Origin of the sequence: Verrucosispora sp. WMMD1129, assembly GCF_029581255.1 — a bacterium.
GTDB lineage: Bacteria > Actinomycetota > Actinomycetes > Mycobacteriales > Micromonosporaceae > Micromonospora > Micromonospora sediminimaris.
Window position 1 is genome coordinate 1,775,322 of sequence record NZ_CP120741.1, and the last position, 230,686, is coordinate 2,006,007.

Sequence of the window (230,686 nt, forward strand, 5' to 3'; positions counted from 1 at the left end):
CGCGATCGCCATCGGTCACCCGCTGGCGTCCTCCGGCGTACGGCTGATGACTCAGCTCGCCCGGCAGTTCGCCGAGCACCCGGAGGTCCGCTACGGCATCACCGCCATGTGCATCGGCATCGGCATGGGCGGCACGGTCATCTGGGAGAACCCGCACTGGGAGGGAGACAAGTGAGCGCGCTCGCCGCACCGAACGAGGTCGTCACCAGGGCGCTGCTGCGGCAGGTCAACGTGCCGGGGCTGGACCGGCCGGCCGCCCTGATCACCCTCGACAACGGATTCGACCACACCAAGCCGAACACCTTCGGCCCCGGCGGCCTGACCAGCCTGGACGAGGCGATCAGCGCCGCGCTGGCGGCCGACCCGGCGTTCATCGCGGTCACCGGAAAGCCGTACATCTTCTGCGTCGGTGCGGACATCACCGGTCTGCCGCAGCTCGCGGACCGCGAGCAGGCGCTGGAGATCGGCCGACTGGGTCACCGGGTCTTCGCCCGGCTGAAGGACAGCTCCGTACCGACCTTCGCCTTCGTCAACGGCGCGGCGATGGGCGGCGGCCTTGAGCTGGCCCTGCACTGCCACTACCGGACCCTGTCCGGCGGCGCGACGGCCCTGGCGCTGCCGGAGGTCTCGCTCGGACTGATCCCGGGCTGGGGCGGTACCCAACTGCTGCCGAACCTGATCGGCATTCCCGCCGCCACTCAGGTGATCATCCAGAATCCGCTGATGCAGAACAAGATGCTCAAGCCGAAGCAGGCCGCCGAGCTGGGCATCGCGGACGTGCTGCTGGAGCCGGCAGACTTCCTGGAGCGGTCCCTGGAGTGGGCCGCGGGGGTCGTCCGGGGCGAGGTCAGCGTCACCCGGCCCGAGGTCGACAAGGACATGTGGGCCGGCGTGCTGTACTTCGCCCGGCAGACGCTGGACCAGCGGTTGCACGGCGCGGTCCCGGCCGCGTACAAGGCACTCGACCTGCTGGAGACGGCGAAGGACGCCGACTTCGCCGCCGGCACCGCCGCGGAGGACGAGGCCCTCGCCGACCTGGTCTTCTCCGAGGAACTGCGCAGCGGCCTGTACGCCTTCGACCTGGTGCAGCGGCGGGCCAAGCGGCCGGCCGGCGCGCCGGACAAGGGCCTGGCCCGTCCGGTGACCAAGGTCGGCATCGTCGGCGCCGGCCTGATGGCCAGCCAGTTGGCGCTGCTGTTCGCCCGCCGCCTCCAGGTGCCGGTCGTCCTGACGGACCTGGACCAGGCCCGGGTCGACAAGGGTGTGGGCTACGTGCACACCCAGATCGAGAAGGCGGTAAGCAAGGGCCGGATGGACAAGGGCACGGCCGCGAAGCTGTACGGCCTGGTGTCCGGCTCGGTCGACAAGTCCGTCTTCGCCGACGCCGACTTCGTCATCGAGGCGGTCTTCGAGGACCTGAACGTCAAGAAGCAGGTCTGGGCCGAGCTGGAGAAGATCGTCAAGCCGGAGGCGGTGCTCGCCACAAACACCTCGTCGTTGTCGATCACCGAGATGGCGGCGGAGCTGGCGCACCCGGAGCGGGTGGTCGGCTTCCACTTCTTCAACCCGGTCGCGGTGCTGCCGCTGCTGGAGATCGTGCGGGGCGAGCGGACCGACGACGCCACCCTGGCCACCGCGTTCGCGGTCGGCAAGCAGCTCAAGAAGTCGAGTGTGCTGGTGAAGGACGCCCCGGCGTTCGTGGTGAACCGGCTGCTCACCCGTTTCCTGGGCACCGTGTTCGCCGCCGTCGACGCCGGCACCCCGCTGGAGGTGGCGAACCGGGCACTGGATCCGCTGGGTCTGCCGATGCGGCCCCTCGCGCTGCTCCAGCTGGTCGGGCCGGCCGTCGCGTACCACGTGGGCGGCACCCTGCACGCCGCGTTCCCGGACCGGTTCGGGGTGAGTGAGAACCTCAAGCGGATCGCCGACTCCGGTCAGCCGATCGTCGTCGACGACGAGATCAACACCGAGGTGGCGAAGCTGCTGGTGGTCGGCGACCAGCCACTCACCGAGGAGCAGGTACGCCAGAACGCGCTGGACGCGCTGGCGCAGGAGATCCGGCTGATGCTCGACGAGGGCGTCGTCGCCGAGGCGCAGGACATCGACCTGTGCATGATCCTTGGTGCCGGTTGGCCGTTCCACCTGGGTGGCGTCACGCCGTACCTGGACCGGACCGGCACCAGCGAGCGGGTCACCGGTAAGCGGTTCCTGCCACGCGGCGCGGCCAGCCTGGCCGGCTGAGCGGCGACGAACGACACCGGTCGCGGTGGTCACCCGACGAGGGTGGCCACCGCGAATCGCTTTTTCGTGGTGCTGCGGGTGCGGATGAACCACCTGGCTACGATGACCGGTCCACCCGAACCCAGGAGCTGACCGCATGTCCCACCCCTCGGATGAGCACCAGAACCCGCCGCCCGCCGGTCCGTACCCGCCCCCGGGTACGTACCCGAACCCGGTCCCGGGGGCGTACCCCCAGCCGGGCCAGACGTCGTACCCTCAGCCGGGCCAGGCGCCGTACCCATCGGCCGGCACTCAGCCGGCCCCGCCGCAGCAGCCCGGCGGCCAGCCGGCGACCGGCGCCTACCCCCCGCCCGCCTACCCACCACCCGGCCAGCCGTACCCAACCGGTTCAGGTTTCCCCGGCCCGGGGCCGGCCGGTCCGGGATTCGCTGCTCCGGGGCTCGCCGATGCAGGGCCGGTTGGTGCAGGGCCGGTCGGTCCGCCGAAGAAGAAGTTCCGGATCTGGATGATCGTGCTGATCGTCCTCGCGGTCCTGCTGGTGCTCTGCGGCGGTGGCGGCACTGCCGTCTGGTTCGCGGTCAAGGACGACGTCAGCGAGGCCGTGGACGCGACCCGGACCCGGATGGTGGCCCCGGCCACCCTGGCCGGGCGACCCAAGAACACGGACCCGGAGTTGCAGCAGGCGGCCGACGACATGGTTCGCGACATCCGCTCGACGGTGAGCAACGAGACCAGCGCGGTGGGCGCCTTCTACGGTGACCCGGCCGGCGAGGACCTCGTCATGATCGCAGGCGCGTCCGGCCTGATGTCCGACCCGAAGCAGGAACTCGACGCGGCGGTCCAGGGCCTCTCCGCCGACCTGGGCCTCAGCAACATGACCTCGGTCGATCCAGGTCCGCTCGGCGGTGAGGCCAGCTGCGGCGACGGCCTGACCGAGGACGTGCCGCTGGGCGTGTGCACCTGGGCCGACCGGGGCAGCGTGGGTCTGATCGTGATGTTCTTCTCGTCCCGTGCCGACGCCCAGGCCGAGTTCGTGACCATTCGCGGTCAGATCCAGCAGCGCGATTGATCATGACTGGGCGGCGGACACGAGCGCGTCATGAGGTGGCTGCGTCGTAGTCGTCGCGGTGCGCGAGAACCTCGCCCATGTGGGCCTGAGCCCAGTACCTGATCTCCCGTGTGGTGCGGTGGAGCGAGAGACCGAGGTCGGTCAGCTCGTAGGTGACGGTGACCGGGACGGTGGGCGTCACGGTACGGGTGAGCAGTCCGTCACGCTCCAGCGAACGCAGGGTCTGGGTCAGCATCTTCTGACTGACTCCGGCCAGCTGGCGGGCAAGCTCGGAGTAGCGCATCGCTCTCGGCGCACCCGGACCCTGCGGAGCCGCGTCACCGCCCAACGCGCACAGGATCAGCACGACCCACTTGTCCGAGATCCGGTCGAGCAACTGGCGGCTGGGGCAGGCTGCGAGGAACGCGTTGTATTCCGCTTTGGCCTGCGCCTGCCGCTGGGCTGCCCTCATCGTGGTCACTTACCGTCCCTCTCGCCGCTGGGGCGTTACGCACTTTGAAGTGCCTACTTCCCGATGGAAAGTGGCTCTCCAAGAATTATGCAGGCAAGCGAAACGCGCCCCCTCTCACCAGCGACGGAAGCGACACGATGAGCACTCCTCCTTCTCTTCCCGGCGGCACCTGGCCACTCGGCGATCGGACCGTCACCCGTTTCGGGTACGGAGCCATGCAACTCGCCGGCCCCTGGGTGATGGGGCCACCCGCCGACCGCGACGGCGCCCTGGCCGTGCTGCGCGAAGCCGTCGACCGGGGAATCACCCACATCGACACGAGCGACGCCTACGGGCCACACGTCACCAACGAGCTGATCCGCGAAGCACTGCACCCCTATCCCGAGTCGCTGCTCATCGCCACAAAGGTGGGGGCGACCCGCGACGCACAGGGCGGCTGGCCGACGGCCCGCCGACCCGAGGAGCTGCGCAGGCAGGTCCACGAGAACCTGCGCTCCCTCGGAGTCGACACCCTCGACCTGGTCAACATGCGGATGGGCGACGCGGAAGGTCCCCAGCCCGGCTCGATCACCGAGGCGTTCGAGACGCTCGCCGCGCTCCAGCAGGAGGGCCTGATCCGTCACCTCGGCGTCAGCAACGTCACCGCGGAGCAGGTCGCCGAGGCGCGGGCGGTCGCCCCGGTGGTGTGCGTGCAGAATCTTTACAACCTCGCCCACCGCCACGACGACGACCTAGTCGAACAGCTCGCCGCCGACGGCATCGCCTACGTGCCGTACTTCCCGCTCGGTGGTTTCTCGCCGGTGCAGTCCGAGGCACTCTCGGCCGTCGCCGCCCGGCTGGGCTCGACACCGATGTCCGTCGCCCTCGCCTGGCTGTTGCAGCGCTCACCGAACATCCTGCTGATTCCCGGCACCTCGAAGGTGGCGCACCTGCGCGAGAACGTCGTCGGGGCGGGGCTCTCGCTGTCCGCCGAGGACGTCGCCGCGTTGGACGGCATCGGCCGCTGATCGGTAGGCAGACTGACATCGGAGCGGCGGCACCCCGCCGCTCCGATGTCGCGGCGTCGCTCCGCTCAGCCGTCCGTCACAGAGCCCTCCGCCGCCTGCTGGGCCGCCGCCTTCTCGGCGGCGCTACGAAGTACGCAGAACTCGTTGCCCTCCGGATCGGCGAGCACCACCCAACCGGCGCCGGTCGGCCCGATGTGATCGGCGACGTGCCGGGCCCCGATGCCCAGCAGCCGCTCGACCTCCTCGTCCCGGGTCCGGTCGGTCGGTTCCAGGTCGAGGTGCAGCCGGTTCTTCACCGTCTTGCCCTCGGGTACCGCCAGGAAGAGCACCTCCGGACCACCCGGCGGCAGCAGCATGGCCTCCGGGTCGCCCGGGAAGTCGTCCGGCTGGCGGGGGCACTCGAAGACCTGGGCCCAGAAACCGGCCAGGGCGTACGTGTCGTGACAGTCGATTCCGATGTTGTGGATCCGTGCGCTCATGTCTCGTCCTCGTGGTCCAGCCACCGGCGTCGCAGCCCTGTCGGCTGCCGGCCGACTGACCGCCGCGACCGGCGAGCCTGCGAGAGGCACGACACGGCAAGACGGGGGTCGGAGGCGGGCCTGCGGGCACGGACGTCGGGGCAGTCAGAACTGGCGTGTCTGGTCCGCTGAGTTGCGGGACGACGATCCCGCTACCGGTGCCCCGCGAGGATGAGCGGTCAGCCGGCAAGGCGGGGCGCGGACAGCATCATGGTGAACATCGACGCACCCCCCTCCTTGATCGGGCTGACCCAGTGATCTTCGCACCGCCACGCCTCATGGAGCAACCCGCACCCCCGGACATTACCTTCCGTGTCTCTCCCGCCCACCCCATGCGGTGCTGCTCCCACCCTTTGCTCTGCTTCAACCCACGCAACGATCACGATCTGTGTTCGGAGTCGGCTGATGGCTGAATCTCGGCACCGCATTACCGCTGCTCAGAGACGAGTGCGTGGGTTGAAGCAGAGCAAAGGACACGGAGTGGCACTGCGGGCCCCGAGAGAATGGGCACCCGACGTAATAAACACGGAGAGTCAACCCCGATGGGCTACGGTACGTCCATCTCCGACACGGGTTGAGGTGTCGAGGTCAGCGGGCGGCTTCCGCCGCCGGCAGGCTCACCGTCACCTCCAGGCCGCCGCCGGGCTGCGCGACGACGGTCACCGTGCCGCAGTGCGCGTCGCAGACCGCGCGCACGATGGACAGGCCGAGGCCCGACCCGCGTGCCCCGGTCCGTTCCCGGCCGCCCCGCCGGAACGGCTCGAACAGCCCCGGCACATCGGCCGGGTCCACCTCGAAGCCGGTGTTGCCGACCACCAGCCAGGATCGCTGCCCGTCCGAGCCGGTACGCACCCAGAGCCGGCCATGCAGGTGGTTGTAGCGGACCGCGTTCTCGATGAGGTTGCCGGCCAGCCGGTCCAGCAGCCCGGGATCACCCACCACCGGTGCCGGCTCCAGCGACGTCTGGACCGCCAGCTTGATCCGCTCCACCTCCCGGCGTACGGCGGAGAGGGCGTTGACGGTGCCGGCGGCCAGGTCGCACTCGCTGCGCCGGCCGAGCCGTTGACCGGTCTGCGCCTCGCTGCGGGCCAGCACCAGCAGCGCGTCGACCAGCCCGTTGGCGCGTTCGGAGGCGTCGCGGACCACTGTCGCCATCCGGCGGTACTCGGCCGTGTCCGCCTCGTCGTCGCTGAGCGTCACGTCGATCTCGGTACGCATCACCGCCAGCGGCGTACGCAGTTCGTGCGAGGCGTTGGCCACGAACCGCTTCTGCGCCTCGAACGCGGCGGCGATCCGGTCCAGCATGGCGTCGAACGTGTCAGCCAGCTCGGCCACCTCGTCGTCCGCCCCGGAGTAGCCGATCCGCTGGTCCAGCGTGGTTTCGCCGAGCCGGCGGGCGGTGGCGGTGACCTGGTGCAGCGGGCGCAGCGCACGCCCGGCGACCGCGTACGCCCCGACCACGCCGACCACGCCGATCGCCAGCAGCGCGGCCAGCCCCTTGGCCAGCAGTTCCCCGGAGGCCGCGTCGACGAGCCGCTGTTGCCATGCGGCGGCCTCCAGCGTGCTCCCGTCGGCAAGCACCACGGTGGTGCCGGGCAGCAGCTCGTCGGTGGGGCGCAACGCGTCCTGCACCAGCAGCCAGGCCAACAGCACCAGGATCGCGCCGGCACCGACCAGCAGCACGCCGTTGAGCAGGGTCAGCCGCAGCCGCAGCGTGGGACGTAGCCGCAGGGCGGGCCGCCGCAGCGCGGGCAGCCGGCGGCGCGCCGTGCCCGTCACTGCACCACCTCGGCCGTCCGGTAGCCGGCCCCGACCACGGTCTCGATCAACGGTGGATCACCGAGCTTGCGACGCAGCGTCATCACGGTGACCCGGACGATTGTGGTGAAGGGGTCGGTGTTGGCGTCCCAGACGCGTTCCAGCAGTTCCTCGCTGGAGACCACGGCGCCCCGGGCCTTGAGCAGTTCGCAGAGCACACCGAATTCCTTGTTGGTCAGCTCCACCGGCACACCGCCCCGGGTGGCGGTACGGCGGGCCGGGTCGACCACCAGGTCGGCGATTTCCAGCACCGGCGGGGCCGCCGGGGTCGCCCGTCGGCCCAGCGCCTGTACCCGGGCGACCAGTTCGTCGAAGGCGAACGGCTTCGGCAGGTAGTCGTCGGCACCGAGTTGCAACCCCTCGACCCGGTCGGCGACCGTGCCGCTGGCGGTCAACATCAGCACCCGGGTCAGTTCGCCGGACGCGGCCAACTCCGCGCAGATCTGGTCGCCGTGCCGGCCGGGCAGGTCACGGTCGAGCACCACCACGTCGTACCGGGTCACGAAGGCCATCTCGTGGCCGCTGTCGCCGTCGTACGCGACATCCACCGCCATACCCCGTTTGCGCAGCCCTCGCGCGATCGCGTCGGCGAGGTTGCGCTCGTCCTCGACCACCAGTACCCGCATGCCCGCCCCTTTTCCGCCCGCCGACCACCGACAACGTAACGCCGCCGACCAAGCCGCCCGTGACGGGTGCCGCCCTGACCGGAGTCAGTCGGGCAGTCGCCAGATGCCGTAGCCACCATCGAGCAGACGGCAGCCGACGAGGTCGTACCGGCTCTGGCAGTCACCGCCGGCACCGGGCAGCACATCGAGCCGGCGGGCCGGCGCCCCCGTGGGATCGAGCCGGGCCAGCACCAGCCCCACCTCGGCCACCGCACGCACCACGAGCACCTGCGGGGCGTACTCGTAGCGAGAGACCATGCTCCACGACCCGTGCTCGGCCAGCCTCTCACCGGTGCCCAGGGCGATCGTGACAATCTCGTTGGTGGTCTGGGCCACCGCGAGGACGTTGCGATCATCGGCCAGCACGATGTCGAGGATTTCCTTGCTGTCCCAGCGCAGCGCCCCGGTTGCTGGATCGACGACCTGAAACCCGCCGCCGGCCAGCCCGGCGCAGAGCAGTGGCCCGCAGCCGGTGACGTAGGTCGCCGTCGGCACGGTCGCCTGCCAGCGCTGCGCCAGATCATCGACATCGAGCGCGGTGATGGTGCGGGAATTGCGCACCACCGTCACGAGATCGCCGGTCACCCACGCCTGCTGGTAGCTGCTCGAATGGTCGGCGGGCGGGGGAAGGCGGTGCCGTACCGCACCGCTCATCGGGTCGATCACCTGGACCTCGCCGTCGACCGTCGCCACCACGATGCTGTCGAGCGTTCCGTCTTCCCGCTGCCAGTGGTCGACACTGGCCGCCGACAAGGTCATGGACCACAGTTCGTGGGCGGTCGCCAGCTCGATCATCCGTAGTACGTTCGGCTCGCTGTCGCTGAACGTACGCAACAGCGCCCGGTCGGGCATCTCCATGATGGCGATCCCGGGCACCCGCCAGCGTTCCTCGCCGGTGTGCGCGTCGAGTCGCACCGTCTGGCTGGTGCCGGTGTCTGGCCGAGCCATGGCGACCAGGATCCCGGCGTCGGCGACCGGATGCACCCGGTAGACCCGGTTGCCCGGCGGCACGGGCACCCGCCACAACGGCGTCAGCCGCTGCGGTGCGACGGTGGGACGGTCGGGCCGTGGATAGGCGAGCAGTTCCTGGCTACCGTCGGTGACCCCGGGCATCGGGGAGACCGTGAAGATCTGATCGGCTGCGATGAACAGGTCGCTGCCGAGGGCGGCGGGAACGATCGCGTGGATCCGCCCGGCCGGCGGTGTGCCGCCCGCCAAGGTCAGCAGCGCGATCAGTGCCACCACCACGACCGCCACCCGGCGGCCACCCGGCCCGGGGCGGCGGCGCTGTGTCGGCGGCGGATCGGTCAGCTCGGTCAGCTCACCGAGGTCGATCAACGTCACGCTCGTCCTCCCCTGACACACACCCTACGCGCGGCGGGCGGGCGGGGTTCCGCCTGTACGATGGCCCGTCGTGGCTGTGCCGGTGGTGAATCCCTCGCTGAAACCCGTCTCCGAGACCGTCGAGACGCGATCAACGACAACACGTACCCGGCGGCGGCCGACGCGCGTCGACGCGCTGGCCATCGGAGCCTACGTGCTGCTCGGCGTCGTCGTCTGCCTGAGCTACTGGGCCGATGTGAACAACCGGGTCTCCTCCCACCTGCCCACCGACCACAGTTGGTTCGAGTGGCTTTTCGCGCACGGCGCGTACTCGGTGCAGCACCTGGAGAATCCGCTCTTCACCGCCCGGCAGAACGCGCCGGACGGCGTGAACATGATGGCCAACACCTCGCTGCTCGGGGTGACCCTGCCGCTGGCGCCGCTGACCATGCTGCTCGGCCCCCAGGTGGTGTACGCGCTCTACCTGGGCGGGGCATTGGCCGCGACGGCGGGAACCTCGTACTGGATGCTGTCGCGGCACCTGGTGCGCTCCCGGGCGGCGGCCTTCGTCGGCGGCGCGTTCCTCGGTTTCGCCCCCGGCATCGTGCACCACGCCAACGGCCAGCCCAACTTCGTCTCCAACTTCCTGCTACCGCTGATCGTGGTGCGGGTGTTCCGGCTGGTCGAGCCGGGCCGCTGGCGGCGCAACGGGCTGGTCCTGGGGCTGCTGGTGGCGTACCAGATCTTCATCAACGAGGAGATGCTGCTGCTCACGGCGCTGGCCTGCCTGGTCGTCGTGATCGCGTACGCGGCGATGCGCCCCCGGGTGGCGTGGGCACGGGCCGGCACGTTCACGGCCGGCCTGGGCCTCGGCGGTGCGGTGGCGCTGCTGCTGACCGCCTACCCGATCTGGTTCCAGTTCAACGGCCCGCAGTCCTACCGGGGACTTCAGGGCGGGGTGTTCCACAGCTGGGGCGAGGACATCGTCGCCTTCGTCACCTTCCCCCGCGACACCATCGCCGGTGACGAGGCGGTGGAGGCGACAATCGGCATGACCGAACAGAACACCTGGTTCGGCTGGCCGTTGGTGCTGCTCTCGGTGGTGGCCCTGGCCCTGCTGGTCCGCCGCTCGCTGGTGGCCCGGATCCTGGCCGTACTGGTGGTGGTCTTCTCGGTTGCCGCGCTCGGCCCGGAGATCCGGTTCAACGGCGAGCTGACCGGCATCGCCGGCCCGTGGTCGTACATTCCGGCGGATCTGCCGCTTGTCGAGATGATGATGCCGACCCGGCTGACCCTGGTGACCACCGCCGCGCTCGGCGTACTGCTGGCACTGGCCTGGGACGCGGTGGCCGACAGCCACCGACCGACGGTGCCGGCGCCCCGCGCCCCGGAGGCCACGGCCACCGACCGGCGGCGACTGCGCTGGCAGCACGTCGTCGGATACGCCGCGATCACCCTCGCCCTGCTGCCGCTGCTGCCCCGTCCGCTGCCGGCCGAGCCGGTCGATCCGCCGCCGACCTTCATCACCTCGGGCGCCTGGCGACCGTACGTGCCGGACGGCCGCACGCTGGTGCCGGTGCCCATCCCGAGCAACGTGCACGGGCTGTCCACGCTGCGCTGGAGCGCGCTGACCGGGCACGAGTTCCCGATCCCGGCCGGCTACTTCATCGGCCCGAACGAGGACGGCGAGGGCGTTTTCGGCGCCCCGAACCGGCCCACCAGCACCCTCATCTACCAGACCATGGACGCCGGTGAGCTACCCGAGATCAGCGACGAGAACCGCCGGCAGGCGGTGGAGGACCTGCGCTTCTGGCGGGCGTCGGTGGTGGTGCTGGGCAAGCATCCCCGCGAACCGGTGCTGCGGGAACTGCTGACCGCGCTGCTCGGGGATCCGCAGCGCGTCGACGACGTCTGGCTCTGGGACGTACGCGACCGGGTGTGACGTACCGTCATCCGACGTCGGGAGGCAACGGCTCGGAGACGTGGGCGGTGACGATCCGCCAGCCCTCCGGGAGGCGTACCCAGGTCTGGGTCTGCCGACCGGTGGTGGCGGCGTCGCCGTACCCGAATCGGGTCGTGACGACCGCGAGGTCCGCGCCGAAGGCGGTGACCACCGTGTCGACGAGCCGACGGCCGGGCGGCAGCGGTGGTTGCCCGGCCCGCCACTTGCGCTGCTCGTCGAGACCGTACTGGTGGTCGGCGAGACCGAAGCGCACCGTGGCCGCAGAGTCCCAGAAGTATCCGCAGATCCGGTCGACGTCGCCGGCCACGAGCGCCTGCTCGTAGCCGACGAAGGCCGCCGTCACCTCGGCGACCACGTCCGTCCGGTCGATCTCCATGCGGGGAGTCCTTTCTGGACGGGTGCGGCGGGCTGCTTGGGTGTCGAGGAGTTGCCACCGTGCAGGCGGTCCAGTTCGGCCTCCTCCGGCTCGGGCACCCGGGGTGGGTACTTGCCGAGCGCGAAGATCGCGCAGATCACCGCCACGAAGAGATAGCCGAGCGCCACCTGCCCGTTGGCGTTCCACTGGACCTCCTCGCCGTGGATCAGGCCGATGAAGGCGAGCACCGCGCCGGAGGCGGCGAAGATGGCCGCCTGGACGAAGCGTTTGTCGATGATGAAGGCGACGATCGCGCCGAGCACCAGACCGGCGAGGATCGCGCCCTCGCCGAGGATGCGCAGGCCGTCGTAGACCACCCCGGCGCCGGCCAGCGCCTCGTCGCCGACCTCGGCGGCGGTGGTGCCGGCCGCCGCCAAAGCATTGTTCATCTGCCCGGTCGCCCACGCCGCGATGTTGGGAATCAGGGCCGCGACCACCGCCGCAGCGTGTGCCCGGGGTGTCGCCTGGAACGCCTGGGCACCGATCAGCAACCCGATGTAGAGCAGGATCGGCACGATCGCCGCAGTCGGGAAGATCGCCCCGAGCAGGGAGAACATGCCGAGAAAGCAGAGCAGCGCGATGACGATCCCGGTCGCCATCGAGTAACCGGTACGCCCACCGGCGGCCTTCCAGCCCGGGTGGCCGACGTAGACCGCCGGTGGGAACGGCGAACCGAGGGCCGAGCCGACGACCGCGCCGGCACCGTCGGCGAGCAGCACACTACGCAGGTTGTAGTTGTCCCCGGCGGTGGCCGCGCTCTCCACGTTCGTCATCGCCTCGGTGAAGTTGTAGACGCCCAGTGGAATCGCGGTCGCCAGCAGCGGCGCCATGTCGGAGAGCCCGCGCAGCAGCAGGTCGATCTGGAAAGTGGGGAAGGCGAACGCGATGTCCCGCGCCGCCGCCGTGACGTCCGGTACCGACATCGCCCCGCCGATCCAGCCGATCGCCGTACCGAGCAGCAGCGCGGCCAGCCCGATCGGGAAGTTGAACAGCAGCTTCACGTCGGTCAGCAGCCCGATCAACAGCAGCGCCAGCACCGGCAGCGCGATCCAGGCCAGCCGCCACATCTGGCCCGCCGGGTTCATCGAGATGAAGGTGATGGAGATGCCGGCGAGGGTGCCGAGCAGCGCCGCACGCGGCGTGTAGCGGCGGATGTACGGGCCGACGAACGCGCCGATCAGCACGATCACGCCGATGATGAAGGCCCAGGCCAGCCCCGCCTCCCAGGCGCGCGCCGGGTCACCGGTGCTGAGGTAGATGGGCAGCATGATGACGAAGATGACGATGAACATGTGCGGCACGCTCGGCCCGTACGGCAGGGCTGTCACATCGGAGCGGCTCTCCCGCCGGGCCAGCCGTCGGGCCAGGTGCGTGTAGTAGATGTTGCCCGCGACCAGGGCGATACCGAGCGCCGGCAGGATCGTGCCGAACACCTCCCGCTCGGGCAGGTTCACCACGAAGAGGCAGAGCCCGGTCAGGGTGAGTACGTTGACCAGGACGTTGACGCCGAAGCCGAAGAACGCGTTGGTGTCGCCGCGCACCCAGTACGGCAGCGGCACGACTGAGGGTCTGGTGGGGACCATGGCTGCTCCCGGTCAGGAGGAGGGTTGCAACACGGGGGTGGTGGGCAGCACGGCGAGCACGTCCGTCGAGTCGGCGACCCACCCGAAGATGCCGCCCTGGGCGGCGATCATGTCGAGCCCCACCCGGTGGAACTCGGGGAAGTACGACCCGACGCAGTCGGCGAGCACGAGGCACTCGTACCCGCGGTCGTTGGCCTCCCGGACCGTGGTGTGCACGCACACCTCGGTGGTCACCCCGGTTACCAGGAGACTGTGGATGTTCCGCTCGGCGAGCAGGGCGTCCAGGCCGGTGGCGTGGAAGGCGCCCTTGCCCGGCTTGTCGACGACCGGTTCGCCGGGCAGCGGCGTCAACTCGTCGACGATGTCGTGGCCGTACTCGCCCCGGACGAGGATCCGGCCCTTGGGACCGGGGTCGCCGATCCGTTTGCTCGGCAGGCCCCGGTTGAGCTTGGCCGGTGGGCAGTCGGAGAGATCGGGCAGGTGTCCCTCCCGGGTGTGCACGACCGTCAGCCCGGCGGCGCGGGCACCGGCCAGCAGCGCCGTCAGTGGTGCGATGGTCCGCCGCAGTTGGCCGACGTCGTTGCCGAGGCTCTCACCGAAACCGCCGGGCTCCAGGAAGTCGCGCTGCATGTCGATGACGAGCAGCGCGGTGGTCGCAGGGTCGAAGGTGTACGGGAAGGGCCGCGCCGTGGCAACTGTCAACATGGCTCACCTCACCTGGTCGTGGCGGCGATGACGGCGTCGGAGGTGGCGACGCAGCCGAAGACGCCGCCCTGCATGGTCACCATGTGCAGCGCGGCGTCGTGGTTGTCCTTGTCGGTGGCCCCGGTGCAGTCGGCGAGGATCAGGCACTCGTAGCCCCGGTCGTTCGCCTCGCGCATCGTGGTGTGCACGCAGACGTCGGTGGTGATGCCGGTGAGGATCAGGTGGGTGATGCCCCGGGTACGCAGCACCAGGTCGAGATTCGTGGCGTAGAAGGCGCCCTTGCCGGGTTTGTCGACGATCACCTCGCCGGGCGCCGGGGCGACCTCGGGCACGATCTCCCAGCCGGGTTCGCCCTTGACCAGGATCCGCCCGCACGGGCCCGCCGCGCCGATCTCGGCGCCGATCTGCGCGGACCGCCAACGCTTGTTCGCCGGCAGATCGGACAGGTCGGGGTCGTGGCCCTCGCGGGTGTGCACGACGAGCATGCCGAGCGACCGGACGTGGTCCAGCAGTCGGGCGGTGGCTGGCAGGCCGGCCCGGGTGAGGCCGATGTCGTAGCCCATCGCGTCGACGTAGCCGCCCGGGCCGCAGAAGTCGGTCTGCCAGTCGATGCAGAGCAGCGCGGTACGCGCGGTGTCGGCCGTGCCGTCGTACGGCCACGGGTAGGGGTTCGCCGTTACCGGCCCGATCCTGCCCATCCTCTCCTCCTCCGTTGGTCAACTCCGGTGCGCTGCGGCCCGGCGGTAGGCCCGCCACCCACCTGCGGCGCTGATGTCCTCGGCCCGCGCATCGACGGCGTACGCCTCGCAGAGGAAGCCGAGCACGTCCCGCCCGTCGTGCAGCCGAACCCAGCCCAGCGACAGCGGCGCCGGCACCCCGACCAGCAGGTCGCCCACGACGGTCACCGGCAGTCGCCACAGCTCGACCTCGATCGGGTGTCCCTCCGGGTCGGTGTCGGCGACCCGGACCAGGCCGGGCAGCCCGTCACCGTCGGCCGTCTGCAGGCGGTAGAGCCGGTAGCGAGGCGCGGTGCGCGCGGCACCGGCGAGGGTGGCGCCCCGCTCGGTCAGCTCCGCGTTGCGGGACTCGCCGGCCAGGTGCCGGCCGACGACGGCGATGAGCGTCTGCGCCGGCCCGGTCACCGAGACGGTGGCGACAGCTTCGGGAGCGGCGCGGGTGGCGGCGGTGAAGGCGGCGGCGAGCTGGGCCAGGGTGGTGTCGCTGAACGCTGGGCCGAGCAGGGTCAGGCTCGCCGGCCGGCCCGCCGCGGTGAACCCGTTGGGCACGGTCACCGCCGCCAGGTCGAGCAGGTTGGCGAACTGGGTGTAGCGACCGAGCATCGTGTTGCGGCCGATCGGGTCCTCGGCGATCTCGTCGAGGGTGAAGGTCGTGCCCACGGTGGGCACCACCAGCACGTCGACCTCGTCCCACAGCTGGTCGACCCGGGTCCGCAACTCGCGCAACCGGTGCTGGCCCCGGAAGACGTCGACCGCGTCGTAACGCCGGCCGGTCTCCAGCACGCTGCGGGTGACCGCCAGAACGGCCTCGGGATGTTCCCGCAGGAAGCCGTCCAGCCCGGCGAGCCGTTCGGCCACCCACGGTCCCTGGTAGAGCAGCTCTCCCGCCTCGAAGAAGCTCTGCAACGGCACCGACCCGACCTGGCCCACCAGACCCCGCAGCGCCTGCACGCCCGCAGCGAACCGGACCGCCTGTCCCGCGTCCCCGAAGAACTCCAGGTCTTCTGCCCGGGGTACGCCGAGGCGTAGCGTGCCCGGCATGCGGGCCATGACCCGCTCCGCCGGTAGCGGACGCCCCCACGGGTCGGCCGCCGAGATGCCGCGCGCGGTGTGCAGCACGTCCACCGCGTCCGCGACGTCGGTGGTGAAGACCGAGACGCAGTCGAGCGAACGGCAGGCCGGCACCACCCCGGCGGTGCTGAGCAGGCCCCGGGTGGGCTTGAGGCCGACGATCCCGTTCAGCGCCGCCGGCACCCGGCCGGAGCCGGCAGTGTCCGTACCCAGGGCGAAGCTGACCTGGCCGGCGGCGACCGCGACGGCCGACCCGGAGCTGGAACCGCCGGAGATCAGCCCACCGCCGAAGACGCTCTCGCAGCTGCCGTACGGGGACCGCGCCCCGGTCAGGCCGGTGGCGAACTGGTCGAGGTTGGTCTTCCCGACGAGCAGGGCACCGGCGTCGAGCAGCCGACGCACCACGGGCGCGTCCTCGCCGGCGGAGTACCCGAAGTCGGGGCAGCCAGCCGTGGTGATCATGCCGGCGACGTCGATGTTGTCCTTGACCGCGAATGGAATCCCGTACAGCGGCAGGGTCGCGGGGTCGGCGGTGGCGGTCAGCCGCTCGGCGCGGGCGAGAAGCGCCCGGGCCGGCACGGTGCTGATCCAGACCGGCCCACCGTCCGCTCCGGGCAGCCCGTCCAGGACCCGTTCCGCCAGTTCGGTGGGGGTCAGGTCGCCGTGGCGGTACGCCGACCGCAGCTCCGAGATCGATCCGATCCGCTCTGGCATACAGTCGATTGTCGACAGTTGTGTTTCGGCAAACCACGCGGTACGTAACGACGACATGACGGCCGCCCGGTGAAGTTACCCGAGATACGACCGCGCCCCGTGCTCGGACAGCACGGCGAGCACCAGCTCGGGGTCACCAGCCGCGACCGCCTCGAAGAGCCGCTCGTGCCGGTGGACGCCGTCGTGCGGCTGCGCCACCTCCGCCTCGCGGCGCAGGTTGATCGCCATGTAGAGCTGCAACTTCACCAGGATCGAGTCGTACACCGCGGAGAGCTGCCGGTTGCCGGCCAGCGCCACCAGCGCGACGTGGAACGCCCGGTGCGACTCGGCGACCGCCAGCCGGTCACCGTTCCGGGTCGCCTCGCTCATCTGGTCCAGCGCCGCCCGCAGCCCGGCCAGATCGCTCTCCCGCGGCACCGGGATCGCCGACCGGACCGCGAATCGTTCCAGCACGTCGCGCAGTTCGTACAGCTCTCGCACGTCGCGATCCGACAGGGTGGCGACCCGGACTCCCCGGCGCGGGACGTGCTCGACCAGCCCCCGCTGCGCCAGCAGCCGCAGCGCCTCACGCAGCGGCGCCCGGCTGATTCCGAGCCGCCGGGTCAGTTGCTCCTCCACCAACCGTTCACCGGGATCACTGCGGCCGCTGAGAATCTCCCGGGTCAGCCGGGAGACGGCGAGCTCCACCAGGCTGACACTCTCCAGCTCGCCCTCCGCCGGCGATGCGGCCACGTCACTCACCCCGACGAGTGTGCCACCTGCCGCCGCAGCCCCCGTCGGACGCGTCAACCCACCAGCGGCCGGACGTCCCAGACGAGTGCCCCGCCGATCTCCCGAGCCGGACCGAGCAGCGCCTCGACCGTCCGGCGCACCGGGTCGCCGTGGTGCAGTCCACCCTGCACCACCACGGCCGCCCGCCAGTGCCGCAGGTCGGCCACCGCCTGCCGGCGGTCGGTCTCGCTGATCGGCGGCACCTCGCCGGTGTCGGCCACCCGGCGCAACAGCAGGGAGGTGGGCCGGTCCGGAGCGCCCCAGCGGGCGGCCGGGTCGTCGGGGGAACGCGGACCGATGAAGAAGCCACCCGGGGCGGTGAAGGCCAACCCGGTCCGGGCGGACCAGAGCATCGCCGGGCTCTGACCCGCGTTGGTCACCGGCGGCACCGGCACCACCGTCCGCCCCGCCGGCACGTACGCCCGCCAGGTCCCCTCCGCCACGAACGCCGGGACCGGCCAGTTCGGCACGGCGCGGATCGGGGTCGGCGTCAACGGCAGCAGCGCGGCGACCACCGCACCGGCCCAGAGCAGCCGCACCGGCACCGCGTCCGGTCCCGCACCAGCGGTGGCCGGCTGCCGCTGTACCCGGTCCACCGAGAGGGCCAGCAGGATGCCCAGCACCGGCACGCAGACCAACGCGAACCGGGCCGGCACCACATGGTCGAGCAGGGGCAGCTCGGCGATCAGCAGGTACGGGCCGGGCAACTCCGTCGACGATCCGTCGAGGCGTACCCGGGGGCCGAGGGAGAGCAGGGCGAACACCACCCCGCAGGCGGCGAGGGCCCGGACCAGCGGTCGACGCCACAACCACACCGTCACGACCAGGGCCAGCACCAGCAGACCCGGCCCGAAGAAGGAGTTCTCCTCGGTCGCGTTGGGGGCCAGCAGGGCGGGCAGACGGTGGTCGCCGAAGACGGTCTGCCGGGCCGTGGCGGTGAACGAGGCAGCGTCCAGCTGGAAGCCGTACGCGTGGAACGGCATCCCCCGGTAGTGGCCGGGGCCGAAGAACTGGAACCACAGCGGATAGGCGAGCAGGGCGGCCGCGACCACCGCACCGACCGCGATCCGGCCGGCCGTGACCGGGGCGAGCCGGCGTGCGGCGGCCTTTTCGGTCAGCGCGTAACCGATGACCAGGACACCGGCGGCGAGCGCCACCAGGAGCAGCACCTCCTCGCCGAGGAACGCCTGGTAGGTCACGACCAGACCGAGCAGCACACCGGGCCGCCACACCCGTGGCCCGGTGCCCGCCGGTGCCGCTGCCGTGTCGGCCGGGTCGGGCGCGAACACCAGTGCCAGGATCACCGGCACCAGGAACTGGGCGGCCATGTGCAGGTGCGATCCGGCCTGCGCGACCATGCCGGGGGCGAAGCCGCAGACCAGCCCGCCGAGCGCGGCGGCCAGCCGGGACTCGACCAGGCGGCGGCGCAGCAGCACGTACCAGGCGGTGGCCGTGCCGGCCAGGCATCCGACCACCGCCACCGCGAACGCCACCTGCGAGCCGAACAGCAGGGTGACCGGCGCCAACGGGACGCCCAGGCCGAGCACCGAGGTGTTGGCCATCAGGTTCACCCCGCCGGGCGCGTTCAGCGCCTCGCTCCACAGCGGATTGTCCAGGCCAGCCACCGCACGAGCGGCGTGGGCCAGCATCCACTCGAAGAGGATCTGGTCGCCGGCCTGGTGGAACAGCCGGTCCGGCCGGCCCCACTGCCGGCTGGTCAGCCAGGTGGCCAGCGCCAGGTAGCCCGCCACCACCGCCAGGTCAGGCGTACGCGGGCGGAGCCGCCAACGGCGACCGGTGGTGCGGGCCTGCACGTCCCGCTCGACGGTACCGAGCGACATCAGACCCGGGGGTCGGTGAGTGACCGTACGTCCCACACCCAGACGTCCAGTTCGAGCCGGGCCGGTCCGACCAGTTGCTCGACGGTCTGCCGCAGCGGCTCCGAGTGCGGCTGCCGGACCGGCAGCACGAGGATCGCCGCCCGCCAGTACCGCAACTCGTCCAGGGAACGACGCCGCTGGCGGTCGTCCAGTTGCGGCGTCCGGCCGGTGGTGGCGACCTCCTCCAGCAACTTTCCGATGCCGCTTGGCCGGCCTCCGAAGCGCCCCGGGTCGCCGGTGTTGCCGTTGCGTGGGGCGAGGAAGTAGCCCCCGGGGATCTTGAAGTCGAGGTTGGTGGCGGCGGCCCAGCGCATGCCGTGGGTGTTACCCATGCTCGGCACCGGGATCGGCACCAGGGTCTGCTCCGGCCCGACGTAGGCGCGCCACCGGTCGGAGGTGATGAAGTCCGGCACCGGCGGGCGGGAGGTCATCGGCAACGGCATGGGGGTGATCGGCAGCAACGCGAGCACCAGACCGGCGGCGGTGAGCGTACGCACGGTCCTCCGGTCCAGGGACAGGGTGCTGGTCCGCTCGATGGCCAGCGCCAGCAGGATCGCCACCACCACGCTGGTGATCATGCCGAACCGGGTCGGCACCACCGCGTCGAGCAGCGGCAGCCGGACCAGCCAGTTCCACGGCCCGACGACCAGTTCCCGGTCCCACCAGCTGATCCGCTCACCGAGGGAGAGGATGGTGTAGAAGGCGGCGGTCGCGGCGAGCGCCCGGACCAGCACCTCCCGCCGGAGCCAGAGCACGATGCCGACCGCGATCAGCGCCAGGCTCCACCCGAAGAAGGCGTTCTCCTCCGAGTAGTTCGGCGCGAGGTTGACGTTCGCCCGCTGGTTGCCGCCGATGGTGGGTGAACCGGGGGCGAAGTACGCGGCGATGTCGTTGCCGTAGTCACGGACGGCGTCGCTGAGCCCGTGATAGGCCATCGGGCCGGCGAACTGGATGTACAGCGGGTACGCCAACAGCGAGCCGGCGATCACCGTGCAGGTGGCCAGCGCCTTGGCCAACGGCCGCCAGGCCGCCGACCAGATCCCGGGCCGCTGGACGACCACCGCGATCAGGAAGATCCCGCAGCCCATCGCGGTGAAGAGCAGGATCTCCTCGTTGATGAACGCCTGCGCGGTGACCAGCAGGGCCAGCAGCGCGCCGTCCCGGTACGGCCGGGTCGATCGGGTGATCACCATGACCCGCCACACGATGAACGGCAGCAGGAACTGGCTGATGATGTTCGGGTGCCAGCTGGCGTGCGACAACATGGCCGGTGAGAAGCCACAGAACCAGCCGCCCACCACCGCGGCGAGCGGGTTGCGCACCACGTGCCGGGACAGCACGAAGTACCAGGCCGATGCGGTCCCGGCGAGACCGAGCGTCACCAGCAGTACGAACGTCACCGCCGGCCCGAACAGCAGGGTCACCGGCACCATCGGGATGCCCAGGGCGAGGATGGCCGTGTTGGCCATCAGGTTGACCCCGTCGGGGTAGTTGAACTGCTCGGTGAAGAACGGGAACTCCCCGTGCAGCACCACCCGCACCGAGTGGGCGAGGAAGAACTGCACCTGCGCCGGGTCGCTGCTGTAGAGCGAGGCCACCCGACCGGCCGGGTCCATCCAGATCTGGCTGGTCACCCAGAGCGCGGTCAGCAGGAACCCGCCGAAGACCGCGAGGTCGCGTCGCCGGGGCGTCCACCGGAACCGGCGTCGGCGTTCCGGGGCGGCGTCGGCGGCATCGACGCCCCGCGTACCGTCGGCCGGCGCGGTCTCCGTCAACTGCCGGTCCGTCCCGCTCCCGGTCGCGGGTGCCTCGGTGACCGGGGCCTCGGTCGCGGGTGCCGCCCCGTCGATCGCTGCGGTCTCCGCCACGGCCGGCTCGGCGGCGGACGTGGTGCCCCCCGGCGCGGAGCGCGCGCGGTCGTGCGCCTGATCACCGACGGTGACGACTTCGGAGGGAGAGTCGGCGACGTCGGCGGATCTCGGCAGCGCGGCAGCGCGGGTCTCGGCAGGCGTCACAGTCGGCGGAGTCTACCCGAGTGGGGAAAATGCCCCAAGTCAACGCGGTGTCCCCTGTGGCCGGTGTGGTCGCCGCGCGACGCAGCGTATGGCGACCCGAAGCGGCGGCGGGACGTCTCGTACTATTGCCCTCCGACACGACGACGCGATCCGATCGGGGGCGTGACAGGTGGCTCCAGCCCGTTGGCGCGGCTTGACCGCCACCGGCCTGTCCACCCTGCTGATCGCCGTCACCGCCTGCGGGCCGGTCGCCGAGCGTCAGGCACGGGACCTGCGGGTCGGTTACGACAGCATGGACGGTTCTCTGACGGTGTGGCCGCCGCGCGGCTCGCTCGCCGAGGACACCGCGGCGACCGCCGCCGTCACCGAGGCGGTACGCGACTGGCGTTCGCCCGTGGACGACCGGGTGCACGTACCCTCGTCCGGGATCCTCTTCTCCGGTGAGGTCGGCGGCCGACCACTGGCCCTGGTCGCCGCGTCGGTACCCGGTGAGGCCGCGTCCTGGCTGCTCCAGCTCACCGGGGACGGCGACCGGTACACGGTCGGTCACGCCACTGAGTACACCGACCCCGGCTACCTGGTCTACTCCGACGTGTTGCCGGTCCAGGCCGCCGACGGCCGGCGCTACCTGACCTCGGAACGGGTTCGGCGACTGGTCGGACCGAACGGTCGCATCCTGTCCGACCGCGACGGCCTGACCGACCCGGTAGAGGTGCCCCGGTGCCGGGCGGTGACGGTCACCGCCACCCTGCGCTCCACCGAGTCGCTGCCCCGGGGCCGGGCCACCGACCGGCTGCTCGACCTCGGCACCGGCATCACCGCCCCCCGCTACCCGCTGGTGCGCGACGAGAGCGGCTCCGGCCGGCGCGCCCTGACCGGCCTCGACACCTGCCTGCTGGCTGGCGAGGACGGCCCGTTCGGCAGCATCTTCCGGCGCGCCGGCGACCGGGACGTGCCGCAGTCGGTGCCGGCGTCCTGGCCGATGGCGAAACTCGCCGTACGTACGCTCGGCGAGCTGTCCCTCGACGGTGGCGAGCCGGCCGAGCTGGAGCAGCTCACCTGGGAGAGCGCCGAGGGCACGATGAGCGCGGTGGTCTACCGACCCGCCGACGATGGCCCGGTGGTGCTCTCCCCCGCCGACCGGACGAACCCGTTGCAGGTCTACGAACTGCCGATTCCGGATCAGCCGCTGGTCGTGCTGAGCTGGCGCGCCACCAAGGACACCACGCTGTCGGTGCCGCCGGACACGACCCGCCTGGTCGACCGTCCCGGGCTGGTGGTGGCCCCCCTGCCCGAGCGCCGCGAAACCTTCAGCCTCGCCGCCGACGAGAAGACCCACTACCGCTCCGCCGGCTCCCCCCGCCGCTGAACCCACCCCTCTACAGGCGTCGATCATGACGTTGTTGTCGCGCCACGCCGGACGCAGTGACAACAACTTCATGATCAATGCCGCGAGGCACCCGCGCGGGGTAGGGAGGCTTGGGGGGTGGGTGGGTTAGTTGGGGGAAGGGTTGGCGGTGAGGCGGGGTGGGTCGACCGGCTCGGTGTCGAGGCGGGAGATCCAGCCGGTGACGTCGCGGGCCACGCCCTGGGCGGTCAGGCCGAGGTCGGTCAGGAGCTGGTTGCGGGAACCGTGCGGGTACCACCCGGGCGGTACGCCCAGGTCCCGCAGCGGCACCCGGACATCGGCGTCACGCATGGCCTGGGCGAGCGCGTCGCCAACCCCGCCGGACCGTACCCCGTCCTCGACCGTGACCACCAGCCGGTGCTCGGTGGCCAGCTCGACCAGCTCCGCCGGGATCGGACGCACCCAGCGCGGGTCCACCACGGTGACTCCGTAGCCCTGCTCGGCGACCCGGGCGGCGACCTCCATGCCGAGCTGGCCGAAGGCGCCCACCGCGACCAGCAGCACGTCGGTACGCGCCGACTCCGCCAGCACATCGACCGGCCCGACCCGCCGCACGGCGGGCAGATCGGCGGCGACCGCGCCGGTCGGGAAGCGGACCACGGTGGGGCCGTCGTCGACGGCGACCGCCTCGCGCAGCTCCTCGCGCAGCGTGGCGGCATCCCGGGGCGCCGCGATCCGCAGGCCCGGCACCACTCCGAAGACCGACATGTCCCAGATGCCGTAGTGGCTCGGCCCGTCGGGGCCGGTGATCCCGGCCCGGTCCAGCACGAAGGTGACCGGCAGCCGGTGCATGGCCACGTCCAGCAGGACCTGGTCGAAGGCCCGGTTGAGGAAGGTCGCGTAGACCGCCACCACCGGGTGCAGCCCGCCGAGCGCCAGGCCCGCCGCCGAGGTGGCGGCGTGCTGCTCGGCGATGCCCACGTCGTAGGTGCGCTCCGGGTACTTGCGGGCCAGCTTCGCGATGCCGGTCGGCTCGGCCATCGCCGCGGTGATGCCCACCACGTCGGGCCGCTCGTCCGCGATCGCGACCAGCTCGTCGGCGAAGACGTGGGTCCACTTCACCGACGGTGCGGCGGTGGCCTTGCCGTCGGTGATGTCGAAGGCGCCGGGGCTGTGGAAGCAGTCCGCCTCGTCCTCCTCGGCGGGGCGGTAGCCGTAGCCCTTGCGGGTGACCGCGTGCACGATCACCGGGCCGCCGAAGTTCTTCGCCGCCCGCAGGGCCGTCTCGACGGCGGCCAGGTCATGCCCGTCGACCGGGCCGACGTACTTGATGCCGAGGTCCTCGAACATCGCCTGCGGCGCGACCGCGTCCTTGATGCCCTTCTTGACCGCGTGCAGCACCTCGTACATCGGCTTGCCGACCAGCGGGGTCGAGCCGAGGGCGTCCTTGACGGCGTCCAGGACCTTCTCGTAGCCGGGGTTGAGCCGCAGCGTCGAGAGGTGGTGGGCGAGACCGCCGATCGTCGGCGCGTACGAGCGGCCGTTGTCGTTGACCACGATGACCAGCGGGTTGTCCGTGGCGGCGATGTTGTTCAGCGCCTCCCAGCACATGCCGCCGGTCAGTGCCCCGTCGCCCACCACGGCGACGACGCTTCGCGATTCGCCCCGCAGCGCGTACGCCTTGGCCAGCCCGTCGGCGTACGACAGGGCGGTCGAAGCGTGCGAGTTCTCGATGAGGTCGTGCTCGCTCTCGGCCTGGTTCGGGTAACCGGAGAGCCCGCCACGCTGGCGCAGCTGGTCGAACCCGCCCTGCCGGCCGGTGACGATCTTGTGAACGTACGCCTGGTGGCCGGTGTCGAACAGCAGCCGGTCCCGGGGAGAGTCGAAGACCCGGTGCAGGGCCAGGGTGAGTTCCACCACGCCCAGGTTGGGCCCGATGTGCCCACCGGTACGCGACACCTTGGCGATCAGGAAGTCGCGGATCTCGGCGGCGAGGATGTCCAGTTCGGTGGCGGACATCCGCTTGACGTCCTGGGGACCGTGCACCGTGGCCAGCAGCCGGCCGTGGTTGGCCGTGTCCTCTTCAACACTCATGACCGCAGAGTCTATCGGCCCTCGCGCACCTTGCAGCGTGGGCGCAGGGACCACCGGGACTGAGCACCTGGTCAGGCCGGCACCAGCAGCCCGACCAGCTCCACGTGCCGGGTCATCGGAAACAGGTCGTACCCGCGCAACGCCGCCAGCCGCCAACCAAGCTCGGCGAAGACCCGCAGGTCCCGGGCGAACGCCGCCGGGTCACAGGCCACGTACGTCACCGCGCGCGGTCCGGCGGCCACCACGTCGCGTACCACCCGCGCGCCGGCCCCCGTCCGGGGCGGATCGAGCACCACCACGTCGACCGGACCGGTGATGCGGCGACGGGCCAGAGCGGTCTCCACCCGGGCCGCCACGACCTCGACGGCGGGCAGGTCGCGCAGGTTCTCCCGGGCCGCCGCGACGCCGTCGCCGGCCGCCTCGACCAGGGTGACCCGCCCGGCCTGGCCCACCCGAGAAGCCAGCGCGGCAGCGAACAGGCCGGCGCCACCGTAGAGATCCCAGGCCCGCTCCCCCGGCCGGGGGTCGGTCAGCTCCAGCACCGCGTCGACCAGGGTGTCCGCAGCGGCGGGATGCACCTGCCAGAACGACGAGGCGGGCAGCACCCACTCCCGGCCGGCGGCCCGCTCCCGGATCCGTTCCGGTCCACTGACCCGGCGACTGGTCCCGGCCGCGACGGCGGTCACCGCCACGTCCCCGCCGGTGCTGGCGACGGTCTCCACCGACTCGGCGTCCGGCCAGCTCACCCGGGCGGCGGTGAGCACCGGCAGCTCCTGGATCGCCGGATGGGCGATAAGGCAGCGGTCGACCGGCACCACCTCGTGGGAGCGATGCTTGAGCAGCCCGGCACGACCCGCCGCGTCGACCGCGTAGCGGACCCGGGACCGCCAGCCGAGCGGACCACCCGGCAACGCCATCACCCGTAGGTCCAGCTCGTCACACCGGGCCTCGTCCAGTCCGCCGAGACGGATGAGCTGCTCGCGGACCGCCGCCGCCTTCCAGCGAAGTTGGGCGTCGGGGGCGACGTGTTGCAGGTCGCAGCCGCCGCAGCGGCCCGGTCGCGCGTACGGGCAGGGTGGGTCGACCCGGTCCGGTGCCGCCTCCAGCACGGTGACCGCGTCGGCCCGGACGAACCCCCGGTGCACCTCGGTCACCTCGGCCAGCACCCGCTCTCCCGGCAGTGCGTGCCGGACGAAGACCACCTGGCCGTCAACCCGGGCCACGCAGTGCCCTCCGGGGGCGACCGCCGCCACGGTCAGTTCGACCCGCTCGGCCTCCTCAAGCCCGCTCACCGGGCGTCCCCGTCCGACGATTCGCGCTCGACCGACGGGGGCAGGGTGGCACCGCGCGCCACGCGGGGACCACGGACCGGCCCACGGCCGAGCGTGGCGTCCATCCGGTCCAGGTCCTTGCCGGCGGTCGAGGCGAGTTGCCACGGCACGCTTGTCACCATCACCCCGGGCTCGAACAGCAGCCGGCCCTTGAGCCGCAGCGCGCTCTGGTTGTGCAACAGGTTCTCCCACCAGCGACCCACGACGTACTCGGGGATGAAGACCGTGACCACGTCGCGCGGCGACTCCCGGCGTACCCCGGCCACGTAGTTCAGAATCGGGCGGGTGATCTCCCGGTACGGCGAGTCGATCACGGTCAGCGGGATCGGCACTCCCCGCCGGTCCCAGTCGGCCTGCAACTGGCGGGTGTCTTGGTCGTCGACGTTGACGGTCACCGCGGTCAGGGTGTCCGGCCGGGTGGCCTGCGCGTACGCCACCGCCCGCAGGGTGGGCTGGTGCAACTTGCTGACCAGCACGATCGCGTGATTGCGGGCCGGCAGCACCGGCCGTCCGTCGTCGTCCGGGGCCAACTCGACTGCCACCCGGTTGTAGTGCCGGCGGATGGCCAGCATCAGCACGTAGATCAGGCCCATCGCGACGATGGCGATCCAGGCCCCGAGCAGGAACTTGGTGATCAATACGATCACCAGCACCGCGGCGGTCATCGTCATGCCGAAGGTGTTGATCGCCCGGGACCGGAGCATCCGGCTGCGCACCTGCGGGTCCCGCTCGTTGCGCAGCAGCCGGTTCCAGTGCCGGATCATTCCGGCCTGGGAGAGGGTGAACGAGACGAAGACGCCCACGATGTAGAGCTGGATGAGCTTGGTCACCTCGGCCTGGAAACCGATGATCAACAGGATCGCGAAGCCGGCCAGAAAGAGGATCCCGTTGGAGAAGGCGAGCCGGTCGCCCCGGGTGTGCAGTTGCCGGGGCAGGTAGCGGTCCTGGGCGAGGATCGAGCCGAGTACCGGGAAACCGGTGAAGGCAGTGTTGGCGGCCACGAACAGGATCGTGGCGGTCACCCCGACGACCAGGAAAAGCAGCACCGAACCCGGCCCGAAGATCGTCTCACCGAGTTGCGCGGTGACCGTCTTCTGCACGTACCCCTCGGGGCCGGAGACGATCTGCAGGGCGGGGTTCTCGACGAACTGCAGCCCGGTGAGCCGGGCCAGCCAGACGATGCCGACAAGCATGGTCACCGCGACCAGACCCAGCATCAGCAGCGTGGTGGCGGCGTTGCGGCTCTTCGGCGCCTTGAACGCCGGCACGCCGTTGGAGATCGCTTCCACGCCGGTAAGCGCGGCGCAGCCGGAGGAGAAGCTGCGCAGCAGCAGGAACGCCATCGCCCAGCCGGTGGTGTCGTGCCACTCGGCGGCGATGACCAGGTCGGCGCTGGGGGCGCGCAGGTCCTCACCGAGTACCACGATCCGGACCAGTCCGGTGAGGATCATGCCGACAATAACGATCATGAAACCGTACGTGGGGATGGCGAACGCGCTGCCCGCCTCCTTGATTCCGCGCAGGTTGACCGCGGTCAACAGCACCACGGCGGTGACCGCGATGAGCACCTTGTGGGTCGCGACGAAGGGGATCACCGAGCCGAGGTTGGCCACCCCGGAGGAGACCGACACCGCCACGGTGAGCACGTAGTCGACAAGCAGCGCGCTGGCCACCCCCACGCCGGCACGCGGGCCGAGGTTCACGGTGGCCACCTCGTAGTCGCCGCCGCCCGACGGGTAGGCGTGCACGTTCTGCCGGTAGCTGGCCACCACGGTCAGCATGACCACGACCACGCCGAGGGCGACCCACGGTGAGAACACGAACGCCGAGGCGCCCGCGACGGAGAGCATCAGCAGGATCTCGTCCGGCGCGTACGCCACGCTCGACAGCGCGTCCGAGGCGAAGACGGGCAGGGCGATGCGCTTCGGCAGGAGGGTGTGCTTGAGCCGGTCGGACCGGAACGGCCGGCCGACGAGCAGCCGCTTCAGCAGGGAGGTGGATCGGGCCACAACGGCCAAGCGTACGACCACCGACAACGGGCACGTGGGGTGGCCGGGTACCGGCGTATCCGGGGCGGGAGTACCGTCGGTCCCCGTCCGCGGCCCCGACGTGGCAGGCTCGCAGGCGACGAGGCGCAGCGGTACGCATCGTGGGAGGCAGCGTGCATGTCGTGATCATGGGTTGTGGCCGGGTCGGCTCGACCCTGGCTCACAACCTGGAGGCCCGGGGGCACTCGGTCGCGGTCATCGACCAGGACGCGGACGCCTTCCGCCGGCTGCGGCCCGACTTCGCCGGCGTCACGGTCACCGGGGCCGGCTTCGACGGCGACGTGCTGCGCCAGGCCGGCATCGAGCGGGCCGACGCCTTCGCCGCCGTCTCCAGCGGCGACAACTCCAACATCATCTCGGCCAGGCTGGCCCGCGAGACCTTCGGCGTGGTGCGGGTCGCTGCCCGCATCTACGATCAGCGCCGCGCACAGGTCTACGAACGGCTGGGCATCCCCACCGTGGCCACCGTCCGGTGGACGGCCGACCGGATGCTGCGACACCTGCTGCCCGAGGGCAACGTGGAGATCTTCCGCGATCCCACAAGCACCGTCTCGATCGTCGAGGTGCCGGTGCACAAGGACTGGATCGGCCGCCCGGTGCGGGCCCTGGAGCAGGCGAGCGGCGCCCGCGTGGCGTACCTGATCCGCTTCGGCATCGGCACGCTGCCTACCGCGTCCAGTGTCGTGCAGGAGGGCGACCAGGTCTTCATGCTGGTCACCGACGACATGGTGGCGGCGGTCACATCCGTGGCGGCGGCGCCGGAAGGGGGTCAGTGATCATGCGGGTCGCCATCGCCGGTGCCGGCAACGTGGGCCGCTCCATCGCCCAGGAGCTGATCGAGAACGGCCACCAGGTGATGCTCATCGAGCGGCAGCCTCGAATGCTGCGGCCGGCCCGGGTGCCGGACGCGGAGTGGGTGCTGGCCGACGCCTGCGAGCTGACCAGCCTGGAGGAGGCCGAGCTGGCCGGCTGCGACGTGGTGGTCGCGGCCACCGGCGACGACAAGGTCAACCTCGTGGTCTCGCTGCTGGCCAAGACCGAGTTCGCGGTGCCCCGGGTGGTCGCCCGGGTCAACCGGGCCGAGAACGAGTGGCTGTTCACCGAGCAGTGGGGCGTGGACGTGGCGGTCAGCAAGCCGCGGGTGATGGCCGCGCTGGTCGAGGAGGCGGTCACCGTGGGCGACCTGGTCCGCCTGATGACGTTCCGGCAGGGCGAGGCCAACCTGGTCGAGATCACCTTGCCGCCGACCGCGCCCTACGTCGGGCACCCGCTGCGCGAGGTGCCACTGCCCCGGGACTCCGCGCTGGTGGCGATCCTGCGCGGCAAGCGCGTCCTGGTGCCCAGCCCCGACGACCCGCTCGAGGCCGGCGACGAGCTGGTCTTCGTCTGCACCGCCGAGGTGGAGGACGCCGTACGGGCGGTGGTGCTCGGCCCGGACAGCGTCGAACGCACCCGCGAATCACGCTGACCACCGCGCCGGGCCGGGCATCGGCACCCCCGACCGCCGGGGCAGGCTCAGCTCGGCAGCGGCTCCGTCCGGTGCTCGCGGGTTACCCGCCGCACCGTCCAGACCGTGATCAGCAACAGCAGCACGTACGGCGGATAGCCCAGGGCCAACCGCGCCACCCCGAGGGCGGTCTCCATGTCGGCGGCGGCGGCCTCGTCGCCGAGCTGGTCGAACCGGCGGGCCGCCAGGTAGATGCCGGCCTGCACGCCGACCTTGGCCAGCCAGACCACTCCCCACAGCACGGTCAGCCGGGTGAAGGTGCGGACCAGCAGGGGATCGTCACGCCACTGCGAGCTGCCCTTGGCCACCAGCACCGACCAGATCCAGCCGACCAGCGGCTGGCGGATCACCGCCGACAGCAGCAGGGCCAGGCCGTAGCCGATGCCGTAGAGGATCCCCGGCAGGTAGAAGTCGCGCGCGTCGCCGGTACGCCAGGCGATGGCGGCGCCGATCCCGATGCCGAACAGTCCGTTCACCGCGTGCCGCACCGGTCGGCGCTGGGCCAGCCGCAGCCCGCCGATCAGCACCGCCACCGCCACCGAGGCGATCACGGCCGGCCGCAGGTCGGTGACGATGTTGGCGATCACGAAGACCACCACCGGGATGCTGGACTCGGCCAGCCCTCGCCAGCCGCCCAGCTGGTCGGCCATCTGCTCGGCGACGGTGGGCAGCCGCTCCTCGTCCGCCGGCCCGGTCTCCGGCTGGGTCGCCGGGTGCTGTCCGGTCGTCATCGCCCGCTGTCCATCCGCAACGCCCGCAGGTTCACTTTGACGGCTCCAGCTCGTAGTACGGGTTGTAGATCACCTTGCGGTCGTCGCGCACCGCGACCCGCCCTCGGGCCGTCAGGTGCCGCCCCGGCTCGATGCCGACGATGTGCCGCCGCCCGAGCCAGACCAGGGTCACGACGTCACTGCCGTCGTAGAGATCCGCCTCCAGCGCCGGCAGGTTGGTGCGAGGGGTGTAGACGACGGTACGCAGCCGGCCGCTTACCGAAACCACCTGCCCCCGCCCGCACTGCAACACCGGCACCGCGCCGCACCGGGCACTCTCCCGCTGCAACTGCTGCGCCTCGATCTCGGCCTCGCTCGCGGTCAGCCGTCGCAACATCCGCCGCAGCGAACCCCGACCCTCGTCGGTGGTCATGAGTTCCGCGTCACCCTCTCCACGCCGACCGGCTGGGCACCGGAAGCCACCGCCGCCGGACAGCTGCCGCAACGGCACCCGCCAGCGTACGCCCGACCGGACCCTTCCGGCGCACCGGAAGCGCTCGCCCGCCGTGCCGGGCACGCTCGACGGGGCCCGGGTCCGCTGACGGTCGATCAGCGGTTGCCGGGCGCGGACGCCGCGTCGGTCTGTCGGGCTACCGGATCAGCCGCCGTGGCCTGCTCGCCCGCCTCGCGTGGCAACCGCAGCGGCAGCGGCTCGCGTACCGGCTTGGCCTCCACCCCCCGGTCGACGACCAGGCCGTCCAGACAGACGGCCAGCGGACCGGCCGCGGCCGGATCGGTGGCCGCGGCACCCTGGTAGACCGCGCGGACCATCCAGCGAGGTCCGTCGATGCCGACGAACCGCAGATCGGTCGGGCCGTCCTCGGTGCGTACCCGGGCGTGCAACTCCGTGCCGTACTCGCCGGTGGCCTCCTGCGCGGCGGCGCCGTCGCCGAGCAGCGACTGGCGGATCTCCTCGCGCACCTCGTCCCAGATCCCCTCGGAGCGGGGGGCGGCGAAGACACCGAGTTGCAGGGCGCTCTGGCCGTGCACCAGCACGACCTGCTGGACCACCCCCTGCTGGTCGGCCTGCACCCGCACCTCGACCTCGGGCACCGCCGGGATCTGCAGGCTGCCCAGGTCGAGCCGCTGCACCCCGTCCGGGGCCTCGGTGACGTCGTACGGCCCGCGCGCCGGCTCCACCGAGGTCGGCGGAACGTCCTCGGCGGTCTCGGGCACGTTGAGGGCCCGCTCGTCAAGGGCGTGCCGTCCTGCGGCCCGCTTTCGGGAGAAGATCACTGCGTCCAACCTCCGCTGTTCGCACTCACGGTGCCATCGTTTCCGTTCGCGCCGTCCATGGCCGGCGGCGGTACCAGCCCGGCGTGCCCGCCGGTGGAGCCGTGCCCACCGGTCCCGCGTCCGGACGCGGGCAGCTCGGCCACCGGCTGGAAGATCGCCCGTTCCACCCGCTGCACAACCAGCTGCGCGATCCGGTCGCCCCGGGAGATCTTCACCGACGCGGCCCGATCATGGTTGATCAGGTTGACCAGGATCTCGCCCCGGTAGCCGGCGTCGACCGTACCGGGCGCGTTGAGCACCGTCACGCCGAGTCGGGCGGCGAGCCCCGATCGGGGATGGACCAGGCCCACGTACCCCTCGGGCAGCGCGATCGCCACGCCGGTCGGCACCAACGCCCGACCGCCGGGCGGCAGCTCCACGTCGGCGGCCGCCACCAGGTCGGCACCGGCATCACCGGGATGGGCGTACGCCGGCATCGGCAGCTCGGGATCGAGCCGCCGGACCGGCACGGGCACCACGTCGGTCACGATGTCCCTCTTTCGTCCGTTCCGCTGGGGGTGACCCTGTCATCCTGCCCGGTACCCGTGGCCCGCCGCGCCGTACCCTGGCACGAGTGAGCCAGTCACCGTCGCCTTCGTCAGTCTCGGCGCCCCCGGCGTACGCCGAGCGTCTGCGGTTGCCCTGGTGGTTGTGGTTCGCCGGGATCGCGGCCGCCGGCCTGCTCGCAGTGGAGGTGTGGATGGGCGCGGGCGGTGCGCGCGCCTGGCTGCCCTTCGCGCTGCTGCTGCCGGCCGCCGTCGCCGGGCTGGCGTGGCTGGGCCGGATCCGGGTCGCGGTGGCCGACGGAGAGCTGCGGGTCGACGACGCCCGGCTGCCCGTCCGATTCGTCGCCGACGCCATCGCGCTGGATGCCGAGGGGCGGCGTGAGGTGCTCGGTGTCGGTGCCGATCCGCTGGCGTTCGTCGTCCAGCGCCCGTGGATCCCCGGTGCCGTCCAGGTGGTCCTGAACGATCCGGCCGACCCCACACCGTTCTGGGTGGTCAGTTCGCGGCACCCGGTCGAGCTGGCCGAAGCCCTGCTGGCCGCGCGGGACGCGGCACGCTGATCCGACCCGCCACCGGTCGAGCGCCGGTGCGGCTCTGACCGACGGCGCTCCCGCCGACCGATCCCCGGGTCGACGGTCAGGACGAGCCGGGCAGGGCGGGCGGCCCGCCGGGCAGGCCACGGTGCTGCCGGCGCAGGTCGGCGCGGAGCTGGTCGGCCAACGTCCGGGTGGCCCGCCGGTTCAGGTAGCTCGCCACCGCGGCCCCGGTCAGAAAGGGGCCCAGCGTGGTGAGGTTGCGGCCGAACCGCTTGAGCATGGTGTCCCGTAGTTCGTTCCGGGCGGCCGTGCCGAGCACGGCACCCACGCCGACGCCGGGCATCATCGGGTTGACGCCGCGCTGGCTGGCCCAGGCCTGCACCAATGCGATGGTCCGTTCGGTGCCGCCGGCCGGCAGCGGTACGCCGTAGACCTCGTGCAGCTCGCCGGTCAACTTCAGTTCCACCGCCACCACCGCGACCGTCTCGGCGGCGAGCAGTACCGGGGCGGACAGCAGGGTCGGGGTCACCGTCCACTGCACCGCCGAGGCCCCGCCGCCGGCAGCGCCGACCCCTGCGGTCGCCCGGGACGCGTTGCGGACCAGTCGGTCGGCCAGTTCCTCGTCGGTCAGCCCGGGAAAGTGCCGACGCAGGGTGGCCAGATCCCGGATCGGCACGTGCGGGGCGATCTCCGCGACCGTGTCCACCATCCAGCGCAGCGCGGCCCTCGGCTTGAACAGGTCGCCGATTCCCCGGGCCCGGGCCTGCCCGACCAGGCGGGTGAGCAGTTGACGCCGTTTCGCCGGCTCGATCTCGTCGGCGGTCAGTGCCGCCACGGTCTTCCCCAGCTCGTCCGGATCCTCGGCACGCTCGGTGTGCTCGCTCATGATCGCACCACGGCACCGAGCCGGCCGATTCGCTCGCTCATGGCTATCGAGTCAACCAGGTTGTGCGGCGTGGCGCTCGCCGAGCCGGGCGGCGGCGACTCCACTCGGGAGTCGCCGCCATGGTCGTGGTCGTCGCCCTGTGGTCAGACGCACTCTCGGCAGATCAGCTCTCCGTTGCGTTCCACCGCCAGTTGGCTGCGGTGGTGCACCAGGAAGCAACGGGCGCAGCGGAACTCGTCCTGCTGCATCGGTAGCACCTTGACCGTCAGTTCCTCGTCGGCAAGGTCGGCGCCGGGCAACTCGAAGCTCTCAGCCACTTCGGCCTCGTCGACGTCCACGGCGCCCGACTGTGAGTCGACGCGCCGGGCCTTGAGCTCTTCCAGGCTGTCCTCGCCGAGATCGACCTCGTCGCGGCGCGGGGCGTCGTAGTCGGTGGCCATCGGTTTCACTCTCCCATTTCGATGTTGTCGCTTCCGGTTGTAACGCCGGACGACGCTGTTTCGGTTCCGCTGGCCGGCCACCGCTTGTGTCGGCCACCTGACCCGACGACCGCTCGGACCAGACCGCCAGAGGATCTCCCCGGCGAGCGCGGAACCCTACCCCCCCTTTGGGCGAGGCATGTATACCGCCCTCGTGGCTGAGATGTACGCCCCTGCACGGGAAGTTGTTCCCAATGTGACTCAGGCGACACGAAGATAGGGGTAGTACTACCCCGTTCTCCGGTGGCGCGCCGGCATGTCGGACTGTTTCCACGCGACGGTCGGACACCCGTTAACCTCAGCGGCGTACCCGACGGCCGACGGAACGGCCCGATCGCCGGCCGTTGCCACCCACCGATGCCCGGGAGTGCCCTGATGAGCTTTGCGCGAGTGCGAGCACTCGTTGTCGTCGGCATGCTGGCGGTGCTCGCCCTGCTCTTCGTGGTCGTGGCGCTGGTCAAGGACACCCAGAGTAACGCCGGCGCCGGCGAGGGTTGTCCGGACGACTGGCCACGCGCCGACGTCACCCTGCGCGATCACAAGGATGTCAAGATCAACGTGCTCAACGGCACGGATCGCCCCGGGCTGGCCGCCGACGTCGGGAACGACTTCCGCAACCGCGACTTCCAGGTGCAGAAGGAAGCGACCCAGAAGAAGAAGATCGACGACGTGGCGGTCCTGCGTTACGGCCCGAAGGGGGTCGGCTCGGCGCACCTGCTGCGGGCGTACTTCCTCGGCGACGCCGAGCTGGAATACAACGCCAAGCGCGAGGACGACATCGTCGACGTGGTACTGGGCGGCAACTTCCAGCAGCTGGCCACCACCACCGAGGTCAATCAGTCGCTGGGCGACCTGGGCGCCCCGGTCGCACCGCCCGGTTCCTGCCCGATCGTGGTCGACAACTGACCGTCGGCCCGCTGTCGGCCGACGGCTCACCGGTGCGGTCCCGAACCAGCTGCTGACGGACGGCGTCCAGCCTCGCGCGTCCCGCTCCCGGTCGCCGAGCGGGCGCCAGGCCGCCTCAGGGACCGCCGGAGGCGTCCAACGCGGCCAGGTGCTCGTGCAACGCGTCAAACAGGGTCGGCGGCGCGGCAATGACCATCTCCGGCCCGGGAGCCAGCCCCTTGAGCCCGCCGACCCGCAGGCCGGCCTCGGTGGCCACCAGCGCGCCGGCGGCTTGGTCCCAGGCCGCCAGGCCCTTCTCGTAGAAGGCGTCGGCCCGCCCCTCGGCGACCAGGCAGAGATCGACGGCAGCGGCGCCGAGGCGGCGGATGTCGCGTACGTGCGGGATGAGTTCGGCCAGCACCCGGGCCTGGTGGACCCGGCGCGCGGCGTCGTAGCCGAAGCCGGTGACAACCAGCGCCTGACCGAGATCGGTCTCGGTGGAGCAGTGCAACCGCCGGCCCTCGCGCCAGGCTCCCCCGCCGACGGTCGCCGTCCACTCCTCGCCGGTGTGGACGTTCCGCACCACCCCCGCCACCACCTCGCCGTCCAGCTCAGCGGCGATCGACACGCCGCAGTGCGTCAAGCCGTACAGGTAGTTGACGGTCCCGTCGATCGGGTCGACGATCCACCGCACCCGGGGGCGGGGGCCGTCGCCATTCACCGCGGCGCCGTACTCCTCGCCCAGCACCGCGTCGTCCGGCCGCAGCCGGCGCAGCTCGTCGGTGATCTGTCGCTCCACGGCCCGGTCGGCAGCGGTCACCACGTCGGTGACGGTGCTCTTGGTCGCCGCCACCGAGACGCCCTCGGTACGCATCCGGTACGCGGTGGCCGCCGCGCCCCGGGCCACCTCGATCGCGATCTCCAGCAGCTGCGGTGGCGGTGGCGCCGAGCGCTCCATGTCCGTCCCCTTCCCGCACGGCCAGGTATTCGGCTTCCGCGCAGGTATCATCCTTACAAAGTCCAAAAGCGCACCGAATCGGCGGTCCCGGCCGCCGATCAGCCGTGCGGCGCAGGATGATCGCCGCAGACGGCGTTACAATTCACCCCTGCCCACGCGCCACGGGCCGCCCGACAACCGGCCGGCCCGGGACACGGGGGTTCCTCAACCACATCGCCCGGCGCGGTGCCCCACGCTGCGTCGGACGATCCCGGCCGTGCTCGCTCTTCGCCTCCGGAAGGTCATTCGTGACAGAACCCCGCCAGACCGGCGCCGACGTTCGCTCGCTCACCGACACCTTGATCGCCCACGCGCAGAGCGCTGGCGGCCAGCTCACGTCGGCCCAGCTCGCGCGCACCGTCGAGTCCGCCGAGGTGACTCCGGCCCAGGCCAAGAAGATCCTGCGGGCGCTCTCCGAGGCCGGGGTGACCGTCGTGGTCGACGGCTCGGCCAGCACCCGCCGACGGGTCGCCGCCGCCCGGTCCGCCACCCCCGCGTCCCGGGCCACCACCGCCAAGACCACCAAGAAGGCGGCCGCGCCCGCCCCGAAGCAGGCGCCCGCGGCCGAGGAGGCACCGGCACCGGCGCCACGGAAGGCGACCTCGCGCAAGGCCGCCGGCACCACCGCGGGAGTGGCCGCCAAGGCCGCCGCGCCGGCCAAGAAGTCCACCCGGGCCACCAAGGCCACCGTGGCCGCTGCGGCGGGCGCGGCGAAGCCGGCCAAGGGTGCCGAGGGCGAGGCCGCCGAGGGCGAGGTCAATCCCGAGGAACTCGCCGCCGAGATCGAGGACGTCGTGGTCGAGGAGCCGGCGGAGCTGGCCCAGGCCGCCGCGACCGACGCGGCGAACTCCGCCACCGACAACGACTTCGAGTGGGACGACGAGGAGTCCGAGGCGCTCAAGCAGGCGCGTCGGGACGCCGAGCTGACCGCTTCGGCGGACTCGGTCCGGGCGTACCTCAAGCAGATCGGTAAGGTTCCGCTGCTCAACGCCGAGCAGGAGGTGGAGCTGGCCAAGCGGATCGAGGCCGGGCTCTACGCCGCGGAACGTCTGCGGGCCGCCGACGAGGGCGAGGAGAAGCTCGTCCGGGACATGCAGCGCGACCTGCTGTGGATCTCCCGGGACGGCGAGCGGGCCAAGAACCACCTCCTGGAGGCGAACCTCCGCCTGGTCGTCTCGCTGGCCAAGCGGTACACGGGCCGGGGCATGGCCTTCCTCGACCTCATCCAGGAAGGCAACCTCGGCCTCATCCGCGCCGTCGAGAAGTTCGACTACACCAAGGGCTACAAGTTCTCCACCTACGCCACCTGGTGGATCCGACAGGCCATCACCCGCGCCATGGCCGACCAGGCCCGCACCATCCGCATCCCCGTCCACATGGTCGAGGTGATCAACAAGCTGGGTCGGATCCAGCGCGAGCTGCTCCAGGATCTGGGCCGTGAGCCCACTCCGGAGGAGTTGGCCAAGGAGATGGATATCACACCGGAGAAGGTGCTGGAGATCCAGCAGTACGCCCGGGAGCCCATCTCGCTCGACCAGACCATCGGCGACGAGGGCGACAGCCAGCTCGGTGACTTCATCGAGGACTCGGAGGCGGTGGTCGCCGTCGACGCGGTCTCGTTCTCCCTGCTTCAGGACCAACTCCAGCAGGTGCTGCAGACGTTGTCCGAGCGTGAGGCGGGTGTGGTACGTCTGCGGTTCGGGCTCACCGACGGCCAGCCGCGTACCCTGGACGAGATCGGCCAGGTCTACGGAGTGACCCGCGAGCGGATCCGGCAGATCGAGTCCAAGACGATGTCCAAGCTTCGGCATCCCTCCCGTTCCCAGGTGCTCCGCGACTACCTCGACTGATCAGCATCCGTCAACCGATCGTGCCGTTTTGATCACCTGGCGTACAACGTCGGATGGTGATCAGGTGGTTGCACGAATGTGATCGTTGACGTGGCACCCTGGGTGCACGGCACACTGTCCGTGCCAGGTGTGACCTCGGTCCCCCGCGGGCACACAGGGAAGGCGAGGCCCGACAAGGGTGTTGCACGATAGGTGACCAAGACCGAAGAGAGTGTTCATCGGTGACGACCAGAGGAGGAAGGCGATGACCCCGACCCTCACGCCGCCGCCCGAGACGGTGAGCCCCCCGGCCGCCGATGAACGGTGCGACCGCTGCAATGCCGCCGGCAAGCTCCGGATCACCCTGGCGGGTGGCAGTGAGCTGGTGTTCTGTGGGCACCACGCCAACAAGTACGCCGAGGATCTCGTCAAGATCACCGTACGGTACGCGACGGACCCGGAGTTCACCTGGCGCGGCGCTGACCTGATGGCCAACTGAGGGCTCAGCAAACCCGACATAAAGCCGGCCGGAGACATCCCCAGGATGTCTCCGGCCGGCTTCACCCATACCCGGACCCCACCCCACCCCACCCACCCCACCCCACCCGACCACCCGCGTTGATCAAGAAGTTTGCGTCACGAAAACCGCGTGGCGGCGACCAAAACTTCTTGATCAACGCGCCAGTGGCATGGGTGGGCTGTTAGAGGGTTTGGACGGTGGCTATGCGTTCTTCTAGTTGCTCGATGGTGGCCTGGGCGCTCGGGGGACCGCCGCAGATGCGGCGCAGCTCAGCGTGGATCTTTCCGTGTGGCTGGCCGGTGCGGTGGTGCTGGGCGGCGACCAGCGCGTTGAGCTGGCGGCGTAGGGCCACCCGGCGCTGGGCGGCGCTCATCGGTGCCGGCGGAGCGGACGCCGGCGCTGCGGATTCCGTCCGCCGCTCGGTCGCCCGACGTCGCTGGGCAGCGAGCTGATCGGCCTGCCGCTTGGCGAGCAACGACGCCACCTGTTCCGAGGTGAGCAGCCCGGGCAGGCCCAGGTACTCCTCCTCCTCGGGGGTGCCGGCCTGGGCCGCCGTACCGAACGAGGCACCGTCGAAGATCACCTGGTCCAGCTCGGCGGTGGCGGACAGCGCGGCGAAACGCTTCTCCAGCTCACCGCTGGCCTGCTCGTCGCGCTGGGCCCGGTCCAGCAACTCGTCGTCGAAGCCCTCGCGGTCCTTTGGCTTGCCGAGCACGTGGTCGCGCTCGGCCTCCATCTCGCTGGCCAGCCCGAGCAGGTGCGGCACGCTGGGCAGGAAGACCGATGCGGTCTCGCCCGGGCGCCGGGCCCGGACGAAACGCCCGATCGCCTGCGCGAAGTACAGCGGAGTGCTGGCACTTGTCGCGTACACGCCGACGGCCAGTCGGGGGATGTCGACGCCTTCGGAGACCATTCGCACCGCGACCAGCCACCGCTGCTCGGACGCCGCGAACGTCGCGATCCGGGCCGAGGCGCCCGCGTCGTCGGAGAGTACGACGGCCGCCCGCTCCCCCGTGACCTGCTCGATGAGTTTGGCGTACGAGCGGGCCGTCTGTTGGTCGCTGGCGATTACGAGGCCGCCCGCGTCCGGCATGCCCGCCTCCCGCAGCACGGTCAGCCGGGCATCCGCCGCCCGCAGCACCTGCGGCATCCAGTCGCCGGCCGGGTCCAGGGCGGTACGCCACGCCTGGGCGATGAGATCCTGCGTCATCGGCTCGCCCAGTCGAGCCGCCAGTTCCTCCCCGGCGTTGGTCCGCCACCGGGTCTCCCCCGAGTACGCCAGGAACAGCACCGGCCGCACCACGCCGTCGCGCAGCGCGTCGCTGTAGCCGTAGACCGAGTCGGCCCGGGAGCGCAGCAGGCCGTCTCCGCCGCGTTCGTAGCTGACGAACGGGATCGGGTTGTCGTCGGACCGGAAGGGCGTACCGGTCAGCATCAGCCGGCGCGCCGCGGGCTCAAAGGCCGCCTTCACCCCGTCACCCCAGGTGCGTGAGTCACCGGCGTGATGGATCTCGTCGAGGACGACCAGGGTCCGACGGGTCATGGTGCGCCGCCGGTGCACCTGCGGTGCCATCCCGACCTGTGCGTAGGTCACCACGGCACCGTGGAAGTCCGCCGAGGAGTGCAGGTCGGCGTTGCGGAACGCGGCGTCGAGTTGGATGCCCACCCGGGCCGCCGCCTCGGCCCACTGCGTCTTCAGGTGCTCGGTCGGCGCGACCACGGTGACCGCCTCGACGCTGCCGTCGGCGAGCAGTTCGGCGGCGATCCGCAGGGCGAATGTGGTCTTTCCGGCCCCCGGGGTGGCGACCGCAGTGAAGTCCTCAGCCCGACGGCGCAGGTACTCCACCAGAGCCTTGCGCTGCCAGGAGCGCAGGGGCGGGAACGTCTCAAGCGCCGGCGTCCGGACTGCCACGCGTTCGCTCCTCTCCGGCCACGGGATGTCCCGGCCGCAGGCCAGCGGACCCGGGCCGAGGGGCACGGCGGTCGCCCCACGAAAATGCCTCCGCGCAGCCGAGCCGCGAAGGCCGACTCAGCATAACCAGCGGCCGCCGGGCCGCCCACGCGACGCCACACCCGTCACCGGGGTGCCGTTCGCCACTGCGGGCTCATCCCGGCGGCGGCCCCGGCAGGCCGGTGCGCGGCGGTCGCACCGTCGCCACCGGCGCCGACCAGCGCCGACGCAGGGCCACCAGGCGTACGCCGAAGACCAGCACCACGGCGGCGGTGAGCGGGATCGGCCCGGTGTGGCCGAGGCCGTACAGGAGCACCACCACGATCGAACCGACGAGCGACGCGACGGCGTAGATCTCCCGCCGCAGCACCACCGGGATCTCGCCGGTGAGCAGGTCGCGGACGAGTCCGCCACCGATCGCGGTGATCATGCCGATCAGGCAGGCGCCGACCGCCGGGACCTGGGCGTCGAGGGCCTTGAGGGTGCCGGCGACGGTGAACAGGCCGAGCCCGGCCGCATCCAGCACCAGGACGGTGGTGCGCAGCCGGGCGAACTGCGGATGCAGCCAGAAGATCGCCGCGGCGGTCACGGCGGCGGTGCCCGCGTAGCGCCAGTCGGCGAAGGCCAGCGGCGGGACCTCGTCGATGACCAGGTCCCGTACGATCCCGCCGCCGAGGGCGGCGACGAAGCCGACAAAGACCACGCCGAAGAGGTCGAGCCGTTTGGCCACCGCCGCGGAGGCCCCCGAGGCGGCGAAGACCGCGACCCCGGCCAGGTCAGCCAGGAGAAGGGCGGTGGAGGTGGTCACCGCCGAAGGTTACGCGGGCCGCCGGGCGGGCCGCGGGTGTCACTCGCGGTACGAGTCGTAGATCTCCTTGCACTTCGGGCAGACCGGCGAACCCGGTTTCGGCGTCTTCGTCACCGGGAACGTCTCCCCGCACAGCGCCACGACGAAGGTGCCCATGACGGCACTTTCGGCGATCTTTTCCTTCCGGACGTAGTGGAACATCTCCGGACCGGTGTCGGCGTCCTTCAGCTCGGGACGCTCGAGGATCTGTGTACTCACGTCTGCACCTCCAACCGACAAGTCTGGCAGGTCACCCTCACCCGGTCCACCTGAGGTGACCCGGGTGGCGGGCGTACGGTGAGCGATTGTGACCGACTTTCATCTTCGCTACGGCACCGAAGTGGCCCGGGCGCTGCGCGAGCAGGGGCCCGTGGTCGCTCTGGAGAGCACCATCGTCTCGCACGGCCTGCCCCGGCCGGACAATCTCCGGGTGGCCCGGCAGATCGAACAGGCCGTTCGGGACGCCGGTGCGGTGCCGGCCACCATCGGCATGGTCGCCGGTGAACTCGTGGTGGGGCTCGACGACGCCGAGCTGACCCGGCTGGCCACTGCCGACGGGGTGACCAAACTCTCCGTACGCGATCTCGCGGTGGCCGCCGCCACCGGCGCGGACGGTGCGACCACCGTGGCCGCGACCAGCGCCGTAGCGGCCGCGGCCGGCATCGGCGTGTTCGCCACCGGCGGGTTGGGCGGGGTGCACCGCGAGGCGGCGCAGACCTTCGACGAGTCCGCCGACCTGGTCACCCTGGCCCGTACGCCGATCGCGGTGGTCTGTGCCGGGGTCAAGTCGATCCTCGACGTCGGCGCCACCCTGGAACGGCTGGAGACCCTCGGGGTGGCTGTGGTGGGCTACCGGACCCGCCGGTTCCCGGGCTTCTTCATCACCGACGGCGGCTTCGACCTGGACTGGTCGGTCGACTCCCCCGAACTGGTCGCCGATGTGCTGGCCGCCCGCGAGCAGCACCGCGCACACCACGGTGGGCTGCTCGTCGCCAACCCGCTGCCCACCGAGGAGCAACTCGACCCGGACCTGCACGACCGTACGCTCACCGAGGGGCTCGCCCTGCTGGAGCGCGACGGGGTCACCGGCAAGGCCGTCACGCCGTACCTGCTGGCCCATTTCCACTCCGCGACGCAGGGCGCCAGCCTGGCGGTCAACGTCCGGATCATCCTGCGCAACGCCGACCTGGCCGCCCGGATCGCGGTCGCCGCCGCCCAGCGCCGGGCCGAACCCTCGGCGTGACCGGGGTGACCGAAAACGGCAGCGGGGCGGGCCGAGCCGAGACCGGCCGCGTCCTGGTCGTCGGTGACGTGGTCACGGACGTGGTGGCGGTGCTCGCCGGCCCGTTGGCACCCGGATCCGACACCCCGGCGGCGATCAGGTCCACCGGAGGTGGGCAGGCGGCCAACACCGCGTCCTGGCTGGCCGCCGAGGAAGTAGCGGTGACCCTGGTGGGTGCGGTCGGTGACGATGACGCCGGCCGCGACCGGGTGACGGAGTTGATCAGCGCCGGGGTCGACTGCGCGGTACAGCGGATCGTCGGAGCCGCCACCGGCACGGTGATCGTGCTGGCGGCCGGCGACGAGCGCACCATGGTCACCGAGCGCGGGGCGAACGTACTGCTGCGTCCCGACCACGTGGACGCGGCGTTGGACGGTGCGCCGGACGCCACGCACCTGCACCTGTCCGGGTACACCCTGCTGGACCCGGACTCCCGACCGGCCGGCCTGCGGGCGCTGGCCGGCGCGCGCGAACGCGGCCTCACCACGAGTGTCGACGCGGCCTCCGCGGCACCGCTGCGGGCGATCGGGAAGTCGGCCTTCCTGGGCTGGGTACGCGAGGTCGACCTGCTGCTGGTGAACGTCGACGAGGCCACCGTGCTGGCCGGGAGGCTGGAACCGGCGGCACAGGCCAGGGCTCTTGTCTCCGTGGCCCGCCGGGTGGTGGTCAAGCGCGGCGGTGCCGGTGCGGTCTGGGTCGACCGGGACGACGCGATCGTCACCTCGTCGGCGCACCGGGTGGCGGTGCGGGACGTGACCGGGGCGGGTGACGCCTTCGCGGCGGGCCTGCTGAGCGCCTGGCTGGCCGGGGCGAGACCCGACGCCGCCCTGGCCCGGGCCGCCGGTCTCGGTGCCGCGGCGGTGGCGCAGGTCGGTGCCCGACCGGCTCGTTGAGCCGCGCGGGGCTCAGGGCTCGGCGTCGATGATCTTGTGTGGCCGCTCCTCGGCGGCGAGGCTCATCGGGGGCGGTGCCGCCTCGGTGGCCGAACGGGCCGAGAAGCGGTTGGCGAGGCGGTGGCGCTCCTTGGGCGGCCGGTCGTTGGCCAGCAGCACCGCGAGCCACGGGATGAGCACCATGCCCAGCGCGACCAGGGGCAGCCAGAGCCAGAGCAGTGGTGCCCCCACGCCGACCAGGATCGCGCCGACGATCACGCAGGCGACGCGGACACCCATCATCACGACGTAACGCCGCTGCCGGCTGGTCAGTTGATCATCCTGGCTGCGGGAGGCGTCGGTGATGAGAATCGGCTGGTAAGCCTGACGCTTCACCCGTGGTACCTCCTCCGGAGGGGTCGCACTCCATCCTGTCACTCTGACCGGGTGAGCGACGAGGTTCGTCACCCCCGAATTTCGTGTTACGCCCGTGGTACGCTCGCCACGTGGGCAGCAGGTTCAGCTTCACCGACGAGGCGCTGGCCAATCTGCGGGTCTACGACGTCACGCCGGGGGAAGTCTGGGAGGCGCTGCACAGCGGCCGGCGGGTGATCCGCCACCTCGGCGACGACGTGATGGTGGTCTACGCCCCCACCGCCCGCGGACGCCGGGTGGCGGTGCTGCTGGCCGAGACCGACGGCGCCGACAACGACTGGGACGTCCTCTCCGCCCGCGAGTTGAGCGACGTCGAGGCCAAACGCTACGACGAGGCCGTGCGGAATTCTCCGGAGACGAGGAGGCGGTGACGATGGACCGTCACGACGCGATCAAGCAGTTCCACGGCGGCGGCGACCGGATCGCCGATCTGATCGACGAGAGCCAGGCGGTGGGGCTGCCCGCCCCCGACACCGAGACCCCGATGGTCAGCCGGTCGGTCCGGCTGCCACTGGAGACGTACGAACGGGTCCGAGCCGCCGCCGACGCCCGGGGCATCGGCGTGACGACGCTGATGCGGCAGTGGATCGAGGCGGGCCTGGCCGACCTGGACGACTCGCCGACCGTCTCGCTGGCCGACGTCCGGCGGGCCATCGCCTCCCTGGCCCATCCGAGCGCCGCCTGACGGAATCCTGAACACCCCGGGCGCCCCGCGCCGAGCCCACCCGGCGGTCGGTGGCGCGGGTCAGGTCGGGAAGTTGGCCTCACCCGGATCCGGGCGGTCCAGCGGGGTTGCCGACGGTTCCATCGGCTGGTCACGAGCCCGCAACCCGTCCACGACGGCCACCACGGCCAGCCCACCGGCGACCACGGACAGCGCCAGCATCGGCGTGCCGAGCAGCAGCAACGGAGCGGACCCGACCAGCACGAGCATCATCAGCACCCGTCGGCGGGAGACCCGGGCGAAAATCTCGTACTCGAAACGGGTCCGTCCCAGCAGAAACAGGACCGGCCCTCCGACGACGAAGATCAGCCAGGCCGGCTCGACCCGGTCGAACGGCTTCACGATGACCAACTCGTAGCCCACTCCGGTGAGCAGCACACCGAGCACCATGACCAGGTGCGTGGTCGAGGCGGAGGCACCGAGCCGACCGGGCGACCGGGCCATCCGCAGCGCCTCGACGAGCAGGTGCCCGGCCCGGTGGAAGTAGATCCGCCAGAGCAGCGCGGTGGTGAGGAAGGCGACCGTGAAGGCCGCCGCCGCCAACCAGCCGAATCCCTCGCCGCTGTAGGTGATCCCGATGACCAGGATCGTCTCGCCCAACGCGATGAGAAAGATCTGCTGGTAGCGCTCCGCCATGTGCTCGCCGGCGATCCGCCAGGCCGAGACCGGCGCCCGACCGAGACCGGGCACCGGCCAACCCAGCAGGTATCCGGCCAGGTCGATGGTGATGGCCAGCGCCCACAGCCCGAACCGCAGGTCGGTGGGGCCGAGCGCACCGGCCAGCCAGAACACCCCCGCCACCGCCGCCCAGGCGGCCAGTCGCCACGGCACGGTACGGCGCGGATGTCGACCCAGCATGGCGGCGATCAGCAGCGGGCGGCCGATCACCGTCACCAGGTAGGCCACGACGAACGCCAGCGCCCGCTCCTCGAACCCCCGGGGCAGGGTGACGGCCATCACCAGGCCGCCGAACATCGTCGCGACCACGACGAACTGGATCGTCAGGGCGTCCGGGTCGTACCGGCTGGTGACCCAGGTGAGCAATGTCCAGACGTGCCACAGGGCCAGGAACAGGATCAGGGTCTCCAGGAAACCCAGCACGGTCAGCCCGTGCTCGACCTCGTCGATGTAGCGAACCGAGACCCGGGTCAGGGCGAAGACGAAGGCCAGGTCGAGAAAGAGTTCCAGGAAGGTGGCTCGCGTCGTTCCGTTTCCACCACGCAGCAGCGCGCCGCCCCGCTGCGCCATCGACCGCCCCCTGCCATCGTCTCGGAGGCAGCCCGGTCAGTCCACCCGCGCGCCCGCCTTGGCCGCCGCCTTCACCTGCTGTTTGTACTCCCGAACGAGGCGCAGTGACTCGGCATCGGTCACATCGGCGACGGACCGATGGGCCTCCGGATCGCCGTAGTGGCCGGCCGCCTCCCGCCAGCCCGGTGGCTGCACCCCGAACCGCTTACCGAGCAACGCGAGGAAGATCTGAGCCTTCTGCCGGCCGAATCCGGGCAGGGCGGTGAGTCGCCCAAGCAGCTCACGACCGTCGGCCGGATCCATCCAGAGCCGGGCGGCATCGCCGTCGTAGCGCTCGACCAACACCCGGCACACCTCCTGCACGCGGGCCGCCATCGCCTTGGGAAAGCGGTGCAGCGCGGGTGGCTGGGCGAAGATGGCCACCAGGGCCTCCGGATCGAAGCCGGCCAGCTCCCGGGCGTCCAGGTCGTGTCCGAGCCGCTGGGCCAGCACGTACGGCGAGGAGAATGCCTTCTCCATCGAGACCTGCTGGTCGAGCACCATGCCGACGAGCAGGGCCAGCGGGTCGCGGGCCAGCAGCTGGTTCGCCTCCGGGTCGATGGGCAGTACGAGCGTCATACCCTCATCCTGCCCGTACGCGCGGCCGCGACGTGCACTGACACCCAGCTCGACCCGAACCGGGTCCGGGCCGGCGCTGGCGGTGACCGCGGCCAGCGCGGCGAACCGGCCGGCGCACCGAGGACGCGACTCGGCCCGGCGGGTCGGTTCGCACCGTCCGCCGGGCCGGTCGATCAGGCGAGGATCAGTTCACCACGAACAGCAGACGGTTCGGGGAACCGCTGCCCGGGCTGGAAACCACGCCGGTGGTGGCGTTGTTGACCAGGTAGCTCTTGACCTGAGCCGGCGAGTAGGACGGGTTGGCGCCGAGCACGAGAGCGGCGGCACCGGCCACGTGCGGCGAGGCCATCGAGGTACCGCTGATGGTGTTGGTCGCGGTGTTGCTGGTGTGCCAGGCCGACGGGATGCTCGACCCCGGCGCGAAAATGTGCACGCACGAGCCGTAGTTGGAGAAGGAGGACCGGGAGTCGCTGCTGGTGGTCGAGCCGACGGTGATCGCGGTCGAGGTCCGGGCCGGCGAGTAGTTGCAGGCGTTGGCGCTGGAGTTGCCCGCCGCGACGGCGTAGCTGACGCCGGAGGCGATCGAGTTGCGCACCGCGTTGTCGATGGAGGTGCTCGCGCCGCCGCCCAGGCTCATGTTCGCCACGGCCGGCTTCACCGCGTTGGCGGTCACCCAGTTCACCCCGTTGACCACGCTGGTGGTGGTGCCGCCGCCGGAGCAGTTGAGCACCTTCACCGCGATCAGGCGAACGCCCTTGGCCACGCCGTACGTCGACCCGCCGACCGTGCCGGCGACGTGGGTGCCGTGGCCGTTGCAGTCGCTGTTGTTGCTGTCCACGGTGTTGGTGCCCCAGGTGGCCCGGCCACCGAACTGGCTGTGGCTCGTCCGGATGCCGGTGTCGATGATGTACGCCCGCACGTTCGAGGCGGTGTTCGGGTAGGTGAAGGTGCCGCTCAGCGGCCGGTTCCGCTGGTCGATGCGGTCCAGGCCCCAGGTCGGGTTGGTCTGGGTCGCCTGGATGGTCACCACCTGGTCCTGCTCCACGTAGGCAACCGCCGGGTTGGCGGCGAGGCGGGCCGCCTGGGTGGCGGTCATCTTGGCCGCGAAGCCGGTGAGCGCGGCGCTGTAGGTGTCGGAGACGCTGCCCCCGTACCGCTTGACCAGGGCGCTGGCCCGGTCCGGAACGGCGGACCGAGCCGTCGACGAACCGGCGGCGCCGACCGAGTCGGTGCGCAGGACGACCAGGTAGCTGCCGCTGACCGCGTTCGACGCGCCGGCGCCACGGATCTCGCCGGTGGGTGCGGCGACCGCCGCGGTGGTGCTGGCCGCCGAGACGGCCGCCGCGGTGGCGACGACGGCGAGCGCCCGGATGAGCTGCCGTCGCGCGGTGGACCCTGAGGACATCGTGCCTCCCTTACCTGGGCGGCCGACCGGGCTTCTGGCCGGGCGGTCCGCACCCTGGACTGAGTTGGAGGAATGCTAGCGCTAGATCGATGGATCTAACAGAGATGCACTTCGATTGATTTGCAATGTCACGGGCGGTGGTCTCCGGACCCGACCCCACCAGGCAGGATGACGGTGTGGACGGACACGACATGCTGCTCTCCCCCGCCGGCGTCGAAGCGCTGCGGGCCGCGTTGACCCGGGCTTCCTTCACCGCCAACGGCATCGCCACCCGGCTCGGCCCGCAGGCGACCGGCGGCGTCGCCCGCAACGACTTCCGGGCCGCGTTGCGCGCCACCGCCGACCGTGATCCCCTCGCCACCCTGATCCGGGTGTTCATCTGCGAGCAGACCGAGCCGGAAGCCGCGGTCGCCGCAGCGCTGGCGCCACTGCCGCTCGCCGACGCGCTCGACGCGGGACTTGTCGAACGGCACGGCGACGGGCTGCGGATGGGCATGGACCTGGAGCCGTACGGCGACGACTGGTGGGTTCTCGCGGACGTGCCGGCCAGCGCCCGCCCCGGCCGCCCGCTGCACGCCGAACACGTGCTCGGGATCGGCGGGGCGACGCAGACGATGATCGGCGCAGCCGTACGGCGCCCGGTGGACAGCGCGCTGGACCTGGGTACCGGCTCGGGCGTGCAGGCGTTGCACCTGGGCACCCACGCCCGGCGGGTCACCGCCACCGACGTGTCCCGGCGGGCGTTGCGCTTCGCCGCCACCACCGCCGCCCTCAACGGCCAGGACTGGGAGCTGCTGCACGGCGACCTGGTCGCCCCGGTCGCCGGCCGGCAGTTCGACCTCGTGGTGAGCAACCCGCCCTTCGTGGTCGGGCCGGGCACCACCACCCATGTCTACCGCGACTCCGGTCGGGTCGGCGACGCGATCGGCGCCGAGCTGACCGCCGCCGCCCCGGGCCTGCTCACCGAGGGTGGCACCATGCAGTACCTCGCCAACTGGGTGCACGTGGCCGGCGAGGACTGGGGTGAACGGGTCGCCGGCTGGTTCGCCGGCACCGGCCTGGACGCCTGGGTCATCCAGCGCGAGGTCGCCGACCCGATGGCGTACGTCAACCTGTGGCTTACCGATGTCGGGGAGGCCACCGACCCGCAACGGATGGCGGACTGGCTCGACTGGTTCGACGCGCACAAGGTGGAAGCGATCGGCTTCGGCATCGTCTCGCTGCGCCGCAGCGACCGTGACGACCCGGTGCTGCGGGTGGAGGATCTGCGCCAGCGGGTGCAACCACCGATGGGTGATCGGATCGCCGACTGGTTCGACCGGCAGGACTGGCTGCGCGTACGCGACACCGAGGGCCTGTTGGCCGCCCGCTACCGCGCCGCCGACGGGCTTCAGCTGCGTCAGGAGGCGACGATGGGCTCCGAGGGCTGGGCGGTGGACCGACAGGTCCTCGCCCTACCGAACGGGCTGCGGTGGACCGAGGAGATCGACCCGCTGGTGCTGGCCCTGGTGGGCGGGGCCGACGGGCGGATGCCGCTGCGTGACCAGCTCGCACTGCTCGCCGTCGCGCACGACGTGGCCGTCGACGAACTGGCCGAGGCGGCCGGGCCGATCGTGGCGCACCTGGTGGAGCGGGGCTTCATCGCGCCGGTGCAGCCGTGATGCGGCCGGTGCCGGCACGGTCGGCAAGCGCTCCCGCGCTGGTGGTCGACTGATGCGGGCAGTGGTGCAGACGGTCGGCCGGGCCAGCGTGACCGTCGATGGCGAGGTGGTCGGCGCGATCGACGACGGGCTGCTGGTGCTGCTCGGGGTGACCCACACCGACACCCCGGAGACCGCCCGGACGATGGCTCGCAAGGTGCACGAGTTACGCATCCTGGATGACGAGCGGTCGGCGGCGGATGCAGCCGCGCCGATCCTCGTGGTCAGCCAGTTCACCCTCTACGGCGACGCGCGCAAGGGCCGTCGGCCCACCTGGACCGCGGCCGCCCCGGCCGAGGTGGCGGAACCGCTCGTCGACGAGACGGTGCGGGCGCTGCGCCAGCGCGGCGCGACGGTCGAGACCGGCCGCTTCCGCGCACACATGCTGGTGGAGAGCGTCAACGTCGGTCCACGCACCATCCTTCTGGATCTGTAACGCAACCAGTGGTTGCACATGTCGACCGCGAGCCCTAGAGTCAGGCGCAACCACAGGTTGCATGTCTGGAGGAACTCATGGAGTACGGCAGCATCAAGCGGGAGATCCACATCGACGCCACACCAGAGGTGGTCTACGAGGTCGTCACGGCGCCCGAACATCTCCGGCAGTGGTGGCCGGACGACGCCGATCTCGATCCGGTCCCCGGTGCCACCGGGACCATCTCCTTCGGTGCGCCGCCCAACACCGAGGTCATGCCGCTGACCGTGGTGGCGGCCGACCCGCCGCGGCGCTTCTCGTTCCGATGGGTGTACGACGATATCGCCGTCGCGACGCCGACCAACTCGCTCCTGGTGACCTTCGACCTCGTCCCGTCGGGCAGGGGTACGCTGCTGCGTCTCACCGAGACCGGGTTCCGGGAGCGGGGCTGGGAGGCCGCCGTGCTCGAAGAGCACTACCGCGACCACGTCACCGGCTGGGACCACTTCCTGCCCCGCCTCGTCGACTACGTGGCCCGGCTGGTGTCGGCCCGATGAGTGTCGGTGTCGACGACGACCTCTGGTCCGCCGTCGGGGATCCGACCCGGCGGCGGATGCTCGACCTGCTACTGGCCGACGGCGGCGGTACGGCGACCACGCTGAGCGATCAGCTGCCGGTCACCCGGCAGGCGGTCGCCAAACACCTCGGCGTACTCGGCCGGGTCGGGCTCGTTCACGGCACGCCGGCCGGCCGGGAGCGCCGCTACGAGGTCGACGAGGCACAACTCGCCCGCGCTGTCGCGCAACTGTCGGCGGTCGGCGCGACCTGGGACGCACGGCTGCGACGGATCAAGCGGATCGCCGAGGCGATCCAGCGCGACCAGCCGAGCTGAACCACACCTGACGAATCGCCGCCATGCCCGTGGCGGCGCGATTCACCCTGCCCGTACTCGGGCCGCCCATCAAGAAGAAGAGGTACCAGAATGCTGGACATCCTGCACCGGGTCGGCGTCACGTCGGATCCCGAGGACGTGTACGCGGCCCTGACCACCGTCGACGGGCTCGCTAACTGGTGGACGACGGACACGGACGGCGACGGTGAGGTCGGCGGTGTGCTCCGGTTCCGGTTCATCCCGGGCGGCTTCGACATGAAGGTCCTGGAGAGCCGGCCCGCCGAGCTGGTGCTCTGGGAGGTCGTCGACGGCCCCGAGGAGTGGATCGGCACCCGGGTCCGCTTCGAGCTGAAGCGGGAGGACGACTTCACGATCGTGTTGTTCCGCCACGAGGGTTGGCGGGAGCCGGTGGAGTTCATGTACCACTGCAGCACCAAGTGGGCGATCTACCTGATGAGTCTCAAGCAACTGGTCGAGACCGGTAAGGGCGATCCCGCGCCGCACGACGTGCAGATCAGCAACTGGCACTGAGGTACGGCGCGGGATCGCGGAGTTCAGCCGAAGAGGCCGCGGCGTTGCAGCGACTGACGCAGCCAGCCGTCGAGCTGGGCGGCATAGTCGGTGTTGGCCGCCGAGGCGTGCTCGACGGCGAAGCGACCGAAGACGTCGCGGCCCTCGGTGAACAACCCACCCCGCTTGTCTAGCTCCAACACCACCTGCACGTGCCGGGGGTCGGTGACGAACGTGACCTCCAGCTGCTTCATCGCGCCCGCGTACTGCGGCGGCGGGTAGAACTCGATCTCCTGGTAGAACGGCAACGTCTGGTGGACGCCGTAGATGTGCCCGCGCTCCACGTCCGCTCGCGCGAACCGGAAACCGAGCCGCAGCAGCGCATCCAGCAGGCGCTCCTGGGCCGGCAACGGGTGCACCGCCACCGCGTCCAGGTCGCCCTTGTCGACGGCGCGCGCCACCTCCAGTTCGGTACGCAGACCCATCGTCATCCCGTGCAGGTGCTGCCCGTACAGCTCGGTGAGCGGGGTCTCCCACGGCACCTCGAACCGGAACGGGATGTCGTAGCGCTGCCCCGCTTCCAGCCGGAACGGGCCGGTGACCTGCTGCCGCTGGAACTCCTGGTTGGTGGCGTACTCATTGTCGCCGCTCTCCACCTCCACCCGGGTCAGCAGCCCCAGGGCCACGTAGGACACGTCGACTCCATGGTCACCGCCGGTGACCGCGATGCTGCCCTCCAGGTGGCCGCCCGGCCGGCAGTTCGGATTCGACAGCACCGTCTCCACCGACGGACCACCGACTCCCATCGCCTGCATGAGCCGTTTGAACACCACGATTGCCTCCGTCGCTCGATCGCCCGGCACCCGGGCAGGTAGGCCGGCCCGACAGCCGACCGCTGGCACGGTAACCGGCGCCAACAAGCCGAGCCGGCCGAACCGCCGGGCCACCGCGTCGCCGAGTGCCGACTCAACGACCGTCGGGCAACCCGGGCGATTTCCCGACGGTCGCTCACAGACTGTCGGTTCCCCGATCGCCTCACTCCCGTTTTACGCCCCGACGGCCAAGCTGTTTGTCACCGGCGCATCAGGCCGGCGGACACGGCACGGACGTGGACACGGGGAGACTGAGATGGCTCAGCAGATGACGGAGCACCGCACGCACGCCGGCACCGAGGCGGAGCACGGCGTGGACACCCTGACCGACCTGGACGCCACCGACGAGCGCGGCGTCTCCACCGACCTGGTCCGGGCATATCTCAACGGAATTGGTCGGACCAAGCTACTCACCGCCGTGCAGGAGGTGGACCTGGCGAAGCGGATCGAGGCCGGCCTGTTCGCCGAGGAGAAGCTCAGCACCTGCGTACCGGTCTCGGAGGAACTGCGCGCCGATCTGGAACTGGTCGCGCGGCAGGGCCGGGCCGCCAAGAACCACCTGCTGGAGGCGAACCTGCGGCTGGTGGTGAGCATCGCCAAGCGGTACACCGGTCGGGGCATGGCCTTCCTCGACCTCATCCAGGAAGGCAACCTCGGCCTCATCCGCGCCGTCGAGAAGTTCGACTACACCAAGGGCTACAAGTTCTCCACCTACGCCACCTGGTGGATCCGACAGGCCATCACCCGCGCCATGGCCGACCAGGCCCGCACCATCCGCATCCCCGTCCACATGGTCGAGCAGGTGAACCGGATGGTCCGCGCCCGGCGTGAGCTGACGGTGTCGCTGGGTCGGGAGCCCACGGTCGCCGAGGTGGCCCGCGCGCTCGACGTGCCGGAGTTCCAGGTGATCGAGCTGATCTCGTACGACCGGGAGCCGGTGAGTCTGGACCAGGCTGTCGGCGAGGACGGTGAGAGCGCCCTCGGTGACTTCGTCGCCGCCGTCGATCCGGCCGCTGGGCCCGGCGACGCCGCCGCCGCTGGCGAACTGCGCAACGAGGTGAGCATCGTGCTGGCCACGCTCTCGCAGCGGGAGCAGGCCGTGATCCGGTTGCGGTTCGGCCTCGACGACGGTCGGCAACGCACCCTGGACGAGGTGGGCCGGGAGTTCGGCCTCTCCCGGGAACGGATCCGGCAGATCGAGAAGGTGACCCTGCTCAAGCTGCGTGCCCCGGAGCGGGCGCAGCGGTTGGAGGCGTACGCCTGCTGAGCTGAGCGTTCGACCATCGGCCCCGGCGGTTCGCCGGGGCCGATGCGTGCGCGCCCCCTTGACGTGCGGACACCAAGCCGATAGAAACCTTTTGGTTATCAAACCGGAAGGTTATATGAAGTGCTCACTGACTTGGACGCCACCTTCGCTGCTCTCGCCGACCCCACGCGGCGCGCCATACTCGCCCGGCTGGCGGCCGGCGAGGCAACCGTCACCGAACTCGCCGCACCCTTCGCGATGAGTCAACCGGCCGTCTCCAAACACCTGCGCGTGCTGGAACGTGCCGGACTGGTCAGCCGGGGACGAGACGCCCAACGACGTCCATGCCGCCTCGAAGCCGCGCCGCTGCGTGCGGCCACCGCCTGGCTCGCCGCCTACCGCGAGCACTGGGCCGAGCGTTACCAGCGCCTCGACACCCTGCTCGACGAGCTGCGTTCGGTCGAGGAAGGGCAACCCGGCGTCGCAACGCCGGACGGTGGTGCGGCATCGTGATCGACGACCATCTGGTGGTCGACACGCCGGGCGATCGGGAGATCGTGCTGAGCCGGGTCTTCGAAGCACCGGCGCGGCTCGTGTTCGCCGCCTTCACCCGTCCTGACCTGATTGTCCGTTGGTACGGCGCACGCGGCTGGCAGCTGGTCGGCTGCGAGGTCGACCTGCGGGTCGGCGGGCGCTGGCGGTTCGAGTCGCAGGGCCCGGAGGGGCAGCGGATGGTCCAACGCGGGGTCTATCGGGAGATCACCGCTCCGCACCGGCTCGTCTGCACCGAACGCTTCGACGACCAGTCGTACCCCGGCGACACCCTGGTCAGCCACACGTTCACCGAGCTCGCCGGGCGGACCACCGTCACCACCACGCTGCGCTACGCCACCCCCGAGGGACGCGACGTCGCCCTGCGGTACCCGATGGTCCGTGGGATCACCGAGAGCTTCACCCGCCTCGCCGGACTGCTGGCGACGAGAACAGGAGGACAGCAATGAACTGGACGCTGGAAGTCGTTGTCGTACCGGTCTCCGACGTGGACCGGGCCAAGGCCTTCTACGCCGACCAGCTCGGTTTCGCCGTCGACCACGACACCGTGATCGGCGACGACGTACGCATCGTGCAGTTGACCCCACCCGGGTCGGGCTGCTCGATCGTCATCGGCAAGGGCGCCGTGCCGCAGATGCCACCGGGATCACTGAGGGGTCTGCAACTCGTCGTGCCGGACCTCGCCAAGGCCCGCGCCGAACTACTCGAACGCGGCGTCGAGGTGAGCGAGATCCAGGTGCTCGGCGAGAATCCGCGTCCGGTGCCGGAGCCATTGGACAATGTCGGCTTCGTCTTCTTCACCGACCCCGACGGCAACGCCTGGGCGGTGCAGCAGATCTCCAGCCGAGCCTGACCGGCCGCCCACTCACAATCGACGGGGACCGGTGTCGGGGCGCGGCGCGGCGGCGGAGCCGATCCGGACGTTCGCGTGCAGCACCGACAGACCATCGGGCCGGGCCAGCACCGGGTTCAACGTCAGCGCCCGGACCCGGGGCTGGTCGTCGGCGAGGCGACCGACCCGCAACAGCAGATCGGCCAGGGCGGCGCGATCGACCGGCGCGGCTCCCCGATGGCCACGAAGCAACGGTGCCGCCCGGGGCGCGTCGACCAGCTCGGCCGCGTCCCGGTCGGTCAACGGCACGGCTCGCCACGCCCGATCACCGAGCAGGTCCGTGGCGACCCCACCCAGCCCGAATCCAACCACCGGCCCGAACGCCGGATCCTCGACCAACTCCACGACACAGGCCACGCCGGGCGGCACCATCGGCTGCACCAGGACGTCCGAACCGAAGGCCGCCGACAGCTCCGCACAGGCGCGGCGCACGGTGGCGGCGTCCGGCAGGTCGAGGCGGACCGCACCGAGGTCGAGGCGGTGCCGCAATCCCGGGGCTGCGGCCTTGAGCGCCACCGGGAAGCCGAGCCGGGTGGCCACCTCGACCGCCTCGTCGACCGACGAGACCGGCACCGACTCGACCACGTCGATGCCGTACGCGGCCAATAACGCCGCCACGTCGGTGTCGTCAGCCCGCAGCGCCGCCTGCGCCGCCGCCGGGTCGACGCCGGGCAGTTCCGGCAGGGTTCCGGTCGGCCGACGCAGCCATTGCGCGTACGCGGTGACCCGGGCCAGCGCCCGGACCGCCTCCTCCACGCTCGGGTAGGAGGGCATCCCGGCCGGGGCACGGCCGACCAGGAAGGTGGCCACCGCCGGCTTGCCACCGGAGAGCGCCGCCGGCAGGGCAGCGGTGAAATCGGCCTCGGTGCCGGTGAACTGGCCGGGCAGCGGCGGGGCGAAGAGCGCCACCAGCGCGTCGACCGCATCGTCGGCGGCGGCTCCGGCCAACGCCTCGGCGAACTCGGCCGCGCTGGCGCTCGGACCGACATCCCGCGGGTAGCCGTCGGCGACGGTGAGCCCCTGGGTTGCGCAGGCGGTGGCCGCGAGACCGGTCAGCGCCGAGGAGTTACCGACCACGCCGACCCGGTCACCGGCCGGCAGCGGCTGGTTGGCCAGCAGCACCCCGATGTCGAGCAGCTCACCGACGGTGTCCACCCGGATCACCCCGGACTGGGCGAACAGCGCGCTGACCGCCGTGGCGTCCGGGCCGGCGACGTCACCGACACCCGGCGGGCGGGCCGGCGAGGCCAAGGCCACCACCGGCTTGTCCCGGCCGATACGCCGGGCCAGCCTGGCGAACTTGCGCGGGTTACCGAAGGTCTCCAGGTACAGCATGATCACGTCGGTGCCGGGGTCGTCCTGCCAGTACTGCAACAGGTCGTTACCGGAGACATCGGCCCGGTTGCCGGCCGAGACGAAGCTGGACAGACCGAGCCCCCGCCGGTCCGCCTCCGCCAGCAGCGCCACACCGAACGCACCGGACTGGCTGAAGATGCCGACCCGGCCCGGCACCGGCAGGCGCGGGGCGAGGGTGGCGTTGAGGCGTACGCCCGGGTCGGTGTTGGCCACCCCCAGACAGTTCGGGCCGATCACCCGCATGCCCGCGGCGTGGGCCGCGCGGACCAGGGCACGCTGCGCGGCGGCGCCCTCGACGCCAGCCTCGGCGAAGCCGGCAGAGATCACGACCAGGCCGTGCGCCCCGGCCGCCGCGGCGTCGGCGACCACCGACGCGGCGGCCTCCGGGGGCACCGCCACCACCGCCAGGTCGACCGGTAGCCCGGCGTCGGCCGCCGACGGGTACGCGGGCAGCCCGGCCACCCGCGCGGCGCTCGGGTGCACCGGCACCACCGACCCGGTGAACCCGCCGTCGCGCAGGTGCCCGAGCACCGCGGCCCCCACACCCTGACCGGTGGCACTGGCACCGTAGACGGCAACGCCACGTGGGGCGAGCAGCCGGGCGACGGACCGCGCCTCGGTGCGATGCTCCCGCCCGCGCTGCACCTCCAGGGTCGTTTCGGTGGGCGCGATCGGAAAACTGAGGTGCACCACCCCGTCGGCGAACTGGCGCTGGATCTGGTACCCGAAGTCGGCGAAGACCCGCAGCATCTGCCCGTTGGCCGGGAGCACCTCGGCCACGAAGTTGACGATCCCGGCCCGGCGGGCGGCGTCGGCGAGATGCTCCATCAGCACCGATCCGATGCCCCGCCCCTGGTAGGCGTCCTCGACCACGAAGGCCACCTCGGCGTCGGGCGAGGCCGGGCCGAGCCGTTCGTAGCGGCCCACGGCGACGATCCGGTCGCCGGCCAGGACCACGAACGCCTCCCGATCACGGTGGTCGACGTTGACGAAGCGGCGCAGATCCCGCTCCGGGATCCGCGGGTACGGCGAGAAGTAGCGCAGGTAGCGGGTGCGTTCGGAGAACCGGGAGTGCATCGCCACGATCTCGGGCGCGTCGGACGGCGCGATCGGTCGCAACTGGACCGTGCTGCCGTCGCTGAGCAGCACGTCCACGGTGTGTTCGGCTGTGGTCACCTCGGACGGCCCTCCCCGGCCGGCTCAGTCAGTCACGCGGATCGTGCGGGTCGAGGCCGAGCAGCGGGAAGACCGCCTTCCGGGTCGCCGCGATCGCCCGGTCCACCGGGCTCGGCTCCCCGGTGGGCTGCCACGGCTCGTAGCCCGGGTCGACGTCGTCGGTCATCCGCAGCGGTACGTCGAGGCCGGGCCGGCGGGCCGTGGCCAGTTCCCGCCAGGCCGGCGGGGTCAGCGTTGCCGGATCCAACGGCGCGCCGGTGGCCACCGCCAGCAGATGCGTCCAGGCCCGGGGCACCACCTCGACCAGGGCGTACCCGCCACCGCCGGTGGCCACCCAGCGTCCGTCGCACAACTCGTCGGCGAGCGCCCGCAACGCCAGGTAGGTGGCGCGCTGCCCGTCGACGGACAGGTGCAGGTCGGCCAGGGGGTCGACGCGATGGGCGTCCGCCCCGCACTGGGTGAACAGAAGTTGTGGGCGGAACGCCCGGAGGACCGACGGCACGACCGCGTGGAAGGCACGCTGCCAACCGGCGTCCTGAACCCCGGGCGGCAACGGGATGTTGACTGCGGTGCCGGCGGCGTTCGGGCCACCGGTCTCGTCGGGGAAGCCGGTGCCGGGGAAGAGGGCGAGCGGAGTCTCGTGCAGGCTGACCGTCAGCACCCGGGGGTCGTCCCAGAAGATCTGCTGCACCCCGTCGCCGTGGTGCACGTCGATGTCGACGTACGCGATGCGCTCGGCCCCCAGGTCGAGCAGCCGGGCGATGGCCACCGCCGGGTCGTTGTAGACACAGAACCCGGCGGCGCGGGCCGGCATCGCGTGGTGCAGGCCACCGGCGACGTTGACCGCCCGGCGGGCCGTACCCCGCCACACCGCCTCGGCCGCGATCACGCTCGCCCCGGCGACAAGCGCGCTGGACTCGTGCATCCCGTCGAAGACGGGATTGTCCGAAGTGCCCAGACCGAACCCGGCGAAGAGCGGGTCGCGCGGCGCGATCCGGACCGCGTCGAGGTAGCGCGGGTCGTGCACCCGGGTGAGCAGGTCATCGTCGGCGGGCACCGGCGGCACCAGCCGCACCCCGGCCCGTTCCAGGATGCCCAGTTCCCGAGCGAGGGCGATGGTCAACTCCACCCGCACCGGATCGAGTGGGTGGTCACCGAGGTCGTAGGCGAGCAGCGACTCGTCCCACACCACCACCGTGTCGTCGGACATCTGCCCATGGTCGCACGAGGGCCGGTCGGCGGTCCGGCAGCCGGGCCGCCAACCGGTCACACGTTGCCCTCGGTCCGCGCCCGCCGGTCGCCGACGCGGTCGGTCAGGCGTCGGACCGGTCAGGCGGCGGTTCGGTGGCCACCGGTCGGTCCGGGTCGGCGACCCAGTTGCTCCACGAGCCGACGTAGAGCGCGGCGTCCGGGCGGCCGGCCAGATGCAACGCGAACACGGCCTGGGCCGCGGTCACCCCGGATCCGCAGTACGCCCCGACCGGCGCCTCGGCGGCCACGCCGGCAGCGACGAAACGGTCCCGCAGCGCCTCGGCAGCCGGGAAGCGTCCCTCGGCGACATACTCGGGGGCGGGCAGGTTCACCGCGCCGGGGATGTGGCCGGCGACCGGATCGATGGGCTCGTGCTCGCCCCGGTAGCGGGGCGCGGCCCGCACGTCGATCAGGACACCGTCGCCGGCCGCCAGACGAGCGGCTGCCGCGGCGTCCAGCACCGGCAGGGCTCCCGGGCGGACGGTCACGTCACCCGGCCGCGGAGCGGGTTGGTCGGTGCTCACCGGCAGGCCGGCCGCCGTCCAGGCCGGGTAGCCGCCGTGCAGCAGCCGGACCGGTCGATGCCCCGCCCAGCGCAGCGTCCACCAGGCTCGGGCCGCCGACATGCCGTCGCCACCGTCGTACACCACCACGGGATGACCGGTCCGCACGCCGGCCGCCCGCAACGCCGCCTCCAGCGCGACCGGTTCGGGCAGCGGATGCCGCCCGGCCGGGCCGGGAGCGCCGCACAACGCGGTGTCCAGGTCGACGAAGACGGCACCCGGCAGGTGTCCCGCCAGGTAGTCGTCCCGTCCGGGTGCCCCGGCCAGACGCCAGCGGACATCGAGCAGGGTCGGCGGGTCGGTTCCTTCGAGTTCGGCGGCGAGCCGCTCGGCCTCGACCAGAAGATCCTCAGTAGCGGACATGGCCCACAGTCAACACCATGAGTGACATTCCCTACGGTTCGGCGACAGACGTCCGGGGCGCGGGAGGGTACCATCAAGGCTGGAGGGCCGCTGAAACCATGAAGTCTCACGACCTGGTCGATACGACCGAAATGTACTTGCGTACGATCCTCGAACTCGAGGAGGAGGGCGTGCCTCCGTTGCGCGCCCGGATCGCCGAACGCCTGCGCCAGAGCGGCCCCACGGTCAGTCAGACCGTCGCCCGGATGGAACGCGACGGCCTGCTCACCGTCGAAGGTGACCGGCACCTCAGCCTCACCGAGCAGGGACGCAGCGCCGCCGTCTCGGTGATGCGCAAACACCGGCTCGCCGAGCTGCTGCTGGTCAACGTGATCGGGATGCCCTACGAGGAGGCCCACGAAGAGGCCTGCCGCTGGGAGCACGTGATGAGCGACGCGGTCGAGAAGCGGGTCTACGACCTGCTCAACCGGCCGACCCGGTCGCCGTACGGCAACCCGATCCCAGGTCTGGACGAGTTGGGCTCGCCGGGCCAGGCCGAGCCCGAACCGATCGACGGCGAGCGAAACCTGGCCTTCCCCGGCCTGACCGGCACTGTCGTCGTACGCCGAATCTGCGAGAGCGTACAAACCGACGCCGAGGTGCTCCGTCAACTGCACGCGGCCGGCGTCGACCCGGGTGCCACGGTGACGGTCGCGCAGGAGCGCGATTCCGTGTCGATCGACCGCTCCGGCGAGAGCGTCCGGTTGCCCCGGGAGATCGCCTCCCGGGTCTTCGTCGCCGCCGCCTGACCCGAAGCCGGTCTCTCAGCTCACGTACGGGCAGTGGCGACAGCCCCGGCCGCAGCAGGTGCCGCGCCGGGCCAGGAATCCGGCCGTGAGGACGAACAGGCCGGTGTCCGGGTCGAGGTAGCCGGCGTCGCCCGCGGCCAAGGCTTCGGCGTGCGCGGTGAGGATGTGCTGCCGGCCGGGGTGATCGGGCGGCAGCCGCGTCGGATGCGGCTCGGTCAGTGGCCGTGCCGCCAGGGGCCGTCGTTCTCCGCTCATCACCGGCAGTCTAGGTTTCCCGAAGTCGATGAAGGAGACCTCATGGCCCAGTACGCAGTCGTGATCTACTCGCCGGCACCGGCCGATCCGATGGACCTCACCCCCGACTACGTCGCCTTGCTGGAGCGGTATCCCGCGCAGGTGGCCGAGCTGGGCGGGCAGATCGTGACGGGCTACGCCCTGCAACCGAGCACCACCGCCACCGCGGTACGCGGCGACCTCGTCACCGACGGCCCCTTCATCGAGGCCAAGGAGGTCGTCGCCGGGTTCTTCGTCCTGGAGGCGCCCGACCTGGACACCGCTGTGCAGATCGCCAAGTTGAACCCGGCCACCATTCACGGCGGGGTGGAGGTTCGGCCGCTGTTCGAGCCGCCCGCCGAGTGAGCGACGGCGAGCGGACCGTCGTGCCGGCCACGGCAGCCGAGGTCGAACGGGCCGTCGCGGACGCGCACCACCGCGAGTGGACCTTCGTGCTCGCCGCCACGGCGCGCGTCGCCGGTGACTTCGACCTCGCCGAGGAGAGCGTCCAAGAGGCGTACGTGGCCGCGCTCGGCACCTGGGGCAGGGACGGCGTACCGGAGCGGCCCGGTGCCTGGCTCACCGCGACAGCGCGCCGGAAGGCAGTCGACGTACTGCGCCGACGGCAGGTGCTCCGCGCGAAACTGCCCCTGCTCGTGGAGCCGGACCACGCCGAACCGGACGTCCCGGACGAGGTGGCCGTGCCGGACGACCGGCTGCGCCTCGTCTTCACCTGCTGCCACCCGGCGCTCGCCCGGGAGGCGCAGGTCGCGCTCACCCTGCGCCTGGTCTGCGGCGTGAGCACCGCCGACATCGCCAGCGTCTTCCTGGTCCCCGAACCGACCATGGCCGCTCGGCTCACCCGTGCCAAGAAGAAGATCGCCGCCGCCCGGATCCCCTACCGGGTCCCCGAGGCCACCGAACTACCCGAACGGCTCGACCCGGTGCTCGCCGTCGTACACCTGCTCTACACCACCGGACACACCGCGCCCACCGGCGACGACCTGCTCCGCGCCGACCTGGCCGACCGCGCGCTGCACCTGGCCCGGACGCTGGCGGCCCTGCTACCCGACGAGCCGGAGGTACGCGGGCTGCTCGCGCTGCTGCTGCTCACCGACGCACGCCGGGCCACCCGTACCGACGCCGAGGGCCGGCTGCTGCGGCTGGAGGATCAGGACCGTTCCGGTTGGGACCGGGACGCCATCGCTGAGGGGCGTCGCCTGGTGCTCGACACGTTCCGCACCGGACGCACCGGCCGGTACGCGCTGCAAGCCGCCATCGCCTCGCTGCACGCCCTCGCGCCCAGCTACGAGACGACCGACTGGCCTCAGATCGTCAAGCTCTACGACGTGCTGCTGGACCGCTGGCCCTCGCCGGTGGTGTCGTTGAACCGGGCGGTGGCGATGTCGATGGTGGACGGACCGGCCGTGGCGCTCACCGAGGTCGACGCTCTCGCCCAGGACCCGCGGCTGGCCGGCTACCACTACCTGCCGGCGATCCGGGCCGACCTGCTGCGCCGGCTCGGCCGCGACGCCGAGGCGGCGCAGGCGTACCGGATCGCCCTGGATCTGGTCGACAACGATGCCGAACGCGACTTCCTCAGCACCCGTCTCGGCGAGGTCACTGCCCCCACAGAATCTGGACACGGCTAGCCGAACCAGGTGATCTCCTGCCCGTGTCCGCGCGTCCAGGCCAGCGGCTGCCCGTCGAGCGCGAGCACGTTGAGGTGCGCGTCGCTCGGTGGCTGTGGCAGTGCGGCGTACCGCAGCACGCTCGGCCCCTCGTTGGCGATCCAGTGGCCGGGCAGCCGGCGTACCTCCTCGGCGAAGGCCGACCGGCGCGGCGTCGGCACCAGATAGAGCACGCTGGTGTGGAAGACCACCAGGGTGGCATCGGCCGGTGCCTGCGCGGCCAGCGCCCGCAGATCGTCGACCAGGTCACCACGAACCAGCAGCGGCGGGTCGGCGGCTGCGACGGTCGCCGCCGCCCGCAGCCGGTTCCGGCGGTGCTCGTGCTCCGGCCAGATCAGGGCGTCGAGCCAGGCCAGGTCAGCAGGATCGGTCACGTCGAGCGGATTCAGGTCCAGACCGGCCCGCCACACCACCTCCGGCCGATGGTCCGGCGGCGTCAGGTTGCTGGCCACGCAGTCGAGCACCGGCTCCTCCGTGCCGATCAGGTGGCCACCGGGTGCGCTGCCGGCATACCGGTACGCGTACCGGTCCGGGTAGAGGCAGAGACCGGCGGAGGCACCGACCTCCAGCAAGGCAAGCGGCTGCGGGAGCGCCGCGAGCAACGGCAGCAGTACGGCGCAGCGACCGGCCTCGTTGGTTTGCGTGACCCGGGTGCGGACCTCCGCCTCCACCGTCGACCAGTTGGCCACGAGGTAGTCATGGAACGCGGCCGGTTCGTCGACCGGCCCGCCGAGCAGGCGTACCACGCTGAACAGCAGGTTCGGCTGCTGCTTGGCCTCCGGCAGGGTGCCGAGCAGGCCGAGCAGTTCCTCGTCGCGGGACACCGCGTGGGCCAGCCGCTCGTACGAGGGAGAAACCCCGCGCGCCTCGCGCTCGGCGAACCAGACGTAGCGCTGAGCGATCCTCATGTGGTCGATCATCCCAACAACACGGTCACTGTGAACGGTGACCTCCATCGCCGCCGCTCGCCACGAATCTTGGTGCGAAACCGCCCTCCGAGGGGCGGTTTCGCACCAAGATTCCATGGTTGTCGCTCGATACGGTCGCGGGATGGACTGCTATGTGTGCCGCAACGAGGAGCGATTCGACACACTGCCGCCCCGGGAACGCGTCGACGCAGACGAGCAGTGGCGGGTGGTGCACGCGTTCGACAGCCGGCTACCCGGCTGGCTGGTGCTCGTACCCCGCCGGCACGTCACGTCGATTGCCGAATTGACCGACGCCGAGGCGGCGAGCCTCGGCACCTGGCAGGTCCGGCTCTCCCGGGCGCTGACCGCCGTCACCGGCTGTGTGAAGACCTACGTCATGCAGTACGCCGAACAAGCCGGCTTCGCGCACGTGCAGCCAATCTTGGTACGAAAGTGCCCCTGGAACGGCGGCTTCGGTCCAAGATCGCAAGAGACGAACGAGCCCCGGGCGATCCACCGCCCGGGGCTCGTTGCGTGCTTGGGTCAGCTGCAGCCGCTTGTGGAGCCGCAGCCCTCGCAGACGTAGCAGCTACCGGCCGGGCGCATCTTCGTACCGCAGGTGAAGCAGAGCGGCGCGTCGGCGGCCTTGCCGATCACGGCCTCCAGCAGCTCGGTGCTGGAACCGACCGGCGGTGCCGGCTTGACCGCGGCGACGTCGGCGAGTTCCTGGGCTGGCTGGGCGACCGCTCCGGCCTTCGGCTCCTCCGGCTTGGCCTCCACCGGGGCGGAGGCAGCCATCGCGGTCAGGTCCGCGCCGTTCGCCTCGGCCTCGGCCTCGGCGGCGAGCTGGGCGGCCCGCTCCTTGGCGGTGAAGATGCCCAGTTCGGCGCGGCGCTCGTAGGGCAGGAAGTCCAACGCCAGGCGACGGAAGATGTAGTCCATCACCGAGGCGGCCATCCGCACGTCCGGGTCGTCGGTCATACCGGCCGGCTCGAAGCGCATGTTCGTGAACTTGCTGACGAACGTCTCCAGCGGCACGCCGTACTGCAGGCCGATGGAGATGGCCACCGAGAAGGCGTCCATCACGCCGGCCAGGGTGGAACCCTGCTTCGACATCTTGAGGAAGACCTCGCCGAGGCCGTCGTCCGGGTACGACGAGGCGGTGAGGTAGCCCTCGGCCCCGCCCACGGAGAAGGAGATGGTCTCCGACGGGCGCTTCTTCGGCAGCCGCTTGCGCACCGGGCGGTACTCGACGACCTTCTCCACCACCGGCTCGACAGTGGTGGAGGTCGCCTCCGGCTCGGCGGCCTTCTTCTTCGCCGCCGACAGCGGCTGGCCGACCTTGCAGTTGTCCCGGTAGATCGCCAGCGCCTTGAGGCCGAGCTTCCAGCCCTCGAAGTAGATCTTCTCGACGTCCTCGACGGTGGCCTGCTCCGGCATGTTGACCGTCTTGGAGATGGCGCCGGAGATGAACGGCTGAACCGCCGCCATCATCCGCACGTGGCCCATCGGCGCGATGGAGCGCTCGCCCATCGCGCAGTCGAAGACCGGGTAGTGCTCCGGCTTGAGGCCGGGGGCGTCCACCACGTGACCCTGGTCGGCGATGTGCTCGACGATCGCCTCGACCTGCTCCTCCGGGTAGCCGAGGGAGCGCAGGGCGCGCGGCACGGTCTGGTTGACGATCTGCATCGAGCCGCCGCCGACCAGCTTCTTGAACTTGACAAGCGCCAGGTCCGGCTCCACTCCGGTGGTGTCGCAGTCCATCATCAGGCCGATGGTGCCGGTCGGCGCGAGCACGCTGGCCTGGGAGTTGCGCCAGCCGTTCTTCTCACCGATCTTGTTGCCGAGGGTCCACTGCTTGGTGGCCTCGCGGACCAGCGCGGTGGCCACCGTGCCAGACGGCTTGATCTCGTCGTTGGCCGCGGCGTGCTTGCGCATCACCCGCTTGTGCGGCTCCGCGTTGCGGACGTAGCCGTCGTACGCGCCGACGATGCCGGCCAGTTCGGCCGAGCGGCGGTACGCCGTGCCGGTCATCAGCGAGGTGATCGCAGCGGAGAGCGAACGCCCCTGGTCCGAGTCGTACGGCAGGCCGGAGGCCATCAGCAGGGCGCCCAGATTGGCGTAGCCGATGCCGAGCTGCCGGTACGCCCGGGTGGTCTCACCGATCTTCTGGGTCGGGAAGTCGGCGAAGCAGATCGAGATGTCCATCGCGGTGATGACCAGCTCGACCGACCTGACGAACTTCTCCACCTCGAAGCCGCCGTCGGCGCGGAGGAACTTCATGAGGTTCAGCGAGGCCAGGTTGCACGAGGAGTTGTCCAGGTGCAGGTACTCCGAGCACGGGTTCGACGCGGTGATTCGGCCGGTCTCCGGGCAGGTGTGCCAGTCGTTGATGGTGTCGTCGTACTGAAGGCCGGGGTCGGCGCACTCCCAGGCGGCCTGGGAGATGGTGCGGAACAGCTTCTTCGCGTCGATGGTGTCGATCACCGAGCCGTCGAGCCGGCCGCGCAGGTCGAAACCGCTGCCGCCCTCCACCGCCGACATGAACTCGTCGGAAACCCGGACCGAGTTGTTGGCGTTCTGATACTGAACGCTGACGATGTCGGAACCGCCCAGGTCCATGTCGAACCCGGCGTCGCGCAGCGCGCGGATCTTGTCTTCCTCGCGCGCCTTGGTGACCACGAACTCTTCGATGTCGGGGTGGTCGACGTCGAGGATGACCATCTTGGCCGCGCGTCGGGTGGCGCCACCGGACTTGATGGTGCCGGCGCTGGCGTCGGCGCCGCGCATGAAGCTGACCGGACCGGAGGCGGTGCCGCCGGAGGACAGCAACTCCCGGGAGGAGCGGATCCGGGACAGGTTGACCCCGGAACCGGAGCCACCCTTGAAGATCAGCCCTTCCTCTTTGTACCAGTCGAGGATCGAATCCATCGAGTCGTCGACGGCGAGGATGAAGCAGTTGTGCACCCGCAGGTTGCCGGCCAGAAACTCGCCGCTCTCGGTCTGGATGTCGTAGACCTCCATCGACCCGATCGGCTCGATGCGGTCAATCTCCAGCCGCTTGACGTCCGCAGCGGGCCGGCCCGGCTTGGCGAAGCCCGCTTCGAGCTTGGCCATCTTCTCCGCGCCGACGAACCCGATGTGGGTGGCGAAAAGGTCCCGGTCGCCGTCGTTCTGGATGCGGACCGTCCACACGCCCTTGCGATCCGGGCGCGAATCGGCCTTGAAAGACACCCGGGAGAAGATCCCGAAGCGCAGCAACAGGCTCTGCACGCCCCGGATCAGCTCCTCCGAGATCATGTCCGCCGCGACGAGCGTGGACCGCTCGCGCGCCGAGACGTAGCCCTCGGCCTGAAAGATGCTGCGCAGGTACCCGGCGACGACCGGCAACGGCGCGGTGAACAGCCGCTGCGGCACCCGCATGTCGGTACCCCGGGTCAGCAGGTCCCACCTCTCCACGAACGGGCGAAGGTGCTCGCCGTAGAGGCGGATACGCCGGCAGTCGAGGTTCTGGTCCTGGGTGGTCACCGAGCGCTCCTTGCGGTGCGCGCCAGGGAACACCTCGTCGAGGGTGGTGGTGACCCAGTCCAGTTCGTCGTCGTTGACGGTCATCGCCTCGATCGTCAGCGACCGGTTGGTGCCCTCGGCGTACTGGCCGACGAAGCCGTCCGACTGCAACCAGCCGGCCAACGCAGCCTCGCGGACCTCGCGCAGCTCCAGTTCACTTTCGCCGTAGGCGTAGGTGCGGTGCCATTCGAGCTTGTCGCCCGGGTTGAGGGTGCCGGCCTCGACCCATTCACCGGTGCCGCTGCCCGTGCTCTTCCACACCACGTGGTCCGGCGTGACATCGAGCGTGTAGCCCGCCTTGGTGTGCAGTCGGAGGACGTCGCGCACCCCGTTCGCCTTGACGGCGACGATGCTGGTTAGGCCGGTGCCGTCGTAGACCTTGGCGCCGACGGCACCCTCTTCGACAAGCTTGCCGATCGGCACCAGCCCGCCGGGGGTGCTGACCAGCGAGTCGTACGGCAGGCAGGCGCTGACCTGCTGGGGTGAGGGGGTGCCGACGTTGAACCAGACCGGGGAGTTGAAGCTGAACACCTGGTGCAGCAGCATCCAGGTCAGCTCGTGCGCGAAGACCTCGGCGTCGGCCGGGGAGGCGAAGTAGCCGTACTCCTCACCTGCGGTGCGGTAGGTGGTCACCACCCGGTCGATCAACTGCTTGAGCGACCACTCGCGTTCCGGGGTCCCCACCGCGCCCCGGAAGTACTTGGTGGTCACGATGTTGGCCGCGTTGACGCTCCAACTCTCCGGGTACTCCACCCCCCGCTGCTCGAAGTTGATCGAGCCGTCCCGCCAGTTCGTCATCACGACGTCCCGGCGCTCCCAGGCGACCTCGTCGTACGGGTGCACCCCGGGGGTCGTCCAGACCCGCTCGACCTTGAGCCCCGCGCCTGCCTTGCTTCGTGACCTGCTTGTTGTCACACCGTCCCCCGGCATCTCATCCGCCCCCTCGTCCGCGCGGGTCCGCCGCGCGATCCGACTGTCACTGCTACTGCTGAAAAATCACTGCGCGCTGGCCGGCTCGGCGCCGGCAGCCTCTCGGGCACGCGCGGCGGCCCGTAGCGTCTCGATCTCCCGCTCGAAGTCGGCGAGCGAGTCGAACGACCGGTAGACGCTGGCGAACCGCAGGTAGGCGACCTCGTCCAGGTCCCGCAGCGGGCCCAGGATGGCCAGCCCCACGTCGTGGCTGGGGATCTCGGCTGCTCCCTTGGCCCGGACGGTCTCCTCGACCCGCTGCGCCAGCAGCGCGATCGAGTCCTCGTCGACCGGCCGGCCCTGGCACGCCTTGCGCACCCCGCCGATGATCTTCGTCCGGCTGAACGGCTCGGTCACGCCGCTGCGCTTGACCACGGCGAGCACCGCCTCCTCGACGGTGGTGAACCGCTTGCCGCACTCGGGGCAGGATCGCCGCCGCCGGATCAGCTGGCCGTCGTCGGCCTCGCGCGAGTCGACCACCCGGGAGTCGGCGTGCCGGCAGTACGGACACCGCATCGCCCGACCTCCTCGATCGACCACGGGCCCGACCGCCCCGCCCTCCGGGCACGCCTCGGTAAGCCGGAGCCATCCCCGCAGGATGGTCGCCGGCTCGGCGGTACGGGAGTGCGGTCGGTAGTCGAACCCAACCTGTAGGCAACTTACGCCCATGTGACTACTACATCTAGGGGTCGACCGTAGGCCGCCGACGATCCGGGGTCAAGTTGGTCGGCGTGTCCGGCGCGTCACCCGAAACCCCACCCGCACCACCCGCTCTCCGCAACCGGAGAACCCAACGCGGACTGGGCCACGCCGGTTACCGCCAGCCCTTCACGAGCATCGACAATTCACACCTACTCGAACACCCGTACTATTTATCAGTACGGAGCCACGGCCGTGCTGATTTTCCGCATCGACACGCGGCGGAAGGTCGTACAGATGTTTGAAAAAGACCGATCTCACCTATACGGTCATGAACAACCGGAGGTGACCATGGTCGACCCACCGGTCATTAGATCACCGTGCGCACCACGAGCCGCCGAGGCACTCAGCGCCGACCAGGGAGGACGGACGTGACCGAGGACCGGGCCAACCGGCCACAGAGCCCGCAGCAGAGCGTCGAGGCGGGCCCCCCGGCCGCCCGACGCCGGAGTGTCGCCCGTGCCCGCTCCGGCCAGCCGGCCGTGCGCCCGGTGACGCCGGTGGTCAGCAGCTTTCCCGACCCGGCGACGGTCGACCTGACCGCCCGGCAGCGACGCATCCTGGATTTCATCCGCACCTGGGTGGAACGTCACGGCTACCCGCCGAGCGTGCGCGAGATCGGTGAGGCGGTCGGGCTGGTCTCCCCGTCCAGCGTCGCCTACCAGCTCAAGGAGCTGGAGAAGAAAGGTTTCCTCCGCCGCGACCCCAACCGGCCCCGGGCGGTCGACGTCCGCTCCCCGAACGACGTCGACGACGAGCTGACCCGCTCCCAGCGGCCCACCCCGGCCTATGTTCCGATGCTCGGCCGCATCGCCGCCGGTGGGCCGATCCTCGCCGAGCAGTCGATGGAGGACGTCTTCCCGCTGCCGCGCGAGCTGGTCGGCGAAGGTGAGGTCTTCATGCTCCAGGTCAAGGGCGACTCGATGCTCGACGCGGCGATCTGCGACGGCGACTGGGTGGTCGTCCGCCAGCAGCCGACCGCGGACTCCGGCGAGATCGTCGCCGCCATGCTGGACGGCGAGGCGACGGTGAAGACCTACCGCCGACGTGACGGTCACGTCTGGCTGATGCCGCAAAATCCGGCCTTCGACCCGATCCCCGGCGACGACGCCACCATCATGGGCCGGGTGGTCGCGGTGCTACGCCGCATCTGACTCGACGATCCACGACCGGTACTGGCCCGAGGCCGGTACCGGTCAGTACCGGTCGCCCCGGTAGCCGTAGTTGCCGCCGCGCACCTGCCCGTACGGCCCGTTGTCGTCCTCCCGGTAGCGCCCGGAGCGTCGTCCCCGGTAGTCGGGCTCAGCCGGGCCACCACGCCGGGGTGGTTCCGCGCGCCCTCCCCCGCCGGGCTGTCCGCCGCCGCGCGCGCCACCGCCTCCGTAGACACCGCCGCCGGGGCGTCCGCCACCGCCGGACGCTCGACCGCCTCCCGGCCTCCCGCCGTAGACCGGAGCACCTTCACCGCCGGGCCGGCCGCCGCCGTAGACGCCTCCGCCGCCCTGCCCCGGCCGAGCACCGTTGCCGGCGGCCGGTCGGCCACCGCCGCCGTAGACGCCGCCCGGGCGCGCGCCACCGCCGGGCCGCTCGCCAGCCGGCGAGCCCCCGTAGACGCCACCGGCCGCTGCCCCGCCGTACACTCCGCCACGGCCCCGGTCCTGGGCGGGGCCGAAACCGTCGCCCTTACGCTTCGCGGCGTCGTCGTCGCCGTCGCGGTTCCTGCCGGCCGGCGCCGGGCGCTTGCGGGCGCGCAGGATTCCGAAGATGCCCGCGCCGACCAGCAGGGCTCCGAGCACGCCGACCGCGGCGATCAGGTACATGATGTCGGTCGGGGTCAGCCCGTCGAGGAACGACTGCCCGGACTTCTGCGCCGCGTCGGGATCATCCGCCAGGGCCTTCGGCCCCTCTTTGGACGGGGTGTAGCTGAGGATGTTGACGGGGTCGTCCTCCTCCAGGTGGCCGGCGTCGGAGACGGTCAGGAAGGTCTTCCCGTCGGTCGAGTAGGCGATCGCCTCGCCGAAGGGGTCGGCGAGGGCGGTGACCCGGGGGGTGGCCGTGGTGAGGGCGGCGACAATGTCGCCGTTGGAGACGTCGTACTCGAAGGCGTCGGCGTAGGTGCGCAGGACCACCCGCGAGCCGTCCAGGGAGCGGGCCGCGCCGGTGATCGCGACTCGTCCGAAGGTGCTCAGCGGATTCTCGGTGTCCGTCCTCGGCAGTTCGATGTCGCCGAGCTTCTTCATCGGGACGGGCTGGGTGTCACCGGTCTTGAGCGGCCCATCCGGGGTGAAGATCTCGGCCTTGCCGGCGGTGACCTTGGTGATGATCAGCGGCAGCTTGTCGTCGCCGATCAGCAGCGCCTCGGCATCGCGCGGCTTGCCGTCCGGGTACGACAGCCGATGCAGCTTCGGTTGGCTGCCACCACCGATCGGCATGCTCCAGACCGCCACCCGCTCACGGCGCTCGCGGCTTGTCACGTTGTCGCCGGTGTCGGCGATCCACAGCGTCTTGCCGTCCGGTGAGACGGCGAGATCCTCGGTGTCGAAAGGACCTGCGCCGGAGTAGGGGACCTCGCGAACGACCTGGCAGTCCTTGTTGAGATAGAAGACCTGCTTACGGTCGTTCTGCTCGGTGCTGTCGTTGATGACGACGTAGCCGTTCTTCGTCGCCACCAGGCCGGACAGCTCACGCAGCCGGGAGTCGGTGACCGAGCACTGCTTCTTGCCCGCCGCCGTGACCGGCGGCCCCACCACGGCGGCCGGGGGGGCCGCCAGCACGGGAGATGCTGCCTTGGCGGGTGTCGGGCCGGGCGCGGCGAGCGCGGCACCGGCGACCGTCACGGTGGCCCCGACCAGGCCGAGGGCAACCGTGACGGAGGAAACAGTGCGGAGCATGAAAGAAGTGTCGCATGCCGCAGGTTTCCGTCGGGTGACGCGGCGGTGCGGCCACCACCGACAATTACCGCGTGATACCGGCCGCCTGCGCCGTGTCGGCGTACGGCACCAATTCGGCTGCCAGCGCCTCGTTGACCCGTACGTGCAGCATCGTCCCTTCGGGCAGGTGGGCGGTGCTGAGCACCTCGCCCTGCCGGTGCAGCCGGGCCACCAGGTCACCCCGGTCGTACGGCAGCACCACGCGCATTTCGACCGCCGGGCGGGGCAGCCGCCGCTCGATCGCCTCGCGCAGTCCGTCGATGCCGCGACCGCGATGCGCGGAGACGAAGACCGCCTCGGGCCAGAGCCGCTTGAGTCGGAGCAGGGTCTCCTCGTCGGCCGCGTCGATCTTGTTGACCACCAGCAGCTCAGGCAACCGATCGGCACCGACCTCGCCGAGCACCTCGCGGACGGCCCGGACCTGCTCCTCCGGGTCGGGGTGGGCGCCGTCGACCACGTGCACCACCAGATCCGCCTCGGCGACCTCCTCCAACGTCGACCGGAACGCTTCGACGATCTGGTGCGGCAGGTGCCGGACGAAGCCCACGGTGTCGCTCAGGGTGTAGACCCGTCCGTCGGACGTGGTGGACCGGCGGGTGGTCGGATCGAGCGTGGCGAACAGGGCGTCCTCCACCAGCACGCCCGCCCCGGTCAGGCGATTCAGCAGGCTGGACTTTCCGGCGTTCGTGTAGCCGGCGATCGCCACCGCGGGCACCGCGTTGCGGGTGCGGCGGGCGCGCTTGGTCTCGCGTACCGTCCGCATGGCCTTGATCTCCCGGCGGAGCCGGGCGATGCGGTGGCGGATGCGCCGTCGGTCGGTCTCCAGCTTGGTCTCACCGGGGCCGCGGACGCCGACGCCGCCGCCGGCACCGCCGCCCCGGCCCGACCCACCGGTCTGCCGGGACAACGTCTCACCCCAGCCACGCAGCCGAGGCAGGAGGTATTCCAGCTGGGCCAGCTCGACCTGCGCCCGGCCTTCCTTGCTCTTGGCGTGCTGGGCGAAGATGTCGAGGATCAGCGCGGTGCGGTCGACCACCTTGACCTTGGTGCGCTGCTCCAGGTTACGCAGTTGGGACGGGGACAGCTCACCGTCGCAGATCACCGTGTCGGCGCCGGCGGAGAGCACCACCGAACCGAGGTCGTCGACCTTGCCGCGACCGATGTAGGTCGCCGGGTCGGGACGGTTGCGTCGCTGGATGAGCCCTTCGAGCACCTGCGAGCCGGCGGTCTCCGCCAGCGCGGCCAGTTCGGTGAGGGAGTTCTCCGCGTCGACCTGGGTGCCCTCGGTCCAGACGCCGACCAGAACCACCCGCTCCAGCCGGAGCTGTCGGTACTCGACCTCGGTGACGTCGGTCAGCTCGGTGGAGAGACCGGGGACCCGTCGTAGCGCCTGCCGTTCGGAGAGCTCGTACTCGCCGGTGGTGGCGTCGAGCTCGTCGTCGGGGATGGAAACGTAGGTCTCCTGGTCTCGCAAGCTATCTCTCCTGTCCGTTCTGTGCACGTACCGAGTAATCCTGACATGTGTCAACGCCCGCTGCACCTGGTATATGCCCGCCCGCCGATCGGCGAGAGCAGGGGCGGCTGCCGGCTGCCCGGGGCGGGCGAGTAGAAATGCGGACGAGCCGTTCAGCGCCGACGGAGGGACCTGCGTGGCCACGACCCGACTGCCCAGTGCCGGATTCTCGATCACGATCCGGATCGCCGTGCCCGCCGACGCCTCCTCGATCGGCCGGCTCACCACGTCGGTGGGTGAGGCCGGGGCGATCGTCACCGCGCTGGACGTGGTCGACTCCGATCCGACGAACGTGATCGTCGACCTGACCTGCGACACCGCCGACGCCGGTCACGCCGACCAGGTGGTCGACGCGCTGAGCGCGCTCGACGGCGTGGACGTGCGCAAGGTTTCCGACCGTACCTTCCTGCTGCACCTCGGCGGCAAGATCGAGGTGAGTCCGAAGGTCGCCCTGCGGAACCGGGACGAGCTGTCGCGCGCGTACACCCCCGGGGTGGCCCGGGTCTGCCAGGCGATCGCCGACAACCCGGCGGACGCCCGGCGGCTGACCATCAAGCGCAACACGGTGGCGGTGGTCAGCGACGGCTCGGCCGTGCTGGGGCTGGGCAACCTCGGTCCCGCAGCCTCGCTGCCGGTGATGGAGGGCAAGGCGGCGCTGTTCAAGCGCTTCGGCGGGGTGGACGCCTGGCCGGTGGTGCTCGACACGCAGGACACCGACGAGATCGTCGCCATCGTCAAGGCCATCGCGCCCGCGTACGGCGGGATCAACCTGGAGGACATCGCCGCGCCGCGGTGCTTCGAGATCGAGGCCCGGTTGCGCGAGGCGCTGGACATCCCGGTCTTCCACGACGATCAGCACGGCACCGCCATCTGCGTGCTGGCCGCGCTGACCAACGCGCTGCGCGTGGTGGGCAAGCATCTCGCGGACGTACGGGTGGTCGTCTCCGGCGCGGGTGCCGCCGGCACTGCGATCATGAAGCTGCTGCTGCGCCAGGGCGTCGGCGACATCATCGCGTACGACCGGCAGGGCGCCCTGCACCGTGGGCAGACCGATCTCAACCCGGCCTGGCGGTGGCTGGCCGAGAACACCAACCGGGACGGCTACTCGGGTGACCTGCCCGGTGCGCTCGCCGGCGCCGACGTCTTCATCGGGGTGAGTGCCCCGAACCTGCTCACCGGCGACGACATCGCCACCATGGCGAAGGACGCGATCGTGTTCGCGCTGGCGAACCCGGACCCGGAGGTCGACCCCCGGGAGGCGCGCAAGCACGCCGCGGTCGTCGCCACCGGCCGCTCCGACCAGCCGAACCAGATCAACAACGTGCTCGCCTTCCCCGGCGTCTTCCGCGGCATGCTCGACGCGCACGCCGAGGAATTCACCGAGGAGATGGCGATCGCCGCCGCCCGGGCCATTGCGGACGTGGTGGGCGAGGAAAAGATCAACCCCACGGTCATCGTGCCCAGCGTCTTCGACTCCCGGGTGGCTCCGGCGGTCGCCGCGGCCGTACGCGCCGCCGCCCAGAACCCCACAGTCACCCCACCGCCCGCCGCCGACCCCGGCCCGGCCGACCTGCCCGAGATCGCCGCCTCCGCCTCCGCCACCCCCTGACGGACCTCCGGACCCCAACCGCCCAGGTTGATCACGAGGTCGACGGCAGCTGAAGAGATCGCCGCCAACCTCATGGTCAACGCTAAGTCAGGGGTGGGAGGGTGAGTTCGCCGGTGGCGACGAGGAGGGCGGGACCGGAGAGCCAGCAGGAGTCGGGGGTGACGGTCACCGTGAGGCGGCCGCCGGGGACGTCCACGGCGACAGTGCCGGTCTCCCGGTCGGCGTCGCGCAGGGCCACCGCGGCGACGGCGCAGGCACCGGTGCCGCAGGAGAGCGTCTCGGCGGAGCCACGCTCGTGGACGCGCATCAGCACGTGTGCGTCGACGCCGGAGACCGGCGCGCCGGCGGTGGTGAACTCGACGTTCACCCCGGCGGGGAAGACCGCCGGGTCAATGTCGGGGGCGCGGGTCAGGTCCAGCCCGGCCAGATCCAGTCCGGCGGGTACCGAGCAGACCAGGTGGGGATTGCCGACGTCCACCGCCGTGCCGGGCAGGGTCAGTCCGCCCAGGGCGGCGGCGGAGGCACCGTACAGCCGGGGTCGTTGCATCTCGACGGCGATGACGTCGCCCTCGACCCGGGCCCGCACCACGCCGGCCCGGGTGACCACCGGCAGTGCCTCGCCGGACGGCACGACCAGCCCGTTCGCCAGCAGGTACCGGACGAAGACCCGGGCACCGTTGCCGCACATCTCGGCGAAGGAGCCGTCGGAGTTCCAGTAGTCCATGAACCACTCGGCCTCGCCAGCCAGGGCGGCGCCGTCGGTGTGCTTCGCGGCACGGACCACCCGCAGCACGCCGTCCCCGCCGAGACCACGCCGCCGATCGCAGATCGCCGCCACCAGTTCGGGCGTCAGGTCGAGCGCGCCGTCCGGGTCAGGCAGGATCACGAAGTCGTTGCCGGTGCCGTGCCCCTTGGTGAACTCCACGCTCCCATCATTGCGCAGCCGCACCGAGGATCCGCATCGCGGCCCCGATCAGCCCCGGGTCGGCCGAGTCGAGCCAGTGCACCCGAGGATCGCGCCGGAACCAGGAGCGCTGGCGGCGGACGAAGCGGCGGGTGGCCCGGACCGTCTCGTCGTACGCCTCGGTCTCGGTCAGCTCCCCACCCAGGAAACGCAGCACCTGCTGGTAACCGAGCGCCCGGCTCGCGGTACGTCCGTGCGGCAGGCCGCGCTCGACCAGTCTCCGGGTCTCCGCGACCAGCCCGTCCGCCCACATCCGGTCGACCCGCATCGCGATCCGCTCGTCGAGCAGGGCGGTGTCCAGATCCACGCCGATCTGCACCGCCGGGTAGTAGGGCGTCGGCTCCGGCAGCGCCGCGGTGAACGGCCCCCCGGTCAGCTCGATCACCTCCAGCGCGCGCACGATGCGCCGGCCGTTGCCGGGCAGGATGCCGGCCGCCGCGACCGGGTCGGCGTCGCGCAGTCGCGCGTGCAGGGGGGCCGGCCCTAGCGCGGCCAACTCGCCTTCCAAGCGTTGTCGCACTGCCGGATCGGTGCCGGGGAACTCGAACTGTTCCAGCACCGCCCGCACGTACAGCCCGGACCCACCGACCAGCAGCGGCACCCGGCCCCGGGCGAGGACGTCGTCGACTGCCGCCCGGGCCAGCCGCTGGTACTCCGCGACGCTGGCCGGCTCGGTGACCTCCCAGATGTCGAGCAGGTGATGCGGTACGCCGTCACGCTCGGCGACGGTGAGCTTGGCCGTGCCGATATCCATGCCCCGGTAGAGCTGCATCGAGTCGGCGTTGACCACCTCACCGCCGAGCGCGTGCGCCAGCGCGATGCTCAGCGCCGACTTGCCGGCCGCCGTCGGCCCGACGACCGCGACCACGGTGCCCGGGGCGGTCACGGCCGCTCCCAGTTCGCCACGAGGTAGCCCACCCCGTAGGGCGCGGCGTGGTAACGCAACTCGCCACGCCAGCGACCACCCGCCGCTCGCGCGGCACCGGCGAGCACCTGCCAGGGCGCCCGTCCCGCGACCTTGAGCTGCGTCGACAGGGCGGGGTCCAGACCGAGCAGGGCGTCGCCGTCCGCGTCGGCCAGGGCGCGCGCGACCGTTTCGTCGTACGCCTCGGCGCGCGGATCGGCGTAGCCGGGCGCCTTCTCACCCCGGCAGGCCGAACCGTCCCCCATCACCAGCAGCGCCCACGGCTGGTCCGGGCCGAGCCGGGCACCGAGTTCGGCGCAGGTCTCGACCGGGTCGGTGGCCCCGACCGTCGTCATCCGCCAACTCATGCCCCGGATCCTGGCCGGCGGTCGCCGGCCGAGCAGCCAGGCGCCGACCAGCAGGCTGAGCGGGAGATGGTCGCTGCCCACCAATCCGTCGGGGTGGTCGCCGAGGCGTACCTCAAGCGGCACCCCCCACGGCGCGAAGCTGCCCCGGAACGGAGCGTCGAGGTCGGCTCCGCGGTCGCCGGCCCCGATCACCAGGACGGTCCGCGCTTCCGAGTCGAGCAGCCGGGCGACGGCGGTGTCACAGGCGGTGCGCAGGTCGTCCAGCTCGGACGCGGCGGCACCGGCGATCTCGGGGATGAGCAGCGGCGGGTGGGGGCAGACGGCGGCGGCGACCAGTGGCACCAGGCAACCGTAGCGGTCCGCTCCGGCAGCGTGGCCGCGTGCTGCCGGGAAGGACGACCGTGCCGCACGTACGCCGTACGGTCGAAAGCGGCACGCCGGTCGGATGGCCCAGACCGGCCCTAGGACACCGTATGGTCACGGTCGACGATAGGCGCTCGACGCGGACCGGGGCGCACCTGTGACAATGCCCGGAGAAACTTGGCTGCGCCGTGGCGGCGCCCGGGAGACTGCTCCCTGGTGCCGGGAGAACGAGGATGGGCACATGAGCGACTGGACTGCCTTCGGACGGGTGGACGCGGACGGCACCGTTTACGTCAAGACCGCCGAGGGCGAGCGGGTGGTCGGATCCTGGCAGGCGGGAGCACCGGAGGAAGGGCTGGCACACTTCGCACGCCGCTTCGCCGACCTGGTGACCGAGGTGGACCTGACCGAGGCACGGCTCAACTCCGGTGCGGCGGACGCCAACCATTCGCTCGCCACCATCCGACGGATCCGTGCTTCCCTCCCCGAGGCTCACGTCGTCGGTGACATCGACGCCCTGGCGACCCGGCTCGACAAGCTCGCCACCGTGGCCGAGGAGAAGGCCGGTGAGGCCCGGGCGGCTAAGGAGGCCGCCCGCGTCGAGGCCCTCGCCCGCAAGACCGCCCTGGTGGAGGAGGCCGAGAAGCTGGCTGCCGAGTCGACCGGTTGGAAGACCGCCGGTGACCGGCTCAAGGAGATCCTCGACGAGTGGAAGACCATTCGAGGGGTCGACAAGAAGACCGATGGCGAGTTGTGGAAGCGGTTCGCGGCCGCGCGGGACGGCTTCACCCGCCGCCGGGGTGCCCACTTCGCCTCCCTCGACGCGCAGCGCAAGCAGGCGCAGACGGTCAAGGAGGAGCTGGTCGCCGAGGCCGAGAAGGTCGCCGAATCGACCGACTGGGCGGCGACGGCCAACCACCTCAAGAACCTGATGACGCAGTGGAAGGCCGCGCCGCGCGCGTCGAAGGAGGCCGAGCAGCGGCTCTGGGAGCGGTTCCGGGCCGCCCAGGACTCCTTCTTCAGCCGGCGTAGCGAGGTCTTCTCCGCCCGGGACAACGAGCAGCGCGCCAACCTGGAGCGCAAGCAGGCACTGCTCGCCGAGGCCGAGGCGCTCGACATCGACGGCGACCCGAAGGGCGCCCAGGCGAAGCTGCGGGAGATCCAGGCGCAGTGGCACGAGGCCGGTCGGGTGCCGCGCGAGGCGGCCGCCGGGCTGGAGCGCCGGCTGCGCGCGGTCGACGAGAAGGTCCGCGAGGTGATGGACTCGGCCTGGCGGCGCACCAGCCGGGAGGACAATCCGCTGCTGGCCCAGATGCGTTCGCAGGTCGCGGAGGCAGAGGAGCGGCTGGCCCGGGCGCAGGCCGCAGGTGACTCCCGGCGGATCAAGGAGGCCGAGCAGGCGCTCGCCTCGAAGCGCCAGTTCCTCCAGTTGGCCGAGCAGGCCGGCTGAGCCGTACGTCCGATGCCCTCGGCTCTCCCACGCGGGAGCCGAGGGCATCGTCCTTTTCGCAGGTCGCCGCGATGTTAGCGTACGACATTTACATCGACGTCGATCTGTGATTACCTGGGAAAGCGCTTGCCCTCCCCAGGGCTAGGGCGCGGGAGCCATTCCGACCAGTTCATCCCACGGCAGGGCGCATCCTGCGACCGCCACGGCATCGCTGCCGCCGGGCACGGCAGCCTCCACCGCCGAGGCGTACCCCCTGCCGACCGCACCGGGTGACGCATCCGGGCGTTCGCCACGGCCCACGCCACCCCCTCAACCGCCGTGGCCGCCCACGTCACGGACCGGTCCGGGCCGGCCGTGCTCGCCGGTTCGGCCGGTGCGCGGCGCGTCATCCGATCCGTCCCATTTATCGAGGATGAGGAGAACAAACCGTGCTTGCAGACGTCAAGCCTCGCCTGACGCGACGGTTGGCGGTGCTGGCCGCGACGGCCGTCGCGCTGCCCGCCGCCGCCGTCGCGGTGACCGTCGCTCCGGCCGCCGCCGCGACCGTCGACACCGGCGCCTACTACGTGTTCGTCAACCGCCACAGCGGCAAGGCCATGGATCTGTGGAACTGGTCCACCGCCGACGGCGGTGAGATCCGGCAGTTCAGCCGCCTCGACGGCAACAACCAGCAGTTCCAGTTCGTCGACGTGGGCAGCGGCTACTACCAGCTGCGCAACCGGCACTCCGGCAAGGTCGTCGCCATCCCGAACTCGAACGACGGGGTGCAGGTCACCCAGGTCACCGCGAGCAGCGACACCAAGCAGCACTGGCGGCTCGCGGACTCCGCCAACGGCGACGTGCGGTTCGTCAACCGGCACAGCAACAAGGCCCTCGACCTGTGGGGATGGTCCACGGCCGACGGGGCGATGATCTCGCAGTACGCCGATCTGGACGGCGCCAACCAGCGGTGGCAGCTGGTGCGGCTGGGCGGTGGCACCACTCCCCCACCAACCAACCCGCCCAACCCGGGCCCGCAGACCGGCCTGGTCGGCTGGGCCACCCAGAACGGCGGCACCACCGGCGGCGGCAACGCCGGCACCACCACCGTCACCAACGCCTCGGCGTTGACCAGCGCACTCAACTCCAGCAGCGCAGCGGTGATCCGGGTCTCCGGCACCATCAACTGCTCGGGGATGCTGCGGGTCCGCTCCAACAAGACCATCCTCGGCAACTCCGGCGCCACGATCGCCGGCTGCGGCTTCAACATCAACGGCGACCGTAACGTCATCATCCGGAACCTGACCTTCCGGAACTGGGACGACGACGCGATCAACGTGCAGGAGTCGGCCACAAACATCTGGATCGACCACAACAGCTTCACCGCCGGCTACGACGGCGCGGTCGACATCAAGCGCGGCTCCGACTTCATCACTGTGTCCTGGAACCGGGTCTACGGCCACGACAAGTCGATGCTGCTCGGGCACAGCGACAGCAACGCCAGCCAGGACGTCGGCCATCTGCGGGTGTCGTACCACCACAACTGGTTCGACGGCAGCAACCAGCGCCACCCCCGGGTCCGCTTCGGCAACCCGGTGCACGTCTACAACAACTACTACAGCAACGTGCGCGGCTACGGCGTCGCGTCCACGATGAACGCCGGCGTGCTGGTCGAGGGCAACTACTTCGAGAACACCCCCGACCCGTACCACCTGGGTGAGGGCAGCTCCGGCCCGGGCTCCCTGGTGGCCCGCAACAACCACTTCGTCAACTCGGGCGGCGGGCAGACCGGCGGCAGTGTCGCCGGCATCCCCTACTCGTACACCCTGGACACCCCGAGCAACGTCAAGTCGATCGTGACGGGCGGCGCGGGCGCCGGTCGGATCTCGGTCTGACCGCAGGGTCAGGGCCTGTGTCGAAGTCCTCGGTCGAGGCGGAGTCCAGGCGGCGTCCAGCCGGGCGTCGCGCGAGGCCCGCCGCCGGCCGGCCCCGGACTTCGACACAGGCCGCCCAGAGCTGCGTGACCTGGCCGCAGCCGGGCTCCGCCGGGGTATGTGTGGTGGCTCCTTTGCTCTGCTTCACTCCACGCAATGGTTTCGCTCGCTCACCGTTGCGCGGGTTGAAGCAGAGCAAAGGACGCAAGGTGGTGGGTGGTGGCCCGGCCGGGCACGCCGCCGGACAGCAGCACTCTCCGGGAGGCCGTGGCGGGTCGACCACGACAGCTACCAGCGGATCCAGCAGGATGGCCGCCTGCGTGCGGACGCTTGAGCCCGGAGACAGGCCGACCTGGCTCAGGGCGAGACGGCGCAGCCGGTCGTCGGCGTGGGCGCCGCGGCCGGCGCGCCGATCGTGGGCAGCCCCAACAGCACCCCGGGGGTACGCGGTGAGCGACCTGCCTCGGCCGCGTCGCCAGCCCGGGTGCGGCGGTGCGACAGCGGCGCACCGTCGGCGTTGAGGTGGTGCGGCGCGGCGTAGGTGATCGCGGTGTGCACGATGTCGCCCGGCCGGATCGTGCCGGCAGCGCCAGGTTCACCGGCACCACCGGTGGCGAAGTGCACCAGGCGGCCGTCGCGGGCCCGCCCCGACATCCGGCCGGTGCGCTCGTCCTTGCGGCCCTCACCGACGGCGACCAGCACCTCGACGGTCTCGCCGACGAGCTTCTTGTTCTCCGCCCAGGTGATCTCCTCCACGCAGGCGATCAGCCGCTCGTACCGCTCCTGCACGATCTGCTTGGGCAGTTGGCCGTCCATGGTCGCGGCCGGCGTGCCGGGGCGCTTGGAGTACTGGAAGGTGAAGGCGGAGGAGAACCTCGCCTCACGGACCACGTCCAGGGTGCGCTCGAAGTCCGCCTCGGTCTCGCCGGGGAAGCCGACGATGATGTCGGTGGTGATCGCCGCGTCGGGCATGGCGGCGCGGACCTTCTCGATGATGCCCAGGTACTTCTCCGACCGGTATGAACGGCGCATCGCGCGCAGCACGTCGTCGGAGCCGGACTGCAACGGCATGTGCAGCGAGGGGCAGACGTTCGGCGTCTCGGCCATCGCCGCGATTACGTCGTCGGTGAAGTCCTTCGGGTGCGGGCTGGTGAACCGCACCCGCTCCAGCCCGTCGATCTCGCCGCAGGCGCGCAGCAGCTTGCCGAAGGCGTACCGGTCGCCGAACTCGACGCCGTAGGAGTTGACGTTCTGCCCGAGCAGGGTCACCTCCAGCACGCCCTCGTCAACGAGTGCGCGTACCTCGCTGAGGATGTCGCCGGGGCGGCGGTCCTTCTCCTTGCCACGCAGCGACGGCACGATGCAGAAGGTGCAGGTGTTGTTGCAGCCCACCGAGATCGACACCCAGCCGGCGTACGTCGACTCGCGGCGGGTCGGCAGCGTCGAGGGGAAGACGTCGAGGGATTCGAGGATCTCCACCTCGGCGGCGGCGTTGTGCCGGGCGCGCTCCAGCAGCACCGGCAGCGAGCCGATGTTGTGGGTGCCGAAGACCACGTCCACCCAGGGTGCCCGGCGGACGATGTCGCCCCGGTCCTTCTGGGCAAGGCAGCCACCGACGGCGATCTGCATCCCCGGGTGCCGGTTCTTGACCGGGCGCAGGTGACCGAGGTTGCCGTAGAGCCGGTTGTCCGCGTTCTCGCGGACCGCGCAGGTGTTGAACACCACCACGTCGGGGGTGTCCTCGGCCTCGCCCGCGCGGACGTAACCCGCCTGCTCAAGCAGGCCGGAGATGCGCTCGGAGTCGTGCACGTTCATCTGGCAGCCGTAGGTGCGCACCTGGTAGGTGCGCGGGCCGCCCGCCGCTGCGGTAGTCATGACGTGCACAGCGTAGCCGGGCCCGAGGAATCGGACGCAAACGAGGAGAAGCCGTTCGCCGCCGCCACCCGCGCCCTGCTCGACGAGTCGATGGTGCGCGGCGGCAGCCGACCCGCCGCGCCGGCCGGCAACTGAGGCTCAGGCGGCGGCGAGGGCGGGGTTGACCGAGTCGGGCGCCCAGCGGGAGCGGTGGCAGCGCGACCAGCCCCGGCAGCGCGGATCCGCCTCGGTGCACAGCCGGCGGTCGCTGAGCACCTCGCCGTCGTCGGTCTCCCGGACGTCGAAGTGGACCGGGCGGATGCTGCCGTCCGGGGCCACCAGAAGGTGCCGGGTGTCGTCGAGCGTGTCGTCCCGCAGCAGGCAGTTGCGGCCGAGCAGCCGGGCCAGCGCCGCGATGCTGGGCAGCTCGGGCAACTCGTCAGGTACGCCGTAGCAGTCCACGATCGTGGCGAACTCCCCCGGCGCCTGCCAGACGTCGCAGACCACCGCGTACGTCGGCAGCCGCAGCGGATCCGCCACCGCCAGTGGCATCACCACCCGACCGAGCGCGTCGGCCAGCGCCGGGTAGACCTCCACCGGTCGTACCTGGTCAATTCTCCAGTTCCACAGCTCGGTCATGCCGTCTCCTCGCTGTGCTCGTCCCCACCGGCCTCCGGATCGGGCCATACGACGATGGTGGGGGGCATTTGCCCCCAGCCGGGGGCAAGTTACCGGTCTGTGACCATTCTGGCCCAAATTTCCCGGAGCATCATCGCTCCAGGTAGCGGGAAGATGACAGTTTATCGGGTATCGTGCGCGTTCCCACGCAACGGCACGCGTACCGAAACCTGCCTTCAGCGCAGGACGACCCGGTGTTCCCCGGGGGGCAGCAGCTCACCGATCACCGGGGCGCCCGGTATCTCCCCGGCGATCAGCAGCCCGCCGGAGGTCTGCGCGTCGGCCAGCAACAGCCGATCCTCCTCGCTGGCCGCGCCGAAGTCCGTCCACGGGGTAACCCACTCCAGGTTGCGGCGGGAACCACCGCTGACGTACCCGTCCCGGACCGCCTCGCGGGCACCGGCCAGGTACGGCACCCGGGCGGTGTCGATCGCCACCGTCAGCCGGCTCGCCCGGGCCAGCTTCGAGGCGTGCCCGAGCAGACCGAATCCGGTCACGTCGGTGCCGCAGCGCACGCCGGCCGCCACGGCCGCCCGCGCGGCGTCCCGGTTCAGCGTGGTCATCGCCGCCACCGCCGCCGGGAAGCTCTCGCCGGTGCTCTTGTGGCGGGTGTTGAGCACGCCGACGCCGAGCGGCTTGGTCAGCGACAACGGCAGGCCGACCCGCCCGGCGTCCAAGGTGATCAACTCTTCCGGCCGGACCAGCCCGGTGACCGCCAGGCCGTACTTCGGGCCGTCGTCGTCGACGCTGTGCCCGCCGGCCAGATGACAGCCGGCTGCGCGGGCCACGTCCAGGCCGCCGCGCAGCACCTCCCGCGCCAGGTCCAGCGGCAGCACCTCGCGAGGCCAGCAGAGCAGGTTGAGCGCGACAAGCGGAGTGCCGCCCATCGCGTACACGTCGGACAGGGCGTTGGTGGCGGCGATCCGACCCCAGTCGTACGCGTCGTCGACCACCGGGGTGAAGAAATCCGCGGTGGTCACCAGGCCGGTGCGCTCGTCCAGCCGGACCACTGCGGCGTCGTCGCCGTGGTCGAGCCCGACCAGCAGCTCGGCGGTGCCGGCGACGGGCCCGAGATCGGCGACCATCGCCTCCAACTCGCCCGGCGGGATCTTGCAGGCACAGCCGCCGCCACGGGCGTACCGGGTCAACCGCACGGGCTCGGTCATCTCCTCATGATCTCCGTCACCCGGGCGGGACGCCAGCCGGGTGGGTCAAATTCGGACGCCGGAGTCGGATCATCCAGGGTGTTACCGCTCCGTGACCATCTGGGTTGTGTTCCGCCACGTCAGCCCGCCTACAGTGGCCGCTACCGGGGGTCGACCGACCCCGACAGCGACGAGGAGGACAGACGACGTGGCGACGGGCGAACCGCTCATCGTGCTGGACTCGGTCAACAAATGGTTCGGGCCGTTGCATGTGCTGGACGACGTCTCGCTGTCGGTGGGGCGGGGCGAGGTGGTCGTGGTGATCGGCCCGTCCGGCTCCGGCAAGTCGACGCTGTGCCGCACCATCAACCGGCTGGAGCCGATCAATTCCGGCACCATCACCTTCGACGGCCGGACGCTGCCGGCCGAGGGCAAGGCGCTGGCCAAGCTGCGCAGCGAGGTCGGCATGGTGTTCCAGTCGTTCAACCTCTTCGCGCACAAGACGATCCTGGAGAACGTCACCCTCGGCCCGATCAAGGTCCGCAAGGAGAAGCCGGCGGCGGCCCGCGAGCGGGGTCTGGCCCTGCTCGACCGGGTCGGCATCGCCAACCAGGCCGACAAGTATCCGGCCCAGCTCTCCGGCGGCCAGCAGCAGCGCGCCGCGATCGCCCGGGCGCTGGCCATGCAGCCCAAGGCGATGCTCTTCGACGAGCCGACCAGCGCGCTGGACCCCGAGATGGTCGGCGAGGTGCTGGACGTGATGACCTCCCTCGCCCGCGACGGGATGACCATGGTCGTGGTCACCCACGAGATGGGTTTCGCGCGGCACGCGGCGAACCGGGTCATCTTCATGGCCGACGGCAAGCTCGTCGAGGACGCCGCTCCGACGGAGTTCTTCGCGAACCCGCGCAGTGAGCGCGCCAAGGACTTCCTCTCCAAAATCCTCACCCATTAGGCGTCCGGTAGTGGAGCGGGCCGTGACCCGGCCGGCTCCAGTCGAAGAAGGAGAACAGGTATGCGAATGAAGCGGATGGCGGCGATCGCTGCCGTCGCCGGCCTCGCGGTCGCGATGGCCGGTTGTGGCGGGGACAGCGACGAGGGCGGTTCCGGCACGGGCGCCGGTGGCATCATCGGCAAGGCGGAGAGCCAGAAGAAGCTGGTCATCGGCGTCAAGGCCGACCAGCCGGGCCTGGGCCTGCAGACCGGCAGCCAGTACGAGGGCTTCGAGATCGAGCTCGCGAAGATCATCGCAAAGGGCCTCGGCGTCGAGGAGGGCAACATCGAGTGGAAGACCACCGTGTCGGCCAACCGTGAGCCCTTCATCCAGCAGGGCACCGTCGACCTGGTGGTGGCCACCTACACCATCAACGACGAGCGTAAGCAGAAGGTCAGCTTCGCCGGCCCGTACTACCTCGCTGGACAGGACCTGCTGGTCCGCGCCGACTCCGACATCACCGGGCCGGAGTCCCTGGAGGGCAAGACGGTCTGCTCGGCGACCGGCTCGACCCCGGCCAAGCGGATCCAGGAGGATCACCCGAAGGCCCGACTGCAGCAGTTCGACGCGTACTCCAAGTGCCTGCCGCTGCTGGAAAACGGCCAGGTCGACGCGGTGACCACCGATGACATCATCCTCGCCGGCTACGCCGCGCAGGAGCAGTACGCCGGTAAGTTCAAGGTCGTCGGCAAGACCTTCTCGGACGAGCCGTACGGCATCGGCGTGAAGAAGGACGACACGGCCGGCTGCGAGAAGGTCAACGAGATCCTCAAGGCCGCGGCCGAGGACGGCAGCTACAAGGCCGCCTGGGACGCCACCCTGGGCAAGAGCGGCACCCCCGCGCCCGAGCTGGACACCACCAAGCTGACCCACTGCGGCGCTGTCTGACCGGTACCGGAGCCGGCACCCCTTGCGGGTGCCGGCTCCGGCCTGTCACCGGCCGCCGCCACGTGCCCCGGGAGCCGAAGCATGGACGTATTCACCGATCCGGAGAACCTCGACGCATTCGTGTCGGGCTTCGTCTGGATCCTCAAGCTGACCGGCGCGTCCGCGGTCTGCGCGCTGGTCATCGGCGTGCTGCTGGCCGCGATGCGGGTCTCCCCCGTACCCGTGCTGCGCGGCTTCGGCGCTGCCTGGGTCAACATCTTCCGCAACACTCCGCTGACGCTGGTCATCTTCTTCTGCTACTTCGGGCTGTACGCCACCCTCGGGCTGAGCCTGTCTCAGGAGCTCGACGTCAACATCTACTGGCTCGGTGTGATCGGCCTGTCGACCTACACCGCCGCCTTCGTCTGCGAGGCGGTGCGCTCGGGCATCAACACCGTGCCGACCGGCCAGGCCGAGGCGGCCCGGGCGATCGGGCTGTCGTTCGCGCAGACGCTGCGGATCGTGGTGCTGCCGCAGGCCGCCCGCTCGGTGATCGCGCCCTTCGGCAGCATCCTGATCGCGCTCTGCAAGAACGCCACGATCGTCGGCACCATCGGGCTCGTCGAGGCCTCCAGCGTCATGAAGGACCTGCTCAACAGCTACGGTAACGCCGTCATTCTGATCTTCCTGGTCTTCGCCGGCACGTTCGCCGCACTGCTCATCCCCACCGGCTACTTCTTCGGCTGGCTGGCCAACCGACTGGCGGTGAAGCGCTGATGAGCACCAGCAACGTCCTCTACGACCACCCGGGGCCCCGGGCCAAGGTACGCAACGCGGTGCTGAGTGTCGTCTTCGGCGTCGCGCTGCTCGCCCTGCTCTACTGGATCTACACGAAGTTCGATCAGGCGAACCAGTGGGAACCCCGGCTGTGGGAGCCGTTCACCCGGTCGGCCACCTGGACCCAGTTCATCCTGCCGGGCCTGTGGGCGACCCTGAAGGCGGCCGGGGTCGGCATGGTGCTGTCGCTCGCCTTCGGCGTCGTCTTCGCCTTCGGCCGGCTCTCCGACCGCTGGTGGATCAGCGTGCCGGCCGGCATGGTGGTGGAGTTCTTCCGCGCCGTCCCGCTGCTGCTGATGATCTTCTTCATCTTCTACGGCGTACCGTTCCTCATCAAGGGTCCGGTGACCGCCTTCTGGGCCGTGGTGATCGGCCTGACCCTCTACAACGGGTCGGTGCTGGCCGAGGCGTTCCGGGCCGGCATCCGGGCCGTGCCCGGCGGGCAGTCCGAGGCGGCGTACGCGATCGGCATGCGCAAGAACCAGGTGATGCGGATGATCCTGCTGCCCCAGGCAGCCCGCGCCATGCTGCCGATCATCGTCAGCCAGCTGGTGGTGCTGCTCAAGGACACCGCGCTCGGCTACATCGTGGCCTACCCGGAGCTGCTCCAGCGCGGCGTCAACGACCTCTCCGCCAACTACGGCAACATCATCGCCTGCGCGATCGTCGCTGCCGTCATCTACATCGTGATCAACTCACTGCTCACCTGGTTCGCCGGCTGGTTGGACCGACGCACCGGTGTCCGAGCCTTCCGGGTGCCGAAGCAGACCGCACCGGCCGGAGCGGCGGACTCCACCCCCGAGGGCGGCGCCACCGTCTCCGAGCCACAGGGGTGAGCGGATACCGCTTCGGTGCGGGACGGTCGGGACCGGTCGGCGCGCACCCCTAGCAACATAGGAAGGGCCTCTGCTCGGCGAGCAGGGGCCCTTTCCTTATGCCTCAGCGGGCGATCTCGGTGACCCGGGACTCGCGGACCACCGTCACCCGGATCTGCCCCGGATAGGTCAACTCCTCCTCGACCTGCTTGGCCACGTCCCGGGCCAGCACCGCAGCGCCGATGTCGTCGACGTCGTCGGGCTTGACCATCACCCGGATCTCCCGGCCCGCCTGCATCGCGAAGACCTTCTCCACGCCGACCTTGCCGGCGGCGATCTCCTCGATGCGTTCCAGCCGCTTGACGTACGCCTCCAGGCTCTCCCGCCGCGCCCCCGGCCGCCCACCCGAGCAGGCGTCGGACGCCTGGGTCAGCACCGCCTCCACGGTCTGCGGCGGCACCTCGTTGTGGTGCGCCTCGATGGCGTGCACCACGTCCTCGCTCTCGCCGTACTTACGGGCCACGTCCGCACCGATGAGCGCGTGACTGCCCTCCACCTCGTGGGTGAGCGCCTTGCCGATGTCGTGCAGGAAAGCCGACCGCTTGATCAACGGCACGTCCAAGCGCAGCTCGGCCGCCATGATCCCGGCGATGTGCGCGGTCTCCACCAGGTGCTTGAGCACGTTCTGCCCGTACGACGTGCGGTAACGCAACCGACCCAGCAGGGTGACCAGCTCCGGGTGGATCTCGGTGATGCCGACCTGCACCAGGGCGTCCTCGGCGGCCCGGTGGCAGAGCTGGTCCACCTCCTGCCGGGCCAGCTCGTGCACCTCCTCGATGCGGTGCGGGTGGATCCGGCCGTCCAGCACCAGCTTCTCCAGCGTCAACCGGCCGACCTCCCGGCGCACCGGGTCGAAGCAGGACAGCAGCACCGCCTCGGGAGTGTCGTCAATGATCAGGTTGACCCCGGTGACCGACTCGAAGGCCCGGATGTTGCGGCCTTCCCGGCCGATGATCCGCCCCTTCATCTCGTCGCCCGGCAGGTGCAGCACACTCACCACGCTCTCGGCGGTCTGCTCACTGGCCACCCGCTGGATGGCGTCGACCACGATGTGCCGGGCCCGCTGCTCGGCCGTCGACCTGGCGTCGGACTCGATGTCCCGGACCAACAGCGCGGCCTCCCGCTTCGCCTGGCCCTCGATCGCCTCGACCAACTCGGCCCGCGCGGCGTCGGCGGTCAACCCGGCGACCCGCTCCAGCTCCCGTCGCCGCTGGTTCTCCACCTCGGCCAGCTCGGACTCCCGCTCGGCCAGCGCCGCCTCACGGGCCGCCAGCGCGGCGTTGGCCGCAGTGAGCTGCCGTTCCCGTTCCGCGAGCCGCTCCACCTCCTCGGTGTGCAGCCGCTCCCGCTCGTCCATCCGGGTCGCCCGCCGCTCCACCTCGGCGGCCTGCTCCCGGGTGGTCGCGGCCAGCACCGCCACCTCACGCTCACCGCTGCGCCGGGCCGCCGTGCGCAACTGCTCGGCGTCCGCCTCGGCCTGCTTGTGCGCCCGTTCCAGCACCGTGTCCGCCTCGGCGCGGGCGTCGTCGAGCACCCGACGTGCCTCCGCCCGGGCGGCCTTCGCCTCGGCCTTGGCCGCCGCCGCCTCGGCGCGGGCCGCCGCCGCCGCGGACTTCGCCACGTCGATGGTGCTGTTCGCCTCGTCGGCGGCCGTGCGCAGCGCGGCCAGCGACTGCTCCTGCCGGTCCTTCTCCGCGACGTACGCCGGATCCTCCGCCGCCGGACGCGACATGAAACCCCGCATCAGGCGCAGGCCGAACAGCACCGCACCGAGCACCACGAGGGTCAGCACCAGCACGGCGGTCAGGATCACGACGTCGAAGGCGCTCATCGAACGGCTCCGTCCGGCCGGTCGCCAACGCCGAGGGCGACAGCAGGTGGGCCGGAACTCTGCTCACCGTCATCGCTGGCCCCGGACTCCGCCGCACCGGGAGCGGCCGCCCCCGCGCTCATGCCGGCGCTCCGTTCCGAGACGTGCCCCTGGTGGGCAACGCCGAACGAAGCCTCAAGATCGGCCCGCTCCGCTCGCTCATACCGAGACTCCGGTGAACCTGTGCCGCCTCGCCATGGCGCGCCTCCCCTGAACCGTCGCGCCGCAACAGCCTGCCGGGTGGGCACGCTCCTGCGACTCTGGACGCCCGACCGGAGCGCATGGCCGTGGGTTGGCTTCCTCCGCCGACGTCCCTGACGGCCGTCGGCGGGCCGGGTGCACTGTCACGTGAGCCCGGACCGGCCCGTCCGGAGCTGACGTACGCGGCCGATGGTGCCGGCCAAAGTGATGCTGTTCTGTTACGGGATCTATGTTGTGCGCTTAGCCTGCGCTTGGTCGGGCAATGTGAGCCTTTATGGCGAGGCTAGGTCTCAACCGGGCTCCGGTCAAGAACGGATGATCAAACCACCCGGACGGAGAGAAGTTAAATAGTCACCCTCCGCCTATGAACACTCGGACGCCAGCGGGCAAAAAAGACGAACAACCAACGTCGGGTTGACTCATCCGGGCTGGTCACGTCGCGAAGGTGGTCGTCGCAGCCGCGCCACACGCATCGCCCGCGCTCCCGGGACGGGCCAGGCCGGGATCACAGTTGGTGGACGGCATGAGAGCGCGAATGCGCGGTCAGCGGTCGATCTCACCCTCGGCGTCGGCGAGGGCGTCGGCGTCGATCTGCTCGGCGAACTCGGCCGCCTCGGCGCTTTGCGCGGCGATCGCCTCCTTCACCGCCCGGATCGCGACACCGGCCGGGTAGCCCTTGCGGGCCAGCATGCCGACCAGCCGCCGGAACACCGCGTCCGGCTCGCCCCGGGCGGTCCGCAGCTTCCGTTCCACCAGGGCACGGGCGGTCTCCGCCTCGGTGGTCTCGTCCAACTCGTCCAACGCCTCGCTGGCCGTGTCGCCGTCCACGCCGCGTTGGCGCAGCTCGTTGGCGAGTGCCCGGCGAGCCAGCCCCCGGCCGGCATGCCGGCTGCTCACCCAGGCGCGGGCGAACGCGGCGTCGTCGATGATGCCGACCTCGTCGTACCGGTCGAGGACCTGTTCGGCGGTCTCCTCGGAGATGCCCCGCCGCGCCAACACGGTGGCCAACTCGGCACGGGTACGCGGACGCACCGCGAGCTGCCGCAGGCAGATCTCCCGGGCCACCTCGGCCTCGTCACGAGGCGTGGATGCCGCATCCTCGCGTGCCGAACCGCCGGCCCGTCGGGCGGAACCGGCCCTGCCCCGGGAGGTATCCCATGCCGACGCGTCCGGAGAATCGACCGACGCCGGGGCACCCGGGTCGGAGGTGTTGCCGGCAGCGCGGCGGCCTCGGCGGGGTCGTGGTGTGGCGTCACCCGCTCGGGGCGGGCTGGCATCCCAGCCCCGCCCCGAGCGGGCACGTCGTCCTGCCACGGATCGTCGATCAGAAGTCGACCGGCGGCAGCTCCGGGCCACCGGCGGCATCGCCCGCGCCGACCCCGACGCCGAGCTTCTCCAGGATCTTCTTCTCGATCTCGGCAGCCACGTCCGGGTTCTCCCGGAGGAATTCGCGGGCCTTCTCCTTGCCCTGGCCCAGCTGGTCACCCTCGTAGGTGTACCAGGCGCCGGACTTGCGAATGATCGACTGCTCGACGCCGACGTCGATCAGCGAGCCCTCACGGGAGATGCCCTTGCCGTACATGATGTCGAACTCGGCCTGCTTGAACGGGGACGCGACCTTGTTCTTCACCACCTTTACCCGGGTCCGGTTACCGACCACGTCGGTGCCGTCCTTCAGGCTCTCGATGCGCCGCACGTCGAGCCGGACCGAGGCGTAGAACTTCAACGCCCGACCACCGGTGGTGGTCTCAGGGCTGTTGTGCACCATGACGCCGTCGACGAAGTAGTTGTGGTTGCCCTCAACCTCGATGTCGAACCGGTTCATCGAACGGGTCTTCGGCTTGACCCGGACATCGATGACCCGTGCCGGCACCGGCATCAGCTCCGCCGCGACGAACTGCGGCTCGACGGCGCACTGGCCCCGGAAGCGCGGCAGAAGCTTGGCCTCCATCGCCGCCGGCACGTAGGGAGCGACCAGTTCCTGGAACCTCGCCGACGACTCGGTGGTGAAGATGATCGACGCCGTCTGCCGGGCCCCCCGGGAGACCAGCTTCACGTCCATCCCGTACGCGTCGCGCAGATGCTCCACCAGACGATCCCGGCTGCCCTCCGCCATCGCCTCGACGCAGATCTCGATCCGGCCGGAACCGCCGGCCGTACGCTCCTGCAGGCCCTTGGAGCGGACGGTGAAGCAGCCGTCGTCCATGTACCACACCGCGAGCGCCAGAGGAGTCAGCGCCTTGAGGTAGTCCCAGCTGAGGTGCTTTTTGCCGTCACCCAGGTAGACCGCGCGGCGCAGCTCGTCCAACTCCGGCAGCGGGGTGAAGTCGACGAAGGCAGCGCCCCGTGCGTCGGTACGCCGGGAGTGGCCGATGTTGCCCAGCAGCGAGACCTTCCAGTCGAGGTAGTCGACCTGCTGTGCACCGTGGCCGAGGCGGAAGCGGACACCGGACCGGTCCTGACGGTTCGGCGACAGGGCGCCATCGCCCATCAGCGAACCGAGCACGACCTGCCACTGCTGCTCGCTGAGGCGGCGTGACTCGGCGAGCATCACCCGGTCACCAGCGATCAGCTCACCCGCTTCCCGCCAGCCGCCCGGAGTGCGTACCAGGTGGTTGGCGGTGGCGGCGAACTGTGCCCGCCCGTTGCCACCCGACTTGGCGACGGTGAACTGGAGGAACTGCTCCGCCGGGCCGTTGTTGAACCAGTTGGTGATCCGCTTCGGCTCCACCCGGTCGGTGTCCGGGTTGTAGGAGAGAACCTCGACGTCCATCCGCTGGTTGACGATCTTGCCGATCTTCTCCTGCGTGCCGTCGGCCAGGGTGACCCGGGTCGAGTACGACATGCACCCGAACATGACGCCGATCTTCTCGCGGAGCTGGTTGATGAAGATCGCGGTGGTGCCGGTGTTGTTGAGCACGCCGGTGATCTTCCGCAGCGCCTGGCTCATCAGCCGGGCCTGGAGACCGACGTGGCTGTCGCCCATCTCGCCCTCGATCTCGGCGCGCGGCACCAGCGCGGCCACCGAGTCGATCACGATGATGTCGATCGCGCCGGAGCGGACCAGCATGTCCGCGATCTCCAGCGCCTGCTCGCCGGTGTCCGGCTGGGAGACCAGCAGGGCGTCGGTGTCGACACCGAGGGCCCTGGCGTACTCCGGGTCGAGCGCGTGCTCGGCGTCGATGAAGGCGGCGATGCCGCCGGCCCGCTGGGCGTTGGCCACCGCGTGCAGGGCGACCGTGGTCTTACCGCTGCTCTCCGGGCCGTAGACCTCGACGACCCGGCCACGGGGCAGACCGCCCACGCCGAGCGCCACGTCGAGCGCGATGGAACCGGTCGGAATGACCGAGGTCTGGATGACCGGTCGCTCCCCCAGCCGCATCACCGAGCCCTTGCCGAACTGCTTGTCGATCTGAGCGAGAGCAAGGTCGAGCGCCTTCTCCCGGTCAGGACCTGCCGCCATCGTTGCCACCCCTGCCTTCGCCGGCGTCTTTCCTGAGCTTCGCGTCACGCGGGACACGCTAGGCGCTGGGTCCGACAGAAAACCAGCCGACTGGCCGTGGCCTGTGGACGAGCACCCCGCTGTGGACAATAGCCGAACAGGTGTACGACTCGGCAAGAGACACGCGGAAGTAACGAATCGGCTGCTCAGCGTAGCCGGGCGGGTACCCGGTCCGGATAGGCCGCGACCACGGCGCGCCACACCACGTGCGTCTCCACGCCGGCCTTGAGGGCCTGCTCGATGGTCCGTCCGCCGAGTTCCGACAACACCTGGTCGCTGGCGATGCTGGCCGCGTACGCCGGACCGAACGCCTCGGCCAGGCGCGCCCAGAAGTCGGTCAGCCGCACGTGATCAGTCCTTCCTGTCCGGTGCACTCGTCGGCACCGGACGCAACGCTAGCGCCAGCAGGGGTGCCACCGCGACCGCGGCGAGCAGGGTCAGCACCGGATAGCCCGCCAATTGCATGACAAACCCGCTCAGTGCTCCGGCTGACGCTCCGGCCAGCCCCATGAGCAGGTCGGACAGGCCCTGGGCGCTGGGCCGTACCTCGTCCGGTACCGACTCCGACAGCAGGGTCGAACCGGCCACCATGGTCGCCGACCAGCCGAGCCCGAGCAGGATGAGCCCGACGGTGAGCCGGGGCGTGTGGTGCCCGGCGGTGCCGGCGACCGCGCAGGCGGCCAGCAGCGTCGCGATCCCGCCGAGGATGACCGGGCGGCGACCGAACCGGTCGGCGAGCCAGCCGACCACCGGCGCCAGCGCGTACATGCCGGCGATGTGCAGACTCAGCACCAGCCCGACCACCGGCAGCACCTCGTCGACGGCGTAGTACTCCCGCAGGTGCACCGGGGTCATCGCCATCACCGCCACCATCACCAGGTGCCCCACGGCCACGGCGGACACGCCGAGCCGGGCGGCCGGTCGGGCGCGTACCACCGACCAGGCGGCGCGCATGCCCACGCCGCGCCGGGCCGACGGTGCCGGCACCGGGACCGGGCCGGCCGGGGCGAGCGCGGACGCCGCCTGGGCCGGCTCGGCCGGGACCGGCGGCGGACCAGACGGGGGCGGCTCGGACGCGCCGGCCCGGGCCGCCGCGAGCCGGCGCGCGGTGAGCAGCGGGTCGGGCCGCAACCACAGCAGCAGTACGCCGGCGGCGAGCACGAACGCGACGGCGCTGAACGCGAACGGGCCGGACAGCGTCGGCAGCCCCCAGCCGCTTGTGGTGCGGTCGGCGAGCGCGGCGAAGTTCGGGGCGGCCACCGCGCCGATGGTGGTGGCCCAGACGATCAGCGACAGTTGCCGGGCGCGCCGGTCCGGTTCGGCGAGATCGACCGCGGCGTAGCGGGCCTGAAGGTTGGCGGCGGAGCCACCGCCGAAGAGGAGCATGCCGAGGAAGAGCAGCGGGACCGACCGGGTTGCCGCGGCGAGCACGACAAGTGCCCCGCCCAGCGCCCCGACCACGTACGCGACAGCCAGGCCGGGGCGGCGGCCGTACCCGGTGATGATCCGGGTGACCGGCACGGCGAGCAGTGCGGCGCCGACCACGGCGGCGCTCTGCGCCAGGCCGGCCACGGCGGTGCCGGCGATCTCGGCGGCGAGCAGGGCGCCGACGGAGATGCCGATGGTCACCCCGATGCCGCCGACGATCTGGGTGGTGAAGAGCAGCCGCAGGGTGCGCCGCTGGATGGGCGCGACGTCTGGGTGCGCCGTCGGCGTGGTGGTCAGGTCAGTGGCCAACGGGAGGCTCCTTGGGTAAGGGGTGACCATCCTTTCGCACCCGACCGACAGCCGGCAGCCCGGTTCTCGTCACAGCCCCAGACCGCGCCCGATGATCTCCTTCATGATCTCCGTGGTGCCGCCGTAGATGGTCTGCACCCGGCTGTCCAGCCAGGCCCGCGCCACCGGGTACTCCGCCATGAAGCCGTAGCCGCCGTGCAGCTGCACGCACCGGTCGGCGACCCGGTTCTGCAACTCCGTGGTCCACCACTTGGCCTTGGCCGCATCGGTCACCGACAGCCGGCCGGCGTTGAACTCGGCCACGCAGTGGTTGACGAAGGTCCGCGCGATGGTGACCTCGGTGTCCAGCTCGGCGAGGAGGAACCGGTTGTGCTGGAACTTCCCGATCGGTCGGCCGAACGCCTCCCGGGTGCGCGCGTAGTCGAGAGTGAGGGCGAGCAGCCGTTCCGCGGCGGCGACCGCGGCGACGGCGATGCTGAGCCGTTCCCGGGGCAGGTTGGCCATCAGGTGGTAGAAGCCGTGGTTCTCGGTGCCGATGAGGTTGGCGGCCGGCACCCGACAGTCGTCGAAGAAGAGTTCGGCGGTGTCGTTGGCCTTCAATCCGACCTTGGCCAGTCGGCGACCCCGGGTGAAGCCGGCGGTTCCGGTTTCCACCGCGATCAGGCTCACGCCGTGGGCGCCCTCGTCGGCGGTACGGGCCACCACGATCACCAGGTCGGCCAGTTCACCGTTGGTGATGAACGTCTTCTGCCCGTTGAGCACGAGGCTGTCGCCGTCGCGGACGGCGGTGGTGCGGACGCCGGCCAGGTCGGAGCCGGCACCGGGTTCGCTCATCGCGATGGCGGTGACGAGGTCGCCGGAGCAGAACCGGGGCAGCCAGCGCTGGCGCTGCTCCTCGGTGGTCAGCTCGGTGAGGTACGGCGCGACCACGTCGTTGTGCAGGCCGAAGCCGAGCCCGGAGCAGCCCGAGTTGACGATCTCCTCGACCAGGACGGCGTTGTACCGGAAGTCCCGCTGTCCGCCGCCGCCGTAGTCGGGGTGGACGTCCATGCCGAGCAGTCCGGCGGCACCGGCCTTCCGCCACACCTCGCGGTCGACGATGCCGTCGGCCTCCCAGCGGTCGTGGTGCGGTACGGCCTCGCGGTCGAGGAACCGCCGGCACAGGTCCCGGAACTCGTCGTGGTCAGCCTCGTAGAGGTGCTGCTGCATGGCGGCAAGTGTGGCACCGTCCGCGACGCCGTCGCATGGTCGGTGCCGGCGCTGCGGTTGGGGGCGAGCGCGGCTGGTGTCAGCCGGCGAGGGCGCGAGCCGCGACGGTCAGGTCGGCGACCAGCCCGTCGTAGGCGACGTCCTGGTTGTCGGCCCGGAGCACGGCGGAGGGGTGGATGGTGGCCAGGAGTTTGGCCGGGGGCGCGTCGGCGGTCCCTCCGGCGCTGTCCACCGGTACCCGTTGGAAGTCCTCCGGGTGTTGGGCGGCGGCCGGCCAGGGCAGCAGTTCGCCGCGCTGGCGGGTGACCCGGAACGTCGGGCCGAGCAGGGCTTTCGCGGCGGTCGCCCCGAGTACCACGATCACCTCTGGGGTCAGCTGGGCGAACTCGGCGACCAGCCAGGGTCGGCAGGCGGTGATGTGTACCCGGTCCGGGGTCTGGTGGATCCGCCGCTTACCGCGTAGTTCGAAGCGGAAGTGCTTGACGGCATTGGTGAGGTAGATGTGGGCCGGGTCCAGCTTGGCGTCGTCGACCGCCTTGCGCAGCAGCCGGCCGGCAGGGCCGACGAAGGGCAGCCCCTTCTGGTCCTCCATGTCGCCGGGCTGCTCGCCGACGAAGACCACCCGGGCGGTGGCGTCGCCCCGGCCGAAGACGGTCTGTGAGGCGTCCCGGTACAGCTCGCAGCCCCGGCAGCCGGTGGCGGCGGCCCGCAGCTCGTCGAGGGTGTCGGCCTGCGGCGGGATGAACCGCTGGGCCCCGGGCGCAGTATCGGTGTCGGCCATGGCGACTGTTCTACCCGCTGTGACGCGCCCCACGCGAGCGGGAGCGCCCACCCAGGCAGCAACATCGGGGATGTTGCCGCCTCGAACCCGCCTCACGCTGCAACATCGGGGATGTTGCAGCGTGGGCGTGGGCGGTCGGGGTGGTGGAAGGGCGGTCAGGCGGTGAAGCTCGGGGAGGGGGTGGGGTGGGCTGCGCGGGTGACCGCGTCGGCGAGCGCGGGGAGCTCCGCCTCGTTCAGGCCGCTGACGGTGATGCGCAGCCCCGGCGGGCCGGCGATCCGGTAGAGCGCGCCCGGCGCGACCGCCCAGCCGGCGTCACGCAGGGCGGTCAGCGCGCTGGTCTCGTCGTCCACCGGTACCCAGACGTTGATGCCGGTGCGGCCGTGGGCGGGCAGGCCACGGGCGGCGAGGGCGGCGATCAGGGCGTGGCGCCGTCGTTCGTAGCTCTCTGCGGCCCGGTCGACCAGGGCGGTCACCTCTGGATCCTTCCAGAGCGAGAGCACGAGCCGTTGCAGCACGGTGGAGACCCAGCCGGTGCCGACCCGGGATCGGCCGGCCACCCGCGCCACGGTGGTCTCGTCTCCGGCCAGCACGGCCAGGCGCAGGTCCGGGCCGAAGGGCTTGCTGACCGAGCGGAGGAAGGCCCAGTGGGTGGTCGCTCCGGCGAGCGGGTGCAGCGGTACGCGGGCCAGCTCGGCGGCGTGATCGTCCTCGATCAACAGCAGGTCGGCCCGACCGGCGAGTAGGGTGCGCAGGGCGCTGGCCCGGTCGGCGGAGACCGCCGCGCCGGTGGGGTTCTGGGCCCGGCTGGTCACGATGAGCGCTCGCGCTCCGGCGGCGAGGGCGGCGGCGACTCCGGCGACGATCGGCCCGTCGTCGTCGATGGGCATTCCGATCGGCCGTAGCCCGAGCGCGGCGAGCAGGTCGAGCAGGCCGGTCCAGCCGGGATCCTCCACGGCCACCGCGTCGCCGTGGCGCAGGTGCGCGCCGAGGAGGCGTTCGATGCCGTCCAACGCGCCGCCGGTGAGGGTCAGCCCGGGGGCCGGCACCCCGTCGGCGGTCAGCCGCGCCCCGGCCACCTCGGTCATCTCGGGCAGTACGCCGAGGTCGGGATAGCCCACCGGGTCGCCGACGGTGTCGGCGAGGGCGGCCAGGTGCCGACGCAGCGGCGGTAGCAGCCGCTTGTCGGGTTCGCCTCGGGACAGGTCGCGCAGCCCGGGGGCGGGCGGTGGGCGCAGCGCGGCTCGGCGGGCGGCGACCGGTGGTCGGGGGCGCACCCGGGTGCCGTGCCGGCCGGCGGTGACGACGAGGCCACGGCGACGCAGTTCGGCGTAGGCACGGGAGACGGTGGCCGGGCTGACGGCCAGGTCGGCGGCGAGCGTGCGCACCGGTGGCAGCAGGTCGCCGGGGGCGAGGGCGGCGTCGCGGATGCCGGACTCGATGCTGGCTGAAATGTCGGCGGCCGTCGCACCGGTCACCTGATAGCGTACTGACACAAACACAGTATTGTACTAGAACAAAGGTGGAAGCATGTACTCGCCAACCACCCGCACCACCGCCAGTCGTTCCCGGGACCGGATGAGCTACGACCGCACCGCCACCCACGCCGTACTCGACGAGGCCTACCACTGCGTGCTCGGGTTTACTGTGGACGGTGAGCCCCGCGTGCTGCCCACCCTGCACGTACGCATCGGCGACACGCTCTACCTGCACGGCTCCACCGGCAGCCGGCCACTGCTCGCCGCCCGCGCCGACGGCCTGCCGGTCTGCGTCGCGGTCACCCTCCTCGACGGACTGGTCTACGGCCGGTCCCAGTTCCACCACAGCGCCAACTACCGATCGGTGGTCGCGCACGGCACCGCCCACCTGGTCACCGACCCGGATGAGAAGGCCGACGTGCTGACCGCCCTGGTGGAGAAGGTCGGCACCGGCCGCGCGGCGGACAGTCGTCCGCCGAACCGACGGGAGCTGGCCGAGACCGCCGTGCTGGCGCTGCCGCTGGCGGAGGTGTCGCTACGCAGCCGCACCGGCGGGGTACGCGACGACCCGGCCGATCTCGACCTGGCGCACTGGGCCGGCGTGGTGCCGCTGCGGCTGACCGCCGGCCTGCCGGAGCCGGACGCCGGGGTCACCGCACCGCTACCGGCCTACCTGCGTCCGCACCGCTCGCCCTGGCACGAACCGGCGGTGCTGGGCGGCGCACACGTGCTGCTGGAGCCGCTCGATGAGGCCCACACCGACGAGTTGTACGCCGCCACCGCCGATGCCGACGTCTGGCGGCACCTCAGCCGGCCGCTACCGAGCGGGCCGGAGCAGCTGCGCGAGGTGATCGTCGCGGCCCTGGCCGAGCAGCACCGGCAGGAACGGGTCGCCTGGGCGCAGCGCTGCGCGGTCACCGGCGCGGTCGTCGGCACCACCTCGTACTACGAGATCGACCCGGAGCGCCGGTCGGTTGCGATCGGGCACACCATGCTCGGCCGGCCGTGGTGGCGCACCGGGCTCAACACCGAGGCGAAGCTGCTGCTGCTCACCCGCGCCTTCGACGAGCTGGGTGCGGTACGGGTGGTCTGGCACACCGACATCCGCAACGAGCGTTCGCAGCGCGCCATCGAGCGGCTCGGCGCGACCCGGGAGGGGGTGCTGAGGATGCACCGGTTGCGGCCCGACGGCTCGTGGCGGGACACCGTGCAGTATTCGATGACCGTTGACGAGTGGGCAAAAGCACAGGTCAGCCTGCGGGAAAGGCTTCGTGCCCGGCCCACGTCCGCCCGATGATGTCGGACGTGCTGGGAATCACCGACATCTGGACGTACGTGCTGGGCACCGTGGCCATCGTGCTGCTGCCCGGCCCCAACTCGCTGTTCGTCCTCTCCACCGCCGCGCGGCGCGGCGTCGGCGTCGGCTACCGGGCGGCGAGCGGCGTCTGGGTCGGTGACGCGATCCTCATGTTCCTCTCCGCCGCCGGAGTGGCCTCGCTGCTCAAGGCGTACCCGCCGGTCTTCCTCGTGATCAAGTACGCGGGCGCCGCGTACCTGGGCTATGTGGGGTTGACCATGCTGCGCGGGGCGTGGCGGCGCTGGCGGGACCGCAACGACCCGGACACCCCGCGGTTGATCGACGCCGCGGCGCCGGCGGCGACGCGCAGCCCGTTCCGCAAGGCGCTGGTGATCAGCCTGCTCAACCCGAAGGCGATCCTGTTCTTCGTCTCGTTCTTCATCCAGTTCGTCGACCCGACGTATCCCTGGCCCGCGCTGTCGTTCTTGCTGCTCGGTCTGATCGCCCAGGTGACCAGCGCGCTCTACCTGACCGCGCTGATCTTCGCGGGCACGTTCCTGGCTGCCCAGTTCAGCCGGCGCCGCCGGCTGGCGGCCGGCGCGACAAGCGCCGTGGGTGCCCTCTTCCTCGGCTTCGGCCTCAAGCTCGCCCAGGGCTGACGAGACGCACGGGGGCGCTCCCGGGGCAGCTGGGCCGTTGCGGTGCCGCCGTGGACGCATCAGGTGCCGCCGCGAACGGCGTCAGGCGGCGGTCACAGCGTCAGGTGCCGCCGCCTCCGCCGCCACCACCGCCCTCGCCGCCACCGACACCGGCGCCGCCCGCGTCGCCAGCGGACGGCGGTCCGGGTGGCAGCGGCCGGTCCGGTGGGCGGCTGACGTGGGCCGACTCGGAGATGGTGGCCGACCAGTCGGCGTGCGCCGCAGCGGCGGCATGCCGGTTGATGGCCGCGCGCAGCCAGCCGTCCACGGTGCTGACCCAGTCCCGCTGGTCCGCGCCGACGTGCCAGATCCGGAACCGACTGATGCTGGTGTGGGTGATCCCGGCCAACGCCAGCCGCCGGTCAAACCAGAGGATCACCTCCAGCCCGGCGGAGTTGGCTACGAAGATCACCTCCAGTTCGGTGATCGGCCCGGCGTAGAGCGGACCGACCCAGAAGCCCCACCGTTGGTGCAGCGGCAGGGCCTGCTCCACGCCGGGCAGCCGGCCGTCGAGCAGGCCGGACTGGCGGACGCTGAAGCCGAGCGTGTCCAGGGCGGCCAGGATGTGCTGCTGGGTCGGCAGCGGGTGAACGAAGACCGGCACCATCGCGCCCTGGTCCAAATTGGCCTCGATCGCCACCTCGGTACGCAGTCCCATCCGCAGGCTGAGCAACGGCACCCCGCCGTACGTGGTCACCGGTGTCTCCCACGGGATCGGGAACTCGAACGGGATCGACCGGGCCCGCCCGGCCCGCAGCACCAGGGCACCGGCCACCTGAGCGTGGTGAAACTGCACCAGCCGGCGGGGAGCTTCCGGGTCGTCCGGCTCGACCGTGCTGACCAGGCCGAGCCGGACGTGCAGGACCGGTACGTCGACGGAACCGGCGATGAGGTTCACCCGCCCCGGCAGGCGCAGGCCGGGGCGGGTGCTCGGGTTGGCCAGCGCGGTCTGCACCGTCAGGCCGGTTCCGCCCGATTCCGGTGACACCCCCGTCAGCCGCACCCGTGGCTCCTATCTGAGCCGGCGTACCGCGCGCGGGATCGGATCGGTCTCGTCGTCGAACTCCCCGATGACCTCCTCCAGCAGATCCTCAAGAGCGACGAAGCCGACCGGCCGGGTGGGACCACCACCGTTGCGGACCAGGGCGAGTTGCGACTGGCGGGCCCGCATCACGGCCACCGCCTCGGTCACCGTGGCGGTGTCGGGAAGCGTGATGGCGTCGTTCATCAGGTCGGCGGCGGTGGCGTCGGGTCGGCCGGCGGTGGCCCGCACCGCCTCCCGTACGTGCACCAGACCGCAGACGTCACCGGCGGCGTCCAGCACCGCCAGCCGTGACCGGCCGCTGTCCCGACTGACCTGCTCGATACGGCCCGCCGGATCGTCCCGCCGCACGGTCACCATCCGGTCGAACGGCTCCATCACCTGGGCCACCGTCGTGCCCTGCAACTCCAGCATGCTGGTGAGCAGTTCGTGCTGGGCGGCGCCGAGCAGCCCGTGTTCACGGGACTGTTCCAGCAGCATCCGCAGCTCGTCGGGGCCGTGCACCTGGGCCAACTGGTCCTGCGGGTTGACCTTCACCAGCCGCAGCATGGCGTTGGCCACCGCGTTGAGCACCGACAGCACCGGACGGGCCACCCGGGCGAAGGCCCGGAACGGCAGGGCCAGCAGCAACGCGGACCGTTCCGGGTGGGTGATCGCCCAGGACTTCGGTGCCATCTCACCGACCACCAGGTGCAGGAAGGTGACCAGGCTCAGCGCGAAGATCAGCGCGATCACGTGGCTGGCGCCGTACGGCAGACCGACGGCGTGCAGCAGCGGACTGAGCAGCCGCTCGATCGCCGGCTCGGCCAGGGCACCGAGGCCCAGCGTGCACAGGGTGATGCCGAGCTGTGCGCCGGCCAGCATCAGGGACAGCTCGCGTACGCCGTCGAGGGCGGCCCGGGCGGCCCGGCCACCACTTGCCGCCGCCTGTTCCAGGCGGTACCGCTTGCTCGCCACCAGGGCGAACTCGGCGGCGACGAAGAAACCGTTGAGCGCCAGCAGGACCACCGAGATGATCAGCGCGAACCCGGTGCTCATGCCGTCACCTCCGCGTGCCCGTCGATCACCTGGAGACGGACCGAGTCGGCCACGTGCCGGTCCACCTCCAGCACCTCGACCAGGGCGCGTGGCGGCACCTGCCCGTTGTCGCCGTCGGCCGGCAGGCTGATCTCCAGCCGGTCACCGACCTCGGGCACCCGGCCCAGCTCCCGCATGACCAGCCCGGAGAGCGTGTCGTACTCGGGCCCTTCGGGCAGGGCGATGCCGGTGCTGTCGGCGACCTCGTCGATACGCCAGCGGGCGGGTACCACCCACGAGCCGTCATCCTGCCGCGCCGGGGCCCGCTCCGGCGGGTCGTCCTCGTCGCGGATCGGGCCGACCAGTTCCTCGGCGATGTCCTCCAACGTGATGACGCCCGCGAAGCCGCCGTACTCGTCGACCACGCAGGCGAGCTGGCGGTGCCCGGAGCGGAGCCGGTCCAGCACGGTGGGCAGCGGCAGCGTCTCGGGCACCAGCAGCGGCGGTACGGCCACCGCGCTGACCGGGGTGGTGGCGCGCTCGGCCGCGGGCACCTGGAGCACGTCGGCGATGCCGATCACGCCGACCAGGTCGTCGACGCCCTCCGTGCCGCGCACCGGGAAGCGGGAGCGGCCGGTGTCGAGCAGCTCGACCACCCGGCTGACCGGCTCGTGCGCGCGCACGGTGTGCACGTCCACCCGGGGCACCATGGCCTCACCGGCCGTCAACTGCCGGAAGTCGAGCCCCCGGTCCAGCAGCTCCGACATGTCGGCGTCGAGGTGCCCCTCCAGCCGGGACTCGGCGATGATCTGTTCCAGGTCCTCCGGGGTGGCGCCGCTGGGCAGCTCTTCGATGGGCTCGATGCCGACCCGCCGCAGCAGCCGCACCGCGGACTTGTCGAAGAGCTTGATCAGCGGGCCGGCGATGGCCAGGTAGGCCAGGGTGGAACGGGCCAGCGCCCGGGCGACCGGTTCGGGGCGGGCGATGGCCAGGTTCTTCGGGGCCAGCTCGCCCACGACCATCTGCACCACGGTGGCGATGACCAGCGCCAGCGCGACCGACAACGGCAGGCTGACGCCGGTGGAGACGCCGGCCACGCCGAGCAGCTCGGCCAGGCCGGCACCGAGGTAGGGCTCGGCGACGTAACCGACCAGCAGGGCGGTCACGGTGATGCCGAGCTGCGCGCCGGAGAGCATGAACGAAAGCCGTCCGGCGACCTCCAGTGCCCGGGCGGACGCCTGGTCGCCCTCGGCGGCGAGCTGCTTCAGCTTGCCGCGGTCGACCGCGACGTAGCCGAACTCCTGCGCGACGAAATAGCCCGTCGCGACGGTCAAGACAACGATCAGGAGAAGACCGACGAGGATCAACACGGGAGGTTCAGGGCTCCCGGGGTCGTCGGTGTGTGGGGATGCCGGGGCCTACCCGGCTGGCTACTGCTGCCCTCCTGGGCAGAGGAGTCGATCATGTGCTCATTCTACCGGCGTCGCGGCCCGGGCCGGGTGGGTGTGCCTACTGTTTCTGCCGGCCAGGACGGGCGGCCCGGGACGAGGTCCGGGGCCGGGCCCACCGGTGGGGCGCTGGTTCACCGGTCGGCCAGCTCGTCCACGTCGAGCAGGTTCCGGTCGACCCGCCCGGCCCGGTACGCGGCCCGCCCGATCATCTGCGCGGCGACCGGAGCGGTGGCCAGTTGAAAGACGCCGACCAGAACGATCATGCCGAGGTCGGCTGGACTGCGCAGCCGGAGACCCACCCCCAGCAGCAGGAGCAGCACGCCGAGCACCTGCGGCTTGGTGGCCGCGTGCATGCGACTCAGCGTGTCCGGGAAACGCAGCACTCCGATGGCGGCGGCCAGGCTCAGCAGCGCACCGGCGGTCAGGCTGACGACAGCCAGCCAGTCCGCCACGGCACCGGGCGTCATGGCCGGTCCCGGACGGCGAAACGGACGAGCGACACCGATCCGACGAAGCCGAGCAGGGCGAGCACCACCAGCACCGGCAGGGTGGTGGCGTGCCGGTTGACCGCCGCCTCCGCGCCGACGGCACCGACCATGGTGGCGAGCAGCATGTCGGCGGCGACGACCCGGTCCAGCAGGGTCGGGCCCCGATAGAGACGAACGAGGGCCAGCAGGGCGGTCACCGACAGCAGGCCGGTGAGGACGACGGTGAGGAAGACAGTCACGGGAGCTCCTTGTCCACGGGTCCGGTGCGTACCTGGCGCAGCTCGGCGTTCGAGCCGATGACCTCGACGATCCGCCGTTCCACGGCGTGGACCTGCGCACGGCTGGCGGCGAGGGCGGCGGGGCCGCGTACGTCGAGCACGTGCACGTAGAGGATTCCGGCGTCCCGGTCCACCTCCACGATCAACGTGCCGGGCACCAGGGAGAGCACCTCGGCGGTGAGGGCCAGATTGAGGTCGGTGGGCAGCCGCAGCCGCACGCCGATGATGGCCGAACGGGGCGTGTAACCGGGTTGCACCGCGATCCGGGCGACGTGGGCGCTGGCCCGGATCAGCTCGACGACGAACCGGCTGCCGAACGCCAGCAGACCCCGCAGCCGGAGCCGGCCGTGGAAGGTCACCGGGGGCAGTGGGAAGAACAACAGCACCACGCCGGCGGTCAGCAGCCCGCCCAGCAGGTTCCCCCAGGTGAACTCCCCCCAGAACAGGTTCCAGGCCAGCACCAGCCAGCCGTAGGCGATCAGCTGGTCACGCCACCGGCCCGTCCGGGTCCGCCGGTCCGGCGGCTCGGTGCCGGGCGCGGTCATGACGCCCCGCCGGGCAGGACGGCGCGCACGTACGGGGTGCGCTCGATCAGATCCTCCGCGGCCCGCCCGGTGAACTCGAACAGCGGTCCCGCCGCGAAGGTCAGCGCCACCCCGAGCGCCACCAGGGCGACCGTGGCGCCGACCATCAGCGCCGGCAGCGGTGCGGTCGGCGCGACCGTCTCGCAGGGTGAGCGCCAGAAGGCGATGTTCCATACCCGGCTCGCCACGTAGAGGGTGAGCAGGCTGGTCACGGTGCCCACGGCCACCAGCGTCCAGGGCAGCGGCCCACCGGCGGCGACACCGGCCTGGAGCAGGCCGAGCTTGCCCAGGAAACCGGAGAACGGTGGAATGCCGGCCAGGTTCATCGCCGAGACGAAGAAGAGCACGCCGACCATGGGTGCCAGCCGGGCCAGCCCGCCGAGGCGGCGCAGGTCGGTGCTGCCGGCCCGTTGCTCGACCAGTCCGGAGATCAGGAACAGGGTGGTCTGGATGGTGATGTGGTGGACCACGTAGAAGATGGCACCGACCAGCCCGGCGACCGTGCTCAGGCCCACTCCGAAGATCATGTAGCCGATGTGGCTGACAAGCGTGAACGACAGCAGCCGCTTGATGTCCGACTGGGCCACCGCGCCGAGGATGCCGACCAGCATGGTCAGCCCGGCCGCCACCATCAGCAGTTCCCCGGCCTGCTGCCCCGGGAAGAGCAGGGTCTGGGTCCGGATGATCGCGTACACGCCCACCTTGGTCAGCAGGCCGGCGAAGACCGCGGTGACCGGGGCCGGCGCCGTCGGATAGCTGTCCGGCAGCCAGGCCGACAGCGGGAAGACCGCCGCCTTGATGCCGAAGGCCACCAACAGCATCAGTTGCAGGCTCAGGCGTACGCCGTCCGGTAGCGCGTCGAGCCGCGCGGTGAGCTGGGCCAGGTTGAGGGTGCCGGTGGCCGCGTAGACCAGGCCCACCGAGATCAGGAAGATCATCGACGCCAGGACGTTGACCACGACGTAGGTGGAACCGGTGCGGATGCGCAGCGCGGTGCCGTTGAGGGTGATCAGGACGAAGCTGGCGGCGAGCAGCATCTCGAAGCCGACGAAGAGATTGAACAGGTCACCGGCGAGGAAGGCGTTGCACACGCCGGCGGTCAGCACCAGATAGGTGGGGTGGAAGATCGCCACGGGGGATCTCTCCCCAGTTTCCGCCTGGCCCTGCCCGATCGAGTACAGCAGCACGCAGAGGGTCACCGCCGAGGAGACCACCAGCATCAGCGCGGCCAACTGGTCGGCGACCAGCACGATGCCCACGGGTGCCGGCCAGCCGCCGATCTGCACCACCAGCGGCCCCTGCCGGTACGCCTGCACCAGCAGCACCACCGCCACCGTCAGGCTGACGCTCAGGCAACCCACGCTGACCGCTCGCTGGGTCTGCGGTCGGCCCGCCAGCAGCAGGGTCAGCGCGGCGCCCAGCAGCGGTAGCACCACCGGCAGCGGCACCAGCGTGCTCATCGCCGCCACCGGCCGGGTGCCGTCGACGCGTACCGGCTCATCCCGGGCCCTCCTCGCGGGGTGGCGCCGGGGCGTCGACCTGCTGAGGGTCGGCCGTCGGCGGCTCGCCGGCGAGGTCCGCGACGGACATCTCCCGTTGGGCGGCCCGGCGCACGATCTCCCGGTCCTCGACGTCGTCGGGTACCTCGTCGTCGCCGCTGAGGTACCAGCTGCGGTAGCTGATCGCCAACAGGAAGGCGGTGAAGCCGAAGGTGATCACGATGGCGGTGAGCACCATGGCCTGGGGCAGAGCGTCGCTCATCGCTGCCTCGTCGCTGGCACCGACCACCGGCGCCGCCCCGGATCGGCCGCCGAAGACGATCAACAGGTTCACGCCGTTGCCGATCAGGATGACGCCGAGCAGCACCCGGCTCAGGCTGCGTTCCAGCAGCAGGGTCACCCCGCAGCCGACGAGTACCCCGATCGTGACGAAGGAGACCAGGTTCGCTCCGGCGGCCCTCACCGCGCCTCCCCTCGCCGGCCGGCCAGCCCGCCATCGGCCTCGCCGGCCGCCTCGATGTGCCGGTCCACCTCGGCGCCGAGGCTGCGCAGCACGTCCAGCGCCAGACCGATCACCACCAGGTACACACCGACGTCGAAGAAAAGAGAGGTGACCAGGTAGAAGTGGCCGATCAGCGGCAGCCAGAGGTCGACGGTGGTGCTCTCCAGCACGGTGCCGCCGACGATCATGGAGACCAACCCGCTGCCGACCGAGAGCAACAGGCCGGCACCGAGGACCGTGCCGGCACCGATCGGCGCCGCCTCGACCAACTCGTACCGGCCACCCGCGAGGTACCGCATGGTCAGCGCGAGGCTGGCCACCAGTCCTCCGGCGAAGCCGCCGCCGGGCGCGTTGTGCCCGGAAAAGAGCAGGTAGAGCGAGAAGAGCACGGCGGTGTGCGAGATCAGTCGGGTGACCACCTCCAACACGATCGACCGTTGCCGCTCGTGCAGCGTGGCCCCGCCGCGCAGCCAGACCGCCCGGCCTGCGGACGCCTCGTCCTCAGCGAACTCCCGCCGACGAGGACGTGGCCCGGTGCGCGACTGGTGGAAGATGAGACTTGCCACTCCGGTCGCCGCGGCAACCAGCACCGCCATCTCCCCCAGGGTGTCCCAGGCGCGGATGTCCACCAGGGTCACGTTGACCACGTTGCGGCCGTGCCCCTGCTCCACCGCCAGGTGCGGAAAGTCCTCCGAGATGGAACGAGCCTGCCGGGCCGCCGCGGCTCCGACGGCGAGCGCGGCCACGGTCGTACCGACGATCACCCCGATCGTCCGCCGGATCCAGCGACTGCGCCGCAGCGGCCGCATCGAGAACCGCTCCGGCAGTCGGCGCAGCACCAGCACGAAGATCGCGATGGTCATGGTCTCCACGAGGAACTGGGTCAGCGCCAGGTCGGGCGCGCCGTAGAGCACGAACAACATGGCGGTGCCGTAACCGGTCATGCCGACCAGGAGCATCGCGGTCAGCCGTCGGGTGGCACCCACGGCGAGCAGGGCGGCGACGCAGACCACCAGCAGCACCACCGGTTGCGCGGGAGTGGCCCACAGATCCAGTGGCTGCTCCCAGGGTTGGATGAGGATCACCGCCCCGCCCGGCACCGCGGCCAGGACGATCAGGATCAGACCGAGGTACTGCGGCAGCGACCCCCGCTGGGTGACGCTCGTGACGCCCACCGCGGCCTGGTCGAAGCGGTTGGTGATCAACTCGTACCCCCGTTGGCCGGTGACCGGCCAACGCAGCCGGGCCAGCGCCGGCGCCAGTGGGCCACGCAGCGCGAACAGCGCCGCGCCACCCGCCACGGCGAGCGCGGACAGACCGAGTGCGGGGGTGAGCCCGTGCCACAGGGCCAGGTGTTTCCCGACGGCGCCGAAGAGTTCCGGGTACGGACGGAGCAGGTGATCCAGCGCTCCCGCGGCCGGGCCGGCGACGAGCCCGACGACGGCCAGCAGGGCCGGTGGGGCCAGCAGCGTCGGCGCGATCCGTCCCAGGTCGGTGGCGGCGGCGCCGGGTCGGTCGGCGAACGCGCCCCAGATGAACCTGATGCTGTACGCGACGGTGAGCACGGTGCCGACCACGAGTACCGCCAGGACCAGCGGCCGGTCGGCGAAGGCGGCGAACACGGCCTCCTTGGCGACGAAGCCGAGCAGGGGTGGCAGTCCGGCCATCGAGGCGGCGGCGAGCACGGCCACCCCGGTGAGCACCGGCGCGGTGCGTCGCAGTCCCGACAACTCGCGCAGATCCCGGGTCCCGGCCCCGTGGTCGATCACGCCGACCACGAGGAACAGCGCCGCCTTGAACAGCGCGTGAGCGAGCAGCATGGCGACTCCGGCGAGCGCGGCGTCCGCCGTGCCGACCCCGACGACCACCGTCAACAGCCCGAGCTGGCTGACCGTGCCGTGTGCCAGCAGCAGCTTCAGGTCGGTCTGCCGTAACGCCGCCCAACCACCGACCAGCATGGTGGCCAGGCCTGCTATCAGCACCACCGGACGCCACGGGCCGACCACGGCGAGCACCGGGGTCAGCAGGCCGAGCAGGTAGACGCCGGCCTTCACCATCGCCGCCGCGTGCAGGTACGCGCTGACCGGCGTCGGCGCGGCCATCGCCACCGGCAGCCACGAGGTGAACGGCAGCACCGCCGACTTCGACAGCGCACCGACCAGGATCAGCAGCACCGCGACGCCCAGGTACGCCCCGCCGGGCAGCGGTTGCTGGGCCAGCTCCGACCAGCGGTAGGTGCCGGCGTGGTGACCGAGCATGAGGAACCCGACAAGCATGGCGAGTCCGCCGAGCGTGGTCACGGTCAGCGCCTGGGCGGCCGCCCAGCGGCTCGACCGCCGCTCCGTGCTGTGGCCGATCAGCAGGTACGAGAAGACGGTGGTGAGCTCCCAGCAGACGTAGAGCAGCAGCAGGTCGTCGGCGAGCACCAGCCCGAGCATCGCCCCGGCGAAGGCGACCATCACGCCGGCGAACCGCGAGTTGCCGAGCGCGTCGGGTGGGAAGTAGCGGGCGCAGTACGCGAGCACCAGCGCGCCGACGCCGCCGACCAGCAGGGTCATCAGCCAGGACAGGGTGGTCATCCGCAGCGCCAGGTCCAGGCCCAGTTCCGGAATCCAGGGGTACGTCTCGACCACCGCACCGCCGTGGGCCACGTCGGGTGTGCGTACCAGTGCCCAGCCGAAGGCGGTCGCCGGCACCAGGGCCAGCAGGTAACAGGCGCGCGGACCCCACCGGCGGACCAGCAGTGGCGCCACGACGGCCGCCACGAGGTGCAGGATCAGCAGTACGAGCACGCGCGCTCCCGGTCGAGGTGGCCGAGACGCCCCACGGGGGTTGGGGGTCTAGCAGCGATCAGACGACAGTCCAGCGCGCGACGCGTGGTTTTCCCGAAGTAAACACACTTTCGCCGGCAAAGCGGCTAAAAGCCGGTAACGACCGAATCAGTTGTGCGCGGCGACGTCCGGCGCGGCGCTGTCACCGCGACCCGGGCGGCCCTCGACGACCAGGTCCGGCCGGCCCAGTTGGGACGCGGCCCGGTTGACCAGCCGCTGCGCGGCGGCCAGGGACCGTACGGACAACAACCGGCCTCGGCTCTCGCGGCGCAGGACGAAGTAGTGCACGGCGGCCCGCACCTGGGCACGGTCGGCGGCGCTGGCCTGCGCGGTGGAGAGGACCAGCTCGCGTAGGCAACTGGCGAGCCGCTCGGCCAGTTCGAGTTCCGGGCCGTGCAGCCCGGCGCGCAGGGCGGTGACGTGGCTGTCCACCTTGCGGATCAGGATGTCGGTGCCGGGCCTTGAACTCCGCTCCTCGACGGCCATCCGACCCCCTCCGCCGCTCACCACACCGCGAGTGAAGTTACTTTATGTTGCTCGGCAAGAGCAAGCAGTTAAGTGAGACTTAACGGATTCTTGGCGCAAGTCACCTTAAACGCCTTAACAGGTGACTCGCCGCCCGGCTCGCGACGGACGAATGTCGGTGCCCGGGGGCAGGATTGGTTCGTGGCGGATTCCAGCACGACCCCGGGCGAGCAGGTGCTCTCCCGGTTCGGCCCGGCGACCCGGGAATGGTTCGGTGCGGCGTTCGCCGCGCCGACGGCGGCGCAGGCCGGTGCCTGGAACGCGGTCGCCGCCGGCCGGCACGCCCTGGTCGTGGCGCCCACCGGCTCCGGCAAGACCCTCGCGGCATTCCTGTGGTCACTCGACCGGCTGTCCCGCGAGACGACCCCCGCCGACCCTCGACAGCGCTGCCGGGTGCTCTACGTCAGTCCGCTCAAGGCGCTCGCGGTCGACGTCGAGCGCAACCTGCGCGCCCCGCTCACCGGCATCCGGCAGGCCGCCACCCGGCTCGCCCTGCCCCCGCCGGAGATCACCGTCGGGATGCGTACCGGTGACACCCCCGCCGACGAGCGGCGGGCCTTCGCCCGTACCCCGCCGGACATCCTGATCACCACGCCGGAGTCGCTGTTCCTGCTGCTCACCTCCGCCGCACGGGACTCGCTGCGCGGCGTGGAGACGGTGATCGTCGACGAGGTGCACGCGGTCGCCGGCACCAAACGCGGCGCCCACCTGGCCCTCTCCCTGGAGCGGCTCGACGAGTTGCTGCCCGCCCCGGCACAGCGCATCGGGCTCTCCGCCACCGTCCGACCGCTGGACGAGTGCGCCCGCTTCCTCGGCGGTGCCCGCCCGGTCGACGTGGTGGCCCCGGCGACCGCCAAGACGATCGAGGTCAGCGTCCAGGTGCCGGTGGAGGACATGACCCGCCTCGACGAGCAGCCGAGCCCGGAGGACGAGCTCGCCGGTCCCCGCACGGCGTCCATCTGGCCGGCCGTCGAGGAACGGGTCTTCGCCCTGATCAGGGCACACCGTTCGACGATCGTCTTCACCAACTCCCGACGCAGCGCCGAACGCCTCTGCGCCCGGCTCAACGAGCTGGCCGCCGACGAGACAGCCGCCGCGACGCCACCCGCGACCGGCCCGGCGGCCCGGACACCCGCCGAGATGATGGCCCAGGCCGGCGCGGTCTCCGGGGCCCCGCCGGTGATCGCCCGGGCGCACCACGGCAGCGTCTCCCGGGAGGAACGCCGGCAGATCGAGGAGGCGCTCAAGGCGGGCCGGCTGCCGGCGGTGGTGGCCACCTCCAGCCTCGAACTCGGCATCGACATGGGCGCGGTCGACCTCGTCGTGCAGATCGAGGCACCGCCCAGCGTGGCCGCCGGCCTGCAACGGGTCGGCCGGGCCGGGCACCAGGTCGGCGCGGTGTCGCGGGGGGTGGTCCTGCCCAAGCACCGAGGCGACCTGCTCTCCTGCGCCGTGGTCGCCGAGCGGATGGGCGAGGCCGCCATCGAGGAGCTGCACCACCCCCGCAACCCCCTGGACGTGCTCGCCCAGCAGGTCGTCGCGATGGTCGCCCTGGACGAGTGGCGGGTCGGCGACCTGGCGACCGTCGTCCGTCGGGCCGCGCCCTTCGCCGAGCTGCCCGACTCCGCGCTGCACGCCGTCCTGGACATGCTCTCCGGCCGCTACCCGTCGACCGCCTTCGCCGAGCTTCGCCCCCGGCTGGTGTGGGATCGCGCGACCGACGTGCTGACCGGCCGTCCCGGCGCGCAACGGCTGGCGGTGACAAGTGGCGGCACCATTCCCGACCGGGGCCTGTTCGGCGTCTTCCTGGCCGGGGCGGAACGGGCCGCCCGGGTCGGCGAGCTGGACGAGGAGATGGTCTACGAGTCCCGCGTCGGCGACGTCTTCCTGCTCGGTTCCTCGTCCTGGCGGATCGAGGAGATCACGCCGGACCGGGTGCTGGTCTCCCCCGCCCCCGGGCAGGCGGCGAAGATGCCGTTCTGGAAGGGCGACCAGCCGGGCCGGCCGGTGGAACTGGGCCGGGCGATCGGCGCCCGGGTACGCGCCCTGCTCCGGCAGGACACCGAACAGGCCACCGCCACGCTGCGGGCCACCGGGTTGGACGACTGGGCCGCCGGAAACCTGCTGACCTACCTGCACGAGCAACGGGCGGCGACCCGGGCCCTGCCGGACGACCGGACGGTCGTCGTCGAGCGCTTCCGCGACGAGCTGGGTGACTGGCGGCTGGCTGTGCACAGCGTCCTGGGCGCCCGGGTCAACGCGCCCTGGGCGTTGGCCATCGGCCGCCGGCTGGCCGAGCGCTACGGCGTCGACGCGCAGGTGATGCCCGCCGACGACGGGATCGTGGTCCGGCTGCCGGACACCGCCGACACTCCGCCCGGCGCCGACGTGGTGGCCTTCGATCCGGAGGAGATCGCCCAGCTGGTGGAGGAGTCGGTCGGCACCTCGGCGCTGTTCGCCGCCCGGTTCCGGGAGTGCGCCGCCCGGTCGCTGCTGCTGCCGCGCCGGGATCCGCGTCGCCGCCAGCCGCTCTGGCAGCAACGACAACGCGCCGCCCAACTGCTCGACGTGGCCCGCGAGTACGCCGACTTCCCGGTCACCCTGGAGGCGGCGCGGGAGTGCCTCCAGGACGTCTTCGATCTGCCCGCCCTGACCGAGGTCATGCGCGACCTGGCCGGCCGCCGGGTGCGCCTGGTCGAGGTGGAGAGCGCCCGGCCGTCGCCGTTCGCCCGCTCGCTGCTCTTCGGCTACGTCGGCGCCTTCCTCTACGAGGGCGACGCGCCGCTGGCGGAACGCCGGGCCGCCGCCCTCACCCTGGATTCGGCCCTGCTCGGTGAGCTGCTCGGCCGGGTCGACCTGCGCGAGCTGCTCGACCCGGCGGTGCTCGCCGAGACCGAACGACAACTGCGCTGGCTCACCACTCAACGCCGTACCCGCGACGCCGAGGACGTGATCGAGCTGCTGCGGCAGCTCGGCGACCTGAGCACCGGTGAGCTGGCCGAACGCGGGGCACCCGAGGCGTGGCTGACCGAGCTGGCCGCCGCCCGGCGGGTGCTGCGGGTGCGCATCGCCGGGCAGGAACGCTGGGTCGGCGTCGAGGATGCCGGCCGGCTCCGGGACGCTCTCGGCGTCGCCCTACCGGTAGGTGTCGCCGAGGCGTACCTCGAACCGGTCGCCGACCCGCTCGGCGACCTGGTGGCCCGGTACGCCCGCACCCACACCCCGTTCACCGCCGCCGGCTGCGCGGCCCGCTTCGGGCTCGGGGTCTTCGTGGTCGAGCAGACCCTGCGCCGGTTGGCCGTCACCGGCCGGGTGGTCTCCGGCGAGTTCACCCCGGACACGGCCGGCACCCAGTGGTGCGACGTCGAGGTGCTGCGCCTGCTGCGCCGCCGTTCCCTCGCCGCGCTACGCCGCGAGATCGAACCGGTACCGCCGCAGGCCCTGGCCACCTTCCTGCCCCGCTGGCAGCAGGTGGGCTCCTCGGCTCGCGGGGTCGAGGCGGTGGCCGCGACTATCGAGCAGTTGCAAGGTGCCTCGGTGCCCGCGTCGGCGCTGGAACGGCTGGTGCTGCCCGCCCGGGTCGCCGACTACTCCCCTGCCCAGCTCGACGAGCTGTGCGCCAGTGGCGAGGTGCTGTGGGCCGGCGCAGGGGCGATCTCCGGTGGGGACGGCTGGGTCAGCCTGGCGTACGCCGACTCGGCTCCGCTGCTGCTTCCGCCGCCGGATGACACCCTCGCCCGTACGCCCCTGCACGATGCGGTGCTGGACGCCCTCGACGACGGGCAGGCGCTGTTCTTCCGGCCCCTGGCCGATCGGGTCGGCGCCACCGACGACGCCGAGCTGACCGCGGTCATCTGGGACCTGGTCTGGGCCGGTCACCTCACCAACGACACCCTGGCACCGTTGCGGGCGGTGCTGGGCGCCGGTGGCGCGCACCGCGCCCGCCCGACCGCCGCCCGTGGGCGTTACCGCCGCCCGGGACGGGTGGCACTGCCCAGTCGCGGTGGGCCGCCCACGGTGGCCGGGCGCTGGTCGCGGTTGCCGGAGCGGGACACCGACCCGACCCGCCGCGCCGCCGCGCTCGCCGACGTCCTGCTCGAACGGCACGGGGTGCTGACCCGGGGCGCGGTCGTGGCAGAGCAGGTCATGGGGGGTTTCGCCGCCGTCTACCCGGTGCTGTCCGCCCTTGAGGAGCGCGGCGCGGCCCGGCGCGGCTACTTCGTCGACGGGCTGGGCGCGGCGCAGTTCGCGGTGCCCGGCGCGGTGGACCGGATCCGCGCCGGTGCCGATCCGCTCGACGGTGGCCGGCGGGGCGGGGCCACTGTGGTGCTGGCGGCCACCGATCCCGCGAACCCGTACGGTGCGGCGCTGCCCTGGCCGGAGCGCGCCGTCGACTCCGGTGACGCGGCCTTACCGCCGACCACCGGGCACCGGGCGGGTCGCAAGGCCGGGGCGTTGGTCGTGCTGGTCGAGGGCGAGTTGGCGCTCTACGTGGAGCGGGGCGGGCGGACGCTGCTCTCCTTCACCGACGACGTCGACGCGCTGGCCGCGGCCGGCAAGGCCCTGGCCGACGCCGTCCACTCCGGCGCGCTGGGCCCGATCTCGGTGGAGCGCGCCGACGGCGAGTCCGTACGCTCTTCGCCGCTGCGCGACGCCCTGACCGCCGCCGGCTTCCGCACCACCCCGCGCGGCCTCCGGCTGCGTACGTAGAGCGACTTCAGCGGAGTTTGTCGAGGACCTTCTCGTAGCGGGGGCGGTCGGCGGGCGGGGTCGGCGCCTCAAGGTAGTTGAGCACCACGGTGCCGTTGCGGTAGGCGGCGCCGCTCCACCGCTCGGCCAGGTCACCGGCGCTGCTCTCGTCCGGGAAGACGTAGACGGCCACGTTGTCGGTCACGACCAGCTCCGAGCAGCCCAACCCCAACCCGTCCGGCCCACAGTCGACGGACCGGTCCCGGACGTTTGCCGCCTTGAGCCCGGCGGCCCGGAACGCGGCCACGACCTCCCGGCCGGTCGGTTCGCCGGCCTGGCGCGGTGGTAGCTCCACCGGCGGCGGGCTCGGCGGCCGTCGCTCGGTGCTGCCGTCGGGCTTCGGCCCGGGGGTCGCCGGATGGGTCGACGGCGGCGGCACGGCACTGCCCGGGGCGGTCGGGCTCGCCGCGCCGGTCGGCGGAGTTGCGGCGTCCGGGCCGGCCGGTGGGGTCGGATCCGCCGTTGGGTTGCCGACTGTCGGCGCGGCGGCGGGCTGGTCCTGATCGGCACCGCATCCGGCGAGGGCGATGGTGGCCATGAGCAGAACGACGGTTGGCAGCATCCGGTGACTCACCCCCGCAGTCTGTCCAACCGGGACCGCCACCGGCAGTGGCCGGTCGGTCAGCCACGCTGTCGGCAATCCGGCATCAGGAAACGCCGGAGCCGCGGCTCCCGCACCGGCGCCATCGGCACCTGTGGCGGCGGATACCGGCGTACGATCCGGTGCCGTGACCAGCAGTGCCGCCCGCGAGTCCCGGCCACCGGCCGAGGCCCTCTCGCTGACCACCGACTACGGCCTCGCCGACGGCTTCGTGGCGGTCTGCCACGGGGTGATCGCCCGGGTCGCGCCAGCGCTGCGGGTCATCGACGTGACCCACCTGGTGCCGCCGGGTGACATCCGGCGGGGCGCGGCGGTGCTGGCCCAGACCGTGCCGCATCTGCCGCCCGGGGTGCACGTGGCGGTGGTCGACCCCGGGGTCGGTACGAACCGCCGGGGTGTCGCGCTGGGCACCCCCGGTGGCCTGCTGGTGGGACCCGACAACGGCCTGCTGCTGAACGCCGCCGAGGCGCTCGGCGGGGTGACCGAGGCGGTGGAGCTGACCAATCCGCGCTGGCTGGCACCCCGGGTGTCGGCCACCTTCCACGGGCGGGACGTCTTCGCCCCGGTCGCGGCCCGCCTGGCTCTCGGCGCCCCGCTGGCCGAGGCCGGCCCGCCGGTCGAGCCGGCGACGCTGGTGCGGCTCCCCGAACCGCTGGTGCACCGACTGCCGGACGGGTTCGTGGCCGAGGTGGTGACGGTGGACCATTTCGGCAACGTCCAGTTGGCCGCCCCGGCCGAGCTGCTGGACCCGCTGCCGGCGCGGGTGCGGGTAGGTCCGGCGACCGGCGAGCCGGCGCACGACCCGGCCGCCGAGGACGGCCCGACGGGTGTCGGCAGGTGGGACCGGGACGTGGTGCACGGACGTACGTTCGGCGACGCCCCGGTTGGTGCCCTGGTGGCGCACGCCGACTCCGCCGGCCGGGTCGCGCTCTCCGTCAACGGTGGACACGCCGCCGAACTGCTCGCGGTGGCCCCGGGTACGCTGCTGCGGGTCCGGGGTTACAGCGTCGTGGGGGACGCTTCCGGACAACACGGATGAAGCGTCTACTGTGGAAAGCTGTCAAGGTGGATGATCGCTGGGTTCCCGCCGCTTGTCCCTGCTGCGCGTACCGGACCGGCGGCGGCACCTGCCCGGTCTGTTTCTGGACAGATGACGGTCAGGGCGACGCCGACGCGGACGCCGTACGCGGCGGGGCGAACGGGGACTTGAGCCTCTCGCACGCCCGCCTCAACTTCGCCGTCTACGGTGCCTGCCACCCCCGGTACCAGGAGCTGGTGCGCACGCCGAGACCGGAGGAGCTGCCCTGAGCCAGCCGGCACGGGCAGCCCAGCGCACCCGCTGACGCGGCGAGCCGGGCCGGCCTGGGAGGACGCCGACCCGGCTCTGGGTGCCGGCCTCAGCAGAGCGGCACCGACCCACCCCAGACCGTCGAGATGTAGGCGTGGCTGACGAACTGACCGCTGGCCAGGCGGTTCCACCGGTTTGTCGTCCGGTACGGACCGGCGATCGTCTGCCCGATGACGTAGCACTGGATCGGCACGTTGGCGTACTGGGCGGCCAGGCCCCGGGACTGGTAGCTCGTGCTGGGGCCGGACCGCACGGTCAGTGGCCCGTCGCCGACCACCCCTCGGGGACCGGTGCCGGTCCACAGGTACGCCACGTCGACCCAGGCGTTGGTGGACAGCTGCAACCCGTCCCAGAACGTCCCGTCGGCGAGGTCGATCCCGGCCGGGTTGAGCACCACCCGCCCGAACTGGTCCCGCCCGCCGTTGTAGCCGTTCTGGTAGGCGGCCTGCGCCTGCGGTCTACCCTGCGGCAGCGCCTTCCAGTTCTCCCGCACGGCACTGAGGTTCCAGTAGTCGTCGCGGGTGTTCCACGGCCCGACGTCCCAGACCGGGGCGTACTCGCAGCGGCTGCCGGTGATGGTGCAGACCCGCACGGTGTAGTCACCGGTGTTGCGCGGAGACAGGCCCCGGCGGGAGGGCAACGCGACGAAGTGGTCCCGGGCGCGGACCGTGTGCCCGTTGGCGGTCAACTCGCCGACCAGTCCGATTCGGGTCGCGTACACCCGGTAGGTAAGGCCGGGGGTGGCGGCGGTGACCGCGGCGACGGTGTCGGCGGTGAGCCGGACGGCGCGGACCTCGGTGCTGGCACCGGAGGGGCTGCCGGTCAGCACCACCCGGGCCTGTACCCGCCGGACCGGCCGGTCGAAGACCGCAGCCGGCGCGGCGTCGCGCCACTCGGTCCAGCCGGCCGTCCGCCAACCGCGGACCTGGACGATCGCGGTGGCACCGGGCCAGCTGGCGGCGGTGACCTGGGCGCGGATCCGGGTGGCCGGGCGGCTGAGGGTACGCGGTGTGGCCACCAGCATGCCCTCGGCCACCGCGCTGCGCCGGGCCGGCACGCCGGGTGGCCGGGCGTCGGCCAGTCGCAGGCCAGCACGGGTGTGTCGCACGTTGACGTCGTCGGCATCGACGACCGACAGGTCGGCGGTCCACCGGTCGGCGCGACCGGCCGAGGAAGCGGAGTGGGGATGGAGGGTGACGGCGAGGACGGTGGCCAGGACGACGGCCAGGACGGAACTGCGGGGACGATTCATCGGCATTCTCCTCAGAACTCCCCGATAGTGCCTATATCCGTAGATCGAACAGAAGCGCCATACAAATAGCGATACATGTGAATTGCGCTCGGGTGAGGGAGAATGGTGCCGTGCCCGAAGGTGACACCGTCTGGAACACCGCCCGCGTCCTGGAACGCGCGCTGGTCGGTGCCCGGCTGACCGGCAGCGATTTCCGGGTGCCCTCGCTCGCCACCACCGACCTCACGGGCTGGTCGGTACGCGACAGCGCGAGCCGGGGCAAACACCTGCTGCTCCGGCTGGACGCCCCCGCCGACGTCGGTGAGTCGCGCTGGACGCTGCACTCGCACCTGCGGATGGACGGCACCTGGCGGGCGTACGCCCCCGGGGAGCGGTGGACCGCCCGACCGGCGCACCTGATCCGGGTGGTGCTACGCACCCCGGTCGCGACCGCCGTCGGTTACCACCTGCACGAGGTGGCGCTGGTGCCCACCGCCGACGAGGAGCGCCTCGTCGGTCACCTGGGCCCCGACCTGCTCGGCGGCGACTGGGATCCGGCCGAGGCGGTCCGTCGGCTCGCCGCCCACCCGGACACCCCGGTCGGCGTGGCCCTGCTCGACCAGCGCATCCTGGCCGGCGTCGGCAACCTCTACAAGTGCGAGGTGCTGTTCCTCCGCGGCGTGCATCCCCGCACCCCCGTGCGGGAGGTGCCCGACCTCACCGGCCTGGTGACGCTGGCCCAGAAGTTGCTGGCCGCGAACCGGGGCCGCTGGACGCAGAGCACCACCGGCGCGCTGGGGCGTGGCCGGACCAGCTACGTGTACGGGCGACGGGCACAGCCGTGCCGGCGCTGCGGCACCGCCATTCGCAAGGAGGAACTGGGCGACCGGGTCACCTACTGGTGCCCCACCTGCCAGCCCGGTGACCCGGCCTGAGCCCGCATCTTCCACCCGCCGGACAGGGCGCTGCCGTGCATCTTCCACGCGACGGTCTGGGCAGGTCGGAGCCGGTGGATGGCCGGTCACGCGACCGGCGCGGAGTGGCGGCGGCGACACGCCGGCAGCTCGGCAGATTGGCACGAAAGGGGACTTCCTAACCGACCATCGCACGTCGCATGCTGCGGTTGAGGGCTCACGGAATGTCAGCACGCGTGTCCGCGCCGCCACGTCGGGGTGGTGGCCGCCGCGCCCAGGATCACCGGGAGAGCCATGGCCGTGTTCCGCAGACTCCGGTCGACCTGGCTGGACCGCGCCGCCCGCAGCGACCAGCCGGGCGAACCGGGCACCGTCCCCAGCACCCGAACCGCCCCGGACACGGAGAACGGCACACACACCCGCCCTGACACCGACGAAACCGGTTCCGGCGGCCCCTCCCCGGGCGCACCGACGCGGGCACCGGCGACGCCCGAGCGGACGCATCCGGAACCGGCGCCGTCCAGGCCGCCGCGCCCGGGGCCGGCGAGTCTGGATCCGGCGGCGGTGCCCCGCTGCTTCGGTCCGGTGCCCAACCACGCCTACAGTCCGCTGCCCGTCCACGACGAGGACGGGCAGGTGGTGGCCGGCACCGGGTTGCGTAAGTTCATCGACCCGCTGCCCGGCCTGGGCGAGCTGGGGCGTACTCCGCTCGGCGCTCACCTGCCGGTCGCCGTGCCCGACACGATCACCTATCCCGGTTGCGACTACTACGAGATCGGGTTGCAGGAGTACACCCAGCGGCTGCACCGGGACCTGCCGGCGACCCGGCTGCGCGGCTACCGCCAGCTCAACCTGGGCACCAACCCGGACGGGCACAACACGGTCACCCCGCCCCGACGACCCTGGCATCTCGGTCCGGTCGTGCTCGCCCGACGCGGCCGGCCGGTACGCGTCAAGTTCATCAACCAGCTGCCTACCGGCGACCTCTTCCTGCCGGTCGACCCGACGGTGCCCGGCGCCGGCCCGGGGCCCCTCGACGGGCCGGCACCCTACCCGCAGAACCGGGCGGTGCTGCATCTCTGCGGGGCGCTCACCGGCTGGATCAGCGCCGGCAGCCCCTGGCAGTGGATCACCCCGGCGGGCGAGATCACCCCCTACCCCACAGGTGCCGGTCTGGCCCACGTGCCGGACATGACCCACCCCGGGCAGGGTGCCACCACCCTCTACTACCCGAACGACCAGAGCGGGCGGCTGCTCTGGTTCCACGACAACACCGTCGGGCTGTCCCGGCTGACCGTCTACTCCGGGCAGTTGGCGCTCTACCTGCTCACCGACGACGCGCAGGAGCGGTTGATCGACGACGGGACGCTGCCCGCCGAGCAGTTGCCGCTGGTCTTCGAGGACAAGACGTTCGTGCCGGACGACGCCCAGCTCGCCGCGCAGGATCCGACCTGGGACCGGGACCGCTGGGGCGCCCGGGGCTCCCTCTGGCACCCGCACGTCTACCAGTCCCGCCAGAACCCGTACCGTCGCGACGGCATCAACCCGACTGGCCGGTGGGATTACGGGCCCTGGTCGCGTACCGCCGCAGCGGATCCCGACGCCTCCGCCACCGCGGTGCCCAACCCGCACCACGACCCGGTGACCGAGCCGGACGAGCCGCCGGAAGCGCCCGCTGTGCCGCACCCCAGCGCCGTGCCCGCCGCGTACGGCGACACGGTCCTGGTCAACGGTGCCGCGTACCCCTATCTGGAGGTGCAGCCGAAGGTCCACCGGTGGCGCATCCTCAACGCCTGCACCGACCGCTGGCTCAACCTTCAGCTGTACCGCGCCGCCTCGGACGTGCCGATGTGGACGCCGGAGGGCACCTTGGCCGACCCCGATGCCGGTGAGGTGCCGATGGTCGACGCGGTACGGGCCCCCGGCCGGCCGACGGACTGGCCCACCGACGGGCGGCCCGGCGGCGTGCCGGACCCGACAGCGGCCGGCCCGCAGATGATCCGGATCGGCAACGATTGCGGCCTACTGCCGGCACCCGTGGTGGTGCCGAACCGCCCGATCGGCTTCCGCTACGACCGACGCGACCCGACCGTGCTCAACGTCGACGGCCACGCGTTGCTGCTCGCCCCCGGCGAGCGGGCCGATGTGCTGGTGGATCTCGCCACCGTCGACCCCGGCACCACCCTGATCCTCTACAACGACTGCCCCGCCCCGCTGCCCTGCTTCGACCCCCGCTACGACCACCACACCGGTGGCCCCGACCGCACCGCCGAGGGCGGCGCGCCGCCGACCGTACCCGGGTACGGGCCGAACACCCGCACCCTGATGCAGCTACGGGTGACCGGCACCCCGGCATCGCCGTACGACCTCGACCGGCTGCGGGACCGCCTGTCCGCCGCGTACGCGGCCAGCCAGCGTCCTCCGGTCGTGCCGCAACCGGCCTACGATCCCTGCTTCGGCACCAGCAGCGCCCCGACCCGGATCCCGGTGCACGCCACCACCGTCGAGTTCACCCCGCCCGGCGGCGCACCGGTCAGCCTGCTGCTGAACCTTAAGTCCGTCCGACAGGTCTTCGAGCCCGGGTACGGGCGGCTCACCGGCCGGCTCGGGGTGGCACACCCCCACGGCGGACCGTGCGGCGAGGCCACCCTGCCGCTCGGTCCCACCGAACCGGCGACCGAGGTGGTGCACGCCAGCGACCCGGCCCTGTCGGTCGGCACACCGGGCGACGGCAGCCAACTCTGGCGGGTACGCGGCTCCGGGCGGCAGAGCCACCCGGTGCGGTTCGACGGCCTGGACGTTCAGGTGGTCGGTCGGGTCGGCCGGGACGGCGCAATCCGGCCGCCGCACCCCGGCGAACTCGGCTGGAAGCAGGTGGTACGCGTCGATCCCGGCGAGGACGTGCTGCTCGCGCTCCGCCCCGAAGCACCGGCCCTACCATTCAAGATCGGCGACAGCGTACGGCTGCTCGACCCGACCCGGCCGGCCGGTACCCGGCTCGACTCCACTCCGGTCAGCCCCGTCGACGGGCAACCCGCCGCGGTCGTCAACCAACTCGTCAACCTGGGCTGGGAGTACCGCTGGGGCAGCGCGGCGGGCGGTCACCGGGACCAGGGCATGAGCCGCCCGCTGGTGGTCCGGGTCTCGCCCCGGGCACCGACCGGGCTCACCGCGGCACCCGCCCCCGGCTCGGCGACCGCGCTGCCGGCGATCACCCTCGCCTGGACCGGCAACGGCAGCCGGCCACCGGCCACCAGCCACCTGCTGCAACGGGCCACCGACGCGACCTTCACGAACGGGTTGACCACCATCACCGTGGCGGCGACCGCGACCCGCTACACCGACGCCACCGTCACCCCCGGCGTCACCTACCACTACCGCATCCGCGCCGAGAACGCGGCCAGCTGCTCCACCTGGTCGAACAGCGTTCCCGCATCGGTGCAGCTCACCGCGCCGGCCAAGCTGACCGCGACCATTCCACCCGCCGCGCCGCTGCGGGTCGCGCTGCGCTGGGCCAACCACTCCTTCGCCACCGGCATCGACGTGCAACGCGCCACAAACCCGACCTTCACCAGCGGGCCGGGCACCACCGCGATAAGCGTCGGCGACAACCACCTGGACCCGGCGGTCGCGCCCGACACGACCTACTACTACCGGGTACGCACCACCTACCTGGGCGCCGCGTCACCCTGGTCCACCGTGGCGACGGTGACCACCCCACCCGCACCCGGCACACCGACCTCGGTCAGCGCGGCCACCACCGCCCCCGGCCCGGACACCGCCACCGTGGTCCTGGGCTGGTCCGCCAGCACGCCCGCCGGCCAGGGCGCCGGTTTCACCGTGGAGCGGGCCCTGGATCCGGCGTTCACCCGGGAACTGGCCACCTTCACGGTCACCGGTCGCGGCTTCACCAACACCGGCCTGGCCCGGGGGGTCACCTACCACTACCGGGTGCGCTCGTTCAACGTCGTCGGCGCCTCCCCGTACACCGGCCCCATCCCGATCACCACCCCACCGTGACCGGTGGCCTCGCCAGACCAGCCGGTTGTTGACCAAGAGGTTCGGGTCGTAGACGTGGCCGGATCCTGACGAAAACCTCTTGATCAACCCAATGGGGCGGGGCGCGAGACCGTGCGTAGCTCAGACAGGGCTGAGGCGAAGCCGTGGAGGAGGTCCGTGGCTTCGGTGAGGCGGGCGGCGGCGGGGTGTTCGGTCTCGGGGCGGTACTCCTCGGCCAGATAGCCGGCGGCGGCGACCACCAGACGCTCGTACGCCGCCACGCCCGTCTCCAACTGCCCGGTGAGCGCCTGATGCGCCTCGGCCAGCGGCGGCTTGGCGTCGGCGGGGGCGAGGCGGACCGCGCGTTCCACGCTGGCGACCCGGTTGGCCAGCTCGCGTAGCGACTGCTCGGCGGCGGAGGCTTCGGCGACGGCCGGTTCGGCGAGGCCGGTCAGCCGGCCCGCCATGGAGGACATGGTCGCGGCGGCCCGGTCCAGGCGCTCCCACGGCTGGGCGGCGGCGGTGCCACGAAGCGCGGTGCGGGAGCGGACCCGACGCACCTCGGCCAGCACACCGGCACCGGCGGGGAGTCGTTCCACGGCGGCGACCAGGCGGGCCCGGTTGCGGGCGGCCACCTGGGCCGGATCCAACGGTGGCGGGGCGGGTTGGGCGGCGAGGGCGCGCAGGTCCACCCAGCGCCATGCGGCCAGGGCGGTGGCCGCGCCCGCGGCGGCGGCCCAGGCCGCGTCGGCGAGACCGATCCCGGCGTACGGGGTCAGCACCGCTGTCGCGCCGCCGAGCCCGCCGGCCAGGACGCTCCACCGGCGGGCGGAGCCACGCAGTCTGCTCAGCCGGCGGAAATACCGGGTGCGCTCGTCCGCTGCCACCGTCGCCTCCTCAGTCTCCGTCAGCCGGCGATTTCCACTCAGCCGGCGGCCGTGGTGTCGCCGGTGCCGCGCTCCCGGCTCATGCTGGCGCGGATCTCGTCGAGCCGGGCCACCCCGGGGTCGGCCGTGGCCGGCTGGTCGGCGACGGCATCCCGGTCCGCGCCCGCCCCGAGCTGGTCGCCGGCCATGCTGGCGCGGATCTGGTCCAGCCGGGCGGACCCGGCCGTGTCCAGCGTCGCCTTCTGGATCTCCAACATCCGACCCTCGGTCGAGTTGCCGGCCAGTTCGGCGCGGCCCATGGCGTTGGCGTAACGGCGTTCGATGCGCTCGCGTACCTCGTCGAGGGTGGGGGTGCTGCCCGGAGCGGTGAGCGCCGACATGGACTCCAGCGAGGCGGCGACGCTCTCCTGCATCTTGGCCTGCTCCAGCTGGCTGAGCAGCTTGGCGCGCTCGGCGAGCTTCTGTTGGAGGATCATGGAGTTGTTCTCCACCGCCCGGCGGGCCTGCCCGGCCGCGGCCAGCGCCTGGTCGTGCAGGGTCTTCAGGTCCTCCGCGGACTGTTCGGCGTTGACCAACTGGGTGGCCAGGGTCTGCGCGGACTGCTCGTACCGCCCGGCCTCGACCTCGTCACCCTTGGCCCGGGCCTGGTCGGCCAGGACCAGCGCCTGGCGGGCATTGGCCTGCAACCGCTCGACGTCGGACATCTGCCGGGACAGCTTCATCTCCAACTGCCGCTGGTTGCCGATCACGGCGGCGGCCTGCTGGACGAGCGCCTGGTGCTGCCGGTGCGCCTCGTCGATCGCCTGCTGGAGCTGCACCTTCGGGTCGGCGTGCTCGTCGATGCGGGCGCCGAAGAGCGCCATCAGGTACTTCCACCCCTTGACGAACGGGTTCGCCATCTCCGCGGTATCCCCTCAATCACGTCGCTGTGCCTGCCCCACCGCCGGGGAACCGGCTCGGCTACCAGCGATGGTGGCTCCATCGTCCCAGCCGGGCGCCAACCCGGGATCCGTACCGACGAGAGGGGACGTCCGCGATCAACCCTACGCGGCGGGAGCTACCGCGACCATCGGCCGCGAGGCTCAGGCGGCGCAGACCACGTCCCGGTCGCTGCGGTCGGCGGGCCGGACCCGGGCACTGCGCAGCGTGGCCTTGAGCGGGGAGTCCTGCCGCACCGAGACGGCGACGTTGCCGTCCGAGGTGACCTGGCGTACGCCCCGACCGGTCGCCTTGTGCACCGGCGCGGCGGCCACCGATGTCGACTCGGCTGGCTCGTCCTGCACCGGCACCAGCACGCCCGGCATCTGCTCGGCGAGCGCGACCGTGTCGCTGACCTCGCGCAGCAGCTCGGAAAGGCGGGCACCCAGCGCGTCGCAGATCGCCGCGAGCAACTCGCTGGAGGGCTCCTTCTGGCCGCGTTCGATCTCCGACAGGTAGCCCAGGCTGACGTTGGCTGCGGACGAGACCTCGCGCAGCGTGCGGTGCTGCCCCTGCCGGCGCGCCCGTAGTGCGTCACCGATCACCCGGCGTAGCAGGACCATCGCACCTCCCCTGAGGGACACAGTTCGCCCGGCCAACCGGTCTTACGGGAGCACCGGCTGTCGGAGCTTTCCCGCAACCGTACCCGCTGTGCGCCGCCGCGACATCCCGCCCCGCCCGGTCGTCCCACGGTCGCCGCCGACCGCTCGGTCAATCGACGGCGGCGCGGCTCTCCGACACGCAGGGACGACGGCACCCGGAGTGCCATCGATCCGCGCCGCCGAAGATCAGCAATATCGAAGAGCCGCACCATCGAAAGCGGCGGCAGCGGGTCAGGTCGGAGCCTGGATGTGGTCGGCCAGCAGGCGCAGCGCCTCCGTCACGGCCGTACCCCGCACCTGGTCGCGACCACCGTCGAGGTTCAGCTGCCGCACCTCGGTGCCGTCCGGCCCGGCAACCGCGACGAAGACGAGGCCGACCGGTTTGCCGTCCTGCGGTTCCGGTCCGGCCACGCCGGTGGTGGCCAGACCCCAGTCAGCACCACAGCGTCGCCGCCCACCCTCGGCGAGCGCCTTCGCCACGTCGGCATCGACCGGGCCACGCTCCGCCAGCAGTTGTGCCGGCACGTCAGCCAGCCGCTCCTTCAACTCGGTGGCGTAGACCACCAGCCCACCCCGGTAGACGGCACTCGCCCCGGCGATCTCCACGACCGTGGCGGCCAGCAGACCCCCGGTCAGCGACTCGACGGTGGCGAACGTCTCCCGCCGATCGGCGAGGCGGTGCACCACGCCCGCCGCCGCTGCGCCCATCGACCCCTCGCCCTCGCGTACACCCATGATCTGCATCCTGCCCGGCCGCGAGGCGGTCTACGCGTCGCAACGCCGTTGCCCCGCCCTCACCCCTGGGAGCGTCGCAGCCGGGTGGCCTGGGCGATGTAGTCCAGCCCGGTGACCAGGGTGACCGCGACCGCCGCACCCATGATCCACGGCCCGATCGGGGTCAGAGCGGCCGGCATCGGCCACAGGTACCAGGTGATGGCCAGCACCTGGAGCGCGGTCTTGATCTTTCCGCCCCGGCTCGCGGCGATCACGCCACGCCGGATCACCCAGAACCTCATGGCGGTGATCCCCAGCTCCCGCGCCAGGATGACCACCGTCACCCACCAGGGCAACCGGTCGTACCAGGACAACAGCAGCAGGGCGGCGCCGGTGAGTGCCTTGTCGGCGATCGGGTCGGCCACCTTTCCCACGGCGGTGACCAACGCGAACCTCCGGGCGATCCACCCGTCGACCAGATCCGTCACCGAGGCCACGGCGAAGATCACGCAGGCGATGACCTGCCATCCGGCGTGCGTCATCCCCGACATGACCACCGAGGCGGCGAAGACCGGTACGAGCGCCAGCCGCAGCGCGGTCAGGGCGTTGGCGGCGTTGACCACGGGTACCCGGGCCACCACCGGCACCGGAGGCGACTCCGTCGCCCCGGTCATCGAATCGCCCCGCTCGGCTGGCGCACCCGGCACCGCACCTCGTGCCTCCTCCGCCTCGTCCCAGCCCACCGTCACCGCGCCGCGCCGGGCGCGGCGGAGATCATCTCATCCGGCACGGCGAGCAGGTCGACGCCCTCGGTACCGGTCACCGTGGCGCGGACCAGGTCTCCGGGGCGCAGCGCGGCCAGGTCGACGCCGCCGCCGTCGGGGGCGACCAGGGTGGTCGACCCGTCCACCTCCGGCGCCTGGTGTGCGGCCCGCCCCTCGACGACCCCATCGTCGACCGAGTCGACGAGCACCTCCACCGTCGAGCCGAGGCGGTCCTCGGCCCGCTGCGAACACAGCTCGTCGGCGAGCGCGCTGAGCCTGTCGTACCGGCGTTTGATGGTGGCGGCGGAAACCTTGCCCGACAGCCCGGCGGCTTCCGTGCCGTCCTCGTCGCTGTAGTCGAAGACGCCGATCGCGTCGAGCCGGGCCTCGGTGAGGAACCGCACCAGCTCGTCGACGTCGCCCCGGGTCTCGCCGGGGAACCCGACGATGAAGTTGCTGCGCGCCCCGGCCTCTGGTGCCAGTTGCCGGGCGGCGGCGAGCAGTTCCAGGAAACGGTCGGTGGAGCCGAAACGACGCATCCGGCGCAGCACCGGCTCGCTGGAGTGCTGGAACGACAGGTCGAAGTAGGGCGCCACCCCGGGCGTGCTGGCGATCGCCTCGATCAGCCCGGGCCTGGTCTCGGCCGGCTGAAGGTAGCTGGCCCGTACCCGCACGATGCCCTCGACGGCGGCGAGTTGGGGCAGCAGCTTCTCCAGCGCGCGCGGGTCGCCCAGGTCCTTGCCGTACGAGGTCGAGTTCTCGCTGACCAGCACGAGTTCCCGGACGCCGCTCTTGGCCAGCCACTCGGCCTCGGCGAGCAACTCGTCCGGAGTACGCGAGACGAAGGCGCCCCGGAAGGCGGGGATGGCGCAGAACGCGCAGCGTCGATCGCAGCCGCTGGCCAGCTTGAGCGAGGCCACCGGGCCGCTGTCCAACCGGCGACGCAGCACCGTACGCAGGTGGGCCGGGGTGTGCTCGTCGACGTCGGTGCCGCGGCCGTGCCCGGGCAGGGAGACCGCGCTGTCGCGACGGGCGACCGGGGTCAGCGGCAGCAGTTCACGCCGGTCGCGGGGAGTGTGTGCGGCGACCTCCCGGCCGGCGACCACGGCGTCCAGCCGAGCGGCGATGTCCGGGTAGTCGTCGAAGCTGAGCACCGCCTGCGCCTCGGGGAGGCTGTCGGCCAGTTCCCGCCCGTACCGCTCTGCCATGCAGCCGGCCGCCACCACCTTCGCCCCGGTGTCGGCGGCGGCCAGCAGCGTCTGGATGGAATCCTGCTTGGCCTTCTCCACGAAGCCGCAGGTGTTGACGACCACCACGTCGGCGCCCTCACCGTCGGTGGTCACCTGCCAGCCGTCGGCGTGCAGGCGGGCGGCCAGTTCCTCCGAGTCGACCTCGTTACGGGCACAGCCCAGGGTCAGCAGTGCGACCCGGCGACCATCGGGGGAAGGTGAGGAGGTGGCAGACACCATCCGAGGGTACCGGGCGGCGATGCCCGTACCGGCGACGGCGGTCCGCACCGGGTCGGGTCAGGCCGCGGTGGCGAGGATCCGGACCACGCGGTCGAGCAGGAAGACCTCGGTGCCGGCCAGACCGACCGAGCAGAAGACCGAGATCTGGTCCGCGTCGGTGCGGCCGGGCGCCGTGCCGGCCAGCACCGCACCCAGGTCGCGCAACCGGGAGGCGTACGGCGGCAGCGCGGCGAGCATCGACGGGGCGTACGACCGTGCCTGTGCCACCGAGTCACTGGCCAGCACGGTGGCGGCGTCGAGCAGGTCGGTGCCGAACTCCGCACGGTCCACCTGCTTGAAGCCGACCACGTTGACGTGGGTCCCGGCGCTCAGGTCGGCGGCGCTCAGCACCGGTGTCGGGCTGGTGGTGGCCAACACCACCACGTCCCGGTCGCGTACCGCCTCGCGGGCGGTGTCCACCGCGCGGGCCGAGATGCCGAGTTCGGCCCGCACCCGGGCGGCGAACGCCTCCCGACGCGCCGCCGAGCGGCTGTGCACGGTCACCTCCCGCAAGGGTCGCACGGCGGCGGCGGCCCATACCTGGGTCCACGCCTGACCGCCGGAGCCGATCACCCCGACGGTGGCCGCGTCCGCGCGGGCCAGCGCGTCCACCGCCACCCCGCCCAGCGCGCCGGTACGCCGGGAGCCCAGTTCCTCGCCCACGGCCACGGCCCGTACCGCCCCGGTCCGCCCGTCGTGCAGCACCACCACCTGCTCGGTTTCCGGGTGCCCGAACGTGTCGTACGCCCGGTATCCGTACCACTGCCCGACCAGGTGCCCGGCGGTGAGCACCATCCGGCCGGCGCCGAGCGACGCGGCGGCCCGCGGCGGGGCGACGAGCCGCCCGTGGTACGCGGCGAGCAGGGCCTGACGCATCGCGTCGACCGAGGTCGCTGCGTCCAACGCGGCGGCGACCTCCGGATCGGAGATGAGCACGGTCACGGGTCCATGGTGCAGCTTGAAGCAGGCTTGAGGTCCATCCCGGGTGATCCGTCTCACCCGGACGGCCCGTTGCCCGGTGCTACGGTCGATTTCGGCGGCCCACGGCGGCCGGGCCAATTCCGAAGAGGTGACCCGATGGCCTGGATCGTGCTGGTGCTCTCCGGACTACTCGAAACGGCCTGGGCGATCGCCCTGGACCGCTCCGCGGGATTCACCCGACCCGTCGCCTCGGTGGTCTTCGCGATCACGCTGGTGCTGAGCATGGCCGGCCTGGCGTACGCGCTGCGGGAGATCCCGGTCGGCACCGGCTACGCGGTGTGGGTCGGCATCGGCGCGGTCGGCACCGCTCTCGTCGGCATGGTGGCGCTCGGCGAACCGGCCAACCTGCCCCGCCTGCTCAGCCTGCTGCTGGTGGTGGCCGGCGTGATCGGCCTCAAGCTGTTCCACTGACTCGCGGGCGGGCGGGCGTGACGAACGTCCGTAGTGGGTAGAGATCCGGACAGCAGACCTGAGACTCGTCCCCTGGAGGAAGACATGGCCACCAGCACCGTCCGCTCGACCAGCGCCGCCCGCATCTGCACCATCGTGGGTTTCGTGTGCGCGGTACTCGCGCTGCTACTCAACCCGATCCTCTTCGGAGTCATCGGTCTGGTCCTCGGCGTCGTCGGCGCGGTGCTCGGTGACAAGCCGCTCGGCTGGTACGCCGCCGCGGCCAACGTGGTCGCCATGCTGCTGAGCATGCTGATCCTCAGCGCCCTCTGATCCCCGGCTACTTCGATGGCCCGCCGCACTCCGCGGCGGGCCATCTCCATGACCTCATCCACCCCTGCGTCGACGTCCCACCCTCGTCCCGCATGGCTGTTCCGCACTAAGAAGCCCGGCCGAGCACCGCTACGGACAGCAACATCGCGGGCCGAACACGAACCGTAGCGCCAGCGGGCAGCCGCCCCATACCCCTTCCGCCGCTTTGCTCTGCTTCAACCCACGCAACAGCTTCTGAGCTGGGGCGATGAAAACGCATCCGCCGCCAGCGGGCGATCGACCGTTACCTTCGGTGACCGTTGCGTATATTGAAGCAGAGCAAAGGGGGCAGAGGTGTAGGTGTGTTCCCGGGCAGGAATTCACGTTGAGTAACGAAGATGGTCAGCTCGCCCCACGGCCGCGGCTGCGGCTCGGCGAGCACCTCGACGCCTGCCTCGGCCAGCCGGCCCAGCTGGCAAGGGGCGGCGGCTCAGCCATCGCCGCCCCGCAGACCCTCCAGGACCTCTTCCAGCTCGTCCGGCTTGACCAGCACGTCACGTGCCTTGGATCCTTCCGACGGGCCGACCACGCCCCGGGTCTCCATCAGGTCCATCAGCCGGCCCGCCTTGGCGAAGCCGACCCGCAACTTGCGTTGCAGCATCGAGGTCGAGCCGAACTGCGAGGTGACCACCAGCTCGACCGCCTGCGTCAGCAGGTCCAGGTCGTCGCCGATGTCCTCGTCGATCTTCTTCTTGCTGTCCTGCGCGGGGGTCAGCACGTCCGGGCGGAACTCCGGCTCGCGCTGGTCCTTGCAGAACTTCACCACGTCGTTGATCTCGCGCTCGGTGACCCAGGCGCCCTGGATCCGCACCGGCTTCGAGGCGCCCATCGGCAGGAACAGCCCGTCGCCCCGGCCGAGCAGCTTCTCCGCGCCCGGCTGGTCGAGGATGACCCGGGAGTCGGCCAGCGACGAGGTCGCGAACGCCAGCCGGGACGGCACATTGGCCTTGATCAGACCGGTCACCACGTCGACCGAGGGCCGTTGGGTGGCGAGTACCAGGTGAATGCCGGCGGCCCGGGCGAGCTGGGTGATCCGTACGATCGAGTCCTCGACGTCGCGCGGGGCGACCATCATCAGGTCGGCCAACTCGTCCACGATCACCAGCAGGTACGGGTACGGACGCATCTCGCGCTCGCTGCCCGGCGGCGCCTTGATCTCGCCGTTGCGCACCTTGCGGTTGAAGTCGTCGATGTGCCGGACCCCGTTGGCGGCGAGGTCGTCGTAGCGCATGTCCATCTCACGGACGACCCACTCCAGTGAGTCGGCCGCCTTCTTGGCGTTGGTCACGATCGGGGTGACCAGGTGCGGGATCCCCTCGTAGCCGGTCATCTCGACCCGCTTCGGGTCGATCAGCAGCAGCCGCACCTCGTCCGGCGTGGCCCGGGTCAGGATGGACATGAGCAGGCTGTTCAGGCAGCTCGACTTGCCGGCCCCGGTGGCCCCCGCGATCAGGATGTGCGGCATCTTGGCCAGGTTGGCCACCACGTAGCCACCCTCGATGTCCTTGCCGAGAGCGACCACCATCGGATGGTGGTCGCTGGTGGCGGCGCGCGAGCGCAGCACGTCACCGAGGGCCACGTTCTCCGGGTCGGTGTTCGGGATCTCCACACCCACCGCGCTCTTGCCCGGGATCGGGCTCAGGATGCGGACGTCCGGTGACTTCACCGCGTACGCGATGTTGCGGGAGAGCTGGGTGATCCGCTCGACCTTGACGCCGTGGCCCAACTCGACCTCGTAGCGGGTCACCGTCGGGCCCCGGGTGAAGCCGGTCACCGCCGCGTCGACGTCGAACTGGTCGAAGACACCGGTGAGCGCGGCGATCACCTCGTCGTTGGCCTTGCTGCGGGTCTTCGGGGCGGCCCCGCTGCCGAGCATGTTCGACGGCGGCAGCGTGTAGTCACCAGCCAGGCCGGTCAGCGCCAACTGCTCGGCCCGGGTCGGCGCGGGCGAGTGCTCCGGCGGCTCGGCGGGCTTGCGGCTGGCCGGTACCCGGGACGGCGCCTTGCGCGGCAGGACCATGGTCTCCTGGAGGTCCGCGCCGTCCAGGTCGTCGAAATCGTCCGGGTCGACCGGCGGTGCCGCACGTTTGGCGGGACGGCGGCGAGTCGGCGTCGCAGGCGCCTCCGCCGTCTCCGCCTCGTCCTGCCCGACCACCCCGCCGGCCAGCAGGCCGAGCCGCTCGGGGATCTTGTTGATCGGCGTCGCGGTGACCACCAGCAGCCCGAACACCAGCAACAGGACCAGTAACGGCACCGCCACCCAGGCCGTGACCGCGCGCTCCAGCACGCTGCCCACCCCCGCGCCGATCAGGCCACCTGCGAAATCCCGCTCGCCCGGGCCGGCCGGCTGCTGGCCGATGTGCAGCAGCGCCGCGGTGGAGACCAGCATGGACCCCCAGCCGACCAGCCCGCGCCCCCGGTGCTCGGGGTCGCCGGGCTGGCGCATCAGCCGCCAGGCGCCGATGCCCAGCAGCACCGGCACCACGATGGAGATCGCCCCGAGGAAGAGCCGCACCGTGTCGGCCAGTCGGGCACCGACCGGGCCGGCGGCCGAGAACCAGATCGCGCCCGCACCGAGCAGGGCGAGACCGATGAGCAGCAGGCCGGCGCCGTCGCGGCGATGCTCCGGGTCGAGGTCGCGGGCCGAGGCGGCCTGCCGACCCGCCGCGCGTACCGCCCAGCCGACCCCGTGGGCCAGCCCCATCCACAGTGCCTGGATCGCCCGACCGACGTACGCGGCGGGGCCCGGCCCCCTGGTCGAGGTACGGCGGCGTACCGGCGCACGGGTCTTCTTGGCCGGCTGGCGGGCACGACTGTTCGTGCTGCCACGCGGCGACGCGCCGCGCCGCCGACTCGCCTGAGGGGTACGGCCCGCCATAGCATCACCGTAACGGCGGGCCGGGTGATTGGCCGGTCATCCTGGTCGCTCCGCGTGTCGCAACGCGGTCCCTGCCGCCTGCCGTGATATTCGCCTCGCGAGGGAGTGTCCGATGGGGTCGCCGGAATTCGAGGACCACGCCGGCGACCCGTTGGCGGGTCATCCGTCGACGCTGCGACCGCTGACCCGGGAACTCGTCGCCGCCGTGCTGAGCCGTCGCGGTCACACCGTGGCCGGCGACGCCGACGGCGCGCTGGTGGGCAGGTGGGCGCAGGGGCACATCTGGTTCCTCCGCGCCGGAGACGCCGGGGAGTTGCTCCAGGTACGTACCGTCGCTGCGCCCGCCTTCGCGGTCCAGGACGTGCCGTGGCTGCACGACTTCTGCAACACCTGGAACCGGGACCGGTTCTGGCCGAAGGCGTTCGTGCACATCGACGACACCAATCAGGCCCGGGTCTGCGGCGAGGTCATCACCGACCTGGAACGGGGCGTCACCCCGCACCAACTGGATCGGCTGCTCGACCGGGGGATCTCGGCCGGCTGCCGACTCGCCGGCGAGGTGGGCCGGTTCGCGGGGACGGCGCGCCCGTGACCGGGCCGGTCCCCGGCGCTCGCCGGAGCCGCGGCCGGGCGCGAGGCACCGCCCGGCCGGCCGACGGCGTACGCGCCGACCAGCGGATCGCCACCGCCCTCGCCGAGGCGAGGGACATGCCCGACGGCGAGGTGCGCGTCAGCGAGTTGGAACGGGTCGCCGCTCTCGCCGAGGCGGACGACGATCGGCGTACCGCGCTGGACGCCTGGTCCGAGCTGGTCGAGACGCACCTGCGCGGCGGCGAACGGTGGCGGCTGTTCGAGCCGGTCCGGCGTTGCCTGCGGGCAGCGGAGCCGGACGACGACACGCTGCGCCGCTATCGGCGGTACGCCGTCGAGGCGCTGCTCGGCACCCCCCGCATCAGCCTGGACCAGGCTCGCGGCGTCCTGAACGGGCTCACCGAGGAAGGCGGCGAGGCGAACGCGGCGCTGGTGGCACAGCTGCGGTGCCGGATCGCCGATCACGTGGGCGACGAGCCCGCCGCCCGCCGGTGGCTGGCACGGTGGCGGGTCGGGGCACCCGATCCGGCCGCCGGATGCCCCGACTGCCTGCCGGTACGGCAGGCGGAGCTGCTGGCCGGCTGGGGCGACTGGGCTGCCGCGCTCGACGTGCTCGATCCGTTGCTCGACGCCCCGGCCGGCTGCACCGCCCAGCCGGAGGCGGCCCTGACCGCGGCGCTGCTGCCCTGGCTGCGGGCAGGCCACGCGCGGCGGGCGGGTCACGCGCACGTACGGGCGTACCGGCGACACCGGACGGAACCCGACGGGTTCGGCCAGATCGCCACCCACCTGCGTTTCTGTGCACTGGGTGGGCATCTCGACCGCGGTGTGGAGATCGTCGTCGAGCAGTTGCCCCGCCTGGACCGACCGCACGAGGATCTGTCCGTCATGGAGTTCGCCGCGGCGGGGGCGCTGGTCTGCGCGCTGGCGGGCGAGACGGCCACCGGTCGGACGGTCCACCGACCGGCATACGGTGGACGGCCGGCCGCCGAGGTCACGGTGGGTCAGCTCGGCGCTGAACTGCTCGCCGTCGCGACCACGCTGGCCGGTAGCTTCGACGCCCGCAACGGCACCGGGCACCAGTCCGGCCGGATTGCCGCCTGGCTGGCCGAGCGTCCGCTCGTCCCGCCGGTGCCGCTGCCGGCCGAAGAGGAGTTCGAGTCGGCCGACGAGTTCGGGCCGGGCGGTGACACCACCGAGCTGGCCGCGGACGAGATCGGCGCGCTGACGGTGACCATGATTACCGATGCGCTGGATCGGCGGGGTGACGGGTACACCGTCGATGCCGCCGGCACGGTGCTGGGACGCTGGGGCGATGCGGTGATCCAGTTCCGGCGGGCCGGAGAACGCCACGACATCCTGCACGCCCGGGTGGTGGCCGGGCGTCGGCTGGCGGCGACCCGGCGCACGGAGGCGTACGCCTTCTGCAACGCCTGGAACCGGGACCGGCTGCTCCCCAAGGCGTACGTGCACGAGCCGGGCGACGGTGAGCTGGTGCTGGCCGGCGAGGTGACCACCGACCTGGCGTACGGCGTCGCCCCGGATCAGGTCGCGGTGCTGGTCGACGCCGCCGTCCGCACCGGTGTCGCGTACGCGGCGGCGGTCGCCGCCCTGCCCTGACCCGACCCGGCCGGGCGCGGAAGAAGCACCCGGCCGGGATGGGGCGGATCAGCGCCGGCTGCTCAGGGCGCGGAAATTCTGCGTGGTGAGCAGGGTCAGGTTGTTGCGCTGGAGGATCTCGTTCACCGGCTGGTAGAACGTGGTCCCGCCGCGGACGCAGTCGCCGGATCCGCCGGAGGTCACGCCCTGCGCCTGGTTGCCCGAGATCCACGAGCCACCGGAGTCACCGGGCTCGGCGCAGACGTTGGTTCGTACCAGGCCGCCCACCAGCCCTTCCGGGTAGCGGACGGTGGCGTTGCGGGCCTGCACCGTGCCGCACCTGACCCCGGTGGTGGAGCCGGAGCGGCAGATCGACGAACCGACCGGCACCTCCTGCGAACCGGCCACCCGGGCCACCCCGCCCCGGAAGTCGGTCACCTCCGGCAGCACCCGGGTGTTGTTGTTGACCTGCACGAAGGCCCAGTCGTCACCGGGGAAGGACGAGGCCCGGAAGACGCCCTGCGGTGCCCGGTCGGCACCGGTGGTGCGGTCACCGACCTGCCCGCAGTGGCCCGCGGTGACAAAGCCGCCAGCCACCGCGAAGCCGACCGAGCAACGGCCGCTGCCGATGAAGTACGGTTCGCCGCCGCGTACGTCGGCGAAGAGGCGTGGCTGTTCCTCGGTGGCCATCCGCACCGCGGTCCGCGGCACCCCGGCGCGGGCCACGAAACGCCACCCGGCCGCTTCTGCGCCCGGCTCCGCGAGGACCACCACGGTGTTGGCGGCGACGTCGACGTACCAGCCGGCGACCTGCTGGGCACGAGCGGCGGTACGGTCCATCCGCGTCTTGAGGGTGTCGAGCTGACGCACCCCACGCTCGACCACCTTCGGGACCGCCCCGGCGGCCCGGACCCGCTGCGCCTGTGCCGCGTCGGCGACCGCCACGTTGAGTTCGCTGCCGTCGGCGCTGAGCCAGCTGCCGCCGTAGGCCGCGCCGAGATCCGCCCGGAGCTGGTCGACCACCCCGGACGCCCAGCGTTCGGTCTTCAGACGCGCGGCCACCTGCGACTCGTCCAGCCGTAGGTCCCGTCGCATCGCCTCGACCACGTCGGGGTCGGCGCCCTCCACCGCCGCACTGGTCGGTGCGCCGACCGGCGCGCCACCGTCACCGGCGAACGACGGCAGGGTGACCGCCGTCGCCGCGCCCAGAGCCGCCACCACGACACCGATGGCTGTCAATCGTCTGCGGTCCATCCGCCATGCTCCTCCCGGCTGGCGCGGTTACGCCTGCCGGCTCGGAGTACGGGCAAAAGGCCCGACCGGTTGAACCCGCCCACCGACTAATCGATTTGCTGACGCCGATGGGCCACCACCCGCCAGGTGTGGTGGCCCATCGAAGTCGGTCCGGTACGCCCGGTGGTCAGACCTCGACGACGGTGGGAACGATCATCGGGCGACGACGGTACGCGTCGTTGACCCAGCGGCCCACGGTGCGCCGGACGATCTGCTGGAGCTGGTGCGGGTCGGTGATCCCGTCCGCAGCGGCCCGGTTGAGCGCCTCGGTCACCAGCGGGATCACCGCGTTGAACGCTCCCGGGTCCTCGGAGAACCCCTTGGCCGAGACGGTCGGGCCGGCGACCACCTTGCCGGTGACCGAGTCCACCACGACGGTCGCGGCGATGAAGCCACCATCGCCGAGGATGCGCCGCTCGGTGAGCAGTGACTCGCTGACGTCGCCGACGGCCAGGCCGTCGACGTAGACGTAGCGGCTCTTGACGTGCCCCACCAGGCTGGCCCGCCCCTCGACCAGGTCGACCACGTCGCCGTCCTCGCAGAGCACCACCCGATCCGCTGCCACGCCGGACTCGATACCCAGCCGGGCGTGCGCGCGCAGGTGTCGCCACTCGCCGTGCACCGGCATCAGATTGCTGGGCCGAACCACGTTGAGCAGGTAGAGCAGTTCTCCGGCCGGGGCGTGTCCGGAGACGTGCACCTTGGCCACGTCCTTGTGCACGACCACCGCACCGGCCCGGGCGAGCCGGTTGATCACCCGGTAGACGGAGGTCTCGTTCCCCGGCACCAGCGACGAGGCGAGCACCACCGTGTCACCGGGTGCGATGGTGATGTGCCGGTGATCACCGCTGGCCATCCGGCCCAGGGCACTCATCGGCTCGCCCTGCGAACCGGTGGACATCAGCACGATCTGCTCGGGCGGCATCGAGGTCGCCTCGTCGAGGCCGACGACCAGGCCGGGCGGGATGTTCAACAGACCCAGATCCCGCGCGATGCCCATGTTGCGGACCATCGACCGGCCGATCAGGGCGACCTTGCGACCGTGCTCGGCGGCCGAGTCGAAGACCTGCTGCACCCGGTGCACGTGAGAGGCGAACGAGGCCACGATGATCCGACCCCGGGCCTTGGCGAAGATCGCGTCGAGGACCGGACCGATCTCCCGCTCGGGCGTGACGAAGCCCGGGATCTCCGCGTTCGTGGAGTCCGACAGCAGCAGGTCCACGCCCTCGGCACCGAGCCGGGCGAAGCCGGCCAGGTCGGTGATCCGGCCGTCCAGCGGCAACTGGTCCATCTTGAAGTCGCCGGTGTGCAGCACCAGCCCGGCCGGGGTCCGGATGGCCACCGCGAGCGCGTCGGGAATCGAGTGGTTCACGGCGAAGAACTCGCACTCGAACGGGCCGAGCCGCTCCCGGCCGCCCTCCCGCACGGTCAGCGTGTACGGCTGGATGCGCCGCTCGGCCAGCTTCGCCTCCACCAGCGCGAGGGTGAACTGCGAGCCGACCAGCGGGATGTCGGGCTTGTGCGCGAGCAGGTAGGGCACCGCACCGATGTGGTCCTCGTGGCCGTGCGTCAGGACGATCGCCTGGATGTCGTCGAGCCGGTCGAGGATCGGGCCGAAGTCCGGCAGGATCAGGTCGACACCGGGCTGCTCCACGTCCGGGAAGAGCACGCCGCAGTCGACGACCAGCAGCTTGCCGTCGTACTCGAAGACGGTCATGTTCCGGCCGATGGCGCCGAGCCCGCCGAGCGGTATGATCCGCAGTCCGCCCTCCGGCAGCGGCGGTGGAAGTTGGGCCTCCTCGTTGTGCGCCTCGGTCACGCGTTCACCTCATTCTGCGACGCCGTCACCCGGCGTCCGTCGTGTCGTTTGATCATTCAGGGAGCGGTAGGCCCGCCGCCGCGCAGTCGGCGCGCAGCTGGGCGATCTCGCCATCGGTGGCGTCCACCAGCGGTGGACGGACCGGCCCGCCCGGCAGGCCCTGCGCCGCCAGGCCAGCCTTGACCAGGATCACACCCTGGGTACGGAAGATCCCCGTGTACAGCGGTAGCAGGCGGCGGTGCAGCGTCAACGCGGTCGCCGTGTCGCCCGTGTCGTACGCCTCGATCATCTGCTTGGTCTCGGCACCGGTGAAGTGCGTGGAGGTGCCCACCACGCCGACGCAGCCGACGGCCAAAGCGGGCAGGGTGAGCGCGTCCTCGCCGCTGTAGTACGCCAGCTCGGCCCGGCTGGTCACCCAACTCGTCGCCGTCAGGTCGCCCTTGGCGTCCTTGACCGCGACGATGCGGCCGTGTTCGGCGAGCTGGACCAGGGTCTCGGTTTCGATCGCCACGCCGGAGCGGTGCGGGATGTCGTAGAGCATCACCGGCAGCCCGGTGGCATCGGCCACCTCGGTGAAGTGGCGTAGCAGACCGGCCTGCGGCGGCTTGTTGTAGTACGGCGTGACCACCAGCAGCCCGTGCGCACCGGCCTTCTCCGCGGAGGTCGCCAGCTCGATGGTGTGTCGGGTGTCGTTGGTGCCGACCCCCGCCACCACCCGGGCCCGGTCGCCGACGGCCTCCACCACGACCCGGATCAGGCGTTCCTTCTCGGCGTCGGTGGTGGTCGGTGACTCGCCGGTGGTGCCGTTGACCACCAACGCGTCGTTGCCCTGCTCCGCGACCAGATGATCCGCCAGCCGCGCCGCGCCGTCGAGGTCGAGCGCCCCGTCGGCGGTGAACGGGGTCACCATGGCCGTGAGCACCCGGCCGAACGGACGGGAGGCCGTTCGCACCGGAGCGTCGAGGTGGTCGTGCGTCATGGTGACAACCTATCGGACGGCCGACGGCCGGCCACCGGGGAAGGGCTCACCAGCCCCGGGCGGGCGGTCCGACGCCCGTCAGGACACCTGGGCGTACGGGCTCTGCGCCACCTCCGTGCCGTCGGGCAGCGTCGAGATGGTGAAGTCGGCGAAGACGTTCGGCGCGACCCGCTGCAACTGTCGGAGGCACTCCACCGCCAGCTCACGGATCTCCACGTCGGCGTGCTCGGTGGCGCGCATGCCGACGAAGTGCCGCCAGGCCCGGTAGTTGCCGGTCACCACGATGCGGGTCTCGGTGGCGTTCGGCAGCACCGCCCGGGCCGCCTGGCGGGCCTGCTTGCGCCGCAGGGTCGGGTTCGCCACGTCGGCGAAGCGCCGCTCCAGCCCCTCCAGCAGGTCGTTGTAGGCCCGTACGCTGGCCTCGGCAGCCTCGACGAACCGCTTGTGCAGTTCCGGGTCCTCGGCGATGACCGTCGGCTCCACCATCGCGGCGTCCCGCTCCGGCACGTACCGCTGCGACAGCTGCGAGTACGAGAAGTGCCGGTGCCGGATCAGCTCATGGGTGAACGAGCGGGACACACCGGTGAAGTAGAAGCTCACTGAGCCGTGCTCCAGCACCGAGAGGTGCCCGACCTCCAGAATGTGCGCCAGGTAGCCGGCGTTGGTGGCCGTCGCCGGGTTCGGCTTCTTCCAACTCTGGTAGCAGGCCCGCCCGGCGAACTCCGCGAGCGCCTGCCCCCCGTCGGCATCGGTCGACCACGGCACGTCCTCCGGCGGGTCGAACTGGGTCCACGCGATCAACCTGACCTGGGGCTGCACCATCTCCGGCATTCCTGGGACTGTAGTCGAGACCCACTGACGACCGGAAAACGCCGGTCCGGGCGCTACACGTAGAGGGCGGTGAACGGGGCCCAGGGCAGGTTACGGACCACCGAGAAGGCGAGCCAGGCGGCGAGGAACCCGCCGACCAGCTTCGGACCGATGCGTAGCTCGGGAAGCCGCCAACCGAACGCCTGCCGACCGGCCCAGGCGACGAAGAGGTACGCCAGGAAGGGCAGCGCGAAGACGAAGAGGAAGTGGTGACGGGCGGCGGCCGGCAGATCGGCGTGCAGCACGTACCAGAGGGCACGGGTGCCGCCACATCCCGGGCAGTCCAGCCCGGTGGTCAGCTTGAGCAGGCAGGTCGGCAGGGCATCGGGCGCGGAGCGGGTGGGATCGCTGAGCAGCGTGTACCCGATGCCGGCGGCGACACAGCCGACCGCGGCCAACGGCACCACCCAGCGCGGCGTGCGAGCGTGCGTCCGGGTCACGAACCGGGTGAGCCGGTCGGACTCGACCACCGGATAGCCGGCTGGATATCCCGCTGACCAGTCGCCCTGCTGCGCTACGCCCGCCGGCCCACCGGACGGGTGACCGGCGTCCAGGCGACCATGTGGGTGCTCGCCGTGCAGGTCGGTCTGCGGCTGGGCGTCCGGTCGGTCAACGCTCGTCACGAGCATCACCGTACACCGGCCACGCCCACCAGCGCGGCGGCCAGTGGTGCCGCGAGGTCACCGGCGGCCGGTGGCGCCACCGCGTCGAGGCCGAGCCAGCCGGCCAGCCGGTACAGCTCGGCGGCCAGCGCGATCGCCGTCTCCCCCGGGTCGACGCCCGGCTCCACCCAGGCGGCCGGCACCAGCAGCACCCCGGACTTGCGGTCCGCCTTCAGGTCGACCCGGGCGGTGAAGCGCTCGCCCTGGCGGAACGGCAGCACGTAGTAGCCGTACACCCGTTGCGGCGCGGGCACGTAGATCTCGATGCGGTAGGTGAAGTCGAACAGCCGCTCGGTGCGGGCGCGTTCCCAGACCAGCGGGTCGAAGGGGCTCACCAGGCCGTTGCCGCGTACCCAGCGGGGTAGCCGGGCCTCGGCGTGCAACCAGGCGGGCTGCCGCCACCCCTGGACCGTGACCGGTCGCAACTCCCCCGCCTCGACCAGCTCGGCGATGGCCTGCCGCGCACCGGCCACCGGCAGCCGGAAATAGTCGCGCAGCTCCGGCTCCGAGGCCACCCCGAGCGACCGGGCCGCGACGCCCACCAGCGTGCGGTGAGCCTGCGCGTCGGTAGGCGTCGGCGCGGCCAGGACCTCCGCCGGTAGCACCCGCTCCGGCAGGTCGTAGCGGCGGGCGAAGGAGCCGGTGCGCTGTGCCGCGCACACCTCGCCGGCCCAGAAGAGATACTCCAGGGCCTGTTTCACCGCCGACCAGTTCCACCCCCAGTTCCCGGTCTGTCGGGGTACGTCGTGCTCGATCTCGGCGACGGTCAGCGGGCCCCGGGCGGCCACCTCGTCGCGTACCCAGGCGACCAGGGCGGGCTGCTCGGCGGCGATGCGGCGCATCCCGCCCCAGGCGTCGGTGTGTGCCCGGGCCATCCGCCAGCGCAGCGCCGGATGCAGGGCGACCGGCACCAGCGACGCCTCGTGGCCCCAGTACTCGAACAGCTCCCGGGGACGGCGGTAGGCGGCGGAGTCGAGCAGCGTGGTGGGGTAGGGCCCGAGCCGGCTGTAGAGCGGCAGGTAGTGCGCCCGTTGCAGCACGTTCACCGAATCCATCTGGATCAACCCGACCCGGTCGAGCACCCGACGCAGGTGACGGCGGGTGGGCACCCCGGAGGGCGCCGGATCGGCGAAGCCCTGCGCGGCCAACGCGACGCGGCGGGCCTGGGCGAGCGAGAGCGATTCCGGTGCGGCCATCGCAGGCAGGCTACGACAGGCGTACGACATCGGTGCGGACACTGGACCTGCCCGCCCCGGCGGCCTAGAACTACTTCCATGCCCAGCATCCGCCGTGAGCAGCCCGACGACGCCGAGGCGGTGGCCCGGGTGCATGTCCGCGGCTGGCAGGCCGGCTACGCCGGGATCATGCCCGAGGAGGTGCTGAACCGACTCAACCCGGTCGCCTGGGCGCAGCGCCGGCGGGCCCTCGGCACCGCCGACCCGGATCACCCGTTCACCACGTTGCTCGCCGAGGAGCACGGCACCCTCGTCGGGTTCGCCACCTTCGGGCCGTACCGCAACAACCAGGATCGCGGCGACCTCGACCCGGCGTACGGCGAGGTGGTGAGCCTCTACGTCACGCCCGAGAACTGGGGTGACGGCACCGCTCGGGCCCTGTTCGCGGCGACCCGGACGGGCCTGCGCGAGTCCGGCTGGACGGAGTACCGGCTCTGGGTGCTGGCGGACAACGACCGGGCCCGCCGGTTCTACGAGCGGGCCGGGTTGTCACCGGACGGTGAGCGCTCGACCTATCCGGTGCCGTTGTCCGGCGGGCGGCCGGCCATCGGACTGGTCGAGTTGCGGTACACCGGCCGGCTCGACGGCAGCTGAATCCGACGGCGACGCTGGATCCGACGGCGACCGGGGGGCGGCCCGACGCACCGGCAGGAAGGCCAGCAACGCCAGGCTGATCCAGACGTAGGTGTTGCCGAACAGGAAACCGTCGAGGCCGGTGAAGTCCTTCTCCCACGCCCAGACGATCCGGCTGGTCAGGAACGCGTACCCGATGGTGGCGCAGGCCAGCAGGACCCGGCGTCGGCGACCGCCCGGTGGCGCCGCCATGCCGCGGTCCACCAGCAACAGCAGGCCCGGCAGCAGCCAGACCAGGTGATGCACCCAGGTGACCGGGCTGACCAGGCACATCACCGCGCCGGTCAGGGCCAGCCCGGTGGCCTCGTCGCCCACGGACGCCGCGACCCGGGACCGCCACGCCCAGAGCACCAGCGTCGCGGCGACCAGCAGCAGCCAGGCCAGCGTGCTGGGGCTCTCCGGGTCCAGCCGGGCCACCACGCCACGCAGCGACTGGTTGGAGACGAAGGCCAACTCGCCGACGCGCCCGGTGTTCCACAGGGCGCTGGTCCAGAACTCCCGGGAGGCGTCCGGGAACAGCGCCGCGGCCAGGACGGTCGCGGCGGTCGCGGTGCCCGAGGCGGTCACCGCCGCGCGCCAGCGCCCGGTCACCAGCAGGTAGACGATGAAGATGCCCGGCGTGAGCTTGATCGCGGTGGCCAGGCCGATGCCGATCCCGGCCCATCTGCTGCCACCCGGCAGCAGCCGGAGCAGATCCACCGCCACCAGGAAGAGCAGCAGCGTGTTGACCTGGCCGAAGTTGATCGTCTCGCGCATCGGTTCGAAGGCGGCGACCAGGCACAGCGCCACCGCGAAAGCGAACCAGCGGGTCCAGCCGGCACGCCGGGACACCGGGTCCAGCAGCCACCAGATCAGCACCGCGCTGGTCACCACGCCGGCCGCCACGCTCACCACGATCGCCGCATGCCAGGACAGGTACGCCATCGGCAGCATCACCAGGGCGGCGAACGGTGGGTACGTGAAGCCGTACTGGGTGCCGGGCTTGAGGTAGTCGTAGATCTCCCCGCCGTCGTGCACCCACCAGACCAGGGCGCCCCGGTACACCTGCAGGTCGAAGAAGCCGTGCCGGACGGCCGCCACGGACAGGAACCCGGCCACCGCGACGGCGAGCACGATCACCGCGGCGACCTGTCCGACCGTCCGCCTGGCACCCTGCGCCACCGTCGCCTCCCTCACCCTGCGTAGGCTGTCGTGCCATGAGTCTCGGGTACGTCCGCCCGGCGCGTCCGGAGGACGCCGCCGAGATCGCCCGCATCCAGCTCGCCACCTGGCGGGTCGCCTACCGGCGACTGCTGCCCCGGGAGGTGCTGGACGGCCTCGATGAGGCGTCGCTGGCCGAACGCTGGGATGCCTCGGTGCGCCAGCCGCCGAGCGACACCCACCGGGTGCTGGTCGCCGTCGAACAGGCCGAGCAATCGTATCTGGTGGGCTTCGCCGCCTCCGGTCCGGCCGACGCCGAGGCGCTGGCCCCGAACGAACCGGCCGAGGCGCTCGGCGCCGACGTGGTGGCGGTGACCGACCTGCTGGTCGAGCCCCGGTGGGGCCGGCGGGGGCACGGCTCCCGGCTGCTCGCCGCCAGCGTCGACCTGTGGCGGGAGTCCGGCTTCGACCGGGCGGTGGCGTGGGTGTTCGAGGGAGACCAGGCTTCCCGGAAGTTCCTCACCACAGCCGGCTGGGAACCCGACGGCGCGGGACGCGCGCTGGACGTCGACGACATGCTGGTCCCCCAGCTGCGCCTGCACGTCGCCGTTCCCACCGAGCCGCCCCGGGCCGGCTGACCGACCCGCCGGCCCGCCTCGGCCGCGCTCAGTCGAGCAGGGCGTCCAGGCCGAGGGTCAGGCCCGGGCGGTTCCGCACCGCGCGTACCGCGAGCAGCACGCCCGGCATGAACGAGACCCGGTCGTACGAGTCGTGCCGGATGGTGAGCGTCTCACCCGTGGTGCCGAAGAGCACCTCCTGGTGGGCGACCAGTCCGGTGGCCCGCACGGCGTGCACCCGTACCCCGTCGACGTCGGCGCCCCGGGCACCGGCGATCTCGTCCTTGGTGGCGTCCGGCACCGGACCGAGGCCGGCCTCGGCGCGGGCCGCCGCGACCAGGCGCGCGGTGTGCATGGCGGTGCCGCTGGGCGCGTCGAGCTTGCGCGGATGGTGCTGCTCGACGATCTCGACCGACTCGAAGTAGCGGGCGGCCCGCGCGGCGAACTGCATCATCAGCACCGCGCCGAGACCGAAGTTGGGGGCGATCACCACACCCACGTCGGGCCGGTCGGCCAGCCAGCCGCGTACCTTCTCGATCCGCTGCTCGGTAAAGCCGCTGGTGCCGACCACCGCGTGGATGCCCTGGTCGATGCACCAGTGCAGGTTGTCCATCACGACGTCGGGAGTGGTGAAGTCGACGAGCACCTCCGCCCCCGCCTCGGCGGCGTCGACCAGCCAGTCGTCCTGGTCGACGGTCGCCACCAGTTTCATGTCGGCAGCCGCCTCGACGGCCCGGCACACCTCGGCACCCATCCGGCCGCCGGCACCCAGCACGCCGACCTTGATCGACTCGGGGCCGGCCTTCTCCTGCTCGTCAGTCACGCGGCACAACCTATCCCAATCGGGACGTGGACACCCCGGGGGTGCACCGCGCCCATCCGGTCGGCCGAACGGGTCAGGCGCTGAAGTCCCGGCCGACGAACGGGCCGACGACGGCGAGGGACATCGGCCGGTCCAGCAGCTCGGCGGCGAGGGCGTTGACATCGTCGAGGGTGACCGCGTCGACCCGGTCGAGCAGTTCGTTGACCGGCACCAGGTCCCCGTAGAGCAGTTCGCCCTTGGCCAGGCGGCTCATCCGGGAGCCGGTGTCCTCCAGTCCGAGCACGAACGAACCCTTGCTCATCCCCTTGCCCCTGGCCAGTTCCGCCTCGGTGATGCCGTGCGCGGCGGTACGCGCCAACTCGGCCCGGGTCAGCTCCAGCACCTCGTCGACCCGCCCCGGGGCGCAGCCGGCGTAGACGCCGAACAGGCCGCTGTCGGCGTACTGGCTGGCATAGGAGTAGACGGAGTAGGCGAGGCCACGCCGCTCCCGGATCTCCTGGAAGAGCCGGCTGGACATGCCGCCGCCGAGCACGTTGTTCAGCACGCCGAGAGCGAAGCGACGCTCGTCGAGCCGATCGATGCCCGGGCAGCCCAGCATGATGTGCGCCTGCTCGGTCTCCTTCTCCTCCACCACGGTGGCGGCGGCCCGGGTGCGTACGCCCGGGGTGGCCGGCCGCTGCGGCGCGGGCGCCGCCGGATCGGTGTCCAGCGGAGTGCCCCGCAGCGCCTGGCGGACCAGCCGCACCACGGCGGTGTGGTCGAGGTTGCCGGCGGCGGCGATGACGATCTGGGGCGCGACGTAGCGTCGCCGGTAGAAGCTCTGGATCTGCCGACGGGTCATCGGGGTGACGGTCTCCGCGGTGCCGGAGATCAGCCGGCCCAACGGATGGTCACCGTAGACAGCCTGGGCGAACAGGTCGTGCACCTCGTCGCCGGGTTCGTCGTCGTGCATGGCGATCTCTTCGAGGATCACGCCACGCTCGGTCTCCACGTCGGCCGGCTCCAGCACCGAGTCGGCGACCAGGTCGCACATCACGTCGATGGCCAGGGGCAGGTCCTCGTCCAGCACCCGGGCGTAGTAGCAGGTGTACTCCTTCGTGGTGAAGGCGTTGGTCTCGCCGCCCACCGCCTCGATCGCCGAGGAGATCTCCATCGCGTTCCGCTTGTGGGTGCCCTTGAACAGCAGGTGTTCCAGGAAGTGGGCGGCACCGGCCTGCGGGCCGGTCTCGTCCCGGGAGCCGACCGCCACCCAGACACCGAACGAGACGCTGCGCATTGCCGGAATCGCCTCGGTCAGCACGCGCAGCCCGTTCGGCAGCACCGTGCGGCGTACCGTGCCGCCCAGCGGATCGTCGCTCAGGGTCCGGGTGACCGCCCGGGTCGACCCACCGGCGGCCCGAGCGGTCGCGGTGGTCGAACGACCGGAGCGCCGCGTCGGCCCCGGTCGGGCCCCGAGGAAAGACGAATGCCGGGTCCGGGTCACGGCCACCTGCTTCCAGTACGACGTGGGGGTGGATGAGTTGACGAACCGGCCGGGCGACGGTGTCGCCCGGCCGGTCAGCGGTTCACGTGTCAGCTGTGCCGGGTACGGCGTCGGGGACGGTTGTCGCCGCCACCCTCGCCACCTTCGCCACGCTCCGGGCCGCGAGCGCCCCGGTCGCCACCGCGCTCGCGGTCGCCCCGGTCACGCGGACCCCGGTCGCCACCCCGGTCACGGCCGGCGGGCCGCTCCTCGCCGGCTGCGGCGGCCGGTGCCTCGGCGCCCTCCGGACGGACCTTGTCCAGGTAGATCTTGCCGCGCTGGTCGATGTCGGCGATCTCGACCTCGACCCGGTCACCGACGTTGAGGAAGTCCTCGACCTTCTCGACCCGCTTGCCGTCGCCCACCTTGGAGATGTGCAGCAGGCCGTCGCGGCCCGGCAGCAACGAGACGAACGCGCCGAACGGAGCGGTCTTCACCACCGTGCCGAGGAAGCGGTCGCCGACCTTGGGCAGGGTCGGGTTGGCGATCGCGTTGATCCGCTCGACCGCGGCCTGTGCCGACGGACCGTTGGTCGCGCCGACGTAGATGGTGCCGTCATCCTCGATGGAGATCTCGGCACCGGTCTCGTCCTGGATGGCGTTGATGGTCTGACCCTTCGGGCCGATCACCATGCCGATCTTGTCGACCGGAATCTTGACCGTGGTGACCCGCGGCGCGTAGTCGGACATCTCGGCCGGCGCCTCGATCGCCCGCTGCATCACGTCGAGGATGGTCTGCCGCGCCTCGTGCGCCTGCTGGAGCGCGGCGGCCAGCACGTCGGACGGGATGCCGTCGAGCTTGGTGTCGAGCTGCAACGCGGTGACGAAGTCGCGGGTGCCGGCGACCTTGAAGTCCATGTCACCGAAGGCGTCCTCGGCACCGAGGATGTCGGTGAGGGTGACGTACTGAGTCTTGCCGTCGACCTCGTCGGAGATGAGGCCCATGGCGATGCCGGCGACCGGCGCCTTCAGCGGCACACCGGCGCTGAGCAGGCCCAGCGTCGAGGCGCAGACCGAGCCCATCGAGGTGGAGCCGTTGGAGCCGAGCGCCTCGGAGACCTGCCGGATGGCGTACGGGAACTCCTCCCGCGAGGGCAGCACCGGGATCAGTGCCCGCTCAGCGAGGGCACCGTGCCCGATCTCGCGGCGCTTCGGCGAGCCGACCCGGCCGGTCTCACCGGTGGAGTACGGCGGGAAGTTGTAGTTGTGCATGTAGCGCTTGGACTTCTCCGGGGAGAGGGTGTCCAGCGCCTGCTCCATGCGCAGCATGTTGAGCGTGGTGACGCCGAGGATCTGGGTCTCGCCGCGCTCGAACAGCGCCGAGCCGTGCACCCGGGGCAGCACGCCCACCTCGGCGCTCAGCGGACGGATGTCACGCGGACCCCGACCGTCGATGCGGACCTGCTCGCGCAGCACCCGGCTACGCACCTCGGACTTGGTCAGCGAACGGAAGGCGGCGGAGAGCTCCTTCTCCCGGCCCTCGAAGCGGGAGCCGAGTTCCTCCTGCACGCGCAGCTTGATCGCGTCCAGGGCCCCCTCGCGGTCGGCCTTGCCGGCGATCTGCAGGGCCTCGGCGACGTCGGCGCGGGCCAGTTCGGCGACCGCGTCGTACGCGTCGTCCTGGTAGTCCAGGAAGACCGGGAACTCGGCGACCGGCTTGGCGGCGACCTCGGCCAGCTCGCTCTGTGCCCGGCACAGCTCGCGGATGGCGGGCTTGGCGGCCTCCAGGCCGCTGGCCACGACCTCCTCGGTCGGTGCGGGCGCCCCGCCGGCGACCAGCTTCACGGTGTGCTCGGTGGCCTCCGCCTCGACCATCATGATCGCGACGTCGCCGTCGGGCAGGGACCGGCCGGCCACCACCATGTCGAAGGTGGCCCGGGCCAGCTCCTCGTGGGTCGGGAAGGCGACCCACTGGCCGTCCACGTGGGCCATCCGGGTGGCCCCGATCGGGCCGGAGAACGGCAGGCCGGACAGCTTGGTCGACATCGACGCGGCGTTGATCGCGACCACGTCGTACGGGTGCTGCGGGTCGAGCGCGAGGATCGTCTCGACGACCTGGACCTCGTTGCGCAGGCCCTTGACGAACGACGGGCGCAGCGGCCGGTCGATCAGTCGGCAGGTGAGGATGGCGTCCTCGCTGGGCCGACCCTCGCGGCGGAAGAACGAGCCGGGGATGCGGCCCGCGGCGTACATCCGCTCCTCGACGTCGACGGTCAGCGGGAAGAAGTCGAACTGCTCCTTCGGCTGCTTGCCGGCGGTGGTGGCGGAGAGGACGACAGTCTCGCCGAGCTGGGCCGTGACGGACCCGGCGGCCTGTCGGGCCAGCCGGCCGGTCGAGAAGGTGATCTCACGGGTGCCGAACGACCCGTTGTCGATCACGGCGGTGCGGGTTTCGGTGCCGAGTTTGGTCTCGGTCATGCTGTTTCAATGCTCCTTCGCATCGGGGGCCACGACGCGGGAGCTGTACGGACGGCCGGTCTTCGATCGAAGCGCCCGGGACCGCCGGCGGGATGCCAGGGTGCCCGGAGGCCACTACCGGAGACCGGTACGCCGACACTCCCTTGTCTGGGTGGTCGTGGCCCGTTTCTCGGTTGGGACGCCGACGGGGGAGTGACCTGGTGGGCCACTCCCCCGTCACGTCACCGGCGCAGGCCGAGCCGCTCGATGAGCGACCGGTAGCGGTTGATGTCCTTCTTCTGAACGTAGTTGAGCAACCGGCGGCGACGGCCGACCAGCAGCAGCAGCCCACGGCGGCTGTGGTGGTCGTGCTTGTGCACCTTCAGGTGCTCGGTGAGATCGGCGATCCGCTTGGTGAGGACCGCGACCTGCACCTCGGGCGACCCGGTGTCACCCTCGGCGGTCGCGTACTCCTCGCGGATCTTGGCCTTTGCCTGCTGGTCGAGCGCCATGTTCTCCCTGTTCTGGTGGGTTGTCTCGATGCGGTCCGTCGGGCCGGGCTACGGCACCGGTGACGGACGGTCCTCGCACCCGCGGCGTCGAGCAGGCAGGCGAGGCCCCACGTCGGTCAGCCGACGTCTCAGCCAGCCTACCAGCACCCACCCGACCGGGCCGGTCAAGGGCCACGGGCGGGTCGGTGACGGGTCAGCCCAGCACCCGGCGGGTCCGCTCGACGTCCTGGGCGATCTGGGCGATCAGCGGCTCGACCGAATCGAAGCGGGTCTGCCCGCGCAGATGCGCCACGAAGTCGAGCGCCAGCCGCTCGCCGTAGAGGTCGCCGTCGAAGTCGAGCACGTACGCCTCGACCCGGCGCTCCCGGCCGGAGAAGGTCGGGTTCGTACCGATCGACACGGCGGCGGCGAGTGGCTGCCGTCGCCCCCGACGGATCATCCGGGCGGCGTAGACGCCGTCGGCCGGGACCGCCGCGTGCCGGTGGCAGAGCAGGTTCGCGGTCGGGTAGCCGAGTTCCCGCCCACGCTGGTCACCGCGGACCACCACACCCTCCAGCCGGTGCGGGCGGCCCAGCGCGTCGGCCGCCGCGGTCACGTCGCCCGCGTCGACGCAGGATCTGATGTACGTCGAGGAGAAGACCGTGCCGGCCGCGGCGACCAACGGCGCTCCCTCGACGGCGAAGCCGAAGGTGCGACCGAGTCGCTCCAGCAGCGCCACGTCACCGGCGGCCCGGTGGCCGAACCGGAAGTTCTCGCCCACCACCACGAGCGCGGCGTGCAGGTGCTCCACCAGCACGTCGTGCACGAACGCCTCGGCCGACAACCGGGAGAGCTCGGGCGTGAACGGGATCACACAGAGCACGTCCGCCCCGAGGGCCTCGATCAGCTCCGCCTTGCGGGACGGCTCGGTCAACACGGCCGGATGCGAACCCGGCCGCACGACCTCGGACGGGTGCGGGTCGAAGGTGACCACCACCGACTGCACGCCGAGTTCACGGGCACGGGCCACGGCATGCCCGATGGTCGCCTGGTGCCCCTTGTGCACACCGTCGAAGACGCCGATGGTGACGACCGACCGTCCCCAGCCACCGGGCACCGCGTCGTACCCCCGCCACCGCTGCATGCTGCTCCTCCGCTGTCGTTGGCCCCGACCGTCGGCGGTCGGCCGTCGGGCACCCGGCGTCAGGCCGGGGCGAGCACGATCTCCGCGCGGGCCCGGCCGGCCCGCTCGCTGACGATAGCGATCAGCCCACCGGCCGGATCGAAGACCGCGTACGGCCCGGTGTGGCCGACCGGGTCGAGCGGACCGCCGTGGGAGAGCACCTTCGCCTCCTCGGCGGTGGCGTCCCGGCGGGGGAAGAACCGGTCGGCGGCGGGCGCGAGCGGCAGCCCCACCACGTCCGGCGCGCGACGCTCCAGTTCGTCGAGGGTGACGGCCTCCGCCAGGGTGAACCCACCCACGGCGGTACGACGCAGCGCGGTCAGGTGACCGCCGACCCCGAGCGCCAGGCCCGCGTCGCGGGCGATCGCCCGGATGTACGTTCCGGTCGAGCAGGCCACATCGACATCGACGTCGACCACGTCGGGCCGATCACGTCGGATCGCCAGCACGTCGAGCCGGGAGACGGTGACCCGCCGGGCCGGCAGGTCGACGCTCTCGCCCTCACGGACCCGCTTGTACGCCCGCTGCCCGTTGATCTTGATGGCGCTCACCGCGCTCGGCACCTGGTCGATCTCCCCGGTCATCCCGGCCAGCACGCTCCGGACCGCCTCGTCGGTGAGCATTCCGGCGGGCGTGGTGGCGATCACGTCACCCTCCGCGTCGTCGGTGACCGTGGCCTGGCCCAGCCGGATGGTCGCCGCGTAGCTCTTGTCCGCACCGATCACGTAGGTCAGCAGCCTGGTGGCCCGGCCCACCCCGATCACCAGCACCCCGGTGGCCATCGGATCGAGCGTGCCACCGTGACCGACGCGCCGGGTCCGAGCGAGCCGGCGGATCCGGGCGACCACGTCGTGCGAGGTCATGCCGCCGGACTTGTCCACCACGATCAGGCCGTCTGTGCTCACGACGTGCAAGCCTGCCAGATCGGCGCGCCGGCCCGAGCACCGGACAGCCGCCGGAAAACCGGATGTTCGGGCTTGGACTCCCCTGACACGATGGACCCATCGGCGACGGTGAGTGCCGCGCCGGCAGGCCACGGGGAGAACGAGATGACCACGGACCGCGGTCCCGATCGAACGCGCCGGCCCGACGAAGGGGTCCGCCTGCGTACGCCCGACCAGCCCAGCGCGCTGCCGGACTGGATGCTGAATCCACCACCGGCGCGGCGCACGTTGGGTGTCCGGTTCGCCGAAGGTCTGGCCGCCCTGCCCGGCGCCGCGGCGGTCCGGCGACGCTGGTGGGCCTGGCAGGGACGGCGGCGCCTGCGCGAGCGCTACCCGAACACCGTGAAGATCGTCGCCATGCTGGCCGCCTTCGTGGCGAGCCTGGCGCTGGTGCTCGTCATCTACGCGCTCTACGGCCAGGTCTTATCAGGCGGGTAGACGCTCCTCGCCGCGTACCGCGCCGGTCACCGCCCAGGCACCGCTGCGCAGCCGCAGCAGCAGCCCGATCAGGCGGATCACGGTGAACAGCATCAGCCCGGCCCAGATGCCACCGAGACCAAGGTCGAGGGCGTACGCCAGCCAGATCGCCGGCACGAACCCGCCGAGCGCACCGGCCATGGTGAGGTTGCGCAGATAGCGGATGTCACCCGCGCCGATCAGCACCCCGTCGAGGGCGAACACCACCCCGGCCAGCGGCAGCATCGCGGCGAACCAGGGCCAGGCCACCAGCGCCTGCTCGTGTACCGCCCGATCCGAGCTGAACCAGGTGGGCACCACGCCGGCGCCGGCCGCCGCGAGCACCGCGAACGCCGTACCGCAGATTGCGCCCAGCCGGCCGATCCGGCGGGCCAGCGCCCGGGCCGTCGCGTCGTCACCACCGCCGAGCGCCGCCCCGACCAGCGCCTGCGCGGCGATGGCCAGCGCATCGAGCACCAGCGCCGCGAAGAACCAGAGCTGTACGGCGATCTGGTGGGCACCGACCGTGGCGGCACCGAACCGGGCGGCCACGGCCGTGGCGGACAGGAAGCTGGCCTGGAAGGCCACCCCGCGAATCAGCAGGTCCCGGCTGAGCACCAGTTGCTGGCCGATGATCCGGGGACGCGGGCGCAGCGCCACCCGCTCGGCCACCAGGGCGGCGGCGAAGAGAGCGCCGGAGAGGGTCTGCGCGATCACGTTCGCCACCGCCGAGCCGATCAGCCCCAGGCCCACCGGGTAGACCAGCACCGGACAGAGCACCGCGGAGAGCACATTGGGGCCGACCACGAAGAGCAGCGGCCGCCGGGTGTCCTGTACACCCCGCAGCCAGCCGTTGCCGGCGGCGGCGAGCAGCAACCCGGGTGCGCCGAACGCGGCGATGCGCAGCCACTCGGCGGCGGCCACGGCCACGTCACCACCGCCGGCCAGCGCGCCGGCCAGGGCACCACCGCCGAACTGCATGCCGACGACGACCGCCAGGCCCACACCAAGGGCCGACCAGGAGGCCTGGACCCCCTCGGCCACCGCTGCGGCGCGGTCCCCGGCACCGAACCGACGGGCCGCGCGGCCGGTCGTGCCGTACGCGACCACGGTCCCCAGCCAGGCGGTGAGGGTCATCACGGTGCCGCCCACGGCCACCGCCGCCAGCGGCACCCGACCCAGGTGGCCGACAACCGCGGTGTCAACGAGCACGTAGAGCGGCTCGGCGGCGAGCACCACGAGGGCGGGCAGGGCGAGCGCGGCGATTCGGCGCGGCGACGCGACCCGGCCGGTGGCAATTGTCGGCTGGCTCATCGCCGCCGATGGTGGCACGTGAGAAGTAAGGGGGGCAAGCCGGCGCACCACTTACCCCTGGCGACCATCACCCGGGGATGGCGCCGGTCCAGCCCGACGACCCGGAAGCACGAGCGGACCGGCGGTGACGCCGTACGCATCGGCGGCGGGGCGTCACCGCCGGTCGAACACCGTCACTGACGGGTGTCCATGGAGGTCTGCAGGGCGCGACGGGCCTGCTCACGGGCCTCGTCAGTGGTCTCGGGCTTGGGCTTGGCGGCCATGGTGAACCCCTTCCAGGGCACGCGTCACCGAGCGCGGCGGCGCGTCACGGGCGGTGCTACGACTGTCGCCCGAAAGCCGGTACCGGGGTCGCCGGAGCGGCGGATGGGCGGCCTGATGGCCCGGGTCGGTCAACCCTGGAGTGGAGCGGCACCGGGTATGGCTCCGCCCCTGACCTGCGCCGAAAGCGACGCCAGCCGTTTCCCAAGTTATCGTTCAGGTCCACATGGTGCGCGCTGTTCCCGCAATCTGGACGGGTCGAGTCCCGGTCAACGAGCCAGGAAGTGCCAGCCGACCCACCACCAGAAGCCGAACAGCCCGATCCGGCCCACCGGTACCGGACCGACCTCGTATCGCATGACGTACGCGCAGAGTTCGCCGAGGGTCGGGATCTTCGAGCCCTCCCGTCGGGCCAGCCACTCGACCAGCCCGAACAGCGCCATCCCGAGCAGGAAACCGCCGATCGCCAAGGCCCGCATCATCGCCGCACCAGCCCCCAGAACGCCGACAGCCACACCAACCAGGCCGCCGAACGGACCAGGCGGTCCTCCAGCAGCGGATCGGCCAGGAGGGAGAAGGTGGGGAAGTCGTCACCGGCCGCCGCGATGAAGGTGACCCCCTCGAAGATCCCGAAGACCGCCACCGGCAGCGCCCACCAGACCACGCCGGGTGGCAACCGGTCAGGTGCCGGACGGGCCTGCACCCGCTTGGTCAGGCCGAGCCAGATCAGCACCCCGCCGGCACCGAAGACATAGACGTTCGCCTCGGTCGAGAAGGACGAGAAGCGGCCGCCCACCAGGGAGAGAGCGACAAGCACCGGTACGCAGACGACCGGCCGCTCCCAGGTGCGAGGGGCGTCGACGGTGAGATCGTGGGGCTGCTCCATCATCCGATTCTCCCCGCCCTGTCCAGGTGCCGAAGCGCCGACGCCCCGGAGCTGACCCTGAAATCACCCCTGCTGGTCGGTGCCGCTCCTCGGGGCGTACGCCCGCAACTGGCTCCTGATCTGCTCGATGACCTCGTCCACGGTGCCACGGCCGGTGAAACCGGCGGCCAGCCGGTGCCCACCGCCGCCCAGCGCAACGGCCACCCGGCTCACGTCCGTCGCACCCTTGCTGCGCAGGGAGACCGCCCAGACGGCCGGCGCGGTCTGCTTGACCACGCAACTCACGTCGGCCTCCGCGGTGCAGCGCACCGGATCGATGAGTGCCTCCAGCACGTATGGCCGCTGCTCATGGCGGGCCAGGTCGTCCAGGGTCGCGTACGTCCAGACCAGGCCCTGCCCGCCGGCCTCACCGGGCTCCAGCCGGGCTCGCCCGAGCACCTCACCGAAGAGCCGTACCGCGCCGAACGGCCGGCTGTCGAACACCCGCCGCGAGATGTCACCCGGACGGATCCCGGTCGCCAACAGCCGGGCCGCCATCTCGTGCACCGCCGGGGTGGTCGCGTCGAACCGGAACGATCCGGTATCGGTGCTCAGCGCCACGTACAGACATTCGGCGATGCCGGCGTCCAGCGGCACGCCGAGGCGGTCCAGTAGCTGCTCGGCGAGCACGGAGGTCGCCGCCGCCGCCGGGTCGACCAGGTTCACATCGCCGAAGCCGCGATTCGAGGCGTGATGGTCGAGCACCAACGCGGTGCCCTTCCCGGTCAACCGGTCGGCCAGCTCACCGAGCCGCGACTCGCTCGCCGCGTCGAAGCAGATGACCAGGTCCGGCTCGGGTTCCACCTCGGCCTCGGGCACCAGCAGCTCCAAACCGGGCAGACCGGACAGCGGCTCGGGCACCTCCGGCGGACCGGGGAAGGTGGCCTGCAACCGGCGTACGCCGAGTCGCCGCAGCCCGAGTGCGAAGCCGAGCATGCTGCCCAGCGCGTCGCCGTCCGGGTTGACGTGGCAGATCAGCAGCACCCGACCGTCGGCGGGCAGCTGGCGGATCGCCGCCACCGCGGCGGCCCAGTCGGCCTCGGTCGGCCCGACGGGTGCCGTCGCGGAGGGACTCGGCCCGGCCGGGTCGCCCGGGCCGTGCGGACCGGTGGCGGGCGTCGACGGTGCCGGCTGACCGTCGGCAGCCGGACCGACCCGGCCGGGGCCGGGCTGACGCCGCACGGCGGGATCCGGCTCGGTCACGGCGCCACCGGAGGCGGTCACCGACGGTCCCCGCCCCGGGCATCGTCGGCCGTGCCGTCGGGCTCGTCCTCGTCGTCGGCGCCGCCCTCGTCATCGTCCTCGTCGAGGCGGTACGGCTGCGCCTCACCGGCGTACTCGGCCCTCGCCGCCAGGCGCTGCACCTCGGCGTCCGCGTTGCGGGCCGCGGCGAGCAGGTCGTCGATGTGCTTGACCTGATCCTGGACGTCGTCCAGAACGAAGGTCAGCGTCGGCGAGTGACGCAGCCCGAGCGCCTTGCCGACCGTGCTGCGCAGCATGCCCTTGGCGCTGTCCAGCGCGGCGGCGGTGCCCGCCTGGGCCGCCGCGTCGCCGAGCACGGTGTAGAAGACCGTGGCATCCCGCAGGTCGGCGGTGATCCGGGCGTCGGTGATGGTGATCATGCCGAGTCGGGGATCCTTGATCTGACTCCGCACCACCGACGCGACCAGTTCGCGCACCCGCTCCGCGTGCCGGCGTACCTTGGCCGCATCCGTCATCTCCGCCACCTCCACGGCGTCCCGCCACCGGCCGGGGCCGGCGACGCCGGCGTCACCGGAGCCCGCACCGACCCCAACACTCGAACCCTACCCGCGCCGTCCGCCCCGGCGTGCGGGGCGGCGGCCAACCGGGTCAGTCGTCGTCGCCGTACCACCGACGACGCACCGACAGCAGTTCGACCTCCGGACGGCTGGCCATCAGACGCTCGCACGAGTCGAGCACCTCACCGGCATGTGCCGCCTCGGCGGCCACCACCGCCACTCCTATCTCCGCTCGCCCGTGCAGGTCGAGCGCCCCCACCTCGGCGGCCGACACGTCGAACCGGCGGAGCGCCGCGACGATCGGCCGCACGTACGACCTCTTGGCCTTCAGCGACCGGGAGTCCCCCGGCAGCAGCAGGTCGAATACTGCGGTTGCGGTGTACATCGTCTGGGGACACTACCCGCACCCCACCCCGCATGATCAAGGGGTTTACGCCGGCCGGCGTAAACCCCTTGATCAGTGCGTCACCGCAGGATCAGGCGCGAACCTTTTCCCGCATCTCGAAGGTCTCGATCACGTCGCCGACCTGGACGTTGTTGTAACCACCCAGAGTCAGACCACACTCGAAGCCCTCCCGGACCTCCGTCGCGTCGTCCTTGAACCGCTTGAGCGAGCTGATCGTGAGGTTGTCCGCCACGACCGTGCCGTCACGCAGCAGGCGCGCCTTCGCGTTCCGTCGGATGACACCCGACCGGACGATGCAACCGGAGATGTTGCCGATCTTGGACGAGCGGAACACGTCGCGGATCTCCGCAGTGCCGAGCTCGACCTCCTCGTACTCCGGCTTGAGCAGGCCCTTGAGCGCCGCCTCGATCTCCTCGATGGCCTGGTAGATGACCGTGTAGTACCGGATCTCCACGCCCTCGCGGTCGGCCATCTCGCGGACCTTGTTGGAGGCCCGCACGTTGAAGCCGATGATCGTGACCGGCTCGGACGACGCGCTCGCGAGCATGATGTTGCTCTCGGTGATCGCGCCGACGCCCCGGTCGAGGACCTTGAGCTGAACCTCCTCGGGAATGTCGAGGTTGAACAGCGCGTCCTCCAGGGCCTCCACCGAACCGGAGACGTCACCCTTGAGGATGAGGTTGAGCGACGTCTTCTCGCCCTCCTTGAGCTGCTCCATGAGCGTCTCGAGGGTGGCCCGGCCACGGGAGTTGGCGAAGGCCGCCGCCCGGCGACGGGCCTGCCGCTGCTCGGCGATCTGCCGCACCGTGCGGTCGTCCGCCGCAGCGAGGAAGGTGTCGCCCGCCCCCGGCACCGCGGTCAGACCGAGGACCATGACCGGACGCGCCGGACCCGCCTCGGTGACCTGGTTGCCGTTCTCGTCGAGCATCGCCCGGACCCGGCCGTGCGCCCCACCGGCGACGATCGAGTCGCCCGCCCGCAGGGTGCCCTTCTGCACCAGCACCGTCGCGACCGCACCACGGCCCTTGTCCAGGTGCGCCTCGATGGCCACACCCTGCGCCGGCCCGTCGGTCGGAGCGGTCAGCTCCAGCGACGCGTCGGCGGTGAGCAGCACCGCTTCGAGCAGTTCCTCGATGCCGGTGCCGGGCTTCGCGGCCACGTTGACGAACATGGTCTCGCCGCCGTACTCCTCGGCGACCAGGCCGTACTCGGTCAGCTGCTGGCGGACCTTGTCCGGGTTCGCCTCCGGCTTGTCGACCTTGTTGACCGCGACCACGATCGGCACCTCGGCCGCCTTGGCGTGGTTCAGCGCCTCGATGGTCTGCGGCATGACACCGTCGTCGGCCGCGACCACCAGGATCACGATGTCCGTCACCTGGGCACCACGGGCACGCATGGCGGTGAACGCCTCGTGACCCGGGGTGTCGATGAAGGTCACCGCGCGGTCCTCGCCCTCGTGCGGCACGTGGACCTGGTAGGCACCGATGTGCTGGGTGATGCCTCCGGCCTCACCGGCGACGACGTTCGCCTTACGGATCGCGTCGAGCAGCTTGGTCTTACCGTGGTCGACGTGACCCATGACGGTCACCACCGGAGCCCGGCTGACCAGGCGGTCCTCCGCGACCTCGGCGTCGAGGTCGATGTTGAACTGCGCGAGCAGCTCGCGGTCCTCGTCCTCCGGGCTGACGATCTGCACGTTGAAGCCGAGGTGCTCGCCCAGCAGCAGCAGCGTGTCGTCGGAGCACGACTGGGTCGCGGTGACCATCTCGCCCAGGTTGAACATCTCCTGGACCAACGAACCCGGGTTGGCGTTGATCTTGTCGGCGAAGTCCGACAGCGAGGCGCCGCGGGAGAGCCGAACCGTCTGCCCCTGACCCCGGGGAGCGCCCGAGCTCATGGTCGGGGCCGACAGGTTGTCGAACTCCTGTCTGCGCTGCTTCTTGGACTTGCGACCACGGGTGGGCTTGCCACCCGGACGCCCGAAGGCGCCCGCGGCACCACCGCCACGACCACGGCCGCCGCCACCGGGACGACCGCCGCCACCGGCCGGCGCACCCGGGCGGAATCCACCGCCACCGCCGCCACCCGGACCGCCACGGTAGCCACCGCCACCGCCGCCACCCGGACCGCCACGGTAGCCACCGCCACCGCCGCCACCCGGACCACCGCGGTAGCCACCGCCACCGCCGCCGCCCGGACGACCGGCACCGCCGCCGGGACGACCGGCACCCGGGCCACCGGGACGACCCGGACGCTGGCTCGGCATGGAGGCCGGGCTGGGCCGCGGCGGCATCGAGGCCGGGCTGGGCCGCGGCGGCATCGAGGCCGGGCTGGGACGGGAACCACCGGCACCGGCGGCCGGTGGCCGCTGCTGCTGGCTGCCCTGGATACCGAAGGGGTTGTTACCGGCGCCACGCGCCGGCGGGCGACCCTGCCGGCCACCCGGACCCGGGTTGGTGGCACCGGGACGACCCGCGGCCGGAGAACCCGGGCGGGGCGGCATCGTGCCGGGACCGGGTCGAGGACCCGGACGGGCACCACCGTCGGCCGGGGGCTCCCGGCGGACGTTGTCCCGCTGCTGCTGGCGGGCGGCCTGGGCGGCCTTGACCGCGGCCTCCTGCTCAGCCTTCAACGCGGCGGCGCGCGCCTCGGCGGCGGCCACCTCAATGTCGTGAGCACTCGCCGGCTTGGCGACCGGGGCCGCCGCTGGCGGCGGACCGGGCACCGGACCCTTCGGCTTCGGCCCGGGCACCGCCGGACGCCGTGGCGGCGTCGGCTTGGCGGTGACCCGAGGCTCGCCGGGGGTCGGCGACGGGGTCGGTGCTGCCGCCGTCGGAGCCGGTGCGGCCGGCGGCGCGGCCGCCGGGGCACCGGGCCCACCCGAGGCGACGAACGCGCTGCGCAGCCGTCGGGCGACAGGCGCCTCTACGGTGCTCGACGCGGACTTGACGAACTCGCCCATCTCCTTGAGCTTGGCGAGTACGGTCTTGCTTTCGACCCCGAGCTCTTTTGCAAGCTCGTGTACGCGGGCCTTACCTGCCACTGCACTCCTCACTCCGAGGTCGTGCGGGCAGCACCCGCAGCGACCTCACTCGTGCACTTGAAGCCTGATCATTTCTGGGACTTCATCGTGTGCTCATGTCGGTCGTCCTACCTTGCTAGCGGCCCTCGTCCGGTCGGGTGACCGGACGTGGTGGTTGACGCGTCAGGTGCTCCGCGAGGGCCCCGTCATCCGGAACCCCGGCGATGCGCAGCGCGCGCCCGAAGGCACGACGCCGCACTGCCTGCGCGAAGCAGGCCGGATCCGGGTGCATGTTCGCTCCCCGACCCGGCAGCCTGCGGGCCGGATCAGGTCGGAGGCTGAAACCAGCCTCGTCGCCAATCGCGACAATCCGCAGCAATTCACTGGACGGTGCGCGCCGTCGACAACCCACACAGGTGCGCTCCGGCAGCGCGCGTCGTGCCACTGGTGAAAGTCTACCCCTAGCTACCCGACACCGCTCCGCCCGGTTCCCGGACGTGATCAGCTTCGGATTGCGCGGCGGGGTTGGCCTGTTCGGCGTCGGAGCGAATGTCGATCCGCCAACCGGTCAGTCGGGCAGCAAGTCGGGCATTCTGCCCCTCCCGCCCGATCGCGAGCGACAGCTGGAAATCCGGCACCGTCACCCGCGCGGCCCGGTTGGCCAGGTCGACCACCTCGACGCGGAGCGCCTTGGCCGGGGAGAGCGCGTTACCGACAAAGGTCGCCGGGTCGTCCGACCAGTCGATGATGTCGATCTTCTCTCCGTGGAGTTCACTCATCACCGCCCGGACCCGCTGACCCATCGGACCGATGCAGGCGCCCTTGGCGTTCACCCCGGCAGCGGTCGAACGGACCGCGATCTTCGTACGATGACCCGCCTCGCGGGCGATCGCGCCGATCTCGACAGTGCCGTCGGCGATCTCCGGCACCTCCAGAGCGAAGAGCTTCTTCACCAGGTTCGGGTGCGTACGGGACAGCGTGATCTGGGGACCACGCATTCCCTTGGCCACGTGCACCACCACGCAACGGATCCGCTCGCCGTGGGTGTACCGCTCGCCGGGCACCTGCTCCGACTGCGGCAGCACCCCCTCCAGCTTGCCCAGGTCGACGGTGACGATGCCCTTCTCGGCCCGTGCCTCGTGCGCCTGCACCACCCCGGTGACCAGGTCACCGTCGCGGCCGACGTACTCACCGAAGTGCACCTCGTCGGTGGCCTCCCGCAGCCGCTGGAGGATCACCTGCTTGGCGGTCATGGCGGCGATCCGGCCGAAGTCGTGCGGGGTGTCGTCCCACTCCCGCTCCACGGTGCCCTCGGTGCCCAGCTCCTGGGCGTAGACAAGTGCCGCGCCGGTCTTCCGGTCGATCTCCACCCGGGCGTGCGTCTGAGCACCCTCGGTGTGCCGGTACGCGGTCAGCAGCGCGGTCTCGATCGCCGCGAGGATCGTGTCGAACGGGATCTCCCGCTCGCGCTCCAGTGCGCGCAGCGCCGCGAGGTCGATGTTCACCTCTCCTCGTCCTCCACATCGTCATCGTCGTCGACGTCTTCTGATTCGGCCAGCTCGTCGAGGCGGGTGAACTCGACCTGTACCCGGCCCGGACCGAGATCGGCGTAGGCCCACTCCGCGCGGTCCGTGTCGGTCTCCAGCACAACCCGCTCGGTGTCGGCGTCTACCACCCGCCCGGTGACCTGCCGGTCACCGCCGGGCTGCCCGGACGGCGTGTTGCCACGCACGGTCACCCGGACCAGCCGCCCCACGTTGCGGCGCCAGTGCCGGGGCAGCGTCAACGGGCGGTCCACGCCCGGCGAGCTGACCTCGAGTTGGTACTCGCCCGCGACGATGTCGCCGCCGCTCTCCTCGGCCGCGTCCAGGGCGGTGGAGACCGCGCGCGACACGTCGGCCACCGCGTCCAGGTTGATCCCACCGTCGGCATCGACGATCACCCGCACCACGTGCCGGCGGCCGGCTCGGGAGACGGTGAGGTCCTCCAGGTCGTAGCCGGCGGCCTGCACCACGGGCGCGATCACCGAACGCAGCCGCTCGCGGCGGGCGGCGAGGTCACCACGGGAGGTCTGGCCCGCGCGTGCAGCCTGGCCACCGCGGGGTCGCCCCGTCGTCCTGGTGGCACGGCCACGCTGCGTCATCCGAAGTACCCTTCCGCTGCTCGCCGACGCCATGCCGGCACGCCACCGGTGCGGACGCGCCGGTGGCTGCGCAGAGCGTAACGCGCCGCCCGGACGACGGCCCGGGCGGCGCACCGACGCCACCGCCGGACACCCGTCACGCCGATGGTGTTGACTTGTCCGGTGGCGATGGGCAGAACGACTTGGCAGGACGAATCGTCCGAGCTTTCCCGCCGCGGCCTCCTGCGGGCCGGTGCGCTGCTGGCGCTCGGCGGGGCCGCCGCTCCGCTGACCGGTTGCGGCCTGCTCGACCGCGACGAGCCACCGCCGCAGCCCGATCCGCTCACGCCGCTGCTGGACGAATCGCGGCGGCTCGCGGCGGGACTGCGCGCCGCCGCCACCACCCATCCCGATCTGGCCGCCCGGCTGCTCCCGCTTGCCGAGTCACACGAGGCCCACGCCGCAGAACTGGCCGGGCTGACCGGTGTGGCGACCACCTCCGCCACGCCCACGGCGGCCCCGTCGGCCACGCCGCCGACGGATCGCTCGGCCGCGCTGGCCGAGCTACGGAAATCCGAGCGCGCCGGCCGGGAGGCGGCGATCCGGGCCTGCGCGGCAGCGCCCGCCGAGCGCGCCGCGCTGCTCGGCTCGATCGCCGCCGCCCGCGCGACCCACCTGGAGGCGCTGCGATGAGCGAGCGTGGCGGGCGAATCATCAGCGAATCCGCCGAGGCGCTCGCCAGCGCCCTCACCGCCGAGTACGCCGCCATCTGGGCCTACGGCCCCGTCGGGGTACGACTCAGCGGCGCCGAACGCAAGGCCGCGGTGGAGGCGGAGGCATCCCACCGGGCCCGCCGGGACGCCCTGGTGGTGCAGCTGAGCAGCGGCGGCGGCAACGTCCCGCCGGATCAGGCCGGATACGCGTTGCCCTTCCCGGTGATCGACCGGGCCAGCGCGCTGCGCCTCGCCGTGCAGGTGGAGGAACGCACCGCGGCCTTCTGGCGCGCGGCGCTACCGGTCAGCTCCGGCGCCGAGCGGGAGCGCGCCCTGGCCGCCCTGGTGGAGTACGCGGTACGGGCGACCCGCTGGCGGCGCAGCGCGGGGATCACCCCGTTGACCGTGCCGTTCCCGGGCCGCCCCGGCTGAGCCGGGCCCGCCTGACGCACCGGGCGTAGGCCAGCTCACGTCCGCGCCGGTTGCGGGTCGGCATACCAGGTATGCATACTCCGGTCCATGTCCATCCGCCACGGCCTGCTCGCCCTGCTCGAACGCGGGCAGATGTACGGCTATCAGCTCAGGGCCGCCTTCGAGGAGTCGACCGGCGCCACCTGGCCGCTGAACATCGGGCAGGTCTACACCACCTTGTCGCGGTTGGAGCGGGACGGTCTGGTCAGGTCGCTGCCGGAGAGCGAAGCCGGACAACGGCCGTACGAGATCACCGACGCCGGGCGGGCCGACCTGGCCCTGTGGTTCGCCACCCCGATCAGCCGCAGCGACCGCCCGCGCGACGAGTTGGCGATCAAGCTGGCGCTGGCGTTGACCACCCCCGGAGTGGATGTCCGTTCGGTGGTCCAGACGCAACGGACGGCCACCATGCGAACGTTGCAGGAGTTGACCCGGCTCAAGTACTCCAGCGACCGTCCGGAGGATCTGCCGTGGCGGCTGGTGCTGGACGCGATGGTGTTCCAGGCTGAGGCCGAGGTGCGCTGGCTCGACCACTGCGAGAGCAGCCTGGTACGGCACCGCCCCCCGGCCGCCGGCCCAGCGCCCCTCTCCGAGGCGGTGGGCCACAGTGGTGAGGAGGCACGACGGTGACCGCCCCCGGGGGACGCAAGCCAGCCGCCCCCGACCCCCCGGCCGCCTCCGACTCCACCACCTCGGACGGAGCCGGTACCCGATCAGCCGGCGACACCGTACTCGACCTGCGTGACGTGCACCGCACCCACGGCAGCGGCCCGGCGGCCGTGCACGCCCTGCGCGGAGTGAGCCTGGCCGTACGCCCCGGCGAACTGGTCGCTGTGATGGGCCCTTCCGGTTCCGGTAAGTCCACCCTGCTCACCCTGGCCGGCGGGCTGGACAGCCCGACCGCCGGTGAGGTGCACGTCGAGGGGCAGCCGCTGCACGCCCTGGATCGGCGTGGGCTGGCCAGGCTGCGCCGCCGCCGCATCGGGTACATCTTCCAGAACCTCAACCTCATCGGCAGCCTGACCGCCGTGGAGAACGTCGCTCTCCCCCTCGAACTGGACGGCACCGGGGTACGGGCGGCCCGCCGGCTGGCGCTCGACGCACTGACCGAGGTGGGTCTGTCGGAGCTGGGTGACCGGTTCCCGGACCAGCTCTCCGGTGGCCAGCAGCAACGCGTCGCCATCGCTCGGGCGTTGGTCGGTCAGCGGCGCCTCGTGCTGGCCGACGAGCCGACAGGTGCGCTGGACTCGCAGACCGGGGAGGCGGTGCTGCGGTTGCTGCGTCGCCGGGTCGACGCGGGGGCCGCCGGGGTGCTGGTGACCCACGAGGCGCGCCATGCCGCCTGGGCCGATCGGGTGGTCTTCCTGCGCGACGGCGTGACGGTCGACTCGACGGCCCCGCTGGCCGGCGTGGAGGCCCTGCTCAGCGGTAGCGGCCGGTGAACGATCGGCCGTCCCGGCTGACCAGCGGTGCACGGCTGGCCGAGGCGCTCGGGTCGTGGCGGGCCGCGCTACGCATCGCACGCCGCGAGGCGAGACGGGCCCGTGGGCGTACCACCCTGGTGCTAGCGATGATCGTCCTGCCGGTGCTGGCGTTGAGCTTCGTCGCGGTCAGCGTCGACATGGCCCAGCTGACCCCGGGCGAGGAGTTGGATCGTCGGCTCGGCAGCGCCGACGCGGAACTTCGGGTGGTCGGGCGCGGCCCGGTCGAGCAGAGCTCCGACGGCAGCGGCTGGACCTCCGGAGACCGGGACCAGCCGCTCACCGCCCCGGTCAGCGCCGAGCACGTCGCCGCGCTGCTACCCGAGGGCAGCCGGGTGCTGCCGATACGTCGCTGGGTGCCGTTCAGCGCCTGGCAGGGTGACCGGATCCGCGACGACATCGCTGCCACCGCGATCGACCTGACCGACCCGCTCGGGCGCGGCCTCGCCCGGATCCACCGGGGCCGGGCACCGGCCACCGCCGACGAGATCGCAGTGAACCTGGCCGCCCGACGCAGCCTCGGTGTCGACCTCGGGGACCGGATCGCCGCCGGAGACGGCAGCCGCACCTGGACGGTCGTCGGCGTGGCCGAACTCCCCGAGCGACTGACCGCGATGGTCATCCTGCACCCCGCCGGAGCGCCTCCGGAGACCAACCCCGACGAGGTCTTCCTGGCCGATCTGTCCGGCCCGCTCACCGACGACGTCTTCCGGCAGCTCAACCACAACGGCATCGTGGTAGCCGCCCGCGTCCCCGCGCCGCCCGGACAGCTGACCCAGTACGTCGGCTCGCGAATGAGCGGAATGAACGTGGAGGCGGTCAGCACCGGCGTGCTCGTCGGCGGACTCGGCCTGCTCGAAGTGGTGCTGCTGGTCGGGCCGGCGTTCGCCGTGGGAGTACGCCGTCGGCGACGGGAACTGGCTCTGGTGGCGGTCGCCGGTGGCGATGCCGTGCAACTGCGCCGAGTGGTGCTCGCCGACGGCGTGGTGCTGGGTGGGGTCGGTGCCGTGGCCGGGATCGCGCTCGGCGTGACGGCCGCCACCGCCGGCCGGCCCCTGGTCGAGGAGTTCATCTTCTCGCAGCGGTTCGGCGGATACCGCGTCTGGCCCGCGGCCCTGGTCGTGATCGCGCTGGTCGCGGTGCTGGCCGGGGTCCTGGCCGCGCTGGCACCGGCGTGGACGGCCGCCCGGCAGGACGTGGTGGCCGGGCTCGCCGGTCGGCGCACCCCGCCCGCGCACCGACGCCGGTGGCTCGCCATCGGCGTCGCGCTGGCCGCCGGGGGGACCGTCGTGGCCGCGATCGGCGCGGTCGTCACCTCGCAGCCGGTCATCCTCGCCGGGTTGGTCCTGGGCGAGCTGGGACTGGTGTTCGCCACCCCGACGCTGGTGGGCCTGCTGGCCCGGCTCGGCCGGTTCCTCCCGCTGGCCCCCCGGATCGCCGTACGCGACGCCAGCCGCAACCGGGCGTCGGCCGCGCCGGCCATCTCCGCCGTGATGGCCGCGGTCGCCGGCAGCGTCGCCCTCGGCCTTTTCCTGGCCAGCGACGACGCCCGCACCGACCAGCGGAACCGGGCGCTGCTGCCGGAACGCACCGTGCTGGTCACCACCGGCGGCGATCCCGCGTCGGACCGGCCACCCACCCTCGACGAGATCAGCCGCCCGGCCCGGGAACTGCTCGGTGCCGACACGATCGCCCCGCTGGTGGCGGCCGGCTGCTCGCCGGACTTCTACGCCTGCACGATCACCGCGACCATACCGGCCGAGCGCGTCTGCCCCTGGCAGCCGTACGAGCCACTCAGCGCGGCCGACCAGCTGCGGGCCCGCGCCGACCCCCGCTGCCAACTCGGCGACGACGAGCTCCAGAGCCCGTACCTGCGGGTCGCCGTGGACGACGGCACCACGCTGCGGCTGCTCACCGGGGTCGCACCGGCCGAGGTCGAGGCCGCCACGGCCACGCTGCACTCGGGCGGCGCAGTGGTCACCGACGCCCGCTTCCTGCGCGACGACCGCCTGGATCTCCGGGTCGAGCACGGCGACGAGAAGCGGCCGGCGGACAGCGTCACCGTGCCCGGACACGCGCTGCACACCGGGCTCGGTGAGCACTGGCTGGTGCTCTCCCCCACCGCCGCCGACCGACTCGGGCTCACGACCCGGCAGGTCGGCTGGGCGTTGGACGCCCAGCAGCCACCGGACCAGCAGCGGCAGGACGAACTGGCCGCCGCACTTCGCCCGCTCGGCTCCGCGGGAGTCGCGGTGGAGCGGAATCAGGACCACAACGACACCCGGCCGCTGCTGCTCTTGCTGGCGGCGGTCTCCGCCGTGGTCACCGTCGGGGCCGCCGGCATCGCCACCGGTCTGGCAGCCGCCGAGGGACGAGCCGACCTGTCCACCCTCGCCGCGGTCGGAGCGGGACCAGGCGTACGCCGTCTGCTGTCGCTCTGCCAGGCCGGCCTGATCGCGGTGCTCGGCTCGACGTTGGGCATCGTCGCCGGACTCGCCTCGGCCCTGATCGTGCTGGCCTTCACCAACCGGAGGTACGCCGACAGCTGGCCGATCGAACCGCCCTACCCGCTGGTGATGCCCTGGCTCACCCTGGCTGTGCTGGTGGCGGTACCGCTGGTGGCGATGCTCGGCGCGGCGCTGTTCACCCGGTCCCGGCTACCTGTGGAACGCCGTCTGGACTGACCGGTACCCGACACCGCAGACTGTGCGGATGTCCGTGCTGGGAAGCCTCACCCGCCGGGTCGGTCGGTACCGCTGGTTCGGTGCCACGGTCCGGTTGCTGGTACCCGTCGACCGGGCCGTCGGGCGGCTGACCCGGGGCCGGGTGGTCGCCCTCGGGCTCGCCCCGTCGCTGGTGATCACCACGACCGGTCGTAAGTCTGGTCGGCCGCGCAGTAACCCGCTGCTCTACGTGCCCGACGGCGACGGGTACGTGGTCGTCGGGTCGAACTGGGGCCAGGCCCACCAGCCGGCGTGGTCGCTGAACCTGCTCGCCGAGCCGAGGGCCGAGGTGGACGTCAAGGGTCGCCGGATCCCGGTACGCGCCGAGGTGGCCACGGGTGCCGAACGCGACCGGCTGTGGCGACTGCTTGTCGACGAGTGGCCGGCCTACGAGACGTACGTGGAGCGGGCCGGTGGCCGGGAGATCCGAATCTTCCGGCTGGTGCCCGACGACACCCGCCGCACCTGACCCCCGTCGCGGCTCGGCCGAGCGCCCCGACACAGGCGTTAGGGTGTGCGTGACCGACAGGTCGCTGTGGGTGGCGCGAACGCGGGGTGGGTGGCGTGGACGGTGTCCAGGAACACCGGGACGATCCCCGATGGGACATGGCCGAACGGGTCGCCGCGGTCATCCGGCGGCGGTTCCCGGCCGAGGTGCTCGCGGTCGCGGTCCACGGTCCGCTGGCCCACGGCGACGACGACGGCGGTGGCGACAGTGAGGTCGGGATGCTGGTGGTCACCTACCGGCCCGGCACCGGCCCACCGGCGGCGACCCGCCGGGTGGACGGCGTACTCGTCGACCTGACCGTCGTGGCCGCCGAGGAGCGGCTGCGCCAGGCCCGGCAGTTGACCAGCCGGTGGCCGCTGACCGCCGACCGCTACGTGACCACCCGGGCCCTGCACGACCCCACCGGATGGCTGGCCACCCTGCGCGACGAGCACCTCGGCCGACTGGCCCGGGCGCGCCCGGCCGAGTTCACCTCGGCCGCCCGCAGGGCGTGGTACAGGGGCAGCGCCGCGCACGCCCGAGCCGCCCGGCTGGCCGAGTGGTACGAGACGGACCAGGCCCTGCTGATGCTCGGCGAGGCCCGGCTCGGCGCGGCCACGGTCAGTGGACTACTCAGCCGCACCTACTTCCGGGATCCGGGCGACGCGGTACGGCGGACCGGGCTGGCCGGGGCGGACATGACCGAGGTGGGTGCGGTGCTGGCCCGCCAGTCGGCGGAGCTCACCGCCCGTGGCCGCCCGGTCGACGGCACCATCGACGACCTGCTCGACGGCTGACTCAGCCGAGGCCGCCCGACACCCCGATCAGCGCGCCGATCAGGTATGTCGCCACCGCTGCGGCACCACCGAGCAGCAGTTGGCGCAGCCCGCCGGTCCACCACCGGCGGTTGGTGAACCGGGAGACGACCGCACCGGCGACGAAGAGCCCGAGCCCGCCGAACGCCAGGGCCAGGGCCAGGCTGGTCGCCCCGAACAGGTACGGCAGCAGCGGCACCAACGCGCCCACGGAGAAGCAGAGGAACGACGAGAGCGCCGCCGCCCACGGGTTGGGTTGCTCGTCCGGGTTGACGCCCAACTCCTCCTGCACGTGCATCCGCAGCGCCTGCTCCGGGTGACGGCGTACCGCCTCGGCGACCTGGACGGCGAGGTCTTCCGGCAGGCCCCGGGCGATCCACAGGTCGGCCAGCTCGCGGGCCTCGGCCTCCGGGTGGCGCTCCAGCTCCCGTCGTTCCTTGGCCACCTCGGCGGCGATCTGCTCGTTGGCCGACCGCACGCTTGTGTACTCGCCGAGCGCCATCGAGATGGCACCGGCCACCAGGCCGGCGGTGCCGGTGAGCACGATGGTGCGGGGCGAGACACCACCGCCGCCGACACCGGCGATCAGGGCGATGTTGGTGACCAGGCCGTCCATCGCCCCGAACACGGCCGGGCGCAGCCAGCCGCCGGACACGTCGGCGTGATGGTGCTCACGCAGCGCCGCAGGGGTTTCGGTCACGGCAGCGTCAGGATCTCGTGGCCGTCCTCGGTCACCAGCACGGTGTGCTCGAACTGGGCGGTCCACCTGCGGTCCTTGGTGACCACCGTCCAGCCGTCGTCCCACAGGTCGTACTGGTAGGTGCCGAGCGTGATCATCGGCTCGACGGTGAAGGTCATTCCCGGCTCCATCACGTCGGTCGGGCGCGGGCTGTCGTAGTGCGGCACGTAGAGCCCGCTGTGGAAGGCCTCGCCGATGCCGTGACCGGTGAAGTCGCGGACCACGCCGTAGCCGAAACGCTTCGCGTACGACTCGATGACCCGGCCGATCACGTTGATCTGCCGGCCCGGGGCGACCGCCCGGATCCCCCGCATCATCGCCTCGTGGGTCCGCTCGACCAGCAGCCGGTTCTCCTCGGCTACCTCGCCGACGCAGAACGTCGCGTCCGTGTCGCCGTGCACCCCACCGATGTACGCGGTGACGTCGACGTTGATGATGTCGCCGTCGACAAGCGTGGTCGAGTCGGGGATGCCGTGGCAGATCACCTCGTTGAGGCTGGTGCAGCAGGACTTCGGAAAGCCCCGGTAGCCCAGGGTCGACGGGTAGGCACCGTGGTCGATGAGGAAGTCGTGCACCACCCGGTCGATCTCGTCGGTGGTCACGCCGGGCTTGCAGTGCTCCCCCGCCAACTGCACCGCCTGGGCAGCGATCCGCCCCGCCAGCCGCATCTTCTCGATGGTTTCCGGGGTCTGCACGTGCGACCCCTGCCAGGGCCGGGGGGCCTTCTTGCCGACGTATTCCGGGCGGGCGATGTGGGCGGGCACCGGCCGCCACGGGGAGAGCGTGCCGGGGGTCAGCGGCGCACGGACGGTCATGACGCAAGCCTATCGCCGCCCGCGCAGTGACCCCCACCACCGGCCGCTGCGTGCGGTTGTTGCCCTACCACAAGCACTGTGTCAAGGTGTCTGCGTGGATCAAGGGGGCGCACCTCCCATCTTCTCTGCCAACGCGGAGACCGACGGTGATCACCTGAGCGTGGTGGTCACCGGCGAGGTCGACATGGCGACCGCCGACACCATGCTCGATACGGTGCTGCGGGAGCCAGCCGGCCGGGTGACACTCGACCTGCGGGCAGTCACCTTCTTCGACTCGGCGGCCATCCACGCGGTGGTCCGGCTCGCCGGCCACTACCCGGACGCGTTGACGGTGCTGCCGTCCCGACAGGTCAGTCGGGTGTTGGAGATCGCCGGTCTGGGGACTCAGCCCTGGCTGCACCCGGCCTGAGCCGCCCGACCGGCGCTCAACTACTCGCTCAGCTCCCGGCGCAGGGTGACCCGTGTCCCCTCAGGGGTGTGCTCGACCGAGAGATCCCCCAGTGCCCGGATCAGCGACAGCCCGCGACCCCGGAAACCAGATCCGGTCGACTCCCGCCACCGCCCGCGGTCAGCCACCGTCGCCACCACCGTACGGTCCTCGACCCGCACCTCAATCTCGATCACCGGCTCCGCCGGGTCGACCGGGTGCTCGATGGCGTTCGCCGCCGCCTCGGAAACCGCCACGGTCAGGTCGAACAGGTCCGTCTCGCCCACCCGGTGGGCGACCAGGAAGTCCTCCAGCCGCTTGCGCAGCACACTGAGCCGGGTCGGGTCGGCGGGCAGCCGCAGCGCGAACCGGTTGAGTTCGACCGCCTCCAGGGCCAGGACCGCGACGTCGTCCCGTCGGGGCCGGCCGGCGACCCGCGCCACCACCGCGTCGATCAGATCGGCCACGTGCTCACCGGAGCGGGCCGCGTCGGCGCGCAGCAGGGCCAGCGATTCGTCGATGCCGACCTGTCGGTCCTCGATCAGGCCGTCGGTGTAGAGCAGCAGCCGGTCACCGGCCCGCAGCTCGCCGGGGACGGTCTCGTACTCGGTGCCCGCGATGGCACCTACCGGCGGCCCGAGCGCCCGGCCGTGCAGGAACGCCACGTCGTCGCCCCGGATCAGCAGGGGCGACGGGTGACCGGCGCTGGCGTAACGCAGCCGACCCGTCCGGGGGCTGAACCACAGACAGAAGACCGTCGCGAACGAGCGTGACTCGGTGGAGCCCACCAGCCGGTTGAGTCGGGTCAACGACTCGCCGGGCTCGAAACCCTCCAGCACGTACGCGCGCAGCGCGTTGCGTAGCTGGCCCATGGCCGCCGCCGCCGGCACACCCTTGCCGACCACGTCACCGATGATCAACACGAGTTCGTCGTCGTCCCGGGCCACCACGTCGTACCAGTCGCCGCCCACCTCGACGTCCGCGCTGCCGGGCAGGTAGCGGCTGGCCACCACGGCACCGGGCAACTGGGGCAGGGTGCGGGGCAGCAGGCTGTGCTGGAGGGTGGTGGCGATGCGGTGCTCGGCCTCGTAGAGCTGGGCGTTCTCCATGCGCGCCCCGACCAGGCGGGCGAGCTGGGTCAACGCGGCCTCGTCGGCGTCGGCGCTCTCGGCGGCCGGATGCCACACCCGCAGCTCGCCGAGCGGCTGGTCGGCCACTCCGGTCAACGGCAGGACGAAGGACGGCTCGGCGCTGCTGGCTCCACCGGCGTCGGCCTCGTAGCGCGCGCCGCCGGCGGAGACCGCCACCCGGACGGCCTCGGCGAGACTCAACGCATGGCGGGCGGCGACCTGGAGCACGTCGGCGGTGGATCGGGCGGTGTTGACCGCGACCGCCGCGTCCGCGAGGGCACGCAGCCGGCGGATGATCTGGTTACGCAGCTGACCGAGGGCCATGTTGGCGCGGACCCGGGCGATCAGCTCCTGCCCGGAGAAGGGCTTGGTGAGGTAGTCGTCGGCACCCACCGACAACCCGGCCACCTCCTCAGCGGAACCGGCGCGGGCGGAAAGCAGCACGATCGGTACGTACCGGGTACGCGGGTCCGCGCGCAGCGCGGCGACCAGGCCGAAGCCGTCCAGGCGGGGCATCATCACGTCGGTCAGCACCAGGTCGAAGGCACCTTCGGTGGCGAGGCGCAGCGCCTCCACCCCGTCGGCGGCGGTGCGCACCTCCCAGGTGGGCACGAGCAACTGGGTGACGTGTTCGCGCAGGTCAGGGTTGTCGTCGACGACGAGCACGCGGCCGGCGGACCCGGCGGTGAGGGGCCGCATCCGTTCCGCCGAGGCGTCACCGTCGAGCGCGGTCGGGGCGTCGGCCGGTGTCGGGCGGGACGCGGCAGCGAGCGGACCGGCGGTCCACTGAGCGGTCTCGGCGACGAAGAGCGGGGCCTGCCGCGGCTCCCGCTCGGTGTGATCGGCGTCGGCCACCCGGTCGGCCGGCAGGTGCCCGGACCCGAACGGGATGGTGACCACGAAGGTGCTGCCGGCGTCGATCCGGCTCGTGGCGCTGACCCGTCCGCCGTGCATCTCGACCAGTTCCCGCACCAGGGCCAGGCCGATCCCGGTGCCCTCATGGCTGCGGGAGCGCACCCCCGGCACCCGGTGGAACCGCTCGAAAACGTGCGGAAGTTCCTGCGCTTCGATGCCCACCCCGGTGTCGGAGACCTCCAGTTGGGCTGCACCGCCTACCGTACGGACCCGGATGCTGATCTCTCCCTCGAAGGTGAACTTCAGGGCGTTGGAGACCAGGTTGAGGACGATCTTCTCCCACATGTCCGGGTCGACGAAGACCGGCTCCGCCAACGGCGGACAGTCCACCACCAGTCGCAGCCCGGCGCGCTCGGTGGCGGAGCGGAACGTGCTGGCCACCCGGGAGGTGTAGTCGGCCAGGTCGGTGGGCTCGTAGTGCGCCACCAGCCGCCCGGACTCCAGCCGCGAGAAGTCGAGCACCGTGTTGACCAGCTTCAGCAGCCGCAACGCGTTGCGGTGCATCACGGTCAGCCGCCGCGTGTGGTCCTCGCTGAGCCTCGGGTCGGCGAGCATGTCCTCCAACGGGCCCAGCACCAGGGTCAGTGGCGTACGGAACTCGTGGCTCACGTTGGCGAAGAAGTTGGTCTTGGCCAGGTCCAGGGCGGCCAGCTCGGCGGCCCTGGCCCGTTCCTGCTCGTACGCCCGCTGCTTGCCGACCGCCCGGGAGATCTGCGCGGCGACCAGCTCGAAGAAGGTGCGGTAATCCTCGGTCAGCGGCAGCCGCCGGGCCACTCCCAGCACCAGCACCCCGACCGGTTCGTTTGTCGCGCTGATCGGGAGCACCACCGCCTCGTCGGCGGCATCGGGCGGGACCTGGCCGAGCAGATCGGCGGTGGACACCACCGCACTCGCGCCGGTCGCGGCCAGCTCCATCAGCCGGGCGGACGGATCGACCGTGACGGTCACCGCACCGCTGGCCCCGGCCAGGCGCGGATGTCCTTCACCGTCACGCAGGTAGAGCAGCCCGAATGGGACGTCGGCCCGATGCCGGTCGAGCACCGCCGCCGCGACCTGGCCAAGTTCCTCGGTGTCGACCGGATCGGCCAGTTCCGAGCCGAGTTCGGCCAGCGCGCGCAGCCGGCGTTCGCTGAGCACCCGCCCGGTGGTCTCGCTACAGATGCAGAGCACCCCGCTGATCGCACCGTTCGCGTCGCGGATCGGATCGTACGAGACGTCGAAGTAGACGTCCTCCACGAAGCCGTGCCGATCGAGCAGAAAGTGATGGTCCCGGGCCTGGTACGCCTCGCCGCCGTGCAGCACGTCGGTCAGCAGCGGCCCCAGCACGTCCCACGTCTCCGCCCAGTGCTCCCGGGCCGGCTCGCCGAGCACAGCGGGATGCTTGTCGCCGATGGTGGGCCGGTACGCGTCGTTGTAGAAGGCGCGTAGGTCCTCGCCCCAGAACATGGCGATCTGCGCCTTGGAGGCGAGCATCGTGCTGAGGGCGTTGCCGAGCGAAACAGGCCAACGGTCCGGTGGACCGAGCGGGTTGGCCGACCAGTCGCGGTCGCGCAACAGTGCGCCCATCTCACCGCCACCCGCGAATGCCGCCGCGAGCAGCGGAGACGTTCCACTTTCCGCTGCGGACGGCTGACTACCGTCCACGCCCCCCTGGGCCGAGTTCATGCAGCCTCCCCGGCCGTGTCCACGCCGCTCCCGATCACCAAATGCCCTGACCGCTCTCTACCCAGACGGATCAGCAACGTAACGCATACGGCGGTTCGGACGCTGTTCAGCTCCAGGTGAGCGTCGGTGGCGACCCCGGCCGACCGCGATCGCTCGTGATCGGTGTAAGTGAGATCACAGCGGGGTGACGTACGCGCCGGTGATCCCCCCGTCGACCATGAACTGCGCGGCGGTCATGAACGAGGCGTCGTCGCTGGCCAGGAAGGCCACCGCAGCGGCGATCTCGGTCGGTTCACCGAATCGACCCATCGGCACGTGCACCAGCCGGCGGGCGGCCCGCTCCGGATCGGCCGCGAACAGCTCACGCAGCAACGGCGTGGCCACCGGTCCCGGGCAGAGGGCGTTGACCCGGATGCCCTCCCGGGCGAACTGCACGCCCAGTTCCCTGGTGAGCGCCAACACACCGCCCTTGCTCGCGGTGTACGCAATCTGTGACGTCGCCGCGCCCATCAACGCCACGAAGGAGGCGGTGTTGATGATGGAACCTCGGCCCTGTCGGCGCATGTGCGGGATGACGTGCTTACAACACAGGTAGACGCTCGTCGTGTTGACCCGAAGCACCCGTTCCCAGGCGTCCAGCCCGGTCTCCAGGATGGAGTCGTCCTCAGGTGGCGAGATACCGGCGTTGTTGAACGCGATGTCCACCCGCCCGTACCGCTCGACCACCCCGTCGAAGAGGCCGCGTACCGCCGGCTCGTCGGCCACGTCCGCCGCGACGAAACTCCCGCCCACCTCGTCGGCGGCCCGCTGACCGGCCTCGGTGTCCACGTCGACGCAGACCACCCGGGCACCCTCGGCGGCGAACCGCCGGACGGTGGCCAGCCCGATACCGCTGGCCGCCCCGGTCACCACGGCCACCCGGTCCTGCAACCGTCCCGGCATGCTCACTCCTCCGTATTGACGAAGACGTTCTTGACGTCGGTGAACGCGTGCAGGGCGTCCGGCCCCAGTTCCCGACCCAGACCGGAACGCTTCATCCCGCCGAAGGGTGTCCAGTACCGCACCGAGGAGTGGGAGTTGACGCTCAGGTTGCCGGCCTCCACGGCCCGGGCCACCCGCAGTGCCCGGCCCACGTCGCGGGTCCAGATCGAGCCGGAGAGACCGTACTCGGTGTCGTTGGCCAGCCGGACGGCGTCGGCCTCGTCGTCGAACGGAAGCACCGAGACGACCGGGCCGAAGATCTCCTCCCGCCAGTGACGGTCGCCCGGAGAGTCGGCGAGCAGCACGGTCGGTGCGTGCCAGTACCCGGGGCCGTCGGGCCGCGAACCGGTGAACGCCACCCGCGAGCCGTCGACGTAGCCGGCGACCCGGTCCCGCTGCGCGGCCGAGATCAGCGGTCCCATCTCGGTGCTCTCGTCGGCCGGATCACCCACCCGGAAGGTGCGCACCGCTGGTTCGAGCAGTTCGAGGAAGCTGTCGTACACCCCGCGCTGCACCAACAGTCGGGACCGGGCACAGCAGTCCTGACCGGCGTTGTCGAAGACGGCGTACGGCGCACTGGCGGCGGCCCGCTCCAGGTCGGAGTCAGCGAAGATCAGGTTCGCCGACTTGCCGCCCAGTTCCAGGGTCAGCCGCTTCACCTGGTTCGCGCAGCCGGCCATGATCCGGGTGCCGACCTCGGTGGAGCCGGTGAAGCAGATCTTGCGTACGGCCGGGTGGCTGACGAACCGTTCACCGACCACCTCGCCCCGCCCGGGCAGCACTGTGAAAACTCCCTCGGGCAGACCCGCCTGGTCCGCCAACTCGGCCAGCCGCATCGCGGTCAACGGCGTCAGTTCGGCGGGCTTGAGCACCACCGTGTTGCCGGCGGCGAGCGCGGGCGCGAAACCCCAGGCGGCGATGGGCATGGGGAAGTTCCACGGCACGATCACCCCGACCACCCCGAGCGGTTCGTGAAAGGTGACGTCCAGCCCGCCCGGCACCGGAATCTGCCGACCGGTGAGCCGTTCCGGCGCTCCCGCGTAGTAGTCCAGCACGTCCCGCACGTTGCCGGCTTCCCAGCGGGCGTTGCCGATGGTGTGACCGGCGTTGGCCACCTCCAGCCGCGCCAACTCCTCCAGGTGCTCGTCCACCACCGCCGCGAACCGCCGCAACAGCCGCCCCCGGTCCCCCGCGCTCACCTGCCGCCACCGCTCGAACGCCCGCCCCGCCCGCTCAACCGCCGCATCCACCTCCCCGACGGAGCTCTCCCCAACCTCCCGCAACACCACCCCACGAGCCGGATCCCAGACCTCACCCACCCACCCTCACCCACCCACTCCTCGCGATCTTGCACTTCTTGTCGGGACAAACTCGACATAGCACCACAATCCAGGGACCAAAAGTGCAAGATCGCGGAGAAGGTGGGGTGGTTGGCGGTCAGAGGCGTTCGAAGCCACGGGTCAGTTCCCAGTCGGTGACGGCGGCGTCGAAGGCGGCCAGCTCGACGCGGCCCATGTTGGCGTAGTGGGCGACCACCTCCTCGCCGAAGGCGTCGCGGGCCACCGTCGAGCCTTCCCAGAGGGATAGAGCGTCGCGAAGGGTACCGGGGACGCGTTCGGCGCCCGGGTCGTCGTACGCGTTGCCGGTGCACTCCTCGCCCAGATCCAACTCGTTCTCGATGCCGTGCAGCGCGCCCGCCACCAGGGCCGCGATCGCCAGGTACGGGTTGACGTCGGCACCCGGCACCCGGTTCTCCACCCGCATCCCCTGACCGTGCCCCACCAACCGCAGCGCGCAGGTGCGGTTGTCGGTGCCCCACCGCAGTGCGGTCGGCGCGAAGGAGCCCGGCTGGTAACGCTTGTAGGAGTTGATGTTCGGCGCGAAGAACAGGCTCATCTCGCGCATCGTGGCGAGCAGCCCGGCGAGCACCCGCTCACCGGTCCGGCTCAGGTGCGCCGGCCCGTCACCCAGCATCGCCGAGCCGCCGGAGGCGTCCCGCAGCGAGAAGTGGATGTGGCAGGAGTTGCCCTCCCGCTCGTTCGGCTTCGCCATGAAGGTGATCGACATGCCTTCCTGGGCGGCGATCTCCTTCGCCCCGTTCTTGTAGATGACGTGATGGTCGGCGCAGGCGACCGCCTCGTCGTAGCGGAAGGCGATCTCGTGCTGGCCGAGGTTGCACTCACCTTTCGCGCTCTCCGGCACCAGCCCCGCGCCGGCCATCTCGGTGCGGATCCGGCGCAGCAGCGGCTCCACCCGGGCGGTACCGAGCAGCGAATAGTCCACGTTGTACTGGTTGGCCGGGGTCAGCTCCCGGTAGCCGCGCCGCCACGCCTGTTCGTACGAGTCACGGAACAGCACGAACTCCAGCTCGGTGCCGGCGTACGCGGTCAACCCGTGCGCGGCCAGCCGATCCAACTGCCGGCGCAGGATCTGCCGTGGCGAGGCGATCACCGGACCGGCACCGTCAAGCCACTCCAGGTCGGCCAGGAGCAGGGCGGTGCCGGGCTGCCACGGCACCCGGCGCAGGGTGCCGAAGTCCGGCTTCATCGCGAAGTCGCCGTAGCCGCGTTCCCAGCTCGACATCGCGTACCCGTCGACGGTGTTCATGTCCACGTCGACGGCGAGCAGGTAGTTGCATCCCTCGCTGCCGTGTCCGACGACCTGGTCGAGGAAGTACGGGGCGTGGAACCGTTTGCCCTGCAACCGGCCCTGCATGTCGACCAGGGCCAGCGCCACCGTGTCGATCTCGCCCTCGGCGACGGCGACCCGCAGTTGTTCCAACGTGAGCGGCGGCGTTCTCATCCGCGAGCCTCCATCACCAAGGTCTACCGGCCGAGCCGATCACCGTCAATAAGACGCTCCGCCGGTACCCCGATCCGATCCCCCGCCAAACCGTCAGGGACCGACGACCGGTCGCCATCCGCGCACCGCCACAACCTCGACACCGGCGGTGGTGAAGTAGGGATCCTCGGCCATGAGCCGGTCGACCTCCGCCCGGTCGCCGGTGAAGACCAGCAACGCACCGGAGTCGCCGTCCCAGGGGCCGGCGAGGAGCAGCGCGCCCTGCTCGTACAGCGCCCGCAGGCGGTCCCGGTGCACCGGTCGGGCCGCCAGCCGGGCAGGCTCGTCGGTGAAGGAGAGTTCCACACAGATCATGGCGAGGAGCGTAAGGACCAGACGGGTCGTACGGCTGTATCCCGCGATACGCTCCGCGAGATGGACCAGGTCGAACTGGCGGCGGTGCCGCTGTTCTCGATGCTCGACGAGGCACGCCTGGCGTGGCTCGCCACCAAGTGTCCGCCCCGCGACCTTCCCCGGGGCGCCACCGCCGCCCGCGTCGGCGAGCCGGCCCGACACCTCGTCGTGGTGATCCGCGGAACGCTCTCGGCGGGCTACGACACCAGCCACGGCTCGCGGGTCCGATTCGTGACGGTGACCGGCCCATGCGTGATCGACAAGGCCGCCGTTCTCGGCGGCGGATCGCACACGGCGACCTGGACCGCGTCGACCGCCTGCCGGATCCGCCTGCTGCCGGCGGTTCTCCTGCGAGATCTCATCGACCAGGTTCCGGCGCTCCGCGACCACGTACTACGCCACCTGTCCGACCAGGTGCACCGCGACCGCCGGGCGCAGGTCCGCCGCGCCGCGCCGCAGCCCGTCACGCGGGTCGCCGCCTGGGTCGCCGAATCCATGCGTACGCGGGGCAGCCGGATCACCCTGCCGGGAGCGCAGCAGGGACTCGGTGAGGAGATCGGTCTGTCCCGGGTGACCGTCAACCGTGCGCTACAGGTCCTCGTCGGCACGGGCGCCATCCGGGTCGAGCCCAACACCATCGTCGTGTTGGACCCGAGCCGCCTCACCGCAAGCGACGGCAGCTAGCAGCGTCAGGGCCGCAATTGCGTTGCCGGCGGTGCCGGCGTAGCCCATCCTTGGGCTTGTGACCAGGCCCGATCGCGACGGGCCGACCACCGGGCCCTCGGAACGGCCCGGCCGCCGCGGCGGCGCGGGGAAGCGTCACCTCTCTCTCGGGTACGGCGTCGCGCCCTACCCCGACTCCGCCCCGCGCCGCTTCGGTCAGCACCGTGCCACGATCGCTCAAGCCATCACCAGGCCGGCCACCCAGAGGGCACCGATCACCATGCCGGAGAGGAACTCCACGAGCATCGACAGTCCGGCGGCGGCCACCGCCTGCTTCGTCGCCGGCCAGGCCAGCCGGGTGTCCCCCAGCCGCAGCCTCTCCATCACGAAGATCCCGCCGACGAAGCCGATGACCAGCCCGACCACGGGGATGACGAAGAAGCCGACCAGGCCGAGCACCGCGCCGGCCAGCAGCGAAGTGGTGGGCACCCCGGCCCGCTTGAGGTTCCGGCCGGGCCAGGCGTACTTGACCACGGTGCCGGCCACGGCGACCAGCGTGGCGGCGGCGAGCACCAGCCACCGGCCGGTCCCGGCATCGCCGAACAGGCTCCACACCAGTACGCCGCCCCAGCACAGCGGCAGCGCCGGCAGACCGGGCACCACCACCCCGGCCAACCCGGCGAGGATGGCCAGCGCGGCGACGACCGACACCGCCGTCCCGGTCTCCGTCAGCCCCACGTCGACTCCCCATCCGCTCGCCTCGACCCTGATCCACGGGCCACGTTCGTACCCGGAACGGTCACGGTCTGATCATCGCGGTCCGTCGCCACGCAACCGGGCCACCACCGTCTCCGCCGGACCCGGTGGGCCGAACAGCCGGCCCTGCGCGGTGTCGCACCGCAACGCCCGCAGCCGCTCCGCCTGCGCTTCGGTCTCGACCGCCTCCGCGGTGACCCACAGTTCCAACGCGTGGGCCAGCCGCACCAGCGCGTCGACGATGCGTTCGTCGCGGTGGTCGGCATCGGCCGGCTCGGTGCCCCGGATTCCCTCCACGAACGGGCCCGCCAACTTCAGACAGGTGATCGGCAGCCGGCGCAGGTACGCCAGATTCGAGTACCCGGTGCCGAAGTCGTCCACGGCCAGCCGTACGCCCAGCGCGGCGAGCCGGTGCAGGGTCCGCAGCGGCTCGCCGGCGGACCCCATCACCGCGCTCTCGGTCAGCTCCAGTTGCAGCAGTTCCGCCGGCAGGCCGCTGCTGGCCAGCACATCGGCCACGGTGTCCACGATCGCCGGGCGGTCGGCCTGGCGGGCGGCCAGGTTGACGCTCACCACCAGCCTGGCGTCGGGAAATTCGGTGTGCCACAGCTGGGCGTCGCGGCACGCCTGCCGCAGCACCCACTCACCGAGACGGACGATCAGGCCGGTTTCCTCGGCGAGCCCGATGAACCGGTCCGGACCGACAAGTCCCAGGTGCGGATGCTGCCAGCGGACGAGCGCCTCGACGGCCAGCATGCGCCCGTCGAGCAGGGAGACGATCGGCTGGTAGTGCAGCACGAACTCGCCCCGGTCCAGGGCCGCCGGCAGCCCGGCGGTCAACTCCGACCGGGCGAGGTCCCGGGCGCTGCGCTCAGGATCGTAGACCGCCCACCGGTCGCGGCCCTCCGCCTTCGCCCAGTAGAGCGTGGCGTCGGCCGCCTTCATCAGCTCCACCACGCTGGTGCCGGCGACCGCCGAGTCGACGATGCCGATGCTCGCCGAGACCGCGAGTTGCTGGTCGCCGACGCACAGCGGCGCGGCGACGGCGGCCAGGGCCGACTCGGCCACCGCGATGACGTCCTCGATGGCGGCGACCCCGTCGACCAGGATGACGAACTCGTCGCCGCCCATCCGGGCGACCAGATAGCCCTGCTCGGCCACGCAGTCGGCCAGCCGTCGGGCGATCATCACGAGCAGCCGGTCGCCGAGGGCGTGCCCGAGACTGTCGTTTATCGCTTTGAACCCGTCCAGGTCGAGGAAGCAGACACCGACCCGGCCCGGCGCGTCGGGTTGCTCCACCAGGCCGGCCAGCGTGTCGAAGAACAGCGTCCGGTTCGGCAGGCCGGTCAGCGGGTCGTGCAGCGCCTGGAAGCGCAACCGCTGCTGGAGTTCGTACCGTTCGGTGATGTCCTCGACCACGGCCACGGTGAACCGGGGCCGGCCGTCGTCGTGGCGGATCAGCGATACGGCCAGATCCGTCCAGACGGCGCTGCCGTCCTTGCGGTAGTAGCGCTTCTGGACCCGGGCCGCTTCGTGCTTGCCCTCGATCAGCTCCTGGTACAACTCCCACATGCCGGCCGCGTCGTCGGCGTGGAACAGTGACGCCACGTTGAGCTGCCGCAGTTCCTCGATCGAGTAGCCGAGCATGTCGGCGAAGGCGTGGTTGACGTCGATGATCGTCCCGTCGACTCCGGCGATGCCGATGCCGATGGCCGCGCCGTCGAAGACCGCCCGGAAGCGGGCCTCGCTGTCCCGCAGCGCCGCCTCGGCGTCGTCCCGCGCCTGCCACATGGCGCGGGCGATCCCCTCCTGCTGGACGAAGGTCCGCTCCCGCAGCGCGCGGGCGAAGCCGGCCGCGAGCGCGCCCTGCACCACCGCGATCCGCTCGTCAAACACCGGCCGTCCGGCCGCATCGGCGAGCACGTCGGCCCGGAACCGCTCGCCGAGCGTACGCACCGACCACTCGATCACTCCCGGTTCGGTGAGATGCGCGGCGACGAGTGACCGCCCGACCTCCTCCGCTGCCGGGGCCGGCGGCTCGGCGGAGAGCAGCACCTCCGCCAGCCGGATGGTGTGCGCGAGCAGCAGCCGCTCGGTCTCGGCCGCGCTCAGCGGCACGAAACCGAGCCGGCGTACGGCCCGTGCCCAGTCGGCGGCGTACCGCTGGGCGCCGGCCGGATCGACGGTGTCCCCGCCGGAGGCACCCACGGCGGCCATCGGATCAGCCGGCGGGCCGGTCGTTCCGGGCGACCCCGCCGAAGGCACCGAAGCGCTGCCCGTCGGCGGTGACGTCGGACGGCGAGTCGGGTCGCCACAGCTCCATGTGCACCACTCCGGGATCCACGATCGTCCAGTCACCGAAGAACCCGGTGATCTCGGCCCGCGAGCGGAGAGTGATCTCCGTCGCGGTGCGCGCCGACAGTCGTTGCGCGTCCAGCATCTCCTGCGGCTGGTCCTCGAAGGTGGAGTGTGAGATGACCAGGTGGCTGCCGGGGGCGGCGGCCGCGCGCAGGGTGGCCAGGACGTCACCGGGACGGTCGGTGTCCGGTACGAAGTGCACCACCCCGGCGAGCAGGATGCCCAGCGGCCGGTCGAAGTCGAGCAGGTCGAGCTTGCCCGCCTCGGCCAGGATCCGTTCCGGGTCCCGCAGGTCGGCGTGGATGACGCCGGTCGACTCGTTGCCGGCGAGCAGTTCCCGGCTGTGCGCCACCGCGACCGGGTCGATGTCGACGTAGATCACCCGGGCCTTCGGGTTCGCGGCCTGGGCGACCTCGTGCACATTGCCGACCGTGGGGATGCCGGAGCCGATGTCCAGGAACTGGTCTATGCCGGCGTCGAGCAGGGCACGCACCGCCCGGCGAAGGAACTCCCGCCCGGCCCGCATGGTGGCAGCCAGGTTCGGCGTCATGGTCGCGATCTGCTCGGCCAGTTGCCGATCGATCTCGAAGTTGTGGGCACCGCCGAGGAAGTAGTCGTACACCCGCGCCGCGCTGGGCCGGGAAAGGTCGATCTCGGCGGGAAGTCCGTCCGGCTTCTGCACTGGTTGCACCTCACGTCGTCGCCGTGGATCGTGATGCTGACCACTCTAGGCGGGACCGCGGCGCGGGGGGAGATCCACAACGGCCTTTTCCTGATCTACCGCCGCTGCCGGCGGCTCAGGCGGCCTCCAGCAGCAGCGCGATGCCCTGCCCCACCCCGATGCACATGGTGGCCAGCGCCCGCCGCCCGCCGCGTCGGCGCAGTTCCAACGCGGCGGTCAGCGCGAGCCGGGCACCGCTGGCACCGAGCGGGTGACCCAGGGCGATGGCGCCCCCGTTGGGGTTGACGTGCTCCGCGTCCTCCGGCAGGCCGAGTTCGCGCAGCACCGCGACGGACTGGGCGGCGAACGCCTCGTTCAGCTCGATCACGTCGATGTCGGCCAGCGCCAACCCCTGCCGGTCCAGCAGCCGCCGGGTCGCCGGAACCGGCCCGATGCCCATCACCCGGGGCGGCACGCCGGCCGCCGCCGTGCCGGCCACCCGGGCCAACGGAGTGAGACCGTACGCGGCGACGGCCGCCTCCGATGCGACAAGCAGCGCCACCGCGCCGTCGTTGACGCCCGAGGAGTTGCCGGCGGTCACCGTGCCGCCGTCGCGGAACGGGGTGGGCAGCGCGGCCAGCTTCTCCAGCGAGGTCTGTCGGGGATGCTCGTCCACCTCGACCAGCCGGGTCTCCCGCCGACCCGCCGGCACGGTCACCGGCACGATCTCCTCGGCCAACCGGCCGTCGGCCTGGGCCTTGGCGGCCCGCAACTGCGAGCGGTACGCGAACTCGTCCTGCGCCGCCCGGTCGACGCCGTACTCGGCGGCCACGTTCTCCGCCGTCTCGGGCATCGAGTCGATGCCCCAGCCCCGCTCCATCAACGGGTTCACCAGCCGCCAACCGATAGTCGTGTCGTACACCTCGGCGGAGCGGGAGAACGCGGTGGTCGCCTTCGGCATGACGAACGGCGCCCGGCTCATGCTCTCCACGCCGCCCGCGACGACCAGGTCCGCCTCGCCGGCGACGACCGACCGGGCGGCGGTGGCCAGCGCGTCCAGCCCGGAGCCGCAGAGCCGGTTGACCGTGCTGCCCGGCACCTGCTCGGGCAGCCCGCCGAGCAGCGCCGCCATCCGGGCCACGTTGCGGTTGTCCTCGCCGGCCTGGTTGGCGCAGCCGAGCACCACGTCGTCGGTACGCGCCCAGTCCACCGACGGATGCCTCGCGACCAGCTCGCGGATCACGTGGGCGGCCAGATCGTCGGGGCGTACGCCGGCCAGCGCACCGGCGTACCGGCCGATCGGGGTGCGGACACCGGCCACCAGGTATGCCACGGTCATCGCGAGTCCTTCGGGGGGATGGGAAGGGGTGCAGGGGCGCGTCCACCGGGTCCACGGGGACTGACGGCCAGGATATCCCCGGCGGCTGCCGATAGGTTGTGGGCATGGCTCGGGCCCAGTTCAGCGCGGAAACCAGCGACGGCGGCGCGTTCGTCCGCCAACCCAACCGGTTCACCGGGCGGGTGACGCCGCACTCGACCGCACCGCCCGGTGGCGGGCCGGACGAGCAGGACCGCTGGCCGCTGGAGCCGGGCCGCTACCGGCTGATCTGGTGCCGGGCCTGCCCCTGGGCGCACCGGGCACTGATCGTGCGTAACCTGCTCGGGCTGACCGACGCCATCTCGCTGGGCACGGTCGACCCGATCCGGGACGATCGCGGTTGGCGGTTCGCCCTCGACCCGGACGGCTTCGACCCGGTGCTCGGCATCGGTTTCCTCTCCGAGGCGTACCTGGCCACCGATCCGGACTACACCGGCCGGGTCACCGTGCCGGCGCTGGTGGACACCCGTACCGGCCGGGTGGTCACCAACGACTACCCGCAACTGACCCTGGACCTGTCCACCGAGTGGCGGCAGTTGCACGCCCCGGACGCGCCGGACCTCTACCCGGTCGAGCTGCGCCCGGAGATGGACGTGCTGATGGCCGAGATCCACCGGGACGTCAACAACGGCGTCTACCGATGCGGCTTCGCCACCACCCAGCAGGCGTACGACGAGGCGTTCGAGGCGCTGTTCACCCGGCTGGACGCGCTGTCGGAGCGGTTGGCCGGCCGTCGCTACCTGATGGGTGACTCGATCACCGAGGCGGACGTGCGCCTGTTCACCACGCTGGTCCGCTTCGACGTGGCGTACCACGGACATTTCAAGTGCAACCGGCAGAAACTCACCGAACTGCCGGTGTTGTGGGCCTACGCCCGGGACCTGTTCCAGACTCCCGGCTTCGGCGAGACCGTCGACTTCGACCACATCAAGCGGCACTACTACGCCACCCACGGCGAGATCAACCCGACCGGGATCGTCCCACTCGGGCCGGACCTGCACGGCTGGACGACGCCGCACGGACGTGGCTGAGCCGCCGGCAACGGTCCGACGGTCGGTGCGGCGCGGCGCCGCGCAGGTCGCCGCGCTCTGCGCCCTGGCTGGCGCGGCTGCGGTGACACTCGCCGTCGTCGCCGGCCCAGGACCGGGCCTGACCGGGTACGTGAGTGAGGCCGGTGTCGTCGACAGCGACTATGCCTGGACGTACCGGATCGGGGTGTTCACCCTGGCCGGGGCGCTGCTGCTGCTCGCCGTCGCGCTACGGGTCGGTGCGCCGCACTGCGGCGACACGGCACTTCGGGTCGCCGTGACGCTACTCGTGGCGGCGAGTCTGTGCACGGTCCTGTCCGGAGCGGTGACGTGCAGCGCGGGCTGCCCACTGCCGCCGTTCGAACGGGCCACCGTGGCGGATCTGGTGCACGGTGCGGCAAGTATCGCCGCGACAGCGGCGGTGGTCTTCGCGATGCTGGCGGTCGCCTTCTCGCCGGTGGCGCGACGCCTGCTGCGGCGCACGGGCGTCGTCGCGGCGGCGGTGTCGCTGCCACTCGCGGGAGCGGTCGGTCTGGCGATGCTGCTGGTCGGCCGGAGTCCGCTGGTCGGGGTGCTGGAGCGGCTGCTGCTGACGGTTGCCGTCGGCTGGGCCCTGGCCACCGCCGGAGCGTTGGCGGTACGCGACCCCACGACGGTGTCGGTGCAGGACCACCGGACACCTACCGTGCGCGAGCCCACAGCTCGCCGTCGGCGCTGAGGTCGCGCACCCGGGAGAGGATGGCGCGATGAGTTCGTTGTTCACGCCGCTGACGCTGCGGACGGTCACCCTGCCCAACCGGATCGCGCTGGCACCGATGTGCCAGTACAGCGCCGGTCCCGACGGCCTGCCCACCGACTGGCACCTGGTGCATCTCGGCACCCGGGCGATCGGTGGCGCGGGCCTGGTGATGACCGAGGCGACCGCCGTGCTGCCGGAGGGCCGGATCAGCCCGCAGGACACCGGGTTGTGGTCCGGCCGCCACGTCGACGCCTGGCGGCCGGTGACCAGGCTGGTGGCCGCGCACGGCGCGGTGCCCGTGGTGCAGCTCGCGCATGCCGGGTTCAAGGCGTCGACGTACCGGCCGTGGGAGCCGCGCCAGGGTGGGGTGCCGGACGCCGAGGGCGGCTGGACGCCGGTCGGGCCCACCGGTGAACCGTTCGTGCCGGAGTACCGGGTGCCGTCGGCCCTGGACGACACCGGGATCGCCGATGTCGTCGCGGGGTTCGCCGAGTCCGCCACGCGGGCGGTGGCGGCCGGCTTCGCCGCCGTGGAGATCCACGCTGCACACGGCTACCTGCTGCACGAGTTCCTCTCCCCACTGACCAACAATCGGGCCGACGGCTGGGGCGGTGACCGGGCCGGGCGGATGCGGCTGACGCTGGAGGTGGCTCGGGCGGTGCGCGCCGCTGTCGGTGAGGACGTGCCGGTCCTGGCCCGGATCTCGGCCACCGACTGGGTACCGGGCGGCTGGACGGTCGAGGACAGCGTGGCCCTCGCCGCCGAACTCGCCGCCGCCGGGGTGGACCTGATCGACTGCTCCTCCGGCGGGGCGTCGCCATCCGCAAAGGTTCCGGTCGGGCGCGGCTACCAGGTGCCGCTGGCCGCTCAGGTCCGCCGCGAGGCGCAGGTGCCGACCGGCGCGGTCGGCCTGATCGTCGAACCGGAGCAGGCCGAGGCGATCATCGCCGACGGCGAGGCCGACATGGTGCTGCTCGGCCGGGAGCTGCTGCGCAATCCGTACTGGCCGCACCAGGCGGCCGCCAAGCTGGGCGCCACGCCCAACTGGCCGGCCCCGTACCTGCGGGCGGCCTGATCCGCGGGTCCGGCTGCCCGGTGACGGCCGAGGGCAGCCGGACCCGTGCGGATCTCAGACCCGCTCTCAGCCGGCCAGGTGACCCCAGTGTTGCTCCAGGTCACGCCAGGGGCCCTGGGCGGCGACCGTACCGGCGATGAGCACCACCACGTGGTCGGCCCGTACCAGCGCGGCCCGCTTCGAGGTGGAGCCGACCACCGTGACGCCCCGGTCCCGCAACGCCTGCCACAGCGCCAGTTCCGTGGTGACATCAAGCGCGGAGGAGACGTCGTCGGCCACCAGCAGCTCGGTACGCGGAGCCAACGCCCGGGCCAGCGCCAGCCGTTGCAGCTGCCCACCGGACAACCGGGTGCCCTTGTGCCCGATGAGCAGACCCAGCCCACTGCCGGTGGCGGCCAGGTCGTGTTCGAGCTGGGCGGTGCTGACCGCGTGCTCGGCGTCCACCTGATGCCCGAGGGTGATGTTGTCGGCGACCGTGCCGGAGAGCACCCGGGGCAACTGACCGACGTAGCCGACCTGGTTGGGACGCAGGAACAGCTCCGGCTCGGTCACCGGCTCGTCGTTCCAGGTCAGCAGGCCGGTGTGCGGGGCGATGCCCGCGAGGGCCCGCAGCAGCGACGACTTGCCCGAACCGACCGGTCCGACCACGAGGACCAGTTGACCACGTTCCACGGTCAGGTCCACGTCGCGTACGGCGACGGTGCCGTCGGTGTGCCGGACGCCGAAGCCGACCAGTTCCAGCCGCCGTAGCGGGGTACGCGGTGGCGCCGTCGGGGCCGGGGCCGTGCCGGCGGCCAGGTCGACCCCGGGTACCCGTGCCGAGTACGCCTCGATCCCGGTCATCTCCGCCGTCCGCCGGGTCCACACCCGCGCCGACGGCACCTGGGAGATCAACGAGGCGGTGGTCCAGGCGAACCAGCGTGCCGCGCCCAGCGTGGCGACCGCGACCAGAGTTGCCCCGGCGGAGAGCCCGCCGGCCAGGAACAACGCCCACACGCCGATCGGGAACAGCCCGCTGGCCACCGCCGGTGTGGAGCGCGCCCAGACCTGCACGGCGATCTCCCGGCGCTGCCGTTCGCTGCGTACGGTGTCGAGGTCGGCGAGGTGGGTCAGCACCGGTCGGGTGGCCCCGGCCAGCTTCACCGTGCGGGCCGCCGACAGGGTGGAGACCAGGGCGGTGGCGAAGGCCGCCCGGGCGGCGACGGTGTCCCGTGCCGCCCGCTCCAGCCTCGGCCCGAACGCCGTGGCGGCCAGCCCGGAGAGCACCATCGTGCCGAGGAAGAACAGTCCCGGCACCACGCTGTCGGTGATCAACGTCATGGCGACCAGCAGGATCAGGCCGACGGTCTGGTCGAGCACGTTGTCGGCGAGTTGGACGACCCGTTCGGTGTCGCCGCCCTGGGCCACCACCTCGGCCGGGGTGTGCCGGCTGACCCGGCGCGGGCCGGTCTGGCCGTGCACCAGGCGCGCGCTGATCCGCAGCATCTGCCGTACCCACCAGGCGGGAAACCACAGGTGGGTCCAGTAGTGCGCCGGGATGGCGAGGATCAGCCCGGCCGCGATACCCAGGGCGGGCAGCCAGGGGTCGCCGGTGCCGTCGACCACGTCGGCCCAGAACCAGGCGAGCACCGGCCCGTCCAGGCCGAGGATCGCCAGCACGGCGAAGATGCCCACCGCAGCCGCGCCGTACCGGGGGTCGTTGAGGCAGAGCCGAGCTATCTCCCGCAGGGTCCGTGCCCGGGAGGCGGGTCGCTGATCGCCCCTGCCGCCCGTCGTCGCGTCGACCGGCGGTCCGCCGAGCTCAGGTCCGCCAACCTCATGTCCCCCGGTCTCCCGGCCCTCCGCCGGCTCGACCGGCTCGGGTCCGACCGCCGGTGTGGCGGCGACGACGGCTTCGACCGGCGGGTCCGGCCGGACGGCGTCGGCCAGCGGATCACTTGCCTGGGGCGGACCGGGCGCCCGGATGTCTGCGACCAGCAGACCTCTCGGGTCGCCCGAGTCGGCTGCGATCGCCGCGTCCGCCGGGTGGGCACCGACCAGCACCGGTTCCGGCCGCGGCCAGCCCGACCCGGCCAGCAGGTCAACCTCGGCGTCGCCGGCAGCACCACCCGCCTGGCCGGCAGCACCACCCGCGTCGCTGGCGGCACCACCCGCGTCGCCGGCGGCGAGGAGTTCGGCGAAGCGCCGCGACTCGGCCAGCGGGGCGGCCTCGACCACCGCGCCGTCGGCCAGCACCACCACCTCGTCGCAGCGGCTCACCGACGACAGCCGGTGGGCGATGACGATGCCGATCCGGTCGCGCAGCAGGCGCTCGGTGGCCTGCTGCACCCGGGTCTCGGTGACCGGGTCGAGCCGGGCGGTGGCCTCGTCGAGGATCACCACGTGCGGATCACGGACCAGGATCCGGGCGAAGGCGACCAACTGCTCCTGACCGGCCGAGAGCACATGGCCGCCCTCGCCTAGGCGGGTGTTCAGCCCGGCCGGCAGCTCCGCGATCCAGTTGGTCAGCCCCAGCTCGTCAAGGGCCCGGGCGGCGGCGTCGAGCAGTTCGGGGTCGAACAGCGCCACATTCTCGGCGAGGGTGCCGGCGAGGATCTCGGTACGCTGCGGCACCACGGCGACCCACCGGCGCAACTGCTCCACGTCGAGGTCGAGCACGTCGCGCCCGCTCAGCAGGACCGTCCCCGGTGGCACGTCGACCGCCCGGGTGAGCAGCTTGGCCAGCGTCGACTTGCCCGACCCGGTCCGGCCGACCAGGGCGTACGAGCGGCCCCGCACGAAGGTCAGGTCGATGTCACGCAGCGCGGGGCCGCGATCGGCGTCCGGGCCGGTGCTCGGGTAACGGAAGGTGAGGTCGCGGATGACCAGGTCGCCGTCGCTGGGGGCGGCACCGCCGGTGGGTTCCTGCGGGGCGGCCGAGAGCAGTTGGACCCGCCCCCACGCGCCGAGGGCGTACTGCACCTCCGGCACCATCCGGCTGACGTGTTCGACGGTCATGCCGAGGGAGAGCGCGAGCAGCCAGATCGCGGTCATCCGGGCGGCGTCGACCCGGCCGGTGGTCAACGCCCACACGCCGCCGAGCACGACCACCGCCACCCCGGCCCGGGTCACCCCGGCCGCGACGGTGTTGACCTGCGCCGACATCTGCCACACCCGTAGGCCACGGCGCAGCACCTCGGCTGCCCGGCGGGCGTACAGGCGAAGCACGTACGGTCGGGCCAGACTCGTGCGTACGTCGTCCTGGCCGTGGATCGCCTCCTCCATCACCGCCGCGAGGTCCGACCAGGCTGCCTCCTCGTGCATCCGGGCCGGGGCGATCCGGGCGGCGGGACGGCGCAGGGCGAACGCGAGCAGGACGCAGAGCAGCAGCATGCCGATCCCGGCCGGCCACCAGACGGTGAGCGCGACGAGCGTGGACAGCAGGCCGACGGCCAGCGCCTGAGCCAGCCGTACGCCGGGACCGCGCACCCCCGAGGCGACGTCGTAGACGTCGCCGTCGATCCGGTCGAGCATCTCCCCCACCGGGGTGGTCTCCAGGGTGGGTACGGGCTGCCCCAGCGCCACCCGGCACAGTCGGCGACGCAGGTCGGCGGACCAGTCGGCGGTCACGCCGGCCATCACCAGGCTGACCACCAGGTCGCTGACGACCGCCGCGACCAACGCCACCGACAGCAGCACGAAGAACCCGACGGAGCGGTGCAGCAGCACCGGCCCGGCGAGCGCGGCGGTGGCAGCCTGGCCGATGCCGCCGAGCAGGATCAGGACGATCACCAGGGTCATCCGACGCGAGGAGGTGACCCACAGATCACGGAGCAGGCGCATGCGTCGGTTTCCTCCGGTCTGGTGGCGGAGTTTCCAGCCTGCTGCGCCCGGCCCCCTGGCTCAACGTATTTTCGCCGGTGGCGGGGCGTGACGAGGATCTCCGCCGATCGGCGGGCCAGCCGACCGGCGGGCCGGCTCAGAACAGCACGGTCGCCAGCGCGCCGACCGGTCGGAAGCCGCAACGCTCGTAGACGCGCCGGGCTGGCAGGTTGAAGTCGTTGACGTACAGGCTGACCGTCGGGGCGACCCGGGTCAGCGCGTCACGGACCACCGCCGCCATCGCCGCGGTGGCGATGCCCCGCCCCCGCCACTCGGGTGCCACCCACACCCCTTGGACCTGCGCGGTGCGCCGGGTGACGACCGCCAGTTCGGCCTTGAACACCACCCGGCCGTCGACGAAGCGGGCGTACGCCCGACCCGAGCGGATCATCTCGGTGACCCGGCGCCGGTACCCGCGCCCGCCGTCGTCGGCCAACGGCGAGATGCCGACCTCCTCGGTGTACATCGCCACGGCCGCCGGAAAGAGGCGGTCGAGTTCGCCGCTGTGCACCCGGCGTACCTGCGGGTCGACGGGGACCGGGGGCAGCGCGTCGGTGACCAGCAACGGCTGGTTCGGGCGTACGTCGCGGGCCGGTCCCCACGTGTCGGAGAGTCGATCCCACAGTTGCAGCACGGCGTCGGCGCGCCCCACGATCGAGGAACAGAGCCGTTCCTCGCCGGCCAGCAGGTCGGCGAAGGCGGCGATGGCCTGCGGGCCGGCCAGCACCGGGGTGAGGTTGCCGCCGAGCCAACAGACGGATTCGAGGTGGCGGCGGGAGCCGTACCCCAGGACCCGACCCTCGGCCCGCCACCAGGCCAGCCCGCGCGCGGCGACCCGCTCCGCGACCTGCGCGCTAGCGAACGGGTCGAGATCGAGCAACCGCTCGACCGCACGCCGTTCCGATTCCCCGATTTGCCGCACCGGCGCAGTCAGCACGGTTACCAGCCTGCCAGATTCATTCACCTTCCGTCGCCGGACCGCAACCCCCACCCACCCCCACCCACCCACCCCCACCCACCCGCGCCCACCCCGCCCGCGCCCACCCCGCCCGCGTCCGCCCGCGTTGATCAAGAAGTTTTCGCCGTCCTCGGGCCCCCATCCCGACCCAAACTTCTTGGTCAACAAGGCGACGTGGGCGGGTGAGGCGGGGCTGGGCAGGTGGTGGGGTGAGCGGGTGAGTGAGTTGTCGGCGTTGTGTTGGCGATATATCGTTGATGCATCAGTGATGGTTCTGCGAAGGAGACAGTGTGATGAAGTTCCATCGACGTGGGCATGGGCTGCACGAGGGGCGGATGCGGGGGTTCGGCTTTCCGCCCTTCCCGCCGGGGCCGCCGTTTCCGCCGGGCGGGCACGGGTTCGGGCACGGCCGGGGTGGCCGCGGACGAGGCCGGGGACGCCGGCCCAACGTCCGCCACGCGGTGCTGGCCCTGCTCACCGAGCGGCCGATGCACGGCTACGAAATGATCCAGGAGATCGACTCCCGCACCGGCGGTAGCTGGCGGCCCAGCCCCGGCTCGATCTACCCGACCCTCCAGCTGCTGGAGGACGAGGGCGTCATCGTCGCCACCGAGGAGTCCGGCGGTGGCCGCAAGCGGTTCACCCTCACCGAGCAGGGCCGCGCCGAGGCCGACGAGGCGGCCCAGACGCCGCCCTGGGCGGAGGTCGCGGAGGACACCATCAACAGCTGGCACGACATTCGTCACGCCGGCATGCAGGCGATGCAGGCGCTGCGCCAGGTCATGATGACGGGCACCGACGACCAGCGGGAACGCGCCGCCCAGGTGCTCGACGAGACCCGCCGCAAGCTGTACGCGATCCTCGCCGAATCCGAGTGACCCCGGTACGCGCCGAGGGCGGCCACCCACTGGATGGCCGCCCTCGTACTGGTCGCGTTTGTCAGTGCACGGTGACGGTGGCACCGGGAATCAGGTCGCGCAGTTCCTCGGGCAGCTCGGCGCCCATCTCGTCGGCCAGCCGCAGCGCCTCCTCGATGAGGGTCTCCACGATCTGCCCCTCGGGCACCGTCTTGATGACCTGGCCCTTGACGAAGATCTGCCCCTTGCCATTGCCGGAGGCCACCCCCAGGTCTGCCTCGCGGGCCTCACCTGGACCGTTCACCACGCAGCCCATCACGGCGACCCGCAGCGGCACCGGCAACCCTTCCAGGCCGGCGGTGACCTCCTCGGCCAGCTTGTAGACGTCCACCTGGGCCCGTCCACAGGACGGGCAGGAGACGATCTCCAGGCCACGCTCGCGCAGCCCGAGTGACTCCAGGATCTGGTTGCCGACCTTGATCTCCTCGACCGGCGGCGCGGACAGCGACACCCGGATGGTGTCGCCGATCCCCTCGGCCAGCAGCGCACCGAAGGCGACCGCGGACTTGATGGTGCCCTGGAACGCCGGCCCGGCCTCGGTCACGCCCAGGTGCAGCGGGTAGTCGCACTGCTCGGCGAGCTGCCGGTACGCCCGGATCATCACCACCGGGTCGTTGTGCTTCACCGAGATCTTGATGTCCCGGAAGCCGTGCTCCTCGAAGAGCGAGCACTCCCACAGCGCCGACTCGACGAGTGCCTCCGCCGTCGCCCGGCCGTACTTGGCCAGCAGCCGCTTGTCCAGCGAGCCGGCGTTGACCCCGATCCGGATCGGCGTACCGGCGGCGGAGGCCGCTGCCGCGATCTCCTTGACCTTGTCGTCGAACTGGCGGATGTTGCCCGGGTTGACCCGGACCGCCGCGCACCCGGCGTCGATCGCAGCGAAGACGTACTTCGGCTGGAAGTGGATGTCCGCGATCACCGGGATCTGCGACTTCTTGGCGATCGCCGGCAGCGCCTCCACGTCGTCCTGGCTGGGCACCGCGACCCGCACGATCTGGCACCCGGACGCCGTCAGCTCCGCGATCTGCTGCAACGTGGCGTTGACGTCTGCGGTCAACGTGGTGGTCATCGACTGGACGGACACCGGCGCGCCACCGCCGACCGGCACGGACCCGACCATGATCTGGCGGCTGGCCCGGCGGGGCGCGAGCGGCGGCGGCGGTACGGGCGGCATACCGAGACTGACAGCGGTCACTTCAGGCACTCACTTTGGGAAGAGGGTGATCGGGTTGACCACGTCCGCGGTGATGGTGAGCAGGGTGAACACCCCACCGATCAGAATCACCACGTACGTGAAGGGCATCAGCTTGAAGTAGTCCACCCGGCCCGGGTCGGGCCGGCGCAGCCGCGCGTACAGCCAGGAGCGGGCTCGTTCGAACCAGGCGATGGCTATGTGCCCGCCGTCCAGCGGCAGCAGCGGCAGCAGGTTGAACACCCCGATGAAGAAGTTCAGCGAGATGAACAGCATGATGAAGATTTCCCAGGCGTTGTTGGCGACCGCCTCGCCGCCGAGGACGCTGGCGCCGACCACGCTGATCGGGGTGTCGATGTCCCGCTCGCCGCCGGTGATTGCGGTCCAGAGCGCGGGGATCTTCTCCGGCAGCCGCTGCAACGCCTGCGCGGTCGCCACCGCCATGTCGCCGATGAAGGTGCTTGTCGCGCCGACCGCCTCGACCGGGCCGTAGCTGACCAGGCCGGGGGTGCTGATGACCAGGCCGATGCCGAGGGCGGAGACGTCGCCGACCGGCCCGTCCGGGTTGTCGATCGGCGGGCGCTTGGTGGTGGCCAGCACTGTCTCGACGTTGCCGGGCTGGCCGTCGCGTTCGTACCCGATCTTGGCGGTGCTGCCGGGGCTGGTGGCCCGCAGCGTGGTGAGCAGATCGCCGTAGTTGGCGATCGGGGTGCCGTTGATCGAGGTGATCCGGTCGCCGTCCTGAAGCCCGGCCGCAGCGGCGGGGCTCGGCGCGTCACCGGTCTCGCAGGCCCGGTACGTGGTGTCCGGCAGGACGCAGTCCTGGAGGGCGATCACCGCCGGCTCGCTGCGGATCTGCTCCTCGGTGCTGGGAAAGCTCGGGTTGGGCAGGCCGAAGGTCATCGCGGCCAGCCAGGCCGCGAAGATCGCCAACCCGAAGTGGGTGACCGACCCGGCGGACATCACGATGGTGCGCTTCCACACCGGGTAGCGCCACATGGCGCGCTTCTCGTCACCGGGTTCGACGTCGTCGTCCTGCGGCGTCATACCGACGATCTTGCAGAAGCCGCCGAGCGGGATGCCCTTGATCCCGTACTCGGTCTCGCCACGCTTGAACGACCAGAGGGTGGGGCCGAAGCCGACGAAGTAGCGGGTGACCTTCATGCCGAAGGCCTTGGCGGTGAGCATGTGCCCGGCCTCGTGCAGGCTCACCGAGATGAGAATGCCGAGGGCGAACAGCACCACCCCGAACGCGAACGACATCAAGCTCCTTCCACCGCAGCAGCGATGATCTCCTGCGCGTGTGCGCGCGCCCACGACTCGGCTTCGAGTACGTCCTCGACGGTACCCGGTTCGCCGAAATCGGGAGCCTCCTCCAACACGCGCTGCAACGTGTCGACGATGCCGAGGAACGGCAGCCGCCCGGCGACGAACGCCGCGACGCACTCCTCGTTCGCCGCGTTGTAGATCGCCGGCCGGCACCGACCGGCCTCCCCGGCCGCCTTGGCCAGCGCCACCGCCGGGAACGCCTCATCGTCGAGCGGCGTGAACTCCCAGGTGTGCCCCGTGGTCCAGTCGACGGCGGCGGCGGCCTCCGGCACCCGGTCCGGCCAGCCGAGGCCCAGGGCGATCGGCAGCCGCATGTCCGGCGGGCTGGCCTGCGCCAACGTCGACCCATCGACGAACTCGACCATCGAGTGGATCACCGACTGGGGGTGCACCATCACGGTGATGTCGGCGTACGGCACGTCGAACAGCTCGTGCGCCTCGATCACCTCAAGCGCCTTGTTGACCATGGTCGCCGAGTTGATCGTGACGACCGGTCCCATGTTCCAGGTCGGGTGGGCGAGCGCCTGCTCCGGCGTGACAGCCGTCAACTCGTCGCGCCGCCTACCCCGGAACGGCCCACCACTGGCGGTCACCACCAGCCGGCGTACCTCACCCCGGGTGCCGCCGCGCAGGCACTGCGCCAGCGCCGAGTGCTCCGAATCCACTGGGACGATCTGCTCCGGCCGCGTCACCGCGCCCTTGACCAGCGAGCCGCCGGCCACCAGCGACTCCTTGTTGGCAAGCGCGAGCGTACGCCCGGCGCGCAGCGCCGCCAGCGTCGGCGCCAACCCGAGCGACCCCACCACCCCGTTGAGTACGACGTCACACGGCCACTGCGCCAGCTCGGTCATCGCCTCCGGCCCGGCCACGATCTTGGGCAGCTTGAACTCCCCGCTCGCCCAGCCCCGCCGACTCGCCTCGGCGTAGAACGCCAGCTGAAGATCTTGCGCGGCGGACGCCTTGGCCACCCCGACCACGTCGACACCGAGTTCGAGCGCCTGGGCGGCGAGCAGCCCGATGTTGCCGCCACCGGCACCCAGCGCCACCACCCGGAACCGCTCCGGGTTGCGCCGCACGATGTCGATGGCCTGCGTACCGATCGACCCGGTACAACCCAGCAGCACAAGATCACGGGGGGACGTCACGCCGCCCATTCTTCCCCACCGCCCTCCGGGGGCACGGAAGGGCACCTTGTTGCGCCTGAGGTCGCGGAGGGCCTCTCCGAAGGGAGGGAAGCTACTTTCCTTCCCGGTCCGCCTCCGGCGGGACCGAGCCTTCCGGAGAGTCAGCATCCTGCGGTGCCTCGTCGTCGAGCAGGTCTGCCGGGTCGACCGAGAAGTCGAAGGGCCGATTCATCACGAACGTGGTGCCAGCGGCGGCTGCCGCCAGCGGCCGGTACTCCCCATCGACCAGTTCGAGCAGGGCGATGGTGGGCACCCGGTTGCGCAGGTCCACCCGCAGAAAGAACGGCACGCCAGCGGCGGCGTACTCACGCGGACGGTCGATCACTCCCGACGCCGTGATCTCCCCGAGCAACACCGCCACCCGAATTGTCATCGCCCGTCGGCCGCCGCCAGGCGAGCGCAGCACCGCGAGATCCGGGATGAAGAGATCATCTCCCGAGACCAGGTTGACCGAGTGGTACGCCCACAGCCCAGCTGGTCGTGCTGCCCGTCTCAGCCGGTAGCCAAGTTCACGCTGCACCGTCCGCCGATCGACACCGCCGCCAGCGGTGACCACGACACAACCACGCGAGACCTCGATCCTCGGCCCGTTGTTCTCCGGCAGCACGTCGAAGGCAGCGCTCGCTGTCCACGGCGACTCGCGGCCGGCCAACATCTCAAAGGCACGTGCGAACTTCTTTCGCTGCACGCCGTCAACCTTTCACAGCGTCAACGCGTCAAAACCCAGGACTCGCCAGCTAATCTTGGAAGTTTCCGTTAGCGCCTAACGGAAATTGTCCAAGATCTCACATCCATGTCTCGCCCTGGCACCGCGCATAGCCGATTCAGGTTGTGATCGACAATGTTGCGGGCATCCGGCCGCCTCCCCGCGCCGTAGAGACCACAATTCCACCGAACCGGTTCCTGATCGTGCTCCGACCGGCCCGGCACTGCGAAGACACCGCCCGGTGCCGGCCGGGGTCGGTCGGCACCGGGCGGGTCGTTCCAGGCTCAGGGGCGGGTGTCGAACCGGCCCGCGCGGGTGGCGGCGACGAACCGGGTCCAGCTCATCGCGCCGAAGCTCAGCTCCGCGCCCTGCCGGTCCTTGCTGTCGCGTACGCCGACCGCGTCAGCGAAACCCGCCACCTCGACGCATTCACCGCTGCCGGACCGGGACGACGTGCGCCACACTCCGTCACGTCTCATGGGTCATCTCCTTCGCGATCGCCGTGATCAGCTCACGGGAGTCATCGACATCGAGCGCCCGCTCGCCGAGCGAGCGCCAAACTTCCTCGTAGGTCCGGATCTCGTGCGGTTTGTCAAGGTAGACCGCGCCGCACGGACCGTCCATGTAGATCGTGGTCGGTTCCGGTTCCCGCACGTCGGTGGGGAAATCGAGCATGGTGAAGGTGCCCGTGTCGGCCGAGCGGAACAGCCCGGCGGCCAACGGAAGCACCCGGATCTTGATGTTGTGCTGTCGACCCGCCACCACCAGCGCGTCGAGTTGCCGGGCCATCGCCGCCCGGTCACGCAGCGGCCGACGTAGCACCGCCTCGCTGAGAATCACGTCGTAGTAGGGCGCGCGGGGCACCGCCCGAGCCAGCAGACGTTGTCTGCGCAGTCGAACATCTACCTTGACCTGCTGTTCCGCCTGGGACAGATCCGGATGGTTCGTCGCGATGACCTCGGTCATGTACTCGACCGTCTGCAACAGGCCGGGCACCAGGTCGGCCTCGTACTTTCGGATCTTTGTCGCGGCGGCCTCCAGGCCGACGTACAGCTTGAACCAGTCCTCGATCGCCTCGCCGTAGCTGTGCCACCAGCCGTGCGCCTTGGTCTCCCGGGCCAGCGACCGCATGGTCTGGATGGTCTCGGGGGTCGCGCCGTACACCCGGCACATGGCCTCCACGTCGTTCGGGTGCATGGGGACCTGGCCGGTTTCGTACCGCCAGATTCGCGGCGTCGACCATTCCAGTTCCTTCGCGGCCGCGACCACAGTTACGTGCGCGTTTTCGCGAAGTTCTCTCAAATACCTGCCGAGTTGCCTACGCGGGACGGTGCTTCCCGGGTCGTCCACGTCATCTCCTCTGCTGTTGTCGCGTAAGGCACCTCATCCCTTGATTCGCATTCTCGCGCAAAACATTGCGCCAGGCCAGTAGTGAAATGACCATCGTGGATGACCAGCCAATCCCCCTGGCAGGTCACGGCCGGAGCGGACGCCTCCCACGAACCTCATCCCGGCGTCCGCTCCGGCCCCGCGACCATTCCACAGAGGAGGATCATGGATTCGATCGACGAAGCCCTCGGCGAGATTCCGCTGCCTCCCTACATCACCGCCGAAGATGTCACATTCGCGCTCCGGGCGATAAGCGTGCACACTGCCGAACAATGGCCCGACGGCCCGCGCTGCCGCAACGACCGGGCATCCCACCCCTGCCGCCTCCACCGCTGGGGCCTCCGTATCCTCGCCATGCGCGGCCTCACCGACCAGGAAATCCAGACGATGCTCGCCGAGCAGGAAGCCGCCCGCCCATGATCCACCTGTCCGGGGAGCGCCCACTCCCCCAGCACGCCCGCGCCGCCACCTTCGACACCCGCTGGCGCGGCCTCGACCCGGACCAGGTGTACGCCTACCTCAACCGGCTCGCCGACGAACTGGAACGCCTGCACCGCGAACTGACCACCGCCAACACCGAAGCCGAACGCATCCGTCAGGCGCTGCGCCAATGGCAGTCCCGCCAGGCCGCCCACCGCCACCACAGTCGCGACTCCCGATGAGCCCACCCCGCTGGGTGATCCACCTACCCACCACCCTGACCAGCCTCGACGACGCCACCGCACTCGCCGTGGCCCTCCGCGACTCCCTCGGTCACCTGACGGTCATCGACTTCGGCGAAACCACCCTCAGCGAAGAAGACCACCAAAGCCGGCGTACCCGAGTCTGGTGCGACACCCCACTCGGCGGCCCCGGACGCTGCCCCCGCCCCAACGCCCACCCGGGCCCCTGCGCTCTCGACCGATCTTGACGCCCACTGCCGGACCCAGCTCATGATCTTGTGACCTACTTCTGCCCGTACGATTCGTACGAGTTGTACAATCGAAACCGTGAGTGAGCCCGCAGCCGAACTCCCGATCTCAGACGCCCGTGACAGCCTCGCGGACGTCGTCTCCCGCGCGCACTACGCCGGGAGGATCACCTATGTCACCCGTCGGGGGCAACGCCTGGCCGCCATAGTCCCGGCCGAGGTCGCCGAGGCCATCGAGCGCGCCGAAGACGCCAGCGATGTCGCCGCCGCCCGCGAGGCCATGACCCGCATTGACGCCGGCGACACCCCGATACCGCTGACCGACCTACGCGACGAGCTCGGCTTGTGACCAGCCCGACTCCACCCGCCTACACCGTCCAGGTCGACCGAGCCGCTGCCAAGCTGCTGCGCAAGCTCGACCGCCCCGTGCAGGCCCGCCTCGTCACCGCGATCGCCAACCTGGCCACCGAACCTCGCCCAGCCGGTGTCAAAGCCCTGACCGGCCACTCCAGCCTTTTCCGCATCCGCGTCGGCGCATACCGCATCATCTACACCGTCCGGGACCAGGAGCTGATCGTGCTCGTCGTCCACCTCGGGCACCGCAGCGACGTCTACGACCTGCTCTGAGGCACCCGGCCCGCCCCGAGTGCCACGACCCGAGCCTCATCAGGCGTTGCGCGGCTCGTCATTGGTTTGCGGCCACGGTGGGTCGGGTGGCGTCCACGGGTGTGTGCCCGCCGATGAGGAGCCTCGCCTCGGCAGCCGGCGTACGGCGTAGCGGATGGCCCACGGGATGCCGACAACCATCACGACCACCGCGACGATCGGCACGACGACCACCGCCGCACGTTGCGGAGGCCAACCGGTAAGCAGACGCAGCAGCAAAGGCAGTGGCACCATCGCCCCAGCGAGGATGCCCGCGACACAGATCCGGCCGGTCAGGGCCGGCAACGGATCCGTGACGTTGCCGAAGAGCACGGCGAAGCCCGCCGGCACCGCCGTCATCCCTACGATCAGCGCCACCACGAGGACCGATCCCACTCCGTCGTCCGAGGTCGCGCCACGCAATGCGTAGGGGACGTACAGGGCGAGCGCCAGGAGACCGAGCGCGCCACCAACGGCGGCAAGTGGAATCACGAACCAGCCGTACCGCCGCGCCAGCAACGTGGCGCAGCCGGCAAGCACCACCAGGCTTCCCACCGCGACCGACAGCGGTACGGCGACCCGCAAGCCGACGGTGACGGTCGCCTCGGCGACACCCGGGATCGGTGTCGCGGGTTGCTCGTGCCGGAAGCTGTCACCGGCAACTGCGCCGAACCCGATGCGCTCCCAGCGGCCGGCGGTGTCGCGGTGGGCAAAGCCGTCCCGACCGTTTGCCACCAGCACGACCACCCCACCATCCGGAGGATCCCGCACCAGCAGGGCGCGGGACGACAGGTACTCGTCGGCATCACGCAAACCAGGTATTACCGTCGCCAGTCGCTGCCGGGCGTCCTCGTCAACCTGCCAGGCGACACGCCAGCTGGCCCCACCGTCCCGGCTCTCCTGCACCGCCAGGCGGCGCGGCACGATCCGGAAACAGTGCCTCGGATCCCGCGCCGAACAGTCCTCTCCCGACGCGACCGGCGGCGGCTGCTTCGAGAACAGGTCGTAGCCGCCCTCCGGCAGTTCGGAGAACGTCGGCCCGTCGTCCGCGCCGATCCACCACGTGTAGGGCTCCCGGGAGTCGTGATAGGCGTTGCCGATGCCGACCACGGCGACGCCCTGCCACTCGTACAAGGCGACAGCGTCGTCGTACTGGGGAGCGGAGGTGGCCGCGACGCCCAGCCCGGCGATCGGCAACACCACCAGCACCGACACCATCCGCAGCCAGCGCGCCAGGGTCGGGCGGGCCGCCGCCGAGCGCCACGTCCACCAGGCCAGGCCCAGCGCCGGCAACGCCAGCAGGTCCGTGCCGTCGGCCAGGATCACCGACGGTCCGTTCACCACGCTCCACACCGCGGACGCCGTGGCCGCCCCCTCCGGAGTGGCCTTCACCGCCGTGAATCCCACCCCAACGATGAAAATCGAGACGGCCGCCAGCAGGTCGGCAGGCGCGACGCCCGGCCCAGCACCAGGCCGCGCAACCCTGCCCGTACGCCGCGACACCGGCAGTCGACCGCACCCGGCCAGCAACAGCGCCAGTACGACGGCCAGCAACGGTGGTGCCATCACCAGCCCGGCGGCGTCGCTGAGCTTTCCCGTCAACCAGCCGGGATAGGCCGCCTTGAGCACGTGGTCGTTGAGGATCAGCAGCGCGGTGGCCGCCACCGTCACCGGATGAACCAGCCAGGTCAGGAAGATGTCGATCGACCCGCCGCGCGAGCGGCCCACGCCTGGCCCATGCTGCTGCGACGTGTGCATGCTTCCCCCGTGATGCTGCGAGCGCTTGCGCCTTCACGGTCGACCCCGCGGATAACACTCCAGCCTCGCCCGAGCCGCAAAACCGCATCCATGCCGATCTGTGTCCAGCAGCGGCGGCCAAAGCAATCAGCGCAGCGCCTCACGGGACAGGAAGTCGGCCCGCCGAATCACCTCCGGCGAGAGGTAGCGCTGGCTCAGATCAAGGGGTGCTCGCGCTCGCCCCCTCTCCAGCGAACAACTGGCCCAGGCGCGAACGACGACCCGTGGGTGGCGCGAGCGTACGTAGCGGCCCTTGGGCCGCTAGGCGTCGCCCTGCGAACGCCCTACGGGCGGCCCTGGACCCCGGAGACCACTACGGCGCCAGCCGCCGACACCACCTGACGGCGCCCACCCGCCACCGCGCCACTCAGCCGCCCGCCCGTCGACCAGAACGCCCAGCGGCACGCTGAAGACAGAGGACGAGGGCGACGGAATACACAGGGGCCGCGGAGCGCACCAGAGGCCGTGGGAAGCGGGCTGGTCCAAATCTGCTCTACCGACGCCGCACCGCTACGCGGCACGCCACCACGTATCCCGTCTCCCTCGCCTCGGGAATCTGATCGGCGAGCAGCCTATCGAAGCATTTAGGCGCATTGCAGGTGCCTGATGGCAACCCGGGGAGTTAGTGGCACACTTGCAAAAACGATCGATCTTCTCCGTCATGCGACGGCAGCTTCACAACCAGGATCCTCACCGCTCAAGATGGCCACAGCCCGAGGCTCGCCTCGCGATCGGGAATACCCGAATATACGATGGCGACCACGTCGTCCAGCTGGCCGGAGATGAGGCTAATACCCCGACCGACGAAGACGATTTGCCCGTCGTTCATCAGCCAACTATCGGAAATTCCGGAAATACCAGGAAAGGGAACCATCGCCGAGAGATCGAGCGAGGAAACCTCGGACCCTTTAAACCTCCGTATCTCGTTGGCCATGCTTCGGATCTCGTTCTCGAGCGCCAACGACTCGATCCATCCCTCCACTGACCCGTAAAGAGGAACGAATTCGACGTCTCCTACACCAAAAGCACCATCAGGCCCAAGTAGGAAATCGTAAAAGACAGAGAACCGAGCAGGGCCCGCCTCGATGTATCCGCCGTCCGACCAATGGCCAACGAGCAGATCAGGGCCAAGGTACTTTGGTCCGCCGTTATACAAAACCGACGGTGGCAGATACAGATCGCCCCAGCGACGCTCGTAATCGATAGCCTGCTGAACGAGGGTCCGGTCGAGCCCTTGCTTGATCCACTGCTCTGCAGATCGCCGCGCCCGACTACTAGGCATCCTTTGTCCGTGCGCCCGCACGAATGATAGGGCGCGCCGCGATAAAACACCTGCCGGTAAATCCATCGCGACACACCCTTCACTCTCCAACGAACGTAGCCTACCTCATCATCACCACGTTCCGAACAACCGGTTGATCATAGGTTGACAATAGTCCTTGCAGGGATCTACAAGCTCTCCTGAGTTCACCTTCAGCGTCCGGAATGTTCCCCCGAATATCTCATCCCTAGCCTTCTGGGCCTCGTTGAGCGCACAGACCTCGGAGCAGCCGGTATGACGCCCACGCAGCACATCATCCAAAACCGAACCTGACTCGATATCCACACCCCCAGGGGTGGTTCGGCCATAATAGCGCTTGCCATTGGGCGAGGTGTATTCGGTGACAAATCGCGGCGCATTCGTCCCAAGATTCGCTTGCCGATAATCCTCTAAGGTGGAGCCTTCTGGCGCCGGCCCCGGCTCGGGACCGCAGTTGTGTACAAGCACCGGCGCGGTTCCGGCCACCACATGGTACGTGTGGGTGTTGGCGACTGTGAGGTTGTGGACGGTGGCGCGAGGAACGCTCCAGCGGTCGATGGCGGTGATCTGGACGTAGGTGCCGGCGCTGGTTTGGAGCCACTGTCCGGGCTGGAGGTCGGTGGCGTCGATCCACTCGCCCAGCTCGGGTACCCAGAAGGGGTGGCCGTCGGTGGCGGTGACCTCGGCGGTTTCGCTGCCCTGGTCGCCGTCGGTGTCGATGACGACCTTCACCAGGTCCTTGACGCCGTCGCCGGTGATCGTGGCGGTGACCGTGTCCACCTCGGTACGACCGGTCTCCGGATCGGTGACCACCACCTCGTCGCCCGGTTCGACGTCCTCGATCGCTTTGGTCGAGTCGTCGGCCATGAGCACCCGCGTGCCCGGCACGAAGCTGTTGCGGATGGGGCAGGATTCACCACCCGACGAACCGCCATCGTTGCCGCTGGAGCCGCCGTTGCTGCGGTTGGAGGCGCCTGAGGAGCCGCCCGGCTTCGAGTCGCCCTTGCCGCTGCCTCCGCCGCCGCCCTTGCCGCCGGCGCCGCCGGAGGCTGCCGACGAGCCCTTCGGGTTGGACTTTGCCTGGGCTTCCTTCTGCGGGCCGTTACCCGTCTTTTTGGCCGACTGGGTCGCCTTGTTGCTCGTCGAGTTGACCTTGTCGGCGGCCTTCTTCTTCGCTGCCTGGGCGGCCTTCTTGGCCCGTTCGATGGCGAGCTTCTTCGCCTGCAACGCGGCGGCCTCGGCAGCCCGTGCCGCCGCCAGCACCGCCTCGGCGGCCCGTTTCGCCGCCTGCCATGCCTGGATCGCGTTGATCGTACGGTTGACCGCCCGGATCACCGCTGGGATCTTGGCGACCTTGGTCCAGGGAATCGCGTTGAGGATGAGGCTGCCACACGCCCACATGTCACCGCCGAAGCAGTTCAGGGCGTCGTTGATGCCGATGAACTCCTTGAGGATGTACCACGCCGAATCCAGGATCACCGAGATCAGCGAGCGGCCCATGTTGGCCTGTGCCTGAGCGATCATCGCCGACGACAGACCGGCACCGGCCAGCGCCGCCGCCGTCTCCGACGCGGTCAACGCCACCGACAGACCTGACGGGTCGGAGTGGGTGACCGGGTTGTTGTGGGCGTACGTGAAGCCGTTGTTCTGCACCGGGTCGGTCAGGTCCAGCACCGGGTCCGCGGAGAGGAACCGACCCACCTCCGGGTCGTACAGCCGGGCACCCAACGGCACGAAGCCCGAGGTGTCGTCGCGGACCGCACCGAGGAAGCCCCGGTTGGTCTGGATATTGGCCGGCGTGTCGGCGATCCGCTGGTTGCCGAACGGATCCTGCTTACGGATCCGGATCTGCATATCGTTGGCGAGGGCCACCTCGGCGGACGGGCTGCCCTGATGGTCGCTGGCGACGGCCACGAGGTTGGATCCGGTGCTGGTGCCGTAGGCGTACCGCGTCACCATCCCACCCGGCGTGGCGTAGCTGCGCTGGGTGTTGAGCAGCATCCCGCCGCTCTGCACCGAGACCTGGGCCTCGCCGAGGTCGAGGGTGGCCTGCTGACCCTGGATCTTCAGCAGGCGGGTGCCGCCCGGCCCGTAGATGTGCCGCGTCTCGTCCTGCGCCTCCCACAACTGCTCGGAAGCACCACCGGCGCAGGCCGCGAGCACGATCGGCGTGGAGTCGGCGATGGCGGCGTCCTGCACCGCCAGGCACAGGCCGGAGGCGGGATGCTTCAACTGCCCCGTCGACAGCCGCTCCAGCTGCTGCGCCGCCGTGCCGTCACACCGTTGCAGGCGCAACGCCGACCCGGCGGTGGTGCCGGCCGGCTGGGCGCACCAGGAGTCGAAAATCGACAGGGTGCCCAGGTTCGCGTTGGTCTGCTCCGGTGCCGGGACGAAGGCCCACTTCTGCGCGATTGTCGCGTTGCACGTGTACAGCTGGATGGGTCGGTTCGGCTCGGCCAGGCTGGAACTCAGGTCGATGCACTTGCTCGCCAGGCCCATGTACGAGGTGCGGCCCTTGGTGCCGGAGCCGGTGATCCGCTCGACCTGGCCGTCGTACGTCCAGGACAGCTCCTGCTGGTCCCCGTTGCGGGTGGAGGTGACCGACTTCGTCTCCCCGGTCAGCTCGTACAGCCGCTTCGCCTCGGAGACGATGGCCGCGCCCTGCGGGGTGGTGTAGGTCTTGGTGACGGCGTCGAGGGTGCGCGGCTGGTCGCCCTCCTCGGTGCCGTGGCCGTACCCGTAGGTGGTCTCGATCGGGCCGGTGGAGGTGCGGCCGGTCAGGTCGCGCTCGACCAGCTTGGTCCGGTTGCCGAGCAGGTCGTACTCGTACTCCTGCCAGTAGCCGGTGCCGTCGACCCCCGCCGCCGCGTTCGGGGCCGTCGCAGTGCCCGGACCGGCGCTGCACGACGCCTGGTCCTGCGACGTCCAGGCGTTGCGGAGCTGGCCGAGCGGGTCGTAGGTGAAGCACTGCCGTTCGGCGATGGTGGTGACGTGTTCCCGGATCGAGGTGACGTTGCCGGCGTCGTCGTAGCCGTAGGAACGGTTCGAGACGAGGTGGTTGCCGGTGACCTCGCGGAACACCTGCTGCCGGGTGAGGGCGCCGCTGGCGTCGTCGTACGAGGCCATGGTCCACACCCGGTACGGGTGCGCGCCCAGCGTCGAGCGCAGCACCTGCCCGTACGGCGAGTAGACCGTTTCCGAGCCGTACCAGTCCTTGCCGGACACCGACAGCGGCAGGCCGTCCCTGGTGTACCGGACCAGCAGCTTCTCGCTGGGCAGCGAGCCGACCGCCGGCAGCGTCGCCGACTCGGTCAGACCGGTGCCGGTGTACGTGTAGTCGTAGCGGTACTCCCGGTTCAGACCCCAGGTGGTGGCGATCGACTCGGGGAGCGTCAGCGTGGTCGAGGTCGGCTGGTAGTCCTCGGTGTAGCCGCCGACCGACTGGGTGTACGGCAGGCCGTCGGTGTACCGGGTCGACGTCGCCGGCAGACCCTTACCGCCGGCCACCGTGTCGTAGGTGTACTCGGCAAGCAGTTCACCGCCGCTGCCACCAAGCCGCTGCTGGGTGGGGCGGGACAGCTCGTCGTACCCGTTCCACACCGTGATGCCACGGGCGTTGGTGGTGGTCAGCGGCCGGTCCCGGTGGTCGTACGTCATGGTGGTGGCGCCGGTGTCCGGGTCGGTGGTCCGGGTCAGCCGGCCGCGCTGGTCGTACGTCCAGGTCCACGGGACCGGGTTCGCCGAGTGGGTGGCCTCGGCGAGCTGCCCCCGCGCGTCGTACTCGTAGCGCATGGAGGTGAAGTCGGTGCGGGCGGCGTCGCGGAAGGTGTCGACCCGCGTGGTCCGGCCGAGGCCGTCGGTGTGGAGGCGGTACGAGGCCGCGCCCGCCGGGTTGATCACTGTGGAGTGGTCGAGGCCGTAGCTGTACCTGGTGGCGCGGCTCGGGTACTCCGTGCCGTTGAGCAGCGGCAGTTCCTCGACCACCCGGCCGAGGCCGTCGTAGGTGTACCGGGTGGCGTTGGGCACCACCGTGTCCGACTCGGGCGTGAAGAGCCGGCCGATCGGCGAACCCTCGGCGAGGTAGGCGTTGTTGGTCTGCCAGACCTCGCCGGCCGAGTTGTAGAGCGTGTCGGTGATCAGCCGTCCGCCACCGGTCGCCTCCACCTGGGACTGCCGTTCCCGGCCGAGTCCGTCGTAGATGGTGACCGAGGTCTGGATCCGGTCCTCGTGGCCCCGGGCGAAGGTGGTGACGTACGGCGGCTTGCGGATGCTCTCGCCGGGGTTCTCCGGGTCGGGCACGATCGCCGGGAGGGCGTACTCGGCGCGGAAGTCGGGCACCAGCGCCGGCGACGGGGTACGCCCCGCGCCCCACGCCTCGACGAGGCGGCCGAGGGCGTCGTACTCCGCGTGGCTGACCTGGTTGTTCGGGTCGGTGGTCTTCAGGGTGACCGCGCGGCCCGGATCCAGTTCCCGGGTCTGCTTGTGCCCGAGGGAGTTCTCCTCGCTCACCGCGTACGCCTGGCCGCTGGCCGGAGTGTAGGTGATCCGGGAGACCTTGTTGTCCGGGTCGGTGCGGGTCAGCACCCGGCCGATGGCGTCGAAGGTGGTGGTGCCGTCGTTCTGGAAGCCGGAGCCGTCCGCCTTCAGCGACCAGGTCTGGGTGGCCAGACCCCGGGTGTTGCTCGGCAGGGCGGCACCGTAGGCGGCGCCGTCGTAGCCGACCCGACCGGCAGAGGAGAGCGTCGTCAGGTCGTCGAAGTCCGCGGCGGCACACGTCGTCGGGCTGCTGCGGATCTGTCTGGTGAGGCCGATGAGGTTCTTGTCGGTGCGGTGCGCGTACTCGACGAACGTGCAGGACTCGTCACCGGATTTGCCGGTGTCACCGAGTGACTCGATCCGCTCCGGCAGGCCGTGGGTGCTCTCGTAGGTGGTCTTGGTTTCCACCGTGCGCAGCGTTCGGGTGTCGTCGCCGGTGCCGGAGGACCGGGACACCGCCTTCTGCCGCGTGTCGGTGACCCGCCACGCCTTCAACGGGTCGAGCCCGTCGTCCCGGTCACGGGAGGCGAGTTCAGTCGCCGTGGGGTAGGTGACGCTGCGGGTGAGCCAGTTGGCGTCGGGGTCGCTGGCCTTGGCGTACGTCAACTCCTCGGCGACCCGGCCGGCGAACGGCTCCCGGTCCTTGGCGATCTCCTCGCCGGTGCCCACGTTGTCCCTCACGGACACGCTGTCGCCCATGCCCCGGAAGTAGCGGGTGACCGACTTGGTCTGCTCGCTGCCCAGCTCCGCGATAGGCGGCCCGGTGAGGACGGTGACCTGCTCGAAGCCGGCGAACTGGGAGTAGGTGCGGCGGGACTTCTTGCTGAACTCCGGCTCGGCGAGCCGCCAGCCGGCGTTGTCGTACGCGTACGTGGTGAGGGTGGAGGAGGCGGCGCCGTCGATGGCGGGCAGTTCCTCGACGGACTCCACCACGTACTTGTGGAACCAGTCGATGACGTCGTCCTTGGCCGGATCCGGGTGCCAGAAGTTGGGGAAGCAGAGCCGGGTGTTGGACTTCAGCTCGGCGGTGTCGTCCTTGCCGGGCAGGCCGGAGCCGGTGGCGCAGGAGCCGGTGGGTTGCTTGTAGGTGACGACCGTCTCGCCGCCATACTCGTTGATCACCCGCGCGATGCGCAGCCGGGAGAAGCTGGGGCGGTTGTCGTTGCGCACCCGGTTGGGCATGTCCTCCGGGTTGTGGGCGAACCGCACCGGGTTGAGCGCGACCTTGTCGCCGTCGACGCCGTACCCGGTCCGCTGGATCGACTCCAGCCAGAGCGCGGTGTTGGGGCCGGTCAGCAGGGTCGGGAAGGACTGGGTGAGCTGGTACTCGTCGACCTTCTGCAAGCTGGTGGAGCCGCTGCGCCGCTGCGCCCAGGTAGTGATCTTGTCGAGGCGCTTGCGGGTGAAGAACGACGGTGAGGCGTTCCAGCACTTCCGGCCCGAGATGCAGTTCAGGTCGGCCGGGGTGTCGTACCAGATGCGGTAGTCGTGCGGGATCTGGCTGTTGAAGTTCGACTCGGAGCAGGTCTGGGAGCCCTCGGCGAAGCAGCGCTCCGCCACGTCGAAGCTGACCCGGGCCAGCGGTGCGGTGCCGTAGACGTTGTTGCTGCGCTGCCCGTAGTCGATGCGGGTCAGGTAGCCGCCACGGTCGTACTTCACCGGGGACTTGAAGTTGAAGTTCCGCGCGTAGCGGTTCTCCTCCTTGGCCCACCACAGGCTCATCACGTTGCCGTGGATGTCCTCGACGTAGTCCAGCGACCACCGCCACGCCTGGGTGCAGGCCGAGTCGGCCCAGTCGCCGGCCTGGTAGCAGTCCTCACCGGCGTGGTTGCCGTAGACCGGTGCGGTAAGCACCGAGTTGGTGACCGGCTGACCCGCGGTCCAGCCGGGCAGCCGGTGCCGGCCGAAGTGGTAGCGGGTGCCGTCCCTGGTGGTGACCACCCAGTACTCACCGTCGGCGTCGCCGTTGTCCAGGCCGGTGTCCTTGAGCAGCTGCACCTTTGACCCGTCGCCGTTGGCGGTGGTCCAGGTCCCGGTGCTGTCGTCCCGGACCAGCTCGGTGGTCATCCCGCCGAGGGAGAGGGTGGCGTTCTTCGACCCCCAGCAGAGGTCCGCGGTCCGGTGTTCGCTGTTGTTCGAGCCGGGCTTCTTGGAGTCCTGCCGGCAGTTGACGTAGGTGCGGGTGATCGCGCCGGCCGCGTAGTCCCAGCCGTCGCCGATCCAGGAAGCCTGGTTGTTGGTGGCCGAGGTACGCCCGTCCACCGACTGCGACGAGTACGACAGCGCCACCTTCGGCATGAGGCCACCGGCCGTCTCGGGCACCTGCACCTGGTACGAGTAGGTGAACGCGCCCGAGGAGGAACCCGCCGCCCACGATCCGGAGAACAGCAGCGGGGTGGCGGTGAAGTCGCCGGCAGCCGACGCGCCGGTGTCGAGTACCCCGACGACGTTGGCGTCCGCCGCGCTGGACTGGGCCCCGAACGCGGATCGGCCGGCGACCGCGCTGTCGGTCCCGACCAGCGACCCGACCGGCACGCTGCCGGTGACGATCCGGCGGTCGCCGGCCCCCTCGTCGACGCCCGCGATCGCGGCGCTGCGGGCCGACGCCCCGGCGACCGGGAGGATTTCCACCTCGCTGGAGACGACCTGGCCGGTGACACCGGCCGGTTCGGTGGACTGGACGCCCGCGCCACCGTCGGCGCAGTCGCCGCCGTCCGGGTCGTCGAAGACGCAGTCCGGCAGTAGGACGACGCCGAACCGGTCGGCGGCCTGTGGGCCGTAGAAGTCGGCGAAGGGCGTGTAGTCGACGCTGAGGGCGACCTCGGCCGTGGGGTCCGCGGTGGCCGGCGGAGTGATCTTCATGATCAGGCCGGCGACCCCCACGTCGTGCGACGCCTCGGGGGCGGCCAGATCCACCGCCCAGGTGCCGGCGAGGGCGGCAGGGTCACCGCCTTCCGGTACGCCGAGCGCGACCGGCAGGTCGTCGACCGGCAACGCCTCACCGGCGGCGACCCCGGTCAGGTCCACCGTGCCGCTGTCCTCGTCCCAGGCGTCCACCGCGGACGGCTCGTACGGGTCGAGCGGCTCCGGCTCGTCGGTGAGCAGGTCGGTCACGGCCTGCTCGTTGGGCGCGATCTGCTCCACCTCCGGGATCTCCGGAAGGTCGATCGCGCCACGGCTCATGCCCGGGCCCGGAACCGCGAAAGCCGGGGCGGGCAGGGCCGTGACCGTCATGGTCATGGACAGCGCCAGGATGAACGCCGTACGGGCGGGACGCCCCCGCCGCCGGGCCAGCAAACCGGTACCAGGCATGCGCGTCGACTCCCACCCAGGCGTGAAGACGAAAAGGAGGTTCGCGGAAGAACCGCGAGGACACGTGCCGGATCGGCACGTGCGTGAGCACTCTCCGTCAGGGCAGGTCCGAGCTCAAGGTTGCATAGAGTGATCTTCCATGTATGAATGTGATCCACGTCACGCCACTATTACCGCGCAGAGCCGCGAACCGGCGAGAGCCTAGCCAAGAAGCTAATTCGGCTATGTCCGACAAGCGACGTCGGCAAACCCACCCACACAAGATCGAATTCTGGCGTACCGGTCAATGATCAGAAAGTGAACATCACGAATCGGTAACGTTGACGGGATAGACGAGATGCCCTGGTGACGTGCGATCGTGTGCCCGCGTTTCTGCCCCTCGGCCCGGCTGACGGGGCGGGTTTCGCGTTCCTTCCTGTCCGCCCGGCCCACGGGAGTAGACCGCCGTGACAGCGCCTCGCCTGCTCAGCCCGTTCATGCGTACGCGCACCCGGCTGATCTGCACCATGGGTCTCCTGCTGGTCGCCGTCATCGCGGCCTCCCTGCCGTGGTGGCCGGGAATCGACCGAGGCGACAGTCGGCCGGAGGTCGTCACCGAGGCCGCCCCGGCGTCGAAGCCACCGCGCGACGAGGCGACCGCGATGGCCGAGGCGCTCCGCACGGGTACCGAGGTGCTCGTCGAGACCGCGACCACGGCCACGTCGCTCACCTGGGCGTTGCCGGCCGGGCAGTGGCGTACCACCACCCACGCCGTCCCCCAGCGGGCCAAGGACGCCACCGGGCAGTGGGCGCCGATCGACCTCACCCTGACCCACGATGCCGACGCACCTGACGGCCTCGGCGTCCGCCCGGTCAACCCGCCCACCCCGGTGCGGTTCTTCGGCGGCGCGACGCGACCCGACGCCACGCCGTCCAGGAGCCCTTCCGCCCAGTCGATGCGCCTGGTCGCCCGTACCGAAGTGGACACACCCCTCGCCCAGGTCGAAATCGACGGTCACACCGTCACCTACCTGTGGCCCGGTGAGCTGCCGGAGCCGGTGCTCGACGGCCCGCGCCTGCTCTATCCCGAGGTTCGGACCGGTGTCGATCTGCTGATGGTCGCCCGCGACGAGGGCGGATTCGGGCAGCTGCTGATCGTCAAGAACCGGGACAGCGCCACCATCGAGGCGGTCCGGTCCCTCACCTACGGCCTGCGATCCCCGACGGCGATCTTCCGCCACGACCAGGAGACCGGCGGCGTGCAGATCCTCGACGCCGCGAGCCAGGTCGAGATCGGCTCGATGCCCACCCCGTTCGCCTGGGACTCCGCCGGCCAGGACCCGGCGTCGCCCCAGCCGGCGCTACGCACCGCCGTCGCCACCACCGCCGACGTGCTGAACCTCTCCGGGCTGAACGGGGTCGAGGCGGGCGCCCGGCACGCTCCGATGCCGACCAGCCTCGACGGCGACGGCAGCGGTGAAGTACGACTGCGCCTGGACGTCGCCGCCACCGGCCTGCTCACCGACGCGGACGCGATGTTTCCGCTCTTCCTCGACCCGACGTTGCGCAGCGGCACGCTGGCCTGGGCGACGGTCTACAAGCAGCACCCGAGCACCAACACCTGGAACGGGACGAACTTCAACTCCGGCAGCACCGACGCCCGGGTCGGTTACGAGGAGCGGACTCCGCTGACCGCCCGCTCCTTCTGGCGGATGGGCTTCAAGAGCAGCATGAAGGGTGCGACGGTCAGCTCGGCCACGTTCAAGGTGTTCAACAACCACTCCTGGAACTGCACCGCGCGCCAGATGGAGGTGTGGCGCACCGGCTCGATCTCCTCCGCCACCACCTGGAAGAAGCAGCCGAGCTGGGTCGAGGTGCAGCAGAAGAAGTCGTTCGCCTTCGGCTACGGAAGCAGCTGCGCCGACGACTACGTCAGCTTCGACGTGAAGAAGATCGCCCAGAACGGCGCCGACGGCGGCTGGTCGAACGTGACCCTCGGCATGCAGGCGACAAGTGAAGGCGACACGCTGACCTGGCGCAGGTTCAAGGTCAGCAGCACCGAGCTGACGGTTGTCTACAACACGCCGCCGAAGGAACCGACGGGCGGCAAGAGCACGCCCGGCGGCACCTGCGTACCCGGCCCCGGCGGCGGTGTCACGGTCGCCAGGACCAATCTGACCCTGTACGCCAAGGCCACCGACCCGGACAACAACCTGAAGGCGCTCCGCTTCCGCTTCTGGAAGACCGGCTCGACCGTCCCGTCGGGCACCCTGGTCACCGCTCGCAGCGATGGCAGCGCGGAACTCCTGGTGCCGTCCAGCAGTCTGGAGGACAAGACCACCTACTCCTGGGACGTACGCGCCGAGGACGAGTCAAATGCCTCGTCGAGCTACTTCCCGCCCGGCACCGATCCCTGCCGACTGACCATCGACGCCTCGGCGCCCCCTGCCCCCACCGTGACGAGTGAGGTGTTCCCGGAGGCCACCCCCGACGGCGCGACCTGGGCAAGCGTGTCGTTCGGCGGAACCGGTGCGGTCACCTTCAGCGCCACGGGCGCGACCCGGTTCACCTACGCCTTCGAGGCCATCAACACCCAGTCCGTCGATGCCGTCAACGGCGCCGCCACGGTGCCGGACCTCGCACCACGGCACGCCGGTCCCACGACCCTGCACGTGTACGCCTACGACGCGGTCGGTAACCGCAGCGCCAGGACGGACTACGCCATCTACGTGCCGCCGCGCGCCGCCGGTGACGGCCCCGGCGACACCGGCGGCGACGGCATACCCGACCTGATCCTCGTTGACAACGAGGGCAAGCTGCGCACGTACGCGGGCGACCGCGAGCCCGAAGGGACCGGACCCAACAACGGCGAGTTGTACGGCTGGTTGTACTCCTCGTACGACAGCGCCGGCACGCTGAACCCGCCCGGCCACTGGTGGAACCCGACCACCGGCCAGGCCGCTCTGATCACCAAGCACTCCGACGCGTACCCGGGTGACGGCATCACCGACCTGTTCGCCCGTACCCCCGACGGCGGTTTCTGGCTCTATCCCGGTGACGGGTACGGCAGCTTCAACGTGGACCACCGGCTCCGCGTCATGCTCCCGGCCAACGCGCCGAACCCGTCGACCTGGACCCAGATCAAGGCGGTCGGCGACATCACCGGCGACAAACGGCCCGACCTGGCGCTACGCTCCGGCCCGGAGTTCTGGGTGCTGTCCGGGTACACCGGGGCCGCCTTTGCGGAGGCGACCCTGATGAACCACGACGCCTGGGCACGCCGCGATGTCGTCAACATCATCGACATCGACATCGACGGGACACCCGACCTGCTCTGGCGGAACCTGGACAACGGCAACATGTACGTCCGGCACGGTCTGCCCGGTGGGGTGTCCGGCAGCGTCAGCCTCGACTCGCTGAAGCTGGCCAACAACTCCCGCGACGGTGACGTTCGTTACGGCAATTCGTGGACCGAGGCGGCCATCGGCGTCGTCATCAGCATTCCCGACGTCAACCGCGACGGGGTGCCCGACATGTGGGTCCGGTACGAGTCGAACGGCAACATGCACATCTACCACCCGTCGAAGACCGACACAGGGCAATCGAAGAAGGTCGTCCTCTCCGCCGACTGGCGACTGTACCGGGCATTCGGCTGACCGAACCGAACGGCGACGGGCCTGAGCAGCCGCATCCCTGCCAGGCCCGTCGCCGGGCGCCTTCTCGCTACCTCACGACCCGGTCCACCGAACAGACCCGGCCGCTGATCCGTCGGCCGGGTGCGACCCGCGCAACGGGGACGGTTGCCGGCGGGGATGACGGGGAAATGAAGCGCGATGGGCGGTGCGTGGGAGCGGACGAGGCGGATCACCAGGGGTGCGTTCCGCCCGGTCCGTGGCCGGGATCTGTCGCTGCACGCCGCCGCGATCACGTTCTACGGTGCGATCGCCGTGGTGCCGGTGGCCCTGCTGGCGATCTGGCTCACCTCGCTGCTGGCGGGAGCGTCCCAGGTTCGGCGGCTCACCGGGTACGCCGTGGAGGCGCTGCCGGACGCGATCGGTGCGCCGCACGCGGTGGCCGCACTGGTCGAGGCGGGGGTCGGCCTGACGCCGTGGCTGGCGCTGGCCGCGCTGCTGCCGGCGTCGCTGTACGGCGAAGGGCTGCGCCGGGCGTTCGTCTCGGTCGCCGCGCCCCGCTCCGACGAACACCTGGTCGGCTGGCGTGGCCGGCTGTTGCTGCTGCCGCTGCTGGCCCCGGCCCCGGCGCTGCTGCTGTCGATCCTGCTGGCCCTGCCGACCACCACCGGGCTGGTCCGGCGCGGCGGATGGGCCGGGGCGCTCGGGGTGGTGCTGTCGTTCCTGGCGGTGTGGCTGGTGCTCACGCCGGTGCTGATGTGGGTGTTCCGGGTGGTCGGCCCGGCCTCGCCGGACTGGCTATCCACCCTGGCGATGGGCTCGTTCACCGCAGCTAACCTGTCCGGCTTCCTGCACGGTTTCGTGCTCTTCGCCTCGTTGCCACTCGACCTGGGCGTGCCCTTCGGCGGGCTGGACGAGGTCGGCGCCGCCGTGGCGATCCTGCTCTGGCTCTACCTGTTCCACGTGATCGTGCTGGCCGGCTACTCCGCCACCCTGGCCCTCTCCGCCTGGCGCACCCGCCGCCAACCCGCTCAATCATGACCCCGCCCCGCCCCCGGGGTCTGTCAAACGAACGGTGTAACTCGGGTTGTTGACGGCTACTTGCGGCCTGCGGACAGGCGTCCTTCGAAGGCGATGTCGAAGGCGTTGAGGGCTGGCTTCCAGCGGATGGTCCAGCGCCGGCGGCCCTGCCCGGTGGGGTCGAGGCTCATCACGGCCAGGTAGACGCATTTCAGCGCGGCGGCCTCGTTGGGGAAGTGGCCGCGGGCGCGGACGGCGCGGCGGATGCGGGCGTTGACGCTCTCGATGGCGTTGGTGGAGCAGACGACGGTGCGGATCTCGGCGTCGAAGGCCAGGAACGGCACGAACTCCGCCCACGCCTGCTCCCACAGCCGCACGATCGCCGGATACTTGCCGCCCCACGCCTCGGTGAACTCGGCGAACCGGGCCCTGGCAGCCGGCTCGGTGGGCGCGGTGTAGACCGGCCGCAGGGCTTTGGCGATGGCGTCCCAGTGCTGCCGGCCGGCATACCGGAACGAGGCACGCAGCAGATGGATCACGCAGGTCTGCACCACCGCTTCGGGCCACACCTCGCCGATCGCGTCGGGCAGCCCTTTGAGTCCGTCACAGACCACCATGCACGCGTCCGCGACACCGCGGTTCTTCAGCTCGGTGAGGACCTGCAGCCAGAACTTGGCGCCCTCACCGCCGTCACCGGCCCACAGCCCGAGGATGTCCCGGGTGCCGTCAACGGTGACGGCCAGGGCCAGGTAGATGGGCCGGTTGGCGACCTTCCCGTCACGGATCTTCACGTGCACCGCGTCCAGGAAGATCACCGGGTAGACCGGGTCCAAAGGCCGGTTCTGCCACTCGGTCATGCCCTCGACAACCTTGTCAGTGATCGTCGAGATCGTCTGCCGTGACACGTCGGCACCGTAGACCTCGGCGAGGTGGGCCTGGATCTCCCCGGTGGTCAGGCCCTTGGCGGACAGCGAGATGACCATGTCGTCCACACCGGACAACCGACGCTGCCGCTTGCGGACGATCTGCGGCGCGAACGACCCATCCCGGTCGCGCGGCACGTCAATCTCGACCGGGCCGACATCGGTGAGCACCGTCTTGGCCCGCACACCGTTGCGGGAGTTCCCGCCGTTCCTGCCCGCCGGCTCGCCCTTGTCATAGCCCAAGTGATCGGTGATTTCGCCCTCAAGCGCTGATTCCAGGACTCGCTTCGTGAGCTGCTGCAACAGACCGCCGTCGCCGGTCAGCTGCAGACCCGCCGCACGGGCCTGCTCCACGATCTGGGCGACGAGTTCCCCGTCGAGACCCTCCGCCGGTTGTCCCGGCCCGTTCTTCGCCACCGCGGCAGTATCCACGGCGGCCATCGATCCATCAGACATCAGGTGCTGCTCCTTGATCAGGAGTTACACCGTTCGTCTTACAGTCCCTCAACGACCCACCAACCACCCACACATCAAGCAGAAGAGCCTTTTGGTCGGCGATATGTCGCTTTGACACCTCTTGCCCGGGCAGAAAGTGCAAGATCGCGGGGGTGGGTGTGGGGTGGCAAGGGTTAGGGTGCGGGGATGGTGGGTGGTGAGGTGCCGGGGCGGGCCGACGTGGTGATCGTCGGGTCTGGGCACAACGGGTTGGTCTCCGCGATCCTGCTGGCCCGGACCGGGTTGGACGTGCTGGTGCTGGAGGCCGCCGAGGTGATCGGCGGGGCGACCCGCACCGAGAATCCGTTCCCCAAGGTGCCGGGGCTGCGTCATTCCACCGGGTCGTACCTGCTCGGGCTGATGCCGCCGGAGCTGCTGGCCGCGCTCGACGTCCGCATCCCGGTGCTGCGCCGCGACCCGCACTACTTCCTGCCCACCCCCGGCCGGGTCGGCTCGCCGTACCTGCTCTTCGGCACCGACACGGAGGCCACCCGGGCACAGCTCGCCGAATTCTTCTCCCCCGCCGACGCCGCCGCCGACGAGGCGTTGCAGGCCGAGCTGGCCGCGTTACGCGAGGACCTCGCCCCGGCCTGGTTGGCCGAGCCACTCAGCGTCGAGGAGACCGCCGAACGCCACGTCCGTCCCGCGCTGCGCCAGGTCTTCATCGACCTGGTACGCGGCTCCGTCGCCGACTACCTGGCCCGCTTCGACTTCCGCTCCGAGCTGCTGGTCAGCATGTACGCGGTCACCGACGGCCTGTCCGGGCTCAACGCCGGCCCCGACGACCCCGGCACCGGGCACAACTTCCTGGTGCACAACATGTGCCGGCTGCCCGGTTCGGGCGGCACCTGGATGATCGCCGAGGGCGGCATGGGCACCGTCTCGCGGATCTTCGCCGACGCGGCCCGGGCCTCCGGCGCCCGGATCGTCACCGGCGCACCGGTCGCCGCGATCACCCTCGACGGGGGCGCTGCCCGGGGCGTGGTGCTCGCCGACGGCCGCCAGGTCGACGCGGAGGTGGTGCTCGGCGCCTGCGACCCGTACCGGCTGATGGAGCTGCTGCCCGACGGAGCGCTGCCGACCACGCTCAGCGGGCGGATGGCGGCGCTCCGGCGCACCGGCAGCACCCTCAAGCTGAACCTGGCGCTGCGTGACCTGCCCCGCTTCTCCTGCCTGCCCGAGGACGCGCCGAGCCCGTTCGGCTCCACCATCCACCTGCTGCCCGGCTCGGCGACACTGGCCGGCGGCACCGGCGAGTCACCGATGGCGGCGCTGCGCGCCATGTGGGCGGACGTGCGGGCCGGCCGACTGCCGCAGGAGCCGACCATCGAGTGGTACCTGCACACGACCGTCGACCCGTCGCTGGCCGACCCGGCCGGGCACCACTCGTCGGCACTGTTCGTGCAGTCGGTGCCGTACGAGTTGGCCGGCACCACCTGGGACGCGGAGCTGCCCGGCTACGTCGACCGGCTGGTCGGGATCTGCGAGCGGTACGCCCCCGGCACCGGCGACCTGATCGCCGACGCGGTGCCGCTGCCGCCACCCGGCATCGAGGCGCACTTCGGCATCACCGGCGGGCACATCCACCACGTCGACAACACCGTCTCGTTCGCCGACCGGATGCCCTACGCCACCGGCGTGGACGGGGTGTACGCGGGCAGCGCCGGCTGTCACCCCGCCGGCAGCGTCATCGGTGCCGCCGGCCACAACGCCGCCCAGCGCATCCTCGCCGACCTCGGCCGGTAGGCGACGCGTCGGCATCCCCGGGCGGGGACGCCGAGGCGGACGGGCTCAGCTCGCCGGTGGGGCGGCCTCCGCGACCGCGACTTCCTCGCCGACCCGGTGCGCGCGCACCTTGTGACCGACGCTGGTCAGGCAGCGCCCGCTGGGCAGGTCGAACCGCCAACCGTGCAGCTGACAGGTGAGCTGGTCGCCGTCGACGATGCCGAACCGGCTCAGGTCCGCCTTCAGGTGCGGGCAACGGCGCTGCACCACCCAGTCGCCGATGGTGATGTCCTCGGCGTCCACCGCCCGCTCGTGCTCGTCGTACCAGCCCTCGGCGTACTGGAGTCGCTCGGTGGAGAGGCACTTGAAGAAGGCGTACACGAACTCGTTGTACTGCCCGATCCGGGCGGCGGAGAAGCGGCAGGACAGGAAGAGCGAGTTGACCCAGTCCACCTCGCCGATGTGCAGCAGGTGCTCCACAAGCGCCCGCTCGGTACGGAACCGGTAACGCACCTTCTCGTCGGCGTACGGCCGCACCTGCTTGCCGGGGAAGTCGACCACGATCGACTCGATGCTCTCGCCGTCGTAGCCGACCAGGTCGAAGCGGACCGGACCACCGACCCCCTTGGCCAGGTAGATCGACTCGTCGAGCAGCGGTTCGATGCGCCGCTTCAGCTCCTTGAGCACGTCGACCTCGGGGTGCCGCCAGGACGCCTTCTCCGCCTCGATGATGGGCCGCTTACGCTCGCGCATCTCCTCCAGGTGGGCGACCTTGTTGGCGAAGAACTCCTCCACCGGCATCGGGTGGGTGGTCGTGGCCCCGGTGGTGGTGACCTCGGTGACGCTGCCCGGCAGCAGCACGATGCCGTTGGTGCCGCCGACCTTGGCGTACTCGGACAGGAAGACCGACTGGTCGGGGAAGATGTTCCCCTCGTCGCCGAAGATGTCGTTGAACTGCCACAGCTCGTCGTCGAGGAAACACGGCGGGCCGGCGATCGGGAAGACGTGATCGGCCTTGAGGTCGTCGATGTAACGCCAGGTACGGTCGAACTGCCGATCCCGCTTCTGCTTGCCGAAGGCGGTCTTCGCCGCGTTCGGCAGCTCGTAGACCATCGGATACCAGATCGCGCCGGAGAACTGGAGCAGGTGCGCGTGCACGTGGCCCAGCTCGGCGAAGGTGCTCAGGTCGGTCGGGCGGGCGTCGTTCTGGTTGAGCAGCCGGACGCCGTCGTACTCCACCCAGAGCGAGGAGTCACCGATCGGACCGTCGGTCGGGCTGGTCAGCGCCTGGATCATGACCTTGAGGCCGCCGTCCAGCTCGACGACCTCCTCGTTGCGGGTCTTCAGGAAGTTCGTGAAGCCCAGCTCGCGGAACTCGTCCTCCATCTCGGAGGTGGGGAATTCGGGCAGCAGCACGGTCGCCTTCTTCGACACGTACCGCTTCAGGTGCGCCGCGTCGAAGTGGTCCCGGTGCAGGTGGGAGACGTACAGGTAGTCGACGTCGCCGAGGGTCTCCCAGTCGAGCTGGGAGTTGTCGGGGAACGGGAACCAGGAGGCGAAGTAGGCCGGATTGACCCACGGGTCGCACAGGATGCTGCCCGCGGGCGTGTCGATCCGCATGCTGGCGTGCCCCGTACCGGTCACTCGCACCGCAGTTCCCCCTCAAAAAGACAATCAAGGTGTACGCCCCAGAACGCTACCGGAGGCAGTCTGGTCCCCGCCCCGCGACGCCGGTAGTGCCCTTCCACCCACCGGAGCGGGGCCCATCGGCCCTGGCCGGAAACCGTCGCGGGGGACGTGCCAGACTAGCCGGAGATCCGTTCGCGAGGAAGGACCGACAGTGGCAGGCAGCGAGCCGGTAACGTCGCCAGACCAGCACAAGCCCGGGCACCGTAAGGCCGGGCGGATCGGCGCGGTGCTCACCGCGTTCGCGCTGCTGGCCATGCTCTGCGGCAACCACGAGGGCAGGGTCGAGAACCTCTGGCTGATCGGCCTGGCCGCGCTGCTGCTGCTCATCGTGATCGGTGACGTGGTGCTGCGCCGCAACGGCCTGCGCTCCTGACGATCTGTTCAGCCGCAACGGCCCGCGCTGCTGAGCGACCGGGCCCGGCGCAACGACTTGGCGGCCGACCGCCGCACCCATCTGGGCGAGCAAGCGCGAGGGCCCGCTCTCCGGTTTCCGGAGGCGGGCCCTCGCGCATCGCTGTCGGTCAGCGGCCGAAAAGGATGTCCTGCACGTTCTTCAGCGCGGCGTCGACCTCGGCCTCGAAGTAGCCGCCCTGCACCAGCCCGAAGCGGAGCGTGTCCAGGTCCTTCGGGTTCACCGGCATCTGGTTGCGCCCGGCCATCCCGCCGAGCAGCGACTCGAAGAACCGGTCCACCTGGTCCGGGTCGTACCCGCTGCCGAAGCGACGGACCTGGAAGCTACGTCGAATCTGGTCCACCCGGTAGAGGTCACTGCCGGGTGGGCCGGCCATCGGAGGCCCACCCATCGCGGGACCGGCCATCGCGGGCGGGCCGCCCATCGCCGGAGGGCCACCCATCGGAGGCCCGCCGAGCGCCTGCTGCGGCAGGCCGGGCGGTCCCGCCGGGCCACGCCGGGGGTCCCGGTCCGGCAGCCTGATCTCGGCGGTCATGTCCGTACGGCCGTGTCGACCCGCCTCGAACCCGTCGAAGCGCTGGTCGTCCGGCGGACCGTAGCCGCCGGGACCGTCCGGCGGACCGTAGCCACCCGGCGCGTCCGACGGACCGTAACCGCCGGGGCCGGCAGGCAGTCCACGCGGCGGGGGCCCACCGTGACCCATGCCGCCGGGAGGCCCCATCGGCGCGCCCGGCCCCATCGGCGCGGCAGCGCCGCGCGGGCCGTCGTAACCACCCCGGGGAGCGTTGTCGTACCCACCGGCGAAAGCGCCCGTCGGCTCGTCGTAGCGGCCATAGGGCGGGCCGGCCTGCGCCGGCATCGTCCGGGGCGGCATCGGCGGCTGCGGCACCGGGGACATGCCGCGGTCCTCGCGCATGCCGGGGCCCATCCGCTCCATCGGGCCCATCCGGCCATCGCCGCGACCGGACACGCCGCCGCGCTCCTCCAGCTCCGCCAGCTGCCGTTCGACCCGGTCGAGGTGCAGGTCGACCTGCCACTCGTCATAGCCGTTGAAGCGAACCCGGAAGACGACGTCGTGGACCTCCTGCGAGGCCACCGGCGCTCCGACCGGCTGCCCGGCGAGTGTCGCCTCGACCCGGTCCAGGAAGGCGTCCACCTCGTCAACCTTGTATCCCCGGCGGAGCGCCTTACGCCGGAAACGCTGACCCTGACTCGCCACTATGTCTCCTGGTCTCGTTCGCCACGCCCGGTCACGCCGTCATCTCCCCGGCCGGGTCGGTGCCACTGTCCTCCGCGGCGGCCAGCTGCCCACACGCTCCGTCGATCTCGCGACCCCTGGTGTCCCGCACCGTGGTGGACACCCCGGCGTCGCGCAACCGCCGGACGAACTCCCGCTCGACCGGCTTCGGGCTGGCGTCCCAGCGGCTGCCCGGAGTCGGGTTGAGCGGGATCAGGTTCACGTGGGCCAACTTGCCGGCCAGCAGCCGGCCGAGCAGGTCAGCTCGCCACGGCTGGTCGTTCACGTCCTTGATCATCGCGTACTCGATCGACACACGACGGCCCGTGCGGGCCGCGTAGGCCCAGGCGGCGTCCAGCACCTCGCACACCTTCCAGCGCTGGTTGACCGGCACGAGTTCGTCGCGCAGCTCATCATCGGGGGCATGCAGCGACAACGCAAGAGTCACGGAGAGGTCTTCGCTGGCCAGTCGGTGGATGGCCGGCACCAGCCCAACCGTGGAAACGGTGATGTGCCGCTGCGACAGGCCGAGCCCCTCGGGCGGCGGCGCGACCAGGCGGCGGATCGCGGCGATCACCCGGTTGTAGTTCGCCAGCGGCTCCCCCATGCCCATGAAGACCACGTGCGACAGCCTCGGCGGTGACCCCGCGACCTTGCCGGAGGCGGCCACGCCCGCCAGGTAGACCGCCTGGTCGACGATCTCGGCGGTGGAGAGGTTGCGGGTCAGGCCGGCCTGACCGGTCGCGCAGAACGGGCACGCCATGCCGCATCCGGCCTGGCTGGAGATGCAGACGGTGACCCGGTCCGGGTAGCCCATCAGCACGCTCTCCACCAGCGAGCCGTCGTGCAACCGCCACAACGCCTTGCGGGTCGCGCCGTCGTCGCAGGCCAGCTCGCGGACCGGGGTGAGCAGCCGGGGCAGCAGCTGGTCGGCGAGGCGGTCGCGGGACGACGCCGGCAGGTCGGTCATCTGCGCGGGGTCGCGGACCAGCCGGCCGAAATAGTGGGTGGAGACCTGCCGGGCCCGGAACGCCGACTCGCCCAGCTTCGTGACCAGGTCCTTCCGGCCGTCGAGGTCGAGGTCGGCGAGGTGTTGCGGTGGCATCGCCGCCCGACGCGCGCCAGGCGCGTCCGGGTCGACCGGCATCAGGGGAAGACTCGTCATAGCACGTCCAGTCTGGCACGCCCGGCTCGGAACGCACTCCTGCGGAGGTGCCGGATCCGCTCCCGCCTCGTCCGTGCCCCGGTCCCGCCGGCGTGGGCCATGCCTCAGTTCACCGCCGGAACGAAGACCACGAGCAGCAGGTACGCCGTCGGCACCGCGAACAGCACGGAGTCGAGCCGGTCCATCAGGCCGCCGTGACCGGGCAGCAGGTTGCTCATGTCCTTCACACCGAGATCCCGTTTGATCATCGACTCGGCGAGGTCACCGAGGACCGCGGCGCCCGAGACCGCCATCCCGAACACGGCACCCCACCAGGGCGCCACGTCGAACAGCAGCCAGAGCAGTACGGCGCTGCCCAATGCCGCCGCGCCGACCGAGCCGGCAAAGCCCTCCCAGGACTTCTTCGGGCTGATCGTCGGGGCCATCGGCCGCTTGCCGAAGTTGGCGCCGGCCGCGTACCCACCGGTGTCGGAGAGCACCACCGCGACCAGCGTCACCAGCACCCGCAGCGCACCGTCACCGGGAGACGACGCGAGCAGGGCGGCAAAACCGCCGAGGAACGGTACGTACACCGAGATCAGGGTCGCGGCGGTCATGTCCCGCCGGAGGTTGGCCGTACCGTCGCCGAGCCGCCAGACCAGGGTGCCCGCCACGGTGACCAGGAGGCCGAGCAGGAGCGCGTCCAGCCCGGCGAACCAGGCCAGGGTGACGGTGAGCACCCCACCGGCGACCAGCGGCACCAGCGGCACCTCGGCGCCGCCACGACGCACCGCGCGGGACATCTCCCAGATGCCGACGCCGAACGCTGCGGCGAGCACCAGCAGGAACGCCGGGGTGTAGAGGAACAGGGGCAGCAGGACCGCCGCGCCCAGGCCCACGCCGACCGAGATGGCCGCCGGCAGGTTCCGCCCGGCTCGGCTCGCGCCCGGCTGGGTGGCCGGTCGGCCGGCACCGGCCCGACGCCGGCCCCGGTGGCGCCGACCCGGGGCGTCCGGCCCGTCGGGCTCGGCTGTCCCGGGGCCTGCGTGTTCGGGCGGCACTGCCGCGAGTTGGGTGGTGGGCGCGTCGTCATGGTCCCGCACCGGCGTCAGCTGGGTGGTGGGCGCCTCGTCATGGTCCCGACCGGCACCCACCCGCACCGGCGCGATCTGCGCGGTGGGCGCGTCGCCGTGGTCGAGGTCGTGGACTCCGTTGCGCCCGTGCGGTGGTTGGTCCCAGCTGGTGGGTCCGCGCCCGTTGCGGCCTTCCTGGGCCGGCCGGTCGCCGACGTACCGGCCGCGGCCCCACGGACCGGGTTCCACGTCCGGGTCCGGCCAGGGCAGCGCGGTGGGTCGGTCCGGGCGATCCCAGTCACGGGCGTCGGCGCCGCCGTAGGGGTCGAGGTGGGACATCACGCACCAGGGGGAAGCGGTACGAGATCCACCACTTGACGCACAGCCACTACCATCCCCTACCCGCGCGAGGCGCTCCGTCTGATGTGCCGGCCTGTCGGCTGGCCGATCCCCACCGTTCACCGTCGGGTCACCGGGAATCGTGCCGAGCCTACTGCACCCGTCCGCCCGGCAGGACGTACCGGTGTCCGCTCCCACCTCCTTGATCATGAAGTTGTCACCACGCCGCGCCGGTGGCGGGGACGACAACTTCATGATCAAGCGGGTGGTGACCTCGGCGTCAGACTTCCAGGAGTTCGGACTCCTTGTGCTTGACCAACTCGTCGACGTGCGACACGTAGCGCTGGGTCAGGTCGTCCAGTTCCTTCTCCGCGCGACGGCCCTCGTCCTCGCCGACCTCGCCGTCCTTGACGAGCCGGTCCAGCTCTTCCTTGCCCTTGCGGCGGATGTTGCGGATGGCGACCTTCGCCTCCTCACCCTTGTGCCGGGCCACCTTGATCATGTCGCGACGGCGTTCCTCGGTCATCTGCGGGAGCAGGATGCGCAGTTGGTTGCCCTCGTTGTTCGGGTTGACCCCGAGGTCCGAGTCGCGGATCGCCTTCTCCATCGCGTTGATCTGCGAGTTGTCGTACGGCTTGATGATGGCCATGCGCGGCTCGGGCACGGCCACCGACGCCATCTGCGTCAGCGGGGTCGGGCTGCCGTAGTAGTCGATGATGACCTTGGAGAACATGGCTGGAGTCGCGCGACCGGTGCGGATGGCGCCGAACTCCTCCTTGGCGTGCTCGACCGCACGCTCCATCTTCTCCTCGGCCTCGAGGAGGGTGTCGTCGATCACCGGTCTCCTCGCCTCCTTCTTGTGCTCGTCGTGGGCTTGTCGGGTCACCGGGACCGCCGAGATCGCCGTCGGCGGTCGGCTCAGGTGGTGATCAGCGTGCCGATCTTGTCGCCACCCACGGCCCGGACGATCGTGTCGTCGCCCTGCGCGCCGAAGACCAGCATCGGCAGGCCGTTCTCCATGCAGAGGCTGAAGGCGGCCGCGTCGGCGACCCGGAGGTTGCGACGCAGCACCTCGGAGAAGGTGATCGAGTCGAACTTGCTGGCGGTCGGATCGATCCGGGGATCGGCCGTGTAGACGCCGTCCACGCCGTTCTTGCTCATTAGCACGACGTCCGCGTGGATCTCCAGCGCGCGCTGGGCGGCCACCGTGTCGGTGGAGAAGTACGGCATGCCCGCGCCGGCGCCGAAGATGACCACGCGGCCCTTCTCCAGGTGCCGGATCGCCCGCAGCGGGATGTACGGCTCGGCCACCTGGGCCATCGTGATGGCACTCTGCACCCGGGTCTCGATGCCCTCCTTCTCCAGGAAGTCCTGGAGGGCCAGGCAGTTCATCACCGTGCCGAGCATGCCCATGTAGTCCGCCCGGGCGCGGTCCATGCCCCGCTTCTGCAACTCCGCGCCACGGAAGAAATTGCCGCCGCCGACCACCACGGAGACCTGCACACCCCGGCGTACCACGGTGGCGATCTGCCGGGCGATGGCCTGCACCACGTCCGGGTCGACGCCGATGGCACCACCACCGAACACCTCGCCGGACAGCTTCAACACCACCCGCCGGGCCCGGCCGGGCGGTGGTGCCGTCGGATCGTCCGCCGCCAACGTCCGGTCACTCACAACCTGCGTCATCCGCCCGTCCTTCCCCCACTGGCGCGCTCGGGTGCGCGTACCTGCCGCTGCCGACCTTATGGGACGAGGAGGCCGCGGTGTGTGTCGCGTACACCGGCGGCCTCCTCGTCTCGTCGTTGCTCCCAGCCCACGGGCGCGGTGCGCCCCGAGCCGGCTCAGGCCTGGCCGACCTCGAACCGCACGAAGCCGGTGACCTCGATGCCGGCCTCAGCCAGCACCTGCTTCACCGTCTTCTTGTTGTCGGTCACCGAGGACTGCTCCAGCAGGACGAAGTCCTTGAAGAAGGAGTTGACCCGACCCTCGACGATCTTCGGCAGCGCGGCCTCGGGCTTGTTCTCCTCGCGGGCGGTCTGCTCGGCGATACGCCGCTCGGACTCGACGACCTCGGCCGGCACCTCGTCGCGGGTGAGGTACTGCGGCCGCATCGCGGCGATCTGCATCGCCGCGCCACGCGCGTCGGCATCGCCCGCCTCGTCGGCCTTGCCGGTGTACTGCACCAGCACGCCCACCGCCGGCGGCAGGTCCTGCGCCTTACGGTGCAGGTAGACCGCGACCGTGCCATCGAGCTTGGCGAAGCGGTTGAGCACCAGCTTCTCGCCGATCTTGGCGGACTGCTCCTGGACCAGGTCGGCGACGGTACGGCCGTCGATCTCGCTGGCGAGCAGCTGCTCGGCGTTGCTGACACCGGCGCGCTCGCCGTGCTCGACCAGCTGCTGCGCCAGCGCGATGAAGCTGTCGTTCTTGGCGACGAAGTCGGTCTCGCAGTTGAGTTCGAGCAGCGCCTTGCCGGAGTGCGCGACCAGACCGTTCGCGGCGGTCCGGCCGGCCCGCTTGCCGACGTCCTTGGCGCCCTTGACGCGCAGGATCTCGACGGCCTTGTCGAAGTCGCCCTCGGCCTCGGTCAGGGCCTTCTTGCTGTCCATCATGCCGGCGCCGGTCAGGTCGCGGAGCTTCTTGACGTCCGCGGCGGTGATCTGGGACATGGCTCTCTCTTCGGTGTTGAGACTGCGTGGAATGGTCTGAGGTGACGATTACCCGGTTCCGAGAGGTTCGTGCCCGGTCTACCCGCCGCCGGTCACCGTCGGTGGAACGGACGGTGACCGAACGGCGGTACGGTCACTGGCCGGAGACGGCGGCCGGCTGCTCGGCCGCGGGCTGCTCGGCGGCGGGCTGCTCGGCGGCCGGCTGCTGCTCGTCGGCCTTCTTCGGCTCCTCGAGCAGCTCGCGCTCCCACTCGGCGAGCGGCTCGTCGGTGGCGACACCCGCCTCCGGCTTCTCGTCGCCGCCCCGGCGACGACCGGAGCGGGCGATCAGGCCATCGGCCACGGCGGCGGCGACGACCTTGGTCAGCAGCTCGGCCGAGCGGATCGCGTCGTCGTTACCCGGGATCGGGAAGTCGACCTCGTCCGGGTCGCAGTTGGTGTCGAGCACGGCGATCACCGGGATGCCCAGCTTGCGGGCCTCGTCGACGGCGATGTGCTCCTTCTTGGTGTCGACCACCCAGACCGCGGCCGGGAGCTTCTGCATGTCCCGCAGACCGCCCAGGGTGCGGGTCAGCTTGATCTTCTCGCGGGAGAGCTGCAGGGTCTCCTTCTTGGTGTAGCCGGCGGCGGTGCCGCTGAGGTCGCCGAGGGCCTCAAGCTCCTTCATCCGCTGCAGCCGCTTGTACACCGTCTGGAAGTTGGTCAGCATCCCGCCGAGCCAGCGGTGGTTGACGTACGGCTGGCCGACGCGGGTCGCCTGCTCGGCGATCGCCTCCTGCGCCTGCTTCTTCGTGCCGACGAAGAGGATGCTGCCGCCCTCGGCCACCGTGTTGCGCACGAAGTCGTACGCCTTCTCGATGTAGTCGAGGGTCTGGCGCAGGTCGATGATGTAGATGCCGTTACGCTCGGTGAAGATGAAGCGCTTCATCTTCGGGTTCCAGCGCCGGGTCTGGTGCCCGAAGTGAACACCACTTTCCAGCAGCTGACGCATGGTCACGACGGCCATGATTCGTACTCCTAGCGGTCCCTGGTTGTCTCGCCCGGCCGGCGGCCGGGCGTCCTGGTGCCCGGTCGTCGACCATGGTGGGCCCGACCGGGTCGGGACCAGGGAGGCCGCCGCCGCACGACGATTCGTGAGGAGGGCACGCGAGGTCGACCGCACGAGGCGGTCGCCGGTTGACCAGTGTACGCGCCCTCCCGACCGTGCCACGCCCGGGTGCGGCGAGACTCCGCTCAACCGGCGGCGATCGCGGCAACCAGGAAGAGCGCCAGCCCGACCGTCAGGTACGCGGTCGGCGGTCGCAGCCATCCGCGCGCGCCGTCACTCAGCGACAACCCGGTCGTCCGTAGCCCGTAGAGGCCGGCCGCGAAGATCGGCAGCCCGCAGACCAGGAAGGTGCCCGCCAACACGTCCCCGGCAGCAACCGGGTCGGCGGTCGCGCCGTGCAGCAGTACCCGCAGCGCAGGCAGCTCGAAGATCACGACCAGCACGGCGAAGAGCACCGCGAGCACCGGACGCCGCGTCCGGTATACGCCGTCCCCGGCCGGCACCCCTGGCTGGACGCCGCCCGTCGGGTGGCCGGGGGCCGGGTGGCCCGTCATCGGGTGACCGGGGGCCGGGTGACCGGGGGCCGGGTGACCGGTCACGGCGTCGGCGGAGCCGGGCGGGGCCTCACCCACCGGCGGTTCCGTCCGGGGTGCCACCGACGGCACCGGCCCGGTCGGCTGCTCCAACGGGTTGGTCACCTCGGACCCGCGTTTGGCCTCGACGATCGGGTATCCGGCCAGCGCGGCGCGGGTCGGATCGGTCGACACCGGCGCCCCGCCGCTGGTGGGGCCCACCTCGCGGGCCGCGCGCCAGCCGGAGCGATCGACCGGCAACTCGCCGGAGACGTCCGGTTCGGCCGGTTCCGCCCGGCGGGAACGCGACGCCCGGTAGCGCTCGGTCTCCGCCGCGACATCCCCGAGCGGATCTGTCAGGGCACCGCGTCGCGGAGAGCCGTACCGGTCGTCATCGTCGCCGCGCTGCTCGGGCACCGCACGCGGCTCGTCGCCGGGGTAGTACCCCTCTCCCACCGGACGCCACTGCGGGTCGGCGTAGCCACCCTCACGATCGCCCGGATACCAGCGCGACTCCTGGTCGTCGAAACTGCGTCGTCCGTCCACGCCCGGCACCGTATGCGACCGGCGGTTCGCGCGCCATCCGACCCTGCACCTGACCAGCAACAAAGCCCGCTATAGCACATCTAGGACATGATCGTCCGTTCGTCCACAACACCCTCGGCTGTCCACAGGCCAGCAGGGCGGGGGCACCGCGAGATCCCGTACGGGAGCAGGGTGCCGCTCATGACCAAGCGGAACCAGGCGATCGGCGAGTACGGGGAACGCTGCGCCGTGCGTCACCTGATCGAAGCGGGACTGCGCCCGGTTGCCCGCAACTGGCGCTGCCGCGCCGGAGAGATCGACATCATCGCCTGGGATGGGCCGGTGCTCGCCTTCTGCGAGGTGAAGACCCGGCGCACCGCGACCTTCGGCAGCCCCGCCGAGGCGGTGGTGCCCCGCAAGGCCCGCCGGCTACGGGGGCTCGCCGCCGCCTGGCTCGCCGCCACCGGCACCACCGCCGACGAGGTCCGTTTCGACGTCATCTCGGTGCTGCTGCCCCGCGTCGGCCGGGCACACGTCGAGCACGTCAAGGACGCCTTCCAATGAGCGAGCGAGTCAGTCAGCGCAGTGTGTTGGTGGCTCATCGGGACGCCGAGCGAAGCGAGGTGGCCCCATGAGTGAGCGCAGCGAGCGAATCATTCGGCTCAGCGTGTTGAGACCTCATCGGGACGCCGAGCGAA

At 71.4% G+C, this 230,686-nt stretch carries 200 protein-coding genes and 9 pseudogenes (1 of these 209 running past the window's edge); 75 read left to right on the plus strand and 134 right to left on the minus strand.

The window, feature by feature from the left end; all coding sequences use genetic code 11:
* From O7624_RS08065 to O7624_RS08075, 3 genes are all read left to right on the plus strand, one after another.
* Positions 1-175: the 3' end of an acetyl-CoA C-acyltransferase gene (locus O7624_RS08065; protein ID WP_093410393.1), read on the plus strand. It extends 1,019 nt beyond the left edge of the window; only the last 175 of its 1,194 coding nucleotides appear in the window; its start codon lies beyond the left edge, outside the window; the stop codon is at positions 173-175.
* Positions 172-2,241 (plus strand): 3-hydroxyacyl-CoA dehydrogenase NAD-binding domain-containing protein, encoded by a 2,070-nt coding sequence (locus O7624_RS08070; protein ID WP_282239555.1) that lies wholly within the window; start codon positions 172-174, stop codon positions 2,239-2,241. Before O7624_RS08065 ends, O7624_RS08070 begins: the two co-directional genes overlap by 4 nt.
* Positions 2,242-2,746: 505 nt before the next feature.
* Entirely contained in the window at positions 2,747-3,310 is a 564-nt protein-coding gene (locus tag O7624_RS08075) for a hypothetical protein (RefSeq protein WP_282239556.1), read from the plus strand.
* Between the two features lie 28 nt (positions 3,311-3,338).
* Here O7624_RS08075 and O7624_RS08080 read toward each other — a convergent pair whose 3' ends face one another.
* Positions 3,339-3,770: a helix-turn-helix domain-containing protein gene (locus tag O7624_RS08080; RefSeq protein WP_282239557.1), complete on the minus strand. Its 432-nt coding sequence runs from the start codon at positions 3,768-3,770 to the stop codon at positions 3,339-3,341.
* A gap of 128 nt (positions 3,771-3,898) precedes the next feature.
* Here O7624_RS08080 and O7624_RS08085 point away from each other — a divergent pair, with 128 nt between their 5' ends.
* Complete coding sequence (locus O7624_RS08085; protein ID WP_282239558.1) at positions 3,899-4,768, plus strand: aldo/keto reductase family oxidoreductase; 870 nt, start codon at positions 3,899-3,901, stop codon at positions 4,766-4,768.
* A gap of 65 nt (positions 4,769-4,833) precedes the next feature.
* On the opposite strand, the gene O7624_RS08090 is transcribed toward O7624_RS08085, so the two are convergent.
* From O7624_RS08090 to O7624_RS08105, 4 genes are all read right to left on the minus strand, one after another.
* Positions 4,834-5,247 (minus strand): VOC family protein, encoded by a 414-nt coding sequence (locus O7624_RS08090; protein WP_282239559.1) that lies wholly within the window; start codon positions 5,245-5,247, stop codon positions 4,834-4,836.
* Positions 5,248-5,874: 627 nt separating this feature from the next.
* Positions 5,875-7,017: a HAMP domain-containing sensor histidine kinase gene (locus O7624_RS08095; protein WP_282240573.1), complete on the minus strand. Its 1,143-nt coding sequence runs from the start codon at positions 7,015-7,017 to the stop codon at positions 5,875-5,877.
* A gap of 44 nt (positions 7,018-7,061) precedes the next feature.
* Positions 7,062-7,730, minus strand: coding sequence for a response regulator transcription factor (locus O7624_RS08100; RefSeq protein WP_093410381.1), 669 nt, complete (start codon positions 7,728-7,730; stop codon positions 7,062-7,064).
* A gap of 84 nt (positions 7,731-7,814) precedes the next feature.
* Positions 7,815-9,113 carry a PQQ-binding-like beta-propeller repeat protein gene (locus tag O7624_RS08105; protein ID WP_282239560.1) on the minus strand — a complete coding sequence of 433 codons (1,299 nt, stop codon included), beginning with the start codon at positions 9,111-9,113 and terminating at the stop codon, positions 7,815-7,817.
* 76 nt (positions 9,114-9,189) lie between these two features.
* Between O7624_RS08105 and O7624_RS08110 the strand changes: the two genes are divergently transcribed.
* Positions 9,190-11,034 (plus strand): hypothetical protein, encoded by a 1,845-nt coding sequence (locus O7624_RS08110; RefSeq protein ID WP_282240574.1) that lies wholly within the window; start codon positions 9,190-9,192, stop codon positions 11,032-11,034.
* Positions 11,035-11,041: 7 nt separating this feature from the next.
* On the opposite strand, the gene hpxZ is transcribed toward O7624_RS08110, so the two are convergent.
* From hpxZ to O7624_RS08150, 8 genes are all read right to left on the minus strand, one after another.
* Entirely contained in the window at positions 11,042-11,431 is a 390-nt protein-coding gene (gene hpxZ, locus O7624_RS08115; protein WP_282239561.1) for an oxalurate catabolism protein HpxZ, read from the minus strand.
* Positions 11,395-13,053, minus strand: coding sequence for a regulator (locus tag O7624_RS08120; RefSeq protein WP_282239562.1), 1,659 nt, complete (start codon positions 13,051-13,053; stop codon positions 11,395-11,397). Before O7624_RS08120 ends, hpxZ begins: the two co-directional genes overlap by 37 nt.
* Positions 13,054-13,065: 12 nt before the next feature.
* Positions 13,066-13,758 carry a cysteine hydrolase gene (locus O7624_RS08125; protein ID WP_282239563.1) on the minus strand — a complete coding sequence of 231 codons (693 nt, stop codon included), beginning with the start codon at positions 13,756-13,758 and terminating at the stop codon, positions 13,066-13,068.
* 8 nt (positions 13,759-13,766) lie between these two features.
* Positions 13,767-14,456 (minus strand): isochorismatase family cysteine hydrolase, encoded by a 690-nt coding sequence (locus tag O7624_RS08130; protein ID WP_282239564.1) that lies wholly within the window; start codon positions 14,454-14,456, stop codon positions 13,767-13,769.
* 18 nt (positions 14,457-14,474) lie between these two features.
* Complete coding sequence (atzF, locus tag O7624_RS08135; RefSeq protein ID WP_282239565.1) at positions 14,475-16,280, minus strand: allophanate hydrolase; 1,806 nt, start codon at positions 16,278-16,280, stop codon at positions 14,475-14,477.
* Positions 16,281-16,355: 75 nt separating this feature from the next.
* Positions 16,356-17,021 (minus strand): GntR family transcriptional regulator, encoded by a 666-nt coding sequence (locus tag O7624_RS08140; RefSeq protein ID WP_282239566.1) that lies wholly within the window; start codon positions 17,019-17,021, stop codon positions 16,356-16,358.
* A 44-nt stretch (positions 17,022-17,065) separates the two neighbouring features.
* A complete protein-coding gene (locus O7624_RS08145; RefSeq protein ID WP_282239567.1) occupies positions 17,066-18,892 on the minus strand; it encodes a hypothetical protein in 1,827 nt (608 codons plus the stop codon).
* Entirely contained in the window at positions 18,892-20,706 is a 1,815-nt protein-coding gene (locus O7624_RS08150) for a hypothetical protein (RefSeq protein WP_282240575.1), read from the minus strand. The genes O7624_RS08145 and O7624_RS08150 overlap by 1 nt, the downstream gene beginning before the upstream one ends.
* Positions 20,707-21,115: 409 nt before the next feature.
* On the opposite strand from O7624_RS08150, the gene O7624_RS08155 reads away from it, so the two are divergent.
* Positions 21,116-22,315 carry a hypothetical protein gene (locus tag O7624_RS08155; protein WP_282239568.1) on the plus strand — a complete coding sequence of 400 codons (1,200 nt, stop codon included), beginning with the start codon at positions 21,116-21,118 and terminating at the stop codon, positions 22,313-22,315.
* A 126-nt stretch (positions 22,316-22,441) separates the two neighbouring features.
* On the opposite strand, the gene dxs is transcribed toward O7624_RS08155, so the two are convergent.
* The 3 genes from dxs to O7624_RS08170 all read right to left on the minus strand — a co-directional run bounded on the left by dxs (position 22,442) and on the right by O7624_RS08170 (position 27,728).
* Entirely contained in the window at positions 22,442-24,388 is a 1,947-nt protein-coding gene (gene dxs / locus O7624_RS08160; RefSeq protein WP_282239569.1) for a 1-deoxy-D-xylulose-5-phosphate synthase, read from the minus strand.
* 71 nt (positions 24,389-24,459) lie between these two features.
* Positions 24,460-25,680, minus strand: coding sequence for a TRAM domain-containing protein (locus O7624_RS08165; protein ID WP_282239570.1), 1,221 nt, complete (start codon positions 25,678-25,680; stop codon positions 24,460-24,462).
* On the minus strand, positions 25,677-27,728 hold the full coding sequence (locus tag O7624_RS08170; RefSeq protein ID WP_282239571.1) for an APC family permease: 2,052 nt from the start codon (positions 27,726-27,728) through the stop codon (positions 25,677-25,679). The genes O7624_RS08165 and O7624_RS08170 overlap by 4 nt, the downstream gene beginning before the upstream one ends.
* 152 nt (positions 27,729-27,880) lie before the next feature.
* Here O7624_RS08170 and O7624_RS08175 point away from each other — a divergent pair, with 152 nt between their 5' ends.
* Together O7624_RS08175 and O7624_RS08180 are read left to right on the plus strand one after the other, a co-directional pair.
* Positions 27,881-28,543 (plus strand): TrkA family potassium uptake protein, encoded by a 663-nt coding sequence (locus O7624_RS08175; protein WP_282239572.1) that lies wholly within the window; start codon positions 27,881-27,883, stop codon positions 28,541-28,543.
* A 2-nt stretch (positions 28,544-28,545) separates the two neighbouring features.
* The gene (locus O7624_RS08180; protein WP_170863613.1) at positions 28,546-29,235 is read left to right on the plus strand and encodes a TrkA family potassium uptake protein; all 690 of its coding nucleotides are present in this window, start codon (positions 28,546-28,548) and stop codon (positions 29,233-29,235) included.
* 47 nt (positions 29,236-29,282) lie between these two features.
* On the opposite strand, the gene O7624_RS08185 is transcribed toward O7624_RS08180, so the two are convergent.
* From O7624_RS08185 to dut, 4 genes are all read right to left on the minus strand, one after another.
* Positions 29,283-30,005: a DUF3159 domain-containing protein gene (locus O7624_RS08185; RefSeq protein ID WP_093410351.1), complete on the minus strand. Its 723-nt coding sequence runs from the start codon at positions 30,003-30,005 to the stop codon at positions 29,283-29,285.
* A gap of 31 nt (positions 30,006-30,036) precedes the next feature.
* Positions 30,037-30,417 (minus strand): OB-fold nucleic acid binding domain-containing protein, encoded by a 381-nt coding sequence (locus O7624_RS08190; protein WP_093410348.1) that lies wholly within the window; start codon positions 30,415-30,417, stop codon positions 30,037-30,039.
* 176 nt (positions 30,418-30,593) lie between these two features.
* Entirely contained in the window at positions 30,594-31,280 is a 687-nt protein-coding gene (locus tag O7624_RS08195) for a DUF3710 domain-containing protein (protein WP_282239573.1), read from the minus strand.
* Positions 31,277-31,807, minus strand: coding sequence for a dUTP diphosphatase (gene dut / locus O7624_RS08200; protein WP_093410344.1), 531 nt, complete (start codon positions 31,805-31,807; stop codon positions 31,277-31,279). Before dut ends, O7624_RS08195 begins: the two co-directional genes overlap by 4 nt.
* A gap of 86 nt (positions 31,808-31,893) precedes the next feature.
* Here dut and O7624_RS08205 point away from each other — a divergent pair, with 86 nt between their 5' ends.
* Positions 31,894-32,385 (plus strand): DUF3093 domain-containing protein, encoded by a 492-nt coding sequence (locus O7624_RS08205; protein WP_282239574.1) that lies wholly within the window; start codon positions 31,894-31,896, stop codon positions 32,383-32,385.
* Between the two features lie 76 nt (positions 32,386-32,461).
* Here the strand turns inward: O7624_RS08205 and O7624_RS08210 are convergent, their stop codons facing one another.
* Both O7624_RS08210 and O7624_RS08215 read right to left on the minus strand, forming a co-directional pair.
* The gene (locus O7624_RS08210) at positions 32,462-33,247 is read right to left on the minus strand and encodes a hypothetical protein (protein WP_282239575.1); all 786 of its coding nucleotides are present in this window, start codon (positions 33,245-33,247) and stop codon (positions 32,462-32,464) included.
* A gap of 143 nt (positions 33,248-33,390) precedes the next feature.
* Entirely contained in the window at positions 33,391-33,687 is a 297-nt protein-coding gene (locus tag O7624_RS08215; RefSeq protein ID WP_007075406.1) for a DUF4193 domain-containing protein, read from the minus strand.
* 429 nt (positions 33,688-34,116) lie between these two features.
* Here O7624_RS08215 and O7624_RS08220 point away from each other — a divergent pair, with 429 nt between their 5' ends.
* Positions 34,117-34,632 (plus strand): LytR C-terminal domain-containing protein, encoded by a 516-nt coding sequence (locus O7624_RS08220; RefSeq protein WP_170863611.1) that lies wholly within the window; start codon positions 34,117-34,119, stop codon positions 34,630-34,632.
* Between the two features lie 115 nt (positions 34,633-34,747).
* On the opposite strand, the gene O7624_RS08225 is transcribed toward O7624_RS08220, so the two are convergent.
* Positions 34,748-35,569, minus strand: a complete 822-nt coding sequence (locus O7624_RS08225; protein ID WP_093410333.1) for an inositol monophosphatase family protein — start codon at positions 35,567-35,569, stop codon at positions 34,748-34,750.
* Between the two features lie 287 nt (positions 35,570-35,856).
* Between O7624_RS08225 and O7624_RS08230 the strand changes: the two genes are divergently transcribed.
* Together O7624_RS08230 and O7624_RS08235 are read left to right on the plus strand one after the other, a co-directional pair.
* The gene (locus tag O7624_RS08230) at positions 35,857-37,458 is read left to right on the plus strand and encodes an RNA polymerase sigma factor (RefSeq protein WP_210937347.1); all 1,602 of its coding nucleotides are present in this window, start codon (positions 35,857-35,859) and stop codon (positions 37,456-37,458) included.
* A 244-nt stretch (positions 37,459-37,702) separates the two neighbouring features.
* Complete coding sequence (locus O7624_RS08235) at positions 37,703-37,936, plus strand: hypothetical protein (RefSeq protein ID WP_093410327.1); 234 nt, start codon at positions 37,703-37,705, stop codon at positions 37,934-37,936.
* 202 nt (positions 37,937-38,138) lie between these two features.
* Here the strand turns inward: O7624_RS08235 and O7624_RS08240 are convergent, their stop codons facing one another.
* The 3 genes from O7624_RS08240 to O7624_RS08250 all read right to left on the minus strand — a co-directional run bounded on the left by O7624_RS08240 (position 38,139) and on the right by O7624_RS08250 (position 40,974).
* A complete protein-coding gene (locus O7624_RS08240; RefSeq protein WP_282239576.1) occupies positions 38,139-39,869 on the minus strand; it encodes a DEAD/DEAH box helicase in 1,731 nt (576 codons plus the stop codon).
* Positions 39,870-40,062: 193 nt separating this feature from the next.
* The gene (locus tag O7624_RS08245; protein WP_093410322.1) at positions 40,063-40,716 is read right to left on the minus strand and encodes a trimeric intracellular cation channel family protein; all 654 of its coding nucleotides are present in this window, start codon (positions 40,714-40,716) and stop codon (positions 40,063-40,065) included.
* Positions 40,717-40,755: 39 nt separating this feature from the next.
* Complete coding sequence (locus O7624_RS08250) at positions 40,756-40,974, minus strand: DUF3039 domain-containing protein (protein WP_093410319.1); 219 nt, start codon at positions 40,972-40,974, stop codon at positions 40,756-40,758.
* An 88-nt stretch (positions 40,975-41,062) separates the two neighbouring features.
* Here O7624_RS08250 and O7624_RS08255 point away from each other — a divergent pair, with 88 nt between their 5' ends.
* A complete protein-coding gene (locus O7624_RS08255; RefSeq protein WP_282239577.1) occupies positions 41,063-41,998 on the plus strand; it encodes a pseudouridine-5'-phosphate glycosidase in 936 nt (311 codons plus the stop codon).
* 5 nt (positions 41,999-42,003) lie between these two features.
* Complete coding sequence (locus tag O7624_RS08260; protein WP_282239578.1) at positions 42,004-42,930, plus strand: PfkB family carbohydrate kinase; 927 nt, start codon at positions 42,004-42,006, stop codon at positions 42,928-42,930.
* Positions 42,931-42,942: 12 nt separating this feature from the next.
* On the opposite strand, the gene O7624_RS08265 is transcribed toward O7624_RS08260, so the two are convergent.
* The gene (locus tag O7624_RS08265) at positions 42,943-43,305 is read right to left on the minus strand and encodes a DUF3099 domain-containing protein (RefSeq protein WP_093410314.1); all 363 of its coding nucleotides are present in this window, start codon (positions 43,303-43,305) and stop codon (positions 42,943-42,945) included.
* A gap of 110 nt (positions 43,306-43,415) precedes the next feature.
* On the opposite strand from O7624_RS08265, the gene O7624_RS08270 reads away from it, so the two are divergent.
* Together O7624_RS08270 and O7624_RS08275 are read left to right on the plus strand one after the other, a co-directional pair.
* Positions 43,416-43,715, plus strand: coding sequence for a hypothetical protein (locus O7624_RS08270; RefSeq protein ID WP_232511440.1), 300 nt, complete (start codon positions 43,416-43,418; stop codon positions 43,713-43,715).
* 2 nt (positions 43,716-43,717) lie between these two features.
* The gene (locus O7624_RS08275; RefSeq protein WP_093410310.1) at positions 43,718-44,029 is read left to right on the plus strand and encodes a hypothetical protein; all 312 of its coding nucleotides are present in this window, start codon (positions 43,718-43,720) and stop codon (positions 44,027-44,029) included.
* Between the two features lie 60 nt (positions 44,030-44,089).
* Here the strand turns inward: O7624_RS08275 and O7624_RS08280 are convergent, their stop codons facing one another.
* The 3 genes and pseudogenes from O7624_RS08280 to O7624_RS08290 all read right to left on the minus strand — a co-directional run.
* Positions 44,090-45,316, minus strand: coding sequence for a low temperature requirement protein A (locus tag O7624_RS08280; RefSeq protein WP_282239579.1), 1,227 nt, complete (start codon positions 45,314-45,316; stop codon positions 44,090-44,092).
* 36 nt (positions 45,317-45,352) lie between these two features.
* Positions 45,353-45,934 (minus strand): HhH-GPD-type base excision DNA repair protein, encoded by a 582-nt coding sequence (locus O7624_RS08285; RefSeq protein WP_282239580.1) that lies wholly within the window; start codon positions 45,932-45,934, stop codon positions 45,353-45,355.
* Between the two features lie 187 nt (positions 45,935-46,121).
* A pseudogene (locus O7624_RS08290) lies at positions 46,122-47,339 on the minus strand (S8 family peptidase); the annotation flags it as partial.
* Between the two features lie 176 nt (positions 47,340-47,515).
* Here O7624_RS08290 and O7624_RS08295 point away from each other — a divergent pair.
* The 5 genes from O7624_RS08295 (at position 47,516) to O7624_RS08315 (ending at position 50,877) form a co-directional block, all read left to right on the plus strand.
* Entirely contained in the window at positions 47,516-49,000 is a 1,485-nt protein-coding gene (locus O7624_RS08295; protein WP_282239581.1) for a methyltransferase, read from the plus strand.
* A 52-nt stretch (positions 49,001-49,052) separates the two neighbouring features.
* Entirely contained in the window at positions 49,053-49,475 is a 423-nt protein-coding gene (gene dtd / locus O7624_RS08300) for a D-aminoacyl-tRNA deacylase (protein ID WP_093410298.1), read from the plus strand.
* A gap of 77 nt (positions 49,476-49,552) precedes the next feature.
* Positions 49,553-50,011: an SRPBCC family protein gene (locus O7624_RS08305; RefSeq protein WP_282239582.1), complete on the plus strand. Its 459-nt coding sequence runs from the start codon at positions 49,553-49,555 to the stop codon at positions 50,009-50,011.
* Positions 50,008-50,346, plus strand: a complete 339-nt coding sequence (locus tag O7624_RS08310; protein WP_282239583.1) for a metalloregulator ArsR/SmtB family transcription factor — start codon at positions 50,008-50,010, stop codon at positions 50,344-50,346. The genes O7624_RS08305 and O7624_RS08310 overlap by 4 nt, the downstream gene beginning before the upstream one ends.
* 90 nt (positions 50,347-50,436) lie before the next feature.
* Positions 50,437-50,877, plus strand: a complete 441-nt coding sequence (locus O7624_RS08315; protein WP_282239584.1) for an SRPBCC domain-containing protein — start codon at positions 50,437-50,439, stop codon at positions 50,875-50,877.
* Positions 50,878-50,900: 23 nt separating this feature from the next.
* On the opposite strand, the gene O7624_RS08320 is transcribed toward O7624_RS08315, so the two are convergent.
* Complete coding sequence (locus O7624_RS08320; RefSeq protein WP_282239585.1) at positions 50,901-51,689, minus strand: sporulation protein; 789 nt, start codon at positions 51,687-51,689, stop codon at positions 50,901-50,903.
* Positions 51,690-51,984: 295 nt separating this feature from the next.
* On the opposite strand from O7624_RS08320, the gene sigB reads away from it, so the two are divergent.
* The 4 genes from sigB to O7624_RS08340 all read left to right on the plus strand — a co-directional run bounded on the left by sigB (position 51,985) and on the right by O7624_RS08340 (position 54,379).
* On the plus strand, positions 51,985-52,995 hold the full coding sequence (sigB, locus tag O7624_RS08325) for an RNA polymerase sigma factor SigB (protein WP_232511438.1): 1,011 nt from the start codon (positions 51,985-51,987) through the stop codon (positions 52,993-52,995).
* A 120-nt stretch (positions 52,996-53,115) separates the two neighbouring features.
* Positions 53,116-53,487 carry a metalloregulator ArsR/SmtB family transcription factor gene (locus tag O7624_RS08330; RefSeq protein WP_282239586.1) on the plus strand — a complete coding sequence of 124 codons (372 nt, stop codon included), beginning with the start codon at positions 53,116-53,118 and terminating at the stop codon, positions 53,485-53,487.
* Positions 53,484-53,975: an SRPBCC family protein gene (locus tag O7624_RS08335; RefSeq protein WP_282239587.1), complete on the plus strand. Its 492-nt coding sequence runs from the start codon at positions 53,484-53,486 to the stop codon at positions 53,973-53,975. The genes O7624_RS08330 and O7624_RS08335 overlap by 4 nt, the downstream gene beginning before the upstream one ends.
* Entirely contained in the window at positions 53,972-54,379 is a 408-nt protein-coding gene (locus O7624_RS08340) for a VOC family protein (protein WP_282239588.1), read from the plus strand. The genes O7624_RS08335 and O7624_RS08340 overlap by 4 nt, the downstream gene beginning before the upstream one ends.
* A 12-nt stretch (positions 54,380-54,391) precedes the next feature.
* On the opposite strand, the gene O7624_RS08345 is transcribed toward O7624_RS08340, so the two are convergent.
* The 3 genes from O7624_RS08345 to O7624_RS08355 all read right to left on the minus strand — a co-directional run bounded on the left by O7624_RS08345 (position 54,392) and on the right by O7624_RS08355 (position 59,127).
* The gene (locus O7624_RS08345; RefSeq protein WP_282239589.1) at positions 54,392-56,950 is read right to left on the minus strand and encodes a bifunctional GNAT family N-acetyltransferase/acetate--CoA ligase family protein; all 2,559 of its coding nucleotides are present in this window, start codon (positions 56,948-56,950) and stop codon (positions 54,392-54,394) included.
* 28 nt (positions 56,951-56,978) lie between these two features.
* On the minus strand, positions 56,979-58,160 hold the full coding sequence (locus O7624_RS08350) for an acetoin utilization protein AcuC (protein ID WP_093410279.1): 1,182 nt from the start codon (positions 58,158-58,160) through the stop codon (positions 56,979-56,981).
* 103 nt (positions 58,161-58,263) lie between these two features.
* Positions 58,264-59,127 carry a sulfurtransferase gene (locus tag O7624_RS08355; protein WP_282239590.1) on the minus strand — a complete coding sequence of 288 codons (864 nt, stop codon included), beginning with the start codon at positions 59,125-59,127 and terminating at the stop codon, positions 58,264-58,266.
* A 98-nt stretch (positions 59,128-59,225) separates the two neighbouring features.
* On the opposite strand from O7624_RS08355, the gene O7624_RS08360 reads away from it, so the two are divergent.
* On the plus strand, positions 59,226-59,915 hold the full coding sequence (locus O7624_RS08360; protein WP_093410274.1) for a metal-dependent transcriptional regulator: 690 nt from the start codon (positions 59,226-59,228) through the stop codon (positions 59,913-59,915).
* Between the two features lie 15 nt (positions 59,916-59,930).
* Here O7624_RS08360 and O7624_RS08365 read toward each other — a convergent pair whose 3' ends face one another.
* Entirely contained in the window at positions 59,931-60,170 is a 240-nt protein-coding gene (locus tag O7624_RS08365) for a DUF5522 domain-containing protein (protein WP_282239591.1), read from the minus strand.
* 42 nt (positions 60,171-60,212) lie between these two features.
* Between O7624_RS08365 and O7624_RS08370 the strand changes: the two genes are divergently transcribed.
* Positions 60,213-60,554 (plus strand): YciI family protein, encoded by a 342-nt coding sequence (locus O7624_RS08370; protein WP_282239592.1) that lies wholly within the window; start codon positions 60,213-60,215, stop codon positions 60,552-60,554.
* An 86-nt stretch (positions 60,555-60,640) separates the two neighbouring features.
* Positions 60,641-61,840, plus strand: coding sequence for an RNA polymerase sigma factor (locus tag O7624_RS08375; RefSeq protein WP_282240576.1), 1,200 nt, complete (start codon positions 60,641-60,643; stop codon positions 61,838-61,840).
* Here O7624_RS08375 and O7624_RS08380 read toward each other — a convergent pair.
* Positions 61,837-62,787, minus strand: coding sequence for a DUF2332 domain-containing protein (locus O7624_RS08380; protein ID WP_282239593.1), 951 nt, complete (start codon positions 62,785-62,787; stop codon positions 61,837-61,839). The two genes, O7624_RS08375 and O7624_RS08380, sit on opposite strands and share 4 nt — an antisense overlap.
* 142 nt (positions 62,788-62,929) lie before the next feature.
* Here O7624_RS08380 and O7624_RS08385 point away from each other — a divergent pair, with 142 nt between their 5' ends.
* The gene (locus O7624_RS08385; RefSeq protein ID WP_282239594.1) at positions 62,930-63,373 is read left to right on the plus strand and encodes an HIT family protein; all 444 of its coding nucleotides are present in this window, start codon (positions 62,930-62,932) and stop codon (positions 63,371-63,373) included.
* On the opposite strand, the pseudogene O7624_RS30635 reads toward O7624_RS08385, so the two are convergent.
* From O7624_RS30635 to nrdR, 4 genes and pseudogenes are all read right to left on the minus strand, one after another.
* A pseudogene (locus O7624_RS30635) lies at positions 63,331-65,745 on the minus strand (vitamin B12-dependent ribonucleotide reductase); the annotation flags it as partial. The gene O7624_RS08385 and the pseudogene O7624_RS30635 overlap by 43 nt on opposite strands.
* A 189-nt stretch (positions 65,746-65,934) precedes the next feature.
* A pseudogene (locus O7624_RS30640) lies at positions 65,935-66,816 on the minus strand (LAGLIDADG family homing endonuclease); the annotation flags it as partial.
* A pseudogene (locus O7624_RS30645) lies at positions 66,817-67,284 on the minus strand (vitamin B12-dependent ribonucleotide reductase); the annotation flags it as partial.
* Between the two features lie 66 nt (positions 67,285-67,350).
* Complete coding sequence (gene nrdR, locus O7624_RS08395; RefSeq protein ID WP_093410262.1) at positions 67,351-67,839, minus strand: transcriptional regulator NrdR; 489 nt, start codon at positions 67,837-67,839, stop codon at positions 67,351-67,353.
* 554 nt (positions 67,840-68,393) lie between these two features.
* Here nrdR and lexA point away from each other — a divergent pair.
* Positions 68,394-69,176, plus strand: coding sequence for a transcriptional repressor LexA (gene lexA / locus O7624_RS08400; RefSeq protein WP_093410259.1), 783 nt, complete (start codon positions 68,394-68,396; stop codon positions 69,174-69,176).
* A 42-nt stretch (positions 69,177-69,218) separates the two neighbouring features.
* On the opposite strand, the gene O7624_RS08405 is transcribed toward lexA, so the two are convergent.
* Together O7624_RS08405 and hflX are read right to left on the minus strand one after the other, a co-directional pair.
* Positions 69,219-70,913 carry a hypothetical protein gene (locus O7624_RS08405; protein WP_282239596.1) on the minus strand — a complete coding sequence of 565 codons (1,695 nt, stop codon included), beginning with the start codon at positions 70,911-70,913 and terminating at the stop codon, positions 69,219-69,221.
* Positions 70,914-70,977: 64 nt separating this feature from the next.
* Entirely contained in the window at positions 70,978-72,426 is a 1,449-nt protein-coding gene (gene hflX, locus O7624_RS08410; protein ID WP_282239597.1) for a GTPase HflX, read from the minus strand.
* Positions 72,427-72,601: 175 nt separating this feature from the next.
* Between hflX and O7624_RS08415 the strand changes: the two genes are divergently transcribed.
* Entirely contained in the window at positions 72,602-74,074 is a 1,473-nt protein-coding gene (locus O7624_RS08415) for an NAD-dependent malic enzyme (RefSeq protein ID WP_282239598.1), read from the plus strand.
* A gap of 82 nt (positions 74,075-74,156) precedes the next feature.
* Here the strand turns inward: O7624_RS08415 and dapF are convergent, their stop codons facing one another.
* From dapF to O7624_RS08430, 3 genes are read right to left on the minus strand one after another with little or no spacing between them, the layout of a single operon-like run.
* On the minus strand, positions 74,157-74,999 hold the full coding sequence (dapF, locus tag O7624_RS08420; protein WP_282239599.1) for a diaminopimelate epimerase: 843 nt from the start codon (positions 74,997-74,999) through the stop codon (positions 74,157-74,159).
* Between the two features lie 7 nt (positions 75,000-75,006).
* The gene (gene miaA, locus O7624_RS08425; RefSeq protein ID WP_282239600.1) at positions 75,007-75,924 is read right to left on the minus strand and encodes a tRNA (adenosine(37)-N6)-dimethylallyltransferase MiaA; all 918 of its coding nucleotides are present in this window, start codon (positions 75,922-75,924) and stop codon (positions 75,007-75,009) included.
* Positions 75,921-76,652, minus strand: a complete 732-nt coding sequence (locus tag O7624_RS08430) for a class III extradiol dioxygenase subunit B-like domain-containing protein (RefSeq protein ID WP_282239601.1) — start codon at positions 76,650-76,652, stop codon at positions 75,921-75,923. Before O7624_RS08430 ends, miaA begins: the two co-directional genes overlap by 4 nt.
* A gap of 262 nt (positions 76,653-76,914) precedes the next feature.
* Between O7624_RS08430 and O7624_RS08435 the strand changes: the two genes are divergently transcribed.
* The gene (locus O7624_RS08435; protein ID WP_093410241.1) at positions 76,915-78,123 is read left to right on the plus strand and encodes a DUF349 domain-containing protein; all 1,209 of its coding nucleotides are present in this window, start codon (positions 76,915-76,917) and stop codon (positions 78,121-78,123) included.
* 428 nt (positions 78,124-78,551) lie between these two features.
* Positions 78,552-79,997, plus strand: coding sequence for an RICIN domain-containing protein (locus O7624_RS08440; RefSeq protein ID WP_282239602.1), 1,446 nt, complete (start codon positions 78,552-78,554; stop codon positions 79,995-79,997).
* A gap of 396 nt (positions 79,998-80,393) precedes the next feature.
* Here O7624_RS08440 and miaB read toward each other — a convergent pair whose 3' ends face one another.
* Positions 80,394-81,911 (minus strand): tRNA (N6-isopentenyl adenosine(37)-C2)-methylthiotransferase MiaB, encoded by a 1,518-nt coding sequence (gene miaB / locus O7624_RS08445; protein WP_282239603.1) that lies wholly within the window; start codon positions 81,909-81,911, stop codon positions 80,394-80,396.
* Between the two features lie 3 nt (positions 81,912-81,914).
* Here miaB and O7624_RS08450 point away from each other — a divergent pair, with 3 nt between their 5' ends.
* Positions 81,915-82,046, plus strand: a complete 132-nt coding sequence (locus tag O7624_RS08450; protein WP_282239604.1) for a hypothetical protein — start codon at positions 81,915-81,917, stop codon at positions 82,044-82,046.
* A gap of 3 nt (positions 82,047-82,049) precedes the next feature.
* Here O7624_RS08450 and O7624_RS08455 read toward each other — a convergent pair whose 3' ends face one another.
* Together O7624_RS08455 and selD are read right to left on the minus strand one after the other, a co-directional pair.
* On the minus strand, positions 82,050-82,529 hold the full coding sequence (locus O7624_RS08455; protein WP_093410236.1) for a hypothetical protein: 480 nt from the start codon (positions 82,527-82,529) through the stop codon (positions 82,050-82,052).
* A gap of 215 nt (positions 82,530-82,744) precedes the next feature.
* A complete protein-coding gene (gene selD / locus O7624_RS08460; protein WP_282239605.1) occupies positions 82,745-83,734 on the minus strand; it encodes a selenide, water dikinase SelD in 990 nt (329 codons plus the stop codon).
* Between the two features lie 187 nt (positions 83,735-83,921).
* Here selD and O7624_RS08465 point away from each other — a divergent pair, with 187 nt between their 5' ends.
* The 4 genes from O7624_RS08465 (at position 83,922) to O7624_RS08480 (ending at position 87,247) form a co-directional block, all read left to right on the plus strand.
* The gene (locus O7624_RS08465; protein WP_282239606.1) at positions 83,922-84,668 is read left to right on the plus strand and encodes an amino acid ABC transporter ATP-binding protein; all 747 of its coding nucleotides are present in this window, start codon (positions 83,922-83,924) and stop codon (positions 84,666-84,668) included.
* 60 nt (positions 84,669-84,728) lie between these two features.
* The gene (locus tag O7624_RS08470; protein WP_282239607.1) at positions 84,729-85,595 is read left to right on the plus strand and encodes a glutamate ABC transporter substrate-binding protein; all 867 of its coding nucleotides are present in this window, start codon (positions 84,729-84,731) and stop codon (positions 85,593-85,595) included.
* An 81-nt stretch (positions 85,596-85,676) separates the two neighbouring features.
* On the plus strand, positions 85,677-86,351 hold the full coding sequence (locus O7624_RS08475; RefSeq protein WP_282239608.1) for an amino acid ABC transporter permease: 675 nt from the start codon (positions 85,677-85,679) through the stop codon (positions 86,349-86,351).
* Positions 86,351-87,247: an amino acid ABC transporter permease gene (locus O7624_RS08480; RefSeq protein WP_282239609.1), complete on the plus strand. Its 897-nt coding sequence runs from the start codon at positions 86,351-86,353 to the stop codon at positions 87,245-87,247. Before O7624_RS08475 ends, O7624_RS08480 begins: the two co-directional genes overlap by 1 nt.
* Before the next feature lie 103 nt (positions 87,248-87,350).
* Here the strand turns inward: O7624_RS08480 and rny are convergent, their stop codons facing one another.
* The 11 genes and pseudogenes from rny to O7624_RS08530 all read right to left on the minus strand — a co-directional run bounded on the left by rny (position 87,351) and on the right by O7624_RS08530 (position 98,082).
* Positions 87,351-89,117, minus strand: coding sequence for a ribonuclease Y (rny, locus tag O7624_RS08485; protein WP_282239610.1), 1,767 nt, complete (start codon positions 89,115-89,117; stop codon positions 87,351-87,353).
* Between the two features lie 783 nt (positions 89,118-89,900).
* Positions 89,901-90,671: a regulatory protein RecX gene (locus O7624_RS08490; RefSeq protein ID WP_282239611.1), complete on the minus strand. Its 771-nt coding sequence runs from the start codon at positions 90,669-90,671 to the stop codon at positions 89,901-89,903.
* A gap of 10 nt (positions 90,672-90,681) precedes the next feature.
* Positions 90,682-90,939 (minus strand): hypothetical protein, encoded by a 258-nt coding sequence (locus O7624_RS30650; RefSeq protein ID WP_348650365.1) that lies wholly within the window; start codon positions 90,937-90,939, stop codon positions 90,682-90,684.
* Positions 90,931-91,273: pseudogene (locus O7624_RS30655) on the minus strand (hypothetical protein); the annotation flags it as partial. The pseudogene O7624_RS30655 and the gene O7624_RS30650, both read right to left, overlap by 9 nt.
* Positions 91,274-91,353: 80 nt before the next feature.
* Positions 91,354-92,214, minus strand: a pseudogene (locus O7624_RS30660) (recombinase RecA); the annotation flags it as partial.
* Positions 92,206-92,820, minus strand: a pseudogene (gene recA, locus O7624_RS08505) (recombinase RecA); the annotation flags it as partial. The pseudogenes recA and O7624_RS30660, both read right to left, overlap by 9 nt.
* Positions 92,821-93,005: 185 nt before the next feature.
* The gene (locus O7624_RS08510; RefSeq protein WP_093410215.1) at positions 93,006-93,206 is read right to left on the minus strand and encodes a DUF3046 domain-containing protein; all 201 of its coding nucleotides are present in this window, start codon (positions 93,204-93,206) and stop codon (positions 93,006-93,008) included.
* Positions 93,207-93,210: 4 nt separating this feature from the next.
* Positions 93,211-94,626 (minus strand): MFS transporter, encoded by a 1,416-nt coding sequence (locus O7624_RS08515; protein ID WP_282239612.1) that lies wholly within the window; start codon positions 94,624-94,626, stop codon positions 93,211-93,213.
* 39 nt (positions 94,627-94,665) lie between these two features.
* Positions 94,666-95,805, minus strand: a complete 1,140-nt coding sequence (locus tag O7624_RS08520) for an acyl-CoA dehydrogenase family protein (protein WP_282239613.1) — start codon at positions 95,803-95,805, stop codon at positions 94,666-94,668.
* 79 nt (positions 95,806-95,884) lie between these two features.
* Positions 95,885-96,586 (minus strand): UdgX family uracil-DNA binding protein, encoded by a 702-nt coding sequence (locus tag O7624_RS08525; RefSeq protein ID WP_282239614.1) that lies wholly within the window; start codon positions 96,584-96,586, stop codon positions 95,885-95,887.
* 155 nt (positions 96,587-96,741) lie between these two features.
* Complete coding sequence (locus O7624_RS08530; RefSeq protein WP_282239615.1) at positions 96,742-98,082, minus strand: aminotransferase class I/II-fold pyridoxal phosphate-dependent enzyme; 1,341 nt, start codon at positions 98,080-98,082, stop codon at positions 96,742-96,744.
* A gap of 34 nt (positions 98,083-98,116) precedes the next feature.
* On the opposite strand from O7624_RS08530, the gene O7624_RS08535 reads away from it, so the two are divergent.
* Positions 98,117-99,361: a bifunctional pyridoxamine 5'-phosphate oxidase family protein/GNAT family N-acetyltransferase gene (locus O7624_RS08535; RefSeq protein WP_282239616.1), complete on the plus strand. Its 1,245-nt coding sequence runs from the start codon at positions 98,117-98,119 to the stop codon at positions 99,359-99,361.
* The gene (gene leuE, locus O7624_RS08540) at positions 99,358-100,020 is read left to right on the plus strand and encodes a leucine efflux protein LeuE (RefSeq protein WP_093410198.1); all 663 of its coding nucleotides are present in this window, start codon (positions 99,358-99,360) and stop codon (positions 100,018-100,020) included. The genes O7624_RS08535 and leuE overlap by 4 nt, the downstream gene beginning before the upstream one ends.
* Before the next feature lie 100 nt (positions 100,021-100,120).
* On the opposite strand, the gene O7624_RS08545 is transcribed toward leuE, so the two are convergent.
* The 10 genes from O7624_RS08545 to O7624_RS08590 all read right to left on the minus strand — a co-directional run bounded on the left by O7624_RS08545 (position 100,121) and on the right by O7624_RS08590 (position 110,237).
* Positions 100,121-101,062, minus strand: a complete 942-nt coding sequence (locus O7624_RS08545) for a sporulation protein (RefSeq protein WP_282239617.1) — start codon at positions 101,060-101,062, stop codon at positions 100,121-100,123.
* Between the two features lie 9 nt (positions 101,063-101,071).
* Positions 101,072-102,139, minus strand: coding sequence for a hemolysin family protein (locus O7624_RS08550; protein ID WP_282239618.1), 1,068 nt, complete (start codon positions 102,137-102,139; stop codon positions 101,072-101,074).
* A complete protein-coding gene (locus O7624_RS08555) occupies positions 102,136-103,488 on the minus strand; it encodes a hemolysin family protein (RefSeq protein WP_282239619.1) in 1,353 nt (450 codons plus the stop codon). Before O7624_RS08555 ends, O7624_RS08550 begins: the two co-directional genes overlap by 4 nt.
* Before the next feature lie 212 nt (positions 103,489-103,700).
* Positions 103,701-104,036, minus strand: coding sequence for a monovalent cation/H(+) antiporter subunit G (mnhG, locus tag O7624_RS08560; RefSeq protein ID WP_093410188.1), 336 nt, complete (start codon positions 104,034-104,036; stop codon positions 103,701-103,703).
* Entirely contained in the window at positions 104,033-104,296 is a 264-nt protein-coding gene (locus O7624_RS08565; protein ID WP_093410186.1) for a monovalent cation/H+ antiporter complex subunit F, read from the minus strand. The genes mnhG and O7624_RS08565 overlap by 4 nt, the downstream gene beginning before the upstream one ends.
* Complete coding sequence (locus O7624_RS08570; RefSeq protein WP_282239620.1) at positions 104,293-104,880, minus strand: Na+/H+ antiporter subunit E; 588 nt, start codon at positions 104,878-104,880, stop codon at positions 104,293-104,295. Before O7624_RS08570 ends, O7624_RS08565 begins: the two co-directional genes overlap by 4 nt.
* Entirely contained in the window at positions 104,877-106,379 is a 1,503-nt protein-coding gene (locus O7624_RS08575; protein WP_282239621.1) for a Na+/H+ antiporter subunit D, read from the minus strand. The genes O7624_RS08570 and O7624_RS08575 overlap by 4 nt, the downstream gene beginning before the upstream one ends.
* A 37-nt stretch (positions 106,380-106,416) precedes the next feature.
* Complete coding sequence (locus tag O7624_RS08580) at positions 106,417-106,881, minus strand: Na(+)/H(+) antiporter subunit C (protein WP_282239622.1); 465 nt, start codon at positions 106,879-106,881, stop codon at positions 106,417-106,419.
* Positions 106,878-109,712, minus strand: a complete 2,835-nt coding sequence (locus O7624_RS08585; RefSeq protein WP_282239623.1) for a Na+/H+ antiporter subunit A — start codon at positions 109,710-109,712, stop codon at positions 106,878-106,880. Before O7624_RS08585 ends, O7624_RS08580 begins: the two co-directional genes overlap by 4 nt.
* Before the next feature lie 147 nt (positions 109,713-109,859).
* Positions 109,860-110,237, minus strand: coding sequence for a hypothetical protein (locus tag O7624_RS08590; RefSeq protein WP_282239624.1), 378 nt, complete (start codon positions 110,235-110,237; stop codon positions 109,860-109,862).
* A 180-nt stretch (positions 110,238-110,417) separates the two neighbouring features.
* Between O7624_RS08590 and O7624_RS08595 the strand changes: the two genes are divergently transcribed.
* Positions 110,418-114,986: an ATP-dependent helicase gene (locus O7624_RS08595; RefSeq protein WP_282239625.1), complete on the plus strand. Its 4,569-nt coding sequence runs from the start codon at positions 110,418-110,420 to the stop codon at positions 114,984-114,986.
* 7 nt (positions 114,987-114,993) lie between these two features.
* Here the strand turns inward: O7624_RS08595 and O7624_RS08600 are convergent, their stop codons facing one another.
* Complete coding sequence (locus O7624_RS08600; RefSeq protein ID WP_282239626.1) at positions 114,994-115,599, minus strand: hypothetical protein; 606 nt, start codon at positions 115,597-115,599, stop codon at positions 114,994-114,996.
* Positions 115,600-115,753: 154 nt separating this feature from the next.
* On the opposite strand from O7624_RS08600, the gene O7624_RS08605 reads away from it, so the two are divergent.
* Positions 115,754-116,665 carry an SAM-dependent chlorinase/fluorinase gene (locus O7624_RS08605; RefSeq protein WP_282239627.1) on the plus strand — a complete coding sequence of 304 codons (912 nt, stop codon included), beginning with the start codon at positions 115,754-115,756 and terminating at the stop codon, positions 116,663-116,665.
* A gap of 26 nt (positions 116,666-116,691) precedes the next feature.
* On the plus strand, positions 116,692-116,934 hold the full coding sequence (locus O7624_RS08610) for a CPCC family cysteine-rich protein (protein WP_093410170.1): 243 nt from the start codon (positions 116,692-116,694) through the stop codon (positions 116,932-116,934).
* Positions 116,935-117,023: 89 nt separating this feature from the next.
* Here the strand turns inward: O7624_RS08610 and O7624_RS08615 are convergent, their stop codons facing one another.
* The gene (locus O7624_RS08615; protein ID WP_282239628.1) at positions 117,024-118,226 is read right to left on the minus strand and encodes a hypothetical protein; all 1,203 of its coding nucleotides are present in this window, start codon (positions 118,224-118,226) and stop codon (positions 117,024-117,026) included.
* Positions 118,227-118,336: 110 nt separating this feature from the next.
* Here O7624_RS08615 and O7624_RS08620 point away from each other — a divergent pair, with 110 nt between their 5' ends.
* Both O7624_RS08620 and O7624_RS08625 read left to right on the plus strand, forming a co-directional pair.
* The gene (locus O7624_RS08620; protein ID WP_282239629.1) at positions 118,337-119,140 is read left to right on the plus strand and encodes a DNA-formamidopyrimidine glycosylase family protein; all 804 of its coding nucleotides are present in this window, start codon (positions 118,337-118,339) and stop codon (positions 119,138-119,140) included.
* 273 nt (positions 119,141-119,413) lie between these two features.
* Positions 119,414-123,139, plus strand: coding sequence for a hypothetical protein (locus tag O7624_RS08625; RefSeq protein WP_282239630.1), 3,726 nt, complete (start codon positions 119,414-119,416; stop codon positions 123,137-123,139).
* A gap of 83 nt (positions 123,140-123,222) precedes the next feature.
* On the opposite strand, the gene O7624_RS08630 is transcribed toward O7624_RS08625, so the two are convergent.
* From O7624_RS08630 to O7624_RS08660, 7 genes are all read right to left on the minus strand, one after another.
* On the minus strand, positions 123,223-124,005 hold the full coding sequence (locus O7624_RS08630; protein ID WP_093410163.1) for a hypothetical protein: 783 nt from the start codon (positions 124,003-124,005) through the stop codon (positions 123,223-123,225).
* Positions 124,006-124,043: 38 nt separating this feature from the next.
* Positions 124,044-124,904: a PspA/IM30 family protein gene (locus O7624_RS08635; protein WP_093410160.1), complete on the minus strand. Its 861-nt coding sequence runs from the start codon at positions 124,902-124,904 to the stop codon at positions 124,044-124,046.
* 183 nt (positions 124,905-125,087) lie between these two features.
* Positions 125,088-125,546: a helix-turn-helix transcriptional regulator gene (locus tag O7624_RS08640; protein WP_282239631.1), complete on the minus strand. Its 459-nt coding sequence runs from the start codon at positions 125,544-125,546 to the stop codon at positions 125,088-125,090.
* Positions 125,547-125,816: 270 nt separating this feature from the next.
* On the minus strand, positions 125,817-126,320 hold the full coding sequence (locus O7624_RS08645; RefSeq protein WP_093410415.1) for a CinA family protein: 504 nt from the start codon (positions 126,318-126,320) through the stop codon (positions 125,817-125,819).
* Between the two features lie 59 nt (positions 126,321-126,379).
* Positions 126,380-126,973 (minus strand): CDP-diacylglycerol--glycerol-3-phosphate 3-phosphatidyltransferase, encoded by a 594-nt coding sequence (pgsA, locus tag O7624_RS08650; protein ID WP_093410413.1) that lies wholly within the window; start codon positions 126,971-126,973, stop codon positions 126,380-126,382.
* 71 nt (positions 126,974-127,044) lie between these two features.
* Positions 127,045-128,532, minus strand: a complete 1,488-nt coding sequence (gene rimO / locus O7624_RS08655; protein WP_282239632.1) for a 30S ribosomal protein S12 methylthiotransferase RimO — start codon at positions 128,530-128,532, stop codon at positions 127,045-127,047.
* 57 nt (positions 128,533-128,589) lie between these two features.
* Positions 128,590-129,513, minus strand: coding sequence for an NAD(P)-binding domain-containing protein (locus tag O7624_RS08660; protein WP_093410411.1), 924 nt, complete (start codon positions 129,511-129,513; stop codon positions 128,590-128,592).
* 135 nt (positions 129,514-129,648) lie between these two features.
* Between O7624_RS08660 and O7624_RS08665 the strand changes: the two genes are divergently transcribed.
* On the plus strand, positions 129,649-129,963 hold the full coding sequence (locus O7624_RS08665; RefSeq protein ID WP_093410155.1) for an SMR family transporter: 315 nt from the start codon (positions 129,649-129,651) through the stop codon (positions 129,961-129,963).
* Positions 129,964-130,047: 84 nt separating this feature from the next.
* Positions 130,048-130,275: a hypothetical protein gene (locus O7624_RS08670; RefSeq protein WP_093410153.1), complete on the plus strand. Its 228-nt coding sequence runs from the start codon at positions 130,048-130,050 to the stop codon at positions 130,273-130,275.
* Positions 130,276-130,744: 469 nt separating this feature from the next.
* Here O7624_RS08670 and O7624_RS08675 read toward each other — a convergent pair whose 3' ends face one another.
* The gene (locus O7624_RS08675; RefSeq protein ID WP_282239633.1) at positions 130,745-133,192 is read right to left on the minus strand and encodes a DNA translocase FtsK; all 2,448 of its coding nucleotides are present in this window, start codon (positions 133,190-133,192) and stop codon (positions 130,745-130,747) included.
* Positions 133,193-133,304: 112 nt separating this feature from the next.
* Here O7624_RS08675 and O7624_RS08680 point away from each other — a divergent pair, with 112 nt between their 5' ends.
* Both O7624_RS08680 and O7624_RS08685 read left to right on the plus strand, forming a co-directional pair.
* A complete protein-coding gene (locus O7624_RS08680) occupies positions 133,305-133,784 on the plus strand; it encodes a YbjN domain-containing protein (RefSeq protein WP_282239634.1) in 480 nt (159 codons plus the stop codon).
* A gap of 116 nt (positions 133,785-133,900) precedes the next feature.
* Positions 133,901-135,403 carry a YbjN domain-containing protein gene (locus O7624_RS08685; protein WP_282240577.1) on the plus strand — a complete coding sequence of 501 codons (1,503 nt, stop codon included), beginning with the start codon at positions 133,901-133,903 and terminating at the stop codon, positions 135,401-135,403.
* A 48-nt stretch (positions 135,404-135,451) separates the two neighbouring features.
* Here the strand turns inward: O7624_RS08685 and O7624_RS08690 are convergent, their stop codons facing one another.
* The 6 genes from O7624_RS08690 to O7624_RS08715 form a co-directional block, all read right to left on the minus strand.
* A complete protein-coding gene (locus tag O7624_RS08690; protein ID WP_282239635.1) occupies positions 135,452-136,636 on the minus strand; it encodes a S1 family peptidase in 1,185 nt (394 codons plus the stop codon).
* Positions 136,637-136,802: 166 nt separating this feature from the next.
* Positions 136,803-138,494, minus strand: coding sequence for a ribonuclease J (locus O7624_RS08695; protein ID WP_093410143.1), 1,692 nt, complete (start codon positions 138,492-138,494; stop codon positions 136,803-136,805).
* A 52-nt stretch (positions 138,495-138,546) separates the two neighbouring features.
* Positions 138,547-139,473, minus strand: a complete 927-nt coding sequence (gene dapA, locus O7624_RS08700) for a 4-hydroxy-tetrahydrodipicolinate synthase (RefSeq protein WP_093410140.1) — start codon at positions 139,471-139,473, stop codon at positions 138,547-138,549.
* A 78-nt stretch (positions 139,474-139,551) separates the two neighbouring features.
* Positions 139,552-140,295 carry an FAD-dependent thymidylate synthase gene (gene thyX / locus O7624_RS08705; protein ID WP_093410405.1) on the minus strand — a complete coding sequence of 248 codons (744 nt, stop codon included), beginning with the start codon at positions 140,293-140,295 and terminating at the stop codon, positions 139,552-139,554.
* Between the two features lie 62 nt (positions 140,296-140,357).
* A complete protein-coding gene (locus O7624_RS08710; RefSeq protein ID WP_282240578.1) occupies positions 140,358-140,897 on the minus strand; it encodes a DUF2752 domain-containing protein in 540 nt (179 codons plus the stop codon).
* Positions 140,898-140,971: 74 nt separating this feature from the next.
* A complete protein-coding gene (locus tag O7624_RS08715; RefSeq protein WP_282239636.1) occupies positions 140,972-142,201 on the minus strand; it encodes a crosslink repair DNA glycosylase YcaQ family protein in 1,230 nt (409 codons plus the stop codon).
* A 78-nt stretch (positions 142,202-142,279) separates the two neighbouring features.
* Between O7624_RS08715 and O7624_RS08720 the strand changes: the two genes are divergently transcribed.
* The gene (locus tag O7624_RS08720) at positions 142,280-142,834 is read left to right on the plus strand and encodes a GNAT family N-acetyltransferase (protein ID WP_282239637.1); all 555 of its coding nucleotides are present in this window, start codon (positions 142,280-142,282) and stop codon (positions 142,832-142,834) included.
* Here O7624_RS08720 and O7624_RS08725 read toward each other — a convergent pair.
* Entirely contained in the window at positions 142,730-144,034 is a 1,305-nt protein-coding gene (locus tag O7624_RS08725) for a glycosyltransferase family 87 protein (RefSeq protein ID WP_282240579.1), read from the minus strand. The genes O7624_RS08720 and O7624_RS08725 overlap by 105 nt on opposite strands.
* Positions 144,035-144,069: 35 nt before the next feature.
* Between O7624_RS08725 and O7624_RS08730 the strand changes: the two genes are divergently transcribed.
* Positions 144,070-144,651, plus strand: coding sequence for a GNAT family N-acetyltransferase (locus O7624_RS08730; protein WP_093401628.1), 582 nt, complete (start codon positions 144,070-144,072; stop codon positions 144,649-144,651).
* A 28-nt stretch (positions 144,652-144,679) separates the two neighbouring features.
* Here the strand turns inward: O7624_RS08730 and dapB are convergent, their stop codons facing one another.
* From dapB to truB, 6 genes are all read right to left on the minus strand, one after another.
* Positions 144,680-145,453 (minus strand): 4-hydroxy-tetrahydrodipicolinate reductase, encoded by a 774-nt coding sequence (gene dapB / locus O7624_RS08735; protein WP_282239638.1) that lies wholly within the window; start codon positions 145,451-145,453, stop codon positions 144,680-144,682.
* A 73-nt stretch (positions 145,454-145,526) separates the two neighbouring features.
* Entirely contained in the window at positions 145,527-146,813 is a 1,287-nt protein-coding gene (locus O7624_RS08740) for a pitrilysin family protein (RefSeq protein ID WP_282240580.1), read from the minus strand.
* A 212-nt stretch (positions 146,814-147,025) separates the two neighbouring features.
* Positions 147,026-149,392, minus strand: coding sequence for a polyribonucleotide nucleotidyltransferase (locus O7624_RS08745; RefSeq protein WP_282239639.1), 2,367 nt, complete (start codon positions 149,390-149,392; stop codon positions 147,026-147,028).
* A gap of 221 nt (positions 149,393-149,613) precedes the next feature.
* The gene (rpsO, locus tag O7624_RS08750; protein WP_013732184.1) at positions 149,614-149,883 is read right to left on the minus strand and encodes a 30S ribosomal protein S15; all 270 of its coding nucleotides are present in this window, start codon (positions 149,881-149,883) and stop codon (positions 149,614-149,616) included.
* A 193-nt stretch (positions 149,884-150,076) separates the two neighbouring features.
* Positions 150,077-151,006, minus strand: coding sequence for a bifunctional riboflavin kinase/FAD synthetase (locus O7624_RS08755; protein WP_282239640.1), 930 nt, complete (start codon positions 151,004-151,006; stop codon positions 150,077-150,079).
* A gap of 59 nt (positions 151,007-151,065) precedes the next feature.
* Positions 151,066-151,950, minus strand: coding sequence for a tRNA pseudouridine(55) synthase TruB (gene truB, locus O7624_RS08760; protein WP_282239641.1), 885 nt, complete (start codon positions 151,948-151,950; stop codon positions 151,066-151,068).
* 144 nt (positions 151,951-152,094) lie between these two features.
* Here truB and O7624_RS08765 point away from each other — a divergent pair, with 144 nt between their 5' ends.
* Entirely contained in the window at positions 152,095-152,427 is a 333-nt protein-coding gene (locus O7624_RS08765; protein ID WP_093402017.1) for a hypothetical protein, read from the plus strand.
* Here O7624_RS08765 and O7624_RS08770 read toward each other — a convergent pair.
* From O7624_RS08770 to rimP, 10 genes and pseudogenes are all read right to left on the minus strand, one after another.
* The gene (locus O7624_RS08770) at positions 152,416-153,759 is read right to left on the minus strand and encodes an MATE family efflux transporter (protein ID WP_282239642.1); all 1,344 of its coding nucleotides are present in this window, start codon (positions 153,757-153,759) and stop codon (positions 152,416-152,418) included. The two genes, O7624_RS08765 and O7624_RS08770, sit on opposite strands and share 12 nt — an antisense overlap.
* 530 nt (positions 153,760-154,289) lie before the next feature.
* Positions 154,290-154,499, minus strand: a complete 210-nt coding sequence (locus O7624_RS08775; RefSeq protein WP_170863305.1) for a DUF6186 family protein — start codon at positions 154,497-154,499, stop codon at positions 154,290-154,292.
* On the minus strand, positions 154,499-154,906 hold the full coding sequence (locus O7624_RS08780) for a hypothetical protein (RefSeq protein ID WP_093402018.1): 408 nt from the start codon (positions 154,904-154,906) through the stop codon (positions 154,499-154,501). The genes O7624_RS08775 and O7624_RS08780 overlap by 1 nt, the downstream gene beginning before the upstream one ends.
* Positions 154,907-154,969: 63 nt before the next feature.
* Complete coding sequence (locus O7624_RS08785; protein WP_282240581.1) at positions 154,970-155,965, minus strand: bifunctional oligoribonuclease/PAP phosphatase NrnA; 996 nt, start codon at positions 155,963-155,965, stop codon at positions 154,970-154,972.
* A gap of 200 nt (positions 155,966-156,165) precedes the next feature.
* A complete protein-coding gene (gene rbfA / locus O7624_RS08790; protein WP_093402020.1) occupies positions 156,166-156,663 on the minus strand; it encodes a 30S ribosome-binding factor RbfA in 498 nt (165 codons plus the stop codon).
* Positions 156,664-156,796: 133 nt separating this feature from the next.
* A complete protein-coding gene (locus O7624_RS08795; protein WP_282239643.1) occupies positions 156,797-157,090 on the minus strand; it encodes a DUF503 domain-containing protein in 294 nt (97 codons plus the stop codon).
* Between the two features lie 91 nt (positions 157,091-157,181).
* Positions 157,182-160,154 carry a translation initiation factor IF-2 gene (gene infB / locus O7624_RS08800; protein WP_282239644.1) on the minus strand — a complete coding sequence of 991 codons (2,973 nt, stop codon included), beginning with the start codon at positions 160,152-160,154 and terminating at the stop codon, positions 157,182-157,184.
* A gap of 93 nt (positions 160,155-160,247) precedes the next feature.
* Positions 160,248-160,578 (minus strand): annotated as a pseudogene (locus tag O7624_RS08805) (YlxR family protein).
* A 16-nt stretch (positions 160,579-160,594) separates the two neighbouring features.
* On the minus strand, positions 160,595-161,638 hold the full coding sequence (gene nusA, locus O7624_RS08810) for a transcription termination factor NusA (protein ID WP_282239645.1): 1,044 nt from the start codon (positions 161,636-161,638) through the stop codon (positions 160,595-160,597).
* A complete protein-coding gene (rimP, locus tag O7624_RS08815; protein ID WP_282239646.1) occupies positions 161,635-162,276 on the minus strand; it encodes a ribosome maturation factor RimP in 642 nt (213 codons plus the stop codon). The genes nusA and rimP overlap by 4 nt, the downstream gene beginning before the upstream one ends.
* Before the next feature lie 168 nt (positions 162,277-162,444).
* Between rimP and O7624_RS08820 the strand changes: the two genes are divergently transcribed.
* The 7 genes from O7624_RS08820 (at position 162,445) to O7624_RS08850 (ending at position 168,927) form a co-directional block, all read left to right on the plus strand.
* Positions 162,445-162,948: a hypothetical protein gene (locus O7624_RS08820; protein ID WP_282239647.1), complete on the plus strand. Its 504-nt coding sequence runs from the start codon at positions 162,445-162,447 to the stop codon at positions 162,946-162,948.
* On the plus strand, positions 162,945-163,400 hold the full coding sequence (locus O7624_RS08825; protein WP_282239648.1) for a ferritin-like domain-containing protein: 456 nt from the start codon (positions 162,945-162,947) through the stop codon (positions 163,398-163,400). The genes O7624_RS08820 and O7624_RS08825 overlap by 4 nt, the downstream gene beginning before the upstream one ends.
* Before the next feature lie 87 nt (positions 163,401-163,487).
* Complete coding sequence (locus O7624_RS08830) at positions 163,488-164,069, plus strand: PadR family transcriptional regulator (protein WP_093401640.1); 582 nt, start codon at positions 163,488-163,490, stop codon at positions 164,067-164,069.
* A 107-nt stretch (positions 164,070-164,176) separates the two neighbouring features.
* Positions 164,177-164,881, plus strand: coding sequence for an ABC transporter ATP-binding protein (locus O7624_RS08835; protein ID WP_210937377.1), 705 nt, complete (start codon positions 164,177-164,179; stop codon positions 164,879-164,881).
* A complete protein-coding gene (locus tag O7624_RS08840) occupies positions 164,878-167,604 on the plus strand; it encodes an ABC transporter permease (protein ID WP_282239649.1) in 2,727 nt (908 codons plus the stop codon). Before O7624_RS08835 ends, O7624_RS08840 begins: the two co-directional genes overlap by 4 nt.
* 28 nt (positions 167,605-167,632) lie before the next feature.
* Positions 167,633-168,112, plus strand: coding sequence for a nitroreductase family deazaflavin-dependent oxidoreductase (locus tag O7624_RS08845; RefSeq protein ID WP_093401642.1), 480 nt, complete (start codon positions 167,633-167,635; stop codon positions 168,110-168,112).
* A gap of 137 nt (positions 168,113-168,249) precedes the next feature.
* Entirely contained in the window at positions 168,250-168,927 is a 678-nt protein-coding gene (locus O7624_RS08850; protein WP_282240583.1) for a nucleotidyltransferase domain-containing protein, read from the plus strand.
* A gap of 1 nt (position 168,928) precedes the next feature.
* On the opposite strand, the gene O7624_RS08855 is transcribed toward O7624_RS08850, so the two are convergent.
* Together O7624_RS08855 and map are read right to left on the minus strand one after the other, a co-directional pair.
* The gene (locus O7624_RS08855) at positions 168,929-169,645 is read right to left on the minus strand and encodes a VIT1/CCC1 transporter family protein (RefSeq protein WP_282239650.1); all 717 of its coding nucleotides are present in this window, start codon (positions 169,643-169,645) and stop codon (positions 168,929-168,931) included.
* Positions 169,642-170,499: a type I methionyl aminopeptidase gene (map, locus tag O7624_RS08860; protein ID WP_282239651.1), complete on the minus strand. Its 858-nt coding sequence runs from the start codon at positions 170,497-170,499 to the stop codon at positions 169,642-169,644. The genes O7624_RS08855 and map overlap by 4 nt, the downstream gene beginning before the upstream one ends.
* 94 nt (positions 170,500-170,593) lie before the next feature.
* Between map and O7624_RS08865 the strand changes: the two genes are divergently transcribed.
* Positions 170,594-170,908: an STAS domain-containing protein gene (locus O7624_RS08865; protein ID WP_232511028.1), complete on the plus strand. Its 315-nt coding sequence runs from the start codon at positions 170,594-170,596 to the stop codon at positions 170,906-170,908.
* A gap of 20 nt (positions 170,909-170,928) precedes the next feature.
* On the opposite strand, the gene O7624_RS08870 is transcribed toward O7624_RS08865, so the two are convergent.
* The 5 genes from O7624_RS08870 to O7624_RS08890 form a co-directional block, all read right to left on the minus strand.
* Complete coding sequence (locus O7624_RS08870) at positions 170,929-174,636, minus strand: SpoIIE family protein phosphatase (protein ID WP_282239652.1); 3,708 nt, start codon at positions 174,634-174,636, stop codon at positions 170,929-170,931.
* 174 nt (positions 174,637-174,810) lie between these two features.
* Entirely contained in the window at positions 174,811-175,578 is a 768-nt protein-coding gene (locus O7624_RS08875; RefSeq protein ID WP_282239653.1) for a 3-oxoacyl-ACP reductase, read from the minus strand.
* Between the two features lie 2 nt (positions 175,579-175,580).
* Positions 175,581-176,936, minus strand: coding sequence for an aldehyde dehydrogenase family protein (locus O7624_RS08880; protein WP_282239654.1), 1,356 nt, complete (start codon positions 176,934-176,936; stop codon positions 175,581-175,583).
* 118 nt (positions 176,937-177,054) lie between these two features.
* On the minus strand, positions 177,055-178,419 hold the full coding sequence (locus O7624_RS08885; protein WP_282239655.1) for a glutamine synthetase family protein: 1,365 nt from the start codon (positions 178,417-178,419) through the stop codon (positions 177,055-177,057).
* A 93-nt stretch (positions 178,420-178,512) separates the two neighbouring features.
* Positions 178,513-178,773, minus strand: a complete 261-nt coding sequence (locus tag O7624_RS08890; RefSeq protein WP_282239656.1) for a YciI family protein — start codon at positions 178,771-178,773, stop codon at positions 178,513-178,515.
* Positions 178,774-178,833: 60 nt separating this feature from the next.
* Here O7624_RS08890 and O7624_RS08895 point away from each other — a divergent pair, with 60 nt between their 5' ends.
* Positions 178,834-179,496 (plus strand): Crp/Fnr family transcriptional regulator, encoded by a 663-nt coding sequence (locus O7624_RS08895; protein WP_282239657.1) that lies wholly within the window; start codon positions 178,834-178,836, stop codon positions 179,494-179,496.
* 216 nt (positions 179,497-179,712) lie between these two features.
* On the opposite strand, the gene O7624_RS08900 is transcribed toward O7624_RS08895, so the two are convergent.
* The 4 genes from O7624_RS08900 to pcaF form a co-directional block, all read right to left on the minus strand.
* Complete coding sequence (locus O7624_RS08900) at positions 179,713-180,213, minus strand: DUF456 domain-containing protein (protein ID WP_093401652.1); 501 nt, start codon at positions 180,211-180,213, stop codon at positions 179,713-179,715.
* A 72-nt stretch (positions 180,214-180,285) separates the two neighbouring features.
* A complete protein-coding gene (locus O7624_RS08905; protein ID WP_282239658.1) occupies positions 180,286-182,448 on the minus strand; it encodes an EAL domain-containing protein in 2,163 nt (720 codons plus the stop codon).
* Between the two features lie 4 nt (positions 182,449-182,452).
* The gene (locus O7624_RS08910) at positions 182,453-183,271 is read right to left on the minus strand and encodes an SAM-dependent methyltransferase (RefSeq protein ID WP_093401653.1); all 819 of its coding nucleotides are present in this window, start codon (positions 183,269-183,271) and stop codon (positions 182,453-182,455) included.
* Positions 183,272-183,386: 115 nt separating this feature from the next.
* Entirely contained in the window at positions 183,387-184,589 is a 1,203-nt protein-coding gene (gene pcaF / locus O7624_RS08915) for a 3-oxoadipyl-CoA thiolase (RefSeq protein WP_093401654.1), read from the minus strand.
* A gap of 104 nt (positions 184,590-184,693) precedes the next feature.
* Between pcaF and O7624_RS08920 the strand changes: the two genes are divergently transcribed.
* The 3 genes from O7624_RS08920 to O7624_RS08930 are packed head-to-tail and all read left to right on the plus strand — an operon-like array spanning position 184,694 to position 187,470.
* Positions 184,694-185,659 carry a glutathione S-transferase C-terminal domain-containing protein gene (locus O7624_RS08920; RefSeq protein WP_282239659.1) on the plus strand — a complete coding sequence of 322 codons (966 nt, stop codon included), beginning with the start codon at positions 184,694-184,696 and terminating at the stop codon, positions 185,657-185,659.
* On the plus strand, positions 185,652-186,374 hold the full coding sequence (locus O7624_RS08925) for a DUF998 domain-containing protein (RefSeq protein WP_282239660.1): 723 nt from the start codon (positions 185,652-185,654) through the stop codon (positions 186,372-186,374). Before O7624_RS08920 ends, O7624_RS08925 begins: the two co-directional genes overlap by 8 nt.
* Before the next feature lie 28 nt (positions 186,375-186,402).
* Positions 186,403-187,470: an NADH:flavin oxidoreductase/NADH oxidase gene (locus tag O7624_RS08930; protein WP_282239661.1), complete on the plus strand. Its 1,068-nt coding sequence runs from the start codon at positions 186,403-186,405 to the stop codon at positions 187,468-187,470.
* A 66-nt stretch (positions 187,471-187,536) separates the two neighbouring features.
* On the opposite strand, the gene O7624_RS08935 is transcribed toward O7624_RS08930, so the two are convergent.
* On the minus strand, positions 187,537-191,292 hold the full coding sequence (locus O7624_RS08935; protein WP_282239662.1) for an ABC transporter ATP-binding protein: 3,756 nt from the start codon (positions 191,290-191,292) through the stop codon (positions 187,537-187,539).
* Between the two features lie 136 nt (positions 191,293-191,428).
* Entirely contained in the window at positions 191,429-192,268 is an 840-nt protein-coding gene (locus O7624_RS08940) for a DUF4081 domain-containing GNAT family N-acetyltransferase (protein WP_093401659.1), read from the minus strand.
* A gap of 314 nt (positions 192,269-192,582) precedes the next feature.
* Between O7624_RS08940 and O7624_RS08945 the strand changes: the two genes are divergently transcribed.
* The gene (locus O7624_RS08945; RefSeq protein ID WP_282239663.1) at positions 192,583-193,167 is read left to right on the plus strand and encodes a PadR family transcriptional regulator; all 585 of its coding nucleotides are present in this window, start codon (positions 192,583-192,585) and stop codon (positions 193,165-193,167) included.
* 61 nt (positions 193,168-193,228) lie between these two features.
* Here O7624_RS08945 and ispG read toward each other — a convergent pair whose 3' ends face one another.
* From ispG to O7624_RS08975, 6 genes are all read right to left on the minus strand, one after another.
* Positions 193,229-194,401: a flavodoxin-dependent (E)-4-hydroxy-3-methylbut-2-enyl-diphosphate synthase gene (gene ispG, locus O7624_RS08950; RefSeq protein WP_281566475.1), complete on the minus strand. Its 1,173-nt coding sequence runs from the start codon at positions 194,399-194,401 to the stop codon at positions 193,229-193,231.
* Between the two features lie 9 nt (positions 194,402-194,410).
* A complete protein-coding gene (locus O7624_RS08955; RefSeq protein ID WP_282239664.1) occupies positions 194,411-195,661 on the minus strand; it encodes a site-2 protease family protein in 1,251 nt (416 codons plus the stop codon).
* The gene (gene dxr, locus O7624_RS08960; RefSeq protein WP_282239665.1) at positions 195,661-196,872 is read right to left on the minus strand and encodes a 1-deoxy-D-xylulose-5-phosphate reductoisomerase; all 1,212 of its coding nucleotides are present in this window, start codon (positions 196,870-196,872) and stop codon (positions 195,661-195,663) included. Before dxr ends, O7624_RS08955 begins: the two co-directional genes overlap by 1 nt.
* A 91-nt stretch (positions 196,873-196,963) precedes the next feature.
* Positions 196,964-197,599: a Uma2 family endonuclease gene (locus O7624_RS08965; protein WP_282239666.1), complete on the minus strand. Its 636-nt coding sequence runs from the start codon at positions 197,597-197,599 to the stop codon at positions 196,964-196,966.
* Between the two features lie 302 nt (positions 197,600-197,901).
* On the minus strand, positions 197,902-198,081 hold the full coding sequence (locus tag O7624_RS08970) for a DUF397 domain-containing protein (RefSeq protein WP_282240584.1): 180 nt from the start codon (positions 198,079-198,081) through the stop codon (positions 197,902-197,904).
* A gap of 4 nt (positions 198,082-198,085) precedes the next feature.
* Positions 198,086-198,967, minus strand: coding sequence for a helix-turn-helix transcriptional regulator (locus tag O7624_RS08975; protein ID WP_282239667.1), 882 nt, complete (start codon positions 198,965-198,967; stop codon positions 198,086-198,088).
* Between the two features lie 204 nt (positions 198,968-199,171).
* Between O7624_RS08975 and O7624_RS08980 the strand changes: the two genes are divergently transcribed.
* The 5 genes from O7624_RS08980 to O7624_RS09000 all read left to right on the plus strand — a co-directional run bounded on the left by O7624_RS08980 (position 199,172) and on the right by O7624_RS09000 (position 200,543).
* The gene (locus tag O7624_RS08980) at positions 199,172-199,426 is read left to right on the plus strand and encodes a hypothetical protein (RefSeq protein ID WP_282239668.1); all 255 of its coding nucleotides are present in this window, start codon (positions 199,172-199,174) and stop codon (positions 199,424-199,426) included.
* Positions 199,423-199,668, plus strand: coding sequence for a DivIVA domain-containing protein (locus tag O7624_RS08985; RefSeq protein ID WP_282239669.1), 246 nt, complete (start codon positions 199,423-199,425; stop codon positions 199,666-199,668). The genes O7624_RS08980 and O7624_RS08985 overlap by 4 nt, the downstream gene beginning before the upstream one ends.
* A complete protein-coding gene (locus O7624_RS08990) occupies positions 199,665-199,916 on the plus strand; it encodes a hypothetical protein (protein ID WP_282239670.1) in 252 nt (83 codons plus the stop codon). Before O7624_RS08985 ends, O7624_RS08990 begins: the two co-directional genes overlap by 4 nt.
* 79 nt (positions 199,917-199,995) lie before the next feature.
* Positions 199,996-200,265 (plus strand): type II toxin-antitoxin system prevent-host-death family antitoxin, encoded by a 270-nt coding sequence (locus O7624_RS08995; RefSeq protein WP_282239671.1) that lies wholly within the window; start codon positions 199,996-199,998, stop codon positions 200,263-200,265.
* On the plus strand, positions 200,262-200,543 hold the full coding sequence (locus O7624_RS09000) for a type II toxin-antitoxin system RelE/ParE family toxin (RefSeq protein ID WP_099847134.1): 282 nt from the start codon (positions 200,262-200,264) through the stop codon (positions 200,541-200,543). The genes O7624_RS08995 and O7624_RS09000 overlap by 4 nt, the downstream gene beginning before the upstream one ends.
* A gap of 39 nt (positions 200,544-200,582) precedes the next feature.
* Here O7624_RS09000 and O7624_RS09005 read toward each other — a convergent pair whose 3' ends face one another.
* The 3 genes from O7624_RS09005 to O7624_RS09015 all read right to left on the minus strand — a co-directional run bounded on the left by O7624_RS09005 (position 200,583) and on the right by O7624_RS09015 (position 211,506).
* A complete protein-coding gene (locus O7624_RS09005) occupies positions 200,583-202,289 on the minus strand; it encodes a hypothetical protein (protein WP_282239672.1) in 1,707 nt (568 codons plus the stop codon).
* 766 nt (positions 202,290-203,055) lie between these two features.
* On the minus strand, positions 203,056-203,730 hold the full coding sequence (locus O7624_RS09010) for a hypothetical protein (protein ID WP_282239673.1): 675 nt from the start codon (positions 203,728-203,730) through the stop codon (positions 203,056-203,058).
* Between the two features lie 21 nt (positions 203,731-203,751).
* Positions 203,752-211,506 (minus strand): ricin-type beta-trefoil lectin domain protein, encoded by a 7,755-nt coding sequence (locus tag O7624_RS09015; RefSeq protein WP_282239674.1) that lies wholly within the window; start codon positions 211,504-211,506, stop codon positions 203,752-203,754.
* A 446-nt stretch (positions 211,507-211,952) separates the two neighbouring features.
* Between O7624_RS09015 and O7624_RS09020 the strand changes: the two genes are divergently transcribed.
* Together O7624_RS09020 and O7624_RS09025 are read left to right on the plus strand one after the other, a co-directional pair.
* Positions 211,953-215,141: a DNRLRE domain-containing protein gene (locus tag O7624_RS09020; RefSeq protein WP_282239675.1), complete on the plus strand. Its 3,189-nt coding sequence runs from the start codon at positions 211,953-211,955 to the stop codon at positions 215,139-215,141.
* 177 nt (positions 215,142-215,318) lie between these two features.
* A complete protein-coding gene (locus O7624_RS09025; RefSeq protein ID WP_282239676.1) occupies positions 215,319-216,158 on the plus strand; it encodes a YhjD/YihY/BrkB family envelope integrity protein in 840 nt (279 codons plus the stop codon).
* A 56-nt stretch (positions 216,159-216,214) separates the two neighbouring features.
* Here the strand turns inward: O7624_RS09025 and O7624_RS09030 are convergent, their stop codons facing one another.
* Entirely contained in the window at positions 216,215-217,516 is a 1,302-nt protein-coding gene (locus O7624_RS09030; RefSeq protein ID WP_282236516.1) for an IS256 family transposase, read from the minus strand.
* 186 nt (positions 217,517-217,702) lie between these two features.
* Here O7624_RS09030 and O7624_RS09035 point away from each other — a divergent pair, with 186 nt between their 5' ends.
* Positions 217,703-219,301, plus strand: coding sequence for an NAD(P)/FAD-dependent oxidoreductase (locus O7624_RS09035; RefSeq protein ID WP_282239677.1), 1,599 nt, complete (start codon positions 217,703-217,705; stop codon positions 219,299-219,301).
* A 45-nt stretch (positions 219,302-219,346) separates the two neighbouring features.
* Here O7624_RS09035 and O7624_RS09040 read toward each other — a convergent pair whose 3' ends face one another.
* Entirely contained in the window at positions 219,347-220,930 is a 1,584-nt protein-coding gene (locus O7624_RS09040) for a Rieske 2Fe-2S domain-containing protein (RefSeq protein WP_093401677.1), read from the minus strand.
* A gap of 190 nt (positions 220,931-221,120) precedes the next feature.
* Between O7624_RS09040 and O7624_RS09045 the strand changes: the two genes are divergently transcribed.
* Positions 221,121-221,342 (plus strand): DUF2631 domain-containing protein, encoded by a 222-nt coding sequence (locus tag O7624_RS09045; protein WP_093401678.1) that lies wholly within the window; start codon positions 221,121-221,123, stop codon positions 221,340-221,342.
* 148 nt (positions 221,343-221,490) lie between these two features.
* Here the strand turns inward: O7624_RS09045 and O7624_RS09050 are convergent, their stop codons facing one another.
* The 8 genes and pseudogenes from O7624_RS09050 to O7624_RS09085 all read right to left on the minus strand — a co-directional run bounded on the left by O7624_RS09050 (position 221,491) and on the right by O7624_RS09085 (position 230,046).
* Positions 221,491-222,600 carry a DivIVA domain-containing protein gene (locus tag O7624_RS09050; protein ID WP_282239678.1) on the minus strand — a complete coding sequence of 370 codons (1,110 nt, stop codon included), beginning with the start codon at positions 222,598-222,600 and terminating at the stop codon, positions 221,491-221,493.
* Positions 222,601-222,631: 31 nt separating this feature from the next.
* Positions 222,632-223,783, minus strand: a complete 1,152-nt coding sequence (gene rlmN, locus O7624_RS09055) for a 23S rRNA (adenine(2503)-C(2))-methyltransferase RlmN (RefSeq protein ID WP_093401680.1) — start codon at positions 223,781-223,783, stop codon at positions 222,632-222,634.
* Positions 223,784-223,887: 104 nt separating this feature from the next.
* On the minus strand, positions 223,888-225,174 hold the full coding sequence (locus O7624_RS09060) for a phosphatidate cytidylyltransferase (protein ID WP_282239679.1): 1,287 nt from the start codon (positions 225,172-225,174) through the stop codon (positions 223,888-223,890).
* 280 nt (positions 225,175-225,454) lie between these two features.
* Complete coding sequence (gene frr / locus O7624_RS09065; RefSeq protein ID WP_093402027.1) at positions 225,455-226,012, minus strand: ribosome recycling factor; 558 nt, start codon at positions 226,010-226,012, stop codon at positions 225,455-225,457.
* Between the two features lie 80 nt (positions 226,013-226,092).
* Entirely contained in the window at positions 226,093-226,860 is a 768-nt protein-coding gene (gene pyrH, locus O7624_RS09070) for a UMP kinase (RefSeq protein WP_093401681.1), read from the minus strand.
* Between the two features lie 155 nt (positions 226,861-227,015).
* On the minus strand, positions 227,016-227,843 hold the full coding sequence (gene tsf, locus O7624_RS09075) for a translation elongation factor Ts (protein ID WP_282239680.1): 828 nt from the start codon (positions 227,841-227,843) through the stop codon (positions 227,016-227,018).
* 133 nt (positions 227,844-227,976) lie between these two features.
* Positions 227,977-228,849, minus strand: a complete 873-nt coding sequence (gene rpsB / locus O7624_RS09080; protein WP_281566455.1) for a 30S ribosomal protein S2 — start codon at positions 228,847-228,849, stop codon at positions 227,977-227,979.
* Positions 228,850-229,076: 227 nt separating this feature from the next.
* A pseudogene (locus O7624_RS09085) lies at positions 229,077-230,046 on the minus strand (hypothetical protein).
* Between the two features lie 143 nt (positions 230,047-230,189).
* Here O7624_RS09085 and O7624_RS09090 point away from each other — a divergent pair.
* Positions 230,190-230,552, plus strand: a complete 363-nt coding sequence (locus O7624_RS09090) for a YraN family protein (RefSeq protein WP_282239682.1) — start codon at positions 230,190-230,192, stop codon at positions 230,550-230,552.
* Positions 230,553-230,686 lie beyond the last annotated feature (134 nt).

Excerpts from the sequence above, each read along its gene's own strand:
- O7624_RS08075 (WP_282239556.1), top strand. The coding sequence starts at position 2,747 with ATGATCGTGCTGATCGTCCTCGCGGTCCTGCTGGTGCTCTGCGGCGGT.
- O7624_RS08085 (WP_282239558.1), top strand. The coding sequence starts at position 3,899 with ATGAGCACTCCTCCTTCTCTTCCCGGCGGCACCTGGCCACTCGGCGAT.
- O7624_RS08090 (WP_282239559.1), bottom strand. The coding sequence starts at position 5,247 with ATGAGCGCACGGATCCACAACATCGGAATCGACTGTCACGACACGTAC.
- O7624_RS08100 (WP_093410381.1), bottom strand. The coding sequence starts at position 7,730 with ATGCGGGTACTGGTGGTCGAGGACGAGCGCAACCTCGCCGACGCGATC.
- hpxZ (WP_282239561.1), bottom strand. The coding sequence starts at position 11,431 with ATGGAGATCGACCGGACGGACGTGGTCGCCGAGGTGACGGCGGCCTTC.
- O7624_RS08120 (WP_282239562.1), bottom strand. The coding sequence starts at position 13,053 with ATGGTCCCCACCAGACCCTCAGTCGTGCCGCTGCCGTACTGGGTGCGC.
- O7624_RS08125 (WP_282239563.1), bottom strand. The coding sequence starts at position 13,758 with ATGTTGACAGTTGCCACGGCGCGGCCCTTCCCGTACACCTTCGACCCT.
- O7624_RS08130 (WP_282239564.1), bottom strand. The coding sequence starts at position 14,456 with ATGGGCAGGATCGGGCCGGTAACGGCGAACCCCTACCCGTGGCCGTAC.
- atzF (WP_282239565.1), bottom strand. The coding sequence starts at position 16,280 with ATGCCAGAGCGGATCGGATCGATCTCGGAGCTGCGGTCGGCGTACCGC.
- O7624_RS08145 (WP_282239567.1), bottom strand. The coding sequence starts at position 18,892 with ATGTCGCTCGGTACCGTCGAGCGGGACGTGCAGGCCCGCACCACCGGT.
- dxs (WP_282239569.1), bottom strand. The coding sequence starts at position 24,388 with ATGAGTGTTGAAGAGGACACGGCCAACCACGGCCGGCTGCTGGCCACG.
- O7624_RS08180 (WP_170863613.1), top strand. The coding sequence starts at position 28,546 with ATGCGGGTCGCCATCGCCGGTGCCGGCAACGTGGGCCGCTCCATCGCC.
- O7624_RS08185 (WP_093410351.1), bottom strand. The coding sequence starts at position 30,005 with ATGACGACCGGACAGCACCCGGCGACCCAGCCGGAGACCGGGCCGGCG.
- O7624_RS08190 (WP_093410348.1), bottom strand. The coding sequence starts at position 30,417 with ATGACCACCGACGAGGGTCGGGGTTCGCTGCGGCGGATGTTGCGACGG.
- O7624_RS08210 (WP_282239575.1), bottom strand. The coding sequence starts at position 33,247 with ATGAGCGAGCACACCGAGCGTGCCGAGGATCCGGACGAGCTGGGGAAG.
- O7624_RS08215 (WP_007075406.1), bottom strand. The coding sequence starts at position 33,687 with ATGGCCACCGACTACGACGCCCCGCGCCGCGACGAGGTCGATCTCGGC.
- O7624_RS08225 (WP_093410333.1), bottom strand. The coding sequence starts at position 35,569 with ATGGAGCGCTCGGCGCCACCGCCACCGCAGCTGCTGGAGATCGCGATC.
- O7624_RS08235 (WP_093410327.1), top strand. The coding sequence starts at position 37,703 with ATGACCCCGACCCTCACGCCGCCGCCCGAGACGGTGAGCCCCCCGGCC.
- O7624_RS08275 (WP_093410310.1), top strand. The coding sequence starts at position 43,718 with ATGGACCGTCACGACGCGATCAAGCAGTTCCACGGCGGCGGCGACCGG.
- O7624_RS08280 (WP_282239579.1), bottom strand. The coding sequence starts at position 45,316 with ATGGCGCAGCGGGGCGGCGCGCTGCTGCGTGGTGGAAACGGAACGACG.
- O7624_RS08285 (WP_282239580.1), bottom strand. The coding sequence starts at position 45,934 with ATGACGCTCGTACTGCCCATCGACCCGGAGGCGAACCAGCTGCTGGCC.
- dtd (WP_093410298.1), top strand. The coding sequence starts at position 49,053 with ATGCGGGCAGTGGTGCAGACGGTCGGCCGGGCCAGCGTGACCGTCGAT.
- O7624_RS08305 (WP_282239582.1), top strand. The coding sequence starts at position 49,553 with ATGGAGTACGGCAGCATCAAGCGGGAGATCCACATCGACGCCACACCA.
- O7624_RS08310 (WP_282239583.1), top strand. The coding sequence starts at position 50,008 with ATGAGTGTCGGTGTCGACGACGACCTCTGGTCCGCCGTCGGGGATCCG.
- O7624_RS08315 (WP_282239584.1), top strand. The coding sequence starts at position 50,437 with ATGCTGGACATCCTGCACCGGGTCGGCGTCACGTCGGATCCCGAGGAC.
- sigB (WP_232511438.1), top strand. The coding sequence starts at position 51,985 with ATGGCTCAGCAGATGACGGAGCACCGCACGCACGCCGGCACCGAGGCG.
- O7624_RS08340 (WP_282239588.1), top strand. The coding sequence starts at position 53,972 with ATGAACTGGACGCTGGAAGTCGTTGTCGTACCGGTCTCCGACGTGGAC.
- O7624_RS08350 (WP_093410279.1), bottom strand. The coding sequence starts at position 58,160 with ATGTCCGACGACACGGTGGTGGTGTGGGACGAGTCGCTGCTCGCCTAC.
- O7624_RS08355 (WP_282239590.1), bottom strand. The coding sequence starts at position 59,127 with ATGTCCGCTACTGAGGATCTTCTGGTCGAGGCCGAGCGGCTCGCCGCC.
- O7624_RS08360 (WP_093410274.1), top strand. The coding sequence starts at position 59,226 with ATGAAGTCTCACGACCTGGTCGATACGACCGAAATGTACTTGCGTACG.
- O7624_RS08365 (WP_282239591.1), bottom strand. The coding sequence starts at position 60,170 with ATGAGCGGAGAACGACGGCCCCTGGCGGCACGGCCACTGACCGAGCCG.
- O7624_RS08370 (WP_282239592.1), top strand. The coding sequence starts at position 60,213 with ATGGCCCAGTACGCAGTCGTGATCTACTCGCCGGCACCGGCCGATCCG.
- O7624_RS08380 (WP_282239593.1), bottom strand. The coding sequence starts at position 62,787 with ATGAGGATCGCTCAGCGCTACGTCTGGTTCGCCGAGCGCGAGGCGCGC.
- O7624_RS08385 (WP_282239594.1), top strand. The coding sequence starts at position 62,930 with ATGGACTGCTATGTGTGCCGCAACGAGGAGCGATTCGACACACTGCCG.
- nrdR (WP_093410262.1), bottom strand. The coding sequence starts at position 67,839 with ATGCGGTGTCCGTACTGCCGGCACGCCGACTCCCGGGTGGTCGACTCG.
- O7624_RS08405 (WP_282239596.1), bottom strand. The coding sequence starts at position 70,913 with ATGCTCCGCACTGTTTCCTCCGTCACGGTTGCCCTCGGCCTGGTCGGG.
- O7624_RS08435 (WP_093410241.1), top strand. The coding sequence starts at position 76,915 with ATGAGCGACTGGACTGCCTTCGGACGGGTGGACGCGGACGGCACCGTT.
- miaB (WP_282239603.1), bottom strand. The coding sequence starts at position 81,911 with ATGACTACCGCAGCGGCGGGCGGCCCGCGCACCTACCAGGTGCGCACC.
- O7624_RS08455 (WP_093410236.1), bottom strand. The coding sequence starts at position 82,529 with ATGACCGAGCTGTGGAACTGGAGAATTGACCAGGTACGACCGGTGGAG.
- selD (WP_282239605.1), bottom strand. The coding sequence starts at position 83,734 with ATGACCGAGCCCGTGCGGTTGACCCGGTACGCCCGTGGCGGCGGCTGT.
- O7624_RS08470 (WP_282239607.1), top strand. The coding sequence starts at position 84,729 with ATGCGAATGAAGCGGATGGCGGCGATCGCTGCCGTCGCCGGCCTCGCG.
- O7624_RS08475 (WP_282239608.1), top strand. The coding sequence starts at position 85,677 with ATGGACGTATTCACCGATCCGGAGAACCTCGACGCATTCGTGTCGGGC.
- O7624_RS08480 (WP_282239609.1), top strand. The coding sequence starts at position 86,351 with ATGAGCACCAGCAACGTCCTCTACGACCACCCGGGGCCCCGGGCCAAG.
- rny (WP_282239610.1), bottom strand. The coding sequence starts at position 89,117 with ATGAGCGCCTTCGACGTCGTGATCCTGACCGCCGTGCTGGTGCTGACC.
- O7624_RS30650 (WP_348650365.1), bottom strand. The coding sequence starts at position 90,939 with ATGTACGGCAAGGGCATCTCCCGTGAGGGCTCGCTGATCGACGTCGGC.
- O7624_RS08515 (WP_282239612.1), bottom strand. The coding sequence starts at position 94,626 with ATGGTCACCCCTTACCCAAGGAGCCTCCCGTTGGCCACTGACCTGACC.
- O7624_RS08520 (WP_282239613.1), bottom strand. The coding sequence starts at position 95,805 with ATGCAGCAGCACCTCTACGAGGCTGACCACGACGAGTTCCGGGACCTG.
- O7624_RS08525 (WP_282239614.1), bottom strand. The coding sequence starts at position 96,586 with ATGGCCGACACCGATACTGCGCCCGGGGCCCAGCGGTTCATCCCGCCG.
- O7624_RS08535 (WP_282239616.1), top strand. The coding sequence starts at position 98,117 with ATGTACTCGCCAACCACCCGCACCACCGCCAGTCGTTCCCGGGACCGG.
- leuE (WP_093410198.1), top strand. The coding sequence starts at position 99,358 with ATGATGTCGGACGTGCTGGGAATCACCGACATCTGGACGTACGTGCTG.
- O7624_RS08550 (WP_282239618.1), bottom strand. The coding sequence starts at position 102,139 with ATGAGCACCGGGTTCGCGCTGATCATCTCGGTGGTCCTGCTGGCGCTC.
- mnhG (WP_093410188.1), bottom strand. The coding sequence starts at position 104,036 with ATGACGCCCGGTGCCGTGGCGGACTGGCTGGCTGTCGTCAGCCTGACC.
- O7624_RS08570 (WP_282239620.1), bottom strand. The coding sequence starts at position 104,880 with ATGACCGCGCCCGGCACCGAGCCGCCGGACCGGCGGACCCGGACGGGC.
- O7624_RS08575 (WP_282239621.1), bottom strand. The coding sequence starts at position 106,379 with ATGAGCACGCTGGTGCCGCTGCCGGTGGTGCTACCGCTGCTGGGCGCC.
- O7624_RS08590 (WP_282239624.1), bottom strand. The coding sequence starts at position 110,237 with ATGGCCGTCGAGGAGCGGAGTTCAAGGCCCGGCACCGACATCCTGATC.
- O7624_RS08615 (WP_282239628.1), bottom strand. The coding sequence starts at position 118,226 with ATGAATCGTCCCCGCAGTTCCGTCCTGGCCGTCGTCCTGGCCACCGTC.
- O7624_RS08625 (WP_282239630.1), top strand. The coding sequence starts at position 119,414 with ATGGCCGTGTTCCGCAGACTCCGGTCGACCTGGCTGGACCGCGCCGCC.
- O7624_RS08635 (WP_093410160.1), bottom strand. The coding sequence starts at position 124,904 with ATGGCGAACCCGTTCGTCAAGGGGTGGAAGTACCTGATGGCGCTCTTC.
- O7624_RS08640 (WP_282239631.1), bottom strand. The coding sequence starts at position 125,546 with ATGGTCCTGCTACGCCGGGTGATCGGTGACGCACTACGGGCGCGCCGG.
- O7624_RS08645 (WP_093410415.1), bottom strand. The coding sequence starts at position 126,320 with ATGGGTGTACGCGAGGGCGAGGGGTCGATGGGCGCAGCGGCGGCGGGC.
- pgsA (WP_093410413.1), bottom strand. The coding sequence starts at position 126,973 with ATGACCGGGGCGACGGAGTCGCCTCCGGTGCCGGTGGTGGCCCGGGTA.
- rimO (WP_282239632.1), bottom strand. The coding sequence starts at position 128,532 with ATGGTGTCTGCCACCTCCTCACCTTCCCCCGATGGTCGCCGGGTCGCA.
- O7624_RS08665 (WP_093410155.1), top strand. The coding sequence starts at position 129,649 with ATGGCCTGGATCGTGCTGGTGCTCTCCGGACTACTCGAAACGGCCTGG.
- O7624_RS08670 (WP_093410153.1), top strand. The coding sequence starts at position 130,048 with ATGGCCACCAGCACCGTCCGCTCGACCAGCGCCGCCCGCATCTGCACC.
- O7624_RS08675 (WP_282239633.1), bottom strand. The coding sequence starts at position 133,192 with ATGGCGGGCCGTACCCCTCAGGCGAGTCGGCGGCGCGGCGCGTCGCCG.
- O7624_RS08680 (WP_282239634.1), top strand. The coding sequence starts at position 133,305 with ATGGGGTCGCCGGAATTCGAGGACCACGCCGGCGACCCGTTGGCGGGT.
- O7624_RS08685 (WP_282240577.1), top strand. The coding sequence starts at position 133,901 with ATGCCCGACGGCGAGGTGCGCGTCAGCGAGTTGGAACGGGTCGCCGCT.
- O7624_RS08690 (WP_282239635.1), bottom strand. The coding sequence starts at position 136,636 with ATGGACCGCAGACGATTGACAGCCATCGGTGTCGTGGTGGCGGCTCTG.
- dapA (WP_093410140.1), bottom strand. The coding sequence starts at position 139,473 with ATGACGCACGACCACCTCGACGCTCCGGTGCGAACGGCCTCCCGTCCG.
- thyX (WP_093410405.1), bottom strand. The coding sequence starts at position 140,295 with ATGGTGCAGCCCCAGGTCAGGTTGATCGCGTGGACCCAGTTCGACCCG.
- O7624_RS08715 (WP_282239636.1), bottom strand. The coding sequence starts at position 142,201 with ATGGCCGCACCGGAATCGCTCTCGCTCGCCCAGGCCCGCCGCGTCGCG.
- O7624_RS08720 (WP_282239637.1), top strand. The coding sequence starts at position 142,280 with ATGCCCAGCATCCGCCGTGAGCAGCCCGACGACGCCGAGGCGGTGGCC.
- O7624_RS08730 (WP_093401628.1), top strand. The coding sequence starts at position 144,070 with ATGAGTCTCGGGTACGTCCGCCCGGCGCGTCCGGAGGACGCCGCCGAG.
- O7624_RS08745 (WP_282239639.1), bottom strand. The coding sequence starts at position 149,392 with ATGACCGAGACCAAACTCGGCACCGAAACCCGCACCGCCGTGATCGAC.
- rpsO (WP_013732184.1), bottom strand. The coding sequence starts at position 149,883 with ATGGCGCTCGACCAGCAGGCAAAGGCCAAGATCCGCGAGGAGTACGCG.
- O7624_RS08755 (WP_282239640.1), bottom strand. The coding sequence starts at position 151,006 with ATGCAGCGGTGGCGGGGGTACGACGCGGTGCCCGGTGGCTGGGGACGG.
- O7624_RS08765 (WP_093402017.1), top strand. The coding sequence starts at position 152,095 with ATGACCACGGACCGCGGTCCCGATCGAACGCGCCGGCCCGACGAAGGG.
- O7624_RS08770 (WP_282239642.1), bottom strand. The coding sequence starts at position 153,759 with ATGAGCCAGCCGACAATTGCCACCGGCCGGGTCGCGTCGCCGCGCCGA.
- O7624_RS08775 (WP_170863305.1), bottom strand. The coding sequence starts at position 154,499 with ATGCGGGCCTTGGCGATCGGCGGTTTCCTGCTCGGGATGGCGCTGTTC.
- O7624_RS08780 (WP_093402018.1), bottom strand. The coding sequence starts at position 154,906 with ATGGAGCAGCCCCACGATCTCACCGTCGACGCCCCTCGCACCTGGGAG.
- rbfA (WP_093402020.1), bottom strand. The coding sequence starts at position 156,663 with ATGACGGATGCGGCCAAGGTACGCCGGCACGCGGAGCGGGTGCGCGAA.
- O7624_RS08795 (WP_282239643.1), bottom strand. The coding sequence starts at position 157,090 with ATGTACACCGCAACCGCAGTATTCGACCTGCTGCTGCCGGGGGACTCC.
- rimP (WP_282239646.1), bottom strand. The coding sequence starts at position 162,276 with ATGACGCAGCGTGGCCGTGCCACCAGGACGACGGGGCGACCCCGCGGT.
- O7624_RS08820 (WP_282239647.1), top strand. The coding sequence starts at position 162,445 with ATGGGCAGAACGACTTGGCAGGACGAATCGTCCGAGCTTTCCCGCCGC.
- O7624_RS08825 (WP_282239648.1), top strand. The coding sequence starts at position 162,945 with ATGAGCGAGCGTGGCGGGCGAATCATCAGCGAATCCGCCGAGGCGCTC.
- O7624_RS08830 (WP_093401640.1), top strand. The coding sequence starts at position 163,488 with ATGTCCATCCGCCACGGCCTGCTCGCCCTGCTCGAACGCGGGCAGATG.
- O7624_RS08845 (WP_093401642.1), top strand. The coding sequence starts at position 167,633 with ATGTCCGTGCTGGGAAGCCTCACCCGCCGGGTCGGTCGGTACCGCTGG.
- O7624_RS08850 (WP_282240583.1), top strand. The coding sequence starts at position 168,250 with ATGGCCGAACGGGTCGCCGCGGTCATCCGGCGGCGGTTCCCGGCCGAG.
- map (WP_282239651.1), bottom strand. The coding sequence starts at position 170,499 with ATGACCGTCCGTGCGCCGCTGACCCCCGGCACGCTCTCCCCGTGGCGG.
- O7624_RS08870 (WP_282239652.1), bottom strand. The coding sequence starts at position 174,636 with ATGAACTCGGCCCAGGGGGGCGTGGACGGTAGTCAGCCGTCCGCAGCG.
- O7624_RS08875 (WP_282239653.1), bottom strand. The coding sequence starts at position 175,578 with ATGCCGGGACGGTTGCAGGACCGGGTGGCCGTGGTGACCGGGGCGGCC.
- O7624_RS08885 (WP_282239655.1), bottom strand. The coding sequence starts at position 178,419 with ATGAGAACGCCGCCGCTCACGTTGGAACAACTGCGGGTCGCCGTCGCC.
- O7624_RS08890 (WP_282239656.1), bottom strand. The coding sequence starts at position 178,773 with ATGATCTGTGTGGAACTCTCCTTCACCGACGAGCCTGCCCGGCTGGCG.
- O7624_RS08895 (WP_282239657.1), top strand. The coding sequence starts at position 178,834 with ATGGACCAGGTCGAACTGGCGGCGGTGCCGCTGTTCTCGATGCTCGAC.
- O7624_RS08905 (WP_282239658.1), bottom strand. The coding sequence starts at position 182,448 with ATGGCCGCCGTGGGTGCCTCCGGCGGGGACACCGTCGATCCGGCCGGC.
- pcaF (WP_093401654.1), bottom strand. The coding sequence starts at position 184,589 with ATGACCGTGGCATACCTGGTGGCCGGTGTCCGCACCCCGATCGGCCGG.
- O7624_RS08920 (WP_282239659.1), top strand. The coding sequence starts at position 184,694 with ATGGCTCGGGCCCAGTTCAGCGCGGAAACCAGCGACGGCGGCGCGTTC.
- O7624_RS08930 (WP_282239661.1), top strand. The coding sequence starts at position 186,403 with ATGAGTTCGTTGTTCACGCCGCTGACGCTGCGGACGGTCACCCTGCCC.
- O7624_RS08935 (WP_282239662.1), bottom strand. The coding sequence starts at position 191,292 with ATGCGCCTGCTCCGTGATCTGTGGGTCACCTCCTCGCGTCGGATGACC.
- O7624_RS08945 (WP_282239663.1), top strand. The coding sequence starts at position 192,583 with ATGAAGTTCCATCGACGTGGGCATGGGCTGCACGAGGGGCGGATGCGG.
- O7624_RS08955 (WP_282239664.1), bottom strand. The coding sequence starts at position 195,661 with ATGTCGTTCGCGTTCGGGGTGGTGCTGTTCGCCCTCGGCATTCTCATC.
- O7624_RS08980 (WP_282239668.1), top strand. The coding sequence starts at position 199,172 with ATGGATTCGATCGACGAAGCCCTCGGCGAGATTCCGCTGCCTCCCTAC.
- O7624_RS08985 (WP_282239669.1), top strand. The coding sequence starts at position 199,423 with ATGATCCACCTGTCCGGGGAGCGCCCACTCCCCCAGCACGCCCGCGCC.
- O7624_RS08990 (WP_282239670.1), top strand. The coding sequence starts at position 199,665 with ATGAGCCCACCCCGCTGGGTGATCCACCTACCCACCACCCTGACCAGC.
- O7624_RS09015 (WP_282239674.1), bottom strand. The coding sequence starts at position 211,506 with ATGCCTGGTACCGGTTTGCTGGCCCGGCGGCGGGGGCGTCCCGCCCGT.
- O7624_RS09025 (WP_282239676.1), top strand. The coding sequence starts at position 215,319 with ATGGGCGGTGCGTGGGAGCGGACGAGGCGGATCACCAGGGGTGCGTTC.
- O7624_RS09030 (WP_282236516.1), bottom strand. The coding sequence starts at position 217,516 with ATGTCTGATGGATCGATGGCCGCCGTGGATACTGCCGCGGTGGCGAAG.
- O7624_RS09035 (WP_282239677.1), top strand. The coding sequence starts at position 217,703 with ATGGTGGGTGGTGAGGTGCCGGGGCGGGCCGACGTGGTGATCGTCGGG.
- rlmN (WP_093401680.1), bottom strand. The coding sequence starts at position 223,783 with ATGACGAGTCTTCCCCTGATGCCGGTCGACCCGGACGCGCCTGGCGCG.
- O7624_RS09060 (WP_282239679.1), bottom strand. The coding sequence starts at position 225,174 with ATGTCCCACCTCGACCCCTACGGCGGCGCCGACGCCCGTGACTGGGAT.
- pyrH (WP_093401681.1), bottom strand. The coding sequence starts at position 226,860 with ATGACGCAGGTTGTGAGTGACCGGACGTTGGCGGCGGACGATCCGACG.
- tsf (WP_282239680.1), bottom strand. The coding sequence starts at position 227,843 with ATGTCCCAGATCACCGCCGCGGACGTCAAGAAGCTCCGCGACCTGACC.
- rpsB (WP_281566455.1), bottom strand. The coding sequence starts at position 228,849 with ATGGCCGTCGTGACCATGCGTCAGCTGCTGGAAAGTGGTGTTCACTTC.
- O7624_RS09090 (WP_282239682.1), top strand. The coding sequence starts at position 230,190 with ATGACCAAGCGGAACCAGGCGATCGGCGAGTACGGGGAACGCTGCGCC.